Source organism: Psychrobacter sp. Rd 27.2, assembly GCF_001921755.1.
Taxonomy (GTDB): domain Bacteria; phylum Pseudomonadota; class Gammaproteobacteria; order Pseudomonadales; family Moraxellaceae; genus Psychrobacter; species Psychrobacter celer.
The window spans coordinates 115,343-346,028 of record NZ_MRYB01000002.1; the positions used below are offsets into that span (position 1 = coordinate 115,343).

181 protein-coding genes, 1 tRNA gene, 1 other RNA gene and 2 pseudogenes (2 of these 185 cut by a window edge) are annotated in these 230,686 nt (G+C 46.9%); 87 read left to right on the forward strand and 98 right to left on the reverse strand.

Annotated elements, in window-relative coordinates; all coding sequences use genetic code 11:
• From cysW to BTV99_RS02840, 3 genes are all read right to left on the reverse strand, one after another.
• Positions 1-916 carry the 5' portion of a sulfate ABC transporter permease subunit CysW gene (gene cysW / locus BTV99_RS02830; RefSeq protein WP_075100854.1) on the reverse strand. 50 nt of this gene lie to the left of the window's left edge, so only the first 916 of its 966 coding nucleotides appear in the window; its start codon is at positions 914-916; its stop codon lies off the left edge, out of view.
• A gap of 1 nt (position 917) precedes the next feature.
• Complete coding sequence (cysT, locus tag BTV99_RS02835) at positions 918-1,802, reverse strand: sulfate ABC transporter permease subunit CysT (protein WP_075100855.1); 885 nt, start codon at positions 1,800-1,802, stop codon at positions 918-920.
• A 205-nt stretch (positions 1,803-2,007) separates the two neighbouring features.
• Positions 2,008-3,105 (reverse strand): sulfate ABC transporter substrate-binding protein, encoded by a 1,098-nt coding sequence (locus BTV99_RS02840; RefSeq protein ID WP_075100856.1) that lies wholly within the window; start codon positions 3,103-3,105, stop codon positions 2,008-2,010.
• Positions 3,106-3,394: 289 nt separating this feature from the next.
• On the opposite strand from BTV99_RS02840, the gene BTV99_RS02845 reads away from it, so the two are divergent.
• The gene (locus BTV99_RS02845; RefSeq protein WP_075100857.1) at positions 3,395-3,907 is read left to right on the forward strand and encodes a hypothetical protein; all 513 of its coding nucleotides are present in this window, start codon (positions 3,395-3,397) and stop codon (positions 3,905-3,907) included.
• Positions 3,908-4,016: 109 nt separating this feature from the next.
• On the opposite strand, the gene sat is transcribed toward BTV99_RS02845, so the two are convergent.
• A complete protein-coding gene (sat, locus tag BTV99_RS02850) occupies positions 4,017-5,270 on the reverse strand; it encodes a sulfate adenylyltransferase (protein WP_075100858.1) in 1,254 nt (417 codons plus the stop codon).
• Between the two features lie 441 nt (positions 5,271-5,711).
• On the opposite strand from sat, the gene BTV99_RS02855 reads away from it, so the two are divergent.
• From BTV99_RS02855 to BTV99_RS02885, 7 genes are all read left to right on the forward strand, one after another.
• Positions 5,712-7,403 (forward strand): nitrite/sulfite reductase, encoded by a 1,692-nt coding sequence (locus BTV99_RS02855; protein ID WP_075100859.1) that lies wholly within the window; start codon positions 5,712-5,714, stop codon positions 7,401-7,403.
• Entirely contained in the window at positions 7,396-7,992 is a 597-nt protein-coding gene (locus BTV99_RS02860) for a DUF934 domain-containing protein (RefSeq protein ID WP_075100860.1), read from the forward strand. Before BTV99_RS02855 ends, BTV99_RS02860 begins: the two co-directional genes overlap by 8 nt.
• A gap of 66 nt (positions 7,993-8,058) precedes the next feature.
• Positions 8,059-8,697, forward strand: a complete 639-nt coding sequence (locus BTV99_RS02865; protein ID WP_075100861.1) for a phosphoadenosine phosphosulfate reductase family protein — start codon at positions 8,059-8,061, stop codon at positions 8,695-8,697.
• Between the two features lie 246 nt (positions 8,698-8,943).
• Entirely contained in the window at positions 8,944-10,650 is a 1,707-nt protein-coding gene (gene cobA / locus BTV99_RS02870) for a uroporphyrinogen-III C-methyltransferase (protein ID WP_075100862.1), read from the forward strand.
• Between the two features lie 142 nt (positions 10,651-10,792).
• Positions 10,793-12,406: an exonuclease SbcCD subunit D C-terminal domain-containing protein gene (locus BTV99_RS02875; protein ID WP_256713715.1), complete on the forward strand. Its 1,614-nt coding sequence runs from the start codon at positions 10,793-10,795 to the stop codon at positions 12,404-12,406.
• Between the two features lie 99 nt (positions 12,407-12,505).
• Positions 12,506-16,414 (forward strand): AAA family ATPase, encoded by a 3,909-nt coding sequence (locus BTV99_RS02880; RefSeq protein WP_075100863.1) that lies wholly within the window; start codon positions 12,506-12,508, stop codon positions 16,412-16,414.
• Positions 16,415-16,447: 33 nt separating this feature from the next.
• Entirely contained in the window at positions 16,448-17,551 is a 1,104-nt protein-coding gene (locus tag BTV99_RS02885; RefSeq protein WP_075100864.1) for a WG repeat-containing protein, read from the forward strand.
• Between the two features lie 88 nt (positions 17,552-17,639).
• Here BTV99_RS02885 and BTV99_RS02890 read toward each other — a convergent pair whose 3' ends face one another.
• Both BTV99_RS02890 and BTV99_RS02895 read right to left on the reverse strand, forming a co-directional pair.
• Positions 17,640-18,278 carry an HdeD family acid-resistance protein gene (locus BTV99_RS02890; protein WP_075100865.1) on the reverse strand — a complete coding sequence of 213 codons (639 nt, stop codon included), beginning with the start codon at positions 18,276-18,278 and terminating at the stop codon, positions 17,640-17,642.
• A gap of 94 nt (positions 18,279-18,372) precedes the next feature.
• Entirely contained in the window at positions 18,373-23,238 is a 4,866-nt protein-coding gene (locus BTV99_RS02895; protein ID WP_075100866.1) for an NAD-glutamate dehydrogenase, read from the reverse strand.
• Positions 23,239-23,679: 441 nt separating this feature from the next.
• On the opposite strand from BTV99_RS02895, the gene purD reads away from it, so the two are divergent.
• Both purD and BTV99_RS02905 read left to right on the forward strand, forming a co-directional pair.
• Positions 23,680-25,017 (forward strand): phosphoribosylamine--glycine ligase, encoded by a 1,338-nt coding sequence (gene purD / locus BTV99_RS02900; protein ID WP_075101025.1) that lies wholly within the window; start codon positions 23,680-23,682, stop codon positions 25,015-25,017.
• Between the two features lie 294 nt (positions 25,018-25,311).
• Positions 25,312-26,706: an AarF/ABC1/UbiB kinase family protein gene (locus BTV99_RS02905; protein WP_075100867.1), complete on the forward strand. Its 1,395-nt coding sequence runs from the start codon at positions 25,312-25,314 to the stop codon at positions 26,704-26,706.
• A gap of 160 nt (positions 26,707-26,866) precedes the next feature.
• Here BTV99_RS02905 and BTV99_RS02910 read toward each other — a convergent pair whose 3' ends face one another.
• Positions 26,867-27,544 carry a tRNA (guanosine(46)-N(7))-methyltransferase TrmB gene (locus tag BTV99_RS02910; protein WP_075100868.1) on the reverse strand — a complete coding sequence of 226 codons (678 nt, stop codon included), beginning with the start codon at positions 27,542-27,544 and terminating at the stop codon, positions 26,867-26,869.
• 356 nt (positions 27,545-27,900) lie between these two features.
• Between BTV99_RS02910 and BTV99_RS02915 the strand changes: the two genes are divergently transcribed.
• Together BTV99_RS02915 and BTV99_RS02920 are read left to right on the forward strand one after the other, a co-directional pair.
• Positions 27,901-28,116 carry a DNA gyrase inhibitor YacG gene (locus tag BTV99_RS02915; protein WP_075100869.1) on the forward strand — a complete coding sequence of 72 codons (216 nt, stop codon included), beginning with the start codon at positions 27,901-27,903 and terminating at the stop codon, positions 28,114-28,116.
• Positions 28,117-28,158: 42 nt separating this feature from the next.
• The gene (locus BTV99_RS02920; protein WP_075100870.1) at positions 28,159-29,340 is read left to right on the forward strand and encodes an aspartate aminotransferase family protein; all 1,182 of its coding nucleotides are present in this window, start codon (positions 28,159-28,161) and stop codon (positions 29,338-29,340) included.
• Positions 29,341-29,488: 148 nt separating this feature from the next.
• On the opposite strand, the gene BTV99_RS02925 is transcribed toward BTV99_RS02920, so the two are convergent.
• The 6 genes from BTV99_RS02925 to BTV99_RS02950 all read right to left on the reverse strand — a co-directional run bounded on the left by BTV99_RS02925 (position 29,489) and on the right by BTV99_RS02950 (position 38,122).
• The gene (locus BTV99_RS02925; RefSeq protein WP_075100871.1) at positions 29,489-30,388 is read right to left on the reverse strand and encodes a LysR family transcriptional regulator; all 900 of its coding nucleotides are present in this window, start codon (positions 30,386-30,388) and stop codon (positions 29,489-29,491) included.
• 234 nt (positions 30,389-30,622) lie between these two features.
• The gene (dnaX, locus tag BTV99_RS02930) at positions 30,623-32,458 is read right to left on the reverse strand and encodes a DNA polymerase III subunit gamma/tau (protein WP_075100872.1); all 1,836 of its coding nucleotides are present in this window, start codon (positions 32,456-32,458) and stop codon (positions 30,623-30,625) included.
• Between the two features lie 69 nt (positions 32,459-32,527).
• Positions 32,528-33,787 (reverse strand): hypothetical protein, encoded by a 1,260-nt coding sequence (locus BTV99_RS02935; RefSeq protein ID WP_075100873.1) that lies wholly within the window; start codon positions 33,785-33,787, stop codon positions 32,528-32,530.
• A gap of 175 nt (positions 33,788-33,962) precedes the next feature.
• A complete protein-coding gene (lysS, locus tag BTV99_RS02940) occupies positions 33,963-35,501 on the reverse strand; it encodes a lysine--tRNA ligase (protein ID WP_075100874.1) in 1,539 nt (512 codons plus the stop codon).
• 113 nt (positions 35,502-35,614) lie between these two features.
• Positions 35,615-36,706 carry a peptide chain release factor 1 gene (prfA, locus tag BTV99_RS02945; RefSeq protein ID WP_075100875.1) on the reverse strand — a complete coding sequence of 364 codons (1,092 nt, stop codon included), beginning with the start codon at positions 36,704-36,706 and terminating at the stop codon, positions 35,615-35,617.
• Positions 36,707-36,976: 270 nt separating this feature from the next.
• Positions 36,977-38,122, reverse strand: coding sequence for a beta-ketoacyl-ACP synthase III (locus BTV99_RS02950; protein ID WP_075100876.1), 1,146 nt, complete (start codon positions 38,120-38,122; stop codon positions 36,977-36,979).
• Positions 38,123-38,407: 285 nt separating this feature from the next.
• Here BTV99_RS02950 and pnuC point away from each other — a divergent pair, with 285 nt between their 5' ends.
• Both pnuC and BTV99_RS02960 read left to right on the forward strand, forming a co-directional pair.
• On the forward strand, positions 38,408-39,151 hold the full coding sequence (gene pnuC / locus BTV99_RS02955; protein ID WP_075100877.1) for a nicotinamide riboside transporter PnuC: 744 nt from the start codon (positions 38,408-38,410) through the stop codon (positions 39,149-39,151).
• Positions 39,102-39,701 (forward strand): AAA family ATPase, encoded by a 600-nt coding sequence (locus tag BTV99_RS02960; RefSeq protein WP_075100878.1) that lies wholly within the window; start codon positions 39,102-39,104, stop codon positions 39,699-39,701. Before pnuC ends, BTV99_RS02960 begins: the two co-directional genes overlap by 50 nt.
• A 45-nt stretch (positions 39,702-39,746) precedes the next feature.
• Here BTV99_RS02960 and BTV99_RS02965 read toward each other — a convergent pair whose 3' ends face one another.
• The gene (locus BTV99_RS02965; protein WP_075100879.1) at positions 39,747-40,430 is read right to left on the reverse strand and encodes a DUF421 domain-containing protein; all 684 of its coding nucleotides are present in this window, start codon (positions 40,428-40,430) and stop codon (positions 39,747-39,749) included.
• A 76-nt stretch (positions 40,431-40,506) separates the two neighbouring features.
• On the opposite strand from BTV99_RS02965, the gene BTV99_RS02970 reads away from it, so the two are divergent.
• The 4 genes from BTV99_RS02970 (at position 40,507) to BTV99_RS02985 (ending at position 44,315) form a co-directional block, all read left to right on the forward strand.
• Entirely contained in the window at positions 40,507-41,451 is a 945-nt protein-coding gene (locus BTV99_RS02970; protein ID WP_075100880.1) for a DMT family transporter, read from the forward strand.
• A 176-nt stretch (positions 41,452-41,627) separates the two neighbouring features.
• Positions 41,628-41,999 carry an MliC family protein gene (locus tag BTV99_RS02975; RefSeq protein WP_075100881.1) on the forward strand — a complete coding sequence of 124 codons (372 nt, stop codon included), beginning with the start codon at positions 41,628-41,630 and terminating at the stop codon, positions 41,997-41,999.
• A 292-nt stretch (positions 42,000-42,291) separates the two neighbouring features.
• Complete coding sequence (locus tag BTV99_RS02980; RefSeq protein ID WP_075100882.1) at positions 42,292-42,621, forward strand: hypothetical protein; 330 nt, start codon at positions 42,292-42,294, stop codon at positions 42,619-42,621.
• 281 nt (positions 42,622-42,902) lie between these two features.
• Positions 42,903-44,315 carry an aspartate ammonia-lyase gene (locus tag BTV99_RS02985; RefSeq protein WP_075100883.1) on the forward strand — a complete coding sequence of 471 codons (1,413 nt, stop codon included), beginning with the start codon at positions 42,903-42,905 and terminating at the stop codon, positions 44,313-44,315.
• A gap of 201 nt (positions 44,316-44,516) precedes the next feature.
• On the opposite strand, the gene hrpA is transcribed toward BTV99_RS02985, so the two are convergent.
• The 3 genes from hrpA to BTV99_RS03000 form a co-directional block, all read right to left on the reverse strand.
• A complete protein-coding gene (gene hrpA / locus BTV99_RS02990; RefSeq protein ID WP_075101026.1) occupies positions 44,517-48,656 on the reverse strand; it encodes an ATP-dependent RNA helicase HrpA in 4,140 nt (1,379 codons plus the stop codon).
• 234 nt (positions 48,657-48,890) lie between these two features.
• Positions 48,891-49,205 (reverse strand): hypothetical protein, encoded by a 315-nt coding sequence (locus BTV99_RS02995; protein WP_143507036.1) that lies wholly within the window; start codon positions 49,203-49,205, stop codon positions 48,891-48,893.
• Between the two features lie 343 nt (positions 49,206-49,548).
• On the reverse strand, positions 49,549-50,970 hold the full coding sequence (locus BTV99_RS03000) for a DASS family sodium-coupled anion symporter (protein WP_075100885.1): 1,422 nt from the start codon (positions 50,968-50,970) through the stop codon (positions 49,549-49,551).
• 422 nt (positions 50,971-51,392) lie between these two features.
• Between BTV99_RS03000 and BTV99_RS13400 the strand changes: the two genes are divergently transcribed.
• Complete coding sequence (locus BTV99_RS13400; RefSeq protein ID WP_178377924.1) at positions 51,393-51,557, forward strand: hypothetical protein; 165 nt, start codon at positions 51,393-51,395, stop codon at positions 51,555-51,557.
• A 191-nt stretch (positions 51,558-51,748) separates the two neighbouring features.
• On the opposite strand, the gene BTV99_RS03005 is transcribed toward BTV99_RS13400, so the two are convergent.
• Positions 51,749-52,417 carry a YoaK family protein gene (locus BTV99_RS03005; RefSeq protein WP_075100886.1) on the reverse strand — a complete coding sequence of 223 codons (669 nt, stop codon included), beginning with the start codon at positions 52,415-52,417 and terminating at the stop codon, positions 51,749-51,751.
• Between the two features lie 127 nt (positions 52,418-52,544).
• Positions 52,545-53,351 (reverse strand): enoyl-ACP reductase, encoded by an 807-nt coding sequence (locus BTV99_RS03010; RefSeq protein WP_075100887.1) that lies wholly within the window; start codon positions 53,349-53,351, stop codon positions 52,545-52,547.
• A gap of 339 nt (positions 53,352-53,690) precedes the next feature.
• Here BTV99_RS03010 and folE point away from each other — a divergent pair, with 339 nt between their 5' ends.
• Positions 53,691-54,287: a GTP cyclohydrolase I FolE gene (folE, locus tag BTV99_RS03015; RefSeq protein ID WP_172953095.1), complete on the forward strand. Its 597-nt coding sequence runs from the start codon at positions 53,691-53,693 to the stop codon at positions 54,285-54,287.
• 104 nt (positions 54,288-54,391) lie between these two features.
• Here the strand turns inward: folE and msrB are convergent, their stop codons facing one another.
• The 13 genes from msrB to ffs form a co-directional block, all read right to left on the reverse strand.
• Positions 54,392-55,657 (reverse strand): peptide-methionine (R)-S-oxide reductase MsrB, encoded by a 1,266-nt coding sequence (gene msrB, locus BTV99_RS03020; protein ID WP_075100889.1) that lies wholly within the window; start codon positions 55,655-55,657, stop codon positions 54,392-54,394.
• A 140-nt stretch (positions 55,658-55,797) separates the two neighbouring features.
• Positions 55,798-57,090 (reverse strand): iron-containing alcohol dehydrogenase, encoded by a 1,293-nt coding sequence (locus BTV99_RS03025; RefSeq protein ID WP_075100890.1) that lies wholly within the window; start codon positions 57,088-57,090, stop codon positions 55,798-55,800.
• Between the two features lie 338 nt (positions 57,091-57,428).
• Entirely contained in the window at positions 57,429-57,569 is a 141-nt protein-coding gene (locus BTV99_RS13405) for a hypothetical protein (protein ID WP_178377925.1), read from the reverse strand.
• 56 nt (positions 57,570-57,625) lie between these two features.
• Positions 57,626-59,293, reverse strand: coding sequence for an ABC transporter ATP-binding protein (locus BTV99_RS03030; RefSeq protein ID WP_372046365.1), 1,668 nt, complete (start codon positions 59,291-59,293; stop codon positions 57,626-57,628).
• A 31-nt stretch (positions 59,294-59,324) separates the two neighbouring features.
• Complete coding sequence (locus BTV99_RS03035; RefSeq protein WP_372046404.1) at positions 59,325-60,356, reverse strand: ABC transporter permease; 1,032 nt, start codon at positions 60,354-60,356, stop codon at positions 59,325-59,327.
• 47 nt (positions 60,357-60,403) lie between these two features.
• Positions 60,404-61,474: a microcin C ABC transporter permease YejB gene (gene yejB / locus BTV99_RS03040; protein ID WP_075100891.1), complete on the reverse strand. Its 1,071-nt coding sequence runs from the start codon at positions 61,472-61,474 to the stop codon at positions 60,404-60,406.
• Between the two features lie 20 nt (positions 61,475-61,494).
• Positions 61,495-62,274, reverse strand: coding sequence for a hydroxyacylglutathione hydrolase (gene gloB / locus BTV99_RS03045; protein WP_075100892.1), 780 nt, complete (start codon positions 62,272-62,274; stop codon positions 61,495-61,497).
• Between the two features lie 109 nt (positions 62,275-62,383).
• Entirely contained in the window at positions 62,384-64,216 is a 1,833-nt protein-coding gene (locus BTV99_RS03050; RefSeq protein WP_075101029.1) for an extracellular solute-binding protein, read from the reverse strand.
• Positions 64,217-64,592: 376 nt separating this feature from the next.
• A complete protein-coding gene (gene serC, locus BTV99_RS03055; RefSeq protein WP_075100893.1) occupies positions 64,593-65,744 on the reverse strand; it encodes a 3-phosphoserine/phosphohydroxythreonine transaminase in 1,152 nt (383 codons plus the stop codon).
• A 141-nt stretch (positions 65,745-65,885) separates the two neighbouring features.
• Positions 65,886-66,722, reverse strand: coding sequence for a hypothetical protein (locus tag BTV99_RS03060; protein WP_075100894.1), 837 nt, complete (start codon positions 66,720-66,722; stop codon positions 65,886-65,888).
• A 40-nt stretch (positions 66,723-66,762) separates the two neighbouring features.
• A complete protein-coding gene (locus tag BTV99_RS03065; RefSeq protein WP_075100895.1) occupies positions 66,763-69,696 on the reverse strand; it encodes a M48 family metalloprotease in 2,934 nt (977 codons plus the stop codon).
• Between the two features lie 47 nt (positions 69,697-69,743).
• Entirely contained in the window at positions 69,744-70,340 is a 597-nt protein-coding gene (locus BTV99_RS03070; RefSeq protein ID WP_075100896.1) for a LemA family protein, read from the reverse strand.
• A 261-nt stretch (positions 70,341-70,601) separates the two neighbouring features.
• Positions 70,602-70,698, reverse strand: an RNA gene (ffs, locus tag BTV99_RS03075) — signal recognition particle sRNA small type.
• A 252-nt stretch (positions 70,699-70,950) separates the two neighbouring features.
• Here ffs and BTV99_RS03080 point away from each other — a divergent pair.
• Together BTV99_RS03080 and BTV99_RS03085 are read left to right on the forward strand one after the other, a co-directional pair.
• Complete coding sequence (locus BTV99_RS03080) at positions 70,951-71,667, forward strand: SIMPL domain-containing protein (protein ID WP_075100897.1); 717 nt, start codon at positions 70,951-70,953, stop codon at positions 71,665-71,667.
• Between the two features lie 135 nt (positions 71,668-71,802).
• The gene (locus BTV99_RS03085; RefSeq protein ID WP_075100898.1) at positions 71,803-72,690 is read left to right on the forward strand and encodes an IS982 family transposase; all 888 of its coding nucleotides are present in this window, start codon (positions 71,803-71,805) and stop codon (positions 72,688-72,690) included.
• Between the two features lie 90 nt (positions 72,691-72,780).
• Here BTV99_RS03085 and BTV99_RS03090 read toward each other — a convergent pair whose 3' ends face one another.
• From BTV99_RS03090 to BTV99_RS03100, 3 genes are all read right to left on the reverse strand, one after another.
• Complete coding sequence (locus tag BTV99_RS03090; RefSeq protein ID WP_143507038.1) at positions 72,781-73,614, reverse strand: DUF4124 domain-containing protein; 834 nt, start codon at positions 73,612-73,614, stop codon at positions 72,781-72,783.
• Positions 73,615-73,812: 198 nt separating this feature from the next.
• Positions 73,813-75,222: a type I glutamate--ammonia ligase gene (glnA, locus tag BTV99_RS03095; RefSeq protein ID WP_075100899.1), complete on the reverse strand. Its 1,410-nt coding sequence runs from the start codon at positions 75,220-75,222 to the stop codon at positions 73,813-73,815.
• A gap of 166 nt (positions 75,223-75,388) precedes the next feature.
• Positions 75,389-75,601, reverse strand: a complete 213-nt coding sequence (locus BTV99_RS03100; protein ID WP_075100900.1) for a hypothetical protein — start codon at positions 75,599-75,601, stop codon at positions 75,389-75,391.
• A 526-nt stretch (positions 75,602-76,127) separates the two neighbouring features.
• On the opposite strand from BTV99_RS03100, the gene BTV99_RS03105 reads away from it, so the two are divergent.
• The 5 genes from BTV99_RS03105 (at position 76,128) to BTV99_RS03125 (ending at position 80,502) form a co-directional block, all read left to right on the forward strand.
• Positions 76,128-76,751, forward strand: a complete 624-nt coding sequence (locus tag BTV99_RS03105; protein ID WP_075100901.1) for an aminodeoxychorismate/anthranilate synthase component II — start codon at positions 76,128-76,130, stop codon at positions 76,749-76,751.
• 127 nt (positions 76,752-76,878) lie between these two features.
• On the forward strand, positions 76,879-78,000 hold the full coding sequence (trpD, locus tag BTV99_RS03110) for an anthranilate phosphoribosyltransferase (protein ID WP_075100902.1): 1,122 nt from the start codon (positions 76,879-76,881) through the stop codon (positions 77,998-78,000).
• A gap of 66 nt (positions 78,001-78,066) precedes the next feature.
• Positions 78,067-78,936 carry an indole-3-glycerol phosphate synthase TrpC gene (gene trpC, locus BTV99_RS03115; protein WP_075100903.1) on the forward strand — a complete coding sequence of 290 codons (870 nt, stop codon included), beginning with the start codon at positions 78,067-78,069 and terminating at the stop codon, positions 78,934-78,936.
• Positions 78,937-79,006: 70 nt separating this feature from the next.
• Positions 79,007-79,738 carry a Smr/MutS family protein gene (locus tag BTV99_RS03120; protein WP_075100904.1) on the forward strand — a complete coding sequence of 244 codons (732 nt, stop codon included), beginning with the start codon at positions 79,007-79,009 and terminating at the stop codon, positions 79,736-79,738.
• A 131-nt stretch (positions 79,739-79,869) separates the two neighbouring features.
• A complete protein-coding gene (locus tag BTV99_RS03125; protein WP_075100905.1) occupies positions 79,870-80,502 on the forward strand; it encodes a DNA-3-methyladenine glycosylase in 633 nt (210 codons plus the stop codon).
• A 207-nt stretch (positions 80,503-80,709) separates the two neighbouring features.
• On the opposite strand, the gene BTV99_RS03130 is transcribed toward BTV99_RS03125, so the two are convergent.
• A complete protein-coding gene (locus BTV99_RS03130) occupies positions 80,710-82,638 on the reverse strand; it encodes a mechanosensitive ion channel domain-containing protein (protein WP_372046405.1) in 1,929 nt (642 codons plus the stop codon).
• 427 nt (positions 82,639-83,065) lie between these two features.
• Here BTV99_RS03130 and BTV99_RS03135 point away from each other — a divergent pair, with 427 nt between their 5' ends.
• The 8 genes from BTV99_RS03135 to BTV99_RS03170 all read left to right on the forward strand — a co-directional run bounded on the left by BTV99_RS03135 (position 83,066) and on the right by BTV99_RS03170 (position 97,526).
• Positions 83,066-85,030: a TonB-dependent receptor gene (locus BTV99_RS03135; RefSeq protein ID WP_075100906.1), complete on the forward strand. Its 1,965-nt coding sequence runs from the start codon at positions 83,066-83,068 to the stop codon at positions 85,028-85,030.
• A gap of 327 nt (positions 85,031-85,357) precedes the next feature.
• A complete protein-coding gene (gene ahcY, locus BTV99_RS03140; RefSeq protein ID WP_075100907.1) occupies positions 85,358-86,782 on the forward strand; it encodes an adenosylhomocysteinase in 1,425 nt (474 codons plus the stop codon).
• A gap of 11 nt (positions 86,783-86,793) precedes the next feature.
• On the forward strand, positions 86,794-87,642 hold the full coding sequence (locus BTV99_RS03145) for a methylenetetrahydrofolate reductase (RefSeq protein WP_075100908.1): 849 nt from the start codon (positions 86,794-86,796) through the stop codon (positions 87,640-87,642).
• Between the two features lie 157 nt (positions 87,643-87,799).
• A complete protein-coding gene (locus tag BTV99_RS03150; RefSeq protein ID WP_075100909.1) occupies positions 87,800-88,654 on the forward strand; it encodes a 16S rRNA (uracil(1498)-N(3))-methyltransferase in 855 nt (284 codons plus the stop codon).
• Positions 88,655-88,726: 72 nt separating this feature from the next.
• A complete protein-coding gene (locus tag BTV99_RS03155) occupies positions 88,727-90,442 on the forward strand; it encodes a bifunctional diguanylate cyclase/phosphodiesterase (protein ID WP_256713716.1) in 1,716 nt (571 codons plus the stop codon).
• Between the two features lie 387 nt (positions 90,443-90,829).
• A complete protein-coding gene (locus BTV99_RS03160) occupies positions 90,830-92,623 on the forward strand; it encodes an acyl-CoA dehydrogenase C-terminal domain-containing protein (RefSeq protein WP_075100911.1) in 1,794 nt (597 codons plus the stop codon).
• Positions 92,624-92,894: 271 nt separating this feature from the next.
• Positions 92,895-94,679 carry an acyl-CoA dehydrogenase C-terminal domain-containing protein gene (locus BTV99_RS03165; protein WP_075100912.1) on the forward strand — a complete coding sequence of 595 codons (1,785 nt, stop codon included), beginning with the start codon at positions 92,895-92,897 and terminating at the stop codon, positions 94,677-94,679.
• Between the two features lie 381 nt (positions 94,680-95,060).
• Complete coding sequence (locus tag BTV99_RS03170) at positions 95,061-97,526, forward strand: site-specific recombinase (protein WP_075100913.1); 2,466 nt, start codon at positions 95,061-95,063, stop codon at positions 97,524-97,526.
• A gap of 215 nt (positions 97,527-97,741) precedes the next feature.
• Here BTV99_RS03170 and BTV99_RS03175 read toward each other — a convergent pair whose 3' ends face one another.
• Entirely contained in the window at positions 97,742-99,889 is a 2,148-nt protein-coding gene (locus BTV99_RS03175; protein WP_075100914.1) for a heavy metal translocating P-type ATPase, read from the reverse strand.
• Between the two features lie 181 nt (positions 99,890-100,070).
• Between BTV99_RS03175 and cadR the strand changes: the two genes are divergently transcribed.
• Positions 100,071-100,481 carry a Cd(II)/Pb(II)-responsive transcriptional regulator gene (cadR, locus tag BTV99_RS03180; protein WP_075101032.1) on the forward strand — a complete coding sequence of 137 codons (411 nt, stop codon included), beginning with the start codon at positions 100,071-100,073 and terminating at the stop codon, positions 100,479-100,481.
• A 54-nt stretch (positions 100,482-100,535) separates the two neighbouring features.
• Complete coding sequence (locus tag BTV99_RS03185; RefSeq protein ID WP_075100915.1) at positions 100,536-100,868, forward strand: YnfA family protein; 333 nt, start codon at positions 100,536-100,538, stop codon at positions 100,866-100,868.
• Positions 100,869-100,954: 86 nt separating this feature from the next.
• Here BTV99_RS03185 and BTV99_RS03190 read toward each other — a convergent pair whose 3' ends face one another.
• The 3 genes from BTV99_RS03190 to BTV99_RS03200 all read right to left on the reverse strand — a co-directional run bounded on the left by BTV99_RS03190 (position 100,955) and on the right by BTV99_RS03200 (position 103,733).
• Positions 100,955-101,791, reverse strand: coding sequence for a symmetrical bis(5'-nucleosyl)-tetraphosphatase (locus BTV99_RS03190; RefSeq protein WP_075100916.1), 837 nt, complete (start codon positions 101,789-101,791; stop codon positions 100,955-100,957).
• A gap of 52 nt (positions 101,792-101,843) precedes the next feature.
• The gene (rsmA, locus tag BTV99_RS03195) at positions 101,844-102,707 is read right to left on the reverse strand and encodes a 16S rRNA (adenine(1518)-N(6)/adenine(1519)-N(6))-dimethyltransferase RsmA (RefSeq protein WP_075100917.1); all 864 of its coding nucleotides are present in this window, start codon (positions 102,705-102,707) and stop codon (positions 101,844-101,846) included.
• 324 nt (positions 102,708-103,031) lie between these two features.
• Positions 103,032-103,733 carry an SDR family oxidoreductase gene (locus BTV99_RS03200; protein WP_256713722.1) on the reverse strand — a complete coding sequence of 234 codons (702 nt, stop codon included), beginning with the start codon at positions 103,731-103,733 and terminating at the stop codon, positions 103,032-103,034.
• A gap of 125 nt (positions 103,734-103,858) precedes the next feature.
• Between BTV99_RS03200 and BTV99_RS03205 the strand changes: the two genes are divergently transcribed.
• Positions 103,859-104,734 carry a LysR substrate-binding domain-containing protein gene (locus BTV99_RS03205; protein WP_075100919.1) on the forward strand — a complete coding sequence of 292 codons (876 nt, stop codon included), beginning with the start codon at positions 103,859-103,861 and terminating at the stop codon, positions 104,732-104,734.
• A 140-nt stretch (positions 104,735-104,874) separates the two neighbouring features.
• Here BTV99_RS03205 and pdxA read toward each other — a convergent pair whose 3' ends face one another.
• Entirely contained in the window at positions 104,875-105,957 is a 1,083-nt protein-coding gene (pdxA, locus tag BTV99_RS03210; RefSeq protein WP_075100920.1) for a 4-hydroxythreonine-4-phosphate dehydrogenase PdxA, read from the reverse strand.
• Positions 105,958-106,305: 348 nt separating this feature from the next.
• Here pdxA and dnaB point away from each other — a divergent pair, with 348 nt between their 5' ends.
• From dnaB to argF, 4 genes and pseudogenes are all read left to right on the forward strand, one after another.
• On the forward strand, positions 106,306-107,709 hold the full coding sequence (gene dnaB, locus BTV99_RS03215; protein WP_075100921.1) for a replicative DNA helicase: 1,404 nt from the start codon (positions 106,306-106,308) through the stop codon (positions 107,707-107,709).
• 191 nt (positions 107,710-107,900) lie between these two features.
• A pseudogene (locus tag BTV99_RS03220) lies at positions 107,901-108,997 on the forward strand (RNA-guided endonuclease InsQ/TnpB family protein).
• Positions 108,998-109,078: 81 nt separating this feature from the next.
• The gene (alr, locus tag BTV99_RS03225; protein WP_075100922.1) at positions 109,079-110,188 is read left to right on the forward strand and encodes an alanine racemase; all 1,110 of its coding nucleotides are present in this window, start codon (positions 109,079-109,081) and stop codon (positions 110,186-110,188) included.
• Positions 110,189-110,459: 271 nt separating this feature from the next.
• Positions 110,460-111,383, forward strand: coding sequence for an ornithine carbamoyltransferase (gene argF / locus BTV99_RS03230; protein ID WP_075100923.1), 924 nt, complete (start codon positions 110,460-110,462; stop codon positions 111,381-111,383).
• 130 nt (positions 111,384-111,513) lie between these two features.
• Here the strand turns inward: argF and rpiA are convergent, their stop codons facing one another.
• The 5 genes from rpiA to BTV99_RS03255 all read right to left on the reverse strand — a co-directional run bounded on the left by rpiA (position 111,514) and on the right by BTV99_RS03255 (position 115,248).
• Entirely contained in the window at positions 111,514-112,173 is a 660-nt protein-coding gene (rpiA, locus tag BTV99_RS03235; RefSeq protein ID WP_075100924.1) for a ribose-5-phosphate isomerase RpiA, read from the reverse strand.
• A gap of 162 nt (positions 112,174-112,335) precedes the next feature.
• The gene (locus tag BTV99_RS03240) at positions 112,336-113,646 is read right to left on the reverse strand and encodes an arsenic transporter (RefSeq protein ID WP_075100925.1); all 1,311 of its coding nucleotides are present in this window, start codon (positions 113,644-113,646) and stop codon (positions 112,336-112,338) included.
• A 43-nt stretch (positions 113,647-113,689) separates the two neighbouring features.
• Positions 113,690-114,448, reverse strand: a complete 759-nt coding sequence (gene arsH, locus BTV99_RS03245) for an arsenical resistance protein ArsH (protein ID WP_075100926.1) — start codon at positions 114,446-114,448, stop codon at positions 113,690-113,692.
• A complete protein-coding gene (gene arsC / locus BTV99_RS03250) occupies positions 114,432-114,842 on the reverse strand; it encodes an arsenate reductase (glutaredoxin) (protein WP_075100927.1) in 411 nt (136 codons plus the stop codon). Before arsC ends, arsH begins: the two co-directional genes overlap by 17 nt.
• A 43-nt stretch (positions 114,843-114,885) precedes the next feature.
• The gene (locus tag BTV99_RS03255) at positions 114,886-115,248 is read right to left on the reverse strand and encodes a helix-turn-helix transcriptional regulator (RefSeq protein WP_075100928.1); all 363 of its coding nucleotides are present in this window, start codon (positions 115,246-115,248) and stop codon (positions 114,886-114,888) included.
• A 212-nt stretch (positions 115,249-115,460) separates the two neighbouring features.
• Between BTV99_RS03255 and ilvA the strand changes: the two genes are divergently transcribed.
• The 7 genes from ilvA (at position 115,461) to BTV99_RS03290 (ending at position 121,923) form a co-directional block, all read left to right on the forward strand.
• Positions 115,461-117,014: a threonine ammonia-lyase, biosynthetic gene (gene ilvA, locus BTV99_RS03260; protein WP_075100929.1), complete on the forward strand. Its 1,554-nt coding sequence runs from the start codon at positions 115,461-115,463 to the stop codon at positions 117,012-117,014.
• 270 nt (positions 117,015-117,284) lie between these two features.
• On the forward strand, positions 117,285-117,728 hold the full coding sequence (locus BTV99_RS03265) for an RNA-binding S4 domain-containing protein (protein ID WP_075100930.1): 444 nt from the start codon (positions 117,285-117,287) through the stop codon (positions 117,726-117,728).
• Positions 117,729-117,936: 208 nt separating this feature from the next.
• Entirely contained in the window at positions 117,937-118,434 is a 498-nt protein-coding gene (locus BTV99_RS03270) for a low molecular weight protein-tyrosine-phosphatase (RefSeq protein WP_075100931.1), read from the forward strand.
• Positions 118,435-118,527: 93 nt separating this feature from the next.
• A complete protein-coding gene (murB, locus tag BTV99_RS03275; RefSeq protein ID WP_083608498.1) occupies positions 118,528-119,673 on the forward strand; it encodes a UDP-N-acetylmuramate dehydrogenase in 1,146 nt (381 codons plus the stop codon).
• Positions 119,657-120,475: a YdcF family protein gene (locus tag BTV99_RS03280; RefSeq protein WP_256713717.1), complete on the forward strand. Its 819-nt coding sequence runs from the start codon at positions 119,657-119,659 to the stop codon at positions 120,473-120,475. Before murB ends, BTV99_RS03280 begins: the two co-directional genes overlap by 17 nt.
• Before the next feature lie 220 nt (positions 120,476-120,695).
• Positions 120,696-120,941, forward strand: a complete 246-nt coding sequence (ccoS, locus tag BTV99_RS03285) for a cbb3-type cytochrome oxidase assembly protein CcoS (protein WP_075100933.1) — start codon at positions 120,696-120,698, stop codon at positions 120,939-120,941.
• Positions 120,942-121,053: 112 nt separating this feature from the next.
• Positions 121,054-121,923 (forward strand): sulfite exporter TauE/SafE family protein, encoded by an 870-nt coding sequence (locus tag BTV99_RS03290; RefSeq protein ID WP_075100934.1) that lies wholly within the window; start codon positions 121,054-121,056, stop codon positions 121,921-121,923.
• A 232-nt stretch (positions 121,924-122,155) separates the two neighbouring features.
• On the opposite strand, the gene BTV99_RS03295 is transcribed toward BTV99_RS03290, so the two are convergent.
• The gene (locus BTV99_RS03295) at positions 122,156-123,310 is read right to left on the reverse strand and encodes a DEAD/DEAH box helicase (protein WP_075100935.1); all 1,155 of its coding nucleotides are present in this window, start codon (positions 123,308-123,310) and stop codon (positions 122,156-122,158) included.
• Positions 123,311-123,577: 267 nt separating this feature from the next.
• The gene (locus BTV99_RS03300; RefSeq protein WP_075100936.1) at positions 123,578-123,793 is read right to left on the reverse strand and encodes a cold-shock protein; all 216 of its coding nucleotides are present in this window, start codon (positions 123,791-123,793) and stop codon (positions 123,578-123,580) included.
• 339 nt (positions 123,794-124,132) lie between these two features.
• On the opposite strand from BTV99_RS03300, the gene aroQ reads away from it, so the two are divergent.
• Positions 124,133-124,660 carry a type II 3-dehydroquinate dehydratase gene (gene aroQ / locus BTV99_RS03305; RefSeq protein ID WP_075100937.1) on the forward strand — a complete coding sequence of 176 codons (528 nt, stop codon included), beginning with the start codon at positions 124,133-124,135 and terminating at the stop codon, positions 124,658-124,660.
• Positions 124,661-124,800: 140 nt separating this feature from the next.
• Positions 124,801-126,102: an AarF/ABC1/UbiB kinase family protein gene (locus BTV99_RS03310; RefSeq protein WP_075100938.1), complete on the forward strand. Its 1,302-nt coding sequence runs from the start codon at positions 124,801-124,803 to the stop codon at positions 126,100-126,102.
• A 28-nt stretch (positions 126,103-126,130) separates the two neighbouring features.
• On the opposite strand, the gene BTV99_RS03315 is transcribed toward BTV99_RS03310, so the two are convergent.
• Positions 126,131-126,961 (reverse strand): ion transporter, encoded by an 831-nt coding sequence (locus BTV99_RS03315; RefSeq protein ID WP_075100939.1) that lies wholly within the window; start codon positions 126,959-126,961, stop codon positions 126,131-126,133.
• Positions 126,962-127,294: 333 nt separating this feature from the next.
• On the opposite strand from BTV99_RS03315, the gene BTV99_RS03320 reads away from it, so the two are divergent.
• Positions 127,295-128,044, forward strand: a complete 750-nt coding sequence (locus BTV99_RS03320; protein ID WP_075100940.1) for a YebC/PmpR family DNA-binding transcriptional regulator — start codon at positions 127,295-127,297, stop codon at positions 128,042-128,044.
• An 85-nt stretch (positions 128,045-128,129) separates the two neighbouring features.
• Here BTV99_RS03320 and BTV99_RS03325 read toward each other — a convergent pair whose 3' ends face one another.
• Positions 128,130-128,702: a methylated-DNA--[protein]-cysteine S-methyltransferase gene (locus BTV99_RS03325; protein WP_075100941.1), complete on the reverse strand. Its 573-nt coding sequence runs from the start codon at positions 128,700-128,702 to the stop codon at positions 128,130-128,132.
• An 83-nt stretch (positions 128,703-128,785) separates the two neighbouring features.
• Positions 128,786-129,697 carry a signal recognition particle-docking protein FtsY gene (ftsY, locus tag BTV99_RS03330; RefSeq protein WP_256713723.1) on the reverse strand — a complete coding sequence of 304 codons (912 nt, stop codon included), beginning with the start codon at positions 129,695-129,697 and terminating at the stop codon, positions 128,786-128,788.
• An 869-nt stretch (positions 129,698-130,566) separates the two neighbouring features.
• On the opposite strand from ftsY, the gene BTV99_RS13410 reads away from it, so the two are divergent.
• The 3 genes from BTV99_RS13410 to BTV99_RS03340 all read left to right on the forward strand — a co-directional run bounded on the left by BTV99_RS13410 (position 130,567) and on the right by BTV99_RS03340 (position 133,953).
• Positions 130,567-130,728, forward strand: coding sequence for a hypothetical protein (locus tag BTV99_RS13410; RefSeq protein ID WP_172953096.1), 162 nt, complete (start codon positions 130,567-130,569; stop codon positions 130,726-130,728).
• A gap of 88 nt (positions 130,729-130,816) precedes the next feature.
• The gene (locus BTV99_RS03335; protein WP_075100943.1) at positions 130,817-132,379 is read left to right on the forward strand and encodes a pitrilysin family protein; all 1,563 of its coding nucleotides are present in this window, start codon (positions 130,817-130,819) and stop codon (positions 132,377-132,379) included.
• Between the two features lie 47 nt (positions 132,380-132,426).
• Positions 132,427-133,953, forward strand: a complete 1,527-nt coding sequence (locus tag BTV99_RS03340) for a pitrilysin family protein (protein WP_075100944.1) — start codon at positions 132,427-132,429, stop codon at positions 133,951-133,953.
• 114 nt (positions 133,954-134,067) lie between these two features.
• Here the strand turns inward: BTV99_RS03340 and BTV99_RS03345 are convergent, their stop codons facing one another.
• On the reverse strand, positions 134,068-134,655 hold the full coding sequence (locus tag BTV99_RS03345) for a hypothetical protein (protein ID WP_075100945.1): 588 nt from the start codon (positions 134,653-134,655) through the stop codon (positions 134,068-134,070).
• Between the two features lie 186 nt (positions 134,656-134,841).
• Entirely contained in the window at positions 134,842-135,732 is an 891-nt protein-coding gene (locus BTV99_RS03350; RefSeq protein ID WP_256713718.1) for a D-Ala-D-Ala carboxypeptidase family metallohydrolase, read from the reverse strand.
• A 312-nt stretch (positions 135,733-136,044) separates the two neighbouring features.
• Here BTV99_RS03350 and rodA point away from each other — a divergent pair, with 312 nt between their 5' ends.
• Positions 136,045-137,187, forward strand: a complete 1,143-nt coding sequence (gene rodA / locus BTV99_RS03355) for a rod shape-determining protein RodA (protein WP_075100947.1) — start codon at positions 136,045-136,047, stop codon at positions 137,185-137,187.
• 612 nt (positions 137,188-137,799) lie between these two features.
• Positions 137,800-138,414, forward strand: coding sequence for a septal ring lytic transglycosylase RlpA family protein (locus BTV99_RS03360; protein WP_075100948.1), 615 nt, complete (start codon positions 137,800-137,802; stop codon positions 138,412-138,414).
• Positions 138,415-138,525: 111 nt separating this feature from the next.
• Here BTV99_RS03360 and radA read toward each other — a convergent pair whose 3' ends face one another.
• From radA to BTV99_RS03420, 12 genes are all read right to left on the reverse strand, one after another.
• Complete coding sequence (gene radA / locus BTV99_RS03365; RefSeq protein WP_075100949.1) at positions 138,526-139,965, reverse strand: DNA repair protein RadA; 1,440 nt, start codon at positions 139,963-139,965, stop codon at positions 138,526-138,528.
• Between the two features lie 95 nt (positions 139,966-140,060).
• Entirely contained in the window at positions 140,061-140,771 is a 711-nt protein-coding gene (gene lptB / locus BTV99_RS03370; protein ID WP_256713724.1) for an LPS export ABC transporter ATP-binding protein, read from the reverse strand.
• 123 nt (positions 140,772-140,894) lie between these two features.
• Positions 140,895-141,422 carry a lipopolysaccharide transport periplasmic protein LptA gene (gene lptA / locus BTV99_RS03375; RefSeq protein WP_075101034.1) on the reverse strand — a complete coding sequence of 176 codons (528 nt, stop codon included), beginning with the start codon at positions 141,420-141,422 and terminating at the stop codon, positions 140,895-140,897.
• A gap of 104 nt (positions 141,423-141,526) precedes the next feature.
• Positions 141,527-142,108 (reverse strand): LPS export ABC transporter periplasmic protein LptC, encoded by a 582-nt coding sequence (gene lptC / locus BTV99_RS03380; protein ID WP_075100951.1) that lies wholly within the window; start codon positions 142,106-142,108, stop codon positions 141,527-141,529.
• On the reverse strand, positions 142,105-142,671 hold the full coding sequence (locus BTV99_RS03385) for an HAD family hydrolase (protein ID WP_075100952.1): 567 nt from the start codon (positions 142,669-142,671) through the stop codon (positions 142,105-142,107). Before BTV99_RS03385 ends, lptC begins: the two co-directional genes overlap by 4 nt.
• A 120-nt stretch (positions 142,672-142,791) precedes the next feature.
• Complete coding sequence (locus BTV99_RS03390; RefSeq protein WP_075100953.1) at positions 142,792-143,784, reverse strand: SIS domain-containing protein; 993 nt, start codon at positions 143,782-143,784, stop codon at positions 142,792-142,794.
• A 224-nt stretch (positions 143,785-144,008) separates the two neighbouring features.
• Positions 144,009-144,503, reverse strand: a complete 495-nt coding sequence (gene hfq, locus BTV99_RS03395; RefSeq protein ID WP_075100954.1) for an RNA chaperone Hfq — start codon at positions 144,501-144,503, stop codon at positions 144,009-144,011.
• A 370-nt stretch (positions 144,504-144,873) separates the two neighbouring features.
• Positions 144,874-146,025, reverse strand: coding sequence for a tRNA (adenosine(37)-N6)-dimethylallyltransferase MiaA (miaA, locus tag BTV99_RS03400; RefSeq protein ID WP_075101035.1), 1,152 nt, complete (start codon positions 146,023-146,025; stop codon positions 144,874-144,876).
• A 172-nt stretch (positions 146,026-146,197) separates the two neighbouring features.
• A complete protein-coding gene (gene mutL, locus BTV99_RS03405) occupies positions 146,198-148,120 on the reverse strand; it encodes a DNA mismatch repair endonuclease MutL (protein ID WP_075100955.1) in 1,923 nt (640 codons plus the stop codon).
• Between the two features lie 45 nt (positions 148,121-148,165).
• Entirely contained in the window at positions 148,166-148,696 is a 531-nt protein-coding gene (gene tsaE / locus BTV99_RS03410) for a tRNA (adenosine(37)-N6)-threonylcarbamoyltransferase complex ATPase subunit type 1 TsaE (protein WP_075100956.1), read from the reverse strand.
• Positions 148,686-149,300: a 6-carboxytetrahydropterin synthase gene (locus BTV99_RS03415; protein WP_075100957.1), complete on the reverse strand. Its 615-nt coding sequence runs from the start codon at positions 149,298-149,300 to the stop codon at positions 148,686-148,688. The genes tsaE and BTV99_RS03415 overlap by 11 nt, the downstream gene beginning before the upstream one ends.
• 200 nt (positions 149,301-149,500) lie before the next feature.
• Complete coding sequence (locus BTV99_RS03420) at positions 149,501-150,607, reverse strand: RNA-guided endonuclease TnpB family protein (protein ID WP_075100958.1); 1,107 nt, start codon at positions 150,605-150,607, stop codon at positions 149,501-149,503.
• Here BTV99_RS03420 and tnpA point away from each other — a divergent pair.
• Positions 150,606-150,920, forward strand: a pseudogene (gene tnpA, locus BTV99_RS03425) (IS200/IS605 family transposase); the annotation flags it as partial. The gene BTV99_RS03420 and the pseudogene tnpA sit on opposite strands and share 2 nt — an antisense overlap.
• A gap of 150 nt (positions 150,921-151,070) precedes the next feature.
• Positions 151,071-151,985 (forward strand): protease HtpX, encoded by a 915-nt coding sequence (gene htpX / locus BTV99_RS03430; protein WP_075100960.1) that lies wholly within the window; start codon positions 151,071-151,073, stop codon positions 151,983-151,985.
• A 124-nt stretch (positions 151,986-152,109) separates the two neighbouring features.
• On the opposite strand, the gene BTV99_RS03435 is transcribed toward htpX, so the two are convergent.
• Together BTV99_RS03435 and BTV99_RS03440 are read right to left on the reverse strand one after the other, a co-directional pair.
• Complete coding sequence (locus BTV99_RS03435) at positions 152,110-153,381, reverse strand: saccharopine dehydrogenase family protein (RefSeq protein ID WP_075100961.1); 1,272 nt, start codon at positions 153,379-153,381, stop codon at positions 152,110-152,112.
• A gap of 282 nt (positions 153,382-153,663) precedes the next feature.
• Positions 153,664-154,881: a carboxynorspermidine decarboxylase gene (locus BTV99_RS03440; protein WP_075100962.1), complete on the reverse strand. Its 1,218-nt coding sequence runs from the start codon at positions 154,879-154,881 to the stop codon at positions 153,664-153,666.
• A gap of 90 nt (positions 154,882-154,971) precedes the next feature.
• On the opposite strand from BTV99_RS03440, the gene BTV99_RS03445 reads away from it, so the two are divergent.
• Positions 154,972-155,637: a DUF924 family protein gene (locus tag BTV99_RS03445; protein WP_075100963.1), complete on the forward strand. Its 666-nt coding sequence runs from the start codon at positions 154,972-154,974 to the stop codon at positions 155,635-155,637.
• A 353-nt stretch (positions 155,638-155,990) separates the two neighbouring features.
• Here BTV99_RS03445 and BTV99_RS03450 read toward each other — a convergent pair whose 3' ends face one another.
• Both BTV99_RS03450 and lpxB read right to left on the reverse strand, forming a co-directional pair.
• Positions 155,991-156,842 carry a ribonuclease HII gene (locus BTV99_RS03450; protein ID WP_083608501.1) on the reverse strand — a complete coding sequence of 284 codons (852 nt, stop codon included), beginning with the start codon at positions 156,840-156,842 and terminating at the stop codon, positions 155,991-155,993.
• Between the two features lie 150 nt (positions 156,843-156,992).
• A complete protein-coding gene (gene lpxB / locus BTV99_RS03455; RefSeq protein WP_256713719.1) occupies positions 156,993-158,324 on the reverse strand; it encodes a lipid-A-disaccharide synthase in 1,332 nt (443 codons plus the stop codon).
• Positions 158,325-158,650: 326 nt separating this feature from the next.
• Between lpxB and BTV99_RS03460 the strand changes: the two genes are divergently transcribed.
• Entirely contained in the window at positions 158,651-159,733 is a 1,083-nt protein-coding gene (locus BTV99_RS03460) for a 3-deoxy-7-phosphoheptulonate synthase (protein ID WP_075100964.1), read from the forward strand.
• A 176-nt stretch (positions 159,734-159,909) separates the two neighbouring features.
• On the opposite strand, the gene pepN is transcribed toward BTV99_RS03460, so the two are convergent.
• Positions 159,910-162,552, reverse strand: coding sequence for an aminopeptidase N (pepN, locus tag BTV99_RS03465; RefSeq protein WP_083608502.1), 2,643 nt, complete (start codon positions 162,550-162,552; stop codon positions 159,910-159,912).
• Positions 162,553-163,206: 654 nt separating this feature from the next.
• On the opposite strand from pepN, the gene BTV99_RS03470 reads away from it, so the two are divergent.
• The 3 genes from BTV99_RS03470 to BTV99_RS03480 all read left to right on the forward strand — a co-directional run bounded on the left by BTV99_RS03470 (position 163,207) and on the right by BTV99_RS03480 (position 165,496).
• Positions 163,207-163,887, forward strand: a complete 681-nt coding sequence (locus BTV99_RS03470) for a DUF6231 family protein (protein ID WP_075100965.1) — start codon at positions 163,207-163,209, stop codon at positions 163,885-163,887.
• Positions 163,888-164,093: 206 nt separating this feature from the next.
• Positions 164,094-164,612, forward strand: coding sequence for a peptidoglycan-associated lipoprotein Pal (gene pal, locus BTV99_RS03475; RefSeq protein WP_075100966.1), 519 nt, complete (start codon positions 164,094-164,096; stop codon positions 164,610-164,612).
• Positions 164,613-164,728: 116 nt separating this feature from the next.
• The gene (locus BTV99_RS03480; RefSeq protein ID WP_143507040.1) at positions 164,729-165,496 is read left to right on the forward strand and encodes a 4'-phosphopantetheinyl transferase superfamily protein; all 768 of its coding nucleotides are present in this window, start codon (positions 164,729-164,731) and stop codon (positions 165,494-165,496) included.
• Positions 165,497-165,649: 153 nt separating this feature from the next.
• On the opposite strand, the gene BTV99_RS03485 is transcribed toward BTV99_RS03480, so the two are convergent.
• Complete coding sequence (locus tag BTV99_RS03485) at positions 165,650-166,522, reverse strand: hypothetical protein (RefSeq protein WP_075100968.1); 873 nt, start codon at positions 166,520-166,522, stop codon at positions 165,650-165,652.
• Positions 166,523-167,114: 592 nt separating this feature from the next.
• Between BTV99_RS03485 and BTV99_RS03490 the strand changes: the two genes are divergently transcribed.
• Positions 167,115-167,873: an IclR family transcriptional regulator gene (locus tag BTV99_RS03490; protein ID WP_075100969.1), complete on the forward strand. Its 759-nt coding sequence runs from the start codon at positions 167,115-167,117 to the stop codon at positions 167,871-167,873.
• A 184-nt stretch (positions 167,874-168,057) separates the two neighbouring features.
• On the opposite strand, the gene mmsB is transcribed toward BTV99_RS03490, so the two are convergent.
• The 8 genes from mmsB to BTV99_RS03530 all read right to left on the reverse strand — a co-directional run bounded on the left by mmsB (position 168,058) and on the right by BTV99_RS03530 (position 179,884).
• A complete protein-coding gene (gene mmsB, locus BTV99_RS03495) occupies positions 168,058-169,011 on the reverse strand; it encodes a 3-hydroxyisobutyrate dehydrogenase (RefSeq protein ID WP_075100970.1) in 954 nt (317 codons plus the stop codon).
• A 90-nt stretch (positions 169,012-169,101) separates the two neighbouring features.
• Positions 169,102-170,361, reverse strand: a complete 1,260-nt coding sequence (locus BTV99_RS03500; protein ID WP_075100971.1) for an enoyl-CoA hydratase/isomerase family protein — start codon at positions 170,359-170,361, stop codon at positions 169,102-169,104.
• A 61-nt stretch (positions 170,362-170,422) separates the two neighbouring features.
• Entirely contained in the window at positions 170,423-171,205 is a 783-nt protein-coding gene (locus BTV99_RS03505; protein ID WP_075100972.1) for an enoyl-CoA hydratase, read from the reverse strand.
• Positions 171,206-171,271: 66 nt separating this feature from the next.
• Positions 171,272-172,432 (reverse strand): acyl-CoA dehydrogenase family protein, encoded by a 1,161-nt coding sequence (locus tag BTV99_RS03510; protein ID WP_075100973.1) that lies wholly within the window; start codon positions 172,430-172,432, stop codon positions 171,272-171,274.
• A 222-nt stretch (positions 172,433-172,654) separates the two neighbouring features.
• Complete coding sequence (locus tag BTV99_RS03515; protein WP_075100974.1) at positions 172,655-174,139, reverse strand: CoA-acylating methylmalonate-semialdehyde dehydrogenase; 1,485 nt, start codon at positions 174,137-174,139, stop codon at positions 172,655-172,657.
• Between the two features lie 313 nt (positions 174,140-174,452).
• On the reverse strand, positions 174,453-176,492 hold the full coding sequence (locus BTV99_RS03520) for a propionate--CoA ligase (protein ID WP_075100975.1): 2,040 nt from the start codon (positions 176,490-176,492) through the stop codon (positions 174,453-174,455).
• Between the two features lie 230 nt (positions 176,493-176,722).
• Positions 176,723-178,393 (reverse strand): fatty acid--CoA ligase, encoded by a 1,671-nt coding sequence (locus BTV99_RS03525; protein ID WP_075100976.1) that lies wholly within the window; start codon positions 178,391-178,393, stop codon positions 176,723-176,725.
• 312 nt (positions 178,394-178,705) lie between these two features.
• The gene (locus BTV99_RS03530) at positions 178,706-179,884 is read right to left on the reverse strand and encodes an MFS transporter (protein ID WP_075100977.1); all 1,179 of its coding nucleotides are present in this window, start codon (positions 179,882-179,884) and stop codon (positions 178,706-178,708) included.
• A gap of 620 nt (positions 179,885-180,504) precedes the next feature.
• On the opposite strand from BTV99_RS03530, the gene BTV99_RS03535 reads away from it, so the two are divergent.
• Positions 180,505-181,251: a hypothetical protein gene (locus tag BTV99_RS03535; protein WP_075100978.1), complete on the forward strand. Its 747-nt coding sequence runs from the start codon at positions 180,505-180,507 to the stop codon at positions 181,249-181,251.
• Between the two features lie 283 nt (positions 181,252-181,534).
• On the opposite strand, the gene BTV99_RS03540 is transcribed toward BTV99_RS03535, so the two are convergent.
• Both BTV99_RS03540 and BTV99_RS03545 read right to left on the reverse strand, forming a co-directional pair.
• Complete coding sequence (locus BTV99_RS03540; protein ID WP_075101039.1) at positions 181,535-182,053, reverse strand: Rrf2 family transcriptional regulator; 519 nt, start codon at positions 182,051-182,053, stop codon at positions 181,535-181,537.
• A 71-nt stretch (positions 182,054-182,124) separates the two neighbouring features.
• Complete coding sequence (locus tag BTV99_RS03545; RefSeq protein WP_075100979.1) at positions 182,125-183,378, reverse strand: NnrS family protein; 1,254 nt, start codon at positions 183,376-183,378, stop codon at positions 182,125-182,127.
• Positions 183,379-183,604: 226 nt separating this feature from the next.
• Between BTV99_RS03545 and BTV99_RS03550 the strand changes: the two genes are divergently transcribed.
• The gene (locus tag BTV99_RS03550) at positions 183,605-183,835 is read left to right on the forward strand and encodes a hypothetical protein (protein WP_075100980.1); all 231 of its coding nucleotides are present in this window, start codon (positions 183,605-183,607) and stop codon (positions 183,833-183,835) included.
• A 117-nt stretch (positions 183,836-183,952) separates the two neighbouring features.
• On the opposite strand, the gene BTV99_RS03555 is transcribed toward BTV99_RS03550, so the two are convergent.
• The gene (locus BTV99_RS03555) at positions 183,953-185,446 is read right to left on the reverse strand and encodes an aldehyde dehydrogenase family protein (RefSeq protein WP_075100981.1); all 1,494 of its coding nucleotides are present in this window, start codon (positions 185,444-185,446) and stop codon (positions 183,953-183,955) included.
• A 308-nt stretch (positions 185,447-185,754) separates the two neighbouring features.
• Here BTV99_RS03555 and BTV99_RS03560 point away from each other — a divergent pair, with 308 nt between their 5' ends.
• From BTV99_RS03560 to BTV99_RS03580, 5 genes are all read left to right on the forward strand, one after another.
• Positions 185,755-186,372 (forward strand): TetR/AcrR family transcriptional regulator, encoded by a 618-nt coding sequence (locus BTV99_RS03560; protein ID WP_075100982.1) that lies wholly within the window; start codon positions 185,755-185,757, stop codon positions 186,370-186,372.
• 230 nt (positions 186,373-186,602) lie between these two features.
• Complete coding sequence (locus BTV99_RS03565; RefSeq protein WP_075100983.1) at positions 186,603-187,820, forward strand: iron-containing alcohol dehydrogenase; 1,218 nt, start codon at positions 186,603-186,605, stop codon at positions 187,818-187,820.
• Positions 187,821-187,920: 100 nt separating this feature from the next.
• Positions 187,921-188,970: an NADP-dependent oxidoreductase gene (locus tag BTV99_RS03570; protein ID WP_075100984.1), complete on the forward strand. Its 1,050-nt coding sequence runs from the start codon at positions 187,921-187,923 to the stop codon at positions 188,968-188,970.
• 169 nt (positions 188,971-189,139) lie between these two features.
• Complete coding sequence (locus BTV99_RS03575; RefSeq protein ID WP_075100985.1) at positions 189,140-189,817, forward strand: type 1 glutamine amidotransferase domain-containing protein; 678 nt, start codon at positions 189,140-189,142, stop codon at positions 189,815-189,817.
• Between the two features lie 66 nt (positions 189,818-189,883).
• Positions 189,884-190,516 carry a glutathione S-transferase family protein gene (locus BTV99_RS03580; RefSeq protein ID WP_075100986.1) on the forward strand — a complete coding sequence of 211 codons (633 nt, stop codon included), beginning with the start codon at positions 189,884-189,886 and terminating at the stop codon, positions 190,514-190,516.
• 139 nt (positions 190,517-190,655) lie between these two features.
• Here BTV99_RS03580 and BTV99_RS03585 read toward each other — a convergent pair whose 3' ends face one another.
• The 7 genes from BTV99_RS03585 to cysS all read right to left on the reverse strand — a co-directional run bounded on the left by BTV99_RS03585 (position 190,656) and on the right by cysS (position 201,744).
• Complete coding sequence (locus tag BTV99_RS03585; RefSeq protein WP_075100987.1) at positions 190,656-191,996, reverse strand: D-arabinono-1,4-lactone oxidase; 1,341 nt, start codon at positions 191,994-191,996, stop codon at positions 190,656-190,658.
• Positions 191,984-193,231, reverse strand: a complete 1,248-nt coding sequence (locus tag BTV99_RS03590) for an alanine racemase (protein WP_075100988.1) — start codon at positions 193,229-193,231, stop codon at positions 191,984-191,986. The genes BTV99_RS03585 and BTV99_RS03590 overlap by 13 nt, the downstream gene beginning before the upstream one ends.
• Positions 193,232-193,645: 414 nt before the next feature.
• Positions 193,646-194,290, reverse strand: a complete 645-nt coding sequence (pdxH, locus tag BTV99_RS03595; RefSeq protein WP_075101040.1) for a pyridoxamine 5'-phosphate oxidase — start codon at positions 194,288-194,290, stop codon at positions 193,646-193,648.
• Between the two features lie 79 nt (positions 194,291-194,369).
• Positions 194,370-195,740 (reverse strand): phosphoglucosamine mutase, encoded by a 1,371-nt coding sequence (glmM, locus tag BTV99_RS03600; RefSeq protein WP_075100989.1) that lies wholly within the window; start codon positions 195,738-195,740, stop codon positions 194,370-194,372.
• A 238-nt stretch (positions 195,741-195,978) separates the two neighbouring features.
• Positions 195,979-197,451, reverse strand: a complete 1,473-nt coding sequence (gene guaB, locus BTV99_RS03605; RefSeq protein ID WP_075100990.1) for an IMP dehydrogenase — start codon at positions 197,449-197,451, stop codon at positions 195,979-195,981.
• Between the two features lie 438 nt (positions 197,452-197,889).
• Entirely contained in the window at positions 197,890-199,965 is a 2,076-nt protein-coding gene (locus BTV99_RS03610; protein WP_256713720.1) for a mechanosensitive ion channel family protein, read from the reverse strand.
• Positions 199,966-200,283: 318 nt separating this feature from the next.
• A complete protein-coding gene (gene cysS / locus BTV99_RS03615; protein WP_075100991.1) occupies positions 200,284-201,744 on the reverse strand; it encodes a cysteine--tRNA ligase in 1,461 nt (486 codons plus the stop codon).
• 197 nt (positions 201,745-201,941) lie between these two features.
• Between cysS and BTV99_RS03620 the strand changes: the two genes are divergently transcribed.
• Positions 201,942-202,553, forward strand: coding sequence for a cob(I)yrinic acid a,c-diamide adenosyltransferase (locus BTV99_RS03620; RefSeq protein ID WP_075100992.1), 612 nt, complete (start codon positions 201,942-201,944; stop codon positions 202,551-202,553).
• Between the two features lie 107 nt (positions 202,554-202,660).
• Here the strand turns inward: BTV99_RS03620 and BTV99_RS03625 are convergent, their stop codons facing one another.
• Positions 202,661-203,626 carry a hypothetical protein gene (locus BTV99_RS03625; RefSeq protein WP_075100993.1) on the reverse strand — a complete coding sequence of 322 codons (966 nt, stop codon included), beginning with the start codon at positions 203,624-203,626 and terminating at the stop codon, positions 202,661-202,663.
• Between the two features lie 344 nt (positions 203,627-203,970).
• Here BTV99_RS03625 and BTV99_RS03630 point away from each other — a divergent pair, with 344 nt between their 5' ends.
• From BTV99_RS03630 to BTV99_RS03690, 13 genes are all read left to right on the forward strand, one after another.
• Complete coding sequence (locus BTV99_RS03630; RefSeq protein WP_256713721.1) at positions 203,971-204,732, forward strand: glycerophosphodiester phosphodiesterase; 762 nt, start codon at positions 203,971-203,973, stop codon at positions 204,730-204,732.
• Between the two features lie 484 nt (positions 204,733-205,216).
• Entirely contained in the window at positions 205,217-206,395 is a 1,179-nt protein-coding gene (locus BTV99_RS03635) for a fatty acid desaturase (RefSeq protein ID WP_178377928.1), read from the forward strand.
• 473 nt (positions 206,396-206,868) lie between these two features.
• Positions 206,869-208,335, forward strand: coding sequence for a YdiU family protein (locus BTV99_RS03640; RefSeq protein WP_075100996.1), 1,467 nt, complete (start codon positions 206,869-206,871; stop codon positions 208,333-208,335).
• A 381-nt stretch (positions 208,336-208,716) separates the two neighbouring features.
• The gene (locus BTV99_RS03645) at positions 208,717-211,038 is read left to right on the forward strand and encodes an NADP-dependent malic enzyme (RefSeq protein WP_075100997.1); all 2,322 of its coding nucleotides are present in this window, start codon (positions 208,717-208,719) and stop codon (positions 211,036-211,038) included.
• A 212-nt stretch (positions 211,039-211,250) separates the two neighbouring features.
• A complete protein-coding gene (locus BTV99_RS03650; protein ID WP_075100998.1) occupies positions 211,251-212,438 on the forward strand; it encodes a tRNA nucleotidyltransferase in 1,188 nt (395 codons plus the stop codon).
• A 93-nt stretch (positions 212,439-212,531) separates the two neighbouring features.
• Positions 212,532-213,344, forward strand: a complete 813-nt coding sequence (locus BTV99_RS03655; RefSeq protein WP_083608505.1) for a pteridine reductase — start codon at positions 212,532-212,534, stop codon at positions 213,342-213,344.
• A 96-nt stretch (positions 213,345-213,440) separates the two neighbouring features.
• Positions 213,441-213,517, forward strand: a tRNA-Ile gene (locus BTV99_RS03660).
• 149 nt (positions 213,518-213,666) lie between these two features.
• On the forward strand, positions 213,667-214,866 hold the full coding sequence (locus BTV99_RS03665; protein WP_075100999.1) for an integrase arm-type DNA-binding domain-containing protein: 1,200 nt from the start codon (positions 213,667-213,669) through the stop codon (positions 214,864-214,866).
• Positions 214,859-215,893 carry a hypothetical protein gene (locus BTV99_RS03670; protein WP_075101000.1) on the forward strand — a complete coding sequence of 345 codons (1,035 nt, stop codon included), beginning with the start codon at positions 214,859-214,861 and terminating at the stop codon, positions 215,891-215,893. The genes BTV99_RS03665 and BTV99_RS03670 overlap by 8 nt, the downstream gene beginning before the upstream one ends.
• Before the next feature lie 118 nt (positions 215,894-216,011).
• A complete protein-coding gene (locus BTV99_RS03675; RefSeq protein ID WP_075101001.1) occupies positions 216,012-216,284 on the forward strand; it encodes an AlpA family transcriptional regulator in 273 nt (90 codons plus the stop codon).
• Positions 216,277-217,821, forward strand: a complete 1,545-nt coding sequence (locus tag BTV99_RS03680; protein WP_075101002.1) for a DUF3987 domain-containing protein — start codon at positions 216,277-216,279, stop codon at positions 217,819-217,821. The genes BTV99_RS03675 and BTV99_RS03680 overlap by 8 nt, the downstream gene beginning before the upstream one ends.
• Before the next feature lie 394 nt (positions 217,822-218,215).
• Complete coding sequence (locus BTV99_RS03685) at positions 218,216-218,545, forward strand: type II toxin-antitoxin system RelE/ParE family toxin (protein WP_075101003.1); 330 nt, start codon at positions 218,216-218,218, stop codon at positions 218,543-218,545.
• Positions 218,535-218,828 (forward strand): addiction module antidote protein, encoded by a 294-nt coding sequence (locus BTV99_RS03690; RefSeq protein WP_178377926.1) that lies wholly within the window; start codon positions 218,535-218,537, stop codon positions 218,826-218,828. The genes BTV99_RS03685 and BTV99_RS03690 overlap by 11 nt, the downstream gene beginning before the upstream one ends.
• Positions 218,829-218,961: 133 nt before the next feature.
• Here the strand turns inward: BTV99_RS03690 and BTV99_RS03695 are convergent, their stop codons facing one another.
• The 4 genes from BTV99_RS03695 to BTV99_RS03710 all read right to left on the reverse strand — a co-directional run bounded on the left by BTV99_RS03695 (position 218,962) and on the right by BTV99_RS03710 (position 225,474).
• The gene (locus BTV99_RS03695; RefSeq protein ID WP_075101005.1) at positions 218,962-222,144 is read right to left on the reverse strand and encodes a site-specific integrase; all 3,183 of its coding nucleotides are present in this window, start codon (positions 222,142-222,144) and stop codon (positions 218,962-218,964) included.
• Positions 222,137-224,446 carry a hypothetical protein gene (locus tag BTV99_RS03700; RefSeq protein WP_143507042.1) on the reverse strand — a complete coding sequence of 770 codons (2,310 nt, stop codon included), beginning with the start codon at positions 224,444-224,446 and terminating at the stop codon, positions 222,137-222,139. The genes BTV99_RS03695 and BTV99_RS03700 overlap by 8 nt, the downstream gene beginning before the upstream one ends.
• Positions 224,433-224,960: a hypothetical protein gene (locus tag BTV99_RS03705; RefSeq protein ID WP_143507044.1), complete on the reverse strand. Its 528-nt coding sequence runs from the start codon at positions 224,958-224,960 to the stop codon at positions 224,433-224,435. The genes BTV99_RS03700 and BTV99_RS03705 overlap by 14 nt, the downstream gene beginning before the upstream one ends.
• Positions 224,961-225,255: 295 nt before the next feature.
• Positions 225,256-225,474, reverse strand: coding sequence for a helix-turn-helix transcriptional regulator (locus BTV99_RS03710; protein ID WP_075101008.1), 219 nt, complete (start codon positions 225,472-225,474; stop codon positions 225,256-225,258).
• A gap of 250 nt (positions 225,475-225,724) precedes the next feature.
• On the opposite strand from BTV99_RS03710, the gene BTV99_RS03715 reads away from it, so the two are divergent.
• Positions 225,725-226,027 carry a hypothetical protein gene (locus BTV99_RS03715; RefSeq protein ID WP_075101009.1) on the forward strand — a complete coding sequence of 101 codons (303 nt, stop codon included), beginning with the start codon at positions 225,725-225,727 and terminating at the stop codon, positions 226,025-226,027.
• A 72-nt stretch (positions 226,028-226,099) separates the two neighbouring features.
• On the opposite strand, the gene BTV99_RS03720 is transcribed toward BTV99_RS03715, so the two are convergent.
• The 4 genes from BTV99_RS03720 to brxL form a co-directional block, all read right to left on the reverse strand.
• Positions 226,100-226,729, reverse strand: a complete 630-nt coding sequence (locus tag BTV99_RS03720) for a hypothetical protein (RefSeq protein WP_075101010.1) — start codon at positions 226,727-226,729, stop codon at positions 226,100-226,102.
• Between the two features lie 43 nt (positions 226,730-226,772).
• Positions 226,773-227,795, reverse strand: coding sequence for a PD-(D/E)XK nuclease family protein (locus BTV99_RS03725; protein WP_075101011.1), 1,023 nt, complete (start codon positions 227,793-227,795; stop codon positions 226,773-226,775).
• Positions 227,796-227,861: 66 nt separating this feature from the next.
• Positions 227,862-228,950, reverse strand: a complete 1,089-nt coding sequence (locus BTV99_RS03730) for a YafY family protein (protein ID WP_075101012.1) — start codon at positions 228,948-228,950, stop codon at positions 227,862-227,864.
• A gap of 706 nt (positions 228,951-229,656) precedes the next feature.
• On the reverse strand, positions 229,657-230,686 hold the 3' portion of the coding sequence (brxL, locus tag BTV99_RS03735) for a protease Lon-related BREX system protein BrxL (protein ID WP_075101013.1). The gene runs 1,019 nt beyond the window's last position; 1,030 of the gene's 2,049 nt are visible here — the last part of the coding sequence; its start codon lies beyond the right edge, outside the window; it ends in the stop codon at positions 229,657-229,659.

Genomic DNA, 230,686 nt, shown 5'->3' on the forward strand with positions numbered 1-230,686 from the left:
CGGCCGCATTGGTAGCATTGGCGCTCACTGGTAGCTCAGGCGCAGCCGCGAGACGTGCCGATTTGGCAAATTTGCGCGCTTGCATCTTGGTCATGACCTGCTGAATCAGTAGTGTCACCAGCGCCAGTGCCGCAAGCAGGCTTGATAAGGCAAAAGCGGCGGTAAAATTATAATCGTTATAAGCAATCTCGACCAGCAGCGGCATGGTATTGGTCTCACCGCGAATATGACCGGACACTACGCTGACTGCACCAAACTCGCCCATCGCTCGGGCATTGGTCAAAATCAAACCATAAAGCAGCGCCCATTTGATATTGGGCAAGGTGACATGCCAAAAAGTCTGCCAACCACTCGCGCCCAATGTCAGCGCCGCTTGCTCCTCACTGTCGCCTTGCGTCTGCATCAGCGGTATCAGCTCACGTGCCACAAATGGGAAGGTGACAAACAATGTCGCCAATACAATGCCTGGTACCGCATATATCACCTGAAAACCCATACTCTCAAGCCAGCCGCCCACAGTAGAGTTGAGACCAAATAACAACACAAACATGAGACCTGCGACCACAGGTGATACCGAAAATGGCAAATCAAGCAAGGTGGTGACCAGCTGCTTACCTTTAAACTGATAACGTGTCACCAGCCAAGCAATTGCAATCCCCATCACCATATTGATCGGCAACACGATGCCGGCAGTGATCAAGGTCAGCTTAATCGCTTGTAAGGCCTCAGGATCGACCAAGGAAGCAACATACAGCTGCCAGCCGTTTTTAAAGGCTTCATAAAACACCGCAAGTAGCGGTACGACCAGCATCACCACCATAAACAGTACAGCAATGGTGATAAAAGTGCGACGTATCCACGGTGTGTCTTTGGTCGCAGGATTGCTTTGGTAATCATAGCTATTGGATATCTGCATATCAGCGAGCTCCTACGCGGCGAGACAGTTTCCACTGTACGATATTGATGGTCAATAAGATGGTAAATGAAATCAACAACATAAATAGTGCCACGGCTGATGCGCCCCCAACATCGAACTGCTCGAGCTTACTGATGATAATCAGCGGCAAAATCTCAGTTTCCATCGGAATGTTGCCGGCGATAAAGATCACCGAGCCATACTCACCTGTCGCACGGGCAAACATCATTCCAGCGCCCATCAGTAGGGCTGGCATCAGCTCAGGCAAGATCACTTTGCGAAACGTGGTCAAGCGATTGGCGCCCAGTACCGCCGCCGCCTCTTCAAACTCAACCGACAGCTCAGCGAGTACTGGCTGCACCGCCCGCACGATGAACGGAAAGCTGACCACCACCAAAGCCAGCCAAATACCTAAAGGCGTAAAGGCCACTTGAATATCAAACTTGGCAAACCATTGACCGATTAGGCCGTTGGGCGCATACAGGGTAGCAAGCGAGATACCCGTCACCGCCGTCGGTAGTGCAAACGGCAGATCCACCAAGGCATTGATTAAGGATTTGCCCCAAAACTCATAACGCACCAGCACCCAAGCGACCAAGGTACCAAACACCATATTGGTCAGCATCGCTGCAAACGCCATCCATAAGCTCAGCTTAATCGCAGACGTCACCTGCGGTTGGCTGATGGCCTGCCAAAATCCCGTCCAGCCCATTTGCGTCGTGGTATAGGCCATCATGGCAAACGGCAGTACCACCAGTAGCGATAAGCTAAAAACCGTGATACCCATGCTCAGCCCAAACCCTGGCAGCACGTTGCGCTGACGCATACGGGTCAGCCAGCCTTTTTTGGCAGGAGCTTTGTGGGCGGATGAAGCGGTTGCACTCATAGTGATGTCCTATTGCCTAACGAATGGTACGTAACAAAATATTGAGCAATCTACTTAATGATGGTTATGATGGGTCAGCTGAGCTTACGGTATAAAGGACATGGTGTAGATGACCATGTCCTTTTTTTGTTTACCACGGCTTCTCTTGCGCTAGAGTATCGCTCTAGGTACTGCGCTGCTCATTGTTTACTGCAGTGCTTACTGTTTACTGCGGTGCGTTGATCGCTAATTGATCAAAGACGCCATTGTCACTAAAGTAAGTGCCCATGATCTCGTCCCATGAGCCAAAAGCATCATTGGGACGGAAAGTCTCAACCGGTGGCAGTTTGTCACTGTTTTTATCGAGTACGCTTTGTACGCTTGGACGCAGATATAAATCAGCAGCCAATTGCTGGGCCGGCTCGCTCCACAAATAGTCCAAGTAGGCTTTTGCTGCATCAGTGGTGCCTTTTTTGTCCGTGACGGCTTTTACAATGGCCACAGGACTTTCTGACTTGATCGAGTATTTTGGATAGACGATGTCCACTTGACCGGCACCAAAATCAGTCGCCGCCAAGTTGGCTTCGTTTTCAAAGGTTACTAAAACATCGCCAATACCGCGCTGCACAAAGGTTGTGGTTGCCGCACGGCCACCGTTTTCATAGACTTTGACGTTTTTGAGCATCTCTTTTACGTAGTTTTTGGCTGGTGCCTCTTCGTTATTAAACGCATGCAGACCATAACCGTAAGCGCCTAAGAAGGCATAGCGACCATTGCCCGTGACTTTTGGATTGGCCATAACGATCTCAAGACCGTCTTGAGTCAAATCTTCCCAGTCATTGATGCTTTTTGGATTGTCTTTACGTACCAAAAACACGATGGTGCTGGTAAAAGGTACGGCATTATCAGGGAATTTGCTTTCCCAGTCTGACTCAACCAAGCCCTCTTTTTCTAGTAGCTCGATATCAGAGCCTTGGTTCATAGTGGCGACATCGGCTTGTAGACCATTGGCCACTGACAAGGCTTGCTTACTTGAGCCGCCATGCGACTGTTTGATTGTGATGGTGCTATTTGGGTTCTCGCTTTGGTAGTGCTCTACAAATAGCGGGTTGTAATCTTTATAGAAATTACGGGCAACGTCATAAGAGACGTTGAGCAGCTCGATGTTTTGACCATCTGTAGCCGCCGTATCATCAGCGTTTGCGGCGGTGTCGACTGCATCATTATTGCTGCAGCCAGCCAGACCTAAGCTCAAGGCTATGCCTGCTATGCTGAGAGCGCTACGAGTTTTACTTTTTTGTTGATATGGGGCGGCGTATGTCATACTTTCCTCAAAAATGTCTATTAGGTAATGCAAGTATGCTAACAGCGCCATCTTATTATGTTTAATGATGAATATGCGTATGGTATTGCCAAGATGGAATAACTAAAGGATAAAATCAGCCTTATCAAGCGCTTATAAAATACAGCTGAGCACAGAAACAATAAAAGCATCAACAGATACTGTTAAGCAAGTTATGGTATTGCTTGAGCTATAGACGAGCTGGTCGCTAAGCGCTACTATCTTTATTAAATGTTTACCCACTCTTATCACAGCCTTAAAAGGTACTTAAATGATCGCATCTTTGACTCGTTTTTCTCGTGTATTGGCAGCAGGGACAGCCGCCATGACCATGCTGAGCTTAAGCGCTTGCAATAACGTGACACCCGTCATGCCAAACACGCCCGTCACTCAGCCCGAGCAAGCCGCTGCGCCTATGATGCAGGCAGTAGTTGGCGATTATGCCGATGCAGGTTATGAAAATCGCAGCCAAGGCTATGACTGGGTGGGCGTGATGGTACGGTCGGCAGGCAGTGAGCAGATCGATATCAAGGTACGTGCACGTAGCGACATCAAAAAACCAACGTGTCAGTTTGATGGCACCGCCAGCTTAATGGGTCAAGACAAAGCGCACGGTGTGATTTTTCAAACCAAGGTCAATGACAGCACGGCGTTTTTTCAGTTTAAAGATGGCAAGCTAACCATTGATAGCCAAGATAAATATGCACTCAATCAATTTTGCTCAGGTGGCGGTACGCTAGTTGGCGACTATCAGAAGCTTGCAAGCGATTTGGATCTGACCTAAACGTATTATTGTTGAACTGCCAATCTTTAATAACGAATAAAAAAAGGTGCCAGATTTATATTCTGCCACCTTTTTTTATGAGTAATGTTTATCAACAATCAATTGTGATCTATACCGCAGATGCGCCAGTTAACTTGACCTCAGCACGTTGATCTTTTGCGATACCGGCATAGTAATTACGCAAGATCTCTAGTACTTCTGGACGGCTGAAGTTGTCGGGGACTTCGAGATCCTCTGATAGCGCCTTACGCAGCTTGGTGCCAGAGACTTTGACGTGCTCAGAGGCATCATGCGGGCAAGTCTTATCGGACGCCATGGCGCTACAAGCATTACACCAAAACGTCCAGCCAATCTTGAGTGGCTGCGTGATCAAATCATCTTTGCCGACATACTCAAAGATCGTCTGCGCATCAAAGGCGCCATAATAATCACCGACACCAGCGTGATCACGGCCGACAATCAGATGGCTACAACCATAGTTTTGACGGAACACTGCGTGCAGCAGTGCCTCACGGGGCCCAGCATAACGCATATCGAGCGGATAGCCTGCCTGAATGACGGTATCTTGCTTAAAGTAATTGTCAATCAAGGTTTTGATGGCCTCTTGGCGTACCTCAGCTGGGATGTCGCCAGGCTTGAGTGCACCCAGTAAAGAGTGAATCAGCACGCCATCGCAAATCTCGATAGCAATCTTGGCCAAATATTCGTGTGAGCGGTGCATTGGGTTGCGAGTTTGGAAGGCGGCGACCGTTTTCCAGCCTTTGGCGTCCAAGATGGCACGAGTCTCCGCTGGGGTTTTATAAATCTCAGGGTATAAGGTTGGGAACTCGCCCTCACTCAATACCTCGACACTACCTGCGATATTGACCTCGCCTTGGTTAAGCACTTGCTGCACGCCCGGATGCTCGCTGTCGGTGGTAGTAAAGACTTGCTGGCACTCATGGGCTTTGTCAATGGTATAGCTCTCTTCTACCGTCAAGATACCCATAATCTCGCCATCTTTTGCCACCAGTGCTACTTTATCGCCTTGACTCAAGCTGTCAGCCGTCGCCTTCGGTGCCGACAAGGTGATTGGGATTGGCCAAAACAAGCCAGCATTGTCACCGCTTTGCAGACGCATGTCATCGACCACCCCTTGCCAGTCGGCCTGATTCATAAAGCCATTTAGCGGGGTAAAGCCGCCAATACCGAGCATGATCAGATCGCCACGCTCACGTGAGCTTAACGTAATAGTCGGCAAGGTGCTGGCAAGTTTTAGTGCTTGATGGCGCGCCTCACCTTTTAGCAATAATGGTTTAAGCTCCTTGCTGCCATGTGGCGGCACAAGCTTTGATGTCTGGTTAGGCGTAGTAGTACATGTCATGTTTTTAACCTTATAGCAGCGAATAAATCGAATAGGCATAGGCTATCGAACTTTGATTATGAAAATTTATGCTGACTTTGGATATGGATATGTCTTAAAGGAATTTATGTTTATAGAGGCAAGCTTATATGATGTGACACTCAATGATTCAATGATTGACCTTGCGACACCTTTTAGTTTAGGGCGTGTCTTCAATTCACTCGATAGTTATCTAAATGGGCTAAAAATGGCCAAATTTTGCCAAACATCGTCAAATAGTTGGTTAATATCCCGATATTAACGGCGCTATTTTCCTTGTTTGTCCGCAATTTATCTCATTTTTATCACCATTTTTGAAATAAAGACACGCCCTAGTACGCACAACTTAGTACAAAAAAACAGTACACACGCAAATCATTTTCGTCGCCGCATTTATGTTTAAAACAAAATTGAGATTACGTCATGTATCAATACAATTACGCTGACCAAACCTTGGTAGAAGAACGAGTCGCTCAGTTTCGTGACCAAACCGAGCGCTTTTTGGCAGGCGAGCTTGCCGAGGAGCAGTACTTACCACTGCGTCTACAAAACGGTCTGTATATCCAGCGCTATGCGCCTATGCTGCGTATCGCCATTCCTTATGGGTTGCTTGCCAGCTACCAGTTGCGCAAATTGGCTGAAATTACCCGCAAATACGACAAAGGCTACGGCCACTTTACCACCCGTACCAACATGCAGCTGAACTGGCCAAAGCTAGAAGAAGTGCCCGATATTTTGGCAGAGCTGGCCTCAGTACAAATGCATTCTATCCAAACCTCAGGCAACTGTATTCGCAATACCACCACCGACCCTTATGCTGGTATTCATCAAAATGAGATTGCCGACCCACGTCCGTATTGCGAAATCATTCGTCAGTGGTCAACCTTTCATCCTGAGTTTGCTTTTTTGCCGCGTAAATTTAAGATTGCCGTGATTGGCACGGAAAATGATCGTGCGGCCACCCGTGTACATGACATTGGTCTGCATCTCAAGAAAAACGAAGACGGCGAGCTTGGCTTTGAAGTCTTGGTCGGCGGCGGTCTTGGTCGTATTCCTGTGCTTGGCAAAGTCATCAATAAATTCTTGCCCCGTCAGCATCTACTTAGCTATCTAGACGCTATTTTGCGGGTTTATAACCTGCATGGTCGCCGTGATAAAGGCAGTAAATACCGCTCACGTATCAAAATTTTGGTTGATACCTTGGGCGGCCCTGCCTTTGCCAAATTGGTCGATGCTGAGTGGGAGGCGCATACCAAAGATGGGCCGCTAACGCTGACAGATGCCAACTTTGAACATGCCAGCAGTTTTTTTAGTGAGCCTGATTATAAAGAATTTGATGCACTGCAAGCGCAATCTGATTTGCAGCAGCAATTAAGTGCGGATAAAGACTTTGCCAATTGGTACAACCAAAATACGGTGGCGCATAAAGTTGCAGGCTACCGAGCGATTGTCATCTCCCTAAAGGCAGGTCTCGTCGATGGTAAATACGTGCCATCAGGTGATGTCACCCATACCCAAATGGACGCACTCGCTGACCTTGCGGACCAATACAGCTTTGGCGAGCTGCGTGGCACTTATCAGCAAAACCTGGTCTTCGCTGACGTGCAAACCAATCAGCTGTATGAGCTATGGCAAAAGCTGACTGACCTACATCTGGCGCGTCCCAATATCAATACCTTAACCGATATGATCGTCTGCCCAGGCTGGGACTATTGCTCGCTGGCCAATGCCACCACCCACAATATCGCTGAGCAAATCGAAAAGCAGTTTAGCGATTTGGATTACCTCTACGATCTTGGTGATATTCGTCTGAATATGTCGGGCTGTATCAATGCCTGTGCCCACCACCATACTGGCGATATCGGTATCCTCGGCGTCGATAAAAAAGGCGAAAACTGGTATCAAATCAGCCTTGGCGGTAATTCAAGTAACGATGCCAAGCTGGGCAAAATACTGGGCCGCTCCGTCCCTACCGAAGCGGTGGCAGATACCATTCAACAGATCGTCGATGTCTATGTCGAGCTGCGAGCCACCACGGACAATGATGTCGAGAGCTTTGGCGAATTGGTTGAGCGTGTCGGAATTGATCCTTTTAAGGAGAAGGTCTATGGCTAATCACCATATTTTGGATAGTAGCGGCGTCGATATTAGCGCTCAAGACAGCTGGCATGCTCTCACCACAGATACGCTGCCAGATGGTATCGCCTCGATAGAGCTTACGCTACTTGAGCTGCTACAAAAACAAGAAAAACCTGATGTGCTAGTACCTCTAGCCGATCTGTTGGACGGCTCAGGGGCACTGGCAACGGGGTTGGTGAAAGAAGTGTATGAGCTGATTGTCCAGCACAGTAGCCGTATTGGACTATGGGTGACTGCGGATACCGATACAGAGGCGCTGACCGCACTGAGTGAGCTGCTATTAACGCAGACGCTTATCGTCATACATGTGCCCAAATTTGCGGATGGTCGCGGCTTTAGCTTCGCTCAAACGCTGCGCCAGCTGGGTTATCAAGGAGAGATTCGGGTCGCTGGCGCATTTGGCCGTGATCAAATTGCTTACTTACTACGCGTGGGCGTCGACAGCTTTGTGCTCAGTGAACACGACTTGCAGTCGGACTTTAATATCTCTCAAGCATTTACCGCCCTTGCTAGCAGTTATGACGGTCGTAACGCCGCCGCACTGCCAATGTTTGCCGGTGCTTAGTTTTTGAGTCCTTTATTAAGTTTTCTCTAAATTTTTATTACCTCCATCCCATTTAAGGAACGTATTATGAGCCAGTTACACCCAAACCTAGACATTGACCAAGCCAATCAAGACCTGCAAGGCAAATCACCAGAAGAGATCGTGGCATGGGCACTGACGCAAGCGAAAAACCCAATCATCACCACCAATTTCCGTCCTTACGAGTCTGCTATCTTGCATTTGGTCGCCAAACAAAAACCTGATATCACTGTACTCTGGGTAGACTCTGGTTATAACACCGATGCCACTTACCGCTTTGCTAATAAAGTGATCGAAGATTTAGACCTCAATGTCATTACTTATATCCCTAAGCAGACGGCTGCCCACCGTGATGTCACGATGAATGGTATCCCGGGTGTCAATGACGAGCAGCACGACAAGTTCACCGAGCAAGTCAAACTTGAGCCGTTTCGCCGTGCACTCGATGAGCTAAAGCCTGACGTCTGGTTCAATGCCATTCGCAAGGATCAAACCGAGTTCCGTCAAGGACTTGATGTGCTTAGCCTCTCAAAAGACGGCGTGCTAAAAGTAGCGCCGTTATTTGAAAAAATCGATAGCGATTTAGACGACTATTTGCTTGAGCATAATTTACCAAACGAGTTTGATTACTTTGATCCGACTAAAGTAGAAGAGCACCGCGAGTGTGGCTTGCACACGCAGTTATAATCAAGCGTTACCGTAACTCATCGTTTAAAAAGCTCTGTTTAAAAGGCTCTTTTACTCTTGTAAGAGAGCCTTTTTGTCGCAAGCGCTCTTAACACTATTCCCTCCTCTATGCCACATTCCACCAAAAATCACCATCAACATGACAAAAACGACTATGCTAATGCCAATTCACTGCATGAGACGTAGCGCGTGATACCTCATAATGGATGCATATTTTATGACATTGAATACATTGCTGGTGATGCTATGAACACCTTTCCATTATTTTTTAAACTAAAAGACCGCAAGGTACTGATCGTGGGCGGCGGCGATGTGGCGCTGCGTAAGGCAGATTTGCTTAGCCGTGCTGGGGCTGCCATTACCATTCTAGCGCCAGATATCAGCACTGAGATACAAGCCTTGCTCTCAGACGATAAGCACGAGCTGATTTATAAAAATTATGATAAATCCCATATGACAGGTGCACGAGTCATGATCGCCGCCACGGATGATGAGACGCTCAATCATCAAATTCACGCTGACGCCACTGCGCTCAATATTCCGGTAAACGTGGTTGATACCCCGCATTTATGTGACTTTATCTTCCCCGCTATCGTCGATCGTAACCCCATTGTGATTGGTATCTCATCCAACGGTAAAGCGCCGGTGCTGGCACGTTTACTGCGGGCACGTCTTGAGACCCTCATTCCACAAGGCTATGGCAAGCTGGCCAAGCTGGCTGGTGAGTTTCGTAGTGAGGTAAAACGTAAAATACCAACCCTGACAGGCCGTCGGCAGTTTTGGGAGCGTGCCTTTGAAGGTCAGGTCAGTCAGCTGATGTTTGCCGGTAATGAGCGTAAGGCCACTACCCAGCTAAAAGCAGATTTAGAAAGTACAGTAGCTGCTCTTGAATATAGCGCTAATCATAGCGTTGACCCTGATGCCCATAACCCTGCTAATAGTCCTGCTACAACGTCTAGTCAGCATTCACAGGGCCACAGCACAGAATCACTATCGGCCTCTGCGCCTGTAGCAACAGATAAGTTAACGACTACTCAACATACTGCTATTGTTGGTGAGGTCTATATCGTCGGTGCAGGCCCTGGTGATCCAGAGCTTTTGACGTTTAAGGCGCTGCGTCTGATGCAGCAAGCAGACATCGTCTACTATGATGCCCTAGTTTCTCCGCAAGTATTGGATCTGTGCCGCCGTGATGCCGATAAAGTGTTTGTCGGTAAAAAACGCAGCAACCATGCGGTCGCGCAATTGGGTATCAATGAGCTGCTCATCAATAGCGCCAAACAAGGTCGCCGTGTGGTACGTCTAAAAGGTGGCGATCCCTTTATCTTTGGACGTGGCGGCGAAGAGATTGAAAGCTTGCGGGCGCATGGGGTTCCTTATCAAGTGGTACCAGGTATCACCGCTGCTAACGCTGCCGCCAGCTATGCTGGTATTCCCCTTACCCACCGTGATCATTCGCAGTCGGTGCGTTTTGTCACTGGGTTTTTAAAGGCGGGTGCGCCCAATGAGAAGTTTGAAAACTTACTTGATACCAATGAAACCGTGGTATTTTATATGGGCCTACATTCGCTGGCACGTTTAACGACAGGTTTGATTAGTGCTGGCCGCTCGTCTGAGACACCGATTGCCATCGTCTCTAATGCCAGTATGCCCAATCAGCAAGTATTGACTGGTACGCTTGAGAGTATCGTGGAGCTGCAAGAACAAAACCAGCTGCCCACGCCCGCCTTACTTATCATGGGAGATGTGGTGGCGCTGCATGATGATTTGGCATGGTACAACAAACATAATAAAAATACTGGCGCTACAGAAGATAATTGGTTACGTACAGAAACAGCTATCACGGACCAAGATGCAAAAAAACCGATAGACCAGCAAGCCCATGCGCTCTCTATGGTCGCTAATTTGGCTGCTCAGCAAGAAGAAAGCTTAGAGCAATTGGTAATTGGATAATGTTTGCTTGATTTCGAACGGACTATAATATAGCCCTGTCAATATGTTATTGGCAGGGTTTTTTTATGTGCGTGCAACACAGCAAACCTCCCCAATTCTTGCTAGAATGAATGCTTTCTACTCATTGCCTTTAAGCCCAATTATGCCCGCACCTACTGATACCAAATCCATGCCTATAAAACCTCTAAATATCTTACATACCTCCGATTGGCATTTGGGGCGCAGGCTCTATGGTCGTATGCGCTATGATGAGTTTGCAGCGTTTTTGGGTTGGCTTGAAACCGCCATTAGCGAGCAACACGTAGATGTACTGATTGTCGCCGGCGATATCTTTGACAACATGACCCCAAGCAACCGAGCGCAGGCGCTGTATTATGAGTTTTTGGGTCGAGTCTCACGCTCCTGTTGCCAGCATATCGTCATCGTCGCCGGCAATCATGACTCCCCGACTTTTTTGGATGCACCAAGTCATGTGCTTAAATTTTTAAACGTCCATGTCATTGGCACCGCTTGCGAGGACTTAAACGATGAGGTCTTGGTATTAGATGACACGGACGGCGCGCCGCACTGCATCATCACCGCTGTGCCCTATCTGCGTGATCGTGATGTCCGTAGCAGCACCGCTGGTGAGTCCGCCGATAGCAAAGACGCCAACGTCATCAAAGGCATCCGCGCCCATTATGATGACGTTGCGAGCATTGCTAAAGTAAAACAAGCTGAATTGGCCGAAGTACACCAACGCCATATTCCTATCATTGCCACAGGACATCTTTTTGCAGCTGGTGGCACAACAACCGAAGACGACGGCGTACGTGAGCTTTATGTCGGCTCACTCGGCAAGATCTCTGCTGATATGTTTGATGAGGGCTTTGATTATGTCGCCCTTGGGCACTTGCATGTCCCGCAGCGGGTCGGCGGCCGTGAGACCATTCGCTATTCAGGTTCGCCGATTGCCATGGGTTTTGGTGAGGCACGCCAGCAAAAACAAGTGTTGCTCATACAGTTTGGCGCAGTAGAAAATGTGTTTAATGATAAAAAACCAACGTCAAACAATACCGCTGCTCATACTGTTGCAATCAATGTGCCTCAGATCCCCAGTACAGTTGCCACAATTGAAAAATCAGTAGAAAAATCCGCTAAAAAAGTAGCCAATCAGGAGAATGGCTTTATGGATGATTTGTTTGGATTTGACGAACCGTCGGCCAATGACAATAAAGATGAGGTGGCAAAAGTTGCTGTCATAGAAAGCGCTTCTGCTAGTCAAGACGAACACAATCAATTACTGCCTATTGATGTCGCTCCTACTAATAAAATGCTGTACCGTAATGATTCTAATCAGATGCAAGTGACCTCCCTATCCATTCCAAAATTTCAAAGATTGGCACAAGTCTCAGGTGATCTACAGTCTATCCAACAGGCGATTGATAGTACTACTCAGTCTTTAGATGACACGGAGTCTGTTTGGCTTGAAGTGATTTACACAGGTGACGAGCTGGTCAGTGAGTTACGTGAGCATATCCAAGCGATGGTAGATGGGTTGCCGTGTGAGGTACTAAAAATAAAAAACACCCGTACCTATAATAAAGTGCTAAACCAGCAGCAAACCTCTGAGACACTACAAGACTTGGATGAGGAAGAGGTATTTGAGCGCTGTCTGCTTCTGAACGAGGTCGCAGATGAACAAAAAAACGCCCTGCGAGAAGCCTATCAGCAAATCATATATAACCTGCGTCATGAAGACACTCAGGCGGAATAACAGCCGCTCATGTCAACTACTCGCTACTCACTGCTTTATTGCTTTTTACTATCATTTTGATAACCACTCTATAGACCTATCTAAAAATAAGACCTGCCCATGCGACTGATTGAACTGCGACTAAAAAACCTCAACTCCCTAAAAGGCGAATGGCACATTGACTTTAGTGATCCTGCTTTTTTGAATGAAAGCATCTTTGCCATTACTGGGCAAACAGGCGCTGGCAAGACCACCATCTTAGATGCGATTTGTTTAGCACTCTATAGCCAAACGCCACGACTGGGCGACATTACCGGCTCAACCAACGAGATCATGACCCAAGGTACAGGTGAATGCTCAGCAGAAGTCATCATCGAGATCGACTCTACACGTTATCAATGCTACTGGTACCAGCATCGTGCGCACAAAAAAGCCAAGGGCAATTTATTACCGATTAGACATGAGATCAGCGAGGTCAAAACTGGCAAGATTTTAGAAGAAAAAAAGTCCAAGACATCCGCCTATATCCAAGACCTTATCGGTATGGATTTTAATCAATTCACCCGCTCCATCATGTTGGCTCAAGGCAGTTTTGCCGCATTTTTGAAGTCGGATATCGGTGATAGAGCGGCGATATTAGAAAAAATCACTGGTACTGCCATCTATGCCAAAATATCGCTCAATGTCCATGAGAGACACCGTACTGAAAAAGAAACGCTTGGCAAACTACAGGCAGGCGTGGACAGCCTATCTTTACTGAGCTCTGAGGATGAAAAGCGATTGGCAGCAGAGCTTGAGACGCTTAACCAGCAACAAAGTAAGCAGCGCCAACGCTTTAAAACCCTAAGTGAGCAGCTGCAGTGGCTGGAGCAGGTTGAGCAGCTACAGCAGAGCCTTGCGAGTTATCAAGAAGATTTTTCCGCAGCACAGCATGCACAGATAGAATTTACTCCAGAGGCCAAGCGCTTGGAGCTAGCCAGTAAAGCGTTAGAGATTGACAGCCAGTTTCATAAGCTTGGCTATAGCCGAGAGACGGTCAATCGGCTTAGCAGTGAACAGCATCAATTACTCAGTAATATTCCATCTCAGCAAGCAGTGCTTGCACAAGTTACGACCCATTTAAACGATATCACTACCATTGAAAAACAAGCAACAGATAATCTGCAAACTACTCTGCCTGTTATTGCAAAGACACGCGAATTGGATGCTGAGATAAAACAGCAATCTCACTCTTTGGCAAACGACAAGCAACGTAAAGACGATTTAGTCAATAATACGCAACGATTACATCAAGAAATAGCCAGACACAGCCAAACAGAGCAAGAGACGAAGACTCAGCTTGGCAGTCTAGAAAAGTATTTTGATGATTATAAAGAGCTAAACGACCTTGATACCGATATGGCGACCTTTGATAGCAGCTGTGGCCGACTAAAGACGCTGCTGGATGACAATGTCGGCTTGACTACGGATAAACTTGCGTATGACCATCGAGCCAGCCAGCTACAAGCTGATTTCGATAAGCTGTCTAAGCAACAAGATTCAGATAGTTTATTAATAACCAAGCAACGCGAGCAACTTGCCAGCGTACAACAGCAGCAAGCGGCACTTATCGAAAAACAATCGCTTGCAAGTATGCGTCATGAGCAAGAGCAAGTCGACCAAATCAACACCCAGATTGCCCAAGCCAGCTATAAGTTACAGAAGCTGTCCGATCTTGTCCGCCAAATCGCAAATACCAAACGTTCACTACCGACGCTCAATGAAGAATTAACGACCTTAGAAGGACTCATTGCTGAGCATCGCTCAGACATTCAAGACGCCAAACTCAAGCGGCAAGAAAAGCAAGAGCATCTGAGTCTACTACAAAAGGTCGCTAAGCTTGAAGACTACATCGCAGAACTAGAAGATGGGACGCCCTGCCCGCTTTGCGGCGCCACTGAACATCCTTATGGCAAGCATCATCCATTATTAGACCGCAGTCACCAGGATACCAGCCAACACCAACCCTCTAAAACGCAACACACCCAGCAAAAAATAGCGGAACTAGAGACCGTGATTGATAACCTTGAGCAAGCGTTATCAAAACACAATATCGAATATGCCACCAAAAAACAGACGCTAAATAACCAGCAGCAACAGCTGGCGCCACTACAGCAGCAAGCCAAAACCTTACACAGTGATGTTCAGGCTTACCTTTCCTCGCTATTTGAGGCTAAAAACAATCACTCTGAAGCAATCGCAGCAATTATCGACCCACTTACGCAGATAAACGATAACATTGATGCGGCTACTGCGAACCTAGAGCCTAGCTTATCCTTATTAGATACCGCCAAACACGATCTAACTGAACATAAACAGTCTCTTAAAACCATAGTAATCGAATATGACAATTTAACTGAAAGTGCGACAAAACTCAGTACGGCTATTGAAGCTGATGAAAAAAAGCAACAAGCGGTCAGTCATGACATTAACAACCTGACAACTGACATTAAGCTTAACTCACAAAAAATTAATGGGATAAAAGATAAGATCACTGCTAATTTCTCAGAATTAACGCCTCTGCTGAGCACCATTTCAGCCCTGGTAAATAAGTATCCCATGGACCAACATAAAGCATACTTAACCACAGCGCTCAATACGGCAGACTTATCTGACGCACTTACGCAGCTGGGTCATAGTTTTGATAAGCAAACCGTAATAGACAGCGCAGCATATGACCGTCATATTGAAAAACTGCGGCAACAGCGCAGCGCTTTAAGTCAGTTAAAACAACAATTCAATGAGCAAAAAAACAGCCAACAGCAGCTGACCAACACCTTAAGCGGCCTGACTGCGCAGATTGAAACCAAGCAAGCACAGCTGCACAGTGATGAAACAGCGCTCAACGAGCTAGAGCGCTTAATTGCTCATAAGACCAAGACTATCGAACAATTAAAACAAGATAGAACAGAGATTTTTGCAGATAAAGATACAGATGATGAAGAAAATAAATTACGCAATGCTGTCGATGCTGCTAAAGATAAGCAAAGAGTAGCGCAAAGGCAGTTAGATACCGTACAACAGGCATTAGAACAATTAAAGAGTAGAGAGCAGCAGCTAGCAACAGAGCTACAGTCGGCGACGACCACCCTGAACACTCAGCAAAGTATCTTTACAGACTTACTCACAGCGTCCGATTTTGTCGATGAAGCCGCTTTTGTCAAAGCCCGCTTGCCCAAAGAGGAGCGTGACGCCCTACATAAACGTAAAGTAGCGATTGATACTGCGCTGCATCAAGCTCAGCTGCAGCTGGACAGTACGCAGCAAGCACTGACGCAAAGTCTTGCTGCGCCTATGACGGATGCAAGCCGAGAGCTCCTTGCTGACCAATATCAGCAGATACAAACAGATATCGACGAGTTAAACCAAAAAATCGGTGCCATTGATCAAAAGCTTAAAGACAACGAGCAGCAAAAAAGTGCACAAGCGGCGCAGCGGATCGCCATTGATGAGCAAAGACAAAAGCTACAAGTATGGCAGCAGCTGCATATGCTTATAGGGTCGGCTGATGGCAAAAAATATCGTACCTTTGCCCAAGGCCTAACGTTTGAAGTCATGATTGGCCATGCCAATACGCAATTGCAAAAAATGAGTGACCGTTATTTGCTGATTCACGACGACAGCAACCCGCTTGAGCTGAATGTCATTGACAACTACCAAGGCGGTGAGGTTCGTAGCACCAAAAACCTCTCCGGCGGCGAAGGCTTTATCATCAGCCTAGCACTGGCACTTGGGCTGTCGCAGATGGCCAGTCATAATATCCGTGTCGATTCGTTATTTTTGGATGAAGGTTTTGGCACGCTTGATGAGGATTCACTTGATATTGCACTCGACACTTTAACCAATTTGCAGCAAGAAGGTAAATTGATCGGAATCATCTCCCACGTACAGGCGTTAAAGGATCGTATCTTGACGCAAATCAAAGTCGAAAAACTCTCAGGCGGCTTTAGCCAAATCAGCGGACAAGGCTGCTATCATCTTGGCCATTAAGCCACACACCAGCAATTTATAGTAGGTTTTAAAATGAGTGCAACACCAACTCAAGCCAACAAGGATGATCGCTTATCCATCAAAAGCATGAGCCTCAAAACAGCGTGTGCTTCTTTTATGATCGCTTTCGGTATGCTCACTTCTGCTCACGCCACCATCAGCTGTGCCGGTTATTTACCCAACAGTTATTTTGAGCGTATCGAAAACAATGTTAAATTCGCTGGCAAACTGACTGAACAAGCCGATGGGTCGCAGCAGCTACAAGACCTAAACGGCAACGTTGTTTTAGATAGTCTCACCGATGCCTATATAGTAATGGACACATATTTACTGGCCAAACAGCAAGGTAAATATGGCGTGGCAAACGCTGCTGGCGAGATTATCGTGCCTTTTAAGTATGATCAGATTCACATCGAGCCAGATATTGCCACCAGCTTTATCGTCAGTGTGGGTACTACAGGCATCGCCGACAATAGCGAAAACACCAGCAAGCAAGGCATTATCAATCGGCATGGTAATTGGATTTATCCATTAGCTGATGCTCGTATTCAGCATGCGCACTACGATCCTGATTATGATCAAGACTATTTTATCGTGACTACAAAGGACGGGCTAACAGGGCTGCTGGATGATAGAGGGTATTGGGCAGTGATGCCGCAGTACGATTCGATGCGCCCATTAAATGCTTGTACTGGTGACCCCTTATATATGCAAGTCAGCTCACAAGATAAAACGGCACTTATTGACCAAAATAACGATGTCATCATTCCACTGGCAACCCACCAACACATTGAGTTGTTTAACAGCTATGATGAGGTGCCATTATTTTTGCGCAGTACTTTGATCGCTGGCAGTAGCGCCGAGGGCATGAGCGAGGATATTGAAGACGATATCGAAAGCGCCCAAATTATTGATGCCCATGGCAAACTGAGACTCTCATCAGACGCACCTATTAGTAAGCTGTTATACCATCAGCTCTATACCTATAAACAGGCTGGCAAGATTGGGTTTGTTAATAGTAAAGCTGACGTGGTGTTGGCGCCACAATTTAACAGTTATCGTGATGACGGGGATGAGGTATTGCTTGAAAAGCAAGGAAAAATGCCGCGTTTAGAGCATTTTATTGACCTTGAGTGAATTCAACTACTTACTAAGTTCAACCAATAAAAAGCCACCGCTAATCATTAGCGGTGGCTTTGGTTTAAAACATAAGACTGTTTTCGGGTTATCTTCTTAACTCTTCATTAATTTCTTGTTGCACCAACTCTATCTGATTACGCAGTCTATCAGAGATTTTATTGGGCAGATCATTCAGCTTTTTGAGCTTGAATGAAAAATAAACACTAAAAACACCACTAGTGATTAACGCCAAACCTGTCCAAATAAGCACTGTCATGCCAGAGAGGATAGGATTCCAGATTAATAAAAAAGCGAATATTAATCCCAACACCCCGATCAGCATCAACACGCCCCAGTCTGAGATGCCGTAGCGCTTCAAGTCAACGGCATAACCGATGGCGCTAATAGAACGAAATAGAATTAAAAATCCGACATAAAACGCTAAAGTAATTATAGAGATGGCGGGGTTGATGAACAGCAATATACCAACGGCCAATGTCAAAATACCAAAGCCCAGTGTCCAGCCCCAGTTGTCTAACACGTCTTTATTGGCGATAGAAAACACGATCTCAAATATGCCTGAAAGCAAAAACGAGAGACTAAATAATAAAGCCAGCGCTAAATAAGACGCTTCTGGCGAAACAAAAGTATAAACCCCCAACCCAATGAGAATCACCCCAACGATAAGCGGTATATACCAGTGTTTGACTGAGTTTCTAATGGTTCTAAAGATATGCGTACTCATGACCTCCCCTTTATCACTCTTTTATGATGTTATAAATAATAAGAGAATGATAAAGGATAGTAGCGACTACTGTGTCCATCCTTTACCAAATAGCCTATTTAGTCACCAAACTACTCAACTCGCTCATCAGCACGGACAACGTCGATAAACCAATCTCACCATCGATGGCGTCAAGCTTATCCATTTCAGCCTCAGTCGCTGCCAATTGGTCTGTATGACGCGAGCGCCATTCACTAAAGGCTTGCTTGGCATCTGGTTTTGAGAGTATCGCGTCCATTAGCATACGTAGGCTACGTGACAGCTCATTGACTAACGCATGACGCGCGCGGCGATCCCAATAGTCTTGCTGCGGTAAGGTGGCGATATTATCCATCATCCAATCGAGCTGCAAGACATGATACGCCTCAAAGTACAATGTGGCGATTTCATCGACAGGGCGCTCATATTGCTCAGCGAGCAATGCTGCATCTAGCGCATCCACGTGATATGGCAACATCGCAAACATCGTCGCATCATTTTCAGCCAAATCTTCTTGCATCAAGCTTGTGGCATCTTCTTGCAAATACTCGGCAAATTGCTGCTCAATAAACCCACCAGATTTGGTCAGTTTTTCCACACTGTCGCTAAAGCGGCCAATCATATCAGCGACTTGTAAGTCTTGACCAAAGGCATTGATAAACCAGACCGCGCCATGCTCTAGTGCATCACGCAGACGCAGCTCTAGATTTAATAGCAACGTGGCATCCACTTGATTGTCTAACACTTCAAGCGTTTTCCATGCTTTGGAGATATTAAAGACATCACGGCTGATGGCGTAACCGCGCACAATGGTTGCCAGTGACTGCCCCGTCTCTTCATACAGACGGAACAGCGCCTCGATACCCAACCGGTTGACCACACTATTGGTCAGATAGGTGCTGATAATCTCACGGTGCAAGCGGTGCTGGGTCATCTCATCAAAGAAACGTGTCGCCAGCTCATCAGGGAAGTATTTGCGTAGCTCATTGATAAAATATGGCTCATCTGGCAAATCAGACAATAGCAAGTTGTCATACACCCACATTTTTCCATACGCTAAGACGACTGCCAGCTCAGGATTGGTAAGGCCTACCCCAGCTTTTTGGCGTTTAGCAATCTCTTCATCCGATGGTAAATACTCAATAGCACGGTCCAGACGACCTTCGCCCTCTAGCATTTGAATAAACCGCTGATGATCGCTTAAGTTGGCGGCTGCACGGATATGACTGAGCTCAATCGCTTGGGGCTGTAGGTAGTTTTGGCGCAGTACCAGCTCGGCCACGGTATCCGTCATGGACTCTAGCAGCTCATTACGCTGCTTTAGGGTCATATCACCTTGCTCAACGACTTTGCCAAGCAATATTTTGATATTGACTTCATGGTCTGAGCAGTTGACCCCGCCTGAGTTGTCGATCGCATCGGTATAGATGCGCCCGCCCGTCTGTGCGTACTCGATACGCCCTTGCTGGGTAAAGCCTAAGTTGCCGCCCTCACCGACGACAGCCGCGCGCAGCTCACCACCATTGACCCGAACAGCATCATTGGCGCGGTCGCCGACATCGGCGTGCGTCTCGTTTTCACTTTTGACATAGGTACCGATACCGCCGTTCCAGATCAGATCGACAGGTGACTTTAGTAATGCGCTGATCAGCTCATTGGGTGCCAAGCTATCTTCGCTGATATCAAACAGCGCTTTCATCTCAGTACTGATAGGGATGCTCTTATCGGTACGCGAAAACACGCCGCCACCTTGGCTAATAAGCGATTTGTCATAATCATCCCACGTCGAGCGCGGCATCTCAAACAAGCGCTCACGCTCTGCAAACGACGTCGCAGTGTCTGGACTGGGATCAATAAAGATATGCAGATGATTAAAGGCAGCGACCAGCTTGGTGTGGGTGGATCTAAGCATGCCATTACCAAAGACATCACCGCTCATATCACCGATACCGACCACAGTAAAGTCATCGCGGTTTTGGATATCCATGCCGCGCATACGGAAGTGACGCTTGACCGACTCCCAGCCGCCGCGGGCGGTGATACCCATAGCTTTGTGATCATATCCAACCGAGCCGCCAGAGGCGAAGGCATCGTCAAGCCAAAAGTTATACTCGCTTGCTAAGCTATTTGCAATATCAGAAAAACTTGCTGTGCCTTTGTCAGCGGCGACGACCAAATACGGATCATCTTCGTCATGACGCACGGTGTTGGCTGGCGGGACGATCTGTCCATCGACGATATTGTCGGTGACATCAAGCATACCGCGCAGGAATGTCTGATAGCAGGCAATCCCTTCTGCTTGGAAGGCATCGCGGCCATCAGCCATGGTTTTGGTCTTGACGATAAAACCGCCTTTGGAGCCGACAGGTACGATCACCGCGTTTTTGACCATCTGCGCTTTGACCAAGCCGAGCACTTCGGTACGAAAATCTTCCATACGATCTGACCAGCGCAGACCGCCGCGTGCCACTTTACCGCCGCGTAGATGCACCGCTTCTACGCGCGGCGAGTAGACAAATATTTCAAACATGGGCTTGGGTTTGGGCAGATTGGGGATATCGGCTGCCAAAAACTTAAACGACAAGCGGTCTTTACGCTGACCCTCGCTATCAGTTTGATAAAAGTTGGTACGTACCATCGCTTTGATGAGATCCAAATACCAACGCAAAATACGGTCTTCATCGAGGCTATCGACATCGGCCAGCGCTGATAAGATCTGCTCTTCGATCTCAGCGGTTTTTTTGACGCGACTCTCATCATCATGCTTGGGGTTCATGCGCGCATCAAACAGGCTACCGAGTGCCACACTGATGTCACTGTTTTTGACCACCGTTTGCTGGATATAGGTACTAGAAAACGGCGCACGAGCTTGTACCATATAGCGTGATAAGGCGCGCAGCACCACCACATCAAAGGTATCTAGCTTGGTCGTAAGCACCAGCTCGTTAAACGAGTCACTCTCGACCCGCCCTGCCCAAATCTGCTTAAGGCTGTCCTCAAACTGACCGCGCACCACTTGCATATTGACCGCATCCACGTGTTCGAGCATTAGCTCATACTCTTGCATCCAGATGGGCTGCTCTGGCAAGTCAAATTCATATGTCTGCGCCGATATCACCGACACCCCAAAATTCTCAAGGATAGGCAGTACTTTTGATAAGATAACTGGCTGCTCGCGGCCGTAGAGCTTTAAGTGTAGCTGATTGCTAGCGTCGCCTGTTGATTGGTATAGGTGCCAAATCATCGGCTGCTCATCACTCAAGATTGCCAAGCGTTTGATGTCCTCCACACCAGTGCGCGCATCAAAACGCTCTTGATACGCGGCTGGGATATGGCTCATAAAACGGCGGTTTAGGGCATTGGCCTGCTGCTCGCCGACATTATCTAGCAGCATTTTTTGGTAATTGTCGCTCCAAGATTGCATCAGCGCTGAGAGCTTTTCTTCAAGCGCGGCGGTATTGACCTCTTTTACTTGACCTGGCACGGTGCGCACATGGACGTGTACGCGGGCATGGGCCGATTCATTGAACTCCGTGGTAAAGCCAGATGATGTGCCACCATAAGCTTCTTTTAGGACGTTTTGCACCTTGATACGCAGCTCAGTGTTGAACTTATCGCGCGGGATATAGACCAAACAGGAGACAAAGCGCTGATAATGATCGACGCGGCTAAATAAGCGTAGGCTTTTTTTGTCTTGTAGCTGACTGATGCCAGAGACGATAGGATAGAGTTCCTCTACGCTGGCTTGAAACAGATCATCGCGAGGCAAGGTGTTGATGACATGCATCATTTTGTGATGGGCGTGACCATCGCGCGGTAGATCCGCCATTGCCATGATTTTATTGGCTTTTTCTCGCAGTAGCGGTATTTGCTGCACAGTGAGCTGATAGGCTTGTGAAGTCAGTAGTCCAATAAAGCGATATTCACCGACCAGCTTGCCGCTGTCATCGAATTTATGAATACCCAAAAAGTCCATATAAACAGGGCGATGTACAGGCGAGACTCGGCTTGATTTGGACAGCATCAAGACGCGCGGCTCGGTCAGTAGCTGCTTTAGGACGGTGGGCAGTTGGCTAAAGCTTTCTGATAGCTTGTCTTCCTCCGCGCCGCGCAGTAACCCAAGGCCACTATTGCCGATCGCAAACAAATCTAAGTCCGCAGGCTTATCATGAGAGTTGGCGCTGTCTTTATTATCGACATTATCTACCTCGATGGCTTGCCCGCCCTCCAGACGATACTCGCGGTAGCCCAAAAAGATAAAATGATCGTCCAATATCCATTCTAAAAACGCCTGGATCTCTTGCTGAGAATAAAACACCTCCGGCAAGGGCTTGCAGGCCAGCTCATTTTTGACTTCCATCAACTGCGCACGCATTTGTTTCCAGTCGCCAACGACTGTATCGAGTGTGTCAATTTTATTTAGTAGCATTTGCTGGAGGGCGGCCAAGTCTTCACTATCCTGATAGGCGATTTCGCAATGAATCATCGACAGGTGCGAGGTGGCGCTTTCATGCGCGTTATGAATATGTGTGAGATTACCCTCAGCGTCGCGCTCGACATTGATAATGATGTTGTACGTACGATGAACATCGATACCTTCGGACTCTAGACTCATCAAAATCGTGTCGACCAAAAACGGGCGATCATAAGCGACGATTTGAATGACGGTATGTGAGCTATGAAAATGCTGCTCTTCGGCCTTTGGGTTGAGCACCGACAATTGCGGCTTGCTGCCATCATAAGCTTTGAGCAAAGTAAAGTGATGAAGCGCCATGCCAGCTAAGTCAGCATTGCTGATAGCTTTCGCCGTCTCTTGATGGAGCGGCTGATAATAGCTATGAATAAAGCGATCGAATGATGACTTGTCCTTTTGTACATAACTGGTGGCGATATCGCTTATCTGGCTGATGCGCTCTTCGGCGATATTCAGAGAGTTTGGCATGTCCTTTGTCCTTTTTTATATATGTAGCATACTGATATTTATTTGAGTTTATTAATCTGTGCTATTTCGCTGTCCATAACGCTATCGTTTTTTATGTCTGATTTGTGTAGATTTTCTCCTTTTTGATGCGTCTGTTTAAAAACATAGAGCCGGTCAGACTTAACACCGTCAATCTATGGCAGTTTAACGCACCTCAGGCATCAGCTAAAGTGTACAACATCATTTCATGAATCAGCGCGATGTCGATAACCTTTACTAATGAAACAGTCAGTGGTTTTGGACTCAGATGGTGCAATATAGGCTGGCGGGCGGATACTCATGGCAATCGCTGCGCTTTTTTTGTTAGAATACGGCAGTATATTTAATAGTGCGTCAATGATTCACATTTCTTGCTGAATACGGCGAATACTAAAGGCAATAATACTAAGGGCAAAATGTATGATGAATATTTTGGTGATTGGTTCAGGTGGCCGCGAGCATGCGCTGGCATGGCAATGTGCAAAAGACGACACTGTCAAAAATGTCTACGTCGCACCAGGTAATGCAGGTACTGCGCTAGAGCCTAAGTGCCAAAATGTCATATTAAATGACACCAATGGCGAGCACAGCGGTGTGATTGAGTTTTGTCAAGCCAACGCCATCGATATGGTCATCGTTGGGCCCGAGGCACCGCTGGTCACAGGCATCGTCGATGCTTGCCGCGATGCTGGTATCAAAGCGTGGGGCCCGACGGCATATTGCGCGCAGCTAGAAGGCTCAAAAACCTTTGCCAAAGAATTTATGGCGCAAAACAACATCCCAACCGCCACCTATCAAGGCTTTACCGATGCCGCTGCTGCCAAAGCTTATATCGATGAGCAAGGCGCGCCGATTGTTATCAAAGCAGACGGTCTGGCCGCAGGCAAAGGCGTTATCGTAGCAGAGACGATCGAACAAGCCTACGAAGCCATCGATGATATGCTGGCGGACAACAAGTTTGGCGATGCTGGCAGCCGCGTGGTAATTGAGCAGTTTTTGCAGGGCGAAGAAGCCAGCTTTATTTGTATGATTGATGGTGACAACATTTTACCTATGGCGACCAGCCAAGATCACAAACGCGCTTATGAAGGTGATACAGGCCCCAACACTGGCGGCATGGGTGCATACTCTCCTGCCCCCGTCGTTACCCAAGCGGTGCATGATAAAGTAATGACGCAAGTGATTCAGCCCGTGGTTGATGCCATGAAAGCTGCAGGTCATCCTTATACCGGATTTTTATATGCTGGTCTGATGATTGACAAGTCAGGCGACCCTTATGTTATCGAGTTCAACTGCCGTTTTGGTGATCCAGAAACTCAGCCAATCTTGATGCGCCTGCAGTCATCAATGGTCGACTTGGTCGCGCAAGGGCTGGCGGGTCAGCTGCCGAGTGCTGCCAAATGGGACGCGCGCCCTGCCCTTGGTATCGTCATTGCCTCTAAAGGCTATCCTGAAAGCTCATCGAAAGGCGATGTCATTGCAGGCTTGCCAAAGCTTGATACCGACAATGCCAACTCAGTCAAAGTCTTCCATGCTGGCACCGCGTTTTCTGACGCAGAGGCACAAGATCAAAGCGCCAATCATCAAAAAGAAGTCGTGACCAACAGTGGCCGCGTCCTATGCGTGACCGCCTTGGCAGATAACATCTCGGACGCGCAGCAAGCGGCGTTGGCAGTTACTGGTGCGATTAGTTTTGATGGGGCGCAGTATCGCCGTGATATTGGTCATCATGCTATCGCTCGCGAAAACAGCCGCTCATAAAATGGTGATAAATGTGGGCCAACTTTAGCCTACCGCGTGTGCTGTTTTAGCTTATTATCGTAAATCTGATCAGATCTAGTGTCATGCTGGATCTGATTTTCTTTATGCTGCATGGCTGCATCTGTGATGACTAGCCGTATGCACTGAGCTTACAAAGTAACTGCTATCAGAGCGCATCGCTTCATCAACCCAAGGCAGTTTCTGTGATACAATTTTGTACCGACCATCGCATGTCCCTTGTATTGTAGGTTTTATGCCCGCAAATCAATAGCAACCGGATGAATGATTATATTTATGGCACACGATACGTCTAAACCCTCTAGTACCAAGCACTCTATCGATAACCTAAAAACCTCAGGGTTTGAGCGCCGGATGTCGATTGCCAAAACTTCCTTAAATATTGGGCGTCGTTGGGCGGGCAACAGCGTGTCTGGTATGTTTTTAAATAAAGAAGCACGCACCGCACGCAACCAAGCCTTTATGGAGACACAAGCAAACTATCTTGCTACCGAGCTTGGCAAACTAAAAGGCTCCGTGGTCAAAATCGGCCAGATGCTCGCAATATATGGTGAGCACATACTGCCTCCCGAGATTACGCGTGCGCTGCAAACGCTCAATGATGATACCGCCACACTATCATGGCCAACGATTGAGCAAACGCTTCATACATTGTTGGGTGATAAAATAAGCGAGCTGGCGATTGATCCGACCCCTATCGGTACAGCGTCTTTGGCTCAAGTACACCGTGCTACCGTCATTGCCACAGGTGAGCAAGTCGTGCTAAAAGTCCAGTATCCAGGCGTCGCGGATGCCATCAACTCAGACTTGGCTTTGTTTAAACAGTTATTAAAGGTTAGTAACATCGTGCCGCAAACGCGAGCGCTTGATGCTTGGTTTGAGGAGATACGCGACCTACTCCATCATGAGGTAGATTACGAAGCAGAAGCGGCCACGACAGAGCGTTTTTATGAGCGCCTAAAAGATGATCCACGTTATATCGTACCCAAAATCAATCGCACGTACTCCAAAAAACGTCTGCTGTGCATGTCCTATGAGCCAGGTATCACAGTGGTTTCTACATCGCTGCAACAGTTGTCGCATCAGCGCCGTAACGCCATTGGTCAAGCTGCTATCGAAATCATGATGAAAGAGATTTTTGTTTGGGGTGAGATGCAGACAGATCCCAACTTCGGTAACTATCTGGTACGCGTTAGTGAAAACGAAGACGATATCGACAAATTGGTGTTGTTGGATTTTGGCGCGATACGTCAATTTGACAATCACCTCTTGAGTATCGCTCATGGTTTACTAAAAGCTGGCTACCACCATGACCATCAGTCCATGATGCGAGCCATGACTGGTTATGACTTCTTTGATAGCATGAGTCAAAAGGTCAGATCTGATATCGCTGCTCTATTCCTATTGGCCACAGAACCCTTTAGCAATCCTGCGACCAACCCTGATATTCTAGCGGAATGTCTAGATGCTGACAGCCGCTATATTTGGGCAAATAGTAAATTGCATTCTCGCCTCTCATCAAAGGCTAGTCGTGCCATGCAGTCTTTTGAATTCAATTTACCACCAAAAGAGTTCATGTTTATCAGTCGTAAGTTTATTGGTGCCTATACATTTTTGACAGTACTAGATGCTTATACTGATTCTGATAAACTGGTAAGGCCTTATTTATAATTTTAGTGATTTTTGCTTAAATTTAAGCACCATTTTTTAACCGCCTTCTTTTAGAGGCGGTTTTATTTTATTCAATTTTTTTACTTAGGCTATTTTATATATTTTATTTAGCCTTCTAGGCTTATCTAGGCTTTGCTCTCTATTTTTACTTAGGCTATTCTTAACTTTTATGAGTACTTAGATTCGCTTGCCATTGATCAAATCTGGTATTGTAGCCGGCAGGCTTACGCATACAGAGCTCCCAGCATATCTCACCGCGCGCCAGATACTTCACTTCGAAGTGGGTACGCTGGCTATCTTGTGGTACCTTGTAGCGCTCATTGGGTAAGCACCATACTTTCGTCGCCTGCTGCTCGGCATTATCCATATAGCTCTCAATGTTGGTGGCCAATATGATCTCTCCACCTACCTGCAAACGTGATAATAAAAACTCAAAAAACGGCATGTTTAACCACTGCTGATTGGGGTTATGCTGCTCAGGATTGGGGTACAGAATAAAGATCTTGGCGATACTATTCGGCTCTATCGCATGGACAACCCAGGCGATCGCATCAGCATGTATCGCATCTAGGTTCGGCAATGCTTGGCGCTCGGCCAATTTTGCAAAAGCATCGAATTTGTTGCGCGTACGCTCAATGGCAATCAAGTGCTGGTCTGGGTGCTCGGCGGCGAAGCTAAGCGCATGCTTGCCCTTCCCCGCTCCAATCTCTAAGAGTAAGGGCGCAGGGTTTGCCGTTTGTTGTATGATTGGAGGAATACAAAAGCTGCGCGGTGCTGAAAGCTTGTTTGGTTGAAAGGCACGCTGCTGTCGGTGCGTAAGCTCGATATGTTCGGTCATCTACTATCCTTAAAGCATTTGTCTTTTGCCATTATTCGGCCACATGCTATTATATAGTCAATCCGCGACAATAGTAATATAACGCTGGCAAGTCATGCTTCCCACCTCCCTGTTTTGGGAATGTCTTCTTATCAAAAAAGCGATAAAACTGAGATAGATAACCATCAAACAAATAGCACTGATACCTTCATGCTATCTGATCTGGCAAACCTTTAGACGTTTTTTGCTATTTGTCGTTTACTCGGCAGACTGAGGGCGCATTTTAGTAGCATTAGATTGGCCTCAATCAGCTTATGACTGACCCACACGCTTGCCAAGCTGATAATCATAAATTTAAGGATGCATGTATACCGACTATGACCGAATCAACCTCCAACCCAGCCAATTCAAGTAATCCAAGTACGCGCCCCAAGACTTATCCTTGCCCCCGCTGCGGCACGCAGACCGCTTGGCAAGACAATAAGTACAAGCCATTTTGTAGCAGTCGATGCAAACTGATCGACCTAGGCGCTTGGGCAAACGAAGAATACACCTTACCTGCAGAAACCACGCCTTTTTCTGACGAACTCTAACACTCACTTTTTTACTCACTTATCATCTTAAGGATGTTTACTATGTCTGCAACTTACCTGATGCCCACTTATAACCGTCAACCAATCAGCTTTACTCGTGGTTCAGGCAGTTGGCTGTATACCAAGGACGATACCCCGTATTTAGATGCGCTGACGGGAATTGCCGTTTGTGGCCTAGGGCACTGCCATCCACAAGTGACAGACGCCATTCAGCAGCAAGCCGCGACTTTGGTTCATACCAGCAACTTATTTGGTATCGATTGGCAAGAGCGCGCTGGAGAAGCGCTATGCACCGCCGCGCAGATGGACAGTGTGTTTTTTGCCAATAGCGGTGCTGAAGCAAACGAAGCGGCTTTAAAGCTTGCACGCTTATACGCCAACCAGCAAGGTTTTGCCCGTCCAAAAGTCATCGTCATGGAACAGTCGTTTCATGGCCGCACATTGCTATCGTTGTCAGCCACCGCCAACCCAAAAGCTCGCGAAGGATTTTACACTTTAGATGAGGATTTTATCCGTGTGCCCTTTGGCGATATTGAAGCCATCAAACAAGCCGCGCAAAAGCACGATGAGATTTGCGCTATCTTGGTAGAGCCTATTCAAGGAGAAGGTGGTCTAAATACCGCCGCAAATGGCTTTGGTTATTTAGAAGCACTACAGGCTGAATGTGATGCTCACAACTGGCTGTTTATGCTCGATGAAGTACAAACAGGTAATGGCCGTACTGGCAAATACTTCGCTTATCAGCACAGCAATGCCCGCCCTGATGTCTTGACGACGGCAAAAGGCTTGGGAAATGGCTTTCCTGTAGGTGCTTGTATGGTACGTGGCCGTGCCAATGGGCTATTTGGCGCGGGCAGCCATGGCTCAACTTACGGCGGTACACCGCTGGCAAGTCGTGTGGTGCATAGTGTTTATGATGTACTCGCCAATACTGATGTCATGAATAATGCTGTCACCGAAGGGCAGTTCATCCGTGAGACGCTAGTCGATGCACTAGGACAGTATGGCGTCAGTGCGCGCGGCGCAGGTATGATGATCGGTGTCGTGTTACCTGAAGACATGGACTGTACTCAGCTGGTGAATCGTGCACGCGATGAGCAAAAGCTTATCATCAACGTCACGGGTGGCCACGTGATACGCTTATTGCCGCCACTAAATATGAAACGTGATGAAAGCGCACAGGTCGCTGATCGTTTGATTGAGCTATTAAAGTCCTCATGGTAAAACGATAAAACACGGTCTCAGACCAGCAGTGATCATTGATTATTAAAATGATTGATTTTGACATGTTAAAAAAAGAGCATATAGACATCGATTGTCTATATACTCTTTTTTTGCTAAAGCTAGCATCGCATTGATGATGCATCACGCTTTAGTTGGCATGAAAATACTTCTTTAATACTTCAAGACAACGGGTTATTTTTGCAGGCTGCTGTTCGCGATTTAAAGTAACGGCATATAGCACAAAGCTTGGCAGCTGATAACCGGTCAATACCTCTATCAACTCGCCGTTCTCTAGCTCTTTTTTAACATCCATCTCCAGCATTCGCACCAGACCGTGGCCTTCTTTGGCCAATGTCGTCGCCATAAAGACGTTATTAGTATAGATACGAGAGTTCATTTTTATGCGGGTTTTTTTGCCTGTTTCTGTCTGAATCAGATCAATTTGATTGGCGTCTTTCATGATTTCGATACAGATCAGCTGGTGGTCATTGAGGTCTTTTGGGCTTTGTATTTTGGCATGCTGACGCAAATACTGTGGTGAGGCAACCAGCATCTGGCGCACATCAGTCAATGGATGGCTACTCAGGCTCGAGTCATTGATGGATGGACTCATACGAACCGCAATATCAATACGCTCGTCGATCATATCGATATAATGGTTGTCTGCCAAATAGGTGATGCTCAAGTCATCGTGGGCGGCCATCCATGTCGAGAGCGCAGGCAAAATATGATTGACGCCCAGCTCAGGGGTGGTCGCCACTCGCAAGCTACCAGCAAGCTCATCTCGCAATTGATTGACTTTGATGCGTCCCTGCTCGGCCGCGCTGACCATATCTTTTGCCGCTTCATAAAAACTCTCGCCTGCCTCTGTTAAGCTAAGCTTTCGAGTAGAGCGGTGCAATAACACCACACCCAGCTCGTTTTCTAATGAGCGGATTTGCTGACTGACTGCACTGGTTGTAATACCAAGCTCACGGGCTGAGCCACTAAAGGAGCCATGTCCAACCACACTGGCGAACACAGCCATACCGCGTAAATTATCCAACATATTCTCACCTAACCTGCATTTGGTTTTTTAATATAACTTAACCATTATAACGAATTTTAATTTGCCTTACAGTGATTAAATACCATCCTTTTTTATCTAAAATGGCGCGTCACCCTTAATAAAAACAAAAATATCAAGGCGATAGCAGTCATCACCTTGATATTTTTGGATAGTAATTGTGTCTAGTAGCTATATAGATAGTTAATCGGTTTTAATATAAAAAAATTTGACTGTTTAGTATAGCTGAACCTTACCCATTTTACCTTCGCCGCGCTCGAGGAGGTACTGCATCACAGGGGTGTTAAGCAATTTGGTTTCTGCCAGTGACTTTGCTTGCACCATACGCTTTTGTTGACGGCGCTCTGGGGTCTTGTCTTCAGCCTGCATGACACTGCTGTCGATTTTTAGGTCAATCTCGGCTTGCTCAAACTGCTGCTGCAGTTTTGCCGCTAAGTGTTGAAAGGTGGCTTGTAAATGGCGGCTGTCCACACTGGTCACAAAGGTCGATTTGCCATTGCACAGCCCAGTCATCATGCCCTGACGCGCCAATGCTAGCTCGTCTTGCGCCAAGCTCTCAGCCTCGCGAGCGGTCTGTAGCCAATAATCCCATTTGTCTGGCGTCCACTCGCCAGTCAGCTCCTGTGGCGGGCAACGCAATAACGTGCGAGGATCATCCGCCGTCATAGTCAATTGAGAATCATTTCCGTCAGGCTCTGCTATTGGTTCAGGCTCTGCTATTGGTTCAGGCTCTGCTATTGGTTCAGGCTCTGCTATTGGTTCAGGCTCTGAAATCGGTTCAGGGTCATAAGCAGCTGACGGCAATTGCTGACTAAGATTATGTTGATAATCTACATTATCATCTGGCAGCGGTACTGCTGAGACATTATACTCAGCCGTAGAAGCTGTCGGTGCATCTTTCACCTCACTAGGCGGCTGCGGCAGCGTAGGAGGGGTTTCTGTCAGCACCTCATCAGCTGCGAGCGGACGAAACGCCAGTAGACGCAGTAGACACATCTCAAGCGCCTGCATGGGTGTACTGGCAAGCTTGACCCCTTCACGCGCTTGCACAACGATTTCATAATACAGCTGCAGCACATCGGGGCTGATATGCTGCGCTAGGGTATGAATATCTTGCGCTTGTACTTCATTAACGTTGAGTGCCACTTGAGGCAACAGCTGCGTCAAAGCCAATTGATGCAACAGCTCAGCGAGCCCATCAAACATGCTGGTTGCATCGACCATCTGAGCGCGCATCTGCTCAATGTGGGCAGCGACAGCAGGCTTATCATGGTTATAGATATCGGTGATAAGACGAACCAAGTCAGCTGAATCAATTAACCCAAGCATGGCATTGACAGTCGCATCATCAAGGCCACCTTGACCAAACGCGATGGCCTGATCGGTCAGTGACAAAGCGTCGCGCACTGAGCCTTTGGCAGCACTGGCCAACTGCCAAAGCGCAGGCTGAGTATAAGCCACATGCTCTTTGGTCAAGATGTTTGCCAAATGCTCACTAAGTAGCGTCTGCGGCAAGGGACGCAGTACAAACTGCAAGCAGCGTGAGATGATAGTGATCGGTAGTTTTTGTGGATCAGTGGTCGCCAGCAAAAACTTGACGTGCTCGGGCGGCTCTTCTAATGTTTTTAATAAGGCATTAAAACTGTGGGTCGATAGCATGTGCACTTCATCAATCAAGTACACTTTGTAGCGCCCTTGGCTTGGCGCATAAGGGACATTGTCCAATAGCTCACGGGTGTCTTCGACTTTGGTACGAGAGGCCGCATCAATTTCAATTAGGTCAATAAAACGTCCCTGATCGATGGCCACACAGTTATCACACACACCGCAAGGCGTGCTCGTCACACCCGTATCGCAGTTCAGACATTTTGATAAGATACGCGCAATCGTCGTCTTACCCACCCCGCGCGTCCCCGTAAACAGATAGGCGTGATGCAGACGGTTATAATCTATCGCATTAATCAATGCTTGCGAGACGTGCGTTTGTCCAATCAACTCGTGAAAGTTTTTTGGACGATATTTGCGAGCTAAAACTTGATATTGCTGCGTCATAATAAATGCCAATTTGAATAATACAAAGATAAATAGCGCATCCGCCCAGCGATCAACAGCCCGCCTGATTTATAACTGGGCTTTTAGCTGTGCCAGCTGCTGGTATAAGCGCTGAGTGTTTGCATCGATGAGCGCACCACTTTGATAAAACGCATCCAAATGCACCTCAGTGTTTACGCTGTCCTCGCAGGGTCTAAACTCGACACCGATCAAAAACAAATCCTCCATCACAGGCATTTGCATTTGTGCATTGAGCTCCGCCAACAGATCTTGATGTGCGCCGCGCACCTGCTCGGCGCTTAGCGAGCTATGAGGATCTTGGGCATAAAACACCATCAGATAATGACAACCAAACACCCTATAAGAGTGCTCGTGGCGGACATAGCCATTCCAGCGTGAGTCTTGATCCATGGTTCTATAAGCGAGGATTTTTTCTATCAAACACGCGTAAGTATACATCGATTCATCAACCAATGTATCGACCTGCGCTTTTGGTAGCGGGCGCTGCGCCTCATAAGCGTCTTTGACCAAACTATTGAACAGCTTATACCACATGCCCGTGTTTTTTTGAATCTCTGCCATTAGGGCCGCCGCAAAATCCGTCTGCCCAGGCTCTGTGGCCTTAAGTAAACGCGGCTCAATCTGATCAATCAGCTCATACTTGACCAATTGCTCTTGTACAGCGATGGCTCTTTGATGAAAATCTGGCGACTGCAAAAACCCCGCCAGCAGCGTTGACTCATCTTGAAAGGATTCAAAACTCGTCAACTGACGACGATGAAAGTCTAAAAAAGTGGTCAAATCACTTGGCGTTACCAGTTGCCGCAAGATATCGATAAAGTTTTGATAACTAAAAACCTGCAGGACGCTTTGCTCGTCATCCAAATCTAGCACGCAGTCTTCAGCAAAAAACTGACTGCCGTACTCATAACCAATGGCATAAGTCGGCGCCTCTGCACGGCCAGCATGGTGCTGGACTGCAAGCGACGTCAGACCGATGAAGTAAACGGCTTTATCCCTCTGGGCATCGCTATTTGTCAGAGATTTATCGTTTTTTTGATAAAGCGCTGCATGGCGCTTTATCAGCTGATTGACGACTTCTTTTCGCCACTCGCGAACTTGGCTGCTATCGATGTCATGCTGACTTGCTTGCTTCATGACATCATTGGTCAGTAAATAAATACGCGCGTCAGAGAACTCAAAGACAAAATCATACCCCTGAAACCGATCAGAGATATGTACGTCATCGTTTGCAGCTTCATACAATGACAAAAAGCTTTGCTGAACCATCTGTTGCCAAACTGAAGAGGCAGCTTGCTGAGTATCCATAATATCCCTATAAATGTGCGCTCTAAAATTTTGAGCCCATTCCTTAAAAGTAAAAAAACTTACAAAAGTAGAAAAACCTGCTTATGTTTAGTTTAGTCTCAGCACAGATTGATGGCAAGCAAAGCCTTTTTCGCTTGTTTTTTAGCCGCTAAGCGCGCGGCATATTTCTAGCTTTCTAGCTTTCTAGCTTGCGGCGCATATGTGGGAACAAGATCACATCACGAATACTCGCCGAATCTGTAAACAGCATCACCAAACGGTCGATACCGATACCTTCACCGGCAGTCGGTGGCAAGCCATAAGACAAAGCTTCGATATATTCTTCATCGAAATGCATGGCTTCGTCGTCGCCCGCGTCTTTTTCGGCGACCTGACCGTGGAAACGTTCTGCTTGGTCTGCTGGGTCGTTAAGCTCACTAAAGCCATTGGCCAATTCGCGGCCACCGATGAACAGCTCAAAGCGATCGGTGATTTCTGGATTGTCATCGCTGCGGCGCGCCAGCGGTGAGGTCTCAGCTGGGTACTCAGTGATAAAGGTTGGCTGACGTAGTTGATGCTCGGCCGTTTCTTCAAAGATAATGGTTTGTAGTTTACCCACACCAAACACGTCTTTGACTGGTTGTTTGAGCGTTGTTGATACATACTCTGCCAGATAGTCACGGTCATTGATGCGTGACATGTCGAAGTTTTCGGCGTATTTGGCAATCGCATCAGACATAGACAGACGCACAAATGGCGCTTTTAGGCTGATGGCTTCTCCTTGATAAGTAATCTCTGTGGTACCCAAGATATCCATCGCTAATTCGTTAAATAAACGCTCGGTCAAATCCATCAAATCATGATAATCAGCATAGGCTTGATAAAATTCAATCATAGTGAATTCAGGGTTATGACGGGTCGACACCCCTTCATTACGGAAGCTACGGTTGATCTCAAACACTTTCTCAAAACCACCGACCACTAAGCGCTTTAGATAAAGCTCAGGAGCAATGCGTAAATATAACGGCATATCTAGCGCGTTATGATGCGTTACAAATGGACGCGCCACTGCGCCACCTGGGATGGGATGCATCATCGGCGTTTCTACTTCCATAAAACGCTCACCCAGCATAAACTTGCGAATACCACTGATCACTTGACTGCGAACCATAAAGGTATCACGTGTGGTCTCATTGGTCATCAAGTCAAGGTGGCGATTGCGATAGCGCGCCTCTACATCGGCGAGGCCATGGAATTTGTTTGGCATCGGGCGTAGCGACTTGGTCAATAACGTAAACTCTTCGATATGGACGTATAAGTCGCCTTTACCCGAGCGTCCGATATAGCCTGACACCCCAACGATATCACCCAAATCCAATGATTTGATGGTGGCAAGTGTTTCTGGATCCAGCTCTTTACGAGCGACATATAGCTGAATACGACCCGTCATATCTTGAATGACAATAAACGCGCCGCGGTTCAACATGACGCGGCCTGCCACATTGACCTGAGTTTTTTCGCCTTTTGCGACGTTGTCTTCGATTTCTTGTTTTGAGATACCTTCAAAGGCGGTTTGCAAATCTTTGGCGTAATCTGTGCGTTTAAAGGTGTTTGGATACGCCGGCTTGCCCGACTCTGTGATAGCGTCTAGCTTGGCTTGCAGTTGGGCAATCAGCTCATTGGATTCTTCTAATGTGGGCGCTTGCTCTTGGCTTTGATTATTGTGCTTTGACATAATACTTCTCAAAATGATTAGGTAATGAAATAAAAAACATAAAAATAATAGTAGGGCAGCTAAGAACACTGCCTGTTTAGATGGTACTTATCAATCTTTGCGACGCTCGGCTATTAATCGCCGCCACCGATACTGGCCATCAAGTCTGCTTGGTGCTCACGCAGTAGCGCATCAAGTAGCTCATCTAAATCGCCTTCCATGATGGAATCGAGCTTATAGAGAGTTAGGTTGATGCGGTGGTCGGTCATCCGCCCTTGCGGGAAGTTATAGGTGCGGATACGCTCACTACGATCGCCGCTACCGACGAGGTCACGACGCATCTCATCTGCCGTATCGACCTGTGCTTGTACTTTGGCCTGCTGAATACGTGAGATCAGCATTTGCATCGCTTTTGCGCGGTTTTTGTGCTGGCTACGCTCTTGCTGACACTCTGCCACCACGCCTGTCGGTATGTGCGTTAAGCGCACCGCTGAGTCGGTGGTGTTGACGTGCTGACCACCTGCGCCACTTGAGCGATACGTATCCATCTTGATATCAGCAGGATTGATATCTACTGTATCATCAATCTCAACTTCTGGCATGACAGCCACCGTACACGCAGAGGTGTGGACGCGGCCTTGGCTTTCTGTTTCTGGTACACGCTGGACACGATGCGCGCCTGACTCAAACTTTAGGCGCCCATAGACGCCGGTGCCTGAAACACGGGTGATGATTTCTTTGTAGCCGCCGTGCTCGCCCTCATTTGCCGATAGCACCTCAACAGTCCAGCCTTGGTTTTGGGCATACTTTTGGTACATACGGAACAAGTCACCAGAGAAAATCGCCGCTTCATCGCCGCCCGTCCCAGCGCGAATCTCCAAAAAGGCTGGCACCTTATCATTCGGGTCTTTGGGCAGCATCATGACGTTGAGCGCTTCTTCCATCTCAGCGATGGTTTCACGAGCGCTGTCGATCTCATCGATCAGCATCTCTTTCATGTCAGGATCAGTGGCATCAGCCAGCATCGCCTCAGCATCTGCTTGATCGGTTTCTGCACGCCCATAGTTCTGCCATAACGTGGTGATGTCCATCAAGTCACTATGCTCAACAGACAGCTCACGAAATTTATTATTGTCACTGATGACACTAGGATCGGATAATAAGGCGGTGACCTCTTCATAACGGTCTACCATCTGGTCTAAACGCAGGCGTAAGGATTCTTTCATAAAAGGACTTTTAATCAAATGAGGGGAATAAGAGAGTGATTATAGCAAATTTTTCCGTTTAAATTAAAACCTGTCAGCAATCTGCCTATTATACTCATAAATTACCGCCTGTGCGGCCGAGCAGAAGTGATAGAAATCAACAGCTTGATACCATATCCTACTGACATAAAAAAATAGCCAAGATTGCTCTTAGCTATTTTTTGTTGTTGTCGGTAGTGAACAACAGGTAACAGCAACTATCAGCCGCCGTGCTAGCGGTATCGCTGCCGTCTATACCTTGCGCACCAGCACCGAGCCGATCGAGTAACCTGCGCCAAATGAGCAAATTACACCCAAATCACCTGATGCCAGCTTGTCTTTGTAGCGATGGAAGACAATCATCGGACTGGCTGAGCTGGTATTGGCAAACTCATCGATGACGCTTGGCACAATGGCTTTGTCCGCGTCACGCCCCACTACCGTGCGCAAGATAAGATCTAGCATATTGGCATTGGCTTGGTGCAGCCACATCATCTTAATGTCGCTTGCTTGTAGCTCGTTGTCATGCAGGTGCTCAGTGATAATCTCTGATACCTTTGGACAGACCTCACGGAACACTTTACGACCGTTTTGTAAAAACAGCTTATCCGTGACAGGCTCTTTGATATCAGGATACATCTCAGTCTGCGCTGCCAAAAACTCGGAGCGATCCATAAAGCCGTACTCGTTTTTGATGTTGGTCGAAAACTGAGTAAACAGTTTTGAGTTGATAATCTCATAACCTTTAGGCGTCTCTAGCTCTTCGACGATAGACGCCGTCGCCACATCACCAAAGATAAAATGACTATCACGGTTGCGCCAGTTTAAATGCGCTGAGGTAATCTCGACGTTTACCACAGCCACACGTTTGGCCAGACCTGAGATGATAGAACCGTGGGCTTGTGATAACCCAAACGTCGCGGCACTACAAGCAACGTTCATATCGTAAGCAAAACCGCCTACCATGCCGATTTCGTTCTGAATCTCGATGGCGACTGCCGGATACGTGCGCTGAAAGTTTGAGCAAGCAAGGATGATACCGTCCAAGTCGTTAGGCTCTAACCCTGCGTCCGCTAAAGCGTCTTTTAGTGCGGCGGCGCCCATCTCAGCCATGACTGATAGCTCTTCGCCAAGCTGACGATAAGGAATCACAGGTGCCATGATTTCAGGATCTAAGATCCCGTCTTTTTCCATGACATAGCGTGATTTGATGCCAGATACTTTTTCGATAAACGCAGCTGAGGAAGGCTGCAGTGCGGTCACAGTCTCTGCTGCGATCTCGTCAGCATGCTCGTTGTTGTAGTTTTCGACATACTGGTTAAATGAAGCCACCAGCTCTTCATTGCTGATGCTATAAGGAGGAACGTATAGGCCGGTGCCCGTGATACAAGTCGTCATAATAAGCTTCCTTGTCTACTGCGGTAGTGCTTGGATAAGCGTAAAAGTGAAAATAAGGATGTTTTGATTTCGGTGAATAACTGTAAACTTAAAATCAGAGCCTTTATTATGCCTGAATATTATTATTTTTCTAATACTTTGTTACAAATAATGCATTTGTGACGAAAAATAAGCAAAGACGGCCTTTATTTGTGGGCATCTACGCTATAATTACGAGGCTCAGGGCGTGATATGCGACTATTGAGCGCTCGCAAACAGTCAAAGCGTTTATATTTAGGAATACTAATGGTAGAGATTTTTAACTGGTTGTTTGGACAATACGCTGACTACTCCGCTCTATTTATCGCTTTAGAGCTGATTGCGGTGGTATTTGGCGTAGCCAGCGTCATGCTCGCCAGCAAAACCAACATCCTTGTTTTCCCCATCGGCCTGATTAGTACCGCCATATTTGTCTACCTCCTATGGAAGTGGCAGCTGTTTGGCGATATGTTTATCAATGCTTATTATACCGTAATGAGCCTATACGGCTGGATTAATTGGTCAAAAAACAAAGCAAACAACACCGTTTCAGACCATATCAACCCTACCAGCCAGCAAGACCGCGCGCTCAAGGAGGCTGAGAGCGCCATTCAAGTTGAGCGGCTAAGCGCAAAAGATTTGCCCATATTAGCGAGTCTGGCCACTGCCACCATGGCCTTTGTGGCACTGGTGTATTACTTTCGCCCCGTGATAAACAATGGCTTTAGCTTTGAGGGTACTGTGCTGGGACTACAGTTATTTACGTGGGTCGACTACACCGACATGCTGACCACGGCGCTGTTTTTGATGGCGATGTGGCTGATGGCACGGCGCAAAATTGAGCACTGGCTATTGTGGATCGTCGCCGATGCCATCTCCGTACCGCTATACTTTTATAAAGGTCTCACCTTTACTGCACTACAATACGTAGTCTTCACTCTGATCGCAATCTGGGCTTATTATGAATGGCAACAACGCTATCGCAAACAACCTCAAACAGCATACGCCTAAATCCGTCATCAATGTCGCAGTATTGGGTGCTGAAAGCACTGGCAAGACCACGTTGTGCCGAGATCTGGCGGCGCATTTTGCCAGTCCTTGGGTGCCAGAGTATATGCGCACTTACCTACAAGCCAAATGGGATAACGAGCAGCTGACCTGTACGTGGGAGGATTTATTGCCTATCGCACAAGGTCAGATTGAGTTAGAAAACAAACGCGCAATGCAAGCGGCACAGCTACCTGCCGGCCAGCGTTATGTGTTCTGTGATACCAGCTTGTTTGAGCTGATGGTTTATTCAAACTGGTACTATGGCGACTGCCCTCTTGCCCTAACTCAAGCGGCACTGGCGCATCATTATGACTTGATACTACTGACTGAGGTTGATACGCCGTGGGTCGCCGACGACTTGCGCGATGCGCCGCATGAGCGTGAAGAGATTAGTGCCTACTTTGCGGATCAGCTTAGTATCCATCACAAGTCATTTAGACGTATTGGTGGTGATAGGCAAGCTCGTGTTATGCAGGTAGTAGAGTGGTTAAACAATTTTGATTATGTGTAATTTTTTTGCTTAGGCTATTTTAATAAAAGCAATGACTGGTATTCCTTATCTGACAATCTGGCTATTGAGCGCTTTTGCCCAGTTTTTGCAGTTGTTCTGACAGCGCGAGCATATTTGATCAGGGTTTGTGATATGCTCGATATAACCGCAGTACATGCAAGCATAATGCACGCCTGACTCCACCTGCTCAACTGGCTGATACTGCTTAGGAAAAAGCGGCATACCGTAGCCTGTTTGCTCAGGTGGGTATAATAAGACGCTAAAATTGCCATCGGTTTCTAGCAGGCCGGTACGCACTTGCCCCAGATGCTCCACGCCCTGCTGACGCATCTCAGCAAAAAACTCATCGTGCGACATCTTGCCTTTTTTGATTTTATCGAGCACCAGCATCCCATCTTCTACGATATACAGCGATTTTCCTTCTAGCAAATTTTCAAACGGCTGAAACTTCATCATCGCCCACGTACACAAGCGATACAGCAAGATGACGGTACTCATAATCAGCACCGCTTGGATGATCGGTAAATCCTCAGTAAACATCGGGTCGCCAGCGATAGAGCCTAATGACAAAATGATAGTCAGCTCAAAGATAGACAACTGACGGACGCCGCGCTTACCCGTAAAGCGCAAGAACGTAATAATCAGTACAAACATCACAGTCACACGTACCAATATCTCTAGGACAAATGCCCACGTGGTATCATGAATAAAAATACTCGCCCAATCCATAAATGGTTCCTTGTTGTTATTTTTAATAACGCTCTATTTTATGCAAAACTTGCGTCAATCACTGTAGGAATTATTTTTGAAAGCCACGTTTTATACCATAGTCGCGTTAATTGCGTTTGCCGCAAACTCTTTATTTTGTAGGATGGCGCTGGCGGAGGGCTATATCGATGCTTGGAGTTTCACCACCCTTCGCCTGCTGAGTGCCGCGATGAGCTTGGCGGTGGTGATGTCGGTGCACACCTACTGGCTGCATCAGCAAAAACCATGTCAACAAATGTCACGTCAAAAAAATCTACATCTAAATACCGCGACTGATGACGCTATTTTACAAGATAGAGGTAGCTGGATAAGTAGCATCAGCCTGGTGGTTTATGCGCTGTGTTTTTCGATTGCATATACAGCATTAGATACAGGCACAGGCGCGCTGATTTTGTTTTCGGCAGTACAGCTGACGATGATTGGCTGGGGGATTTATCAAAAAGAGCAGTTAAGCGCTTGGCAGTGGTTGGCGTTTATTGTCGCTGTGGCGGGGTTGGTTTACTTGATGTTGCCATCAGCCACCGTGCCCTCACCCACCGCGGCGATACTCATGGCCATCAGCGGCGGCGCTTGGGGCATATATAGCATACGAGGCAAGTCTTGCGTCTCACCGCTGCGCGCGACAGGGTTTAACTTCATCAGAAGCTTGGTGGCCGTCCCAGTCCTCTTTATCATCTCACTGACAGCCCTTAGCACCTTTGGCATACCAAACATTCGTCTCGATCACATTAGTATCGAAGGCGTCTTATTGGCCTGTGCGTCAGGGGCGCTAGCCTCAGGGCTGGGCTATAGTATCTGGTATATGGCCATACCACTATTAAAAAACTCCCAAGCCGCAGTCGTACAGCTCTGCACCCCTATCCTAGCGGCGATATTAGGCATGGTGTTTTTATCCGAGCAGCTGACGCTCAACTTTCTGATCGCCAGTATAGTCATCTTAGGGGCAGTACTGGTGTTTATCTTAAATAAAAAAACAGTGTAAACAAAAAACCAAATATCGCTCAATCACTTAACCGATCAGGACTTAGCAAATCACGAAAAAGACAGAAACAATTACCTTAGTAAACTCTAACCACAACACGAAATTACATTTGAGCATGTATCATATTGCTCAGTATAACAACTCACATTCACTTACCAACTTGAGGAATATCGTTTATGAAAAAGTTACTTGCTGTTGCTCCTTTTGCCGTTTTGTTAGCCGCTTGTGCGACCAACGCTCCGACCACTACCGCCCCAACCACTGCTGCCAAGCCAGTCGTTCAATCATTTACCTGTGAAGATAACGGTATGGTTACTGCTACTTATGCAGCGGACGGTCAAGCGGCCAATCTAAACCTCACCTTGCCAAAAGTAGGTCTACAAGACGCAAAAATCACGCTAGAGCAAGCAGTATCAGGCTCTGGCGCACGTTACGTAAACAATGTAAACCCAAAGACCACCTATGACTGGCAGACCAAAGCAGACTTTGGCATCATGACCATCACCTCAGACAATGGTCAACAATATCAGGTCAACTGCCAACTATAGGTATTGACTAAAAATAGTGTTTGGCTAATACACTTATGAATGATGAGAGTCAGTAGTGAAGCTACTGGCTCTTTTTTGTTGTACCAACCGCAATCAAGACAATCCCAATGTTGGGAGACAATGACTGATACCTGACATCCACGCCCTAAAAAAACGTGGCTTTACGGTGCTTTTTGATAAAAAATGATTGACTTCTCTTATATATTCGATATATAACATATAATATATTCTAATTAATAAATATATTACGACGCGTCTATTACGTATCCATCAGAATATATGGGAGGCTCCTATGACTCATTTAAGCTACACTATCAAATGCTGGGCATTAGGCGTTGCTTTTTTTGTCAGTTTTTACTTTATGGTACTGCTAAGTGATCCCAGTTTTAGTAAATATGTCTATATACTGGCCCTGAGTACCGTACTTTTTCCCATTGCCAAACGGGCCGTCGATGCGATGATGAATTTTTTTGCCCCAAACACTGAGCTGTTTAATGGTTTGTTACCTTCATTGCTGATCAATATTGTGATTTGGATATTTACCCCATTTATCGTAGCACTCGCAGTCATTGCCTTTATTTTGCATAGTATGGGCGTACTGACAGAGAATATCGGTCATTAGCCAAGCGTAGTGATGGGGATGTCCGTTATGTCATGCCGACCTACCCATCACCTTGCATCGTAAAACCCTCGAGTTTACCTCTCAAGATAAATGATAACCAAAAATTTTTGTTCAATTATGCATAATGTAATAAATATTCATTATTAATCCGAGAATAAAACGCCTACTCTGTAATGTTGCCCACGATGATTCTCAAATGTGCTATAAATACAATTTGTTTTTATAAAAATAAGAGATGATTCACATATGAGTCAGGGCTTTTACTGAAGGAGTTTTATTAAATGTCTACCGCCACTCGCCAAGAATACGACCTATTGGGTCAACGTGATGTCCCTGCTGATGCTTACTACGGCATCCAAACCCTACGCGCTTTTGAAAACTTTACCGTCAGTGGTGTGCGCTTGCATCAGTTTTCACCGTTTATCCGTGCTTTTGCGACGGTAAAAAAGGCCGCCGCCATTGCCAATAATAAAGTCGGCGTACTAAACGATACGGTCAAAGACGCAATCGTTGCTGCCTGTGATGACTTAATCGCCGACAAATATCATGACCAGTTTATCGTTGATATGTTTCAAGGGGGCGCTGGCACCTCAACCAACATGAACGTCAATGAGGTGATTGCTAACCGTGCCTTGGAGATTTTAGGTTATGAAAAAGGCCAATATCAGCATGTACACCCAAACAATCACGTCAACCTATCACAATCAACCAACGACGCCTATCCAACCGCACTCAATGTGGCACTAGATGAGTACTGCACAAACCTGCTCGATAAAATGGCGTTGCTCCACCAAAGCTTGATAAACAAAAGCATTGAGCTTGCTGACAAGCTAAAAATGGGGCGTACTCACTTGCAAGATGCAGTGCCGATGACGGCAGGGCAAGAGTTTAATGCCTTTGCCACGATGATCAAAAAAGAGATGCAGCGTATCGAGTCAACGCGCGCTTTGTTTCACGAGATCAACATGGGTGGTACGGCGATTGGTACTGGGCTAAATGCGCCTGCTGGCTACTCAGATCTGTGCGCTGAGACTTTAACAGAGCTCACTGGCAGACCATATTACATCGCAGAGGATTTGATCGAATCCACGCAAGATACCAGCGCTTATGTCGCTTTATCTGGCAACCTGCGTCTGTTTGCTGCCCGTTTATCCAAGATCGCTCATGATTTACGTTTGCAGTCGTCAGGGCCACGTGCGGGGCTGGCGCAATATCGTCTGCCTGAGATGCAACCTGGCAGCTCAATCATGCCAGGCAAAGTCAACCCTGTGATTCCAGAAGTGGTCAACCAAGCGTGTTTTCACGTCATGGGCGTCGATAGCGCGATTGTGATGGCATCAGAGAACGCTCAGCTACAGCTCAACGTTTTTGAGCCAGTGATTGCCTTTAACCTATTTACCGGTATGAGCATGATGACCAATATTTGTGAGATGTTTGCGACCCGCTGTATCGATGGCATCATCATGAATAACGACACCTGTAGCGGACAGGTGTTTAATAACATCGGTCTGGTCACCGCCCTAAATCCGCACTTAGGCTATGAGTCCTCTACGTATGTGGCCAGAAAAGCCCAAGAGACTGGCGGTAGCGTCTATGATATCGTCTTAGAAGAAAAGCTGATGGACAAAGAGACTTTGGATAACTTACTGTCTCCAGCCAACATGGTATATCCAAAGGCTAAGTTCGCGCCATAATAAGTTTTTATAAAGTAAAAGGCTGGATTAGCGCTTGCTAGTCCAGCCTTTTTTATTGTTTAAAAAACAGATAGGGTTTATTTTTAATGGGTTCAATTATATATGGTCAATTTACCCTAAAAATGACATAGCACTTTATCTCATTTTTATCACCATCTTTTGAATGAAAGCACACCCTAGTATGAGTGAGACAGCAATTTACTAACTCACCTTGTCCCACAACTTACTCAGGCGTTTCGGTGATACCGCCATACGCGTTTTCATCGGCTGAGCAAAGAGCTGGATACGATACTCCTCGACCATCCAGCGATATTCACTGATGGTCGCATCGCTGGCACGGTTTGCCAGTCGCTCCATGTGCACATCGAGCGCATAAACACCGTCGAGATCAGCCTCGAGGTTGTGCTCCAGACGTTCGATACGAATCTCTAGCGCCTCTAGATAGCGCGGATACTGCTGCCACTGACTGTAGTCCATCCGATAAACAAAATCAGACAAATGCAAGTCCTCAAGCTGGTCTTCGATATCATCGATAGACTCGCCAAATATCTCCCGATCCAGCATGAGTAAGCTCTGACGAATACGTTGCCAGCGCGTATAGACATTTTTGAGGGTTTTGATGACACTCTGACCCGTCAATAAAAAATTGCTAACCACGGCATCGAGCGTCTTTGCATACTCCTCTGCGGTAAAGGGTAGCTCTTCGCTCAGTTCAACTGCCCCATCGTCGGCGCTCTCAGGCAAATCCTCACTATGATCAAATAAGACATAATGCTCCTCAAGCGTGGCATCAAGTGTCGCATCAATCACAATGGTCTTTAGGGCTTCCATATCACCCAGCGGGGCAAAGGCCAATTTAAATATCTTATCGATTTGACTGGTCAGCTGCTTTCTTTTGGCACCCAGCTTGCCTTTGATCAAAGTCAAAACCCCGATACGATGCGCCTGCAGTGCCGCATTTACATCAGTGTATTGATGAATCGATACCGCCTCGCCCGCCTCATCTGCGACCAAGGCAGCAAACTGCTTCATCACTACGCCTGCGCTATGATGGTTTTTACTAAAGGCAAAATGCTCAGGGAAATCCGTGTGTGCGCCTTGCTGCTCATTGACCGCTTGACGGGTCTCTTGAGCATGACGAATCTGTAGCGTTTGCAGGTCGCGGCCTTTTTCGATGATGCGGTTTTTGTCATCGACCACACAGATTTGTGGCTGCAAATAACGATCAATGCTGGCCGGATTAAAGCTCGCTTCGGTCACTGACATAATGCCGCGACGATTTAGCGCTTGGCATAGCTGCTTGAGTAGCCCTTGTCCGCCCTCGGGCTGCAGCTCATCAAAGAGACTGTCTGCCGTATCAGGAATCGGTACAATCTGCCGGCGGATGTCTTTTGGCAATGACTTTAGCAGTTGTAATACCAGCTCATAGCGCCAACCGGGCACGCCCCACAGCAGCTCAATGGCATCAAGCTGCGGCAATGCGACAAGCGGCACGCGAATGGTCACGCCATCATCATCGCTTGATGGATCAAAAACATAACGTAGCGGCAGCTTTAAGTCACCCAGCTTCCACACTTCTGGGAAATCGCCTGTGGTCGGTGCTTGGCTGTTGAGCACGTCATCATCGGTAAAAAACAGATATTTACTATCGTTTTTTTCTACCTCAGCGCGCCAGTCCTCAAAGGATTTGCGGCTGGCGACATGCTCGGGGATTTTTTTGTCATAAAACTGATACAGCGCCTCTTCATCGACGAGTAAATCGCGGCGACGCAATTTGTCTTCGATACGCTCAACATGGGCGATTTTGTCCATATTGTGCTGCAAAAACGGCGCTTGCCGACCCAAATTACCCGTTACTAAACCGTCACGGATAAATATCTCCCGCGACTCTGCTAAGTTGACCTGCTCGTAGTTGGTCAGCTGCTTACTAACAATAATCAGTCCAAACAAACTAATCTGTGCGTAAGCTTTAACGCGGCCTGTTTTTTTGGACCAATGCGGCTCAAAATAATGGTACTTCAGTAAGTTGCCCGCCGCGGAGATGATCCACTCAGGTTCAATCTTGGCAACAGTACGCATAAACACTTGCGAGGTCTCAACCATCTCAAAGGCCATGACCCAAGGCGGCACTTGTTTAAACACGGTACTGGCTGGGAATATTTTAGCTTTTTGCTGGCGTGCTGCTAAGTACTCACCGCGATTTTCTGTCTTATGCGCGATGGTCGAGAGCAGGCCCGTCAATAGTGCGCGATGCAAATTGGCATATTTGACCGCTTTGACCTCCTCATCTTCCACACTGGTAGGGTCACTACTACTAGCCCCTTTTTTACCGCCTTTATCATCTGCAAGCTTAAGATCCGTGACCATCTGCAGCAACTGCCGGTGAGTCTGACTCCATTCACGCACGCGCGGAAAGCTCAGATAATGTTTTTTGGCAAACTGTTTGCGCTGATTGCCAGACAATTTACTGCCGTCTTCGCCTTTTTCAAACAGCGCTTTCCATAGACTTAAATAAAACAAAAAGTCAGAGTCGTCTTGACGAAACTCAGCATGCTTTTGATCCGCCTGCTGACGCTTATTGGCGGGGCGCTCACGCGGATCTTGCACGGCAAGGGCCGCGACAACGATGAGCATCTCACGGATACAATCAAAGTCGCTACCTGCCACCAGCATACGCGCCAGCCTTGGATCGATTGGCATGCGTGCCATTTTTTGCCCAGTCGGCGTTAGACGCAGCTGATTAAGACCCTTGGAGCGCTTGGCAGAGCTGGGTGCTTTGTCGCTTTTAGAGGTAATCGCCCCTAGCTCATCGAGCAGTTTATGCCCATCGGTGACCAAACGGCTATCTGGCGGCTCGATAAAAGCAAAATCATCGACACTACCCAGACGCAGGTTGGCCATCTGCAAAATCACGGAAGCAAGGTTGGTGCGTAGTATCTCAGGCTCGGTAAACTCTGGACGACCGCTAAAGTCCTCTTCACTATACAGACGAATACAAACACCCGGCGCGACACGGCCACAGCGGCCTTTACGCTGATTGGCAGCCGCTTGCGAGATGGCTTCGATCGGCAGGCGCTGGACGCGTGAGCGATACGAATAACGCGAAATCCGCGCAAACCCTAAGTCTATCACGTAGCGAATACCAGGTACCGTCAACGCCGTTTCAGCGACGTTGGTAGCAATCACAATACGCCTACCGCGACCTGACGGCTGAAAGATACGCTGCTGCTCTTCATAAGTCTGCCGTGCAAACAGTGGCAACACTTCGGTGTGCTTGGGTCCATGACGCACAAGCACATCTTGCAGCTCACGAATCTCTGCTTCTGTCGCCGCAAATATCAAGATATCTGCTTGGTCAGCATGACCTTTATTTTGCGCATCGCTAAAGCATTCTTCGACGGCGGCAACCACCGCACGCGGTAGATTTTCTTCAAAATCATCGTAGCTGTCGTCATCTGAGCTACCCACTGGCTCATCAGTCAGCGGGCGATAACGTACCTCAACAGGGTAACTGCGGCCTTCGACATTAAAAATCGGCGCAGGGACATTTCGCTTAAGCTTACTATCATAACGACTAAAGTATTCGCTAAAACGCTTGGTATCGAGGGTGGCTGAGGTGATAATGACTTTTAAATCAGGGCGTTTGGGTAGCAGTTTTTTTAGATAGCCCATGATAAAGTCAATGTTTAGACTACGCTCATGCGCCTCATCGATGATGATAGTATCGTATTTACTCAAAAACCGATCATGACCGAGTTCCGCCAATAAGATACCATCGGTCATTAGCTTCACGACCGATTGCGCCGTACCCTGCTCATTAAAGCGAATCTTAAAACTGACGGTATGACCAAGCTGCTCGCCAAGCTCCTCGGCGATACGGTTGGCCACACTGCGTGCTGCAAGCCTACGCGGTTGGGTATGCCCTATTTGCCCTGTGATGCCGCGCCCTGCCAGCATCGCAAGCTTCGGCAATTGCGTCGTTTTACCAGACCCGGTCTCACCTGCGACGATGATGACTTGGTTGTCGATGATGGCTTGCACGATGTCATCAGCGCGCTGACTGACAGGCAAATCTAGGTTTAAGGTGGCTGGCAAGTTGTCTGGGATACTATCAATACGCGCTTGCACCGCTTGCTGTGAGCGGGTTTTTATTTTTTCGTATTGCGCGCGTTTTTTGCTCAGGATGTCTGCCGCTTTAGGCGAGTCTTTTTCTTTACGGGAGTCGCTATTGGCTGCTTTATTTTTGGTCACAGCGGCTCGTGCCAGCTCGCGCTCCAAACGCCCAAGGTAGTAGCTGTCTTTTGCAAGGACGGGTAAATCAGAAGTATCGACTTGACTCATCGCACCGGTAGCGGCCTGCGCTGCTGTACTTTTGACATCTAATTGAGAGGGGGTGTTTGTTTGCGGTTTAGTATGTTGCGATTTTTCAGTTTGATTCGGCATATCTGCTTAGGCTATTTATTATTTAAAAGTGCTTAGATTATGAGGGTTATGCAGGTACGATTCAAGCGGCTTGTCGTACTTGCCTAGCCTTCAGAATAACTTACTCAATCTGCCGCTTGCCGATTATTGATACTATGTTGAGGTAAAAATTGTCTGTTGGCTACTGGCCGCGCCAGAAAAAAAGGTATGTAGCCGCTGTAACGGCACTCTAGGAAAAGGCAGGTGCAACGACAGTATCAAGCGCTCAAACGCTACCATCTCATCGGCCAATCCCTGCGCGGTAGCAGGCTCAATTTGCAGGCTTTCATAAAGATTATCAATCAGCCAAGTCAATTGCGGAAAGCTGGCATTATCATGAATCTGATAGAGTGTCGGCACCAGATCATCAGGGATGTGACAGCGCGTCTTACGAATCATGCCGTTTTTATAATACATAGTTAAGGGCATATGATGGCACCTCTTTATTCGGTAATGTTATAAGCGATTAGACTTTGGTGCAGGTAGCTTTGTTTGGCTTATCGCTTTTGGCTTATGACTACTTGAGCTATTAATTGAGCCGTTATTTGAACCACTGTTTGATAAGCTATATTTGGACCAGTTTACTCTAAAAACACCTTGGCCACATCAGCCTTGTATAACACCTCTATAGTGAACTGACGATACAATATTCATCAATTATCACTGTTGTCCGGCCCTGCCGCGTATATAAAAGCAAAAACCCGATGTCCAATAGTCATGGAAACATCGGGTTTTGTCTGTACTGGTATGTCTTAGTCGGACATATTTGAGGCTATATTAAGAAAAAATACGCCCACAATCCAATAACGACGGTGGCAATGATGTTGAGTATTACCCCTGTGCGGACCATCTCAGATTGTTTGATCAACCCAGTGCCAAAGACAATGGCGTTTGGCGGTGTCGCAACAGGCAGCATAAAGGCACAAGATGCGCCAATACCGATGACCAGCACCAGCACCTCATGCGGCAGACCCATTTGCTCAGCAATCGCTGCAAATACTGGCACAAGCAGCGCAGCTGACGCGGTGTTTGAGGCAAACTCGGTCAAAAAGATAATAAAGGCTGACACTGCAATCATCACCAAGATCAGCGGCGCAGAAGACAGCGCACTTGCCACCGTCTCACCCAGCACCAATGACGCGCCTGATACTTTTAAGATCGTCGATAGCGCAATACCGCCGCCAAACAGCATGAGCACGCCCCAATCGGTATTATCCGAAACTTGCTTCCATGATACCAAACCCAGACTGACCACCGCGGCGGCGGCTGACAAAGCAATGATAGCATCGGTATCAGTGATATCGAGCGCTGCACCAATTTTTTTAGAAAATATCCAGCTAAAGGCAGTGATAATAAAGACGATAATCGTCACAACGCGCGGCTTGTTCCACGCGATTGGCGCTTCATCGAGTACAGCGATTGTGCGGTTGAGGTTGGGTTTTAAAAACACATACATCGCCCCCAAGAGCAGCGGCAACAACACCACCATCATGGGTACACCAAACTTCATCCAATCTACAAAGGCGATGTTAAGCGCTTTTGCCGCAATAGCATTAGGCGGCGAGCCCACGATGGTACCCAAGCCCCCAAGACTGGCTGAGTATGCGATACCCAGCAGCACAAAAACAAAAGTGCCGCGGTCTTTTTCACGATCCACTTGCGTGAGAATACCCAGCGCCAGTGGCAGCATCATCGCCGCTGTAGCAGTATTAGATATCCACATCGACAAAAACGCAGTCACGGCAAATATCAAAAACACCGCCGTACTCAGCTTACCACCTGACATCGATAAGATCTTTAGGGCGATTTTTTTGTCTAGCTGCTGTACATGTAAGGCGGCCGCCAGTGCAAAACCACCAAAAAACAAATAAATAGTCGGGCTGGCAAAGCTTTGTAAGCCAATCTTGGCATCAAACTCAGGTATGCCAACCAGCGCCCCGACCACGACGACCAGCAAGGCGGTGATAGTCACATGTACTGCCTCTGTCAACCACAGCACACCGATAAAAAACAGCACCGCAAGGCCTTTATTAGCATTGACTTCAAAGGGTAAAACGTTATAGATAATCATAGCGATAATGGCGGCGATGGCGACCACTATCAGCCCTTTACCCGTCCCCTTCGGAAAGGTATCGGTAAATAAATACTCGTTGCCATCATCAGGAAGATGGCTGTCTAGTTTTTGCTTTGACATAAAATGTCCTTATTGATCCAAAGACAGTGTAAAAAAGACCCTAAAGATAAACCAAAGAGAGAGTATAAATTGTGATAACTGGCGGGTTATCAGCAAAAAATAGGCTGTTATCATAGCAGATATATCGTAAAAAACGCGCCTGACAAAGCATTTGATTGACCTGTATTAATGTTCGTTTATAAGAATGCTTTAAACTCAATTACTTATCTAAGCAACATTTTTCGTCATCGATGGCGCTGCTAGCAAATACCGTTTTGCCAAGTAGCAAGGATCATGCGCTTTAGTTATGAGTCTTTAGTTACAAACCTTCAGTTACACATCGTCACTAAACACGCATACACACCATATGTACAACACCACCATGCTCTTTCATACTAGGCCATGTCCTCAATCAAATTGACAATAACTATTAGGAGCATTTCATGACAGACGACAATAAAACAAACTCGACCACGAAAATGGCTCGTAAAGATATCAATCAAGATGGCCTTGACAAAAAAGACCAGCAGCGTACCGATGACTCTGCCCTAGACATGATGCAAGGCATGCATGAGCACGAAGATCATAACGAAGAAAGCGATAAGTAACTCGCTGGTTTTTCAAATATTTTTATAATTTTAAGCAGCCACGTAAAATAAGCGCATTGCCACTGACAACGCGCCATTTATGTATTGTTTGCTATAAGCGCTCATTGGAATGATGAGCGCTTTCTTTTATGAGCACGTGTCCTAGATCTTTTTCTTAAGATACGCTCTTTTTTAGTTTATCTTTATTTTAATTATCTTTTCTCCGGCAAGCGGTCTGAGACATAGTTATAAATAAACGCCGCGCTAAGTACGATGCTAATGGGCACAAACAGCGCATCATAACCGACCTTTGCAAATAAAAACGCCCCAAGCGCACTACCACCACAAAAGCAGTACCAGATAATCGCTTGAAACCCTAAGGTAGGCTTGCTGATGGCACGACCTGCCAGCCAGTTTCCGATGGCCGCACCCATATCTGAGGTAAGACCTGTCAAATGAGTCGTGCGAATGACTGCCCCACTATAAGTCGCTACCATGGCATTTTGTAAACCGCAGGCCATCGCTGCCGCCAGCTGCCCTAAGTAGTCATGCTGCTGATATAGCCAATAACTGAGCAGCAGTAGTGCCGCCTCGATATATAACGCGCGGCCATAACGTCGCCCAAGCTTTAGGGACGTCTGCCCGATCACATAACCGCTTAATATCGCACCTGCCAAAAACGACAGTAGCAGCGCCCCGATATACAAGATACTACGAGCATCCATGTAAGCGATTGCAGCGGCAAACAGACTCACATTACCCGTGACGTGCGAGACAGAAAGACGCGCAAAGCCCATCAGCGCCGCTGTATTGACGCAGCCGGCACTAAACGCTAAAATCGCGCCGCCCCATAATATCCACTTTGGTAGTTTGGTGATCATATTTGTCGTTTTATGGCTTAGGGCCAAAAGCCTTTATTATAACCAAAAAAGACAGCCCATAGGCTGCCTTCTGTCTTTGCTAAATAATATCACTGAATATGTCAGTTCATGCACTTATCTTGAGCGGCTACTTTGACTCATCAGCCATCATTAGCTGCTCGCTGATGGCCACGGTATTGAACCCAGCATCCACAAACATAATTTCACCGGTGATACCTGAAGCCCATGGTGATAGCAAGAACAACGCTGCGTTACCGACCTCTGTTTGGGTGATATTACGTTGTAGCGGCGCTATTTTTTCGCTGATATCGAGCATTTTTCTAAAAGACTTGATACCACTGGCGGCCAGCGTACGGATAGGCCCTGCTGATATAGCGTTGACACGGATGCCTTCACCGCCCATCGATGTCGCTAGATAACGCACACTGGCCTCCAAGCTTGCCTTGGCCATCCCCATAACATTATAGTTTGGCAATACTGAGATACTACCTTCATAAGTCAGTGTCAGCATCGAGCCATGACGCATGGCCAGTAGCGACCGCGCCTCTTTGGCCAGTGCTACAAAACTGTAGCTTGAGATATCGTGCGCGATTTGACTGCCCTCACGAGTGGTGGCGCTAACAAAATCGCCGTCGAGCTGATCCATGGGCGCAAAGCCGATAGCATGTACGACGCCATCGATGCCATCACCCCAATGTGCGGTGATTTGCTCAAAGCAAGCAGCGATAGAGTCATCTGAGGCGACATCACACTCTAACACCAAATCTGCTTCAAATGCTTCAGCAGCCATGTCTACCCGTTTTTTGATTTTCTCATTTGGATAAGTCAAAATCAATGAAGCGCCTTCACGATGCAACGCTTCTGCGATCGCCCATGCGATAGAGAGTTTACTTGCGATGCCAGTTACGACAAATCGTTGTCCTTGCAGTAGCATAATATTTCCTTTTGAATCGTTCGAGAGTATAAATGCTCATTATAAGTATGATAAAAAGATGACTCATTATACACGAATTGATTTAAGTAAACAGTCGTAAACTGTACTTACTGATACAGATGCTGGTATCCTCTATCTTATGGTGATGCCTGATATCGATAAAACGCGCAACTCTGGCCACAGCGGTATGAAGTTAAGCCTTTTTCAAGTATAATCACAGCCCTTCCCAGCTTGCACAATTTTTATAAAAATCCCTTACAACCCTTGCTCATAATCGAGTGTTTGTAACTGAGGATTTAGCGTTAAGCTACACCCACATTTTGGATGGCTGCCAAACTTATGAGTAATACCCCCATCATCACTCCAGATTATAAAGAAAATATCGACTCTTATCGTCAATTGATTGACTCAACTGGCGAAGATTTAAATCGCCCAGGCTTACTAGACACGCCTGCGCGAGCAGCAAAGGCGTTTTCTTATTTGACGCAAGGCTATCATCAAAGCTTAGAAGAAGTCGTCAATGACGCGGTATTTCCATCGACCAATCGCGAGCTTGTATTGGTGCAAAACATTGAGTTTTACTCGCTGTGTGAGCATCATATGCTACCGTTTCATGGCGTGGCGCATATCGGTTATTTACCAAATGGTCATGTGCTGGGTCTGTCAAAGTTTGCGCGCATCGTCGATATGTTTGCTCGCCGCTTGCAAATCCAAGAAAACCTAAGCGAGCAAGTCGCCCAAACCATCATGGATGTGACAGGGTGTCGCGGGGTAGCTGTGGTAATGGATGCCTCGCATATGTGTATGATGATGCGCGGTGTCAACAAACAGCAGTCAACCACCCGTAGTACCGCCATGCTGGGTGAGTACCTTCACGACAATCAAGCACGTAATGAGTTTTTGGACGCGGTGCCCAAGCGTCGGCCGGCGTTTTAATGTCGCAAGCAATTAAGCCTAACATCTAAACCCAGATAAACGCCCAAACAAAACCCAAAAAGGATACTGCGCTCAGTATCCTTTTTTGTCAGTTTTCGTCAGCCTTAGGCGCTCGGCTTTACCTGAGCGATCCAGTCGCCATAGCCTTCTTTTTTCATCTGCGCCAGCGGTATAAAACGCAGTGCCGCAGAGTTCATACAATAACGCTTACCTGTCGGCGCTGGACCATCATCAAAGACATGACCCACGTGCGAATCAGCATAACGGCTACGAATCTCGGTACGGGTACCAAATATGCCTCGGTCGGCTTTTTCTACGACAAGATCTGCCGCAAGTGGGCGAGTAAAACTGGGCCAGCCTGTGCCAGATTGGTACTTATCACGTGAAGAATACAACGGCTCGCCCGAGACCACATCGACATAAAGCCCAGGCGATTTATTATCCCAGTACTCATTGTCAAAGGCGCGCTCGGTATCGTCTTTTTGGGTGACTTTATACTGCATGGCTGTGAGCGACTGTTTTAGCTGCTCTGTTGAGGGCTTTATAAAGGCTTTTGGATCAAAACCAGTAGCGGTGGTTTGTACTGATGCCGCATCCTCAGCCGCAGCATCGCCATTGGTGTTTATACGTATGTCTGTCGCCTTTGTTTCTGTAGCGCTAGGCTTAAACTGATCAAAATCTAGCTCGTAGTCATCGCCATAGACGCTTTTGATAAACTGGTAGCGGCCAGAGTTAAAGGTATAAGCCTTGTAGCGGATTGGATTTTTTTTATAGTAGTCTTGATGGCAGGCTTCTGCAGGATAAAAATCGCTGGCTGCAACGATTTCGATCACGACAGGTTTGTCATAGACGCCAGAGGCTTGTAGCGACTGCTTAGCTGCTTTCGCTATCTGCTTTTCTTGCTCATTATGATAAAAAATTGCTGGACGATACTGCGTACCGCGATCGACGAATTGGCCTTTATCATCGGTAGGATCAGCGATACGCCATAAGGCTTGCACGATACCATTATAAGTGATTTTGGTAGGGTCATAATATACTTGTGCCGCTTCGGTATGGCCTGTGCCACCGGCTGATACCGTACTATAAGTGGGATTGGTCGATTGACCTCCTGTATATCCTGAGACCACCTCGATGACACCAGGTATTTTTTCGTAACCGGCTTCGACACACCAAAAGCACCCACCTGCAACCGTGGCCACTGCCAAGTTTGGATCAGTTGGGGCATAAGGATTATCAATAGAGCTGGCGTTTGGCGGGCTGGTATTTTCAGTCGCAGCGCACCCGACATAAAACGCACTGCTGGCGACGATGACCAGCCCTAACCATCTGATTGACGGCCTATTACTCACCAGTGATTGATCTGTCATAAAGTGCTCCTGAGCGTTATATCATGTCATGATTGTAACGCATTGGTCTCACACAAATATGCCTACACTGTTATTTATATCCGTAACATCAAATGCATTTTACCAAAAAAACCTACTACTGCTTGGTAATAGGCGTTATGTCATCCAGCAGCGCCAATATGCTGTTCACTGGCGTGTTTAATCTTTGTCAGGATGTCTTTGATTTCGGCAGGTGACAGATAGGTCGGCACCGCATAAGTATCACTGACTTCTTTTGCCGCCGCTTTCGCGATGTCATCAAAATCACTGCTTTGCATGCCTTTTACCGTTGGGTCGATGTGTAAGCTAGCAATCAAGTCGCGCACTTGCGCGATTAGATGATCGGCGATCTCAGCATCACTATTACCAGCGTTGCCTTGCCTGATCATTCCTGTCTGCTTGGCCAGCTTGGCCAGTCTTTTTTTGCTTGCTTGACGATTGACGTCTAGGACATAAGGCAAGACGATGGCATTGGCACGACCATGAGGAATACCATAATACGCCCCTAGCTGGTGCGCGATGGCATGGACATAGCCAAGACCCGCTTTGTTAAAGGCGATGCCACCATAGTGCGCCGCTACTCCCATCTCTTTACGTGCTTTTAGATTACCACCATCTTGATACGCCAGTGGCAGATACTGCATGACAGATTTTACCGCAGACGCGGCATAATAATCGGTCTCAACACTGGCGTTAGCACTCATCCATGCCTCTAAGGCATGCGTCAATACATCGATACCGGTATCGGCGGTGATATGGGATGGCATGCCTTGCATGATGGCCGGGTCGATAGCGGCTGCTAGGGGTACCATTCTGGGGTCAATCGACAGCGCTTTTTGGTGAGTTTTGTCATCAGACACCACCGCGCCTAGGGTCGCCTCTGAACCAGTACCAGCAGTGGTAGGAATACAATAAAGCGGTACAGAGGGCTTTTTAGCTTTTAAAAGTCCGATTAATTGCTCAGGCTGGCATTTATTGCCTTGGGCCATGGCGATCATTTTGGCCGCATCGATGACCGAACCGCCGCCGATGGCAATGATCGAATCGCACTTGGCGGCGACAGATTGGCGCAATCCTTCTTTGACCACAGCAAACGTCGGGTCTGGCGTGATACCATCATAGATATGGTAGCGGATATTTTTCTCATCCAGATAGTCGGTGACTTTGGCAGGGATGCCCAGCTTATTAAGCACAGCATCTGTGACGATAAAGACATGAGCGTTGCCTTCATTTATCAGCATATCGCACAGCTCCTCACATGAGGTCTCACCGACAAACAACATCGGTCTTCTAATCGGCACAACATAAGAAAACGCTTTTAGCACTTTGGCGCGAGTCTTGGCGACCGCCAGATAGCCTGCATGCTGTAAACCATTGGTATTGATCAATTGAGAGAGACGACTTGGGTGTTTCATGGGTACAAAAATCCTTTTTTATGATGTCTTTAAACCATGCCAGATACCCTATCACTGCTGTATCAAGCAAACGACTGTTTAAATTTATTGTACCACTGCCGTTTTTGTGATGTCGCATTTACTGTGAACTGCCTTGTTCTACTTTTCACATTGTTCTGCTTTTTACGTTGTCATATTGTCACACCATCACGGCCAAACCTGTCGCAAACACACTTAGCCGCTATCCTTAGCCAGCCAGCGCTCGTTGTCTTGTCCAAAAAACCAAATCATCACTATAGGTGCAAAAATAATTAGCCAAATACCATAAAAGGTCAAAAATCCCGATAAGTCATGCTCACTTAAACGGCTATAAAAACCATAGCCGCCGCTACGGCAATGACATAGACCAAGTCAAACAATAGCTCAAGCGTGGTCGAAGGCCTGTTTGGCTCATTGGCATCACGCGCTCGAATGGGTTTTACTTTGAGCTTACTTATCATCTATGGTGTTCCAGATTTTATAAATTCGTATAGTTATTTTATTCTGACTGCTTAGACTAAAGCATACTCGCTTGCAATAATTGCTTGGCATACGGATGCTTTGGATTATCAAAAATAACTTCGGTCGCTCCAGACTCGATGCACGTGCCTTCTTTTAGTACCATAATATGCTGGCATAAAGCGCGCACAACCTTTAGATCATGACTGATAAACACGTAACTGATGTGCAATTTTTCTTGAATCTCTCGTAGCAAGCTGACCACCGTGACCTGCGTGGTGCTATCAAGTGCGGACGTCGGCTCATCTAATATCAGCAGCTTCGGCTGCATCACAAGCGCACGAGCAAGCGCCACCCGCTGACGCTGACCGCCTGATAGCTCATGCGGATAACGCTGGGCAAACTCAGCAGGCAGGTGCACCGTTGCCAGACTATCCATCACCGCCTGCTGACGGGCGACCTTAGACACGCCTTGTACCAACAGCCCTTCTTCAACTATCTGCATCACCGTCATACGCGGATTGATACTGGCAAAGGGGTCTTGAAATACCATCTGAATCTGCGAACGGAATTTTCGCAGCTCACTCCTAGACAGTACCGCGATATCTTGGCCGTTCACCACAATCTGACCACTGATGCGTGCTTGATGACTCAGTAATTGGCTCAGCGCAAGGGCGATGGTGGTTTTGCCAGAGCCGGACTCGCCAACGATGCCGAGCGCCTGCCCTTTTTGCAGCGTCATATCGACGTTTTTTACTGCATCAAACCAGCGCTTGACGCCGCCAAACAGACTTTTTTCAATCGGAAACTGTACTTGTAAATGACTGACTTGCAATACGGTTGGCCGCTGACTTTCATTCTCAGATAGATCTAATGCTTGCCCAAAATCTTGCTCGATAAGGGTGCGAGTATAGTCAGCTGCTGGCTGATTAAACACCTCGGCAGTTTTCCCCTGCTCAATCGTTTGACCTTGGCGCATGACGATGACGTTATCGCTATAGCGTTTGACCAAATTAAGATCATGGCTGATGAGTATCATTGCCATCTGATGCTGCCGCTTGAGCTTATCTAGCAGCTCAAGAATCTCATGCTGCAGAGTGACATCCAGCGCAGTGGTTGGCTCATCAGCGATTAAGATATCAGGCTGCTGCGCCAATGCCATGGCGATCATTACCCGCTGGCGTTGGCCACCTGACAGCTCATGTGGATAGCGATGCAGCTTGTCAGCAGGGTCAGTAATATTGACATCACTTAGCAAAGCGATGCTCCTGTCTCGCCAGTGCTTTTTGGGTACGCCGCTTAGACGCAACGACTCGGCGATTTGCTTAGCAACCGTATGTAATGGGTTCAACGCTGTCATCGGCTCTTGAAACACCATAGCGATGCGCTGACCACGGATAGCGCGCAGCGCTGCATCACGTGTTTTATGATTGCTTATCGGCAATGTTGTCATTTTTTCCGCGTCTGCTAACTGCACTTCACCTGTGACGCTCAAGCTATTTGGTAGCAAGCCCAACAGTGCAAGACTGGCGATCGACTTGCCAGAGCCTGACTCGCCGACGATAGCCAGCGTCTCCCCTTGTCGCAGCTCGTACGTTAGCTTATCGACCAAAACGATATCTGCGTCAGTGACGATACTCAGTTTATCTACTACCAGCATGAGCTTGTTTTGTGTATTGCTATGATTGTCACCTAAAAGGCTGCTTTGCTCAGTAGTAGTTATCATATTGGCGTTTATCATCTTATCAGTTGTCATTTTAGGAGCGCCTCGGATCAAAGGCATCACGCAACGCTTCGCCAATAAAGATAAGCAAGGATAAAATAAAGGTTAAACTAAAAAACCCTGATAGTGCCAGCCAAGGCGCATCAAGGTTGTTTTTGCCTTGTACCATCAGCTCACCAAGTGACGGCGAACCAGGCGGTAAGCCGTACCCTAAAAAATCTAGCGCCGTTAAAGCAATGATATTGGCCGTTAGGATAAACGGCAACTGCGATAAGCTAGAGGCCAAGGCATTAGGCAAGATGTGCCTCATCATAATGCGGCTGTCCGACACCCCAAGGTTACGGGCTGCGCGGACATAATCAAAGTTACGCGCCCGCAAAAATTCGGCGCGTACCAAACCGACCAATCCCATCCAGCCAAATAGCAGCATCATGGCAAACAGCATAAAGATGCTGGGACTAAACAAGCTGACCAAAATAATAATCATAAACAGCTGCGGCATCCCGCCCCACACTTCCATAAAGCGCTGCCCTGCCAAATCTACCCAGCCACCGTAATAGCCTTGTATGGCCCCTACAATAATACCAATCATCGCCCCTGCCAGCGTCAAAGCGATACCAAATAACAACGACACCCGCATGCCATAAAGTATGCGCGCCAGCACATCACGACCCAAATCATCCGTACCCAGCCAGTTTTGGCTATTGGGCGGCGCAGGATAAGGCAGACCCAGCGCAACGTTTGGCGTCTGATCGGCAAAAGGAATGGGCGGCATCACATAAAAGCCTTGCTCATTAATCAGCGTTTGCACCGCAGGGTCTTTATAATTGGTTTCGGTCTCAAACACACCGCCAAACGTCGTCTCAGGATAGGCCTTTAGCACAGGAAAATAGTAATCGCCTTGATACTGCACCAGTAGCGGCTTGTCATTGGCAATCACGTTGGCTGCCATACAAAGGATAAATATCAGGGCAAAAATAGCGAGCGATACGACCCCTAGACGATTGCGACGAAAGCGGTTTAGGCGTGCTTGCCAAATAGGATTTAGGCGGCGTTTTTTTGTCATCGTCATAGACGGACTTGCAGGCGCTGAAGGTAATGGTTGACTTGACATTAGCGACCCTCAAAATCAATACGCGGATCAATGAGGTGATAACTTAAATCACTGATGAGTTGTAATAGTAGTCCCACTAAGGTAAAGATAAACAGCGTGCCAAATATCACTGGATAATCACGCTGCTGAATGGCCTCAAAGCCAAGCAGTCCTAAACCATCGAGTTTAAAGATGATTTCAATAAGAAAATTACCAGCAAAGAAAATCCCAACGATGGCCGCGGGGATACCTGCGATGATAATCAGCATCGCGTTACGAAACACATGACCGTACAGCACTTGACGCGCGCCTAAACCTTTGGCACGTGCGGTGAGGACATATTGCTTACCCAGCTCTTCTAAAAAGCTAAACTTGGTCAAATAAGTCAAGCCGGCAAAACCACCAACGGTACTTGCTAATAGCGGCAGTGCCAAATGCCAAAAGTAATCTTTTACTTTACCCAAGGTACTTAACTGATCAAAATTCTCGGAGGTCAGTCCCTGCAGTGGAAAGATATTCCAGTAGCTGCCGCCAGCAAAAAACACCAGCAGTATGACGGCAAACACAAACACAGGTATCGCATGGCCAATGGCCAGCAGCATAGCAGTGGCTTTATCAATCCCCGAGCCATGATGCATGGCTTTGTAGATGCCAAGTGGAATGGCAATCATATATATCAGCAGCGTACTCCACAGCCCAAGCGAGATAGAGACTGGCAGCTTTTCTATAATCAGATCGGTCACCGTCTGACCCTTAAAAAACGACTCACCAAAATCTAACTGGGCGTAGTTCTTTAGCATCAGCCAAAAGCGCTCAGGCGCTGACTTATCAAAGCCATATTGCGCATTGATTGCGGCCACCATCTCCTCAGATAGGCCGCGCGTGCCTTGGTAGGTACTATCGTTGCCGCCTGCACTGCCCGCGCCGATACTGCCGCCAAGCGCACTATCTTTTGCGCCCTGCTCAATCAATGCCAGTTGCTGCTCCACAGGACCGCCTGGCGCCGCTTGTACAATCACAAAGTTCGCCAACAATATCAAAAATAGCGTCGGTAATATCAGCAGCAATCTTTTTAAGATATAACGACCCATATGGCAGCTTCCTAAAATAATTAGAAGTTGTTTTTCAGCTCACGTAGCGCGGCAAATACCGTCAGTGACTTATCATCATCGATCGCCATCTTGGCCTTGACACCTGCGATCACACTCGGCTCTTGTGTGCGCAAAAACACATTAACAGCACGCTCATGTGCTAAGGTCACTGGCAGTGTCGGGGTGCCTTGGGCAGTTTTTTCTTCTGCTTGCGCCAATGCTTGCTGCATCGCCTCATTGGCAGGCTCGATAGAGAGACCAAAGCGTAGATTGCTAGCGGTATACTCGTGTGCCGGATACAGTAATGTCTCGGCAGGCAGTCCGTTTAAACGCTTAAAGCTCTCATGCAGCTGCTCTATCGTTCCTGTAAACACGCGGCCGCAGCCGGCACTAAACAAGGTGTCTCCGCAAAAGCAGTGCTTTTGACCATCGATATCTAAGACATAAGCCACGTGACTTGCCGTATGACCCGACACGTCCCACACTTGCGCCGCGCAGCCCCAGGCGCTGACCGTGCTGCCGTCCTTGATGGTCTGGTCTTCATCGACCGTATGCTCGCCATGAGCCACCAGATGCGTCATCGGATAAGACTCTTGTAGCTCTGCCACACCGCCGATATGGTCATGATGATGGTGGGTGGTCCAAATCGAGGTCAGCTCCAGCTCATTGTCCTCTAAATAAGCAACGACAGGCTCAGCTTGACCCGGATCAATGACAATGGCTTGCTTGTTATTTTCATTAATGAGCGCCCAGATATAGTTGTCATTAAACGCTTTAATCGGGTGAATACGAATACTCATATCAAATCCTTACCAGTAGTTATAGGTGTTGCTTATCTTTTTATTTAAGTGTTGAGAATGGCTATTTTTGATAAACGATACGTTAAATCTTGGGTGCCCAAGCCATCGTTTATTTTTTCAAGTAGTTATTAACGCGCGCTTCGGCTGCTTTATCCACCCACCAGTAGTCGATTCCGACTGCATTGGTCGGCAGTGTGCCATTATGGCGATACTGATTCCAGTAGGCAACATTGGTACTAGATTTGCCATATAGCGGTACCATATAGTGACCTGCGCGTAGCAGACGATCAAGGACGTGCGTATATAAAACAATCTCTTCACGACTTTCGGCGTCGCCTAATTGCTCTATTACCTCATCTATCGCCGCGTTTTTGATACCTGCCGTGTTTCGGTTGCCCGTCTCATCGGCAGCGCTACTACCCCAAAACCCTACTTGCTCAGCACCAGGCGATAAGCTTTGGGCAAACACATCGACCACCATATCATAATCAAAACGGCGCATTCGCTCGTAATATTGTGGGCCATCGACTTGCCGCAAGGTCGCATCAAACCCTAAACGCTTGAGATTACGAATATAAGGCAGCAACACACGTCCCATAGTCTCGCCCGTCATCAGCATCTCAATCCGAGCACGCTTGCCATCAGGCTGATATAGCTGCATATCGTCATAATAAAAACCTGCATCCAGCAAAAGCGCGCGCGCCTTTAATAACCCTTCACGATTGAAGCCGCTGGCATCGCTGGTGGGAAGTTGCCACTCCGTTAATACTGCATGGCGCTGTATCGGTTCAAGCTTAGATAGCAATGGACTCAATACCTGCATCTCGGTAGGCGATGGCGTACCAGTAGCGGCAAGTTCTGAGCCATGAAAAAAGCTTTGCAGGCGCTCATACTGCCCATGAAACAGTGTCTTATTCATCCATTCAAAATCATAAGCGGCGCTCAGTGCTTGGCGCACGCGAATGTCTTGAAACAATGGCCGGCGCAAATTCATCACCAGCGCCTGCATAGGTACCGGATTTTGACTACTGATGGTTTCTTTTTTAATGAGTCCTGCTTTTACCGCTGGAAAGCGATAACCGGTTGCCCAATTAGAGGCTTTATTTTCTGGGCGAAAACGATATTGACCAGACTTAAACCCTTCAAAAGCAATCTCATCACTTTGGTAATAGACAAACTTAATCCTATCAAAGTTATAGCGACCGCGATTGACCATCAAATCTCGCCCCCAATAATTGGGGTCACGAACATAGCTGACTGAACGCCCTGCATCGACGCGGCCAAGCTTATAAGGCCCACTGCCCATGAGCGGCGTTAGGCTGATTTTTTCAAAGTCGGTATCAATAGAGGACTTAGCAAACACTGGAAACTGCCCGACTGTTAATAGAATCTCTTTATTATCATCGGAGGCAAAGACAAACTTGACTCGCCGCTTATCGACAATTTGGATGTCTTTGACATCTCCCAAATAGCTACGAATATACATCGGGCCTTTATTTAATATGGCGTCATAAGTGGCTTTGACATCATGACTGGTGACCTCTGTGCCATCCCAAAAACGCGCCGCAGGATTGATATGATAGATAATCCAGCTGGTATCATCCGGGTCGTAGGTGACTTTGCTGGCCAACTGCGGATACATGGTAAAGGCTTCATCTAATGATCCGGTCATCAACGTGTCGTACAGATAGTCGGTACCGACCATCGCCACCCCCGTGGTCATCCATTTATTGGCCGCATTAAAGGTGCCGCGCGCATCGAGTGACAGCGTGCCGCCTTTGGGCGCATTTGGATTGGCATAGGGCATATATGGGGCGTCGGCATATTCAGTGGTGCTATTATGACCAAGCGCTGTCGTGGTAACAGGCGCTGCCATAGCTATCGGCAGCCAGCCGATGATCAAAGCAAACAAAACGGTTTTTGGCAGGGCTTTTTTGGGCATCATGGGGTATCAATAGACCTCTTTACTTACCGTACCTATCATCGCGAAAACGTGAGCATTATAGCCATAACACGTAAAAAACAATGCCAAGCTCTGCCCTCGGAAAATTTTATCATAACAAACTTAGGTTTTTTCACCTAATGATTTGCTGGATCGATGTCGTCATGCTCGAGGCTTTTTCCATAATACAGCGCAGCGATGAGGTGGATTTACATCAGTAGAGGCACAGTTTTTAGGCACACAGCAGGTTTGCCCAGCGGTTTTTTGACTGACAATAAAACGCCTGCTCATAAAAAAAGACGCCGCTTATAAAAGTGGCGTCTGTTTTGTCTTTTAGTATTTGTGTGATAGCGTTTGAATTATAGCGATCGCTTGATTAAGCGTGCTTTTTTTCAAAGGCAATCATAAAATCCACCAGCTGCTGTACCCACTCAAGCGGTACGGCATTATAAATACTGGCGCGCATGCCGCCGACATCGCGGTGACCTTTTAGGTTCAATAGTCCTGCGGCCTCTGACTCTTCTAAAAACACCTTATCCAGACTGCTGTCTGCCAAGGTAAAAGGCACGTTCATGATAGAACGATGCTCAGGGGCAACGGGGTTGTTATAAAAACTGCTGTCGTCAATAGTTTTGTAGAGCAAGTCGGCTTTTTGCTGGTTGATCTTACCGATCGCAGCCACGCCGCCCTGCGCCTCTAACCAATCAAACACCAATCCTGCCAAGTACCATGAGTACGTCGCTGGGGTGTTTGACATCGACGCTTTTTCGGCTTGGTGCTCATAGTTCATGAGCATAGGGCACCACTCACTGGCACGGCCAAGCAAGTCTTCACGGATGATGACAATGATGAGACCTGCCGGACCGATGTTTTTTTGGGCGCCGGCGTAAATCATGCCAAATTTTGACACATCTATCGGCTGCGACAAAATGCAAGAAGACATATCGGCAATAATAGGCGCGTCGACTTGTGGTGGCTCAAATATCTGTAGACCGTGAATGGTTTCGTTGGCACAGTAGTGAAAATACGCCGCATCGTCGCTTAGGTTCCACTCGCTTTGGGCAGGCACGTCAGTAAAATTACTGTCTTTGCCAGTAGCGACCACATTGACTGCGCCCAACCCCAAGGCTTCATAGCGTTTGGCTTCTTTGACCGCTTTACCTGACCAAGCGCCCGTCGTTAGATAGTCACCGCGCCCACCATTTAATAAATTCAGAGGAATCGCCGAAAACTGTAAGCTGGCACCGCCTTGCAAAAACAGCACTTTATAGTTATCTGGAATCTCCATCAATGCCCGTAATTTGCTCTCAGCCTTTTCTGTGATAGCGACATAGTCTTTACTACGATGGCTCATCTCCATCACCGAAAGGCCGCGCCCTTGCCAGTCAAGCAGCTCGCTTTGTGCACGCTCTAAGACGGTGGTGGGCATGGTCGCAGGACCCGCACAGAAGTTTGGCAGACGATGCGCGGCAGCGTTTGGATTGGTAGAGGCGTTGGATGTGTGGATGGATTCTGGGGTTGTAGACATGGTTATTATCCTAAATTGATGAGGTCATCATTGTTGGTTAACAGCTAAGCTGATTAACGATTAAAGCGCCTAGGGCGAATTTTTAAAGGCATTGTCAGTCTGGCAATTTTCTTATTATCTCAAATGCTCAGTTATGTTTATTTACGAGACAGATTTTGCTATCTGTTGCCAAAACTGCCGCTTCAGACGGCTATCGGCGAGCATCTCATCCAAAGTTGGGAGCGTAGTTAGGGCAGGATGCGTCAACCCGTCAGGCAAGGCCGTCAAAGCCGCCACTTGCACCTCTTCACTACGCCCAATCTTAAAAACATAGCCTGCTAAGCTGGCATTGGCAAGCTCGGCGGTATCCATGCCCGCACAGATCGGAAACGACGTGGTCTCACAAGTCATCGATAATGCTTGGGTGATGTTTTGCCACAGTTTTTGGCTGTCACCACTGAGGGTTTGCATGTCCACCAGTATGACCCAGTTGCCGTAGCGGCCACCTTGCAAACTAAACGGCAACACCTTTTTGTTGCTCTCATCAGCATATTTATCTGCTGATGCATGTATCGCTGATGGCGCAGCAGTGGTTGTTTTTACGGCGTCAACGAGTGGTGCCACCACCTGGGCGCCGGTTGGTAAAGCAGGCTCGCCATCCAAATAGGCATCATCGTGATAAGAGGACGTATCGCTCGTATCTAAGTGATTTGACGAGCCATCATCAATGTGGTGAGGATGGCGGTCATTGACGGGGCTTTGGGTATTCCACGCTGCTTCGCTGTCGCTAACATCGCTGACAGGACTGCGCTGCGAAGAGGTAAGAGAGATGCTAGGGCTTGAGAGGTTTGACTGACTTTCGCTAATGGCGGGGATATCAGCCATGCTTAGCGTCGCAGCATCTGGGCGCACCCACTGATCGATACCCATCATCGCTAGGATTTGGCGCTGCTGCACACGGCGCTGTAGTACAATTTGCGGATCTTGGATATCACTCATGCGGTTCTGCTGTCTTATTTTTAATTGAGAGCGGGCGATGTTAAAAAAGCTGGCGAACGCCTAACCAATGTTCTGCCAGCATCATCAGGCAGTCGTATTCATCTTGACTGATTATCGTATCGTGTAACATGACAGTATGCAATGTACTTAGCCATCGTCGATACTCATTATAATCTATTTGGCCGCTATCCTGTTGTCTCTTGCCACAATTATTATCTTCCGCCTTATGAGTGCTCGCTGTATCAGCATGGTCCGCGTGATACGCTGGCACCATACAGACCACCGCTAACAGCTGGCTACTATTTAAGTGAGATGCGGTCATTAACAACCACTGTAGATTTGCATCGCTGACGGCATTTAAGTCAATATCAATCAAACGGGCATGCCGCCTCACATCCACGATGTAGTGTGCGGCACTCTCCCATGCTGGCAGTCTATGGCGGTGGGCGTTTTTGGACAGCCGATACGCCAGTAGTATCAGCACCGACCTCCTCACGGCATCCAGACCAGAAAACACCTGACCTGATGGGTCAAGCTGCGCGCCTATATCCTCCATACCCGCCTGCAATAGCGCCTGCCTGCCAGACGGCTTATCGGTATTTTTGTCATTTAACACCGCAGAAAGCGTTGGCAATAACCGCTGTAAATGTAGCGCTTGCCATAATGACACAATAGACACTTCTTGTGACTTGGTGCATGCTACTTGATCAGATACTGATAATGGTGTATCTGTGCCAGACACAAGGTCTGCTGAGATATCCTGAGCAAAGTCAAAGGTTAAATCCACCGCCAGCTGGCGAGCAAACAGCTGTAGTAAACCGCACTGATAGCGAGCGAGCATGGTACGGCTGCTTTTCTGCTCCTGATAATGCTGATGGGCGTGATGGTCATGGCTACGCTCGTTTTGCAGGCGCTGTGCATTAACTGTCTGTGCCGATAAGTCTTGCTGATGCAGCTGCTTTATCGCAAAAACCAGCACCGCACTGTCCAAGCGCCGATCCAAATTGGCCACCGTTGTCAGCAATTTAGCATCTATCGTATGCGGTAAGATGGGCGGGTTGTTATGACCGTCATGATTGCTATCTACAGTGGACGCTGCGCGTTCCTTACCTTGATATTGTTGCGTATTACTTTGCGATACTTCATCACAGCTAACCCCTTCCCAAACGTCGTGCAAATCATATTTCATCGTCGTCGTCAGCAAGCGCCGTTGATGGCATAACATGATGGCTTCGATCAAAGCTTGCGCGCCCAATGAATGATGACTGTGATCCAGCACGTACTGCGGCAGGCAAACCTGATGCAAATCGTCGCTATCGATCCATGATTTTTTTGGTAAATCGCTATTGGGTTTTACCATCCACGGCTTTAGCAGCTGACAGGCACCTATATCCTCTGCTGATACTTGCAAGCGGCCGTCAATCACGACATCTTCTTTTGTGGTAAAGGGCAGCGCCGACTCTGCCTCTAAGGCATTATTAGGCTCATTGATTAAAACATCGACGTTTTCTTTGATGTTTTCTTCAGCATTTTTGTCTTTTTTGGTGGCAATAGTAGAGAGGTTACTAAAAATTGATTTTTTATCTTTACTTAGGCTATTTGCTTGGACTTCGCCCCAATCACCCAAGCGGCGCTGCTCATAAATTTCTTTTATCTTTTGCTGATTGAGATGTTTTTCTTTAGCCACTTGCACGGCGAAATCGTGATAAGCGTTGGCATTGATGACACTCATGCGCTCAGCCAAACTTGGATGCGTGGCAAACCACGATACATCCCCTAAGTCCGCGCCGCTACTGGCAAAGAAAAAATGACTCAGACCATTGATATCAGCGATGTTGGTTAAGCGCGAGCCTACTGTGTCTTGATGAATCGCTTTTAGAGTCTCTATAATCGCCGGCGAGCGGGTCAACTGTACGCTGGTGGCGTCGGCGAGCAGCTCACGCTCACGGTTGAAGCTGTACTTGATCAACTGAGCGCTGGCCATACTAGAAAAACTCAATCCATGGATTAATAATTTCCAAATATTACGCGGCGCTTGACTATTGAATTTATCATTATGTTGTAGCCATCTTGACTGACTCTTAGCTGAAGATTGCTGGCTTTGCGACTGGTTTTGCCAGTAGGCTACCCATTCGCTATGAGTGTTAAAATTAGCAGTTTGCGCCTCGGTAATACGCGCCTGACTGTCAATAGCTCTTTGTGATAAGGGGTTATTCTGATTAACTGCATTGTTAAAATAGTTTTGCTGGTTGCTTTTATGACCAGTACCAAAATTATTAATAGAATCACTCCAGTCATAGAGTAACTGCAAGCCTGCTAGCACCACCATTAGCTGTAAATTAAACGTCGCATCACCATGCAAGATATGACCATACTCATGCCCTATCAGCCCGTATAGCGCCTCATCAGATAGCTTATCTAGCGCGCCCTGCGTCACGACCAATACCATGTCTTGACTGTGACGACCAGCGACAAAACCATTGATACCTTGCTCATCAGGCAGCACGTACAATATCGGCATATCCAGCCCCGATGCAATAGCCAGCTGCTGCGCGATTTCGTAGTATCGGCGATAGACAGGCGGAAAATCTCGCTCATCACGCACTGCGATCTGACGGTCACTAAAGCGGACTTTTTTGGCCGCCGTGTGCTGCTGAGCCACTCCTTGACTGTGCTCCCACGCATCCTGACTGCTATCAACAAACAGACGAACCGCCCCTACGCGTTGAGCAATCGCGCGGCCACCCGCTCTGAGGCGGCGATACTCTACAAAACTACCACCAACAAAACTCGCTATGATCCAAACGATGACCAAAACCAACGCCCAGTAGTAAATACCCCCTGTAAATATCGTCAACAACAACCACACGACCCCGAGAGCCACTGCTATATGAGCCAAGACGATCAAAAAAAACAGCCCATAAAGTAACAGACTGCGGCGCGTGCGTATCCGCTGCTGAGCAAAAAAATCCATCCGCTTATCTCAAATTGGCGACACTTTTTGTGCTTTTACTTGGTATCTCAAGTCATATCTACAACAGGGGCTTTGGCAATGACTTCTCTGTCTGCAAAGACCAGTGGGCTGAGCGGACGAAAGCCAAAAGTGCTACTGACAAGATTGTTTGGAAACACCTCACGGTCGTTATTATAAAACATCACGCTATCGTTATAGTGCTGACGGGCAAAGCCTATACGGTTTTCGGTATTGGTCAGCTCATCCATCAGCTCTTTGATCATGCTATCCGCTTTTAGCTCAGGATACGCCTCCACCACCGCTGAGAGTTGCCCCAAAGCTTTAGACAGCATACCTTCTGCTTTGGCAAACAACGCCATATGCTCAAGCGACTCTGGCTGATGATGCGTAGAGTCTTGTAGGCTTTGGGCCTGATTACGGGCGCTAATCACACGGCTTAAGGTCTCTTCTTCATGCGTCAGATAACGCTTGGCGGCCTCAACCAAGTTTGGAATCAAGTCATGACGACGCTTGAGCTGGACATCTATCTGCGCAAAACCATTTTTTGCTTGATTGCGCGCGCGTACCAATTTATTAAATATCGACACCCCAAACACGACCAGTAGTACCATGAATATAATCAGTAGCCAAATAAACATCTTCATAAGCAAATCCCAATGTGTCTAGAGTATTAATGATACGTTAATACCTTGTATTTTATCTTAAATTTATTCATGAAGCGCTAGCATCGGGCAATTTTTAGATAAAAAAAAGCCCTTTATGATAAAGGACTGAATATCGAAAACTGCTTTTGATGTTTTATAATTTTGATGTACTAGAGAGGCATAGAGATAGGTATTAACCAAAACAGGCTGTGACTGGACAATGATAAAGACCAATATCAAATTTTAGGCAAAAAAAAGCGACTCCGTCAGCACATCCTCGGCACACATTGTATCTACTACCGTTGCTACCTTCCGGTCCTGGCGGGATTCATAGTACAATGTTGCGAGGCTACCAACGGAGCCACCGGATGAGATTATACAAGGATTTTTTAATTTTACAACCCCTATCTCAAAACTGTTTGTTTTAATCGAAAAATAAGTCTGTAACCTAGCTCACAAAATTCTCACAGCAACTTATACAGATTTTGCTATTTTAGTGAATGAAGTTGTACACATATCAACACTTAAAAATAAGAGGTACAACTTCCTTTGTAAATACCTTTTGAAAGTATTCATATGAATACCCTTAACATTGATTTAGGAGATAACCATGAAAAATACTCTATTGAATAAACTGGCCATCGCTTCTGGTACTGCTTGTTTAATGACAGCCATGATGGGTAGCGCGCATGCCGAGCCGACAGGCTATGATCAACTGAGCTTTCAAACCGAAGTCAAAGAAGAGGTGCAAAATGACGAAGTACGCGCCAGCATGTACAAAAAAGCCCAAGCCAGTACCTCAAAAGCCTTGGCCACCACGCTCAACACATCTATTAATAATGCCATGAAAATCGCCAAGCGCTACCCGAGCGTGACGGTCAGCACCGGACAGCAGCGCACCTATCCGCGATATGATAAAAACGACAAAATCATTGGCTGGACGGGGCAAGCCAGTATCGATCTAAAAAGCACCGACTTTGCGGCTACCAGCCAGCTAATTGCTGATTTGCAAGAAACGCTAGTGATGGATAACCTAAACTTTGGCGTCTCTGACAGCAAAAAAGACGCACTAGAGCAAAAGCTGATGACTGAAGCGTCTCGCGCTTTTCAGCAGCAGGCCAAAAACCTAACGCGCGCTTGGAATGCACGCGGCTACCGTGTGGTCACGGTCAATCTAAACACAGGAAACAACTACCCTCGTCCAATGTATGGCAGCATGAATATGAAAGCAGAAGCCGCCGATGCCTCAGTACCTAGTCAGAGTTTTGAATCGGGCAATAGCACCATCTCTGTCACCGCCAACGGCACCATCGAGCTGACCAAATAGCTTTTGCGCCATAAAGACAGTTGTTAGTAAAAAACTTTATAAGTACACCTTACTCTCAACTTCGAAAGTGATTGAAAAAAGAAGAGCACCTCACTAATCTATTGTTTTCGACCAAGAATACAATGGAGTTGTGAGATGCCCATAGACGAATTTATCATCAATATCTATTTAATGGTAGAGCAATATTACAAAATAGTCGTCACCAAACCCTTGCGAAGTGCAGGTTACGCACCAAAGTTGAGTGATCCTGAGATCATTTGCATGGAGATGGTCGGTGAATTTTTACACCTTGATCAAGACAAACAGATTTGGCAATACTTTACCCAGCATTGGCAAGACTGGTTTCCAGCCATCGGCTCATACCCTAACTTCGCAAAGCACTGCGCCAATCTGTGGCAAGTCAAACAGCAGATACAAGATAAAGTCAGTGAACTTGAGGGCCGTGACAACATTCATTTTATGGATGGTTTTCCGATACCCGTCTGTCATTATGGACGCGCTTATCGGCATAAAAACTATCAAGACTTAGCAGCTTTTAGTTACTGCGCCGCTAAGCAAGAGAGATACTATGGCTTTGAGGGACATTTGCTTGTTAATTTATCTGGCATGATTAAAGGCTTTACCGTTGCTCCTGCCAATGTTGATGAAAGAGCGGTTGCCCCAGAAATCACCACTCATATTCATGGGCTACTTGGCGCTGATAAAGGGTATATCAGCCCTAGTCTGACATCGTACTACGACGCTCAAGGAGTGGATTTACAAACGCCACTCAGAGCCAACATGAAAGAGGATAGACCCAAACCTGTGGTAAGACGGCTAATGAAAGCTCGCCGTATCGTTGAAACAGTCATTGGTCAGCTATCAGAACGATTTAATATACAAAGAGTGCGAGCAAGAGATTTATGGCATTTGTCTCATCGATTGATTCGTAAGATTCTGTCGCATAATCTGTGCTTTGTACTCAACAAAAAACTTGGTAATCCGCCTCTTCAGTTTGAGCTGCTTATTTCAAGTCGAGAGTGAGGTAAGTACCTAACTAACTATCGAGGGATATCAAGGGCAGCCACTTATCGTAGTGACTGCCCTTTTTTGTATGCTATTAGGGTATGGCGCTTATTTGGTAAAAGCATCATTAGTTTTAGGCTGTGCATTTTGAACCGTTTGTAGACTGCCATCCTTTTGCCGCAGTTTTAACAGCAGTTTTTGATGCCATGGTAGATTTTGGTAGGCTAAGCGCTGCTGCGCGATTTTTTTATTGTTTTGGAGGGTTTGAGTGTTTTGAATCACATGTACCGTACGGGCTGTTTCTTTGAGCAGCTGTCCTTTTTTATTTTGTATGACCGCCTTTATGTTATGCGCGCCGGGCATAAGATCGACAGTGGCGATAGAAGCACTTAACCCTTGTGCAACCTCACTACTATCAAGATAAATACGTACTCCATCACCCGCCTGCAAGGCAGGCGTCACCTGTACGCGCACCTCGATGCTTTGAGCAGGACGGCGATATGCGCGAGTCTCGCTAGGCTCGGCGATTATAAGCTGATAACTCACTGCCTTGCGCGCCTTATCTGTGCTATTGGCCGTGCTCACAGGCGCAGATGACGAGGTCGCCTCGCCCGCTACCTGACCAATCGTGTCTCTACCAGTAGAAACAGCCGTCTGACTGACGGTTTTATCCGTCTGCTGTTCATAGTTTTGTGGCCGATCGGTAAAGGTGACTTGCCCCGTCTTTTCATCGACTACTTTATAGATGGGTGCTGCATGACTGGTAGGCACTGCGATAGGTACTGCGATACTCCCTGAAAGTACGGTCAGCGCTGTCAGCAAACCAAAACATTTGGCTTTTATGCCTCTGGTCTTTAGAGTACTGGACTTTATAGCGCTGGTTGTTACATCAGCGTCTTTTATATGAGTGTTTTTTATATGAGCAAGGATAAATGTCGTCATGGTCAAGCCACCTAATCAATCTGATACTTCCTATTATGCGGCATTTGCGTGATGAAATCAGTAGCGATGTTTTATTCATTTATTGGATGGTGTACTTTTTATTTTCGCACATAAAAAAACCAGCTAAGGCAGACTTAGCTGGTGTTTTGATGTTATTTTACATTTAGCTTAAATTCAGCGTTTTAAGTACGCAGCTGATTAGCAGCTGTAGTACAAGTCAAATTCAACTGGATGTACAGTGACGTTGACACGTTGCACTTCTTCTTCTTTTAGGGCGATAAAGGCATCTAGCATGTCTTGAGTAAACACATCACCTTTTAACAAAAACTCGTGGTCGTCTTTTAGCGCTTGTAGGGCGACATCCAAGCTCTCTGCTACCGTTGGGATTAGCGCCTCTTCTTCTGGTGGCAAGTCATACAAGTTTTTGTCAGCAGCTTCGCCTGGATGCATCTTGTTTTGGATACCGTCCAGACCTGCCATCAATAGCGCTGCAAAAGACAAGTATGGGTTGGCCGTTGGATCAGGGAAACGTGCTTCGACGCGTACTGCTTTTGGACTGCTCACGTGCGGGATACGGATAGACGCTGAACGGTTTGATGCAGAATACGCAAGCTTGATAGGTGCTTCGTAATGCGGTACTAGACGCTTGTAACTGTTGGTCGATGGGTTGGTAATCGCATTGAGTGCGCGCGCATGCTTGATGATACCACCGATAAAGTATAGGGCAGTTTCTGATAGACCTGCGTACTCATCGCCCGCAAAGGTATTGACGCCATCTTTTGAGATCGACATGTGTACGTGCATACCTGAGCCATTGTCACCAACGATAGGCTTTGGCATAAAGGTAGCCGTCTTACCAAACTGATGAGCGACATTATGCACGACGTATTTTAATTGCTGCACTTCATCAGCCTTACGCACCATGGTGTTAAATGCCACACCAATCTCGGACTGGCAAGAGGCTACTTCGTGGTGATGCACCTCAACGCTGCCCTCACCGATGATCTCTTCGATACGCTCACACATCACAGAACGCATGTCTTGTGAGCTGTCGATTGGCGGTACTGGGAAATAGCCGCCCTTGACGCGCGGACGATGTGCCATGTTGCCCCACTCGTATGTTTCGTTGGTGGACCATGCCGCTTCTTCAGCGGTGATCTTATGACTCACGCCCGACATCTCAACCGACCATTTGACATCATCAAATACAAAAAACTCTGGCTCAGGACCAAAATAAGCAGTGTCACCGATGCCCGTTGATTTGAGATACTCTTCTGCGCGGCGAGCGATAGAGCGCGGGTCGCGATCGTAGCCTTGCAGAGTTGATGGCTCGATGATATCGCAGGTCACGACGACTGTAACGGCATCAAAAAACGGGTCGATAAAAGCCGTCTCAGGGTCAGGACGTAGGATCATATCTGAGGCTTCAATGCCCTTCCAGCCAGCGATAGATGAACCATCAAACATTTTGCCGTCTTCTAGCACTTCTTCGTCGATGGTAGAGGCAGGAAAGCTGATGTGTTGCTCTTTACCGCGAGTATCGGTAAAGCGAAAGTCAACCCATTTAGCATTAGATGATTTGATAAGATCCAATAATTTATCCGACATGAATAGTCTCCGTTGTGTTGATTAGATATTTGCAATATAAATTGTTTTAACGCTATTTTAACAACATATGACTGACAATGTTGCTTTGTTCAAATGCTGGCTGATTATTATTAATAAACAGTGATAGACAGCAGTAGCTGATAAAGAAGCAGCTCATCACCAAATATCATATTGTCCGCTGACGATAATGATGCAACTGCCGTGCCAAGCTGCGTGGCGCATGATAGTGCAGCAAATCCATCATCAGCCAAATAGTAAATAAATACAGATATTTAGCGTGTTTTTGCCAATACATGATAAAGATATCTTCTTGGGCGATCACCACCATATGATGATTTGGTGTATCCGTTAATACCTTTAATGCACCAAATCGGCTCATACGATGGTGCAATCCGTCTCTTCAATGCTCTTTTTTGGGGCAAATTACCTGTTTGGTCAGCACTGCGCCCTGTTTTAACTCAATCGACTATATCAGAGTGAGTCGGTTTTTGATACATTGCCTCATGTCACGTTTGCCTCACTTGCTCGGCACACATGGCATCTATTCGTAAGTAGTGGTACGGCGCTGCATATATTTATATGTAAGTACATCAGATACTTTGCTATCAAGCCGCTCAATAAAAAAGTGTTTTTATATAAAACTAACTATAAGCGGTAATACAAAAAATCTGTGATAAACCTGCTGACTATCGTGCTGCGTTTGATAGCACGCAAAATAGTGGTAAGATAACGACGGACGATAAAGACTGTGACAATCCTATAAGCTGACGCAGGCTCAACCATGCAGCAAACAGGCATGTAACAAAAAAGAAAAAACGACCACAGCTGTCGTCCCATATCTACGAAAACAAGACTTATAAAGCTAAGATTTATAAAAAAGCCAAACCAACTAAGTTGATACCCACATGATTTTGATGATCGATAATTACGACAGCTTTACGTACAATATTGTACAGTACTTCGGTGAACTACAGCAGCATATCACCGTCTGGCGTAACGATGAGATCAGTCTCCAACAGATCCAAGCTCTCGCACCAGATGCGATCGTGATTGGCCCTGGCCCGTGTACCCCTGACCAAGCGGGTATTTCTTTACAAGTTATCGATGCCTTTAAGGGCCTTATACCTATCTTGGGCATCTGTCTTGGCCATCAGGCCATTGGGCAGGCTTTTGGGGCGCAGATCATCAAGGCAGGCGCAGTCATGCATGGCCGCCTATCTGCGGTATATCATAACGACCAAGGCGTGTTTTTTGGCCTGCCAGCACCCGTGCAAGTCACCCGCTATCACTCACTAGTGATTGACCAAGCCAGCTTACCTGAGTGTCTAGAGGTGACTGCTTGGACACAACATAGTAATGACAGCATCGAGGAGATCATGGGCGTTCGTCACACCACCTACGCCATTGAAGGCGTGCAGTTTCATCCAGAGTCCATCCTAAGCCAAGCAGGCTATCAGCTGCTCAATAACTTTTTGCACACTCACGGTTTGGCAGTATTGCCTACAGATGCCTTACCGCAAGTCGGTTAGAGTCCGTTCGGTTCAAGACTATTTGACGGCAGTTTATTTACCAATTTACTGACAATGCTGATGATAAATAATCCATAACGCCTGCGCCTTTTAACCCTTATTTATAAAAATACTAAGCGAGAGAATAATGAGCACAATAAAAACAGAGGATACCACCACCCCAGATCATATCGCTCAGCTGTCTGATGAGCAGACGCACAAACTCCTGACCACCGCATTGGCGAGAATTTTTCAGCACATTGACCTAACCTTTGATGAGATGTATCAAGTCATGCTGATTATCATGCAGGGTCGATGTAGTGATGCCATGATGGGTGCGATTTTGACGGGTCTGCGCATGAAAGGCGAGTCTATCGACGAGATTACCGCATCGGCCAGCGCCATGCGTGACTTAGCAGCCAACATCACACCGGCAGACTGCCACTATCTGGTCGATATCGTCGGTACGGGCGGTGATGGTGCCAATTTGTTTAACGTCTCTACCGCTTCAGCCTTGGTCGCAGCAGCGGCAGGGGCACAAGTGGCCAAACATGGTAACCGCGGCGTGTCGACCAAATCTGGCAGCTCCGACTTGCTTGAACAGGCAGGAATCAGCTTGACACTCAGCCCAGAGCAGGCCAAGCAATGCATAGAAAATCAAGGTATTGGCTTTTTATTTGCGCCCAATCACCACAGCGCCATGCGCTATGCCAACCCCGTACGCCGTGAGCTAAAAGCGCGAACGATATTTAATATTTTGGGGCCATTGACCAACCCAGCTGGCGTGCCCAATCTGGTCATTGGCGTCTTTACCGCAGCGCTGTGTGAGCCTATCGCTAAGGTGATGAAAAACTTAGGGGCGCGTCACGTCATGGTGGTCGGTGCCAAAGACGGCTTAGATGAAATCAGCTTGGCCACTTCTACGACGGTCGCTGAGCTAAAAGACGGTACGGTCACAGTCTTTGAGATGATGCCAGAAGACGCGGGGGTCGAATCGCAAACCCTCATCGGTCTGGATGTTGACTCCCCTAAAGAGAGTCTGGAGCTAATACGCGCCGCCCTGTCGGGTACAGACACTCATGATCGCGCGGTGCTCAAAGCTCGTGATATGATTGCGCTCAATGCAGGCGCGGCCATTTATACGGCAGGGCTGGCCAGCAACTATCCAAATGGTGTTAGCCGCGCTCAAAAGGTCATTCAAAACGGTGATGCCTTGACCAAGCTTGAGTCTTTGGCACAATATACTCAGCAGCTGGCGCAAAACACTTAAGTTTTTCATACAGCCATCGCCCACTGACTTTTGCCCTTTTACCTTTAGACACATTCGGACACTAGCATGACCCATACAGACATACCTTCAGTATTACAGCGCATCGTTGCGACCAAACACCTTGAGGTAAAAGCGGCTCGTGAGGCGCTATCTCTAGATGACTTAAAAGCCAAGGTGCTGGCCAATCAGCAGCCGCGGCGCGGCTTTGCTCAGGCACTACGAGCGGCCAGCACCAGCGAGAGCGGCATCGGTATCATCGCCGAGATTAAAAAAGCCTCGCCTTCTAAAGGCATCATCAATCATAACTTTGCCCCCGCATTGTTCGCCCAGCAATATGAGCAGGCGGGTGCCAGTTGTCTGTCTGTCCTCACAGATCGCGAGTACTTTCAGGGAGAGGATAGTTACCTTGAGGCAGCGGCCAATGCCGCCACTCTGCCGCTACTGCGTAAAGACTTTATGGTCGATGTGTATCAGATTTATCAATCCTACTTGCTGGGTGCAGACTGTATCTTATTGATTATGGCGTGTCTTGATGATGCGCAAGCACAGCAGCTGCATGCGCTGAGTATCGATCTGGGTATGGACGTGTTGATTGAAGTCCATACCAAAACCGAGCTTGAGCGCGCCCTCCAGCTGCCTCGTAGTGTCCACAACATCTATGGCATCAATAATCGCGATTTAAATACATTCGATGTCGATCTACAGACCACGCTTGAGTTAAAAAACACTTTAATCAAATCATTGGCCGCTGACGCCGACAGCCGCGCACAACAGCCACTTATCGTGACTGAAAGTGGGATTCATAGCAGTGCTGATATTCGCCTGATGCTAAACAACGATATTCAGCACTTTTTGATCGGTGAGCAATTTATGAAAACCGAGCATCCTGGACAAGCGTTACAATCCTTACTTGCAGGCGTCGCAGCAGACGCGTAAAGTAACTAAAAAATGCCACAGCACACATTACCCAACTACCTTTTCATCAACCAACGATACCTTAACTGTTATGTCAAATTCTCTATTTTCTAAAGAAATGCAAGATCAGCTTAAAGAGCTAAAAGGCCAGCTGAGCAAAGGCCGTGATACCAACTCACCTGAGGGCGAAAACCAAAAGCCGACTGAGCCTGTATCGCTGCCGACACAAAAACAAGTCAAAAAAACGGTCAAACAACTAGACAGTGAGCATATCGACGACGACAAAGTGCTGTTTATGCAAGCAATGCATGGCGTCACTCAGCTCGAAGACAAAAACGTGCGCTCCCCTGTCACCAGCACTAAAGCTGGCAAACCTGATGCCACGACTTTATCAAAACGTGCCGCTGCGCAAGGCAGTGAAAGTGGTGATCTAAGCGCCGGCTTATCAGACATGCAAGCCTTGCTCAACCCTGTGGCAAGCGAAGCGTACTTATCGTACAAACAGCCAACCCTACAAAACAAAATATTTGATCAACTAAAAAAAGGCAAACTGCGCTGGTATGATGCCGTAGACATCCATGGCTGTACCATCGAAGAAGCCCGCGCTGCGATGACCCAACTACTCAGCCAAGCCAAAGCCAACAACGAAACTGTGGTCAAAATCGTCCATGGCAAAGGCTCTGAGGCCATCCTAAAAACCTGTGTGAATGGCTGGCTCCGTCAACTGCCTGAAGTATTGGCGTTTTGCTCGGCCTCGCCAAAAGATGGCGGCAATGGTGCGGTACTAGTACTGCTAAAAAAATCAAAAGGCGCGGGTGAATAAACCTTACAGCAAAGCAAAAAAAGACTGCCCAATAAGCAGTCTTTTTTTATAGATGATGTGGTTTTAGAATATAGGATTATGTGCTTTTTAGAAGATAGTGCGCCTTATAACTTCGATGAGAGTAAATAACGATGAGCATACAGACCCTTGATACCCCTGAGCAGCTAGCAGCACATATCGATGCGTTGATAGCAATCGAGCCGAGATTTGCGCCGGTCTACGAGCAAGTGGGCTTACCGAGTCTGCGGCACAATACTGGCGGCTTTATGCAATTGATGCGAGCGATGGTCGGCCAGCAGTTGTCTGTCGCTGCGGCAACCAGTATTTGGCAGCGTTTGCTTGATACCGGCTTGACCACTCCTAGCATGATTCAGCACGCAAGCGATGACGCGCTCAGAGCCCAAGGCTTATCTAAACAAAAAATTCGCTATATTCGCTCTTTGGTTGCGCATGATATAGACTTTGCTAGCCTAAAAACCCTACCAGATGAGGAAGTGATAAACATCCTAACCACCGTCACAGGTATCGGGCGCTGGACGGCTGAGATGTACTTATTGTTTTCTTTACAGCGCGCTGACATCCTCGCTGTTGATGACTTGGCGATCAAAGTTGCCGCCATGACACTGCTGGACTTGCCTGAGCGTCCTACCCCAAAACGACTCCACTCTCTAACGCAGCATTGGTCACCGTACCGTAGCACAGCCAGCCTATTGCTTTGGTCGTATTACGGGCAGCTGCGTAATAAGACCGCTGTGCCTATCTAAGAACCCATGATTGATATAGTGATTTCAGTATAAAAACGATACAGTGGGACTGGGATGAATTTTACGCAGCATCTGTCGGCGTAGGCACAGCACGCAAGAAAAATTTATACCAGTCCCACGTTGACATACAATGTATCTATTTTATTTAGAATCGACTATAACGATTATAGTTTCTATAGCAATGCCACGCCTTATATGGCTGTCTTTTTAGGGCTGGTTCCATATTGACAAGCCAAACTTGCGTTTGGTGTGCTTAAACTTCCTCTTTTTTAGCGCACGGCCTTTTTCTCTGAGCGCCTTGATGCCATGTTGTTTTTTGATCGCCGTGGCGTCAGGCGACGCGGCAGTCTTTTTATCTTTGCTGGCTCTATGGTCTTTATCCAGATCTATGTTGTGGGCATCATCATGATGTTCATCTTGTTTTTTATCCATGTCGTCGCGAGCAGGCTTGGCGCTACCATCTGCCCTATTGGCCATGTCGTCATCTTTTGACGCGTCACCTGCAGACTCGTCATTATCAGATTTTTGCTCGCTGTTTGCTTTAGACGACGCAACATCGGTTTGATTGACTATCAGCTGCTGCGTAGGCAGTGCGTGCTCGACGTCGTATTTTTTGACCTGAGTTAATATATCAACGAACACGACGTTTTGCTTATCATAAAACTCCATCACGTTATTGGCGTTGATATAGGCTTGCAGCTGAATCACATAGCAATCTTGGCGCAGCTCTAAGATATTGACCTGATTCCATTCTTGGTTGGTCAAATAATGCTCATTTAAAAACTCATCTAAGTCTTTGACCATCTTAAAGACCACATCGATATCAGCGGTACGCTTAATATACAGCTGATGAAAAAACCGAAACATATCACGCGAGGTAAAGTTTTCGATTTGCATCGAAGAAAAATCACCGTTTGGCACAGTGACGATGGTACGCGTCAAGGTGCGCACGCGTGATGAGCGAATACCGATATCGATGACCGTGCCTTCATACGTGCCAAATTTACAATAGTCCCCTATGCGTACGGGAGAATCTGCGACCACCACCACACTACCGACGAGGTTTTCGATGGTCTTTTGCGCACCAAGCGCCAATGCCAGACCACCGACCCCTAGTGCGGCAATCCCTGTGGTCAAGTCAAACCCTAAATTGCCAAAGATGACAATCACCGCAAAGATGAGCAGCAACGCTTTGACAACTTTTCGTAGCAGCCCTAAGATAGAGACACGCTCGGTATAGTTTTTCTTATAGCTTAAATTGACCGCGCGGGTAAATATCGCATCAATGACGCGCAGTAATAACCAAGTCAACGCCAACCACGAGGCGATATCAGCAAAACGATTGACCGGCTCTCGCAGCGTCACCGAGACGCCAGCATAGACCATCACCTCAGACAGTATCAGCACCATAATGACCACAGACAGTGGCAGTATCACTTTGTTTGGCAAAGGTAGCGGGACGCCGCGTACTCGCGGATAGGCGATTCGCAGAAGATGATACAGTAGCCAGACTAAAATATAAGTAAAGACAAAACTACTGACAATCATCGTCAGCGCCGCCACTAAGTCTGCCATCTGATAGCCAAACAGCTTTTTGCCTTCCAATGAGTCAAATGTATAGCGAGACACCAATGTCGGCTCGGTGTTTTCTATCACTTCGGGTACCGAGCTGAGCGTCTCACTAGAGAACTGCCAATACTGTTCGCCTTGCTTAGACAGCACTCTCTCAAGCACCAACGGGACGCTTGTTTCTCCGACATTGATGACCCCGACGTTTTCTTGGCTCGGCGGCAGCTGATCGGTCAAATTGCCTTCTAGGGTATTGTTTATCTGCAAATCAGGCTGAAAACGGCCGCCAGCGTCTAATGCTTGCTTAAACTGGCGCACGACCGTGGTAGGATTGTCCGACTTAGACAAATTAAGATAATTGCTCGCCAGCAGGTAGTCGTTTTCGCCCAGCGCCTTAATAAACCCTTGTACCGTATGGCGCGGCGTGTCGCGTCCAAACGAATCTGGTATAGGCGTGCTCGCCGACCCTTCACTGCCAGTCGTGCCATTTACGCCAAGCGTTGTTGTTTCTGCAGCAAAGGACACGGTGGGCAGCAGCACGCTCATCGCCATAATGAGCAAAAACATCACAGTGATAAACGGGGTTTTTAGGCTGGTAGACAATACATCTGGAGCCTGACGAAAAGTCAGATGGTGCTTAATAGACAAAACAAACCTCTTAGCTTGATAAGTGGCACAAAAAGGGCAGATAAAACCCTTACTATCATAACAATTATTTATCACAACAGTGCTTTTGATTGCATGTTTTTGTAGATGGCTGCCGTCAGATTTATTTAGGCGCTTTGCTTTACCGCTCCGACCATGAGCGTCATTCAACCTACCTTGAGGAAAGATTAGGTTAAAGTGGTTTATAAATGGCCAGTTTTTGTAGATAATGAGCGCAGTTTTGCTTATTTATTTCTTTTTGTAATTTTTTGCTTTTTGTCACCTTTGCCTGTATTAACGTCAAAACCGTTATCTCTACCTCTTTTATATCATTCTTTTGGAACTGGCTATGTCTTTATCGCGTTCATCTTCACGTACTTATCTTCGTTTGAGTATTTTAAGTGCCTTAGGCTTATTTACCATGCAGGCTGCCACGGCGGCGACGCCCGCTAGCAATGATCCAGCGGCAGTCAATACCTCACCGGCCACTGATGATCGTACACTACCACAAGTTGAGCTCGATAAAATCGTCGTCACCGCCACGCGTACGCCGACCAAGACCAGTAACGTCATCGCTCAGACTCGTGTGATCGATAGTGAAGCGCTACAGCGTTATCAGGGTCAGACCGTGGTCGATGTATTAAAGAATCAACCTGGTATTAATATCACACAAAGTGGCGGCATGGGTACAGCCAGTAATTTTTATATGCGCGGCTTTGATAGCAAGCAAGTCTTGGTGATTATCGATGGGATACGCTATGGCTCTATCTCTTTAGGTAGCCCATCTCTGAACTTGTTGGCCGCAGACCAAATCGACCGCATCGAAGTTTTGTATGGTGCGTCAGGCTCTAGCATCTACGGCTCTGACGCCATGGGCGGCGTTATCCAAATTTTTACCAAAGGCAATAACGTAGAGCAATCCAATGTTTCTACAACTGTGGGTTATGGTAGTAACAATCACTACCAAGTCGGCATCACAGGTCAGCTGAAAAATGACACGTCATCCTTGAGCTTGGGTGTCAGTCGTAACGAAACAGATGGCTTTAACGCCATTGCCAATAGCAGCTCGGCTGACTATAACGCGGACGATGATGGCTTTAAATCTACCAATGCCAGTCTAGCATTGCAGCATAAGCTATCAGACTCGCTAAGCGCGGGAATAAGTGCCTTGTATACCGACTCTACCACTGATATTGACTCAGCAGGCAACGCCTTTCCAAATGCCTATTCAGACCAAAAAAACGGCAGTGCCAATGCTTATCTTCAATACAAAACGCCTTCAACAGTCAGCAAACTTAGCTACGGTCAAAGTATCGACAAATCGACTACTCATGACGCCAACTCTATTGATTATCAAAAAGGCAGTCAGTACGACACCACCCAAGAGCAAGCACGTTTAGGGACCAGTATCAACGCGCAACCTGGTACTGTGATTGTTGGCGCAGAATGGTTGTCACAACAGCTAGACGCCTCAGATGTTTTAGATTTTTCAGGTTATCCTGATCCAGCTGTGCAAACCCCTTATAACCCTGAGGACAGAACGGTCAAAAGTGCCTTTGTTGGTTATCAGCTGGCAGACACTTATTATGACGTGCAAGCCAACTACCGCGTGGATGACAACTCGCAGTATGGTCATGAAAGCACCTACAATTTAGGAGCGGCGATACGCTCATTGGCTGGCATGCGAATCGGTGCCAACTATGCGACCGGATTTCGCGCGCCAACCTTTAATGATTTATACTGGCCTGGTTTTAGCAACCCCAACCTAAAACCCGAAAGAACAAAGAACACTGAAGTATTTGTTGAATACGTAAATGATGCCCAAACGTCACGATTGACAGGCTATTACACCGATGCAGAAGACCTGATTTCTAGTGCAGCAAATATCAGTGAAGCGAAAATCAAGGGGTTGAGCCTGACCTCCGACTGGAATATGAATGCCTTTATATTTGGTCTCGGTTATGACTACTTGGATGCCAAAGACAAAACGGCAAATAGCGCAAGCTATAATCAACAGCTTGCCTATCGTCCTAAAAACAGCGGCATGGTTTATGTGGGCTATCAGCAACCGATGTTCGATGTTCGCCTCGAAGCCAAACATACTGATGATAGAGTCACGGCCGAAAACAATAAGCTTGATAGCTATACCTTGCTGAATTTGAGCGGCGCTGTTTATATCACTCCTAATCTTCGTGCTAACTTGCGGGTCGACAATATTACTGATGAGGATTATACCCTCGCCAGCCAATTCGGTAATGAATACGCCACAGAAGGCACCAGCTACTTCGGCTCACTTACCTACGATTGGTACTAATTACGATTGGTACTAATACTGATACGAAACTTAAATTATAAACAAAGCAAGGTCACCCAGCGGTGGCCTTTTTTTATGACGACAGCACTTACGATTTTCCGCAGCCAATAGGTGACAATCACAGAATCATCTATTACAATAACCCTCCCGAGAGGTGTTGCGCCATAATCATCGATCACTGCATCTAGGCTTTATCGCTAGGCACATCAAGCATTATGTTAGGCTCGGTTAACTGTTTGCAGCATTTTTTGCTTATTAACAGCGCAAATAACGGCACCTGCGTTTTTATTCTTTTTATCAATCATTGACCACTGATAGGAGCATATTATGGACGCAGTGTCTACCACCCCATCTGCCCATACCATCGACCCTTCCTTTACTGACTATAAAGTCGCTGACATCAGCCTGGCTGACTACGGTCGCCGCGAAATCACCCTTGCCGAAGCTGAAATGCCTGCATTGATGGGTCTACGTCGTCGCTATCAAGACGAGCAGCCACTCAAAGGTGCCAAAATCGCCGGCTGTATCCACATGACCATTCAGACCGCAGTGCTTATCGAAACACTCGTTGCGCTAGGTGCGGAAGTACGCTGGACCTCATGTAATATCTTTTCGACCCAAGACCACGCAGCGGCAGCAATCGCAGCGGCTGGCATTCCTGTGTTTGCTTGGAAAGGCGAAACCGAAGAAGAGTACGAGTGGTGCCTCCGTCAACAAGTACATGTCGGCGGCGAAGCATCAGGCGAGCTTTGGGATGCCAACTTGATCTTAGATGATGGCGGCGACCTTACTGCATTGATTCACAATGAATACCCACAGATGCTCGATAGCATCCATGGTATCTCAGAAGAGACCACCACAGGTGTGCATCGTTTGATCGAGATGCTAGGCAAAGGTACGCTAAAAGTACCAGCGATCAACGTCAACGACGCGGTGACCAAATCAAAAAATGACAACAAATACGGCTGCCGTCATAGCCTAAATGACGCCATCAAACGCGCAACCGATATGTTCCTTGCTGGTCGCCGGGCGCTAGTCATCGGTTATGGTGATGTGGGCAAAGGCTCAACCCAAAGCCTACGCCAAGAAGGCATGATCGTACGTGTCTCAGAAGTCGATCCTATCTGTGCGATGCAGGCTTGTATGGACGGCTATGAAGTATTGTCTCCGTACATCGATGGCGACAATACTGGCGGCGCAGACAGCATCAACAAGCGTTTGCTAGCAGACACTGATTTGATCGTCACAACGACAGGTAACTATCATGTCTGTGACAGACATATGCTCGCAGCATTGAAACCTGGTGCGGTCGTCTGTAATATCGGTCACTTCGACACCGAAATCGACACGCAATTTATGCGTGACAACTGGCGCTGGGTTGAGATCAAACCACAAGTGCATCAAGTGTTCCGCTCAGATGACGAAAACGACTATTTGATTTTACTTGCCGAAGGTCGCTTAGTGAACCTAGGTAACGCAACCGGTCACCCATCGCGCGTGATGGACGGCTCATTTGCCAACCAAGTCTTGGCGCAAATGTACTTGTTTGAAGAGAAATTCGCTGATTTGCCAATGGATGCACGCGCAGACAACTTGTACGTCAAAGTACTACCGAAAAAACTCGACGAAGAAGTCGCAGCAGCGATGGTTGCAGGCTTTAACGGTACCTTGACGAAGCTGACCGAAAAGCAAGCCGAGTATCTAGGCGTCCCTGTCGAAGGCCCGTTTAAGCCTGACGCTTATAAATACTAAGGAGCGCGACTGTGAGCAAGCCTGCTTTTTCTTTTGAATTTTTCCCTGCCAAAACTGAGCAAGGGGGTCAAAAGCTACTAAACACCTATGACGAGCTAAACAAACTGGCACCAAGCTACTTTTCAGTGACTTACGGTGCGGGTGGCTCGACACGTAGCCGTACTCTCGACATCGTACAGACCTTATGTGCGCGCGGCGATACTGATATTGCGCCGCACATGTCGTGTATCGGTGATGATAAGGTTGAAATCGCAGGCCTACTCGATCACTATAAAGCACTGGGCATCAAGCGTCTGGTGGCGCTGCGCGGTGATTTGCCCTCAGGTCAGGTCGGTATGGGTGAGCTGCCATTTGCATTAGATTTGGTCAAGTTCATTCGTGAGCATTCAGGCGAGCACTTTCGTATCGAGGTCGCCGCCTACCCTGAGATGCATCCGCAAGCGCGTAGCTTTGAGTTTGATGTCGACAACTTAGTCAACAAGTACCAAGCAGGTGCCAACGCGGCGATTACTCAGTTTTTTTATAATGCTGATAGCTACTTGTACTTGCGTGATACGTTAGAAAAGCGCGGTATCGACACGGTCGCACAGCCATTAATCGCTGGTATCATGCCAATCACCAACTCCAGCAACTTAGTACGCTTTGCTGATAGCTGCGGCGCTGATATTCCGCGTTATGTGCGTAAACGCTTGGCGGATTTTGGTGATGATCGCAGCGCCATTCGCGAGTTTGGTTTTGAGGTCGTCTATCGTCTGTGTGAGCGCTTGATGAGTGAAGGGGCTCCTGCCATGCATTTTTATAGTATGAATAAAGTCGAGCCAAACAAACGCTTGGTTGAAGCACTGGGTCTTAGCGCTTAGACTACTTATATAGTAATAAAAACTGGCGTTCTTAGGAGCGCCAGTTTTTTGTTGCAAGCTTTTTTTGTCATCGCGTTTTTATCTCCCCTCCTCACTTCACCAATAGTCTGCTAAGATACTAAGACAGATTATTGTTCAACCAAAGGATGAACCGACTGTGCGACGTTTTTTTTATGCCAGTAGTAACACTAAGGACACGCCCTACCCGCCATTGAGCACGGTTGCGATCGGTGCCAGCATCGAATTGACCGACATTATCGTTCATCACTGGTGCCGCGTACTACGCGCAAATATCGGCGATGAAGGGGTGTTGTTTGATGGTTTTGGCGGCGAGTATCACGTACAGCTACAAACGATCAGCAAAAAACACGCCACGGTGGCGGTGTTGGCTCACAGCACAGATGAGCGTACAGCGCCTATCCTCAGCCAGATTGGTCTGGTGATGAGCCGCGGCGAGCGTATGGATTACGCTATTCAAAAGTCCACCGAGCTTGGGGTGACGGCGATTCAATTACTCACCAGCCATCATGGTGAGGTCAATCTAAAACCTGCGCAAGTAGAGAAAAAACTGGCGCACTGGCAGCAAGTGGCAATAGCGGCCTGTGAGCAGTGTGGACTCAACCGTCCGCCCCTCATCCTTACACCGATGTCTATCACTGATTGGCTGACACAGCCGTCGCGTAGCGCGCCACACCTTGCCGTCAGCCCTTTGGTCGCCGAGCTAAGCCAAGACCATTACTACCAAGCCCTACAGCAGCCAGCCGATTTGCGTTTGCAGCTCAGCGTGCCAGCAGCAGGACAACCTGCGATGCCAGAGGCGTTATTGCCAGTACTAAGACAAGCGGCGCCTTATATTGAGTTGCTCATTGGCCCTGAAGGCGGTCTTAGCGATGAGGAGTGCAAGCGGGCGGCGAATGCAGACTTTGCACCTTGGCAAATTGGCGCAAGGGTACTGCGCACCGAAACAGCGCCCGTGGTGGCTTTGGCGACTTTGCACGCGTTGGCTTTATAATACAAGCACTCGGCTCGCTCATTGTTATAATGACAAACCAACTGATTATTCACCTTTGCCATGATGAGTTCGATGATGACTACTTTTGCTCCCATCCCCATTGCCGACAAGCAGCTACTGCTGACCAAACTGTGTGAGCAATGCGATGATGCTATTTTCATTTTAGATGAAAACCTACGCTATTTGTCGGTCAATGCCAGTTATGAGCTTATCATCGGCTATAGCGAGTCTTTTTTACTGGGTCGGCCACTTGGGGTTTATGCCGCTGATTTTTTGTCAGAGGAAGAAAGAGGCGTTTTGGCGCAAATCACCAACCAGCTTGATAATAGCGGCTTTTATGAAAGTGATTTTTCGATGGCCAACCGTTATGGTGAGATACTACAGTGCCATATCACGTATCGCAAGGTGGCCATAGAGGCCAAGACGTATTATATCGGTCTGATTCGCGATATGTCTTCTGTGGCCAAAGACCGAAAACAGCTGACCCATCTGCTCAATTACGATCAGCTGACCGGCCTGCCCAACCGTAAGGTTTTTTTGAGCCAGACCAGTGATTTGCTGCTCGACAGCTATCAAGAAGTAATCATCGTCCGTCTCAATATCGATCGGTATCGTAGTCTTGCGAGCCTATTGGGGCCTGATGGTATCAATCATTTAATCAAAAGCTTTGTGGCTCGTCTCAAGGCGCTAGAGCTGGGCTGTTTGCGCTGCTTTTCGCACTTTGGCGGCGATGATTTTGCACTGTTATTTGAGTGTCATGATGCCAATATGGTGCGCCATCAGTTAGATAAGCTCATGCAGATGTGTGAGCGGCCTTTTTCGATCGATAAGGACACCAAAACCGACGCCAATATCTATTGTCATATCTCCGTCGGTGTCAGCTATTTTCCACAAAACGACACCGAGCTGACAGGGCTTTTGACCAAAGCTGAAAAAGCCTTGCATTATGTCAAGCAGCAAGGCGGCGACGATATCTGCTGGTACAATGCGGCGATCGAAGAAGCCACCGCTGGCAGTTTACAGTTAGAGGCTGAGTTAAGAGAGGCCACCACCGCAGGCCAGTTTATTCCCTATTATCAGCCAAAATTCGACTTGACGACGGGTCGTATTACCGGCTTTGAAGCGTTGGTACGCTGGCAACACCCCACCCGCGGCCTTCTCAAACCTGCGCATTTTATCAACGCCATCCTCACTCATAAGCTCTCGTTTGAGCTGTTTTCTCAAATGGCGATAAAAATCGCGGCGCAATTGGCCATTTGGCAGCAGCAAGGGTTTCATCAGCATATTTGTATCAACGCGGATGCTGCCGAATTTAGCCACCCTGATTTTTTTGAGATGGTCAGTAGTCTGCTGGTAGAGTACGGCATCTCGGCCCATCAGCTACATATCGAAGTCACCGAGTCGTCTTTGATACAGCGCCATGACAATGTCAAAAAACAACTAGCTCTGCTAAAAGATCTGGGTATTTGTATTGCCTTAGACGACTTTGGCACCGGCTATGCATCCTTGAGTTATTTACAAGAATACCCGTTTGATTTTATCAAAGTCGATAAAAGCTTTATCTCAAACATTGAGTCGGATCGCACCCAGCATGCCATTGTCAAAGCCATCTTAGACTTGGCCGCGGCGTTAGATATGCAAGTGGTCGCCGAAGGAATTGAGACTGAGGCGCAGCGCGATCGGTTGCTGGCGATGGGCTGCCAGTATGGTCAAGGCTATTGGTTTGGAAAACCCGTGCCCGCCGAGGTCGCCACCGACATGCTCATCAAACAGTCAACCACCAAATAATATCAGCAAATACCGGCGGCTATGATTGATTTTATCGTATCGGTAACATCAGTCTTTTCATACGGTTATTGCTCTGTGTCTTTTGCGTCTAACGTTGATTGCATAACCGATGCAAGGCAGGTTCATGACTTATCAGTGCTGTCACCAAACTTGTATAATCGCTGATGAACGCCTATCTTTTATAGTGAATTTGTTGGAATATATTAAGTCTCAAACCGACTCTGACAATCACCATTCTTTTCAATACCATTTTATGTCATCGCGCACGTAGTCTATCTGTATGGCAGCCTATTATTTATTTGTGCTTGTCAACTTACTATAGCGAGCCTACCGACTACCGTAGTCTATAGACTGTGCCTGCTGACATGTTAAAAAGGACAGGAAGTTATGCAATACAAAGCGCCCTTACGTGACATTCAATTCGTGATGCATGAACTACTCGATAGTGAAAGCCACTACAAAACGTTGCCTGCATTTCAAGAGGCTGATCGTGAGTTGATGGATAGCCTGTTTGAAATGGCGGCAAGCTTTGCCGAAAACGAGCTATCACCTTTGAATCAAAGCGGCGATGCAGAAGGCTGCCAGTTTGACAACGGTACTGTGACCACACCAAAAGGCTTTAAAGAAGCTTATAAGCAGTACTGTGAGCTTGGCTTCCCAGCGCTATCAGCTGAAGAAGAGTTTGGTGGTCAAAATATGCCGTTCTCACTATCAACGGTCATCAATGAGATGGTCGGTACGGCGAACTGGTCATTTTCTATGTATCCTGGCCTATCGCATGGCGCGATTCAAACCATCGAGCACCACGGCACTGATGAGCAAAAACAAACTTACCTAGAAAAAATGGTCACCGGCGAATGGTCAGGCACCATGTGCTTGACAGAAGCCCACGCAGGCTCTGACTTGGGTATTATCCGTACCAAAGCTGAGCCAAATGATGACGGTACTTATAGCATCACCGGTCAAAAAATCTTCATCTCAGCAGGCGAGCACGACCTCACCGACAACATCATTCATATCGTTCTAGCCCGTCTACCAGGCGCGCCTGCTGGCACCAAAGGCATCTCACTGTTTATCGTACCTAAAGTATTGGTCAACGAAGACAACAGCCTTGGCGAAAACAACAACGTCGTCTGCGGCTCTATCGAGCACAAAATGGGCATCAAAGCCTCAGCGACTTGCGTGATGAACTTTGATGGTGCAAAAGGCTACTTGATTGGCCCAGAAAACCGCGGTCTACAGTGCATGTTTACCTTTATGAACGTCGCTCGTATCGGTACGGCAGTCCAAGGCTTGACCGCAGCAGAATATGCGTTCCAAGGCTCATTGACCTATGCCAAAGACCGCCTAGCGATGCGCTCACTATCAGGTGCCAAAGCGCCAGAAAAAGTCGCTGACCCAATCATCGTTCATCCAGCGGTGCGCAACATGCTGTTGACCGAAAAAGCCTTTGCTGAAGGCGGTCGTGCGCTGGTTTATTACCTCTCACACTTTGCGGATACTGTGGCAAAAGGCGAAGGCGATGATCTAAAATTCGCCGACCAAATGCTGTCACTGTTGACGCCGATTGCTAAAGCGTTCTTGACCGAAACTGGCCTAGAAGCGGCTAACCATGGCGTACAGGTCTATGGTGGTCACGGCTTTATCAGTGAATGGGGCATGGAGCAAAACGTCCGTGACACGCGTATCGCTTGCTTATACGAAGGCACCACCGAAATCCAAGCACTCGATCTACTCGGCCGTAAAGTATTGGGCTCACAAGGTAAAATGCTTGCCAACTTTGTCAACATCATCCAGACTTTCTGCCAAGAGCACAAAGACAATGACGAGATGGGTCAGTTCATCCGCCCACTTGCCAAACACGTCAAAGAATGGGGCGACTTGACTGCACGCATCGGTATGCAAGCAACTGAAAACCCAGATGCAGTTGGCGGTGCGGCTGTTGACTACTTATACTTTAGCGGTTATGTGACCCTAGCTTACTTATGGGCGCGTATGGCCTTGGTCGCGCAGACGGCACTGGCAGACGGTACTGGCGAAAAAGCCTTCTATGATGCCAAAGTCAAAACTGCGCAATTCTACTTTGCAAAATTATTGCCGCGTACCACCACGCATGTACAGCGTATCAGCACAGGTGTTGAGCCGTATATGACCATGGATGTGGATCAATTTGCGTTTTAATAGTGTTTTTGCACTAGTATTTTGACGACAGCACACTATACTTATATCGGCAACATACCAAGGTGTGTTGCCGATTTTGTTGGTCAATTATATTTTAGTGTACGCATAATTCACGAAGAAACACACCCGCTCATAGGCTTATTTGTTAAACTTTGCTTAGCCGTTGCTTTGATTATGAGTCGCGCAGATGACCTCAAAAAGCAATCCATACGTTTGGCACTTCTTATTTTCATCGCTCCAACTTTTATTTATTTGAACCAAAGGAATGTTTATGGCTGTTTATAATGCCCCTCTTAATGACATGCGCTTTATCTTAAACGATGTATTTAACGCGCCTGAGTTTTGGCAAAATAACGAAAACCTAGCTCATGTCGATATGGAAACCGTCGATATGATTTTAGAAGAAATGGCAAAGCTGTCAAAAAACGTTTTGTTGCCTATCAACCGTAGCGGTGATGAAGAAGGCGCAACCTTTGAGGGTGATGGCGTTGTCACCACGCCTACTGGTTTTAAAGAAGCTTATAAGCAGTATGCCGAATCAGGCTGGGTAGGCTTGAGTGGTAATGCTGAATACGGCGGTCAAGGTTTTCCAAAGATGGTCACCATGCTGACCGAAGAGATGGTATTTACCGCCAACCAATCCTTTGCCCTCTACCCTAACCTAACGGTTGGCGCGACGCTTTGCCTCAACGCGGCGGCGTCTGAAGAGCAAAAACAAACCTATCTAGAAAAAATGTATAACGGCGAATGGTCGGGCACCATGTGCTTGACTGAGCCACATGCAGGTACTGACCTCGGCATCATCAAAACCAAAGCCGTGCCAAACGATGATGGTAGCTACAATATCTCTGGTACCAAAATCTTTATCACTGGTGGTGAGCATGACCTCACTGACAATATCATTCATTTGGTATTGGCAAAAACCCCCAATGCGCCAGAAGGCTCAAAAGGCATTTCATTATTTGTCGTGCCAAAATTTTTGGTCAATGAAGATGGTAGCTTGGGTGAGCGCAACACCTTGGCGGTTGGCTCTATCGAGCACAAGATGGGTATTAAAGCCTCAGCGACTTGCGTGATGAACTTTGATAACGCCAAAGGCTGGATGGTGGGCGCAGAAAATACCGGCTTATCTTCTATGTTTATCATGATGAACTATGAGCGTGTGACCATGGGTCTGCAAGGCCTTGGTGGCTCTGAGCTGGCTTATCAAAACGCAGCATTATACGCCAATGACCGTGGTCAGGGTCGCAGTGACACCCAAATCCAAAGCCCAGAAAAACCTGCCGATGCCATCATCCATCATGCTGATGTGCGCCGCATGCTGCTAAATGCCAAAGCCAACACCGAAGCGTCACGCTGCTTTGCCATGTATGTCGCCAAAAACCTTGACGAAGAAAAGTTTAGTACTGACCCAGAGGCCGCTCAAGCCGCTGCTGCACGTGTTGCCCTACTGACGCCAGTTGCCAAAGCCTTCTTAACCGACAAAGCACTAGAAGCCACGGTTGATTGCCAGCAAGTATTTGGTGGTCATGGCTATATCCGCGAATGGGGCATGGAGCAAATCGTCCGTGATACTCGTATCGCGCAGATCTATGAAGGCACCAACGGTATTCAAGCGCTTGACCTACTCGGTCGTAAAGTGGCAAAAAATAACGGCAAATATGTCACTCATTTCTTAGGTGAGATTCGTGATTTTGTCAACAACATGCAGGCCGATCATGGCATCAAGCAGGCCACCCTAGATGCAGCTGACACCATCGAAGAGCTGACCACCACAGTGCTGAGCAATATCAGCGAGCGTAAGAGCGAAATCAACGGCTGCGCGGTTGACTATATGCATGCCTTTGGTTACCTTGCCTACTCGTATATGTTTGCCTTGATGGTCGAGGCCGCTAATGGCAAAGAGGGTGAGTTCTACACCAACAAAGCCAAGCTTGCTGATTATTTCGTTGGCCGTATCTTGCCACGTATCAATGCGCATGCACAGATGGTCAAAGCTGGTAGTGACCCAATGATGAACTTTGATCTTGATTATTTCGATGTACCTGCCAACTAATCGGTCGCGATTGGTACATTAAAATATATAAAAAAAGGGACAGTTCGGTGACTGTCCCTTTTTTTGCCCAAATCATTTGGTCAGTGTTATAGGTCTATGCTATGAATATCTATGGGTATCAATGTATTCGTGAGTGATTTGACGCCGTTTGACAATATTTAGCCATTTTAGTCCATTTAGGTGACTGTCGATTGTATTTAGGATACGCCCTAGTAAAAATAACTGCTAACAAAATAATTCACCACCGAACTATCGTTATGATTAAAATAACGCAGGATACTTGTCTGATGGTGTGCCGCTCGTTGGTCGCCCAGCAACTGTGATGACTCTTAAATAATAAAAACCGCTTATAATAAATCCTCTCATAATAAAGGACGCAACGTGTCAGAACTAAAACGCATTTTGCAACAGATTACTGCGCTCAGTGATGTGCCCGATCCGGTGGTGCTCAAGCGCTTGATAAATGAGCTGCGCGTCAGTGATAGAGAGCCTGCCCTAGCCAATCAAAACATTCAATCACTAATCAACATCTTACGTCAGCATCCAGAGTATGCAGATGGGCTGGCCAGCTTTGTGTTAAAGCTCATTATCGAGTATCGACAAATTGCGCTATACACCGACACAGGCATCATGTCGGATCAAGGGTTTTTTAACAGTCTGCGCCGGCTGATTGGGCATCGGTTTTTGCCTTTATTGCCGCAAGAAGACTCCGTCGTTGAACTGGTGGGTTATTTATTTAATAAGCGCTCTGATGAACGCTGGCTGGCCAACATCGAGCGCGACAAGTGGGATGCGCTGGTCGAGCTATTAAAAGTCAATGAGCAGCATCTGGACCTAGTCGCTACCGCCAAAAACAATATATTAAACGCCATTATTATCTTATCGTACCGTATTAGCGGCATTGGCTTGCATCCCGATCTGATGGAGTCGTATCCTCAGATACTCAACTACTCTGCGTCTTTTGTCGCCCAAAACCAAGAAGCCGTGCTGTTTGTCAATCAGTATCGCCAAGCCCACGAGCTAGATACGCTGACAGACATCACACCCGAAAAAGCCGTAGACCCAGCGCCCTTGCTGGTCATGCTTGAGCAGTGCGAAGGCATCGTCGCCACCGTACGTAAGCGCATTTATAAAACAGGTATCTCTATTCGTCTGACCAACATGATGCTGCGCCTTGATCAAAGCCTGCAGCGCATGCGCATCTTGACCGAGCTTGTGACCGATGATCATCAAAAGCGAGATCATGCGGTGATTGAGCTGGTGCAGACGCTAATTACCACGGCCAATCGCCGCTATAGTATTGGCTATTTGATTGACAATAATACCAAACTGCTATCGCGCAAAGTCACAGAAAACGCCAGCCGCGTTGGTGAGCACTATATCAGTACCGATAAAGCTGGCTATCAAAAAATGTTTAAAAAGGCCTCTATCGGTGGTTTTGTCATTGCCTTTATGGCTACCATCAAGATACTGGCCTATCAATTGGCCTTAGCGCCAATGGGACGCGCGTTTGTTAATAGTATGATTTATGGCTTGGGTTTTGTATTCATTCATGTCATTCGCGGCACAGTCGCCACCAAGCAGCCGGCCATGACTGCTGCGGCCATCGCTTCAACGATATCGGACGGCTCGGGCAAAAAATCACGGCAATTGACCAAGCTCTCAGAGCTGGTGGTCGACATTTTGCGCACGCAGTTTATCGCTATCATGGGTAACGTCATGCTGGCTATCCCAGTTGCTTTGATTATCTCGTTTGCATGGCTACAGTACACAGGCGCACCGATGATCGACACCACCAAGGCTGAGCACCTCCTGCACGACCTTGACCCTTTTCGCTCATTGGCTCTGCCTCATGCTGCCATCGCTGGGGTTTATTTATTCTTATCAGGTCTGATTGCAGGCTATTACGATAATTTGGCGGTTTATAACCATGTCGGGGCGCGTATCCAGCGGCATCGACTCTTGCAATACGTACTGCCCAAATCTTGGCTCCAGCGGCTGGGCGGTTTTGTCGAGGCCAACCTCGGCGCTATCATGGGCAACTTTTTGTTCGGTGTGTTTTTGGGCAGTACGGCGACCATCGGCTTTATCTTTGGGCTACCGATTGACATCCGTCATATCGCCTTTGCCTCAGCCAACCTAGCGCATGGATTATTTAATATCTCCGCCGACCAAATCAGCTGGAGCGTGATTTTATTGTCGATCCTAGGAGTGGCGCTAATTGGCATCGTCAACCTGATGGTCAGTTTTTCTCTGGCGCTGTTTGTCGCGCTACGCTCCAAAGAAGTACGTTTCTTTGAATGGGGCCGTTTGACCAAATTGGTGTTTGGTCACATCATCAGTCATCCTTCTGACTTTTTTTGGCCGCGTGACAAGCCCATGAAATATGCGCGTATCGATAGTCAAGGACACATGATATTTGATGACACCTCGGCACAAAAAAGCGGTAAACCCCTCCCAAGTAACTATGTAGTACGCCGTCTATCCGATGTCAGAATACTGCCTGAGTCCAAACAGGCAGGGGCGCAAAATGCGCAGACCAGCACCGACATATACTACGCCAATCAACCAAAAGGCGATCATATACAGCCACATGCACCACCAAAAAAAGTCATCGACTTAGATGACGGCCTCGTCGATGAAGAGCTAAACAGTGTACCGTACGCCAATGATATTCAATACGGCAAAACCAACAATCTGTCAGCTGATAGTAGCGCGCAAAACCAGCGCCGTCATACTGACCAAACTGGTGCTGACCAAAGCATGAGCGCCCCTGATAGCAAGCCTGCAGGCGATGCCAAAACCCCACTGCCAAAACCGAAAAAACCACCAAAACTGCCCAGTTAATACGGGCACTTTATAATCAATTGAAAATAAAACTGTTATATAAGTTTAAACGCGCTACTGGTATAAATTTTACTTGCGTGCTGCGCTCCTAGAGGCTGCGCAAAATTCATCCCAGTAGCGCTATATTCTTTTTAGAGTGCATCGACTATACTTATTCCGAACTGGGGTTTATATAAGCATTACAGGTATTCAATATCTTGTTGTGTTAAGGGTATTTACTGGTGGGCGTTTTTAAAACGCATCAAACGTAAAGCATTAAGCGTAACCAGCACGGTTGCGCCAGTATCAGCCAATACCGCGATCCATAGACCAGTGATACCGAATATCGTGGTGATTAAAAACACTGCTTTTAGGCCCAGCGCAAAAATCACGTTTTGATGAATATTGGATAAGGTTGCCCGCGACAATGCAATCAGATGAGCGACGTCGGTTACGCGACTTTTTAATAAGGCGACGTCAGCCGTTTCAATCGCGACGTCAGTACCACCGCCCATCGCGATACCGACATCGGCCGTCGCTAACGCTGGCGCATCATTGATACCATCACCAATCATCGCTATTTGGGTTTTAGTCTTCATCTCGTCTATCAAACGCAGCTTATCTTCGGGCAACAGCTCAGCTTGCCACTCTATATCTAAATGACTAGCAAGCGCTTGAGCAGTAAGGCGGTTGTCACCCGTCAGCATAATGGAGCGAATTCCCATTGTATGAAGCTGTGCTACGCCTTCTTTGGCGTCGTCCCGCAACTCGTCTCGTAGCGCGATTAGCCCAAGCACCTCACGGTTTTGCTCATCAAACAGCACCGACACTGTTTTTCCTTCATTTTGTAGTGCTTCGATTTGGGCATTTTGTTTGGCGGTTATTGAGGTTTGGTCGGCGGCATATACAGGAGAGCCGATGGTTAAAGAGCGTCCAGCTACTGTTGCATGCACAGCTTTACCTGCAGTCGCATGAGCCTTAGACGCTACTGGTATGGCAATATTGGCCGCTTTGGCGTGATCGATAATGGCTTTTGCAAGCGGATGGTTAGAGGCGGACTCAACACTGGCAAACAGCGCTAATATCGCATTTTTATCTTGAGCATCCATATACTGCTGGGCAAAAGTGACAACATCGGTCACGCGGGGTTTGCCTTCCGTTAACGTACCTGTCTTGTCAAAAGCAACCGTATTGACGCGACCAATGGTTTCTAACGCGCTCCCACCTTTAATCAGCAGGCCGCGGCGCGTACCAACAGCCAGACCCGATGCGATAGCGGCCGGTGTGGATAGGACGAGGGCGCATGGACAGGCGATGAGCAATAGTGCCAAACCGCGATATAACCAAGTTGCCCACTCCCCGCCCATCACTAACGGCGGAATAATAATAACTAAAGCGGCAATCGCCATCACTGCTGGCGTGTAGTAGCGGCTAAACTTTTCGATAAAACGTGCAGTGGGCGCTTTGGAGGCTTGCGCCTGCTCCACTAGCTCAATGATTCGTGCAATGGTATTGTCAGCCGCTGTTTTTTCTACGCGTATGTGCAGCGCGCCCTCCATATTGATGGCACCTGCAAACACCTTGTCGCCTACTGTTTTGGCAACGGGGATAGACTCGCCGGTGATGGGCGACTCATCAAGGCTAGATGCGCCCTGCATAATAATGCCGTCAGCAGATACCTTATCGCCCGGGCGTACCAGCACCAAATCATCGATTTGTAGTGAAGACGCCGGTACATCGCGCTGCCCGCCTTGTGCGTCAAGTAAAATCGCAGTCTTTGGCACCAGTGCCGCCAAAGCCCTAATGCCAGCACGCGCGCGATCAGCAGCCACGCTCTCTAGCAGCTCGCCGACTGAAAATAAGAATACCACTGCTGCTGCTTCTTCAGGCTCACCAATAATAAGCGCACCAATAGCCGCAACTGACATCAGCATCTCAATCGAAAAAGGCGTACCAGTCATCGCTAAGGCAAAGGCTTTACGAGCAAAAGGAAGCACGCCCACAATGACGGCAACAGCAAATGCCCACATGCCATAATCAGGAAAAACCACCGATAGCGCGTAAGCGGCGCTCATCAACACGCCAAGACCAATGACCTGCTTACCCTTGCGGCTTTGCCACCAATGTGGCTGCTCTGTAGCGGATGAACTCTCGCTACTTAGATCGGTTGCCTGATCCGTTATGGCAGATATACCAAATCCGAGGCGCTTAATGGTTTTTTCGATGTCACTAAATTGCGTCTCCCCATTAGGATCCAGTGTTAGCGTTAACTTTTCGGTGGCAAAGTTAAGCTGTACATCAGAGATGTCAGGCATACGAGCGAGCGCCGTTTCGATTTTACCGACGCAGCTGGCACAGTCCATACCTTCAATATGATATTGCATAATTATTTTTCCTAATGCGTTGTCCTGATAACTTGTGCTGCTATAAGCATTTTTTAATAAATCTATTATGAACCCTATAGTGGCTTTAGAGTCAAGGTGCTTCTTCTTTAACGTCATAACATTGATTTGTTAGCAATTAAACTTTATAGTTACTTTAATGTTTAATGCTCAAGAGGCAGTTATGCTGATTAAAATCGGAGAACTCGCTAAACGCACAGGCGCGACAGTAGAAACCATTCGTTACTATGAAAAGGAAGGATTACTGCCTGAGCCTTCACGCAGTGCAGGCAATTATCGTTTATATAATGACACGCACATCGAGCGTCTACAGTTTATCCTGCACTGTCGTACGCTTGATATGACGTTGGATGAAGTACGGGTATTACTACAGTACTGGGATGAACCTGACAGAGACTGCGGCAATGTAGATGCCTTATTAGATGAGCATATTGAGGCGGTAGAAGTTCGTATTGAAGAGTTGATGCAGTTGAAGCAGCATCTAATGGATTTGCGAAAAAAATGCCTATCTAGCGCACCCGCGGTATCCTGTGGAATATTAAATGCCCTTGCTGATAATTCTTGTCATCAGTAGAGACATCAGCCGCATTGTTTAGATGCTACATTGTAAATAATCAAAGGAATAATTTTGTCTAAATTAAAAACTGTCGGGCTTTTTGCCATTACTGCACTAGCAGAGATTGTAGGCTGCTACTTGCCATATTTATGGCTAAGAGAAGGTAAGTCAATATGGCTGCTTGTTCCTAGCGCCCTTAGTTTGACCGCCTTTGTTTGGCTGCTGACTTTACATCCAACCGCCGTTGGTAGGGTTTATGCGGCTTACGGTGGTATGTATGTAACGATTGCAATTCTATGGTTATGGGCTGTCGATGGTGTTCAACCAACGACGTGGGACATCTTAGGCACATCAGTGGCACTGCTAGGCATGGCTATTATCATGTTTGCACCGCGCACTACATAGTGCAATACCCCATTGAAAACAGCCATTACTCTCTTCAAGCCTATTAACAGACGACCTAAAACGAAATTAGCTAGCTATCGTCCTCGTCACAAGCTTGGACAGTGTGCGCTTGAGGTAACAACCTTACCATCGCTCAAGCGATAAGCCAGTAGGTGATTGCCCCATACACAGCCACCGTCTAGCGCACGTGCATGTGGCAGATCAACTTCGGCTTTGAGCGCCGCCCAATGACCAAAAAGTATCTTACGCGTACGCGGTACTTGCCAGTCAAACCACGGTGCGAAGTCATCAGGCATCGGCTCTTGCAGCCCTGCACTAAAGTCAAACTCTAAGGTGCCATCTTGTTTGCACAGGCGCATACGTGTGAAGTAATTGGCAATCGCACGCAGCTTAGTATAGCCGCTTATCTGTGCATGCCACTTATCAGCTGTCTTGCTATATAGGTTGGGCAATAGCGCATCAAGCTGCGGCAAACTGCTTTGCAGCGCCGCCTCTAACTGCCGCGCATAATCAGCCGCAGCCTCGATGCTCCAATGCGGCGGCACACCCGCATGCACCAATACCGTATACTCATCAGGATAAGCCAATACTGGCTGATGACGCAGCCACTCTAGCAACTCATCACAATCTTCAGCAGCAAAAATCGGCGCAGTCTTGTCTTTATTTTTGAGCTTTGCCGCGCCGCGCCAGACCGCAATCAAGTTGATATCATGATTGCCTAGCACGGTCGCCGCTGCGCCCTGCTCACACAGCGACTTGACATGGCGCAGCGTGCTTAGTGAATCCTCACCGCGCGCGACCAAGTCACCTGCAAACCACAGTTTGTCTTGGGTCGGGTCAAATGCTAACGTGTTTAGTAATTGACGATAAGCGGCATAACAACCTTGCAAATCGCCGATGACATACTGATGACGAAACCCCATAAACCCTCAACAAATCAATCTATAAAATCATAACCAACAAACAGGAGGCTTGCTATACAAGCAAATGCCGCGAATGATTGCTTAGCGCGACAAAGTCTTGGACACTCAGCGTCTCAGGTCTGGCTTGCGGGTCGATGGCACAGGCAGCAAAGTCCGCTTCGCTTAGCGTCGGCAACAAAGTCGAATTTTTAAAGATAGCGCGCAATGTTTTACGGCGTTGATTAAAAGTCTCACGAACGACGATAGCAAAATACTCTTCATCTTCTGCCACCACTGGTTTGTCGATATGCGGGGTCAAGCGAAACACGGCGCTGGTGACTTTAGGTGGTGGATTAAACGCACCGCGTGGCACTGTCAGTAGATAATCGGTATCACAGTGATACTGCATGATGACCGATAGACGGCCATAGGTCTTGCTACCGACATCCGCGGTGATACGCTCAACCACTTCTTTTTGTAGCATAAAATGCATGTCTTGAATGACATCTGCAAAGCTAAGCAGATGAAAAAGTATCGGTGTGGAGATATTATAAGGAAGGTTGCCCACCACCCGCAGCTTACCACGCTCAGCGCTATACAGCTCGCGATAATCGACGTGCATGGCATTGTCTTTGATGATAGTAAAGTTCGGATGGCTGTTGGCACCGATACGGATACGCAGGCTATCTGCCAAATCACGATCCAGCTCCACCACCGTCATCGCATCAACTTCTGCCAATAGCGGCTCAGTCAGCGCGCCCATTCCCGGCCCAATCTCAATCAAATTATCGTCGCGCTCTAAACGAATGCTATCGACAATTTGGCGAATAACGCTGGTATCATGCAAGAAGTTTTGACCGAAACGTTTGCGCGGCTGGTGTTTGGCAGTGCGTAGACTGGAAGCAAGGCTTTGAGCATCAAAAGTAGTTTTGGACATAAAAAGGTCTTAATGGATAAAAGATAAAGGGGTTATAGCGCTATGGCAGCAATGTGCTGACGATATATCAATGAATTATAACACAGCTCTTGACCTCCTCCCCTCCCTAAACGGAGGGGATTCCTACTAAAGACGGCCAAGCCCGACCGCGAGAATGTTTTTTGCTCCATTTTCGCAATATTGTACGACAATGGCTGACGCCTGATATCCACGCCCTAGAAGGACGTGGTTTTACGGCGCTGGATGATAGAATAAAGTTAGACTTTCAAATCACACCAAGTAACACTAGCGCTGTATAGGCTCTAAACATAGTATTGGCCTTTATCAGACAGAGTGCGTCACACCACCATCAACGCGTATGCTCTGACCTGTAATATATCCAGCTGCCTCTGATAATAAAAAGGCAATCGTTGCAGCAACTTCCTCAGCTTTACCATAACGTTCCATCGGAACATTTTCACGGCGCTCATCGACCTCAGGTAAGCTATCGATCCAACCAGGCAAGATATTATTAATGCGAACACCTTTTGACGCATAGTCATCAGAGAAAATCTTAGTAAACGCACTCAGACTGGCTCGAAACGCTGTCGAGGTTGGGAAGGTTGCTGTCGGCTCTGATACCCAAGTCGTGGAAATATTGACAATAGCGCCACCGCCTTGTGCCACCATAATTGGGGTCACAAGGCGAATTGGACGCACCGCACTAAGAAAATAAACCTCCATCCCTTGATGCCAGTCCTCATCGGTAATCTCTAAAATAGGCGCACGTGGACCGTGGCCGGCAGAGTTTACCAATGCATCAATACGGCCCCATGTCTCCATTGCTAGGTCAACTAAGCGCTGTACATCAGAATCGACTAAGTTAGAACCGGTGACACCGACACCGCCAAGCTCTTTTGCTAAGGCTTCACCTCTGCCTGAGGACGATAAGATAGCGACCTTATAGCCATCTTGAGCAAGCTTACGAGCGGCCGCTGCACCCATGCCTGAGCCACCTGCCATAATAAGCGCAACTTTTTCTATAATCATGATTTTCTCCATTAGTGATTGACTTATCTATCATAACTAATGGCTGCAGATATCTCGCATGATATTAAAAGGTGTTAGACTGTAGAAAATCTATCGTCAAATATATTGTCTAAGGAATGACTATGACAAGCGCTTATCGCACTTTACCCTCTTTAAATGCCTTGCGTGCATTTGAAGCAGCAGGGCGTCATTTGAATTTTCGTGCGGCTGCCGATGAGCTTTTTGTGACACAAGGAGCTGTCGCTCAGCAGGTGCGTGCCTTAGAAGAACACATGGGATTTGCGCTGTTTCAAAGGCTGCCAAAGGGTGTAGCTCTGACGGCTCAAGGCGCAATTTACTTTGCAGAAGTCACACGGGCGTTTGAGATTTTAAAAAAGGCCACCACTCAAGCACTTAAAGAACCTAAAACAGTAACCATTAGCGTGACACCTACGTTTGCTACTAAGCTGTTACTGCCCAATCTTTCAGCCCTATCCACCGCTGTTCCTGACGTTGACTTACGTACTGTCGCTACTGAATCTATTGCAGATTTTGATCGTGATCAGGTAGATATAGCAGTACGGCTTACTCGTCCACCATTTCCACCCTCTTTTGATACGCAGTTATTGTTCAAACAAAAACTGGTAGCCGTTGCTAATCCTTATTTTGTTGCTGACATCACATGTCCTATGCCGCTTGAACAATTAAAAGAGATGCCATTACTGCACGATTCACACAATCATTGGCCACGTTTTCTTAATACGACAGATAAACTGCCTGGTGCAGCATTCAACCAAACTGCGCTGGCGTTAGATGCGGCTTTAGCAGGGCAAGGGATTGCAATTGCTTGTCAGGCGTTTGTAAAAGCGGACTTGTTTGCGGGGCGTTTGCTACAAGTCAGTGAATTAGAGTTAACCGTTGAGCCTGATTACTATCTTATTCGTAAACGCACATCAGTATCACGACCTGCTGTCGATGCGGTATGGGAATGGTTTATTGAAAACTTAGCTATTGGTTGATTAGTATGTAATAACTTAATGACTATACCCAAGGGAAGCAGCTAATTTAACCTTCATACCTATTAACAGACCACAGAAAACAGACTGCTACAGTAGAGCTATTTATATTAGATCTTGTTTGATGTCAAATGACAGGTATATTAATGAGTAAGTGACTTCTCAGCCATCTCATTAGCCATATTTAATGCTTGATACAGACTGGTAGCACTGGCACCGCCGCTCCCTGCTAGGTCTAACGCCGTACCATGATCCACTGACGTGCGTATATAAGGCAGCCCCAAGGTTAAATTGACTGTATCGCCAAATCCATGCGATTTGAGCACTGGTAGGCCTTGATCGTGATACATGGCGATGACCGCATCGCAGTTTGCTAAGTGTCTGGGGGTAAACAGCGTATCCGCTGGCATCGCCTCAGAGATATTAACCCCTGCAGCGATAAACTCACGCAATACGGGATTGATAATCTCCATCTCCTCCACTCCCAAATGTCCGCCCTCACCTGCATGTGGGTTTAGACCGCAGACCAATATACGTGGCTGCATCAGACCAAATTTTTCTTGCATATCATCGATGACGATTTGTACTGTTTGCCGCACATTATTAGCGGTGATGGCAGCAGGAATGTCCTTTAAGGCCAAATGCGTGGTGACAAGCGCCACTTTCATGGCTTGATTGGCGAGCATCATCACCACTTTATCGCAGCCGCTTTGCTGCATAAAAAACTCAGTATGACCGCTGAACATGGTGCCATCTGGCAGTCTGATATCGGCATCGATCAGTGCTGACTTTTGTAATGGTCCTGTGATAATGGCCGCGATGGCTTTGTAGGTGGCCAACTGATGGGCAATCTCTAGCTGCTGGGCGACCATGGCCGAATTGCGCGTATTAATTTGTCCACAAACGACGGATTGAGCACAAGGCGTATTTAACAAAATAAACGCATGGCCATCATGAGTATTCATATGCGTTTGCTGTCGCATCTGCTCTAAGAAATTATCAGCTGCTATGTCCAAATCGACAGTTTGCCAGCGCGGACAGCTTCGTAGTACGCCCGCTGCGAGCAACATATCAGCACGCTTTTGCAGTGCGGTATTATCGCCAGTGACCCATATAGGACGCGCAAAGTCTTGTAGCTCACCCTCAGCTGCCAGCATCAGCACGATATCCATACCGATACCAGCAGGTTCACCGGTGGTGATTAATAGCGGCAATTTTTTTTGCATAGTGAAAGCCATCCTGTAGTGATATTAAAATTTTGATTTAATTATGTTTTTATTAGAAAAATCAGATTTCATCGTTAAGTCTAACCTTAAGCATTCTCGCTCATCAAAGACGGTGTTTTTATAGATAATTACTTATAACGTCCGAAAAAAGGGCAGAATGTGTTAAACTTTCGCCTTTCATTGTAGCATTTACTAGCAAGCATTGAGACCACGTTTGGCACCTCTAGCATAACCGTGCGTCGCCTTTGTTTTGTTGCGTCGTTTTGCTGCACTATTACTAAAATAAAAACCTTACCACATACCTTTTTTATAGCATATTTATACCGACTTTTGACACATTAGGCACTCATGGCAGACAACGACAAATCCGACGACTTACTCAATCAGACACCGCCGCATAATATCGATATCGAAAAGGCGCTACTGGCCTCTTTGATGAGTATTGAAGAGGCGTACGACAAGATTGCCGATATCGTCACCAAAGACGACTTTTATGCGGGTCGGCATCAATACATTTTTGATGCGATTGCCCATTTAGCTGCCGTTGGCGAGCCTTATGACACAGTGATGGTCCATGACTGGCTAGAGGCACAAAAACTCCTAAAAAGTGCCGGCGGCGACAGCTATTTGGCAGATATTTTGAGTCAAAGCCCAGCGACCTTATTTAACCTCACCGCCTATGCGCAGCGCGTACGTGAGCTCTCCACCTTACGCCAGCTGATTACCACTGGTAACGATATGCTGGCACTGGCATATAATCCAAAAGACCAAACGGTCAGTGATATTTTAGACAATGTCGAGAGTAAGATATTTAGCATCAATGAGCAGCATAATAAACGTGCCGAGCAGCGTGGGCCTGTCGGCATTACCTCGGTACTGACCAATGTCATCGACCAAATTCAAGAGCTAAAATCCAACCCCGATGGCATGATTGGCTTACAAACACCCTTTGCAGAGTTGAACAATAAAACGCAAGGCTTGCAATCTGGCGACTTAATCATCGTCGCCGCCCGTCCATCTATGGGTAAAACCACCTTTGCCATGAACTTGGCAGAAGGTGTATTGTTTAATGAAGACCTGCCAGTGGTAGTGTTTTCTATGGAGATGCCCGCTGAGTCTATCGTCATGCGTCTGCTATCCTCTTGGGGTGCGATCAACCAAACGCACCTGCGCTCAGGCCAGATGAACGAAGACGAATGGGCGAAGATGATGAACGCCATTCAGCATCTACAATCAAAGCATCTGTACATCGATGACAGCACGGCGCTACCCCCCTCTGAGATGCGCTCACGCTGCCGGCGTATCGCCAAAAATCATGATGGCAAGCTAGGCGCTATCGTGGTCGATTATCTACAGCTGATGAAAGTCCCTAGCCTCGATGGCAACCGTGTGGGCGAAATCTCTGAGATCTCTCGTAGTCTAAAGGCGCTCGCACGTGAGCTTGAGTGTCCGGTCATCGCTTTATCTCAGCTTAACCGTAGTCTGGAAAACCGCCCAAACAAACGCCCTATTATGTCGGATTTGCGCGAATCAGGGGCAATTGAGCAGGATGCCGATTTGATTATGTTCATCTATCGCGATGAGGTTTATAATGAAAACTCAGACCTCAAAGGCGTGGCCGAAATCATCATTGGTAAACAGCGTAACGGGCCCATTGGTACCGTACGTTTGGGCTTTGAAGGCCAGTTTACCCGCTTTATCAACCTAACGCCTGAGTACTATCAAGGTGTCAGTTTTGAAAATGATGAATAACCCCAAACGCTCACGATTGAACATTGAATAAAACCCAAACAAATCATCACGAACCCTAGCCAGTGCGGTATCAGCGCCATTGATACCGCATTGGCTTTATTGCTTCACCCCCTTTTTATCAGGCGTCAGCCATTGTCGCCCAGTATGGCGAACCCCTTGATACCCAAACCCATTGAGATCATAATTAATCCATGAAAACGCTCAAGCTACGCATCAAAGACAAACACGCCGCTCAGCTCAATATCTTGGCTTGGTCGGTCAACTTTGTCTGGAATTATGTTAATGAGCTTAGTTTTAAACATCTTAAGCGCACAGGAAAATTCTTTTCAGCCTATGACTTGGACGCTTATACCAAAGGCAGTGGCGAGTATTTAAACTTGCACAGCCAAACCCTGCAAGCGATTAGTGAGGTTCACGCTAAATCCCGTAAACAGTTTAAAAAAGCCAAACTCAACTGGCGCACCAACAACCCAAAGGCCAAGAGAAGGAGTTTGGGCTGGATTCCTTTTAAAAAGACCGCGATTAAGCATATCAGTACGCGCCAAAGCGGTAAAAAGTCTTTAAAAAGCACCCTGCAATTTAGCTTAGCTAACCGTCAAAAGCTGACCATTGATCTGTGGGATAGCTATAACCTCTCGCTCTACCGCATCAATACTTGCGAGTTGGTACAAGACGCACGAGGCAGATGGTATGCCTGTATCACCGTTAAAGAGTTTCCAAAGATTAAGTGTGGTACTGGCCAAGTCGGTATTGATTTAGGCTGTAAGGATTCAGCAGTCAGTAGTGAGGGTGATCAGCTACAAATCAAAGTCACCCATCAATACACAGAAAAACTGGCCATTGCCCAAAGAGCTAAGAATAAAAAGCGAGTCCGTGCGATACACGCCAAGATCAAAAATACCCGTCAAGATTTGATCCATAAATTCACATCAAAGCTTGTTAAGGCCAACAGCCTAATCGTTGTTGGTAAAATCAAATCAACATCATTCACTTCATCCAAACTGGCCAAATCCGTCTATGACGCAGGTTGGTTTGAAATTAAGCGGCAACTGGATTACAAATGCGCGAACGCAGGTTGCCACTATATCGAAGTCAATGAAGCGTACAGCACCCAAACCTGATCAAATTGCGGCTCTCGCCAAGACAGTCCGAAAGGTAGAGAAGGTCTTGGTATAAGAGTATGGTTTTGTCGTTCTTGTAAAACGACCCATAACAGAGATGTTAATGGAGCAAAAAACATTCTCGCGGTCGGGCTTGACCGTCTTTAGTAGGAATCCCCTCACTTTAGGGAGGGGAGGAAGTCAATCGATGTATTTGCTCATAAAACAAGTTGATTTATCAAATCACGTTGCCAATAAAGAAGCCCATTATGCGTACCATTACTATCAAACCAAAAGCCCTCACTCATAACTTATACCAAGTAAAAAAACTGGCCCCAAATGCTAAAGTACTCGCCATGGTCAAGTCCAATGCCTATGGTCATGGCGTGGCGGCGGTACTGCCCGCCCTGCAGCAAGCCGACGGCATCGGTGTTGCTACTTTGGCAGAGGCTCTAGAGGCACGGCAATTGGGCTGGCATAAAACCATTGGGCTCATTGAAGGCGCCTTTACCGCTGATGAATGGCAGACCGCCATTGCCCAAGATATCAGCTGCGTGATTCACCATGAGCCGCAGCTGATGTGGGCGCTAGACAACATCCCGCCTGCCAGCAGTGCCACGCGCTTGGTTTGGCTAAAATACAATACCGGTATGAATCGCTTAGGGTTTGATGCCAAAGGCGTTATCGATGCGGCGGCGCGGCTACATGCAGGTGGCTATCAGCTGATTTTGACCACTCATTTTGCCAATGCCGATGACAGCAGCCACCCGCTAAATGCGCTACAAATTCAGCGCTTTAACGACATGCTGCAAACCTTAAAAGGAACCGTCAGCGATGAAGTAAAAGGCTCGTTATGTAACTCAGCAGGTATCGTCAATTTTGCAGAGCATCATCATGACTGGGTACGCCCTGGTATTATTTTATATGGTAGCTCACCGGTCGTCGACCAAAGTGCAGCTACGTTAGACTTGCAGCCTGCAATGGAGCTTTGCGCCCAAATCATCGCCTTGCAGACAGTCAGCGCCAATGCTGCCATCGGCTATGGCAGCTTATGGTCAGCACCGCACGATACCAAAACCGCCCTCGTCAGTATCGGCTACGGTGACGGCTACCCTCGCGTCATCAGCAGTGACGCCTATGTAACTGTCATCAATGCCGCAGATCAGCAGCGCTATCGCTGTGCCGTGCTTGGACGCGTGGCCATGGATATGATCGTTATCGATGTCAGCGCGATGCCAGCAGGCCCCGCCTTAAACAGCAAGGTCATCTTATGGGGTGAGGCGCCGCACGTCGATGAAGTCGCAAGCCACGCTGGGACGATCAGCTATGAGCTATTATGTCGCCTGAGCACACGCCCAGCCCGTATAGCCGCTCACTAAATACCTAAACTTGAATCACTGACAGGTTTGGCATCCTGACTGGTAAAGGGTTTTATGTCATTAGCCAGTCTACACGCACAGATGGCATCGAGCCTCTATAGCAAGTAATACCGCAGCCATATGAAAGTGTGCTGACTTGAGAAAATTGGCCGTTTACATTGGGCCTAATTGCGCTATACTAAAAGTTTGTTGTCACCCCAGTGTGCGCGTTGAGCGCTGCTGCACAAGACTGATAACGTTTCACTGACTGCGATCGACTGCTAGGACTACTATGAGTTTGCGCCATTTTTTGACTTTATCTGATTTAACCCAACAAGAACTAGAAACCCTTATCAAACGCGCAAGCGAATTACGTAAGATGCAACATGCAGGCGAGGTCTATCAGCCTTTTGTTGGCCGTACGCTGGGCATGATTTTTGAAAAATCCTCTACCCGTACGCGTATCTCGTTTGAGACCGGTATGGGGCAATTTGGCGGTAGCGCCATCTTTTTATCACCCAATGATACCCAGCTGGGCCGCGGTGAGCCTTTAGAGGACTCAGCCCGCGTCATCTCAAGCATGGTCGATATCATTATGATTCGCACCTTTGGTCACGAAAAAGTCGAGACCTTTGCTGAGTACTCTAGTGTTCCGATTATCAATGCCCTTACCGATGAATTCCACCCTTGCCAATTGCTCGCCGACATGCAAACCTTCTATGAGCATCGTGGCAGTATCAAAAATAAAATCGTCACTTGGGTTGGCGATGGCAACAATATGTGCGCCTCCTACATGCAAGCGGCCAATCAATTTGGCTTTGAGCTGCGCGTGGCCGCGCCTTATGGCTTTGAGCCTGATACCGAGCTAATGAAGCGCTTCTCGCATTGCGTGAGTTTGGTCGAGGATGTACAAGACGCAGCAAAAGACTCGCACCTTATCGTCACTGATGTCTGGGCTAGTATGGGCCAAGAGTCTGAGCAAAACACCCGCGCGCGCCGCTTTGCACCCTATCAAGTAACGCCCTCACTGCTTGATAAAGCCGACCCTGAGGTGGTGTTTATGCACTGCTTGCCTGCGCACCGCGGCGAAGAAATCTCTCACGATATGCTCGATGATCCACGCTCAGTGGTCTGGGACGAAGCAGAAAACCGTTTACACGCGCAAAAGGCACTGATGGAGTTTTTGCTCAAGGATAAGATTAAATTATCGGTTTAACTAATGGATAATCGATTCGTTTAAAAGCACATATTTTTTTAAACAGACAACGAAAAGGCAGATTACTTATAGTAGCCTACCTTTTCTTAGTTTTAAGCGTTAAAAGTTTAACGATAAATAATGACGCCTATTAACGTGTTATCGTTTCAACCCCATTACTACTGGCTTTTAATAAAACATCGGCTTGATTAGCCGCGAAGATACCATTACAGACCACGCCGACAATATTATTAAGCTCTTTTTCAAGCGCAATAGGATTGCTAACATCTAAGTCGTAAGTGTCGAGAATGACATTGCCATAGTCAGTGACAAAATCCTCACGGTAGACTGGCTCACCGCCCATTTGTGCTAGCTGACGCGCCACATAGGAGCGCGCTTGCGGCAAGACTTCGATCGGTACAGGAAACGACCGGCCTAGTATATCGACGCGTTTGCTCTCATCGACCATACAGACGAACTTATTAGACGCTGCAGCGACGATTTTTTCACGCGTCAGTGCTCCGCCGCCGCCTTTAATCAGCTGCAGATGCGCGTTTACTTCATCAGCACCATCGATATAGACATCAAGCTGGCCTGCAAAGTTTAGATCAACAATCTCGATACCTAAAGCCCGCAATTTGTCTTCTGTCACCTGCGAGCTGGCCACCGCGCCAGCAAGCTTGACCTGCGGCAATAGCTCAATCAGACAGTTCACCGTACTGCCCGTCCCTACGCCAAGTATCATGTCATCTTCGATATAACTTAGAGCAGCTTTGGCTGCGGCTTGCTTTTGTGCTTGCTGATCACTCATCATAAATCCTTGGCAGAACAAACGTTTCGTCTTAAAAAATTAAAAGTTAAGAAAGGTAAAATGCGCGGCTATTATAACCGATGACTTCGATATATGTCAGCGTAAAACCAATTCTAATAATGAGGTATTCCTGCCGTAATTGATAACCAATATAAATGACTTTTAAAGTCCAGAGACATGAGGCAACCAAAACACCAAAGCCAACAGCGTGGCTAGTAATACTGGCGGCGTAATGAGCAGGCCGATTTTCATATATTGCCCCCAGCTTATTTTATAGTCTTTCTCTGCTAAGACATGTAGCCATAATAAGGTCGCAAGGCTACCGATGGGCGTAAACTTCGGCCCTAGATCATTACCAATAACATTAGCATAAATCATCAGCTCGCGAGTGGCAGCCGGTACTTGCGCGCTATCGATAGCCAATGCGCCTACCAAGGTCGATGGCATATTATTCATGATAGAGGCCACGATTGCTGAAAGAAACCCTGTCCCTACTGTCGCGATGATATTGCCTTGCCGACCCAGCCAATTAAGTATTTGAGCACCATAAGCCGTCAGTCCTGCGTTACCCAAACCATACACCACCAAATACATACCCACAGAAAACAAGACAATTTGCCAAGGCGCGTGACGTACCACATCAGACACCGAAACAACCGCCTCTCGCCCGCCCTGCCACCAGCGGCCAGCGATGGCCATTAATACCAATGCCGCCGCTCCCGTGACGAGGGAAATGGGCACACCTAATGACTCGGTAGCAAAATACGCAATCAACAACAAAGCAAGTAGCGGAAAAGCGGCTTTAAAAACTAACGGATCTTCGATAGCGGATGCTGGTACGCTAAGATGGGCAATAGAGTAATGCGTTGGGATTTGGCGAGCATAGACCACCCACAGCACTGCTAATGTCGCGATGACAGAGACGATGTTGACCGGCACCATGACCGCTGCATAACGCCCAAAGCCAATATCAAAATAATTGGCACTGACAATATTGACCAGATTAGAAGTCACTAACGGCAAACTTGCGGTATCAGCGATAAAGCCTGTAGCGATGATAAAAGCTAATGCCGACGGCGGCGAAAACTTAAGCCGTAGCAAGATGGCGATGACAATCGGTGTCAAGAGTAATGCCGCGCCATCATTGGCAAAAAAAGCCGAGATAAACGCGCCCAATATGACAATCATGGGAAACAATAAGCGTCCTTGTCCATTGCCAAGTCTGGCTACATGGAGCGCCGCCCAACCAAAAAACCCCGCTCTATCTAAGATAAGCGAGATGATGATCAATGCCACAAAGGTAAAGGTCGCATCCCAAACGATGTCCCATACCACAGCGACATCGGACAATTGCACCACGCCAAAAGCCAAAGCGATTAAAGCCCCGCCCAGTGCGCTCCAACCAATACCCAAACCTTTAGGCTGCCATATCACTAAAATCAAAGTCACGATAAAGATAATGAATGCGAGCATGGAGCAACCTTATTTACAGCGTGTTGATTATAACTAGGAGAGATTACAGCGACTTTTGATTGACGCGCTGTGATAGCTCTTCGGCACTTTCCACCCGCTCAGAGTATCTATCGGTCAGATAGGCTGAACGTCCACGAGTCAACCACGTAAACTTCACGAGCTCCTCACAGACATCGACAAGGCGCAGATATAAAGGCGACATATCCATGCGATTATCATCGTTAAATTCTAAAAACGCCTTAGGAATCGAGGATTGATTGGGGATAGTAATCATCCGCATCCAGCGCCCCAGAATACGCAGCTGATTGACAGTATTAAAGCTTTGACTGCCACCGCTGACTTGCATTACTGCCAAGGTTTTGCCTTGGGTTGGGCGTACGCCGCCCAGTGCAAGCGGAATCCAATCGATTTGTGCTTTCATAATGCTGGTGATGCTGCCGTGACGTTCTGGACTCACCCACAGCATGCCTTCTGACCACTGCGCCAGCTCGCGCAGCTCTTGAACCTTTGGATGATCGCTATCAGCATCATCTGGCAGCGGCAACCCTGATGGATTAAACATCCGCACCTCGCAGCCGTACCAACGTAGTAGTCGGCTCGCTTCCTCAGCCGCTAGCCGAGAAAATGAGCGCTCACGTAACGACCCATATAACACCAGTATCTTAGGCGGATGACGTGGGTCAGTTGGCGCAACCAATGACTCAATATCGATCGGTTGTAATTGACTGGCATCAATATTGGGCAGGTCATCTAACTTTAATAAACCCTCTGCTTGAGGTTGGTTTTTACTGGCTGTTGTCATGATAAATCGTCTCGCCGTCTTCTTTTGTAAAGCTGCTCACTGGGTTTTCTAACAATTCAAACACCCGCTCTGATGGTCGGCATAAGGCTGCGCCCTTATCCGTAACCACGATAGGACGATTGATTAAGATAGGATGCGCGATCATCGCATCGATAATATGGTCATCAGACAGCTCAGGGTTATCTAAGCCCAGCTCATCATTAACGGCTTCTTTGCTGCGTAACAGCTCTCTTGGCAAGATATTCATCTTTGCCAATAGCGCAACCAGCTCGTCACGGCTCGGCGGGTTTTTTAGATACTCCACCACTTCTGGCTGCTCACCTGATGCCTTTATGATGGCAAGCGTATTGCGAGAGGTACCGCAGTTTGGATTATGAAAAATTAATGGTTTCATAGCGATATCACCTATTTTTTGAATCTAGTTATTAGGGTGTGCTTTACAGACTGTCTTTTTTATCAGATTTGGCAGTCTCACAGCCACTTAAGCTGTCTATGAGCGAAGCACACAATTCTGGATGTCCTGCGCAGCAGTCTTGCAACAAAAACTGCACGACCGCCTCCATATGCGACAACGAGGCGCGATAGATTATCTGCCGACTTTGGCGTTTTGACACCACCCACCCTGCTCGTGCCAGCACGGCTAAATGCGCGGACATGGTGTTATGCGGCACAGATAGCTGACGGGCTATTTCACCTGCAGGCAGGCCGTCAGGCTCTTGACTGACCAGTAGTTTAAAGGCTTTTAGACGCGTGTCTTGAGAGAGCGCAGCGAAGCTTGTAATAGCATTAGTTATTTCCATATGTCCAATAATACAGACATATAAAAATAATGCAATACTTATGAATTCATTATCTTATAAGAAGACTGTTTTTTACTCAAAAACCATCAAGACAGTAAAACCGCTATAAAAACTGCAATTGTGTCTTGCAAGATAGGTAAAATCAGCATAGGCTAATCTATTTCGTTTTTATTGTTATCTATACTTTTTATCGACAATTTTTAGGGGTCATTATGCTATCACATTGGGTACGTGCCATCTTGCAAGCCACCGTCTATGACGTTGCTATTCAAACGCCACTAGAAGCAGCTCCCAAGCTGACCCAACGTTTTGCTAATGACATTCGTTTTAAACGCGAAGACCTGCAACCGGTCAAATCCTTTAAATTGCGCGGCGCTTACAATCGCATTAGCCAGCTATCTGATGAGCAAAAAGCACGCGGCGTCATTTGTGCCTCAGCAGGCAACCATGCGCAAGGTGTTGCTTACTCTGCGAGAACACTTAATCTTAACAACATCATCGTCATGCCCACCACTACGCCAGACATTAAAGTCGATGCGGTGAGAGCACTTGGGGGCAATGTCGACTTGCATGGCGACAGCTTCGATGAGGCCAACCGCTACGCGATCAATCGCGCCGAGACTGAAGGCCTGACCTTTATCCCGCCTTATAATGATGAGCTGGTGATCGCGGGACAAGGCACCATCGGGCTTGAGCTCACCCAGCAGTGGCGCAACATGGATTATGTGTTTGTCGCCGTTGGCGGTGGCGGACTCATCTCAGGAGTCGCCGCGTTTTTGGGAGAGGTCGCACCGCACGTTAAAGTCATCGCTGTAGAAGCGGAACAATCGGCATCACTCAAAGCTGCTTTAGAAGCCAATGAGCGTGTTAAGCTTGAGCAAGTCGGTCTGTTTGTCGATGGCGTAGCGGTGGCGCAAATCGGTGAGCTGCCCTTTGATGTGGTACGCACACAAAAAAGCGATGGCTCCGGGCCTATCGTCGAGCCAGAAGTCGTGACTTGTACTAACGATGAAGTCTGCGCAGCGGTCAAAGATATCTTTGAAGAAAACCGTAGTATCGTTGAGCCCGCGGGTGCCCTGTCGGTCGCTGGTATGAAAAAATACATCAAAGCGCATGATTTACAAGGCAAAAACTGCGTCGGCATCATCTGCGGTGCCAACATGAACTTTGACCGCCTGCGTTATATCGCTGAGCGCACCGAAATCGGCGAGAAAAAAGAAGCCATCTTTGGTGTGACCATTCCTGAGCAAACGGGCGCTTTCTTAAACTTCTGCCGTAGCCTACATGGACGTAACATTACCGAGTTTAACTACCGCGCCGATAGTCAAAAATCGCCAGACTCGATGGAGCCTGCTTCAATCTTCGTCGGTATCGCGCTAAAAGAAGGCGAAAAAGAGCGACACACCATCAGCAAACAGCTGGCAGATGATGGCTATACCGCTCACGATTTGACCGACGATGACATCGCTAAATCGCACATCCGCCACCTCATCGGTGGCCATGCCCATGTCGAAAACGAACAACTACTAAAAGTGGTCTTTCCAGAGCGTCCTGGCGCATTGCTGACTTTCTTAGAAAAGCTTGGCGATGATTTTAATATCACTTTGTTCCATTATCGCAATCATGGCGCGGCTGAGGGGCGTGTGTTGGTCGGCCTACAAGCCTCGATGAGTAACTCGCGTCAACTGCAAGACGCCCTGCTAGATATCGGCTACGAGTGCACTATGATTAATGATAATATCGCCTATCAGTTGTTTTTAAAATAAGCAAGATGTGTCAATCACCATTGCCCACCTAGCTTAGTTTACACAGCTTAGACGATCGATAGTTTTTGGCACAGTATAACTCTCAACGGCTTGTCTTTATTAAGGCAAGCCGTTTTTTATCCTGTACTGTGCTATGATCTGCTGATGGTATCCTTTATTAGCGTGACCAATTAGGGCGTTATCAATAGCACCCTCAGGCTAAGTTGCTCTTTTAATTTATAAAAAAAGCACCATTTATGATCATAGTTTATTGATATCTATGAGGTTTTGATGAGTAAACACAATAAAAACCATAATCAACCAAGTCATAGCCAGTCAGGTATAGCACGCATGCGTATCGATAAATGGCTGTGGGCAGCACGGTTTTATCGGACACGCACGCTCGCCAAAGAAGCGATTGAGAGCGGGCGTGTGCATTATGCTGGCAGCCGCGTAAAGACCAGTAAAGAGATTGCCGTTGGTGACGAGTTGCAGATTCGTCAAGGCTCCGCCACTGCCATGACCGAAAAAACCGTCATCGTCGAGGCGCTAAGTGCCCAGCGCGGCAACGCCTCGACAGCACAGATGCTATATTCAGAGACCGAGGAGAGCGAAAAACGCCGAGCATACTATGCCGAGCAGCGTAAGCTTGCCAACCTTGCCCGTCCTGATAATAAACCCAACAAAAAAGAGCGTCGTGACTTGCAGCGCTTCAAAAACAAACAACACTCATGATCGAAACCCGAAACATCAAGGACTACCTACTTTAGGTATTCTTGGTAAATGTACTGTGAATATCACAGATGTCACCGTGCTCTTCGCCCTTGCCATTTCATGTATTAACCGTTAGGCTAGGGACTATTTTAATCACTGACATGCTAATAAGCCGCATCCCCTATGCTGGTCTTAATGGCATGTTTTTTTTGTTATAAAAGGTCATAGTATGCTGATAAAAGCCTGTACCCCATCCTCTGTGTTATTGGTTTGCTTGGGAAATATCTGTCGATCGCCCACGGCCGAAGAGATTTTTCGGCAGCAAGCAGCGATTGCCGGCCTGTCCCTAAAGGTAGATTCAGCAGGCACGGGCGACTGGCATATCGGTCATGCGCCAGATGAACGCTCGCAGCGCCATGCCAAATCTCACGGCTATAACATCAGCAAACTGGTGGCTCGCCAAGTCAGCGCTGACGACTTTCGTCGGTTTGACTTGATACTGGCCATGGATAGCCAAAACCTGGCGGATTTGCAAGCCATCAAAGATAGCCTGACAGACCCTGTAGACACTCTAGCCAAGCTGGCTTTGTTTAGTGAAGAAGACCCCACTTACGGCGGCGATGATGTGCCAGATCCTTATCATGGCGATGCTGAGGACTTTGAGGAAGTCATAAAACGCATTGAATCAAGTGCACAAGCTTGGATTGAAAGCTGGAAAACATGCTAGCGATAAGATCCATATTTTTGCTACTTTTATGAATGGTATCCTTTATAATAACTCCCGTATTATTTGTTCTTTATCTGCCATATAGGCTACGTTATGACCTTAGTTTCACGTCTTGAGCGAAATGCTCACTTAGCGACTCAGACTCACTCGCCAGCAGACGCCCTACTGCGTCATGCCGTCGATTTGTCCCATCATAACACCATGGCCTTAGCCTGTAGCGCTGACACAGTCATCACCTTGCATGACGAAGCGCAGATTGACGCATTGATGGTAGATAAAACGGCGGCCATTAAAGAGCGCCCCCTCTTAATCCTCTCAGGGGGCAGTAACGTGTTACTGCCTGCCACGCTAGATGCCGTTGTCTTGCAGCCCATGATGCGCGGTATCAACGTGGTCGCGCAAACAGACAGTTATATCGATATCGAGGTCATGGCAGGCGAGAACTGGCATGACCTCGTGACTTATACCGTTCATCAAGGCTGGTACGGTCTTGAAAACCTAGCCTTGATTCCTGGTCTAACAGGGGCGGCTCCTGTACAAAACATCGGTGCCTACGGCGTACAGCTCGAAGACCATTTACTATATGTCCGCGCCTATCATTTGCCTACTCAAACATGGCAGCAGCTATCAGCGGCACAGTGTCAATTTGGCTATCGCGATAGTATCTTTAAGCGCACGCCCAATACTTGGCTCATCAGCCGGGTGGCCTTTCGCTTGCATCTTCATGAAGCCCAAGTAAAGGCCAGCTATGGCGATGTACAGACAGTAGCGCAGCGTTATGCCGATGCGCAAGGGTATCAGCACCTCACCCCAGCGCATGTGATGCAAGCGATCATAGATATTCGCCAGCAAAAACTGCCCAACCCAAAACAGCTACCCAACTGTGGCAGTTTTTTTCAAAACCCTATTATTCCTCAAGCGCAGTTTACAGCGCTGCAAACCACCTATCCTGACATTGTCGGCTACCCCATGCCAGATGCGATGATAAAAGTTGCGGCTGGCTGGTTAATCGAGCAAGCAGGACTTAAAGGCGGCGGCATTGCACCCATCATGACACATCAGCAGCAAGCCCTTGTGTTGACCAACCACCAGCCTTATCAGGCGACGCAAAATGATGTGGCCACCGCGCAGCACCATATTGCCCAAGTGGTATACGAAAAATTTGCCATACGTTTATCACGTGAGCCAGTATGGATAAACGCCGATGGCTCGATTGGGTACGATGAGTATGCGGCCTAAACCATCATGGTCGATACGCTTATGGCGGCATTATCTGCGCATGGCTGAGCGTTTGCTAAAGCTGCTTCGTATTATTAATATCACTTTTTTATTAGGCACCACATCCATCATTTTGCTACTGATTAGCTTATTTACCCCTTTATTTTCTCAAGCCGTTGTCTATATCCTCTCCTTATTACCGCTACCAAACATGCCATCAGCTGCCATGAGCTCACCGCCGACCGCTTATGTGGTGTTGGGAGGCGGCTTGACCAATGATCATAACAATCAAATCATTCTCAACAGCTACAGTCTCAATCGCGCCCGCACGGCTGCAACGGCCTATCATGACTTACCCTTACCTATTGTGTTAAGCGGAGCAGAAGCGCCTTGGCTTGGTCAATGGCTCATCGAGCATGGTATTGACGGCCTGATCAGTGAAAATGCCAGCATGAACACCTGCGAAAACGCGCGCTTTACCGCCAAGCGTATCCCGCTGCATCACGTGTATCTGATTACCGATAGCTATCATATGGCGCGTGCGCGCAGGCAGTTTGCCCTAAATGGTATCAACAGTACCCCACTGATAGCCCCTTTGCCAGTAAGACGCGACTGGCACAAACCTGCGCAGAATTTAACGCACTCACGGCGTGCAGTGTATGAAGTAGCCGCCTACTTGCGCGATGTGATAAGGCCTCAGATGGATTGTCGCCACGCCAATGATGTAAGCGAGCAGCAACTACTGACGCCTAGAGGCAATGTGGCCAAGACAACGCCCAAAGCAGAACAAACCATAGAAAACCAAACTATAGAAGAAGAATAGCATTCATATGGTCGCGGCCATGCCATTTACAGTATAAAAACGATACCACTTTTCATTGGATGACTTGATAGCGATGTATCCAAGCTCTAAGCAACCAATCTCCGAGTATTTGATTTATTTGGATTCGACCATACTTGCTTATTAGTTGGCAGCTGTCCAGCCATTAGTAGGGTCAATGAGTGTATAATAAGAGCAGAAACTGCTAGAAAAGAGATCTACCATGCTCAGTATATTTTTATTAATTCCATTAAGTCTGATGCTGTTTGTGGTTGCCATTTGGGCGGTGCGTTATGCGGTCAAATCCAATCAATTTGAGGATTTAGACAATGCCTCTCAGCGCATCATTTTAGATGATCGGCAAGAGCGCCGCCAAACCATGCAGACTCATGAGCGCGCCACTACCCATCAGCAGACTGATGATTCAGATAGCGTATCGGTGCAACCACAAGAGCGCGATAAACTTTGAACAATTAAGGCGTTAGTCATACATGGCTGGTAGTTCTTTGATATGGTGTTATTTGACGATCAGCCGTGTCATATCATTAGACCAACTTTTTACTATTTTTAGGAGTTACCCTATGACCACAGCGTTACTTGTTGCGGCATTACTAATGGGATTTTTTGGCTCACCGCATTGCTTGGGTATGTGCGGCGGACTGGTGACTGCTTTTGGACTGTCGATGAAAGATATTAGCCCAGCCAAGCGCCGCGCTCTTGTCTTTACTTATCATTTTGGCCGTCTTAGTAGTTATGCACTGTTAGGTCTGCTGGCAGGATTTATCGGTACGACGGTGTTAGAGCCACTTATGAAAGGCAATAGCTTGCCACGTATTTTATTGGGCGCAGTATTGGTCTTTGTTGGTGTGACCATGCTTGGCGCGCCTTTTTTAAATAAGCTTGAGCGCTTTGGTATGCGCTTTTGGCAATATCTCAGCCCGCTACGCCAAAAGGTCTTTCCCCTAAATACCTTTCCACGTGCATTGACAGCTGGTCTACTTTGGGGCTTTTTGCCTTGCGGTTTGGTATATGGCGCCCTACTCATCGCGGTGGTCGCTCACAATCCTTTGGGCGGTGCAGCGTTGATGTTTGTCTTTGGTCTTGGCACGGTGCCGATGCTGGTCGCCACCCATGAGACAGTTGGCTGGTTACGTGAAAAAATTGGCCGCTTTCATCTAAGACAGCTCAATGGCGCAATCATGGTGCTGTCTGGCTTGGCTGTCGTTGCTATCCCTATGGTCATGGCAAATATGCACGGTGGACACGGCGGTGGCCATGGGCAAATGGATCATGGTAGTCACTCGGCGATGATGTCTGATGTAGACAGCCCAGCCCATCATGATATGAGCCAAATGGATCATGACATGACGCCAGCGATGGATAGCACAGTCGAACATAGTATGCATGATATGAGTAATGATGCCATGAGTCATCATGAGCCGTCTTCGTAGACATCATACATATAAAAGTATCAACAGCTAAGGCTGGTCTTGATTTCGACATTATCGTATTTTACTAAGACACTTTAGCTAAAAGCCCTTAACCTCACCACTGAGATTAAGGGCTTTTTGTATGAATGCGTATCCTCAACTTAATTGCTAGGGCGTGCCCTCAATTCAATCGATAGCCATCTAAATGAGTTGGAAATAAGGACATGCCCGAGCCTAGACGACAAATATCGCCCTACTCCTGCCACTGCTCTAACGCAAATGTTGTATCCAGATGCTTTTCTAATGCTGGGATATTGAACGCATCATCTTCGCTGACAAAGCTAATACTAATGCCTGTCTGCCCAGCACGGCCAGTACGGCCAATACGGTGTACATAATCATCTGGTTGATCAGGCAAGGTGTAATTGACCACATGGCTGATATCATCGACATGAATCCCGCGACCTGCGACGTCTGTGGCGACCAAAATAGCAGCATGACCGTCTTTAAAACGCTGCAAATACTTCTCGCGTTTTTGCTGAATCACATCGCCCGATAGCATGACGACTTTATGAGATTGGCGCAGCTTATGATACAGACGTTTGACTTGGTCTTTGCGATTGGCAAATACGATAACTTTTTCGACATCGCTATCACTAATAATGCGCTGCAAGGCCGTCAGCTTTTGATCTTCTGTCAATAGATAAAAGTGCTGATCGACCAGCTCACTGGTTTTGTGCTCAGGCTCGATCTCAACAAACTGCGGCTCATGCAGCCAACGATACGCCAAGTTCATCACATCTTGGTTGAAGGTCGCGGAAAAAAGAAGACTCTGACGATCAGTATTGGCAGGCATGCGCCCGACCAACCGCTTGATGTCGGGGATAAATCCCATATCCAGCATACGGTCTGCTTCATCGAGCACCAATACCTCAACGCGATCCAAAAACACCATGCCTTTATTGGCAAGATCAATCAGACGCCCTGGCGTCGCTACCAAAATATCCACGTACTGACGCTCAAGCTCATGCTGCTGGGTTTCGTAATTGGTGCCGCCCATGATACAGACGCTATGCAGTGAAGTATATTTGGTCAAGGCAATACAGTCATCAAATATCTGCTGAGCAAGCTCGCGCGTCGGTGCCATCACTACCGCACGTGGCTCTCCCAAATAACGCTCTTCGTCACTAGTAAAAGGCCGCTTTAACAGCGCCTCCATAATGATCAATAAAAACGTGGCTGTCTTCCCTGTCCCTGTTTGGGCTTGGCCGATCGCGTCTTGATTGGCCAAAGTATGCGGCAATATCTTTGCTTGAATGGGTGTCAGCTCGGTAAAACCCAAATCACTGACGGCACGTAGGGTCGGATTTGATAACGGTAAATCCGTAAATTTCTTAAAATTACTCAAAAAAAATATCCTTTTAGATAAATAACTTATTATAAATAATCAGAGGCTAATCGCTGATAAATGACTCACTCGCTATCTTCATAAGACCGTATATTTAACAGCCCATACACAGCGCATCGCTTAAGCACAAAAAAAGCCAAGCCCGATATCGTATCTTACCTAATATGCCGATTTTTTAGCATAGGTAAGACCAGACGGGCTTGACTCAGTAGTATATCAGTAGTTTGTACAGACATTATAGCGAAACCGCCGTAATGACTGGATAGATTACTCTTCCATTTTTCTGACTTCTTCAGCCTGAAGGCCTTTTTCACCTTCTACCACACTGAACTCAACCTTTTCGCCATCTTTTAAAGAACGATAGCCATCACCTTGAATCGCACGGAAATGGACAAAAATATCTTCTCCGCTGTCACGTTGAATGAAACCAAAGCCTTTTGAGTCATTAAACCACTTAACGATACCTTGCTCACGAGCTGACATAATATTACTTCCTAAAAAAGTCCGCTTAGCCCCAACTTCCTTTGCAACATTGCATATAAACGGGGTCTAAGATTGTGAAATCAAAAACTTAAGAGTACTGTTCTAACCACTATCTTTAAGCTCAGCCTTTGAGTAGGCTTGTCCCATCGATAGTAACAAACGGTAATAGCAACAAACTTGCAAGAATTGTTGCATAAAAAATATCATAGCACGGGTTTTTAGCAACATAAAGACTTTTAACTTGCTTTTTGCTAATAAGAGAGATTTTTGCTGTAATTTTTTTATCGTCCGCGACCTAAGCTGGTATGATTAACCGATTTAATAACCAAAGAGACCACTATGTCCACCACCTCTTCTGTAGCCGCTACTCACTCTTTTGAGGCCAATCGCCCAAGCGCGCTTTCTTATAAATTATTGCTGGTCAACGGCGTCAATCTAAACTTACTCGGCAAACGTGAGCCTGAAATATACGGGTACACCACACTGGCAGAGATTGAAGAACGTTTGATCGCTCGCGCCGCCGAGCATGGCGTTGAACTGATATGCATCCAATCCAACCACGAAGGCCAACTCGTGGACGATATCCAGCACTACGGACTGCTTGCCGATCCAGCGGCGCAAGTTGATGCGATCATCATCAATCCTGCCGCCTTCACCCATACCTCCGTTGCCCTACGTGATGCACTATTGGCCACTCAAAAGCCTTTTATCGAGGTACATTTATCCAATATTCATGCGCGTGAGCCTTTTCGCCAGCATTCTTACTTAAGCGATATCGCGGCGGGTGTAATCTGCGGTTTGGGACAACAAGGGTATCAGATGGCCCTTGACTACTGGTTGACCCATACCTATTTGGTCAGCCAATGACTAAAGGATGCCTGCGTTTTACGCGCTCGCTAAAAAAGTCGTTATACAAGGTTACTTTTGGCACACTAGTCAAACAGCAATCACTTGATTAAAATAATAAAATAACAGATGAGCACACAACCCACTACAAGGTGATATGAATGGCAAAAACCTCCGGAAAACGCTTTATGAAACTTGCTGGCATGACAGCAAGCATCGCCGGTAAAGCCGCTAAAAACTCATTTAAACACCTATCAAGCGATGAAGAAAAGCGCCTGCAAGCCCGCTCAGAGCTGATGCAAGATGTGGGTATCCAAATCGCTGAGACCTTGGGTGAGATGAAAGGTGCGGTGATGAAAGTGGGACAAATCGCCTCGCAATATAAAGACGTGTTTCCACCTGAGGTAGCAGCGGCGCTAGAAAAACTCCAAAAAGACGCGCCACCGATGCCATATACTCAGATACGCGCCCAGATTGAGCGCGAGCTAAAAACACCAGTAGCAGAATTATTTAGTGAATTCGAAGAGACGCCGTTTGCTGCCGCCTCCATCGGGCAAGTACACAAAGCGGTGTTGCCATCGGGGCAAAGAGTCGTCGTCAAGGTTCAATACCCCAATGTCGATGAAAACTGCGACAGTGACCTCAAACAAGTGCGTATGGCGCTTAAAATCGCCGGCGTACTCAATATGAGCAAACAATTGCAAGAGCAGCTGTTTCATGAAATACGCCAAAGCCTGCACGATGAGCTAGACTATATTAAAGAAGCGCACAATCTGCGCGTGTTTGGGGCGTTTCATGCAGAGGGTACGGGTATTATTATTCCCAAGGTCATCAGCAGCCACTCGACCAAGCGAATCTTGACCCTGACAGAAGAGATGGGCGAGACGCTCAGTGTCGCGGCAACATGGGATAATGATATCAAGCAAAAAATCGCCAAGCGTTTGTTTCATTTTACTGCAGGCCAGCTGTTTGAATTATACCGTATGCACTGCGACCCACACCCTGGCAACTTTGCCTTTCGGGAAGATGGCAGCGTCATCGCCTATGATTTTGGCGGCATTCGTAGCTATAGTGACAGCGAGGTGCAGCTGTTTAAGCGCTTTGCCCAGCATGCCATCAAAGGTGATGTTACAGCCCTTGAGCAAGACTTAATCGCCCTAGATATCCGCCGCGATGATGACAAACACATCCCGGGTGAGTTTTATGAAACGTGGCTGTCTATCGGGCTAAAACCTTTATCCATTTCACCTTATCATAAAGGCGCTTTTGATTTTGGCAACAGTCAAGTACATCATGAAGTCATCACTCAAATGCGCACTTCCTTAAAGTATTTTGGCCAATTTCAGCCGTCTGCGATGACCATGATGCTGGACCGAACGGTATCTGGCCAATATTGGAACTTGGTCAACCTAGGCGTGATTATCGACTTATCACCGCTCGTCAATGACTATATAAAGCTTTGATTTATATAGCTTTGACTTCCTCCCCGCCCTAAATGTGCAGCGCATGCCCGCAGCGATCACAAAAGTCGGCACCGACTGCATGTCCAAACTTACCACAGTTTGGACAGGTCACAGGGTTGAGCTGCGGGCGCATATTACGCGCCAGCTCCGAGGTAAAAATCCCTGTCGGCACAGCAATAATAGAGTAACCTGTAATCATGACCATGGTCGCAATGGCTTGACCCAGCGGCGTTTTGGGCGACATATCACCATAGCCGACCGTGGTCATGGTGACAACCGCCCAATAGATGGACAGCGGAATACTGGTAAAACCATTCTCCGGCCCCTCGACCACATATATGATCGAGCCGAAAATCGTCACCAACAGCACCAAAGATAAGAAAAACACAGTGATTTTTTGTTGACTGGTGCGCAGCGCTGAGGCCAAAAATCCCGCTTGCTGCATATAAGCCTTGAGCTTGAGGACACGAAACACACGTAAGATACGCAACACACGTATCACCAGCAGATACTGGACGCCGACAAACATCAAGCTTAGATAGCTTGGCAACACCGACAATAAATCGACAATACCAAAAAAACTAAAAGCATAGCGCAAACGATTGGGCGCTGAAAACAATCTCAGCGCATACTCAATGGTGAACAAAATGGTAAAAAACCACTCTGCGTACAAAAACAATATGCCATACTGCAAGCGCATATAGAGCACACTGTCGAGCATGACCACCGCCACACTCGCCAAAATCGCAATCAACAATACAATATCAAACAGCTTACCCAAACGGGTATCAGTCCCTTCGATAATAATATGAATGCGGTTACGCAAATGGGTGATAGCTTCAGCGGTTGGTTGCTTCATAGAGTCAGTAACATCATAGAGTCAGTAGCGCTATCAACCCAAAGGCGACAGGCTGCCAATGAATTAAAATGCGCAGGATAAGGGCAAGTTGGTCAAAAGACACAAAACTGGTTTATAATATTGCTCACTTATAGCAATCAATACAATCTATAAGTTGCCACAGTGTAACAAAAAAGCACTATCAACGACATACAAATCGTTCATGTGCCAGTAGTTCTACTACCTTGAATAGACAGACCAATCATATAATAAAAACAGATGATGTAGTAATAAATGGTTGTTATTCACCGTTTTTTCGCTCAACCAATAACACGCAAAACTTAAGGATGTCATATGGCAGGCCATTCAAAATGGGCAAACATCAAACACCGTAAAGCTCGTCAGGATGCGGTAAGAGGCAAGGTATTCACCAAAGTGATTCGTGAGATCGTCTCAGCCGCCAAACAAGGTGACCCTGATCCTGATAAAAACCCTCGCTTACGTGCCGCTATCGAAAAGGGTCTATCGGTGAACATGACCCGCGATACCATCAATCGCGCTGTCGATCGCGGCACAGGCGGCGGCGATAACGAAAACATGGAAGAAGTCAGCTACGAAGGCTATGGCGTCGGCGGCGTGGCGGTATTGGTCGAGACCATGACCGACAACCTCAATCGAACCGTCAGCGAAGTCCGTCATGCTTTTACCAAATACGATGGCAATCTTGGTACCTCAGGCTCAGTGGCTTATCTGTTTACCAAGCGCGGCGAGATTACCTTTAATGATACAAGCTTAGAGGACGAGGTCATGATGGCGGCGCTGGATGCTGGTGCCTTAGATATCGAAAATGATGGCGAGAGCTTGATGGTCATTACCGAGTGGGAAAGCTTTGGTCAAGTCAAAGACGCGCTCAATGCCGCAGGTTTGGTCTCTGACAATGCAGAAGTGACCATGTCACCCTCTACCACCGCTGAGATAGATAACGTCGAAGATGCCGAAAAGGTCATGAAAATGATCGACATGCTCGAAGACATCGACGACGTCCAAGAAGTCTATAGTAATGTGAGCTTCTCCGCTGACGTCATGGCACAGCTCGAGCAATAGCTTTCACTATACAAAATAGCCTTCACTATACAAATACTAAAAAAGAGGCCAAACGTATTTAGCGTTTGGCCTCTTTTTATATGGCTTACCTTTTATAATTTATCCTTTCTAGCGCCAGTAAATGCGCTTTTTTGTCCAGACCACCAGTATAACCGCCAATTTTACCATCGCTTGCAATCACACGATGACACGGCACGATAATACTAAAAGGGTTTTTGCCATTGGCATTGGCAACCGCGCGAAAGCCTTTTGGGCTGCCCACTCGCTTTGCGAGCTCAGCATAGCTGATGGCCTCACCATAATCGATGCCTTGCAAAGCCTGCCACACCCGCTGCTGAAACTCGGTGCCCAAACTCATGTCTAGCGGCAAATCAAAGGTTTGCCGCGCGCCGCTAAAATACGCGGTTAGCTGCGTGATGGTGTCAATAAGTAGCGCTTGAGCTGGCTTATTTTTGCTTAGGCTATTTTTTGCGATAAAGCTAAAGTCTTTATCACAAAGACCATGATGTTTTTTTAGCTTAGCAATGGACTTTGAAGAGTGCCAACTGTCCCCAGCTTGTAGCCAGTTGACCTCCACCAACCTAGGCCTATCCTGCGCGTGCCCATTCGCAATCAATGCGACTCGGTGCGATGCAAATACCGCTTCAGTGACTATCATGATGCCTCCTTGCTCCTACTGATACGCTCACTCGTTTTGGGTCATCACTATTTTGCTTGTTCACCCAAATCATGCTAGCAGTGCTACACTTTGTCATCGGTTTCAAACAAAGCGGCGACAAACTGCTTAGGACTAAAGGCACGCAAGTCATCAATCGATTCTCCCACGCCGATATAGCGAATCGGCACGTCCGTCGTTTCAGCGATATTAAAGACCACTCCTCCTTTGGCCGTACCGTCTAGTTTGGTGACGGTGATCCCAGTCAATGGCACAACTTTATTAAACAGCTCGACTTGATTGATAGCGTTTTGTCCGGTGCCTGCATCAAGGACGATCATGCCTTCGTGCGGCGCGCTTGGATCGGCTTTTCGCATGACACGCACCACCTTTTCAAGCTCCGCCATCAAATGAGTCTTGTTTTGCAAGCGCCCAGCCGTATCAGCGATTAACACATCGATGTTTTTGGCTTTAGCCGATTGCATGGCATCAAAAATCACCGACGCACTGTCAGAGCCATGACCCTGTGCCACGACTGGTATGTCGTTTCGCTCACCCCAGATTTGCAGCTGCTCGGTGGCTGCCGCGCGGAAGGTATCACCTGCCGCTAGCATGACAGACTTGCCCTCGCCTTGTAGACGCTTGGCAAGCTTACCAATGGTGGTGGTTTTTCCGACACCGTTGACGCCGACCACCAAAATAACAAAGGGCTTTTTGCTGGTATCAATGAGCAGCGGTGCAACCTTTGGCGTTAAGATATCAACCAGCTCATTTTGTAGCGCTTTATAAAGGGAATGGGCATAAATCAAGTCACCACGGTCGGTCTGCTCGGTGAGACTTTTGATGATACGATTGGTGGCATTGACCCCGATATCGGCGACCAGTAGTTGATCTTCGACCTCTTCTAACAGCTCGTCATCGATCTCCTTGCCGCCGATCAGAATGTTGACCATGCCTTCGGCTAGGTTTTTACGTGACTTACTTAGCCCCGTTTTCATACGGTTAAACCAGCTGCCCTTTTTCTTGTCTTCTACCTTTTTGTTTTCTACCGCCTCTGCTGCTTCAGATGTAGGCTGACTGGCTGCTGACGTACGAGTAGCACTAACGCTTTGGCTATCGCCTAGTTTTTCTTGCAATGGCATGGCCGGGATAGTGGAAGCGGTACTGGGCTCAGGCTGCGGTGGTTCTGTTACTGCATGACCACTGGTGTCATTATCACTCTCTTTAGCATCATCGACCGCATGCTCACCCGTTTCAGTGTGCGTCGTCGGCGTATGACTGATGTCACCTTGCTCATCAAGCGTCACGATGGGCGCGCCTAAAGCGACATTATCTGCACTATCTGCCGAAGAGCCATTGGTAACCGCAGTTGTGTCCTTCTGCGCGGTGTGAGGATCCTCTTGATGTTCAGGCTCATCGATAATGGGCACCGATTGCGCTGGCAGACTGGGTAAGGTAATATCATCGTCGTCTAAATCGTCTAGATCGCCATCTAGATTGATGACCACACGACTGCTATTATTTGGGTTATTCATAAGCTTGCCCTAAAAGTTGTTGCTATCAATAATTTGATTATTTTAAATGGTTTGGTATGTAATCCGTTTTTGCTATCGACAAATCCCAGCGTGTCGGATTATTTTGGTCTAGTTTAGCATAATTCCAAGTGCGCTCTGCCCCACCATGTTGGACAATCGATAAATGCCTTGGGTATGAGGATTCAGGCGTGATGCCAAGTAAGTTTGGCTTAAGGTTTGGACACAAAAATCCGACCTTGTATTTCCCAAACTTCGCCTACTCTACAGAGTCTTATTTAAAGACTGCCTTATCCAAACACAGTCATCCTTCATCATTATTTTTGGAAACAGTTATGTCACTACATTCTTATCATAAACGCCTGAGCAAAAAAATCACTAGCATCGGTTCGGCATTATTATTGACGAGCATCGCCTTCTCGATGACTGGGTGTAGTACGACTCAAGAAATCAAGCCGACTGCTAGCGTCATGGTTGGGGCGCACAAGTCTATCTAACTGCACGCTTTTTCGCCATCAATCATACGTCTGATTTATTGTTTTTTGCCTGTTTATTTGCTGCCATTTTATATAAGTAGAAGCTACCATGTCACTGCCCTTTTTATCGTCTGTACCCTCTGCGCCTTTATCTGCTCTATCATTACGCATCGCGTGTGCGCTGGCGTTGGCAACGACCCTAAGTGCTTGCCAAACCAGTGCTATTAGCCCACCTTCATCAGCGGCGACACCGTTTAGCGAAGCGCAAAGCCAAGCAGGCCAAAAGGCCGATAACGGCGCCCAACACGCTAATCGCTCTCAGAGTGCATCGGCCTTGAGTATGGACATGTCAGGCCGCCATGAGTACCAGTTAAAAAACGGTTTAAAAGTGGTGATTAGAGAAGACCACCGCGCTCCTGTCGTGATGACGCAGGTTTGGTATCGCGTTGGCTCGGCAGACGAGCCGGTCGATAAAGGGGGTATCTCGCACCTGCTTGAGCATATGATGTTTAAAGGCACAAGCGATGTATCAAGCGATGACTTTGAGCGCTTGATTGCCAAGTTTGGCGGGGTCAATAATGCTTTTACCAGCTACGACTACACCGGTTATTACGAGCTATTCCCAGCCAACCGTTTTCCGCTAGCGCTTGAGCTAGAAGCTGACCGTATGAAAAACCTTGTATTCAATGCAGATGAGTTTGCCAAAGAGCATCAGGTAGTGATGGAGGAGCGCCGTCAGCGTACTGATGACAACCCGCTTGCCAAAGCTTATGAATCATTTCGTAAGCTTGCGCTGCCTGATAGTCCAAAGGGCGAGTCGGTCATCGGCCCCATGGATGAGCTGGCGTCTATCACGCTGCCTGATTTAAAAGACTGGTACAAAACATGGTATGCACCAAACAACGCCACGTTAGTCATCGTCGGCGATGTACAGCCACAAGACGTATTGACGCAGGTGCAGCGCTACTTTGGACAGCTAGCGCCAAGTCATCTACCCAAACGTCCAGCCGTCAGACAACCAGGCTTTCGCGGCTACCAAAAAGTTGACTCTGAACAAGCCGTACAAGTACCCGTTTTGCTGATGGGTTATAACGTCCCAAGCCTTGTGACTGTAGATAAAAACGATGAAAAACAAGCCTATGCGCTCTCGCTTGCTCAGGACGTCCTAGATGGCGGCCTCTCTGCCCGTCTAGAGAGCCGCTTGATACGTGAGCAGGGTCTACTGACCACAGTCGGCACGTCCTATGATCTGTTAGATCGCGGTGACGGGTTGTTTTTGATTCAAGCAACACCGCGCGAAGGCGTCAGTCTGGCTCAAGCACAGCAAGCCATTATCGATGAGATAGAAAAACTAAAAACCGACCCCATCGCCGCCGATGAAATCAATCGTGCTAAGACCAACACCGTCACCGGCCTTATCTACGCGCAAGATAGCATGGAGGGTCAAGCACGTATGATTGGCTCACTACAATCTATCGGGCTCGACGATCGGCTGCTGGCCGAGCTACCAAGCAAGCTTGAGAACATCACAATACAAGACATTCAGGCGGCGAGCAAAAAGTATCTGGTAAAAAACAACTTAACTGCGATGCATATCATACCGCCCAAAGAGACTGAGCGAAAAGAGTCCGTTCAAAGAAAGCTTGGACAACAAGACTCTACAGATAAATAAGCATCAATCAGTCGCCTACCAAGTACATGATGAATAAGAAGAAAACCATGAACCACACTAGTGATTTATTGCAAGTAATCAAAAAACCCTTCAGCTATAAACTGTCACAACTTAGCAGCGGGGTATTATTGAGCCTGACCACACTGGTCATGCCAGCACAAGCAGACTCTACAGTCACAGAAGAAAACCGCAGCACTGCAATCGTCGATACCAGCGCGCCCATTGCCGCCTTATCCAAGCTCAGCAGTTTAGATAATGCTGCGCCTTTGACCGTCACTGTCCCAGCGATTGAGCAATTTACGACCAGCGCTGGCGTGCCAGTGCGCTTTGCCCAAACAACCGCGCTGCCCATCGTCGATATCGATCTACGCTTTAACGCCGGTAGCGCCCGTGATAGTAGCATACGCAAAAAAGGTTTTGGCATTGCCAATATGACCGCCACCATGCTGACTCAAGGCGCCAAGCACTTGGATGAAACGGCGTTTACACGAGCCGTTGAGACCTTAGGCATCAATCTGAGTAGCCGCGCCTACAAGGATATGTTTATTGTCTCGCTACGCAGCTTATCGGATGATGCGCACTTATTGCCAGCTGCCGACTTGATGACACAGATGCTCACCGAGCCTGCCTTCAATGATGAAGTACTGGCACGAAACAAAGCACGCTTGCTGGTCGGCTTACAGCAGCAAAAACAAGACCCCGGTAGTCTGGCGAGCATTGCGTTTAGTCAAGCATTATACGGCGATCATCCTTATGCGCACCCTTCAGTTGGCACCCTTGAGACCGTACCAAACATAGACAAGCAGCAGCTTATCGATTTTAAAAACCGCTATCTGGTCGCGGCCAATGCCTCTCTTGCTATCACGGGCAACCTAACCTTGGCGCAAGCAAAAAAACTGGCTGAGGACATTACCACCACGCTGCCCTCCGGTCAGCCTGCGCCTGAGCTTACCGAACCCAAGCCCCTCACTCAAGCCAAGCATATTCATATCCCCTTTCCCAGTACACAAACCACGGTGCTAATGGGGCAACTGGGTAGCAAACGCGCGACCAACCCAAAAGAGCAGCAGCAGCAAACCAACTTTGCCATCGGTAATGACGTATTGGCAGGCGGTGATTTTAACGCTCGCCTGATGACTGAAATCAGACAAAACCTTGGCTACACTTATGGTATCTCAGGCGCTATGAATCCGATGCTAACACGCGGGCCGTATCAGATTGGGTTTTCGACCCGCAATGACAAAGCGCGTGCAGCCATTGATGCAAGCCTAGCGGTTATTCAAGAGACTTTGGATAATGGTCTTACCCATGATGAGATACGTCTGACCAAAGACAGCCTAAAAAACAGCTTTCCGATGGGCTTTGCCAGCAATGCAGGCATCAATGGTTTACTGGGTATGATGAACTTTTATCAACTACCAAACAGCTACCTAGACGATTATGTTAATCGTATCGATCAAGTACAGCTCGCTGGCGTCAATCAAACCCTACGCGATACATTGCAGCCTGATGATTTTTTGATTGTCACTGTCGGGCAGGTAGATCCTTGGCAAGACAAGCAGGCTAAAAAATAGCGCCAAATACCTCTCGGTGATAAAACAAACCGCCGTAAAAAATGGACGATGCCATGTGGTATCGTCCATTTTTTATTTCATTTTTTATGACTTAGATTCTATGATTGAGCGCTATTAATGTACATCAGAGACAGTAACGGCAACATCATAAACCAGATTTTCAGGTTTATACGTCGCGCCATTGTAGCTTAAGCGAATCACATGCTTATCATAAGAGCCGACCTGATAATCACCGTTGGCAAAATTATGCAGCGTTGGGACGATAAGCAAAGCTTCTAGCTGACGATTGTCTGTTTGCACAGCAATCACTTGCCCCTCTCTTGCATACAAAAAATAGTCGCAGTAATCATCGACCATGACTTCAGCGGTACGCTCGACTACCGGACTGCCTACCTTTTCTTGGATAAGCTTTGGGCAGACATCAGAGCGACCAGAGGCCAATCTAGCATAAGAGTTTCTGATATTGTTTTTGACCTCTCGAGCATTCTGCTCAGCTTTGGTTTCCTTATCATTTATGACTACTTTTTCTGTACCTGCCGAACCATTTTCAGAAAAACTCTCTGAACTACAAGCATTGACGACCAAAAGCAATAAAAAACTGACACCAAAAAATGTCAAATATATATTATTTGACTGCCAAAATCTTGTCTTTGATTTATCAATCTTGGTAATTGCCGCCTTGGTTACATACCGCTTTTTCATAAATCCTGCTTGTAATAAACGCCCAATGTTACCTTATTTACCCAACAATACTTACCCAGCCATCTGGCATGATTGTTCGATAAAGCATGCGCCACTTATCATTATTGTATCAGCACTATTATAACGGCTTTGGCCGAATTTTATTAGGCTCTGTACCCACTTAGGTAAAACTGTCGTTTTTTTGAGCTAATAGCGACATGATGAGCTACTGCTGGCATGATTAAAGCCCCATTTTCGGTAGCCATCGGTATCTAAGTGAATCGCCCCTGTGGCATACAACCCCAACCCAAAGTTGTGTGCTTCTCCTTGATAGTGCCAAAACTGACACAAGCCATCTTGCATGGTGCTCAGTCGCCACAGATCGTCTTGGTATTCTGGCACCCAAATATCTATGGCGCTTGCATTCATGTGTTTACTACTCGCAGCACCGCCGGCACACTCATTGAGCCCGGGGCTGCGATATACCGACCGTATTTCACTGGTGGCAGGCAATACACCTTGATGCTTGAGCTCGCTATACAATCGCAACGTCGGTACGATATTTGCCCACAGCTCTTGCGGTGGCAACTGGTAGGGCTCATAGCCACACTTGCTCCAGCTGCGTGCTGTGGTTAGTAGCTGCGACAAAGGCGGTACGTTTTGAGCGCCAACGCGGGCGCTGAGATAACGCTGATAATCAGCCACTTGACGGGCGCGGTAGCTGTTGCTATTGAGCCATGCATGAAAATCCATACTAGAAAAATCACGATAGGTATTATCATAAGTATTGCGCGCGGTGTTATAGCGATTGTCGGGGGACGTATAGCTAGGTGGACGCTGCTTGATATTGACACGCTTGTTTTCTTGTATGGACAAGCTCGACTCAAAATCACGCTGTTTTTGAGCAATCAAGCTTTGCATACTGTCGCCCGATACGGCATTCGCGCCGCTGAGCATGGTCACGCCCGGACTATGATTAGAGTCACTGTTATTAACATAAGCATTTGCCGTACTGTTGCCATGTCTGACTTGAATACGGCGCTCACTATCGTTACTTATAATAACGGCATGAGTGGTGATACTGCTAGCACCTAGCATGAGAGCCAGCATAGGCTGATAAATTTGCCTATAGAGAGGTTTTTTTGTATGAGTCATCGCAAGAAACTGCCGCTAAAAACGTTTTATCGATACTATCAAATTTTCAGCAAGCAGGCTAAACTATCGCTTCTAAATAGAGGTCAAAAATTTACAAATAACACTTATGCTGAATAGTTTTATAATTACGTGACTTTATTGCTTATGTGTTACCTTATATACGGTAGGCTATCGATACTAAGACAACATCGTTAGGTTTGATGTCTTATTTTTGGCTCCCCCATTTTTTATACCAATTGTCAGCCCCACTTGCCTATGTCTTCTAACCCGCAATACCGTTTTTCACGTCAAAGCCATCATTTAGGCCAAGGTCATGCACCGACGCTGTGGCAACGTATTCATATCGACCCCTGGCTGACCCTCTTGTTATTGACGGTCTGCTGTATTGGCTTGACGATTTTGTACAGCGCCGCCGGTCAGGACGTGGACATGGTCATCCGTCAAGTGGTCAGTTATGGTGTGGCGTTTGCTGTGATGTTTACCATGGCGCAGATTCCCCCTAGCGTTTATCGAACCTTTACGCCCATCTTTTATGTCTTAGGGCTTATCTTGTTGGTGTTGGTTGATATCATTGGTGAAGTTCGGATGGGTGCTCAGCGCTGGATTAACCTTCCAGGGTTCGGTAGCGTGCAGCCCTCAGAGTTTATGAAGCTTGGGATGCCGATGATGTGTGCTTGGTTTTTGTCCAAGCGCGACCTACCGCCCTCTTTTGCAAGCATTATCGTTACCTTAGCCTTGATTATGGTTCCGGTGTTGTTGATCGCCAAAGAGCCAGACTTAGGTACATCGTTGTTGGTCGCGGCCAGTGGGATTTTTGTATTGTTTTTAGCTGGTCTGTCTTGGCGGCTGATTTCCGCGGCTGCCATTCTTGCCGTACCTTTCGTGGCCATTGCATGGAATTTTTTGTTGCACGACTATCAGCGAACGCGTGTCATGACGCTGCTAAACCCAGAGGCAGATGTCCAAGGCGCTGGTTGGAACATCATACAGTCCAAAACCGCTATCGGTTCAGGCGGACTCACTGGTAAAGGCTACCTAGAAGGCACGCAGTCACATCTGCATTTTTTACCAGAAGGTCATACAGACTTTATCATTGCTGCATTCTCAGAAGAGTTTGGCTTGCTTGGTGTATTATTGCTAATGTTTATTTACTGCTGCCTGCTGGCACGGGCGTTATATATTGCCTTCACGCATCCTGATATCTATAGCAGGCTGCTGGCTGGCGCCATCGCCATGTCATTTTTTGTATATATATTCGTCAACGTTGGCATGGTTGGCGGCTTATTACCCGTGGTTGGGGTGCCGTTGCCATTCATCAGTTATGGCGGTACAGCCATTGTCACCTTGATGGCAGGCTTTGGCCTACTGATGTCTATTCATACGCACAGACCAAGCTAAGACTACGTTCACCTATCGCATAATCCAACATTTCTCCTCAAGTATCCTCTAGTACCAACCCATAGTTGGTTGGTACGGATAGATATTAATCCTTGTTTTTTACAAATAATTGCGTTACCCTCTTTTTATTGCCCTATGATACATAACCCGTACATAGGTGCTAAAAAACTTTGCATTCAATTATATTTTGGTTGTAGCTCAGCCGTATAGTTAGCGACTTGTAGATTGCAGGCTTGCAAAGACACTACTTAATTAACGGTTTAATAACAAAGTTACACTTAACACTTCTCAAACCCTTGATTAAGTTAGCAATGTGCCTTATATATTTGGCACTGTCTTTTCTCCTAAGATCGTTATCGTTTAAATCAAGTATGTATCGTTAACCATCCTTTGAGCGTTTCATAAGTAGCTAGGTTTGAAAACCACTTATGATAATGACATAAAATTAACGTATATCAATACCTAGAAAGCCTTTGGTTGTCATCAATATATATCGTGATGAGAAGGCTTTGGAGCGCTCGATACCGCTGGATTGGTCCAACGTTGTAGCGCTCCATCTAAACCTCACAAAGAATAGAGTTAGGTTTTGATATATAAGTTATCGAGGTATCTATGAATAAGCGTTTATCTGGTTTACTGACTGTGTCAGCTGTGTTGTTCGCTGGCTCTGCAGCGGCGACTCATGCAAACGCTGCTGAAGCAAAAACCAATCTTGCCATGATTTCGCAAGACAACGCCGCCCATATCGATCGCGTCTTAAGTGAGCTTAGCCGTCAGCATGACGGCGCATCAAGCTTGGTTAAGTCAGCACGCAAGCCAACATCGTTGGCACTGAGCAGCTCACTACTGGCCAGTGATACCACAGAAGTCAGCAACGACGAAGATGTATTAGAGCGTCTCACTGCCGTGGCTTCTAACTCTGTGAGCAAATTTAAACAAACAGGGCTTGCCTCTTGGTATGGTCGTAAGTTTCATGGCCGCAAAACAGCCAGCGGCGAAACTTTTGACATGAATGGTTTGACTGCTGCTCACCGTTCTCTACCTTTGAACTGCTATGTCAAAGTAACCAATAAAACCAATGGCAAAAGTGTCGTGGTTAAGGTGAACGACCGTGGCCCGTTCCATGGCAACCGAGTATTAGACTTATCTTATGGCGCTGCTAAGCGTTTAGGCATTACCAATAAAGGTGTCGGTAACGTATCAATCGAGCGCGTTGCAGGACCCTAATACTGGTTTGATATTTAGTACATAGCACTAAAAAAGCACCTAACTTGAATAAGTTAGGTGCTTTTTTTATCTTAAAGGTCATTTATAGCGTCTGCTCGAGAAAGACCCCACTCATAACTCAAAAGCACTTTCGATGGCATCATCTAGACGCTCCACTGCGATGACGTTAATTTCTTTAAACTGCGCCGCACCTTTTGCAGGCGCATTGGCCTTAGGAATAATGGCATGCTTAAAGCCATGCTTCATGGCTTCTTTGAGCCGTTCTTGGCCATTGGGTACGGGACGGATTTCACCTGAAAGACCCACCTCACCAAACACCGCTAGCGAAGACGGCAAAGCGCGCTCTTTGATACTTGACGCGCACGCAAGTAATACCGCCAGATCAGAGCCTGTTTCTATCACTTTGACCCCGCCGACGACGTTGACATAAACGTCTTGACCGCTGGTATGGATGCCACCATGACGATGCATCACTGCCAGCAGCATCGATAAACGCTGAAAATCTAACCCCAATGCCATGCGCCTAGGCGATCCTTGTGAATCGTCCACCAATGCCTGCACCTCGACCAATAGCGGTCTTGTGCCTTCGCGGCTGACCATCACCACTGAGCCTGCGACTGGCTTATCGTAACGGCTCAAAAAAATCGCTGAAGGATTCGCCACTTCTTTGAGGCCTAAATCCGTCATACCAAAGATACCCAGCTCATTGACTGCGCCAAAACGGTTTTTGACTGCGCGAATCATTCGAAAACGAGAGTCTGACTGCCCCTCAAAGTACAGTACCGTATCGACCATGTGCTCAAGTACGCGCGGGCCTGCAAGGGTACCCTCTTTGGTCACATGACCGACCAAAAATAATGCGGTACCTGTCTGTTTGGCATAACGAGTCAACATCGCAGCTGACTCTCGAATCTGACTGACACCGCCCGGCGCCGAGCTAATGGCATCGGTATAGATGGTCTGAATAGAGTCAATAATCGCAATCGCCGGCTGCTCTTGGGTCAATGCAGCACAGATGGTCTCCACATTGGTCTCCGCCAATACTCGCAATCTATCGGCTGGCAGCTCTAAGCGTTTGGCACGCATAGCGACCTGAGCCAATGATTCTTCGCCCGTCACGTACAGCGCACTACCCGCCAACGAGTCGGCGCGCGCCATATTGGTCGCTGTCTGCAAAAGAATGGTTGACTTGCCGATACCAGGATCACCACCGATCAGCACCACTGAGCCTGCGACCAAGCCGCCACCTAGTACGCGATCGAACTCGCTGATACCTGTCGGCAAGCGTGTATCCAATGTGACGCTCACCGCATTGAGTGGCATCACCGCACTATGCGTCCCTGAGTAATTGCCGGTCGCGGCAGTACTGGCCGTACGAGGAGTGCCACGGCTGGCCGTAGATTTTGCCGCGCTTTTGTTATGATGCGGCATGCTGACATTTGGGGCTTCGACCAGAGTATTCCATTCACTACAATCGCTACACTGCCCTGCCCATTTACCAAAGTGCGCACCGCAGCTTTGACAAACATAACTGCTCTTATTTTTTGCCATAATTTATGAGCCTATTTTAGGTGTTTGATTGATAATACCAATAACCTGAGTACCTCAGCCCCCATCATGGTAAAAAAGTATGAAAGATGGTTGGTTTATACTTGAAAGTCTTTACCCAAGTATACTGATTTCACCAACTCATTTTCTAGCACTTCACAAGAGGTACCTTCAGCGATAATGGCACCTTCGGAGACGATATAGGCTTTTTCGCAGATGGCCAGTGTGTCTCGCACATTATGGTCAGTAATCAGGACGCCGATACCGCGATTTTTTAGGGTCAAAATCACATCTTTGATATCGCCGACAGAGATAGGATCTACCCCAGCAAACGGCTCATCTAACAAAATAAACTTCGGGTCAGCCGCAAGAGCACGGGCAATCTCACAGCGGCGGCGCTCACCACCAGAGACGCTCATGCCCAAAGATTTGCGCACATGCTCTAAATGGAACTCTCCGATAAGTTTTTCAAGCTCTTGGCGCTGCTGAGCGGCACTTAGTTCTGTCCGCGTCTGTAAGATCGCCAAAATATTGTCTTCGATAGAGAGCTTACGAAATATAGAAGCCTCTTGCGGCAGATACCCAATACCTGCCCGCGCACGCTCATGCATGCCGTATTTGGACAGATCCGTCTTACCGAGTGTCACGCGGCCTTTGTCCATATTGACCAGCCCGACCACCATATAAAAACTGGTGGTTTTGCCAGCACCGTTCGGGCCTAGCAGTCCCACCACTTGTCCTTGTTCGACAGAAAACGAGACGTCCTTGACTACCCAGCGCTTTCCATAGCGCTTACCCAAGTTTTGCATAGACAGTCGGGTGCTTGAGACCGAGGCTTGCTGGGCGACTACAGGGTCAATACTTTGATTATCACTCATAACTTACTCATGTTTTGCAAAATTCAGGCACGACAACAAAAGCTGCCTTGCCGTCTAACGTATACCACTTTGGCTGCTACTGGCATTGGGCGGAAACACCAGCTCTACGCGCTGATTACCACCAGCAGTGGCCTCAACATCGCCGGCTTTTAGACTATAACGGATGACATTACCTGCAAAACTTGCGCCATTTTGTACCAGTCTGGCATTGCCAGTCAGCGTGATGATGCCAGTGACGGCATTATAATCAATCTTATTGGCTTGACCTTTTGCTAGGCCTTTTTCTCGTGTCACGATTTGCTGCATCGTCGCTGGTCGGCCGGTCGCCACTGCAGAGTTGATACTGCGCTGCTGAGATAGGTTGACCGTGATATTATCTGCGGTCATCTTAAAAGTCCCTTGAGTAATAATCACGCTGCCTGCATAGCTGGTGACCCCTGTACGCTCGCTATACGTGGCCTTGTCTGCCAATAGTTTGATCGGCTGGTTGGCATCTGATGGCAGAGCGTGGCTATAAAGCGGCAGCGCAACCAGCATGAGCATCGGTAGCGCGCGCAGCGTAGACAAAAATTTAGGTTTCATAAACATCACTCGTCTTATAATAGATAGGAGGACTTGCCGCCAACTGGGTTCTTTCAATGAGCTCTTTAAATGGGTACTGTAAACAGCCACTTTAAATCGGCTCTTTAAAACAGTGCCTTGTCCTGACGCTGAGCTGGTGTAAAGGCGACCGCTACTTGCCCAAATTCATAATCACCAGTCTCGAGATTGGCTGTCATAGTGGCCGCTTCAAAACGGTTTGCTCCTTGCTCGATTTTCACAGGTGCTTCGCTATACACTTGTCCTGATTTGGTATTGCCCTTTAGCGTACTGCCCGTCACCTTGATAGGCTCGACCTCTTTATCTGGATTGCCTTCACTGATGAGGGTAAAACCGCCAGACAAGCTAAGCTCCCCTGTCTGCTGGCTGATAGCGGCACTCCCAGCCTCAATACGATAGCGCTGCTCGGCAGATGGTTCCCAGTTCATGGTAATACCGGACATCTCATCGAGATTGGTCACAGGGTTGTGGGTCAATGATTCGGCTGTCAGCTCGTATTCTGTCTCGCCTTGCTCGTTGGTCTGTACAGCCTTGATGTCCGTTGCTTCATAGTCGACATCGGTCGCTTCCATACTGACCGGCGGGGTTATCTCGCCTTGCTGCTGAAAGAACCAACCAGCGATACCAGCGATAATCAATGCCAGAACGATTAATACACGTGTATTCACAGTCCCTCATCCCCAGTTTGCGTTTGCTCAAGTGTATAATGCGCTATAAAACCCTGATAGTGCCCATGACCCTTTAAAATCAAATCGCATATCTCGCGTACCGCGCCTGTACCACCCGCTCTCGTCGTCACCATGTCGCTGCGTTTGATAACCTCGGCATGAGCATTAGGGACGGTGGCGGCAAACCCTACGGTTTGCATCGCTTTGATGTCTGGTAAATCATCGCCCATATAGGCACAGTCTGCTGCTGTGATGTTGAGCGCAGGATCCAGCATCGCTAACAACTCAGTCAGTGCAATCAGTTTATCATCACGACCTTGTACGATATAATCCACACTCATCTCACGGGCGCGCTTGTCGACCATAGGACTGCTGCGCCCTGTGATAATGGCGGTCAAAATACCATAGCGTGCCAACGACTTGACGCCGACGCCATCTTGTACAGAAAAAGCCTTGGTCTCGGTGCCATTGGCATCATAAATGATTTGACCGTTTGATAAGATACCATCGACATCCATCACCAAAAGTTTGACTTTCCCTGCTTTTTTGATTAAGTCTTGCATGATATCTCTCTTTTATTATGTTATAGATAGTGATTAAATTGCATGCCCTTTAGCGGCTAATGAGCTTGGTTTTTGTTTAGTGGCGCTTTGTGTTACCCACTGTACTTTTCGCAATAAAAGCTATTTTACACCAGCCTTTAGTAGATCATGCAAGGTGATGATGGCCTCTAAGCGGTCTTGCTCATCGATGATAAGTAGCTGACTGATGCCGTTTTCGTTCATCACGCTTAGCGCATCCGATGCTCGCATGGTCTTACTGACACGGCGAGGATTACTGACCATCACCTCATGCATCGGTGTTTGTAAATCAATGCCTTTTTCTAAGCCACGGCGCAAATCCCCGTCGGTAAAAACGCCAACCACTCTATCGCTATCATCAATCACCACCGTCATACCCAAACGCCCAGCTGACATCGTAAAGAGGGCGTCTTGTAAAGGCGCTTGCTGATGAATAAGCGGCAAGTCTTCAGACTTGGTGTGCATCAAGTCTTCCACGCGCGTCAGTAGCTGGCGACCAAGCGCGCCTGCTGGATGTGACAACGCAAAATCTTCTGAGGTAAAATTACGCGCATGTACCAACGCCACTGCCAACGCATCACCTAATGCCAACGTCGCTGTGGTACTAGAAGTCGGCGCTAAATTCAGTGGGCAAGCTTCTTGCGACTTACCGAGTGTCAATACGATGTCTGCTGAACGGGGTAGCATGCCACGCTTATCACGACTGATACTGATCAGCGGAATCTCTAGACGCTTGACCACGGGAAGTAGCATCTTGATCTCATCTGACTCGCCAGAGTTGGAGATGGCAAGCAGCACATCACCTTTGACCAGCATCCCTAAGTCGCCATGCCCTGCCTCGCCTGGGTGCATAAAAAACGCGGGCGTACCAGTCGAGGCAAAGGTCGCCGCTATCTTGCGACCGATCAGTCCCGACTTACCCATCCCCGTCACCACCACACGGCCCTGACAGGCCAAAATAATATCGCAGGCTTGGGCAAATCGATCATCTATCTGCTCTGTCAACAATGCCAGCGCAGAAATTTCCGTATTGATGGCTTCAATAGCAGTGCTGATAAATTGCTCGTGGGTGAGATTGCTTTGGGTATTACTCATGGATCCGCTCTATTGTTATCATGAATCAACTGTCTATTTTACTATACTATCGTCAATATTAATAATATCTTCAAACGTACTGAGAGGCGCGGGTATTAGAGTATCAACGCCCCATTCCATTGCTTGTAAAACCATAAAAAATCATATAAAAAAAACCCACTATAAAGCAGGTTTTAATTCAATCAGTCGTATCGCATCACGGCGTTTATCCTGTACTAAGCCGCCTAGCCGTTATCGTCGTGAGATCCTTCGTCTGCGGGCGATTCAAAGCCGCGGTCTTGACCAAATCCACCGCGCTCAAACCCACGATCTTGACCAAAGCTACCACGCTCAAACCCGCGATCTTGGCCTTGACCAAAGCCGCCACGGTTAAAACCGCTACGACTCGAAGCAAACCCACGCTCTTCAAAACCCCCGACACCCGCAGGGTTTCCGCCTCGTTCAAACCCGCCGCCTTGATAACCAGTTGGACTAACACCTTGTGTTTGACTACCCGTGCCAGTAGTGCCGCTACGTGGGTTGCGTGCTGGCACTACTGTCGAGATGGCATGCTTGTAAACCATTTGACTGACCGTGTTTTTGAGCAGTACCACGTATTGATCAAACGATTCGATTTGACCTTGCAGCTTGATACCATTAACCAAAAAGATAGAGACAGGAATGCGATCTTTGCGCAGCGAATTCAAGAACGGATCTTGTAAAGTTTGTCCTTTTGACATGAAGTCTCTCCTAAATATTATATAATTATGTTTTAAGTGCCAATTATTTTAAGTGTGGCTTTCATTATAATGGCTGAAGATAGATACAATGATACGCTTTAATCAAACGCATCCAAATAAACACGCATACTATGTGAGTCATTCTACTTTATCGCGAATACGCTTTTCTTGTGAATACGCTTTTATTGTGAATAATTAAGTAACCACTTGTTTCACAAAGACTTTCTATAAACAAAGGTCAGTCAATACCCATAAAAACCGCAATAACTAGGCAATTCCCACTAGTTTACTAGGTTTAAATTATACCAGTTATCTACATTATATTTTGAAACTAATTGTCATTATTTTTTACATATTGATAAAACATGCGTTAATACAAGTAATCTCTGACATGGGCCATGGTATCAAATGTCTGTAGCGTGATTGGATGAACGGCTTGTCGATCGTTAGGATGGGCAAGCGAGTGCGCGTCATTGACCTGCGGATCAGACAGGGTTGGCAGCTGCGTGAGCTTGCGTAGCCATGTGTATTGACGCTTTGCCAGCTGCCGAGTGGCATATAATGCCTTATTTTGCATTTGCTGACAAGCAAGCCGCTGCCGCTCACTGGTAGAGACAGCCTCTTGATCTTGTGGTGACGGGGTTAAAAAAGCATCATAAAACAGCGCTTTGTCTAAGTGGCTGTGCTCAAAGACTGGGTGCTCAATCTGGACGAGATACTCTAACACTTGCCGATAGCCAACGCAGCGCATCGAGGGCATGTTAGGCGTCAACGAATAACGCTTAAGCAGGCCTAGGACTTCAGCAACCAGTCCTTCTTGCCACATGATATCCAAGCGCTGCTCGATGCGCTGATGTAACCACGAGCGCTCTGGCATGACGGCCAGCGCATGCCATTGTTGGTCTGTATTGTGCGCGAGGGCTTGTTTGGGCTGCTGCTGCCAGTCACTGATCGCTGTATCCGTTTGCAGATACACCTCGACCGCGCGAGTGATACGCTGCGTGTCAGTGGCATTGAGACGCCGATGACTGATCGGATCCACCTTTTCCAAATAGCCATACAGCGCGTCGATACCGTCCTCTTGCCGCCACTGCTCTACGCGCAGGCGTACTGCCTCATCACTATCTGGCACAGGTGAGAGCCCATCTAGCAGCGCCATGTAATACATCATGGTACCGCCGACCAGTAGTGGTATTTTGCCGTTTTGATGACAGGCTTCAATCAGCCGCGCCACATCACTGACAAAATCCGCGGCGCTATAGCTTTGCACAGGATCGATAATATCGACCAAATGATGCGGATAACGCGCCAGCTCCTTTGTTGTGGGCTTGGCGGTTCCGATATTCATCTCACGATATATCAGTGCTGAGTCCACTGATATTAGCTCATAGCGTCCTGTGTCGTATAGCTCATACGCTAGCGCGGTCTTGCCACTGGCGGTAGGCGCCATCAAACACACCACGCTGTTGTCCGCCAAATTGGGATTTAAGCGATAAGACGAGCTATCAGAGGAGAGTTGCATAAAACGACCTTTATAAATGATTTTTATATAAATTGCGAGCCAACGCCACACTAACTGCCTTACACATGCTAAAGCACAATGGCTAATCGCAGAGTATATGATAATTATTGTAGGGTTTTTATGATAAGGCTGACGGGTGATTGGCTATAGAAGACGAGTGCTGGTGATATGGTTATGATACTGACGGCGCGGCGGCTGATAGCATCCATGCGATTAACCGACTACCCGCTACCGCATAAATGGCATGGTTACTTAGCAAAGCCTGTAAGTCAGCCTTAAATGCTAACGCATCTGGCATCGACATCTGCTGCCCTATCTCGCTTAGTTGCTGATTGATATCAGCGGCAATACAAGCTTGATCTGTATAAGTACTATCCGTCCACCTATCCGGCGCAAACAGCAAGCTAAGCTGCGACTGCCATACGGCGGCACTGACAATCGAGCATTGACCTTGATGATAAAACAGCAACCACGGCAATGTATCTTTACCTATAAATGTATCTATATTTGTAGCAGCAGAGTCCATGAGTGGCTTGATACTATGTAAGCTGTCCAAATGGATGACCTCTAAACAGACGAGGTCTAAGTAAAGCGTCTTTAACCCATACTCTGTAGAGGCTACCTGCGGCGCGGCATCCCTTGACTCACCCGGCGTCTTAGTCAACGTCTTAGTCGGGGCCTTGTCTACTGGCGTCACCGTTGCCGTGCTATCTGGGTTTTTGGACAGCTCATAGGGCTGCTGGTATCCACTGACTCGTCTGCTGGACTGCCGATACTGCAACCGTGATGAGCTATTGTGATGATCATTGGTGGCTACTGCAGATGACAGCCAACGCTCAGCATCTGACCTATTGTCTGAGCGGCTATTGGTAGCATTGTAATTTACTGATCGCTTATCTTTTTTGTGAGTAGGCTCATCTGGCAGCTGGGCCGGCATAATGGGCTTTAGCTTAGCACGAACCGCATGATTGAGATGCGCCATGATGTTGTTTAAAGGACTGATCTTAATACGCTGTTTGGTCGGGTGTACATTGATATTGAGCCACTCGGCTGGCAACTCAAAATATAGCGCATAACCCAGACCTGCCAGCCGCGCGCTTTGAGCCAATTGACGCAGCTGATTACTGATAATCGGCTCTTTGACCAAACGGCCATTGACGTAGAGCAGCTTTGGCATACTTTGTGCCGACGCCACTTGTGTCTCGACACTGGGCCACAGCCAGCCATGGACACGGGCTCTATCACCCCACCCCATCCCAGCATCGGACACGAAAGACTGCTGTAGTAGACCCGACAGATCAAGCATAATCTCAAGCGCATTGGTCGTCAAAGCAACCCCCAATGCTTGCTCTAGCCGTGATAACGATAACGGGTTTGGACTATTTTGATGGGCATTAGCACTGCAGTTGGTCGCCCAATCTGCCGCCTGATTACGCTCGGTTGGCATTGCATGAGAGGTCATCGGGTTGGATGAGAGTAATAGTCGTTTTTTATTATCATGAAACAGGCTCAGTGCTACGTCTGCGCGAGCCAAAGCCACATCACGAACAATCGCCTCAATATGACCAAACTCCGTGGCAATAGATTTAAGATTGCTGCGCCGAGCAGGAACATTAAAGTACAAATCTTTGACCGTAATCGTCGTCCCACGATGATGCACCACGGGCGTGAGCGTCGGTACATCAGCCAGCACGCCTGCAACCTGTAACTGACGGCCGACGCCGCTATCGTCAGGGCTACTGGTCAAGGTTAAGCGAGAAACCGCCGCCGTCGCAGCCAATGCTTCCCCGCGAAACCCCAACGTCGTAATCCCTTGTAGATTGGCCACATCTGCAATCTTACTGGTCGCATGACGGGTAATCGCCATCACCATATCATCAGGATGAATGCCAGTACCATTATCTATCACCTCGATCATGCCCATGCCGCCTTGGGTCACCCGTATCTCAATGTCGCTTGCGCCAGCATCAATGGCGTTTTCTAGCAACTCCTTTACCACGGCAGCCGGGCGCGTCACCACTTCACCTGCGGCCAATTGATTGACCAGCAGCGGTGGTAGTTTTTTGATACGGGTCTGAGGAGGAGTCTCTGGCATTTAAAAGGTATCGTTATGGCATTAAAAAAGCAAAGTAGACAAAAGCTAAATATGTAAAGCAGACAGATCTATGCCTTGCGCCTGCCCTACTCTGGATAGACGCAGCTCAACATGCCGATACTCTGTGTCGTTATTACAGTCATCGCTGGTGGCTTGCGTGATGTCGATAAATATGCTGGGCGGCGGCAAGTAGCTGTCTGCTCGGCTAGCCCACTCTATAATAACCAGCGCGTTTGGCTCATCTAGATACTCATCAAAGCCGATAAAAGACAGCTCTTCTGGATCTTGTAGCCTATAAAGATCGGCGTGATAGACCGGTTTTATTGAGCCATCGCTTTGTGCAATAGTATACGGCTCTACCAATGTATAAGTCGGGCTTTTGACTGCTCCTGCATGACCAAGCGCTTGTAACCAGTAGCGGGTCAAGGTCGTCTTTCCCGCGCCCAAGTCACCTGCCAGCCACACACTACCACTTAGCGATAGCGCTGCTAACTGCGCCGCCAAACGCTGGGTGTCATCTTCTGTACGCAGCGTCAACGTTTTGGTGTTTTTGGCTGCTTCTGTATTACTCGACATCACGATTACCTGCCTGTACTTGCATGGTGACTGCAGGATTGGTAAAGCGCTCACCGCGGATGAGCTTGGCATAAAGCTCAGGATCATGCCATTCGCTTCGTACTTGCTCACTAAACTCAAAATCTTCTAAAATAAGCTTACCCATTTGCACGTTTGCCACATCATCAGAAAAGCACTGAGCGTAACCTGTGGCTGTTTCGTGGGCTATCACCGAGTACACACTGACGTCTGCCTCGCCGTTTTGCATTTGCGTCTGCGCTAGGATTTCTTGCGCCCAAAAAAATATCACGCGCGAAAACTGCTCAGCTGAGGGTGACACTGGCAAACTGATCCAGCGCGCGCTGAATTTTTTGCAAGCAGCGATATACTCAGGATCGTCTTTGTTCCAAAAACAAATGGCATGATCAAAGCTGTCAATGATGTCTTTGATCGAGGATTTTAATAAACCAAAATCATAGACCATCTGCCCGTGATCCAAACGCGTGGCCTCAAGTATCAGCTCAATCTGATAGCTATGACCATGAATAGAGTGTTTGCAACGCTCTGAGCTGCAGTTACGCACAATATGAGCGTTTTCAAATTTAAACAGTTTACGAATACGCATGATAATCAACCAAAAAAGTAAGCATCTTCGTGCCAACTATAAATACTATAAATCGTTTGCCGTGAAGTCGTTTGCCGTGCTGACTTATCAGCCTGTGGCCCATTATAGCAAATCAAGATGACTCCGTAAGTAAGCACTGACGAATACATGCATTATTGCCTGCCATATTATATTTAGCAGGTTTTGACTTCCTCCCCTCCCTAAAGTGAGGGGATTCCTTCTGCAAGACGGTCAAGCCCGACCGCAAGGATGTTCTTGGCGGCATTAATATCTCTATCATGCCATGTGCCACACTCAGCACACCTCCATCCTCTGATTCCAAGACCTGCTCTACCTTTCGGACTACTATCGCTTATTTTAAGGCAGCACGAACAGGTTTGGGTAGTGTAACTCTCATTTACTATCTCAAGCTGACAACCTGCATACTTGCATTTATATTCCAGTTGTCTTTTGAGTTCAAACCATCCTGCATCGTAAGTTGATTTAGCCAGTTTAGTTCTCTTATTTGTGAATGAGCGTGATTTAACATCACCAACCACAATCAAAGCATTGTCTTTAACAAGCTTGGTGGTGAATTTATGAATTGCATCTAATCTTGAATTTTTGATTTTGGCGTGTATTGCTTTGACACGCTGTTTGTTTTTCGCTCGTTGAGCTATTGCAAGCCTTTCAGCCCACTTTTGCGTTTGTTTGGTTGTCAGCTTGTCACCGTTTGAGGTGGTAGCAGATTCCTTTAAGCCTAAGTCAACACCAACGCTGCCCATCCCACTTACTTGTCTAGGAAAATCTTTGACGGTAATACAGGCATACCAACGATTACGGCTGTCTTGCACTATCTCAAGCGTGTTGATTTGATACAGGCTTAGGTTGTAGCTATCAAAGACATCTATGATGAGCTTTTGACCTTTAGAGAGCGATAGCTGTATGGTTGATTTAAGTGCTTTCTTTCCCGTTTGTCTGGTATGCAGATGTTTGATTGCTGACTTTTTAAAAGGAATCCAACCTAAACTTTTTCGCTTGGCATCGGGTCGGTTGGTTCGCCAATTTAGTTTGGCTTTTTTAAACTGCTTACGAGATTTGGCATGAGTTTCGTTTATGGCTTGCAGAGTTTGCGAGTGCAAGCCTAAATACTCACCACTACCTTTGGTGTATTCGTTTAGGTCGTAGGCACTAAAGAATTTATCTGTTCGTTTTAGGTGTTTGTAACTCAGGTCATTAACATAGTTCCACGCATAGTTAACACTCCCAGCTATTTTGTTTAGCTGGTTTACATGTTTGTCTTTAATGCGTAGCTTGAGTGTTTTCATGAGGTTAGTTTATACTGATATTCTCTTTTATTCCATATTGGTCTACTTAATAGAAAATGACTTAAGACGTGGTAGACACGTTGTCTTTAATTTGCATGTGCAGTTGCTCTTTGTCGCTAAGTATCGACGAGCAGTTTTCACCAAACAAGTTCTTGATGACCTTGAAGTTATCTTTGCTGATGTGTGCAACAAGCTTGAAGCTGAGCTTGTGGCGTTTGATGGTGAGGATGACTATGTGCATTTGCTGGTAAATTATCCGCCAGTATATCGAACAGCAAAATATGCCACACTAAACAGCTTTCTTTGCGTAAGCATAACTACTTAAGTTGCCTTATAGCCACCCCCTGAAGTGGGTGGTTTTACGGCAACGCTGGATAATTGTCTGCTGTTTGTTTTAGCTGTTATCGCAGTCGCAGGGTCGCGCCTAAGATTGTGGTCGAATTTTTATGAGGAAGTTAGCGTCATGATGCGTATTGGATTGTTTTTATTAACCAACTTAGCGGTGATCGTAGTATTTAGCATCGTGTTTGGGATTTTGTCCCGATTTTTTGGGGTTGGTGGCGTACATAGCGCAGGCGGGATAAACTATACCAGCCTAGCCATTATGTGCGGTGTCTACGGCATGGTCGGGTCGATGGTGTCGCTATTTATCTCCAAATGGATGGCAAAAAGATCAACGGGAACGGTGGTCATTGAGGCACCAAGCAATGCCACTGAGCAATGGCTGATAGATACGGTCGCCAAACAAGCGCGCGCGGTCAATATCGATATGCCTGAAGTGGGTATTTTTAACAACTCGCAGCCCAATGCGTTTGCCACAGGCTGGAATAAAAATAAAGCGCTGGTTGCCGTCTCATCGGGTCTACTCCAGAGTATGACTGCAGATGAAGTAGAAGCGGTATTGGCGCATGAGATTGGTCATGTGGCCAATGGCGATATGGTCACACTTGCGCTCATTCAAGGGGTGATAAACGCCTTTGTGATGTTCTTTGCGCGTATTATCGGTAATTTCGTCGATCGCACTGTATTTAAAAATGAAGGCGATGGCCCTGGTATTGGCTACTTTGTCACCAGTATTGTGATGGATATCTTGCTAGGATTTTTGGCATCTGCCATCGTTATGTGGTTCTCACGCCTGCGCGAGTTTCGTGCTGATGAGATGGGCGCCAAACTTGCCAGCCGTGACAAGATGATCAGCGCACTGGATGCCCTGCGTCCTGCTGAGCAGCGTCCAGACCAGATGCCTGAGAGCATGAAAGCCTTTGCTATCGCGTCTGGGCAGTCTACAGGCTTTAGTATTGCAAACCTTTTCCGCTCACACCCCACGCTTGATGACCGTATTGCGGCGCTGAGAAAGTACAATCCTAGTGAAGCGTAAGCCATTGCTCTAAAACGACAGATAATAGTAGATATCAGTATCAGCGCTGCTACTATCTTGTAAAATCAAGCATAAAAAAAGCCTATCTTTAAAAGATAGGCTTTCTATTAAATAAACTTACTGACTAAATATCAAACTCAAGCGCTCTGTCACCATTGGCGTCTTGAATACGCGTTGGCAAGCCAATATTATTGAGTAGATTGATAAATGGCTTGGCATCTAACTCTTCGACGTTGACCATCGTGCCTGCATCCCATTCACCAGTCGCAACTAGCATCGCAGCAGCAACAGGTGGTACGCCTGCGGTATAAGAGATACCTTGGCTACCAACTTCATTGTAGGCGTCTTTATGGTCTGAGACATTATAAATAAATACCTCAGTATCGACGCCATTGATTTTACCTTTGACCTTATCACCGATGCAGGTCTTGCCGGTATAGTTTGGCGCAAGCGAGCTTGGGTCTGGTAATACTGCTTTGACCACTTTTAGCGGAATCACTTCTTGGCCTTCAGCGGTCTTGATTGGCTGCTCAGACAATAGACCTAGGTTTTGGAGCACGGTAAAGACATTAATATAGTGCTCGCCAAAGCCCATCCAAAAACGAATGTTTGGTACGTCTAGGTTGGCTGATAAAGAATGAATCTCGTCATGTCCACTCAAGTAGCTGTTTTGCTCGCCAACGACTGGCAAATCGTCGGTACGCTTGACTTCAAACATCTTATTCGACTGCCATTTGCTGTCCTGCCAAGAGTACACCGTACCGGTAAACTCACGGAAATTAATCTCAGGGTCGAAGTTGGTGGCAAAGTACTTACCGTGGCTGCCGGCATTGATATCGATAATGTCGATATCGGTCACTGAACCTTTATCCATCATGTCATAGCCCAGACGCGCGTAGGCATTGACCACACCCGGATCAAACCCTGCACCCAAAATCGCCGTGATATTATTGTCGGCACAGCGCTGCTTACGCTTCCATTCGTAGTTGTCATACCATGGCGGCGTTTCACAAATCTTGCGTGGATCTTCATGGATAGCGGTGTCAATATAAGCCGCGCCCGTCTCAATACAAGCTTCTAACACCGTCATATTGATAAATGCCGAGCCGACATTGATTAGGATCTGAATACCGGTATCGTTGATAAGATCAACGACAGCCTGGCCGTCCATGGCATCGACTTGATGGGTATGCAAGACTGCCGCTTGCTTAAAGCTGCCTTTGTCCTCGACGCTTTTAGCGATAGCATCACACTTATCTTTGGTACGTGAGGCAATATGAATCTCACCCAGCACATCGTTGTGCATCGCACATTTATGCGCGACCACTTGCGCGACACCGCCTGCGCCAATGATGAGTACGTTTTTTTTACTAGCTTTGGTTTGATTTGTGTTCAATGAACAATCCTCCTTTGTGTCCCTGCCGATACCATCGATACTGGCTATGCAAAACAGAAACGAGTGAATGATATGCGTGAATTAAAAAGGAAGACCGAGGAAAACCCACGCACCCGTCGAACAAAGCGCCCTTTTTGTAGGCGCTTTGTTCGACGCGATTATAACAATTTTTATTCGGTTGTCGATAAAAATAATGTAGAAAGAACCAATGAATTTAACGTTTGAACCCTTACCCTTAAGTCTTTGTTTTTGATAACTTAACTTTGACAACGAAGCCTGCTACTAAGACAAGCTGGCTTTGTAATCTTGATAATCAAATTCGCGCTGCACATCAATACTGCCATCTAGACGTCGAATCACAATCGCTGGCATATTAACACCATTAAACCAGTTTTTCTTAACCATGGTATAGCCTGCCGCATTACCAAACGCAACGGTGTCGCCCACTTGCAGCTCATGCGCCAAAGCATACTCGCCAAAGATATCGCCTGCCAAACAGGAGCGTCCATAGATAATAGTATTGTCAGCAGCCTCTTGTTGCGCCTGATCGACAGGCATCACCTCCACTGACTCTGCATTGACAGAAGTGATTGGCGCAGACTCGCGATAAATCAGCAAATCAAGCATATGCGCCTCGATCGAAGCATCGACGACGGCGAGGTTTTTGTCATTGTGCATGGTATCCAGCACTGTCGTAACCAGCGTGCCAGCGCCATGAATACTCGCCTCACCTGGCTCAAGATAGACTTGGACGCCGTATTTTTCACTAAAGCCTTTTAGTCTGTCGGCTAATTTTTCTAGCGGATAACTAGGTGCGATAAAGTGAATACCGCCGCCCAAACTCACCCACTCTAGCTGCGCTAAAATATCACCAAACCTGTCTTCGATATCAGCCAAGCTTGCGCTAAACGCCTCAAAGCTATCGTTTTCACAGTTGTTATGAATCATGACCCCTGTGATATCACCAAGCACCGCTGCAATCTTATCTTTGTCATGCTCACCAAGACGGCTAAAAGGACGGGCAGGATCGGCGATGATAAACGACGAATTACTGGTTTTTGGGTTTAAGCGTAGCCCAACTGGAATGTCCTGTGCATGCGCTTTATCTTTGAAGGCATGCAACTGCGAGATGGAGTTAAAAATAATCTTGTCCGCGTAGCTTAATACTTCGTCGATTTCATCCAAGCTATAGGCGACACTATAGGCATGGGTTTCTTTTTTATCACTGTTATTGGCATCACGGTTATTACCAAAAGTCTCATAGCCCAAACGCACTTCATTGAGTGACGATGAAGTCGTACCATGCAAATAAGGCTGCATCACATCAAACACGCCCCACGTGGCAAAACACTTGAGCGCAAGCAAAGCCTTGGCACCAGACAACTCACACAGACGTGAGATAATCTGCATATTGGCAACGATTGCCGTTTCATTGAGCAAATAATAAGGCGTAGGTAGAGAGGATAAATCAGAGGTTATTACAGTGTTTTCAACATTCATAAGTGGTTACCTAATCGCTGCGGTTGGTATCATGACAGATATAAATAATTGCGCTATAGTAGACTAAATTCACTATAATTAGAATATCTTATGTCATTATCAACCAATTATTCCAGTGCAGCGAGCCAAGCCAATTTATCTCAGCTTGAACCAAAAAATATCAATTTAGCGCATCTTGATGCTGATGCGCGGGCGGTTTTAGAGTTTTGGTTTGATAAAGACAATGAGGCGTATTGGTTTGAAAAAAACGATGCCTTTGATCAAAAAATAAAAGAAAAATTTGGTAAGATTTGGCAAGCCGCCAAACAAGGCGAATGTGTCACCTGGCGTATCGCCAGCGCCGCAGCAGATAGCAACAGCTCCATCACTGCTCTAGCAGGACGCTTGGCTGAGATTATTGTGCTCGATCAGTTTTCGCGCAATCTGTGCCGCGGGCAAGCCAATACCTTTGCACAAGATGGCATGGCACTGGTATTGGCGCAAGAAGCCATTCAACAACCACATTTCGATACCCTCCCCGCGCAGTGGCGAAAATTTATGATTATGCCATTTATGCACTCTGAATCTTTGATAATTCATGAGCGCTACTTGCCGCTCTTTGAGCAGTTAGATGACGCAAAAACGCTCGACTTTGAGCACCGTCATAAAGATATTATCGAGCAGTTTGGCCGCTATCCGCACCGTAACGACATATTGGACCGAGAGTCGACAGCGGCAGAAGAAGCCTTTTTAGAACAACCAAACTCATCGTTCTAAGTCTTTTCGCTTCTTAGAAGAAGGGCTGGATCAGCAATCTGATTCAGCCCTTATTTTATGACGCGGCGTTCGACAACGCATGTTCTAGTAGTTCACTTCACCTGTGGTAAAACTAAACGACTGCTGCTGTAAGGTTTTACTGCTGGCTTTGCTCTTGCCAGCGTGCAATCTCACAGCTTTTTAAATCATCAGTCATTGGTAATGATAAAAATAAAAAAGCATACCTCGTCAAATAAGTTCATTAAAACTTACAAAACGTAGATTAATTACCTTAGAATCGCCTAAAAAATACTCGCTGTCAGTGCCATGGTTGAATGTGCAACACGCCCTAACATAACCAGCATAGTCGGCGTTTAGCATTCGCTCTCCAGCGCCTTTCTTATAGGGGCAAAGCTGCGGCGATGCTCTGGTAACACACCAAGCGTCACAACGGCTGCCATATGAGCGCGCGTTGGATAGCCTTTGTGTTTGGCGATGCCATATTCAGGATACTGCACATCTAATTCATACATGGCCTTATCACGGCTCACCTTTGCCAATATACTGGCCGCGGCGATACTGGTATGACGGCCATCGCCCTTGACCCATGCTTGACAGTCGAGCATAGCGGGCGCTATACCTGCCTTGGCAATCTTACTAACGTCTAAATCAGGGCAGCGATTGCCATCGATTAGCACTTCGATAGAGCGATGACCGACAGCGGTCAAATGGGCGGCAATTGCTTGTAGCAGCTCCTCGGTACACAAACGCATACCGAGCATCGTCGCCTGCAAAATATTGATTTGGTCGATGACGGCGGCCGGTATCTCCGCGATGATATACCCAGCCGCATACTGCTGCACCAAAGGATAAAGCCTGTCACGCTTTTTTTCACTCAACTGCTTGGAGTCGGTCAATACAAACAGCGGGGTATCCTTTAGCGGCTGCGCTTCTATGAGCCCCGACCACGCGGCAGGTAGTAGCGCCGCGGCGATATTGACAGAGCCTAGCAAAGGGCCGCGGCCAGCTTCATCGACACCTATCTGTAGTGGCAAGACCGCGTCCTTTGTCGTCTGCCCATATTGGCTTTGTAGCTCCGAGGTATGTAGTTGACCAGACAAATGGATGGGCGCTGCTAGTTGAATATACTGACCTTTGATATCGACTTGCTCAATACATATATCAATTGGTATCAAAGGCTGGGCACTACTATATGGGTTACTCATAACACTGCTATATCTTTTTTTGAGGGGTGAAAGTTGGACTTAGTGACATTGTCTTTAGCATTGTCTTTAGCGTGGCTTTTAGCATTGTTCTTAGTATGGTTTTTAGCACTTTGTCATAACAGTGCTGCCATATGGCACAGATGATATGTGTTATTGCTGGTGGTTTTGCTTATACCATTGCTCGATGACGCTATTTGCCGGCTCATGGTTGCTCTGCTGCTGTAATAGCTGTTTGGTGGTAAGCAGATCGCTCATTTGCTCGGCATAGGCGCGTGGCTGTAATAAACGCATCACCGTACGGCAGATATTGTCCCCACTCGCCTGCTCTTGTATCAGTTCAGGCACTATCGCGGCATCTGCTAGGATATTGGGCAACGCCACATAAGGCACTTTTACCAGACGCTTGGCGATCTGATAGGTCAGCTGATTTAACTGATAAATCACCACCATCGGTCGCTCAAGCAGCATCGCCTCTAGTGTCGCGGTGCCTGAAGCTAGCATCACCACATCGGCTGCTGCCATCGCTTGCTGACTAAAGGCGGGCTGGCTATCATCGTAGACCACCACAATAGCGGCGCGCAACTGCTCTGAGCGTTTATCGATGACATCCTGCACGATATATTGATGGTTTTGATCCACAGTAGGGATGATAAAACACAGTTTTGGGTCCAGTAATATTAATTTTTGAATACCATCGAGCATCAAAGGCAAGATGGCGGTAATCTCCCCGCGCCGCGACCCTGGCATCACGCAAATGAGCTGACTGACTTCATCAAAACGATCAATAAAAAACTGCTGTAAGCCATCATTGTGCCAGACTAGCTCACTGCGGCGCTGATTGATAGGTGTCGTGAGCAGCCCTTGATCTATGGTGCGTAACAGCGGATGACCGACACAGATTGCTGGGTGGTTATGACGCTCATAGACTGGCAACTCAAACGGGAACAAGCACAGTACCAAATCGGTGGCTGCTTTGATATTATGGATACGCGACTCACGCCATGCCCAAATAGAAGGGCTGACATACTGAACACAAAAAACCCCTTTGGGCTTTAGTTTTTTTGCGACCCGCAGATTAAAATCAGGCGCATCGATACCAATAAACCAGTCAATAGCAGCGTCTTGAAACGCTACTAATAACTCACGGCGTGCCTTTAGCAAATCTGGCAGTTGTGCCATCACTTCGACCAGCCCCATAACAGCCAATCGCTCTAATGCAAAGATGCTTTGTAATCCTTGTGCTTGCATCTTGGCGCCGCCGACACCGACCCAAACAATATCATCGCGCAGATTGTTCATCTGCTGCATAAAGTCGGCACCCAAGCTATCACCTGACACCTCACCTGCGACGATACCGATGACCAGTGGGCCCGCGTTTGACTCAGGTACCAAAAGCTCAGCCGTGCTTTGACTCTTAAGCGTCTGTACCGCTGCGTCTGGCGTCACACCAAGGGAGTGGTTAAGGGTAGCAAAATCTGTCATGACAAGCTCTCGATATGAAGATGATAAAGGTACGATAAAAACAATTATAAAATATAACATATGTCAGTGGCCATAAGGCCTGATAACGCTAATAACGATGCTCATTGACGCTGCCATCATACGTGACGACGGCCAAAATAGCTAAATTGACTCACAAAAACCACGCGCCGCCTGTTTTTATATCCAACGCAGGCGTCACAATGATAACTGGATTTTGGCTTCCTCATTCCAGTTATCAGTTAATTAACTATATGATTACCCTTGTCAACCAGCGCTTTTGTCCGCATAATGAATATCCCTATAAATCAGCTAGACGATATATAACCATGACAACACCAGTTACCCATAATGCAGATATTGACGACGTGAATATTGAAAAATTCATTCCTTTGATCACTCCCGCTGAGCTAAAAGCTGAGCTGCCTTTGTCAGACAAAGCTTATAATACCGTCCTAAAAGGTCGCAACACTATCCAAGATATCTTGGACGGTAAAGACAAGCGCTTGTTTGTGGTCGTCGGCCCCTGCTCTATTCACGATATTAAAGCCGCTCACGAATACGCCGATCGTTTGGCGGTATTGGCAAAAGAGATCGAAGATAGCATATTTGTGGTGATGCGTGTCTATTTTGAAAAACCCCGTACAACGGTGGGCTGGAAAGGCATGATCAACGACCCTGACATGAATGACAGCTTTGATATCGAAAAAGGCTTGCGTACGGCGCGTAAGCTTTTGTTAGATCTCAACGAAAAAGGCTTGCCGTGTGCCACCGAGGCCTTGGACCCAAATACGCCGCAATACATGCAGGATTTGATCAGCTGGTCAGCCATTGGTGCGCGTACCACTGAAAGCCAGACACACCGTGAGATGAGCTCAGGTTTGTCTTGTCCAGTGGGCTTCAAAAACGGCACCGACGGCGGAATGACAGTCGCGGTCAACGCCATGCAAGCGGTCAAAGAAGGCCATAGTTTCTTAGGTCTATCAGCAGATGGCAAAGTCTCTATCATCAAATCAAAAGGCAACCCTTACGCTCACGTGGTATTGCGCGGTGGTAATGGCAAACCAAACTATGATGAAACGGCGGTAGCACAAGCCGAAAACGCACTGGCCAAAGGCAAAACCAATGGCAAAATCATGATTGACTCAAGCCATGCCAATTCAGGTAAAGACCCATATCTACAACCAATGGTCATCACAAACGTCGCCGAACAAATCCAAAACGGCAACAAATCCATCATCGGTATGATGATCGAAAGTCACCTTAAAGGCGGCAATCAAAAGCTGACGGCTGACTTAAGCCAGCTTGAGTATGGCAAATCTATCACCGACGGCTGCTTGGATTGGGACAGTACGGTCACAGCTCTATACAAGCTGCGTGATATGGTCAAAGACGTCTTGCCAAATCGCTAACTCTCAATGCAAAGAGCTATCGTCTAGCTAGCACGCCCAGCATTGATACTGTGATACGCTAAAAAAAAGCCCGCCCGATACGCATATCGGGCGGGCTTTTTATGATAGTCAGTTAAAAATAAAACTGTTATATAAATTTAAACGCGCTTTTTAGAGTGCATCGAATATATCCTATCCTACTCACCTGCAGACCCAAGCACACTCTCTAAACTCTCAAGTACATGCTTAGACGATACCTGCTTTTGTAACTCAAGCAGCTGCTCATGCGCCATCTGACGGCGCGGCTCAGCCAAAGTGTTCCAGCGCGCCAGCACCTGTAATAAGCGCGATGCCAATACTGGATTGGCAGTATCCAGCTTTTTGATGACACCAGTATAGATATCCAGCCCATCATCTGTCCAGAGTACGGTAGGCTGCGAGGCAAAAGCGCCGACGACCGAGCGGACACGGTTGGGCGTATTCCAATCAAAGTCCTTGTGGGTAAGCAATGCAGTGATGGCGTCAGGGGTGACCGTATCGGCAGACGCCTGCACACTAAACCACAAGTCAATGACCAAATCATTGTCTTGGAAGCGCTCATAAAAATCTGCTAGATAGTCATCAGCTTTTGCCAGTTGATGATTGACCATCACCTTTAACGCGCCAAAACGCTCTGTCATACAGCTGGCATTGTCATATTGCTGCTGCGCCCATTCAGCAGCCCCATCAACGTTGGCGGTCACTGCCATATCGAGTACCACATTACGCAGCGCACGTCTGCCGCGAGCATCGGCACTGTCTTGATACGCCTGTATGGGTAGCTGCTTATAAAGCTTTGCCCACTCATCTTTTAATGCCAAAGCCAGCTGTTGATATAAACCTTCACGCTGCGCTTTGATCGCTTCTGGGTCATAGTCCTGCGGAATGGCAGATGCCAGCTCCTGCGCCGATGGAATATCCAGTAAGCGTGCCGCCAGCATCGCATCCTCGGCGGCAAGCACAGGCAATGTCTGCGCCAGTGCATGCAGATAAATATCTGGGCTACTTTTCTCGCCTTTGTTTTGTAGCAAGATACGATTGACCAGCATCTGCGTCACTTGCCAGCGGTTAAAACCATTGGTCTCGTGCTCAAGTAAAAACGCCAAATCAGCATCTTGATAAGCATAATTGAGCTGCACAGGGGCACTAAAGTCACGTAATAGCGATACCACAGGCTCGCTAGTCACATTTTCAAAGATGAAGGCTTGTGTTTCTTGATCAAGCAGCAACATACGCTCGGCGACGATATTGCCAGTATTTCGATCAAACAGTGCCGTCGCTACAGGTATCGGCAGAGGCTTTGGCGCATCAAAACCTGCGACATGGCGAGTTTTTTGACTCAACGTAATGGTCAACGTCTGCGTGTCGCTGTCATAGTTTTGGTGCCCTGTTACCACAGGCGTACCAGGCTGGCGATACCAGTCGATAAAGTCCTCAATCTTACTATCGGTAATACTTAGCGCAGATAAGAAATCCTCCACCGTCACCGCTTGCCCATCATAACGGCGAAAATATTCATCTGTCCCTTTTCGGAAGTTGACTGGCCCTAGCGTATTGGCAATCATACGCACGATTTCAGCGCCTTTTTCATAGACAGTCGTCGTATAAAAATTATTAATCTCAACAAAACTCTCAGGGCGCACAGGATGCGCAAGCGGCCCTGCATCCTCAGCAAACTGATGCGCGCGTAAGGTGGCCACATCATCGATACGCTGTACCGCGCTTGATTGCTGATCGGCAGAAAACGACTGATCACGGTACACTGTAAGGCCTTCTTTTAGACACAGCTGAAACCAATCACGGCAGGTAATGCGGTTGCCCGTCCAGTTATGAAAATACTCGTGGGCAATGATAGATTTGACACTAAAACTGCGCGCATCTGTAGTCGTCTCAGGACTAGATAGCACGCAAGCGGTATTAAAGATATTTAGGCCTTTGTTTTCCATCGCGCCCATATTAAATTGACTGACAGCGACGATCATATAACGGTCTAAATCATAAGCGCGGCCATAGTTGATCTCGTCCCAGCGCATGGCGTCTTTTAGCGCCTGCATACCGACATCACACTTATCGATATCGGCAGACTTGGCATACAGCTCAAGCGTCACCTCGCGCCCTTCACTGGTGGTGTATGAATCCGTCAGCACATCCAAATCAGCGATGACGCAAGCAAACAAATAGCTTGGCTTGTTGGTTGGGTCATGCCAGATGGCATAATGACGGTCTGGTGTCCCACTGACGTCGCCCGCCTCTACCAAATTACCATTGGCCAGCAGCGTTGGATAACGTTTGTCCGCCTCCAAGCGCGTGGTAAATACCGCCAGCACATCAGGACGATCTGGATAAAAAGTGATCTTACGAAACCCCTCAGGCTCGCACTGAGTGACAAACATGGTATCGTCGCCACTGCCCGCCATATATAACCCCTCAAGCGCTGTGTTGGTCTGCGGACAGATGCGCACTTGTATCTCTAAAGTAACGTCATCAGGGGCATCTGCTATCGTCAATTTGCCTGCCCTATGTTGATAGCGCTCGGAGGGCAATGACTCGCCGTTCATAGTGATTGCCAGTAGCGCCAAATCCTCACCAAATAGCACAAGACCCCCTGCACTTTGGCGCACCATCTGTAGCGTGCTAGCTACCTGCGCGTGGTCTTCATATAGCTTGATATCCAAATCGACCGTTTCGACAGCAAAGCTTGGTTTTTGATAGTCTTTTAGATTGATTTTGCTGGGTGCTTGCGGTGGCACATCAGGCATTTCAGGGTTGATAATTTGGGTATCTGTTTCAGCAGTAGACATGAGGGTTCCTATTGTTATTTATAAAAAATACGTGTGATTAAAATTCCTAGCGCTTCCTAGGGCGTGTCTTTATTTCAAAAATGGTGATAAAAATGAGATAAATTGCGGTCAAACAAGGAAAATAGCGCCGTTAATATCGGGATATAAACCCGCTATTTGACGATGTTTGGCAAAATTTGGTCATTTTCAGCCCATTTAGATAACTATCGAGTGAATTGAAGACACGCCCTAACCTTAACATCTAAAAGCCCTGTGTTAGATTTTAAGTTTTTTACGTGGTTTAGCTGTTTATTTTTTAGCTACATTGGCCTAAATCACCAAATTTCAAGAGCAGATCCCTAGATTGTGGCGCTGATAATCCGTTGCTTATAGTCAAATTTAAATAAGTCGGTCAGATAGCTGGCTTTGGTAAAAATAGTATAGTTAGCTGAATGTAAAACTGTTATGGATTTAAACGCGCTACTGGTATAAATTTTACTTGCGTGCTGCGTTCCCAGAGGCTGCGCAAAATTCATCCCAGTAGCGCTATGACATTTTTAGAGTGTATCGACTATAAGTTTAGTCGTTCCAAGCCTCAATTTTTCATTGGATAATGCATACCAAAATGATTTAATAAAGGCCCTGACGATTACCATTTGAGAAACGGCCTATCATATGACAAAGCAATCCACGCGTCGCGCAGAGGTGACGCTACCTTTATTAATAGCGTATATCGATGCGCTATTGCCCACTTTAACACAGGCAACTAATACGCAGACAAACACTCAATCAGACAGCAAAAGCACCAAACATAAAATTGACGATAAGCCCGAGCTACTGCCCGATCTATTGTGGGTAACCGAAGACAAAAACACGCTAGCGTTATTAAGTACCGCGCTTACCAACCATGCTGCTTTTCAAGCCGGTGATACCAGACTGCCCGCTGACAAACTTGTCTCATCGACCTTACTGGCGCTCAACCAACAGCCAGTATCTGAGCGGTATGAGCTGGTGTGTTTTTGGCTGCCGGCGCTATCAGCAGAGCAGCTACAGCAGTATATCCCATTACTCATGCGCTATCGCGACCTGTATGCCGCCCATCTGCTCATCGCCCTTGAGCACAATATCGATTTGCAACCCTACGGGTTTACACCGTCTGATATATTACAGACCTCTACCTTGACAGGGGATACCGACCTATCAGGTGCCGATATAACCCAGATGCCTGCCGCCGCCCATGCTCTTGGGTCAGCGACACTGTGGCAATTTAATCTGTATGACTACAAACAGCTGCCTAACTGGCTCAATGCCGACTACTGGGCAAACCCTGAAAACTGGGACAAGCACCGCTGGTAGTTTGTGTTTCTGCATCGATATCAGAGCATTTATCAAAACGGCTATATATATAACAAAACGAGCATATCTGATTGTAAATTCTCGAGTTATTTACAGTAATACTACTTACATAAAGTAACACTGAATATATGATAAATGGTAATTGCCTGAGTTTTATCGAAGCAGTTTACAACAACAACGTTAATTAAAAATTTTAGGAGCTCACCATGTCAATTCGTTTTTCTAAGCTTGCAGTTCTCGCTGTATTGTCAAGCGCTATCGCAATCACTACAGGCTGTGCGACCAAACGCGCCACCTCTGAAGTTGTGGTTGCCCCGCTAGGTATCCCAGGCGGTCAAACGGGCTATAATGGTGCCGTCATCGTAGACAACGCCAGTACCGTCGTCACTGGCGCAGACAACCTGCAAGCCGTTGTTTATTTTGCCTTCGATAGCAGCGAAATCACCGCACAAGCGGCCAATGTCCTCAATCAACACGCAAGCTTACTACGCTCAAACCCAGCCGCTGGCGTAGTTATTGCTGGTCATACCGATGAGCGTGGTAGCCGCGAGTATAACATGGCGCTAGGCGAGCGCCGCGCCCAAGCAGCGCGTGACTATCTGGCCGCTCAAGGTGTCGCGGTCAATAATATCCGCATCATCAGCTACGGTGAAGAGCGCCCTGCCGCCGCTGGCACCACCGAAGCCGCCTATGCGCAAAACCGCCGCGCGGAGCTGTCTTATTAAGATAAGCCCCGTACGCTCATATTACGAATCGTCAGCGTAATACTAAAAAGGCCCAGCAATATCACGTTGCTGGGCTTTATACTTCCTACTCCTACATAAAACCTGCGGCTACACCTATGCCCTTATACTTGACACAAACTCATATTGTAAGGCTTGGGCCTACGACATGGTGTGCCACTGCGCATGTCAACGCCCTTGCCCATAAGCATATCAATAAACCGCCCTATCTAAGCAAATACGACCTAACCATCCCTATGGATGATACCCAGCAATGGCAGTATTGCCGTGAGGCTGCAGACATATCAGTACCTGATCGGGCGCAGCAGCAGCGCCAACTACAGCGGCAAGGCGTACGGCTGTTGTTACAACAGCTACTCACCAAGCTACAGATAGACGATACCTTAAATGAGTCAGCCTTTCCTTATCAGCTTGCTCGTAGCAAATACTACGTATGCTTTAGCCATACAGGCACAAAAAATACAGACGATACTGATAATAGCAACACTCAACCAACGAGCTGTCTAGACAATCAGGTGGCCGTCATTCTCAGCAAGCATCGTCCTGCTGGCATCGATGTAGAAGCAAATGAGGTAGCTTGGCAGGTGGTTCGGCGCTTTTATGCCGATAAAGAAAAGGCGGCATTGCAACGGCTACCTGCATGGCAGCGTGATGCAATCGCAAAGCAGCTATGGCAAATAAAAGAAAGCTATATCAAGGTATATCAATACACCCTCGCGCAAGGGCTGGGTATCGACTACGCTTATCTGATTGAGGATTTGATAGACAGCATGATAGACGACCATCATCTGATGACTGTGATGGATAAAAAAACAGGGTACCGTATCGCCATTATTCCTAGGCAGCATATTGTACTGGTGTTTTGACGAGGATCTATGGCTAACATCTAAAGCATTGCATATCCTCCACCTAATCGCTAGCATCTTACTATTTGTTATTACTCAGCGCACAAAAAAACGACCCTAATAAATAGGATCGTTTTTTGTTTATTTCATAACAGCCAGTAGACTGTGATTAAATTAGAAGCGGTAAGTTGCACCAACTTTTACGATTGGCAACCACTCAAGATAGTTATCACTCTTTAACTCTTCTTGCGCTTCAGCTGCTACTTCAGCTGAAGTTTTGCCTGAACCAAGGTTACTGCCTTTTACGCCTACGTTATTAGATGTACCGTTTGTACGAACAGTAGCATCTGTCTTACCTAGATATGCTGCACCAAGCTCACCGAATAGACCAAAGTTTTCAGTGATATTTGGACGGAAGCCAATAGTTGCATAAGGCGCTAGCTTGTTGCGGTGTTCGATAGTACCTTGTAAAGAACCTACGTCATTGGCATCGTATTCCACACCATCAATCTTATAGATACCGCCATTTTGTGGGTTAGCAGTTACATCGATATCGTTATCCGGTACGATGATACCAGCACCCATAGTGAACCAATTGCCAGTAGGACGTAATTGTACGCCTAGGTATGGGTTACTAAAGTCAGAGTCTACATCATAGTTTACGTCGTCGATATCAATATCGCCGCCAAATAGGTCAGCAACATCACCACCTGCCCAACCGGCTTGTAGTTCAGTTTTTTCATTCAAACCCCAAGCGATATTAGCACCATAACCTAGTGTACCAACTTCAGCACTGACAGCGGCTGGGTTGATAGCGGTTTGGAAGAAAGTCTTAGTACCACCAGCGACAGCGCCAGTGGTGTTACGTACCACACCAGCATCAGCATTGTATGCATAAGCAGGTTCGGCTTCATAAGCGACAGCGACTGGCTCTGCTTCATATGCAACAGCTGTATTGTCATCAACAACGACAACTGGCTCAGCCGCTAGTGCAGCAGTTGAAGCCAAAACGGCAGCAGAAATTGCTGTTAGTTTAATAAGTTTCATAAATACTCTCCTAAAGTGTGGAATAACTCGCCCAAAAAAAATGACAATTTAGTTCTTTTTAAATCCATCATTTTGTTGAGCAGATTAAAACAATTTTGGCTCAAAAAGTCACCCCTACAGACGCGCTTTTTATTTGCCATTATGTAAAGATTGCATAGGTATTGTAATAATTGCTACATCAACCGGCAAAACTTCGACTTTCTGTTACACAACGCTCTCAAAGTGATCCAACAGCGTAGACATGATTTTTAAGTGACTTAATACTCATGTAAGGATATTACAAAATATGTCATTATCATCGCTTACTGACGTCTCAGCTTCAATAACATTTATATAGCTTATTACTACAGATTGTTGTGTTTTGTGAGTTGACGTATCTAGGGGTGTTTTTGGATAAAAAAATCAGTTAGGAAAATAAACGACATAAATATCTTGTCATACCACGACTAACGTTTGTCTAAGCGTCATATTGTGCTAAATTAGAGACAGTAATAAACCAGTTACAAAGCCTCAGGTTTATGATTTTTTGTTATAATTATTAACGCGTTGCAAGCGACTGCGCTTTCTTATTTTTTATTATCGAGCCATTTATATGCCTAAAGTATCGTCGATTACCCGTGTGTTAGAGATTATAGAAGCGGTGTCTTATGCTTCTAAGCCGCTCTCTCCACTTGAGCTATCGCAAGAGCTGGACATTCCAAAACCGACCATCCATCGTTTGATTCAAAATCTGGTGGACGAAGGGTTTGTCACCGTTGATATCGGCGGCGGCATCATACCTGGCAAGCGAGTGCGCAATTTGAGCGTTGAGCTGTGGCAGCAGCGCCAGTTTTTTAATGAGCGGCAGATGGTTTTGCATAAGCTGGTCGAGGAGATCGAAGAGACTTGCGGGATTGCAATTCCTTATCACATGAATATGCTCTATACCAACCGCGCGCAGACCTCACTACCCTTGCAGATTTATCTGCCTGTGGGCGTCAAGTCTCCGATGTGGTGTACAGCAACGGGTAAGCTGTATCTGAGCCAGCTCTCCACCACTAGCCGTAACAAGATATTGAAAGGCTTGCCTTTGGATAAGTTTACCAAAAACACCATCACAGATATCGATGCGCTCAATCAAGAGCTGGATAAAATCGCTGAGACAGGGGTCGGTATCGACAACGAAGAGTTTATCTCGGAGATGGTGGCGGTGTCTGTGCCTGTATTAGATAAGAAGTCACGTTATCTGGCCTCTTTGTACCTGCATGCGCCGACCATACGCGTGTCATTAGAAGAGCTGATGACGCATGTGCCGCGCCTGCAGACCGCCGCTCAGGATATTCAGGCTTTGGTCTATGAGCTACAAAACTAAGTAGGATTTTATAACCAAAAGGTCTGCGCTATCACAGATAGCGCAGACCTTTTTTGCTTTGAGACGAGTGTCTTTAGTAGCTTTGTGCGTTCGAGACAGATACTTCAAAGACTAGATATTTCAAAGGCTAAGCAATTCAAAAACTAAGCAATTCAAAAACTAAGCAATTCAAGAATTAGGCACTTTAAGACAACACCGAATGGTCATGACGCCCCATGATACTAGAAAAATCTTTGTCGCCATTTTCGCGCGCGTGATCGTCATAGAGCTCTGTCGCCTTGGCACCCATCGGTGTCTCGACCGAGGTATCTTTGGCAGTTTGCATGGCAAGGTTGAGGTCTTTTTGCATCAGCTTACTCATAAAGCCGCCTTTGTAGCCCTTGCTCGATGGCACGTTTTCTAACACCTGAGGATAAGGGTTATAAACCTCCAGCGTCCAATTGCGCCCAGAGCTTTGTAGCATAATGTCAGACAATACTTTGGCATCGAGGCCGTTTTTTACGCCTAGATTGATGGCCTCTGCCGTCCCTGCCATCAAGATACCTAAGAGCATATTGTTACAAATTTTGGCGACCTGCCCTGCTCCATGCTCACCTGCATGAAAGATGTTTTTGCCCATTACCGCCAGTATCGGCTCTGCTTTGGCAAATGCGTCGGCACTACCGCCAACGATGAAGGTCAAACTACCAGCGATGGCACCGCCTGTACCGCCAGAGACGGGCGCATCTAAAAAGTCTATACCAAGACCAGTTGCGGCGTCTGCTACCAATCTGGCGTCAGCGGCAGCGATGGTACTACTATCGATGACCAGTGTGCCCTTGGGCAGCTCTGCTAGCAAGCCATCAGATCCATTCTCACCTAGATAGACAGAATGAACGTGCTTGCCCGCTGGCAACATACTAATCACAACATTCGCATTGCTCGCCGCCTCTTTTGGGCTGGTAGCGACGCTGGCACCTGCTTGCTGCAGGCGCTCGCATGCTTCTGCAGATAAATCATATACTGATAGCGGATAGCCTGCCTTTAATAGGTTTTCTGCCATCGGTGCGCCCATATTACCAAGACCAATAAAGGCAATCGTTGGTTTTGCCGCGGCACTCTTTGTCGTATTTTTGGTATTTGTATCCTTTATACCCATCTCATCGCTCCTTGATGATTGATTTTTATATTATTGCCAGTAGCACCTGCTCGCTGCCTAGGCAGATCTGCTTTTATTTTTAGTAGGTTGTTAGTGATTGATAATCTGACTCCCCAAAGCCTCACTGCCCAGCCAGCCTTCCAATGGGTGCTCGCCTGCCGCATAGGGATTGGTGAAATGCTGATAAATGTATGCCTGTCCATCGGCGCTGAGACAGTCTGCCAATGAACGCGACCAATTGGGGTTACGGTCTTTGTCAATCAGCAGCGCCCGTACCCCTTCTTTGAAGTCAGGGTTAGCAGCGCAGTGTACAGCGACATTGGCTTCTAGGTACAAGACCTGCTCAAGCGATAGGTCTGCAACTTGATGATACAGTGCGTAAGTCAACGCCACTGTCACAGGGCAGCCTGCTCGATAAGTGGCAACAGCGCGCTGCGTCCAGCTGTCTTGCGCAAAGTCGGCATCTAACTTCTCCAACGCCGCGTCGCTTTGCAAAATGGCATCAATATCACCCAACCCACCGCTATTCATTAACTGTCCAATGGCATGCCAATAGGTGGCCAATTTACTAGCAGGCAACTCAGTGACAGGCTGCGCCGCCAGTGCGCGGCTGACGATATCGTGCGCGCTGTTATGCTGGCGCTGATGACTTATGTCTGTACGGTGAGCGGCTTGCTGCCAATCGCTTTGTTTGAGACGTTGTAAGATGGCATCATAATCGCTGCTACTCACGGCATACTCAGCTAGATTGGACAAGATAGCATCGTTGCCATTACACATCGCCCCAGTCAGGCCTAAAAACAATCCCATCTTGGCGGGTATACGCTGCAAAAACCAACTACCAGAGGCATCAGGGAACAGCCCAATGGTCACCTCAGGCATGGCAAAGCGCGTACGCTCAGTGACCATACGGTGGCTACACCCTGCCATCAGCCCCATACCGCCGCCCATGATGATGCCATCGCCCCAGAGTATCAGCGGCTTGGAATAAAAATGCATCTGCCGATAGAGACGGTACTCATGGCCAAAAAACTCTGTCGCATAAGGGTTAGGTAGTGGCGCAGACTCTGACATGCTGTCATATAGCTTGCGAATATCACCACCTGCACAAAACGCCTTGTCGCCTGCACCTTTGAGCACCAACGCCACTACCTGTTCGTCACGCTCCCACTGCTCTAATTGCGCGGCCAACAATTGACACATCTCGACACTTAGGGCGTTGAGAGATTTTGGTGTGTTAAGCGTCATAATACCAATGAGATGACCACAGTCTGTCTGTTCAGTATCAAACAATACTGGCGCGGCGGACGTAGCAGCGTTTTGATTGTTGTTATCTGTTGAGGTTGTCATAAAAAGACCTACAAAAAGTAAAATGAATATTAGGGCGTTTTATCAATACGGTCTTGGGCGTTTATTTATTTTGCCAAGTTGGCTGACGTTTTTCTAAAAACGATTGCACGCCTTCGCGCTGATCTTCGGTATCAAACAGCTTTACAAATGCTTCGCGCTCATGGATGAGGTTTTGCGCAGGCGGGTTATGTCTAGCTGCTTGGATAAGCGCTTTAGAATAACTGACGGCAACAGGAGACTGTTTGGCGGCTTTTTTTGCCAACGCTTGTGCTGCTTGTAGTCCTGCGCCTTTGTCCACGACTTCCTCAACCAAGCCGATACGCAAGGCCGTCTCGGCATCGACGCGTTCGCCGCACAATATCATACGCTTGGCCCAGCCTTCACCCACCAGCATCGGCAGATTTTGTGTACCACCAGCACAAGGCAATAATCCCACACCCGTCTCTGGTAGTGCCATCTGGGCGTGTGCTTCTGCGATACGGATATCACAGGCCAGCGCGCACTCAAGCCCGCCGCCCATCGCATAGCCGTTAATGACTGCAATACTAACGCCGCGATAAGCTGACAGGGCTTCAAACGCTTCGCCAAAAGCAATGGCCATGCTGATGGCTCGGCCTTTGTCACCGTCTGAGAAATTATTTAGGTCCGCCCCTGCTGAAAAGAACTTTTCACCATCACCATGAATGATTAGGGCATATACCTCATCATTGGCATTAAGATCCGTCACCAACTGCTTGAGCGCGGGCAGACTATCCATCGTCCACGTATGAGCAGGTGGATTATTTAGTGTCACGGTGGCGATGTGACCATCAATAGCTAGGTTGAGATTGGTGTAATCCGTCATAAGTAATCCTTTATTTTTATCACCATTTTTGAAATGAAGACACGCCCTAAAGACCCAATACCAAGATTAGCGTAGCTGGCTCAGCGCATCATCTTGCATCAGCTGACGCGAGACGATCACGCGCATGATCTCATTGGTGCCTTCTAATATCTGATGGACGCGCAAGTCTCGCACGTGACGCTCAAGCGGATACTCATTGAGATAGCCATAGCCACCATGCAGTTGTAGTGCTTGGTTGGCCACATCAAAACAAAGATCGGTAGACAGACGCTTTGCCATCGCACAATAGGTCGATGCTTGGCTGTCTTGATTGTCGACTTTGTTGGCCGCCAGATACAGCATTTGCCGTGCGGTAATGGTCTGGGTCAACATATCAGCAAGCTTGAATTGCACCGACTGCAGACTGGCAATCGGACTGCCAAACTGGCTACGCTCTTGCACATAATTGGTCGCGGTCTCAAGCGCTGACTGCGCTGTACCGACCGCACAGATACCGATATTGATACGTCCACCGTCCAAGCCTTTCATCGCAATACGAAAACCTTGGCCTTCCTCGCCGATTAGATTTTCGGCTGGGACTTTGACATCTTTAAAGCTGATGGTGCGCGTGGGCTGTGCTTTCCAGCCCATTTTGTGCTCGTTTTTGCCGTACTCAATGCCATCGCTATGAGCATCGACGACAAACGCTGATATACCTTTGGGTCCGGCGGCGCCTGTTCGTGCCATGACGACCAGTACATCGGTCGCGCCTGCGCCCGAGATAAAGGTCTTTTCGCCATTTAACACATAATAGTCGCCCTGCTTGTCGGCTTTACTGCGTAGTGAGGCCGCATCCGAGCCGGCATTGGGCTCGGTCAAGCAATAACTGCCCAGCCACTCACCACTGACCATCTTTGGTAGATATTTTTTACACAGAGTATCGCTGCCATACTCACCGATCATCCAGCCTGCCATATTATGAATACTCATATAAGCGGCGACCGCGGTATCGCCCCATGCCAACTCTTCAAACACCATGGCGGAGTCTAGGCGCGGTAGCCCAAGGCCGTCATACTCTGGATTGGTATACAGCCCCAAAAAACCAAGCTCGCCAGTTTTTTTGATGACATCGACTGGGAAATGTGAGGTGCGGTCCCACTCAGCGGCGTTTGGTTTGAGCTCTTTTTGGGCAAACTGTTTGGCGGTTTGGCGAAAGGCGATCTGGTCGTCGGTCAATGAAAAATCCATGGGGTCATCCTTGTGCATGCATTACAAATAGAGTAAAAATGGGTCAGCCGTTCCTGTTTTAACGTCGGTTAACGGTATGATTGATACCGTATCGGTCATACAGTATCAAGTTATACAGTATAACAGCGGTATAACGTCATCGACACATACTTGCATGGCAAAAACACACATGGCGACAACCAGCAAGATAGACACTATACCGCAATGACACAGACTAAGGCCTTATATCGAAATAGTGGTATTGACCCCGCGGCTGGCCTCGTCATCAAACCAGCGCGCTGTAACCGTCTTGGTTTGGGTATAAAACTGCACTGCTTGTTTGCCATAAGGACCCAAATCACCGAGCTTACTGGCGCGTGAGCCTGAGAATGAGAACATCGGTAGTGGCACAGGAATTGGCAAGTTAATGCCGATCTGTCCGACTTGCACGTCTTGCTGGAACTTATGCGCTGCGGCCCCTGATTGAGTAAAGATAGCGGTGCCGTTGCCATGTGGGTTGGCATTGAGTAGCTCAATCGCCTCATCTAAGCTATCGGCGCGCATGATACACAGCACAGGGCCAAATATCTCTTCTTTGTAGATTTGCATGTCGCTTGTGACATTATCAAAGATAGTCGGCCCTACAAAGTTGCCTTTTTCAAACCCTTCAACCGTGATACCACGACCATCAAGCAGCAAGCTCGCCCCTTCCTCTACCCCTGTACCGATGAGATGCTCAACGCGTGCTTTTGCTGCAGGAGAAATCAGAGGCCCCAAATCCTTATCGTTTTTACCAGCAGATACCACTAGGCTCTCGGCTTTGGCCTTTATGTCATCGATCCACTCGCCTGCCGCACCGACCAGCACCACGACAGATAGCGCCATACAGCGTTGACCTGCTGCCCCAAAGGCTGCGCCCGCTAGCTGATTGAGCGTTTGCTCTTTATTGGCATCTGGCAAGATAACGCCGTGGTTTTTTGCGCCCATCATACACTGAGCACGTTTGCCTGATTGGCTAGCACGCTCATAGACATGCTTACCCACAGCGCTCGAGCCGACAAACGACACCGCTTTGATATCTGGATGATCACAGATGGCATCAACTGTGGCCTTACCACCATGTACGACGTTTAGCACGCCTTCAGGGACACCCGCTTCGACGGCCAGCTCAACCAAACGCATGGTCACCATCGGGTCTTGCTCAGACGGCTTTAGGATAAAAGTGTTGCCCGTGGCAATCGCCATCGGAAACATCCATAACGGAATCATCGCTGGGAAGTTAAATGGTGTGATACCCGCGCAAACCCCAAGCGGCTGCCAAATGCTATAAGTGTCAACGCCTGAAGCGACATTTTCGACAAAATCACCGATTTGTAGGTTGGCAATACCTGCAGCATGCTCGACCACTTCTAAACCGCGGAACACATCCCCGCGCGCATCAGCGATGGTTTTGCCCTGCTCTGCTGTCAAAGTCTCTGCCAGCTCATCCATATGCTCGCGAATCAATTGCTGGTATTTTAAAAAGATACGTGCGCGCGTGGTGATGGGTGTTTTGCGCCATGTTTGAAAGGCTGTTTGAGCCGCGGCGACGGCTTGATTGATTTCATCATCTGTGGTCTGCGGCACTTTGGCGATGACCTCTTGGGTAGCAGGATCGGTGATATCGATCCACTCGTTGGTAGTAGAGTCTACAAACTGACCATTGATGAGCTGCTGAACGTGGTGCATAAGATATCCTTATCTTGTCTGCGAGACGACCATGTCGAGGTGTCTAGTTATACTTAAAAGGGATAAAAAACCAGAAGTTTTTATTGGATTAACAAATAATTTAAAATGATTTATTTCGTATCGTTATTGACTATAGCAATAAAACAATTTTAGGGTCAAGGGCTTTATCAAACTTTTATCTAAGATTTTTGCCTATCTGCATTTTCTTATCATCAAAAACCAAAAAGCCCATGAGCGTGCATGAGCTTTTTGGTTTTTAGATTGTATTTTGACTTATTGGGCAAGCCGCCATAAGAGAAGATTCGGGCGTGTCCTAATAATCCTGCATAGATTGTTTGACTGCATCGATTGCAGCTGGGTTATCGAGTGTCGACATATCGCCGGTGGGCTTGTTTTCTGCTAAGGCACGAATAGCGCGGCGCAAGATTTTGCCAGAGCGGGTTTTTGGCAGTGCTTGCGGGAAATAAATGGCTGCCGGTCTTGCGATACCGCCAAGCGATTTTACCACCGCGCCGATGACCTGCTGCTCAATGCGAAAGCGGTTTTCGGTCGTTTTCACTTGTTCATGATCTTTTAACACACAAAAAGCAATCGGCAGCTCGCCTTTTAACTCATCTGCAATACCGACGACCGCGCACTCCGCCATTTCAGGATGGGTGCTGATGGCCTCTTCCAGCTCTTGGGTGCCGATACGATGACCGGCGACATTGATCACATCATCGGTACGCCCTAAGATATAAAAATAGCCGTCTTCATCAGTGACTGCATAGTCTGATGTTGAGTACTGCTGACCATCAAATAAGCCAAAATAGCTACTCATAAAGCGCTCATCGTTGCGCCATACGGTGGTGAGACAGCCAGGCGGTAGTGGTGCACTGATCGCCAGCAAGCCTTTTTCGCCTGCCGCGCATGGCTCGCCCGTCTCTTCGTTGAGAACGCGAGCATCATAGCCATACATGGGATAACCAGGTGAGCCTTGCTTGTGCGGTTTGTGATTGAACTTGGGCGTGTTGCTCAAAATCGGCCAGCCGGATTCTGTTTGCCAATAGTGGTCTAAGATCGGAACGCCTAAATGCTTGGTCAGCCAATTGGCTGTTGACTCATCAAGTGGCTCGCCTGCTAAGAAAAACGACTTGACGCTTGAGACATCATAGCGCGTCATCCATGTCTCATCTTGCTTTTTGAGCATACGCACACCCGTCGGTGCGGTAAATAAGATATTGACTTTATTGGCCTCGACGATTCGCCACCAGATACCTGGGTTTGGGCGATGCGGCAGACCCTCATACATCACACTGGTCATTCCAGCGAGCAATGGTGCATAGATGGTATAAGAATGCCCGACCGCCCAGCCGATATCTGATATCGCCCAAAAGGTCTCGCCTGCCTTGCCATCATAGATATAATCCATCGAAGTGGTCAGGGCGACTGCATGACCGCCGGTATCGCGCTGCACACCCTTGGGTGTACCGGTCGTACCTGAGGTATAAAGCAAATAAGATGGCGTATTGGACTCTAGCCACACAGGCTCAACAATGGCATTGGCTTCGCAGCTAATGCGGCGCTGCTCGGCATAGTCGACATCGACGGCTTGCGGCTCAAATGGTAGCACCCCGCGATTGACCACCAATACATGCTCGGGCTTGACCGTGGCTTGCGCCACACCTTGATTGACCAAACTCTTATAATTAACCACTTTACCGCCGCGTAGACCTGCATCGACAGTGATGACCATTTTTGCCTCAGCATCATCCATACGAATGGCAAGGTTATGCGCAGCAAAACCACCAAATACCACCGAATGCACCGCACCGATACGAGCGCAGGCTAGCATGGCATAAGCGGCTTCTAAAATCATCGGCATATAGATGATGACGCGGTCGCCCTTGCCGATACCATGACGCTGTAGTACATCGGCAAAATAATTGACTTCTTTATAAAGGTCATTGTAGGTCAGGCGGCGCTTGGCATAATCGGTATATAGCTCGACATGGTTACCCAAGTCCTTGAACGCATCAACAATGGCAGGAAAAGTTTCTATCAGCTCTTGGTTAATCTCAGAAGACAGCCAAATAAAAGCATCTTGCTCGGCGCGCTCTGCTAGATGACGATCGACACAGTTATAGCATAGGTTGGTTTCGCCGCCGACATACCATTTGGCAAAGGGCAGATTGCTGTCATCGAGGATTTGCTCAGGCTCTTTGTGCCAATAGATACGCTTTGCTTGCTCCGCCCAAAACTGCTCTCGATCATGAATTGAGGCGTGGTAGATATCTGCAAATTGAGAGGCGCTGTCGGCCATATTGGTGGCTGACTCTTGAGTGGCAATAGGAGTTTGAATGGTGTCGCTCATAATAGCTGTCCTTAGCGTGACGATAGGTGGGGCAATAGGGCCTTATCAGACATTATCATAACAACATGTCTAAATGAGGTACTGGTCATCCTTACCAGAACTAAAAAACCGATACGTTATGTATCGGTTTAAAATGTAGCAGAGCAATCGATAAAGGTCAACTATTATGCCTATATTCTCATCGATATTTTAACATAGGCAGGGGCATTATGTGTGCCCATTTTTGTCTATCAAACCTCTGTTTGATCGGCGTACATCTCTCGCATGACTTTTTTATCGTGTTTTCCGACTGAGGTTTTTGGCAAATCATCGACAAACTTAAACTGACTTGGGACGCCATATTTGGGAATGATACCACGCTCGACTGCTTTTTCTGCGATGGCCTTGATATCTTCGACTTTAGTATCTTGGCAGGCAGGTTTTAGGACAACCAACGCCAGCGGACGCTCGCCCCATTGCTTATCACGCACCCCAATCACCGAGACATCAGCTACCGCTGGATGCAGCGACAAAATCGTCTCAATCTCTAATGATGATATCCACTCACCGCCTGATTTGATCACATCTTTTAGACGATCAGTGATACGGATATAGCCATCAGGGCGTATATATGCGATATCTTGAGTGTGCATATAGCCGTTTTCCCACAGCTCTTTGCCAGCATCGTCATTTTTTAGATAGCTTTGGGTCAGCCACGGCGCTCGTAGTACCAGCTCGCCTGTCTTATCTTTGCCTGTGCCTACTGGCTGGTTGTTTTCGCCCCATATCTGCGCATCAACCATCAGTACTGGCTTACCGGTCATACAGCGGCGCGCAACATCCTCTTCTTCGCTCATTTCAGGCTCATTAAGACTAAACGCCGTCAGGCTAATCAAAGGCGCTGTCTCTGACATACCGTAGCCGGTATAGACCTCGATGCCTTGTGCTAACGCAGCCTTTGCCAGACCCTCTGTCAATCTTGAGCCGCCGATGATCATTTTTAGACCATTGAAGCTGGCCTCGCGTTCTTGTGCTTCTTTTAGCACCATTTGCAAAATCGTCGGTACACAATGGGTGACACTGACTTTTTCGTTGATTATCAAATCCAGCAGACTGTCGGGGGCATAGCGACCTGGATAAACTTGCTTTAGGCCGACCATGGTGGCGGTAAACGGAAAACCCCACGCATGTACATGGAACATCGGCGTCATGGGCATATAGACGTCGCCGTAGCTGACGCCTTGCTTGTTGGGCAACATACCCAAAGTCGCTGCTTCTGTGAGCGTATGCAACACCAGCTGACGATGGCTAAAAAACACGCCTTTTGGATCGCCTGTCGTACCTGAGGTATAAAAAGTCGTGGCGATGGTGTCTTCATCAAAATCTGGAAAATCAAACTCACTATCAGCCGCTGCCAGCAGTGCCTCATACTCCCCTGTGACGCGGTTTTGATTGCCGCCAAACACGCCCTCATACGACACCCCATTGTCATCTAGCCAAATAATATGCTCGATACTGGAGTTTTCAAACTGATAGTCTTTGACCAACGGCGCAAACTCAGAGTTGAGCAACAGCACTTTGGGCTTGGCGTGGTTGATGGTATAGAGGATTTTTTCTGGTGATAGGCGGATATTGACCGTTTGTAAGATATACTCTGACATCGGAATCGCAAAATAAGACTCAAGATAGCGGTGGCTGTCCCAGTCCATGACCGCAATCACGTCGCCGGCATCTAAGTGGAGGTCTGCCAGCACATTGGCTAAACGATTGATACGCGTAAACAACTCTTGATAAGTAAAGCGCTGTTTATCTGCATACACGATTTCTTGCTCGAGCGAGACCGTCTTAGCACGATTAAGAAGCTGTTTGACAAGCAATGGATAGTCATAAGCAGCAGGTGCACTGTGATAGATATTTGACATAAATGTAACGTCCTTGTCTTTCGTTTTTGTGGATAGCAGATACTTATAAGTAAAGCATGAAACATCCAGATTGTTATTATTTTTTCTTACTGAAAAGTCAATGCCAAACCTTCGTCAGCCAAGTACCTGTTCTAAATAAGTACCTGTTCTAAATAAGTACCTATTTTAAAATAGGTTAACTATATGAAGTATGAAGACTGTTGATTGATAGTAAGAAAAAAGCCATGCCATGTAAAGCGGTCTCATGTAAAGAGCGCCAACCGTAGGGCTGCGTACCTCGCCTATATGCTTGGCCGATATTCAACAAGAGATTTACGCAGCGTGCGACTTGGTCTTAATCATCCCCATACTGGCAACCAATAACGCCAAAATCTGCACAAACAATAATAGCCACACCGTCAGCGACCACTGCCCGCGCGCATAGGCGATGCCGCCTAACCATGCACCCAGCGTGCCGCCTGCATAGTAACCCATATAATATAGACCCGACGCCAAAGAGCGGCCTTTTTTGACATTGACCGCGATATAACTGATGGTCGCCGACTGGGTAATAAACACTCCAGACGACATCACCGCCAGCCCTACCACCACGCCCCAAAGCGGCGCGACCAATGTCAGCAGTACACCAAGCATAGAGACCACCACAGCCACGCGTACCGTACGCGCTGAGCCAAAGCGGCGCAGCAATGTGGTAGAAAGCGGCGTGATGATCACCCCCAGTAAATACACGGCAAAAATATTGGCAAGCGCCCCAGTGCTCAGCTCATAAGGCGTATCTGCAAGGTGCAAATTGATAAAGGTAAAACAGCCAACCAACGAAAACAGCACGCAAGCGCCCAATAAGCAAGAAGTCACCACGTAGCGATTGACTAAGTGCTCGCCGAGCGTCTGTATCGCCGAGCGAAAGTTTGGATTGGCCACAAACTGCCGCGACGCAGGCAGCATCTTCGTAACCCATAAAGCGCCAAGTAGCGTCATCGCCGCCATCACATAATAGCCTGCACGCCAGCCGATCAGCTCATGCAAATGCCCCAGCAAAAACCGGCCCATAAAGCCGCCGAGTACAGAGCCTGATACATAAAACGACATCAGCTCTGTGACCGCACGCCCCTCAAACTCCTCGCCGATATAAGCAATCGTCACCACCGTGATACCGGGTACAGACAACCCCTGCAAAAACCGCCAAACCCCCATCCAGCCGATGCTCGGGCTTTGGGCGATAAGCGCCGTTGGTATCGCCAAAAACAATAAAGCACCAACAATAAACACCTTGCGGCCGACAGCATCAGACAGCATACCCAAAAAGGGCGACATAATCGCAATCGCCAGTACCGTCGCGCCAACCACCATACCCGCCTGCACTTCCGTGGCAGCAAAGTCTGTGATAAGCACTGGCAAGATAGCCTGCACAGAATAGACCTGCAAAAAAGCAAACATGCCGATAAGCCCCATGGTCAGCTTTAATACCCACGAAGGCGAATGGTGTGGCATGTTTGCGTGATATGCTCTCTCGCCATTTGAGTGGTGAGCGTCGGCGACGTTGCGACTTGTTGTATGACGTATTGGTTTCAAAATAGTACTAACTGTATTGGACGCCGCTGAGACAAGCCAGACGTCGGTGATAGATAAGATAGACGATTTACTTGACAACTTGCAGTATAGACGACGTACGTAGCAAGCTTTGAGCAATTTTAAACAATGAAGTATTTATACAACCATTCCTACAAGACAACATGTAAAAACAATGCCTAAAAACAATGTTTATAGAGCAATGCTTATAAGCCGATGCGTAGAAAAAAGGCTTTTAGAAAACTTGTTAGTTGAAGGATTTTAGCACAGCGGCGCACCACTTCATGATAAAAAGAGTTTAAGCACAAAATCTAAGATACACCCTTATTTTTACATATCTACATTGCTGCTATCTTTTTTATAACAGACTTTGAGCGGCAAAGACCTAATACTCGTTAAGTCGCGTTGAGCACTCTTGTAGACCTTGATGCTTTTTTTACCGCTGGTTTTGATACTTTTATTAGAGGCGACATTTTAGCTATTTTTTACGTTTATAGTTGTTTATAGTTTTTTTACATCATTTTCATTATAAGGAAGACCATATGTCAGATAAAATTCATGATTTGGGTGCAGGGTTTTGGAACATACGCGGCACCTTTCGTTTGGGCGGCGTGCTCAATATCGGTACGCAGTGCTCACTGGTGCAATTAGACTCAGGCAAATTTATTTTTTTAGACAGCTATGGGCTGACAGGCGACGTGCGCGATGAAGTGATGGCCTTGACCAATCAGGGGCAAGATGTCGAAGCCGTCCTAAACGTCCATCCGTTTCATACCGTCAGCTGCGCGCAAATGGCCAAAGACTTTCCGCAGGCGACTTTTTATGGCAGTCGCCGCCATCACAAACAAGTCCCCGACGTACAGTGGGCTGATGATTTGGTCGAAAGCGAGGCAGTCGCCAAGCGCTATCCTGAGTTACAGTTTTCTCTCTCACAAGGCATCCATTACATCTCACCTAATGAGATGATACATGCAGGCTCACTGCTTGCCTATCATCCGGCCAGTAAAAGCTTGCACGTCGATGATACTTTTATGAGCCCTCCCGTCAAGTTGTTAGAAAAAGTGCTTCCTGAGTTACTGCTGCACCCAACCACCAAAAAAGCGCTCAAAAATGAGACGAATGCTGGCAAAACATACTGCGACTGGGCGACCAATCTGGCTCACGAATGGCGCGATGTACGCAACTTTTGTGCCGCGCACTCTTATTTGGTGAGGTTTAATGAGGGCGAGTTTGAAAAGGCACTACTAACAGCCATCGATAAAGCACGACCAAAGCTAGAACAGGCTTAGTTTGAAATTAGGCTCAGTTTGAAATATAAGTAGGATATAGTCAGTTGCAAACAAAACTGTCATAAGCTCCAAAGCGCTACTGGGATGAATTTTGCGCAGCCTCTGTGTATACAGCACGCAAAGAAAATTTATACCAGTAGCGCTATAACATTTTTAAATTAAATCTACTATACAACAAAAGGGAGCCGCTTTAAGCGCGCTCCCTTTTTGGGGCACTCTTTTCGAATAAAACAGTGACTAATAGAAGATAAAATCAACAAAACTGCTTTTCATAAAAACGCGTTTAATGAAACAGAACAGTCGCCAGCTCGTCTTTATTGTCGATGATATCAGCCAGCGTATATCTCTCCAACACACCGACAAACGCCGTCAACGCCTCAAAAAACACGCTTTTAAGCTGACATACGGGCGTAATCACACAGCCTACCGGTTTAGAGCTGTCCGCGCCTTCTGCATCGATAAGGGTAATCGGCAATCCTGCTGAGCGCGGCTGGCGCGCTTCACTAGGTGCCGGCGTGGCAAAACACTCAACCAAATCAAAATCAGGCTCTATCTGTTTGATCAGTACGCCCAAATTAATATCCTTTGGCGCGACAGCCAGTCGAATGCCGCCACCCTTACCGCGCACACTCTCTATATAACCAAGCTGACCCAATTGATGAATAATCTTGGTCAAGTGACTCTTTGAAATATGATAGCTACTGGCAATATCGCTGATGTTTGCCAATGTCTCAGGCGTGGGTCTCACCGCCAGATAAATCAACGAGCGCAGCGCATAATCACTATAATTGGTCAATCGCATCTTATCGTTCACTTATTCTCATAAAGTTGTTAGCCCGTTGGCATTATTCTAATGTCAGTAGCTAAGCAGCATCATCCAAACAGGCCATCGGGTCTTGGGCGTGCCAGCATCGGCAGATAACTCAGGCAAAATAATACAAAGCAAGCCATCCACGCCCCTTGAGCAACCATAATCCATAGCAGATAATGACTCATATCAACCAGCGGTAACAACACACGGCTAATAAACACCAGCACCATCAGCACATACATGACAGTGACAGACCTCGGCGGCTGATGGATATTGCGTCCTGTATGTCCAAGTGATACCCGCGTCATCATCGCTACTGTCATCATACCGATACCTGCAATCGCCAATCCATGCATAGCAATACTATGAGTATAACCGAGCCATGGCTGCAGTGCATACAGTAAAAAACTCAGACACATACCCAAAAACGCAATATACAACGACCATAATAACGGCTTTTGCCAGATGCCGCGATGATACCAGCCCACAAGACGTATGATATTGACCACTGCCACTCCAAGCGCCGTCACAGTCAGCAAATACTTATTGGGATAAAACAAATCCACGATAAAAAACGCCAAAAAGAATAAAAGGCTTGCGATATCTTGGCTTTTACTATTGCGCAAGGTCACAGTTTGTTTGACGCCATCAGCATTCGCCACGCTCAAACCGCGCTCGATAAAGAATGGTACCACGCGCCGACCAATGGTCAACACCAAGCCGATAATCAAGTAAAATCCCAGATAGATGCCGAGTTTCGTCATACTCATATCCGCACTGATAATGCCCCAATAGCACAGCCCATTACCCAACGTTAGCAATGCCAGTTTGGCTAAGATACCCATCTGCTTGTACTGCTTGACCTGTAATACCGCGCGAAAAACCGCCAAGGCCATCAGCCCCACAAACAATAGATCAAACGCGGCCGCCGCGTACAACCACACGACACTACTGCCAGTCACCGTCACACCCAGTCCAAACGCCAGCCAGCTTAAACGCGCCAGCAGCCAACACATAAAGATACCCAGCAGCCGATAACCATAAGGCATCATCACCCCAGTCCACGTCTTCACCGCTGTCAACAAAAACCCTGCCACCACCGCCAGCGCATACCCATAGACCATCTCATGACCATGCCAGTACAGCGGGTTTAATACCTGCGCATCAATATCGGTATGACCTGTAAACACCAACGCCCACAGCGCCATTATGATGACAGCAAACAATGCCGCCCCACTAAAGAAAATACGAAAGCTCAAATTGAGTATGGGGTGCGGCGAGCTTGGCGGTTTGCTGGGTAAATTGATAGTGTGCATAACTGTCTTCTTAATATAGAGTTAAAAGATAGCGCTATAACATTCATATTAAATGAATGTTATAGCTTATACAATACTATTGTTAAAAAGTCATTTATCCATTGTCATAACAGAGGTCTTAACTGATATAGAGGTTGTGACAGATATTGTGACAGCGGCTATTACACTCCTGTTATTGACTCTCACATCCCCGACTGCTTAAATGGTTTACTTCTAGGAGGCTATTATGACTGAAGAACATGCAGCAGACGAAAAACGCAAACTCATCAACAGATTTTTGACCACCCTTACCAAAGAACAACCTCAAATGTACTATGCGACGACCTCTGAGATTTCGCGTAGCATTTATACAATGATCAAAGAGCATACCAACCGTCTATCGGTAGAAGAGCAGGCACTTGTCAGACAAATGACGGTCGAAGAGATTGAAGCGTTACTCGGCTTTCACTCTCGCTAATCTCAGCTACCATACCTCTCATCTATCATACCTTTCATTTATCCTAAACAGAAAAAAGACCGCACTGATGGCGGTCTTTTTTTTGCGTTCATTGAGCGAGCACGGCGCATGAAGCAATTAAAATGGGTACTGACGCGGCTCGTTTTGCATAGAAATCCAGTGCGTTCTGGTAAATTCTTCGAGCACCCATTCACCATTAAAGCGGCCGATACCTGAGTTCTTTTCACCGCCAAAGGGTACATTACTCTCATCGTTGACCGAGATGTCATTGATATGTGTCATACCTGCGCGAATACCGCGCGCAAAGCGCAGGCCTTTTTGCATGTCTGCTGTAAAGACGGCGCTAGACAACCCATACATCGAGTCATTGGCAATGGACAGCGCATCTGCTTCATCTTTGGCGCGAATGATACCGACCAGTGGCCCAAACACTTCATTGCGCGACAAGTCCATCTCGCGGGTGACTTCGGTGAAGATGTGCGGCGGCACCACCTGTCCTTTAATCTCGCCGCTTAATAGCATTTTGGCGCCTTGTTGCTGGGCTTTGACGATTTTTTCTTTTAACGACTTGACTTGTTTTTCATTGATGATAGGCCCAACTGCCGTATCTTCTTGGTTTGGATCGCCGACGTTTAGTGTCTTAACATGCGCCAAAAAACGCGCCACAAAATCATCATAAATGTCATCTTCGACGATGATGCGGTTGATAGCGATACAGATTTGACCTTGATGTAAAAACTTACCAAAGGCGGCCGCTTTTACTGCTTGCTCGATATCAGCATCTTTTAGGACTACAAACGGGCTGTTACCGCCCAGCTCTAGCGCAACTTGCTTGATATAGTCGCCGCCATTGGCCAACTCACCGATATGCTTACCGACCGAGGTCGAGCCTGTAAATGACACAAAGCTTGGAATATCATGGGTAACGATGGCATCACCAATCTCTTTGCCTGCACCGACGACGACGTTCAGCAAGCCTTTTGGCAGTCCTGCTTCTTCAAAAACCTTAGCGAGCAGCAAGCCACCAGTGATCGGCGTGTCGCTGGCAGGCTTGAGCACCACGGCATTACCCAGTGCTAATGCAGGAGCGATAGAGCGCTGAGTCAAATGGAGCGGAAAATTCCACGGGCTAATCACCGCCACGACACCGATTGGCTCACGGTATACAAAGTTTTCTTTACCAGCGGTGTTGGATGGGCGTATCTGGCCATGGACACGATTGGGAAAAGTAGCCGCCTCTAGCGTAATCGCTCGCGCGCTACCCAACTCTACCATCGCCTTGATACGGGTGCTGCCCGACTCTTTGATAAGCCAATCTACGATTTCTTCTTGGCGCTGATCTAAAATATTGACCACTCTGTACAAGACAGCGGCTCGCTCGGCTGGGGTTTGCTGCGCCCAGTGTTTTTGTGCCGCATGTGCTGCTTGATAGGCGGTGTCGAGCTGCTCTTTGGTGGCCTGCTGAATCTCCACCAGTATATCGCCACTATATGGATTGACATCGGTATTGACACTATCATCTTGGCCGCTTTGCCATTCGCCTGCGATGTATTGTAGATGAAAATCCTCATACGGTTTTTGACCGATTTGATTATTGGTATTGGTTGACATAATTATCCTTATTTATCTTATATAATAAAGTAGTAAAAATAGTAGCAACTTGATAGACGACTGGTCTAATGCTACCATAACCAATATAGTGACGAAACGTATCTTGCCTTCTGCTGTGTTGAATAAACGTAACGAGCCTATCCCTGAGAGCGTCACAACATATATCAATAAAACGTATAATATATAATAAAGGGCAACCCCCTATCGTAGCATGACGGCTACAAGACTCACCGTCATATAATCACTGACTAATGTAGCCAATGTTTACCCTAATTCTTTCAAACCCCATAATAAGAGGACATCTCCCTATGTCTACCAACTTAACGTCTGCCAATGCAACGACCATCCCTCCTGATACTAAAACTCACCTGCTAGATGTCGGCTACCAGCTCATTGCCAAAAAAGGCTTTACCGCCGTGGGTATCAAACAAATACTAGACACCGCTGGCGTCCCGAAAGGCTCGTTTTATCATTACTTTACGTCAAAAGAAGCTTTCGGTGAAGCCATCATCAGTCACTATTTTGTTAATTATAAAACGCGTTTGGATACCATTGGTCGTCGTCACAGTAACGCACAGCAAAAGCTTTATGATTATTTTCAAAACTGGTATGACACCCAGCAAAACGGCTGCGATCACGAAAAATGCCTTGTGGTCAAGCTCAGTGCCGAGGTCGCTGATTTGTCTGAGCCGATGCGTATTGCCCTAAACGCCGGCTATCAACAAACCATTAGTTGGCTGGCTGAGCAAATCAAAGCTGGCTGGGCAGATCAGTCGGTGCCCCGCCTTGAGAATATCGCTGCTGAGAGTATGGCAAAACGCTGGTATTTTGCGTGGCTTGGTGCCAGCTTAATCGCCAAAACCAGTCAAACCAACACACCACTGGCAGAAGTATGGCAAATGACCACCTCACAAATGGGACGCTAAGCCCACCGCTTATCGTCGTCTTTGTTTGAATAGATATCGATATCACCCGACGGCCAGCCTGCCTGCACTGAGTAAGCTGAGTAAATAGAATTTCTGAGTTATAAGTGTTTTTTGTAAACACCCCTAGACGACCGGTCTAATTTATGTACAATGTGCGCCATCGTAAAAGATAAGTGATTTTATTTTTGCTGTCTTTTTTATCAGACAAACAACATTAACTGAGGAACCTTATGAATAACTTTCAATACTACAATCCCGTACGCATCGTCTTTGGTGAAGGGCAAATCAAAGAACTATCAGAGCTTGTCCCGCAAGATGCTCGCGTACTCATCACTTATGGCGGCGGCTCAGCTGAGCGCACGGGCACCTTGGATGAAGTCAGAACAGCGCTCAAAGCCAACGGTCAGCGCAATATCTTTGAGTTTGGCGGTATTGAGCCAAACCCAGAGTTCAACACCCTGCTAAAAGCGGCGGATATGGTCAATGAGCATGATATCGACTTTTTGCTTGCCGTTGGCGGTGGCTCAGTGATTGATGGCAGTAAGTTTGTCGCCCTTGTGTCTTCCTTGACCACGCAAGACGGTACGGTCTCACGAGATCAGGCGTGGGAAGCGCTGACCAGCTATTGCAAAGATATAGACTCAGCGGTGGCGCTAGGCGCGGTATTGACCATTCCTGCGACTGGCTCAGAGATGAACTCAGGCGGCGTGGTCAATCACAGTGACCGTCAGGCCAAGCTACCATTTGGCAACCCGCTTGCCTATCCTAGGTTTTCTATCTTAGATCCGACCAAAACACTTACCTTGCCTGAGCGCCAAGTGATGAATGGGGTGGCAGATGCGTTTGTCCATGTGATGGAGCAGTATCTCACCTACCCTGTCAACGCCAAGGTGCAAGACGCGTTTGCTGAGAGCCTGTTAAAGATTTTGATCGAAGAAGGTCAGGCGGTAAAAGCCGATGCAGAAAACCTCGAAACCCGCAAAAACATCATGTGGACAGCAACCATGGCGCTAAACGGTCTTATCGGCGTCGGCGTACCACAAGACTGGACAACGCATATGATCGGCCATGAGCTGACCTCGCTACATGGTATCGATCACGCCCGCACGCTGACTATCTTACTGCCATCTGTACTACGTGAGCTCAAAGACAGCAAAAAAGAAAAACTGCTTCAATACGCTCGTAACGTTTGGGCCATCGACAGCAATACTGATACAAAACAAGACGATGACAGCATTATCGAAACTGCTATTGTATATACCGAGGACTTTTTCCGTAGCCTTGGTTTACCTGTCAGCTTCGCAGATGCCGCGCTCGATGAGTCAGCGATTGACCCTATCATCCAGCAGCTTGACGCTCATAATATGGTAAAGCTGGGTGAGCATAAAGATAATGACTTAACGGTATCACGTCGTATCTTAGAGCGGGCGCTAACTGGCGCGGCTTAATGGTCGTTTCATAATCAGTGAATAACTATCGGCAGCCATGCTTCGTTTATTGGCTGCTCGATCTAAAACCATCAATCAATAACAAAAAAGGATCCTTAAAATGAGCTTTGATGCCCAACAAAATCAAACAACAAACCGTCAAATTAAATTGGCCAGCCGCCCAACTGGCGAGCCAAAACCTGAAAACTTTGATATGGCAACCAGCGATATCCCAACCCCCAAAGATGACGAAATGCTACTGCGCACCGTCTATCTATCACTAGACCCTTACATGCGCGGACGTATGAGCGATGCCAAAAGCTATGCCGATCCGCTAGAAGTGGGCGATGTGATGATGGGTGCCACAGTTGCGCAAGTGGTCGAGTCCAATATCGACAATTTTGCCGCAGGCGACTTGGTCGTGTCCAATTCAGGCTGGCAGGATTATAGCGTCAGTAATGGTGAAGGCGTGGTCAAGCTAGACAAAGACATGGCAAATCCCTCTTACGGTCTGGGCGTGCTTGGTATGCCAGGGTTTACCGGCTATATGGGTCTGACCGATATAGGTAAACCACAAAAAGGCGAAACGCTCGTCGTTGCTGCGGCCACCGGCCCTGTCGGTGCCACCGTCGGACAAGTGGGCAATCAGTATGGACTGCGTAAGGTCGGTATCGCAGGCGGCGCGGATAAATGTGAATTTGCGGTTCGGGAGCTGGGTTTTGATGTCTGTATCGACCACAAAGCCGATGACTTCGCCGAACAATTAAAAAATGCCTGCCCAGATGGTATCGACATCTATTATGAAAACGTCGGCGGCAAAGTATTTGACGCGGTGATGCCCCTACTCAACGCCCATGCGCGTATCCCTGTATGTGGTCTGGTATCACAGTACAACGCCACGGATTTGCCTGAGGGTAAAGACCGCTTGGGCATGCTGATGGGTCTGATTTTAAGACAACGCTTGACGGTCAAAGGTTTTATTATCTTTGAAGAGTACGGCGATCATTTCCCAGAGTTTTTGGAGACTATGGGTAAATGGGTAGAATCAGGCGCGGTGAAAACCAAAGAGCACATCACTGACGGCTTAAACAATGCACCTGATGCTTTTGTCAAAATGCTCAATGGTGAAAACTTTGGTAAAACCGTCATCAAAGTCGCTGACGTCCAATAACTCAAATCCCTAATCAAATAACGACTTCTCAACATAACGCGTTAAAACCGCTACTGAAAATTAGGTGTTAACCCGTAATACTGTTAGGGCTCGGTTTATTTAGCACCCTTTTTAAAATGAGGACACACCCTAACTTACGCCAAGAATCACAGAAATAAAAAGGACAATTATGAATATTTTAATGGTACTCACCTCGCACGACAAACTCGGCGATACCGGTAATCAAACAGGCTTTTGGCTAGAAGAGTTTGCTGCGCCTTACTATGCTTTTTTGGACGCTGGTGCCAACATCACTCTCGCCTCTCCTGCTGGTGGTCAGCCGCCACTCGATCCTAGTAGCGACACCGATGATGCCCAAACCAAAGACACCAAGCGCTTTAAAGCAGACAGCGATGCACAGCAACATCTTGCCACTACCAAAAAACTCGCTGACGTCAATGCCTCCGACTTCGACTCAGTGTTTTACCCAGGTGGTCATGGCCCGCTATGGGATTTGGCTGTCGACCAAGACTCTATCAGCTTGATTGAAAGTTTTATCAAGCAAGACAAGCCTGTGGCCTTGGTTTGCCATGCCCCTGCTGCCCTCAAAAACGTCAAAGTCGATGATGAGTACTTAGTCAAAGGCAAGACGGTGACAGGTTTTACCAATACTGAAGAAGATGCCGTTGGCCTAACTGATGTGGTGCCGTTTTTGGTAGAGGATATGCTAAAAGCCAATGGCGGTCACTACAAAAAGGCGGCGGACTGGGAATCCTTTGTCGTCGAAGATGGCTTATTGATTACGGGTCAAAACCCAGCATCATCAGAAGAAGCAGCAAAACGCTTAATGACGAAACTGAACGGTTAAGCGTTTGGTGATTTATATTTCGGTGTTTTATATAATGGAAATGAACTCTCTAAAAAGGCTGGCATCATGATTCGCTTACATCATCTCAATCAATCACGCTCATTACGTACGCTATGGCTCTTAGAAGAGCTGGGCGTCGCTTACGAAATCGTCAGCCATCAGCGTGATGCGACAACGCATCTGGCCCCAGACAGCCTAAAAGCAGTCCATCCACTGGGTAAGTCACCGGTTATCGAGATGGATGGTCAGTTATATGCGGAGTCAGGCGCTATCACTGAGCTGCTGATTGAGCGTTTTGCGCCCAAGCGCTTGCGCCCTGCGACCGACAGTAGCGATTATGGCACTTATCTGCAGTGGATTCATTTTGCCGAAAGCTCTTTGATGCTGCCGCTGCTGCTCGAGCTTTTTACCAAAAAAGCAGGCGTGGAGGACAATGCGTTTTTAGATGGCTATATCAGTGCCGAAAAGCATCGATTGCTCAGCTACCTAAACGATGAGGTGAAAGATAAATCCTTTATCGTTGGCAATAAGCTAAGCGGTGCTGATTTTATGCTATCGTTTGACTTGATTATGCTGGCCAAACGTCATGCTCTGGCAGACTATCCGCATATTGAGCAATATGCGTTGCAGCTGGCTAGCCTCGATAGCTATCAGCGTAGCATGCGCTTAGAGGTCAATTACGATCAGTCTATTGGTTAGCTTTTTACTGGTTATCGATTAGCCTACGCTAGCTGTGGCCTAGCGTAGGGATGAGGAATGACAGATAAAAAACAGCTCTACAGAGAGCTGTTTTTTTGTGTTCTGGTTAGGGCGTGTTGAACATTCACATGCAGACACGCTATAGGCGATGATTTAAAAACTTATCTTCAAGCCAGCGATTCATAAACACATTGTCTGGGTCATACTCACGGCGTATTTGCAAAAACCGATTGAGCTTAGGATAAAGGTTTTGTAGCTCTATATGGCTGAGCTTATTGACCTTGCCCCAATGCGGGCGACCCTGCCATTTTTTCATATACTCATACAGCCATTTAAACAGTGGCTCACAGTCCATACCTTTATAAACGTGAAAAGACAACACCGCACAGTCCTCACCTTGGGTTGGGCTAAGCATTCCTGTCTCGCCTTTGTGGGTGCGCACCTCAATGGGAAAATGTGAGTGTTTATTGTCTTTGAGCAAGATTTGGTTGACCTCAGTGATACAAGCATCAAAATCTGAGAGCTTAATAAAATACTCCGACTCGTTAAATTTTACGCCGCGCGGGGTCGGAAATACTTCGTAACTGTAGCCCTCCCGCCTAGTGTTGGGGATAGAGTTGGCGGATATTTGACTAACTTTTTTGATCCATTCAGGGTTCATGCGCGCAAGCTCACACAGTACATAAAAAGCCCCATTGAGCGTCACCACGCTGTCAAACGTATCTTTGAGCTTTTGCGCGTGGCTCATCGGTTTTGGCTCAATGACCGAGAGTGTTTTTTGCTGTAATTTGTTGGTGCCAGGAAATAAAAACCACTCTAAATGACGATGCGACTGGGCGTTTTTATGAAAGTTTGCCAAACCATCGGCAAAATTCATGACCTCATTGCGCTCTTGTAAACCATATAGATCGACGACTCTGAGCGTCAGCTTGGTAAAGACGCCCAGCATGCCGAGGCTGACATGCAGCGCATTGCCCAAATCGTCTGTCTGCGCGTTGCCGCGCTGATGACTGTGCAGCTCGCCCCGCCCATCTACCCACTCCCAGCCCACCACTTGATTGGCGATAGAACCAAGAGTCATTCCTGTACCGTGGGTTGCCGTGCTGGCCGCACCTGCAATGGTCTGCGCTTGGACGTCGCCCATGTTTTCAAGCGCAAGGCCATGCGCTTTTAGTGCCTCGCCAATCTCATGTAGATACGTGCCTGCATGTAGCGTTGCCAGCTTAGCCTCGGTATCCACTGAGATAAGCCCGCGCATGTGATGCAAGCTGACAGCAATCTCTTCAGGTTTGGCGCAGCCACTAAAAGAGTGCGCCGCGCCCGTGACTCTCACGCGTTTTTTATCTTTTCTTGCTTGCTTGATGATATCTTGCAGCTCTGCTACCGAGGCAGGCATCAGTTTTTGCTCTGGCTGCGCGCGCTCATAGCCTACCCAGTTTTGCCATTCATTATTTGTTTGCCACTGCCTTAATGAAAACATCTGCCGTCTCCTCGGTAGGTTGTCATCGTTGCCGCCGCATCCTTGCGGCGGATAGAGGTATAGTTTATAGCCTGTTCAGCTGTGCCTTGCGGCATCTGACCAGCGCCTTCATAGCAGACCAGCTCATTGAAATGCTCGCAGAGCTCGCCAGCCTTGGCATGACGACACCAAACCGCATCGCCAATCTTTAGGCCTGTCTCTGACACGGTACGTTTATTCATTTTCATGGGCGTTTGCACCTCACCAAACCCCTCTTCATTGAGTATGGTGAGGCCAGCGGGATAATGCACCACAGGAGCTTTGTCAACGCCTACGGCGCCTGAGGCGATAAAGCCGCCGCCATGACACGTGATCACGTCTTTTTCAGGCTGGCGCGTCACCGGTAACACAAACCCTGCTGCCGCTCGAAAGTCCTGCATGCTCTCCATATAATCAAAGTAAGCAGGCTTATAATAAGCTGAGCCGACTGTTACCTCGGTAATCTCAGGCTGACATGCGGTAAAATCCATACTGCCGCTGCCGCCGCCATTGACCAGCTGCAACGCATAGCCTTGTTTTTTTAACCAATTCACCATGGCACCGCGGCGCTGACTGACTTGCTTTTGGGAGCGGTGTTTGAGTAGTTTGATGGCAGGTGTCAACAACGTCTTGCCTGGTAAATGCTCGGGTAAACCTGCAATTTGCGCCTCGTAACCCATCGCAGCGACGAGATTGATATGATCTGACTTTTTTATGTGCTTAAGCAGTGCTTTGATGTCTTTTTTGTGCATCAGTGCCGAGCGTTTGGTGCCAAAATATAGCTTAGGCAGTGGCATCGACATATTGATATCCAAGCAGACATCGATTTTGACGCCGTGCTCGATACCAACGCGCTCCAATACCGCCACATGCTCTGGACGATCGACCATCCAGACCATCACCGCTCCCTGCTGGGTGTATTTAAGGGTTTTTGCCACGCTGATGGTATCTAAGGTCGGATAAGCGCAGAGAATATTGTCAAAGCCGTTTTCGAGCAGATAAACGGACTCATCGGCCGCATAGGACATAAGCCCGATAAAACGAGGTGATCTGTCTTTTATATAATGTAAAACATCGATGGAGCGTATGGACTTGGTGGCCAGACGCAGATTGACGGCTTGGGTTTTTTGATTGACCAGCGCGATATTGTGATCGAGCGCATCCATGTCGAGCCATGCCTGTGGCGTTTTGGGTGGAATGATGTGTACAAAATCCATTTTGCTTTCCTTGTCACAACGAGCAGACACTATCCTATGTCTTTTATAGGTTCAAATTTAGATTGATGGTTAAACTGAGGACACGGCCTAATATTTAGTGGTACTCGCCTACTCAGTGGTATTAGTCCTATCCATTACAGAGCTACAATTACCGAGGCAAACCTCTATCAATCCGCATCATAGTGTGAACCGAGAATATAGCGCCGTCAAGCATCTCAGCGATAAAATAAAACACTTGTCAGTTATTTTTTCTCTCAACTGTATCATCACCCTCAATAGTATCGCCATGGTACCGATTACACCGACAAAAAAAAGACCCAAGCGAAACTTGGGTCTTCTGCGGTGATGATGAATATTAAACAATAAATGGCGCAACAAAAGGACGAAGTTGGTGGTTGCAAAAAGCGTGCTTGGCTATGGTAATAGCCGCTTGGTCTGCCAGTTGTTGTTATCGTCTCTGCTATAGACGATACGGTCATGCATGCGGCTGGCGCGCCCCTGCCAAAACTCGATATGTTCAGCAGTAATCTCATAACCGCCCCAAAACGTCGGCGTCGGCACCGGACTGTCGCTGGGATAGCGGCTTTGTAACTGATCAAATTTTTGTTCCATCACTTTCCGATCAGCCACTTCCCCGCTTTGTGGCTCGCTCACCCATGCGCCAACTTGACTGTCGTGAGGACGCTTTTGAAAATAAGCTGCTGATTTGTCCGCATCTATTTTGGCAATACGGCCACTGATGCGAATCTGACGCTCTAGCTCATGCCAAAAAAACAGCACCTCAGCGTTGGGGTTTTCACTGATATCTTGTCCTTTAGCGCTGTCGTAATTGGTATAAAACACCACCCCTGTCTCAGTAATCTCACGCAGCAATACGATACGGACGCTGGGCTTAAGATCCGCGCCGCAAGTGGCCAGACTCATGGCATAAGGCTCTTGTACTTTTTGCTCAATCGCCTCAGTCATCCATGCGCCGAGTAGCTCAAATGGAGAGGTGGGGACTGACTGTTGATCTAAAACGCCTTTTTCGTATGACAAACGCTGATCGGTAAAATCCATACTCATGGCAACTCCTTTATATAATATACAGTGTGACTGCTGATCATGATTGATTTTCATAACCTTTAACGGCAATCAATTAGCCCAATACCGCCTTGATCTGATCCGCCAGATCATTGGCCAGGACATCACATTCTATCTCGTCGTCGGACTCAACCATGACTCGAATCATCGGCTCTGTACCTGATTGACGAATGAGTAAGCGACCACGACCTGCCAGCGCCGCACGCGCTTTGTCAAAGGCGGCCGCCAGCTCAGGATACTCAAACGGGTCTTTCATCTCAGACAAGCGCACGTTGACCAGTTTTTGCGGTAGCACGTCAAACCCTTCGACCAAGTCACTAAGCGCACGGCCACGCGCTTGCATGACAGCCAGCACCTGCAAACCTGCGATAATCGCATCACCTGTACGGCTTTTATCCAAACATAAAATATGACCAGATGGCTCACCGCCCAGTATCCAACCATTGGCCTCAAGCGCTTGCATCACGTAGCGATCGCCTACTTTTGCACGGACAAAGTCAATCTCAGCGGCTTTGAGCGCCAGCTCTAGCCCCATATTACTCATCAACGTACCGACCACGCCCTTAGCTTTGTCTGCGCCTTGGGTAGCGAGCACGTATAAGATCCCATCACCATCGACCAACGCCCCCGTTTCATCGACCATCACGATACGGTCACCATCGCCATCTAGCGCGATCCCGACATCAGCACCATGCTCGACGACCGCTTTTTGTAAGCCTGCTGGATGGGTCGAGCCGCAGTCAGCATTGATATTGATGCCATCAGGCGCATGATTGATGGCGATAACATTGGCACCCAGCTCACGCATGACTCTCGGTGCCACGCTATAACCGGCTCCGTTGGCGCAGTCGACGACGACGGTAAGATGGCTTAAGTCATACTGATAAGGAAAGCTGCCTTTACAGAATTCTATATAGCGGCCTTTGGCATCGTTGATACGATTGTTTTTGCCAAGTTTGGCAGGATCCACAATAGGCATGATGGTGTTATTGTCTGCTTCAGAGGCACTCATGATGGCGGTGAGCTTGTCGTTAATGGCCGTCTGCATCTCATCGGTCAACTTTTTACCATCGCCTGAAAAAAACTTGATGCCATTATCAAAATAAGGATTGTGCGAGGCGGAGATGACCACACCGGCATCCGCATTAAAACTGCGAGTCAAATGCGCAATAGCAGGCGTCGGCAATGGGCCGAGCATATGGACATCCACCCCTGCAGCATTAAAGCCCGACTGTAGCGCCCCTTCTATCACATAACCTGACAGGCGAGTATCTTTACCGATGACCACACTGGGCTTGCGCGATGGATTGGTATTATTCTCTATTAGCACCCTGCCTGTCACATAACCCAATTTTAAAATAAAATCTGGTGTGATTGGGGATTCACCAAACTTCCCACGAATACCATCGGTGCCAAAGTAGCTCATTATCTATCTTCCTCACATATAAAAGTAAAAGGCCGTCTCAGAGATCGGCACTACTGTTATTATTGTTACTGTCATTATAATCACTGTTGTTGTAATTACTATGGCTATAATCCATTTTGGTATTTTACAAAAAAAACAGCCAACAATAACGAGGCATTGTTGGCTGTTTGTATCTTAACGTCTCTGTAGTCGTGCAATCTGGCAAAAACGCAGCACCTACAGTAGGTATGGCAACAAATTAGTTCACACGGTAGTTTGGTGCTTCTTTGGTGATTTGCACATCGTGGACGTGCGACTCTTTCATACCAGCAGACGTCACCTTGATAAACTGTGGTTTGCTACGCATATCTTCGATAGTCGCAGAGCCTGTATAACCCATTGATGAGCGCAAGCCGCCGACCAACTGATTGACGATGCCAGCTACTGGGCCTTTATAAGGAACGCGGCCTTCGATACCCTCTGGCACCAGTTTTTCTACGCCGTCTTTGGCATCTTGGAAATAACGGTCTGATGAACCATTTGAGCCTGACATCGCACCCAAGCTACCCATGCCGCGATAGGCTTTGTAGTAGCGACCTTGGAACAACTCGACCTCACCTGGTGCTTCCTCGGTACCTGCCATAAGCGAGCCGACCATGATGCACGATGCACCAGCGGCGATGGCTTTTGCCATATCACCTGAGTAGCGGATACCCCCATCAGCAATCAAAGGAATGCTGTCTTGTAGGGCGCTTGCGACATTGTCGATTGCTGAGATTTGAGGCACACCGATACCAGCGATGATACGCGTGGTACAGATAGAACCAGGACCGATGCCGACTTTTACCGCGTCTGCACCTGCATCGCGTAATGCAAGGGCTGCGTCACCGGTGGCGATATTACCACCAATCACTTGAACGTTAGGATAGTGTTTTTTGATCCACGAGACTTTTTCGATCACGCCTTTTGAGTGGCCGTGCGCAGTATCTACCACGATGACATCGACGTCTGCTGCGATCAAAGCTTCGACACGTGCCTGCGTATCTGCGCCGGTGCCGACAGCAGCACCAACCCGTAGACGACCTTGCTCATCTTTACACGCATTTGGGTTGTTTTCGGCTTTGGCAAAGTCATTGACCGTGATCAGACCTTTTAGGCGATAGTTATCATCGATAACGATGACTTTTTCAATGCGATGCTCATGGAGTAAACGCTTGATGTTTTCGTTGCTCTCGCCTTCGTGTACGGTGACCAGCTGATCTTTTGGTGTCATGATTTTGCTGACAGGCAGTGATAAGTTGGTTTCAAAGCGCCAGTCTCTGTGAGTGACGATACCGACCACACTATCTGTGCCTTTTTCGACGACAGGCACGCCTGAGATGTTGTTGTCTTCGGTCAACTGCAACAGCTCACCAATGGTCATCTCTGGATGTACCGTGATAGGGTCAACCACTGTACCTGCTTCAAACTTTTTCACACGGCGTACTTGCGTGGCTTGTTTGGCGATATCCATACTCTTATGCAAGATACCCATCCCGCCTAGCTGCGCCATAGTGATGGCCATTTCAGACTCAGTCACCGTATCCATAGCGGCAGAAACCAGCGGTAAATTCAACGTGATGTTTTTGGTCAAACGGGTGGTCAGATCAGCAGTTTTTGGTAGGACTTCAGAATAGGCTGGCAATAATAAAACGTCATCAAAGGTTAAGGCTTCATCGACAATTCGCAACATACAGACCCCTAGTGGTGGTTATTTTGATGGGTGGGATTTTCGCGATAAGACAATCAACCAAGATCACCAGTATGACTTTACGATAGTCAAAGCCTTATGTGTTGCAGGCTTTTTATCATAGAGCTTTCGATAATAGACAATGAGCCAGTCGTTGTTTGTCTAAAAACCCTCTATCACTAAACAAACACCAGTACTTGAAAATTGCCATTGATTTATGAGTGATAAATTTGCACAAATACAGTGCAGACTCATCTCTTAATCGCTCATTTATCCCGTAAAAATAACGCCATATTATAACAAATACACAGGCACCTCGCATGCTTATTTATCAGCTTATTTTGTAGAATTGATAAATATCATACAAACAGGCGCGCATTTGCTCTATCACTCAGACAGCGGCACGGGATTAACTGGCGTATCGAGTACAGATAGCACACCTCACGCTTCGTGCTGTTTCATGATAAAACGCTCAGCGGGTAGATATGATTTTTGCTCACGATAGAGATAATGTAGCATCTGTTCACGTACTTGACACTCAAGATAAAAGGCATTCATTGGGCCGTCAGAGGCTAGACTCCCTCTTAATTTGATGGTGTTTTCGCTCAGCGATACCGTGACCATCTCAGGCTCAGTCTCACCATCCCATAAGTCGTTATCTTTGACCAATGAAATAAATTTTTCGCGAATGGCGTCGATATCAGCACCATAATCCACGTAAAGATAAACCACGCAAGTCTGATGCACCTCGGTATGAGACCAGTTTTCTACAACCTCGGTAATCAGTCGGCGCATCGGTACGATCAATCGGCGCTCATCCCACGTCTTTAGCACCGCATAGGTATAACGCAAATCTTCAATTGTCGTCCAATCCCCCTCCATCATCACTGTATCGCCAATACGCACAGGCTGAGTCACCGCCACTTGCACCCCTGCGATGATATTGCCCAAGATAGGCTGCGCAGCAATACCGATAACCACCCCCGCGATACCAGCTGAGGTCAATAATGTCTTGCCAAGACCCTCCATATTGGTAAATTCGCTAAGCCCAATCCAGATACTTCCCAAAATCATGACAAAGATAAAGACGCGGCGAAATATCGATACATAGGTGCGGCGACGACGCTCTTTATCAAAATGCTCTTCGGCCAGATTTTCGATCTGCATGTTTTGATAGCGATTGGCAAAAAAGTTAATAATCCGAATACCAAGCCATGAGGTGCTAAATACCAGTCCAATCCAAATCAGCGGGCGGGTCGATGAGGCCACCGCATCTAGATAAGGAAAGCCCCCTGACACTAAGGTAAACACCAATGAAAAACTGATGGTAAAGGTCAAAGGTACTGTCAATTTGCTGACAAGATCTGCCACACCATGACTACTGCCGACGTAGTTGCTGTACTTTTCATCATCGATGTAGCGGCTGATGAGCTTTTCAGTGCCCTTACTCAGTAGCCAGCCCGCCACCATGGTCAACAAGAAAAACAAAACGAGTGCTAAAAACTCCCACAAAGCAATACTAAAAAACTGTATTTTTAACCAGGCAGGCAGATAGCGCTCAAACTCTGCCGGATGGTACTGCGCGTATAGGTTATCGATATTGCCTACTGTCTGTGCGGAAAACACCCAGACAGGTGCCTCCTCCCCAACTCTCACGCGCTGCAAATAGATGGGCACGCGGCGCTCGCGGTAGTCGATATAACCAAGCTGAATGGAGCGTCTGGCGATGCCCATCACGCTGCTGTTGTTACCCAGCGGCGGCTCAATAAGTCCATCCGGACGATCTGGCAAATCATCAAACACATACAACTCTCTTTCGGACAATAAAAAATCCAAACGCTTGGAGAGCTCAAGCGCGCGGCTGCGCTGAGTGCTTTGGTCGATCAGGTTCATATTCAGCGCGTAAGCGGCCAAGTCATACTGCTGTTTCATCACTGCCGACTGAAAAAACTCTAACGTAGCAAGCGGCGTGTTCAGGTTTGGCGGCTTAGATAACGGCGGCAAGCCGGTATTGAGCCTATCCAAAAGATAATAGCTCTCATGATATTCACCCGTCAGACCCGCATTACCCTGCAACTCACCTGCCTGCTCTACCGCGCTACGCTCAGTGGGATCAAATATCTCTTCTTTAATCTCAGAGATACTGACGCTGCCATCACTCATCGAGTCTAACTGCTGCTCGGCATATTCACCGAAACCATCTGGCTTGTCGTTTGGCGATGGATTGTTTGAAGATGGATTGTTTGGCGACGATTGGTCACGCGCTTGAGCGCTAACCGTTTGGGCGTTGCTTTCTACCCCTGCACTTGCACCAGCTGGCTGGGCAACAGCCTCTATCGCCGCGCCGAGCATCAGGACAAAAAACACCACCAGCATTTGCCATATCATAGCGCGCCGGCTCTTCTGCAACTTGTCATTGATCAGCCGATGGCCAATAGTGCGATGGCAAATAAAGGGTATGACTCTATCCGTGTCAGTCTGATGATGTTCAGCAGCATCCGTGTGAGAAGTATTCATATATCGACGGCCAGTAAGTTGCGTAAGTTGTATGAATTTGTATAAAAAATAAGCGTATCGTACAAGCGTAAGAATACCGTAAATGCGGTATCAAAACCGTTTGGTCTTGGTACAAGGCGTATAGATATTTTATTTAATACCTTGTGTGCTGTCCCAACGCCGCGCACAATAAACACCTTTAGCACGTGGCACATAGTATCTTGCATGCCAACTTTATTTAGGATCGACTATATTTATTTTGAGTACAAAAAAAGCCAGCATCAAGCTGACTTTATATGTAAAAAACAAGTATGGTCTTATAAGCCTGCTCAAATCCGCTTACGCGCGGCGCCATGTGGTACCAGCACGGCTGTCTTCAAGCTCGATACCCGCCTGTTTTAACTGCTCGCGTATCTCATCGGCGCGGGCAAAGTTTTTGTTGGCTTTGGCATCATGACGCTCAGTGATAAGCGCATCGATAGCGGCATCATCTAGTCCATTGTCCGCCTGCTCTCCAGTCACCGCTTGCAAGAACTGCTGTACAGGCTGCTGCAAGAGATTTAACACTTGTGCCAAGGCCTTGAGCTGCTGGGCTGACTGCCATGCCGCCGTCACATCTTCAGCTTTAACGGCTTTATTGACATCTCGAGCCAAGCCAAACAACACACTAATCGCCGTTGAGCTATTAAAGTCATCATTCATGGCTTTGATAAAGTCTTGTCCAGCAGCACTATCGTAAGCTTCAGCCACTAGCTCTGCATTGATTATGATTGACTGCCCTTTTTGTTGCTCGGCCAATTTTAGCGCGTTGTATAGTCTGCTTAGGCTATTATGCGCTTCATCCAAAGCGCTGTCTGAGAAGTTTACTTGGCTGCGATAATGGCTCGATAATAAGAAGAAACGCACCGTCTCAGGTAAGTATTTCGCGGTCACATCACGAATGGTAAAGAAGTTGCCCAGTGACTTCGACATCTTTTCGCCATCGACATTGATAAAGCCGACATGCATCCAGTTACGCGCGTACTCGCAGCCTGTCGCGGCTTCTGACTGGGCGATTTCGTTTTCGTGATGCGGGAACTGTAGGTCGTGACCACCGCCATGGATATCAAAGGTATCACCTAGGCATTTGGTCGACATCGCTGAGCATTCTATATGCCAGCCAGGACGCCCTTGCCCCCAAGGCGACGCCCACTGCGGCTCATCGGGTTTGGCCGCTTTCCATAAGACAAAGTCGAATGGATTGCGCTTGTCAGTCTCGACCTCAACACGCGAGCCTGCCTGCATATCATCCAAGTTACGCTTAGATAATTTGCCATAATCAGCAAAGCTATCGACCGCATAATAGACGTCACCATGATCCCCTGCATACGCATAGTCATTGTTGACCAAGTTGCCAATCATCTGCTGCATCTCGTCGATATGATCGGTCGCGCGCGGCTCAGCATTTGGCATCTGGCAGCCTAGCGCGCTCGCATCTTCGTGCATTGCATCGATAAAACGCTGGGTCAATGCACCAATCTCTTCGCCATTTTCACTCGCGCGAGCGATGATTTTGTCATCGATATCGGTGATATTACGGACATAATTGACGTCATAACCTAGCTGCGCAAGCCAGCGCACCGCCATATCAAAGGCCACCATCACACGCGCATGACCAATATGACAATAATCATAAACGGTCATCCCGCACACATACATGCCGACCTGTCCTGCTTTGAGTGGTACAAACTGACGCTTGCTACCTGTCAGTGAATCATAAATGGCCAGCTGAGACATCGCATCGGCAAGTGGTGTGGTCATAGTTAAAAAGCCTTTGATATAAATAAGTGGAATACAAACAAAACAGACAAAAAATCACGCGCAGCGATCCATGGACACTCATAAAACCTGAAGCGCGATAAAACTTAACCCATTATCTTAGCGAAAACCGCCATAAAATACTACAATGAGCACATAACTAACACCACTGAACGATAAAAACTGCTAAGGGTATAAAGATGGGCAACCGTTTGAGTAAAATATATACACGTACCGGCGATGATGGTAGCACCGGCATGGCAGATGGCAGCCGCGTGAGCAAAGCCGATATTTTGTTTGGCGTGATGGGTGATATTGATGAGCTAAACTCACACATCGGTATGGTACGCGCGTACTTGCAGCAAGGCGCTCTATCAGCATTTAAGACGCAGACGGACGAGTCCGAACTTTCTGAGGCGTTGGCGATTATTCAGCATCTTTTGTTTAATATCGGTGGCGAGCTTGCCATGCCAGAATATGAAGGCGTGAACAGCACGCACATTGAATGGCTAGAGCAACAAATCGATGCAATGAACGCTACCTTAGCGCCACTAAAAGACTTTATCTTACCCACTGGGTCGTTGCTGGTTAGTCAGCTGCATGTCGCACGTAGTGTGTGTCGCCGTGCTGAGCGCCAAGCGGTCCTATTACAGCAAGCGCGCCCGCAAGCAATCCGTGCAACGGCCATCAGCTTGATCAACCGTTTGTCTGATTGGTTGTTTGTCGCGGCACGTTTTTGCACAGACCCTGAGCAGGTCTCTGAGGTACTTTGGGACAGTCAGGTGTTACAAAACTTCGCCAGTGATCAGTAGCGGGCTCGAGACTTCTGATATATACAAGCAAAAAAAAGAACCCGTAACGTAAAGACGTTACGGGTTCTTTTCTTCTGAAAACCACTATCATTACTGATTTTTATGGATTAATAAGTAGCGCTTTCATCTTCGATAATGACCATATCGATGCTGTCATCTTTTGGCACTGCTTTTGGCGTCGCAGGTGCGGCAGGCTCACTGGGAGTCGCAGCACTGTTAGCTGCTGTACTGCTTTGCGAGCTAGCACTAGCGCTTTCATTTTGGTTATTGGTACTTGGCACCTCGATGGTCGGCGGCGTAGTAGGCTGGATCGGACGAATCGGCTCGACTGGTGTGGCAGCGCGCGGCTGACGCACAGGTGCTGACTGACGCTCATTGTCTTGTGCAGCAGCGCGGCGTTCTGCCTCACGCTCGGCGCGAGCGGCATCCATCGCCGACTTAAACACAGAGCCTGCCATAACATCAGCCACGATAGTGAGAAGCGCGGGCTGGCCTGCGATTCGCGTACTTACTTGCCCGCCTTGAGCCCCAACGACATAGGTAAAGGCGTCATCCACGAGCATGTTGTTATTGATACGAATGTTATTTTGCGCAAGACGAGATTGCAGGCTTGGCTGATTGTTGGCCGCTTGCACTTGACTGGCTTGATACAAATCCTCACTTGGGAGCGTCATACTGACGCTCGCCTGACACGTCGTCATGCCATTGCTGTTGGCTGCTTGTAGTACTGCTGCGTTTTGTACATCAATCACAACACCATTGGTCTTATCAGCGATGCTAGCGCCTGCAAGGCTGATCTCGGCGTCATTTGCATAATTGGCAGCGAGCGTCTGTGTTTGTTGATTGAGCGTATTTTTTAGTGTCGTTTTGAGGCGATCTTGCACCATGGGATCATCACAGCTGACCGCAGTAGCAGCAGCATTTTCTGCGGCGGACTCTTGCTCTGTCAGCTCAGCGGTCTCTGTCGTCTCTTCTTTTTCTGAGCGATCACAGCCGACAAGCGCTAAACCACATACCATGCCAATACCAGCCACTTTTTGCCACTTGCTCACACTCTTATTTGCTACGCTCATATGTATTTTGCTCCCAGTTTACTAATTCGTACCGTCACTGACGGACAGTGATTGATGTTCAAACCAAAACCCTAGCTGCCAGCGGTTAAAACCAGATTATTATACGGTGTTTGGGTGAAATGGTCATTAGTGTCTGCCATGGATATACAAATAACGTCCCTCATTCGCCACAAAACCTGCGTTTGGTTGCAAAAACATAACAATGACATATTTATATAGGGCGTGTCGAACATTTTGATTCATTAAAGGTTAAATCTAGCGCCCACCATTTTGATTCATTTTGGTTCAGCATGTACTCAGATAGCAGTCGTAAATGTTGTTAGACGTCGTCTATCTCAGACGATATGATGAGTCTAAAACACTCGTTACTGTATCTGATGATAAACTTTAAAAACACGCTGTTACTCGGTCATCGCGGCGCGCGCGGTGAAGCCTTAGAAAACACCTTACTTGGGTTTCAGCATATAGGGCGTCTAAAAAACCATGGTTTGGCTGGTGTAGAGCTCGATGTCCAGCTAAGCGCTGATGGTCATTTAGTGATCTTTCACGATGAGGATTTGGCGCGGATGTGTGGCCAGCAGTCGCGTATTGCTCAGCTGACTCTAGCGGAGATCAGACGACACCTACAGCTCGGTCATCCTATTATCACCCTAGCGAGTATCGCCCAGACGTTGCACGAGTTTTCTGTCATTGAGCTTGAGATCAAGACCCATGAGCGCACCGATTATACCGCCCTTATCCAAGCGCTGGCGCGCGATTTGATTGACACGCCGCTGGTTCATTTGCCAATTGTGCTGACCAGTTTTGACACCGAGCTGCATGTGCGTCTGCAGCGGCATCAGCAGCTAAAACGCCTACCGCGAGGTTTACTCATTCGTACCCCCGAAGCGCTGGCTGCCGCAACCAATACTGCTTTGCAGTTGGGCTGTATACAGCTGGGCGTGCATTATCCGCTGCTAAGTGAAACCATCATCGCTCATAGCCACCGTTATAACTTGCCGGTGAGTGCGTGGACGGTCAATGATATCGATGCCATACAGCAGCTGATCGACTGGCAGGTCGATGTCATCATCACTGACTTTCCCAGTCAGGTATTGGGCCGATGAGAGGTTACGGTTGCGCTGTTAACTTTCTATCTGTAGGTTCTGATACTCCGTCAGCTCTGAGACATGGGTTTTTATACATATCTGCTGTAACACTTACACTTCTCCTTCATATCTGATAAGTCTATCGCTATTTTGACCTATCCAGTCTATAATCCATACAAGTTGTTGTTATTTAGCAATATTTTTATAGTGCATAAGTGTTCACTTTATTGTTTTTTTAGGGTACCATAGACGCTTAAATGAATACCGTTAGGGATGTTATATGATTGCAAAAAAAGCACTTGGCTTACCGCTTAAAGGCTTACGTTTCGCTATCAAATCTGGTGACACGCTTGTTAAGACCGCCAGCACTCAGATCACACGCTTTAAAACGCGCTTTGATGAAAATAAAACGAAAAGCTCACTAGGTGAGCAGCCAGTTGCCAAGCGCAACTACGCACATATCGACGCGCCAGTTGCAGGATCTCAAGAAGCCAGTATCGACATGCGCGAGTTTGAGTTTACCAAAGCGCCAATCAACTGGATTCCAGCCACTATCTTAGTCGCCACTCCGATTGCGGCGGCGATCATCACGCCGTGGTATTTGTTTACTCACGATGTCAGCGCACCAGTTTGGGGCGTGTTTGGCGCTTTTATGGTATGGACTGGCATTAGTATTACCGCAGGCTATCATCGTCTGCTGTCGCACCGTGCGTATAAAGCCCATCCCATTGTCAGAAACTTTTTATTACTTGGATCAACCCTAGCGGTACAAGGGTCAGCATTTGACTGGGTATCTGGACACCGTAGCCATCATCGTCATGTCGATGATCGTTTGGATGATCCATACTCTGCTAAGCGTGGCTTTTGGTTCAGTCATATTGGCTGGATGCTACGCAACTACCCTAGTGGTAAGTTCGATTACAAAAATATCCCCGATTTGACCAAAGATCGCGTCTTGCAAATCCAGCATAAGTATTATGGCTTGTGGGTGGTTGCTATGAACGTCGGCCTAGTCGCCGCGATTGGTTGGCTATTAGGGGATGTTTGGGGCACGCTCATCATTGCAGGTTTGCTGCGTTTGGTATTGACGCATCACTTTACCTTCTTTATCAACTCCTTGTGTCATATGTTTGGTACGCGCCCGTATACCGACACCAACAGTGCCCGTGATAACTTCTTTTTGGCGATATTTACATGGGGCGAAGGCTATCATAACTACCATCACTTCTTTCAATACGACTATCGTAATGGTGTCAAATGGTGGCAATATGACCCAACCAAATGGCTGATCGCAGGACTATCAAAGATCGGTCTGACCAGCGAGCTGCGTACGGTCGATGACACGACCATCAAGCATGCAGAAGTGCAAATGCAGTTTAAAAAAGCCCAGCAGCAGATCGAGACGGCGACAGCAGGTGGCATCGACATTCCTCATGCGATGAAAAACTTTCAAGATCGCATTAAGTTTGAATACGACGCCTTTATGCAGACCGTTGAAGAGTGGCAAGCGCTAAAAGCCAAAGCCATCGAGCTGAAAAAGACTGAATATGCTGATCGTTTGCATGAAGTAGATGAGAAGCTGAAACACGATTATGCGAAGATTGAACAAAAAATCCTTGAGCACAATAGCAACCTAAAAACTGCTTTTCGCTCAATCGGTCTTAGCAAAAAAGCCGCTTAACTGCGCTTAACCACATAGCGACTGAGTTTGATCGCTAAGCTTGGTCGTTAGAGCTTGGTCTTTTAAAACTTAACCATCAACACTCAGTCTTTAAAGCTTAGTAAGATTATCTGAAGTTTCTCCTTCCCTCTATCTGTCATGGATAGAGGGATTTTTTTATCATTCATTTATCATTCGTACAGTGCGATATTCAAACGACGATAGTCCATCCAACATAACAGCGCCCTTGTTGATACCAGTAGGACGATACCTGTCTTATAAAGCGAGCTTGCCAGCACATCATACGATGATGGTATTTATAAAAACATGATTGATTACAAGAGATGGACATAGTGAAACGCGGCGCTATCCTTGCTGTGCTATAGTGCGCGTAGCTGCCTATCAATCGAACGCTTAACCAGACAATTCATACTCATCACTTAATACCAAAATAGTACCAAAAAACCAATACTCTAAAAGTAGGAAGGGCTTGTATGCGCTATCAAAACACCTATGTCACGCTCGACACGCGCTTGTATCACGAACAGCCGCCGACGCCTTTAGAGCGTCCGCGTGCCGGCCATTTTAATACTCAAGTCGCGCAGCATTTGGGCTGGGCAGAGGATGATACGCTCATGGCTCGCTGGGTCGAGATCCTAGGCGGGCAATATGTGCCTGCCGAGTTTAGACCCTTGGCCATGGCTTATGCTGGTCATCAGTTTGGTCAGTGGGCGGGGCAATTGGGCGATGGTCGCGGGCTGCTTATGGCGCAAGTCATTGATAATAATGAGCAGCGACAAGACTTACATCTCAAAGGCATCGGTCTGACGCCCTACTCGCGTATGGGAGATGGCCGCGCGGTCCTTCGTAGCACCATTCGTGAGTATTTATGCGGTCACGCACTCACCCAGCTTGGCATCCCTTCTTCAAACGCCTTGGGTTTTGTCGTTTCTGATACGCGTGTGCGCCGCGAGCGTATCGAGGCTGGCGCTGCACTGATGCGGGTGGCAGACAGCCATATTCGCCTCGGTCATGTCGAGTGGATCGCAGGCTTTGCCCCTGATCTGCTCGGTGAATTTACCGACTATATGATTGATACTTATTATCCAGAGTGCCGCGAGAGCGAGATACCTGTGCTCGCATTTTTGCAAGCCGTCGTTGCGCGGACGGCACGAATGATTGCCGATTGGCAATTGATCGGCTTTGCCCACGGAGTGATGAATACCGATAACTTATCCATCACCGGCAGCACCTTGGATTTCGGTCCGTTTGGTTTTATGGAGCGCTTTAATCCTGCTTGGATCAATAATCACTCTGATCATACGGGACGCTACACCTATCAAAACCAACCAGCGATTGGTCATTGGAACCTAAACGTTTGGTTGCCGCATTTTATGCGTTTAGACGGCGTCACCCGTGAGACGCTTTCTGATTGCTTAGCGCCTTATGAAGCGACGTTTATGCAGCACTATCAGCAAGGACTGTGTCAGAAGCTTGGACTGCCGCATCGAAGCGAGAGCCTCAGTGTGGCTTTTGAGTGGTTGACTCTATTAGAGGACAACTTACTCGACTACACCAACAGCTTTCGGGCGCTACTTGGCTTGCTGGCGCCAGAGGATTATCCATATGAGCATCAATTATTGACCACCATGACTGCTGAGTTAAGCCCTGAGGCGCAGCAAGTGTGGCAAGATTGGTCAGCGCGTTATATTAGCCTCATCGAGTCTTCAAAACTCGCAGAGGCACAGGCTACCATGCAGGCACACAACCCTGTCTATGTACTGCGTAATAGCATGGCACACAGAGCCATTACGGCTGCAGAACAAGGTCAGTTTGAGGAAGTGGATCGCGTCTTTACCTTGCTTGCGCATCCTTATCAGGTACAGGATATCGCAACAGAGCTCGATACCCTGCCACCCGACCCTCATGCGCCGCAAATGCCGATTAGCTGCTCTTCATAATTGGTTTAGCCATTTAACACCTCAGACCACACAAAACAGTGTCTTTGGCCTTTATAGACTGTAATATTTTGAAACATTATAAAATTAAGGTTGATATGTCATGGGGTTTTTTGGCATTATCAACCAGCGAAATAACGAATATCATTTTATTATATTATTCGCACAATTGGGCCGAGTTGACTAGGCAGTGAATTGCCAATAGTGCTAGAATAACGGTTTTCGCTGGATTGCTTTTTTGGCCTGATATTAAACTGCCGATCATAACCCTTTTAATGCCGATGTTCTCTTTGATTATTATCATTCAATAAGCGTTGAGACGGCGGCGTTATTTTTTTATCTCCATTTACTTTATTCCAATTTATTCCAACCATGGCAATTATTATGAATGACGATACCACTTTGAATACGGATACCCACAGTTCAGAAAAAGAGCAGTTTGAACAAGCTGCCTTGCACTATCATGAGTTTCCGCGCCCAGGTAAAATCTCAGTCACCCCTATCAAACAGCTAGCAAACCAGCGTGACTTGGCCTTGGCTTATTCGCCAGGGGTAGCAGTACCTTGTCTTGAAATCGAAAAAGATCCAAAGCTTGCTGCCAAATATACAGCTCGCAACAACTTGGTCGGCGTCATCACCAACGGTACTGCCGTCCTAGGTCTGGGTAACATTGGGCCTTTGGCATCTAAGCCTGTGATGGAAGGTAAAGGGGTACTATTCAAAAAATTTGCTGGCATTGATGTTTTTGATATCGAGATTGCCCAAAACGATCCAGACAAGTTTATCGAAGCGGTTGCCTCTCTTGAGCCAACCTTTGGTGGTATCAACCTAGAAGACATCAAAGCCCCAGAATGCTTCAAAATCGAGCGCGAATTGCGCGAGCGTATGAACATTCCGGTGTTCCATGACGATCAGCACGGCACGTCTATCATCGTCGCGGCCGCCATGCTCAATGCCTTATTAATCACTGGCAAAAAAATCGAAGAAATCAAAGTGGTGTGCTCAGGCGCAGGTGCCGCTGCCATCTCTTGTCTAGATATCATCTGCGCGCTTGGCGTCGATAAAAACAACATCATCGTATCAGACTCTCGCGGTATCATCAGTACCAGCCGTGAAAATCTAGACGAAACCAAACAGCGCTATGCTCGTGACATCACCGCGACGTCTATCGAAGAAGTCATGGACGATGTCGATATGTTCTTGGGCTTATCAATGCCCGGCACCTTGACCGAAGATATGGTTCGCCGTATGGCAAAAGACCCAATCGTCTTTGCTCTTGCCAACCCAACCCCTGAAATCATGCCTGAGCTGGCGCATGCTGTCCGTCCTGACGTCATCATGGCGACTGGTCGCTCAGACTATCCAAACCAAGTAAACAACGCCCTTTGCTTCCCATACATCTTCCGCGGCGCTCTAGATGTAGGCGCAACCGCAGTCAACGAAGAGATGAAAATCGCTTGTGTAAAAGCAATCGCTGCTATGGCACATGTCGAAGCCACCCCAACCAGCAACGTCAAAAACATCGAGCAGATGAAGAGCTTTGGCCGTGATTACTTAATTCCAGGCCCACTAGAGCCAAACCTCATCATCGAGATTGCCTCTGCCGTTGCCAAAGCCGCCATGGACTCAGGCGTTGCCACCTTGCCTATCGCTGACATGAACGCCTATCGTCAGAGCCTATCTGAGTTTGTCTATAACTCAGCGTTTGTGATGAAGCCTGTCTTTGCGCGTGCCAAAGCGGCACCAAAGCGTATCGTCTACTGTGAAGGTGAAGACAACAACGTCCTACTGGCAGTGCAAGTTGTGGTCGATGAAGCGCTTGCCCACCCTATCTTGGTCGGTCGCCCAGCTGTCATCGAAGATCATATCAAAAGACTCGGTCTGCGCCTAAAAGATGGTGAAAACATCACTATCGTCAACCAAGACGACGATCCACGCTACAAAGACTACTGGCAGGGATACTACGAGAAAAACAAACGCCGCGGCGTCAGTATCGAGCTTGCCCGCCGTGATGTACGTCGCAAGACCACGCTAATTGGCTCGCTACTGGTAGACAATGGCGATGCGGATGGCATGATTTGTGGTACGTTTAGTCATTATCAATTGCACTTAGACTATGTCCAAAGTGTCATTGATAAAAAAGAAGGCGTTAGCGACTTTTATGCGATGAATGCGGTACTGATGCAAGATCGCAACATCTTTGTCGCGGACACTTATATCCACGAAGACCCAACAGCAGAGCAATTGGCTGAGATGACCATCTTGGCCGTTGAGCAGCTACGTCGTTTTGGTATTACGCCTCGTGTCGCTCTCGTATCACACTCAAACTTCGGTACCTCAAACCGTGACAGCGCGGTGAAGATGCGCAAAGTCTATCAAATCTTGACCGATATGAACGTCGATTTTGAATTTGAAGGTGAGATGCAAGGTGATGCGGCGTTGAACGAAAACATTCGCCTAGAAGACATGCCATCAAGCCCACTAAAAGGCTCGGCGAACCTGCTGATCTTGCCAACGCTAGATGCAGCAAACATCGCCTTTAACTTACTAAAAACCGCGACAAATAGCGCTTCTATCGGCCCTATCTTGTTGGGTACCAGTAAGCCTATCCATATCCTAACACCATCAGCAACCGCGCGCCGTGTGGTCAACATGACAGCACTTGCCGTGACGGAAGCTCAGGATTTGGAAAACGAAAACCAATAATGGCATGATGATGTTTGTCGCATCGACATCCCTTCGCTCGTTACTTCAAATTTCAAATATTGTACCAACGTAAAGGACGCTAACCTCTATGGATAGCGCTCCTCTGTTATACTAAAACCAGCCATCGCTATTTCAGTGCGATGGCTGGTTTTTTATTGTCATTGACTGATGGCACATATCAGTCCTAACTTGCGCGATAATACGAGGCTATCATGCAGATTTATCTTGTTGGCGGGGCAGTCCGCGACCAGCTACTAGGACGACCTATCAAGGACAAAGACTACGTCGTCGTGGGCGCGACAGTGGCACAGATGCTCAGTGCTGGGTTTGTACAAGTAGGCGCAGACTTTCCGGTGTTTTTGCATCCAAAAACGCATGAAGAGTATGCGCTAGCGCGTACTGAGCGCAAACAAGGCGTCGGCTATCAAGGCTTTAGCATCCATGCCAGCATCGATGTTACTTTGCAAGAAGACTTGCAGCGCCGTGATCTCACCATCAATGCAATGGCGATAGAAGTCACTAGCCTAACCGATGACACGCCGCTGACAGGCGAGGTGCTCGACTACTACGGCGGATTGGATGATCTTGCGAATAAGACCTTGCGTCATGTCTCACCTGCGTTTAGTGAAGACCCTTTACGGGTACTGCGCACCGCACGATTTTATGGGCGCTATTATGATTTGGGCTTTACCATCGCTGAGGAGACACTGGCATTGATGCGCCAACTGGTCCACTCAGGAGAGCTTGCTCATCTCAGTAGTGAGCGTATTTGGCAAGAATCGAGCCGCGCGATGATGCAGCTCTCCCCGCATGTGTACTGGCAGCAGTTGTTTGATATCGGTGCACTTACCGAGTATTTTGCGCCATTACATGGGGCTTGGAATAATACGCATATAAGAGAGACGGTGCAGACGGCACTATATTTTGCCGGTCAAATGCAGCTGAATTTATCACAGCGCTGGGCGCTACTGATGACAAGCCTGAGCGCTGATGTGTTTACAAACGCTCACACAGACTCTAACGTTGAGACAGTCTCTACGACAAAAAACATCAACCAAATTGGCAACATGGTCAAGGTGCCCAAAGTACATACTCAGTTTGCTACTTTGTTTGTCCAGCAGCTCCCTACCCTAGCCGCTGTCAATGAGCTGGATGCCGCTGAAAGAATTGACCTCATACAAGCCTGCGGCGCTCATAAAGCACCTGAGAAGCTCTCACAGCTGTTGGTATGTAGTCATACTTTTCAGTTGGCAAAGCAGCATCGGCAAATGATGCTGGCTCTCAATAGTTTTCACGCGATTGGTATGGACGATATCGCGTCCGGGCTTCTAGGGCCAGAAATTGGTGCAGCATTACGGCAAGCGCGCATAGATCATCTGGACACTCAGCACCTCTCTTAGATGAGGATAACCGTCAAAGTGCGTCCTGATATAACTCTTAAGATATAGTGCTGATACGACTTTACTCCTTTATACCAAAAATACAGATAGACTATGAATCACGCCGTTATCCCTACTCAGTCGGCAACTGCCAACGCAGGCGCGCCTGTCATGCTCGTTACTGGCAGCGCCAAACGTATCGGAGCTGCTATTATCAAAGCGGCGCATACTCAAGGCTACCGAGTCATTATCCACTGTCGTCACAGTGAGCAGCAAGCAAAGGCGCTCACTGCCGATCTCAATCGCCGCCGTCCTGATAGCGCGGCGATGATCGTCGCTGACTTAAAGCTGGTCAATGAGCCTAAGCGTCTAAACGACTTTGTAGCGAACATCATATCCTGTTTTGGTCAGTTGGATGTATTGGTGCATAACGCCTCGCGTTTTTATCCTAGCCCCCTTGGTAGCATTAATACTCAGCAGTGGGACGAGCTGTTTTTGACCAATGCCAAAGCGCCGTTATTACTCAGTCAAGCATTCTTGCCTCATCTACAAACGCAGCACGGCTGCATCATTAGTTTGCTAGATATCCATGCTCATGATAAGCCATTTAAAGGCTATAGCGCTTATAATATGGCGAAGGCAGCGCATCGTATGATGGTGCAGTCCTTGGCGCTTGAGATGGCACCTAGTGTACGAGTCAATGGCGTCGCGCCAGGCGTCAATATATTGCCCGACGCTGATAGTGATCAGGCCCTCAATGATGATGAACAAAAAAACATCCTCAGCTCTATACCGATGCAGCGTATTGGTCGCCCTGATGAGATTGCCCATAGCGTGCTGTATCTAGCACAGGCCAGCTATGTCACAGGCGAGATTATCGCCATCGATGGTGGACGCCATTTGACTTTGGCAGGTGGTAGTGTTTGATCAAAAAAACAGCTGATTTTGAATAATATCTGTCTGACAGGCTATCTTTTACTTGAAAATTAAAAAAAATCAGGTATCATTATGCGTCTAACGTTAGGGCCCATAGCTCAGTTGGTTAGAGCAGAGGACTCATAATCCTTTGGTCGTAGGTTCAAGTCCTACTGGGCCCACCATATATTGAATCAGGCTTGTTCGCAGCGATGCGGCAAGCCTTTTTTTATGGGGTTTTGCGAGATTTACGAATATCTTGGTATGTGGCGAACCATATAGAATATTGGTATATTTGTTGGTATAGATTATACCAACGCGGAGATATACCAACATGCCATTAACTCATACTATCATTAATAAGTTAGCCCCAAGCGAAAAATGTACCCCTAGCCGCCCTGACAAGCATAGTGATGGTGACGGTCTACAGCTATGGGTAAGACATACTGGGAACAAAGTCTGGGTCAGCGCTTATCGCTGGCAGGGTAAACAGCAATCGCTCACTTTGGGCAAATATCCAGTTATTACATTACAGCAGGCACGCCAGCGTAATCTAGAAATAAAGCAGCTGATCAATGAAGGTATTAACCCAAAAGATAAGAAAAAAGAACAGCGCGCTGAGCAGGATGGTTCGAAGCTTTTTGATACTATTGCTCAGGCTTGGTATGCAGACCGCAGAACCTTTTTAGCAGCCAGTACATTTAGCCGAAATTATTCAGCCTATACTCGTGATGTAAAACCAATTATTGGTCATAAACTGATTGATGATATTACCCCACCCGACATTTTGACAATCGGTAAGAATGTTGAAGCACGTGGCGCTAATGAGATGGCACGACGAATTATGGCAGAGGTTGGACAGATATTTAAACATGCTATTCGCATAGGTATAGCAACGTCAAATCCTGCGGCAGATTTATCAGCGGCAATCAAACCGCATAAGACTAAAAATCACAGCCGTATTACGTCAAAAGAGTTACCAAAACTTTTACAGGATATCAATGACTACACTGGCCATATCCCAGTCAAACTAGGTCTATGGTTCTTATGCTATACCTTTGTACGAACTAATGAGATCAGATTTATGGAATGGTCAGAAATCGACTGGAAGGATAAAATTTGGCGTATACCTGCAGACAAAATGAAGATGGATAGACCTCACATTGTGCCTCTTGCACCACAGGTCATAGATATATTACAACAAATTAAAGAGCTGAATTTTTCAGAGCAGTATGTATTCTATAACCCATCCACTCGCAAACCTTATAGTCAAAATGCTTTTATTAACGCGCTTTATCAGATGGGTTATAAATACAAAATGACGGGGCATGGTTTCCGAGGGCTGGCAAGCACCACCCTTCATGAACAGGGCTATATGCATGAGGCTATAGAGCTACAACTCGCCCATGAGCAAGAGAACAAAATTAGTAAAGCATATAACGGTGCCCAACATTTAGATTATCGTCGAGATATGATGAATAAGTGGGCGGACTACTTAAGTAACTTTCAAGAAAAGGATAACAAATATGTCTGATCATTTAAAAAAATTTTATACTCTCGATGAAGTTAAAAACAAATTAGCTGAATCATCTGACCCTAAACTTAATAATGATCAGAAAATAAAAAGCTTTATCGATGCTCAAATACTGACACCTTATGTTCATTACAAAGGTTTAATTAATAGTGTTACATCAGTCTACGCAGAGAGTCGTGAAGATACTATAAAAAAGTTGTCCGCTACTATTAACGAAGACATCCTTAATTTAGAGTTAAAAGAACTTTTAAATCCACAAAGATATGATAGTTCGTTAAACATAGATGCATTAATATATCAGACCAAAAAGCTACTTACTACTTTTGTAGATAAGTATGATATGAGTAAAAACAATATTGCCTACTATAGTGAAGGTATATTTCGTATCTCTCCTAATAATGTAATACTTAATAATTTAGGTTTAAAAGTTAGTATTAATGATCTTAATCCGATATCTTATCATGTGAAGTTTATATCTAATAATCCTTTTGATTATAATAAAGATGATCATACAGGTATATTATTAGACCATAAAAATAAATTACGTGATAAGGATAATCTACCCCCTACATTGAAAGAGGATGAGGTTTTAGGCTGGGTATTACATATGCCTGATAGTGACTATCAGGAAATGATAAAACTTGAAAAAATTTGCGAATTGAAATTTTCAAGCCAAGATTTAAATCATCTTCTTCATAGAATTGAAAGTATTAATTTAACTCCTAAATTGACTAATGATATAAAGGAAGCTAATAGACTTATAAGTCAACAAAATACTCAAATAGAGGATTTAAAAAATAAGCTAAATTCCAAGAAATCTACTGACGAATTACATCCAAGAACGGCTAATAATGCTGCAAAAATAATATCCGCTTTAGCTAGCGAGCTCTTAAAGTTAGATCTTACTCTCCCTTCCTCCAAAGAAAGCAATGGAGTCATTAAGGCAGCTATTGAGCGTCAAGGTAACTCTTTAAGTGTCGATGCAATAGCAAACTGGTTAAAACTTGCTCATGAACAGAGTAAGTGATATCAATCGAATCCTAACTAGGACCTATAAAACCCTAATTAGGGCAAATCTTTAATAATATCTTCTATCATGCCGTTCATACCGTGACATGGCGTTACGGGTTGAACGGAGATGAATAATGAATAATGCACCCTTCCCTGCTCACTCAAGGACTTCTAGTAAAGAGAATACTTTATACCTCCCACCACAGGGCTTAAGTAGGGCTAAAGATATCCTGCCATTTTTACCATTCGGGCGTACTACTTTACATGAATGGAGTCGTGATGGTAGATTTCCTGCTAGTGTGAGATTATCACCAACTATGGTGGCATGGAAAAACTCTGAAGTTTTAGAATGGCTAGAAAGTCATGGTAATCCTGTTCATAACGTACAGGAGAGTGGCTATGAATAAAACAAAAAATAGAAACGCTCATGTTGGTAGCATGAGCGTTGCCGACCACAATAAATTCACATGCGACTGTCAATCTAGTGATCATGTTAATAATAGCATAAAAAATGAGCAATGGTCTGACCCTGAGCCATTGAGCAGCGATCTAAGCACGCCCACACCTTATCCGATCAATGCATTTACGGGCCTTCTAAGGGCGGTGATTGAGGCCGTGGCCTATTATGCACAGGTACCACTTGCGATGGCGGGGCAATGTGTTTTAGGGGCACTCGCACATATAGGTCAACGTTTTGTAAACAGTCCACTAGGCCATAATATGCCTACAAGCCTAATTCTGATTACTGAGGGCGAAAGTGGGTCAGGAAAAACACAGACAATGGGTCTTACTCATTTTAAAATCAAAGAGCATGAGAGCCAGCAATATGAGAAATACTTAAAAGATCTTGCTACGTGGGAGGCGGACAAGGCAGGCTTAAAAGGCGCTGATTTAAAAAAGTACCTAAACGACATGCCAATGCCCGCCAACCCAAAAGCCTTGTTCAATGAGGCCACAATAGAACCAATCCTTGATATGTTTATCAGTGGACAGATCACCAATGCGTCATGGACGACAGACGAGGCAGGGCAATTTTTTAATGGTCACACCATGACAGGGGACACAGCAGGCAGCGCGCTATCATCATTGACCACGCTATATAGTAATGGTGAAGTATCCCGAGTGCGCTCGCAAAGGTCCGCCCACGCCACACCGCGCACCGATGCTTATGACGTTCGCATGACACTATTACTTCAAGGCCAGCGTATTATTTTAGAACCCGCCCTTACTGATCCCATGATGAATGGGCAAGGGTTTTTAGCACGGGCACTTATTGCTTGCCCTGAGGACTTACGCGGTAAGCGTGATTGGGTGAGTAAGCAGCGCCGCCGTGATGACCCAAACAACAACCCCCATTTGATAGAGTATTGGACGCGCTGCCAAAGCCTACTTGATCCCGCGCCATATAATACTACTACAAGCGCGCAAGGCCAGCCACAGCGTATAACTATGCAGTGGGCAGACGATCGAGCCGAACAAACCTTTTATGAACATACACAGGTGATTGAAAACAGACAGGCATGCGGCGGTGACTTACAGTACCTTAAAGCCTATGCGTCACGCATGGCAGAAAATGCCAGCCGTATAGCGTCACTGATGGTATTCTTTGAGGGGCGTAAAGTGATAACCACTCATGATATAAAACGCGCCTTTATGTTGGTTGAGTATTCCACCAGTGAGCGCTTGCGCTACCTCGATGCCACGCCTACAGGTGAGCTGAACGACAGCGAAAAGTTAAGTAACTGGCTGGTGGATAAAGCGCGTAATAAAAATCCGCATAAGCTGAATAGAACGTATATCGCTAACAATGCGCCCAACCCCATGCGTAAGAACACTAAGTTATTACAGATTGAGTTAGACAAACTAGAGTCTGCTAACCATATTAGGCAAGATATGGAGGGACGAAGTAAAGTGATATTCATTAATCCAAAGTTATACGATTAATATTAATGCTTAAGAAATCTTACTCAAACTGCTTAAATCGCCCTTAGCCCATACAGTTAGGGGCTTTGTGTTAGGACTGCCAAATCTTAAGCTTGCTTAAATTGGTTAAACTCAGCCTAAAACAAGCCAATTTAAGACAAGATTAAGCAGTTTAAGCAACCTTACGCAAACGCCTAACTTAAGCTAATCCCTTGCATATCATACGTTATAGCCAATTTAAGCAGTTTAAGCAGCTTTTCTTAGGTATAAAGCTAAATGGGCAGGCATGACAGTCTGTTTTTTTGTGCCTGATGCTTATATAGACCCATAAAAAGCGCAGCCAGTACAATCATAACTTGTTATCTATTATCCGAAAGTTTACAACTAATTATTAGCTTTCTAACAATCTAACTTTATGATTGATATTAACCAAACCGAAGCGTTTAGGCGCGGGCTGCATAAGCTTAAAGACCCATTAGGCAAAGTTGGCATCTTAGCACGTATTAAACGAGCGCAAGGCGGCAATTTTGTTGACCACAAGCCCCTAGCCAATACAGGCGGTATCTATGAGATGCGAATATTCAAGGGCAATGGTTATCGCGTCTATTATGCCCAAGAGGGCGATACGGTTTACTTGTTACTGTTAGGAGGCAGCAAAGACAGCCAGCAAAGTGATATTGCTAAGGCTTGCACCCTATGGCAACAAGTACAGAATGAAACAAAGGATTACCCTCATGACCGATAGTAAAATCAGCCGCTTTGATGTGGCGGAGTACCTAACCGATGAAATGCTTATCAATGCTTACTTGAATGAAGCCCTGAGCGATGGTGCGCCTAGTGACTTTATTGAAGCGCTCAACGATGTGGCACGCGCAAAGGGTATGAATGAGCTGGCACAAAAGACAGGCATAAGACGCGAGAGTCTTTACAAGACCTTGCAGTCCGAAAAGCCACGCTTTGACACCATGCTAAAAATTATTGATGGTATGGGGCTACAAGTGACCTTGACTCCGAAAAGCCCAGCCTAATTCATAAATTATTTACCAGCTCATATACATAAGAGAATGCCTATATTGCCACTGTCCCAAGTAGCCAGTGGTTTATTATTCTCAACACTAAGTGCTCAAATACTCCAATATTACCTGAGATGAAACAGGTCTATTATTGATAATCGTTAACTTTAACTAATATATACAATAAGCAGCCCAAATACTTCAAAACCCCTGACGAGCTATAATATTCATTCGTCATTGCTAGATTCTTATCTGAGCGCTTACGCTTTTTCTGCACCACTCGTACTTCATAGCCATGAAAGTTTTTGCGTGCACCCACACGTATTGTTTTATCAAGTCCTAGCTCTTTTTTTACACCGCGTACTTCTTGCTCGCTATGCGCCCTAATCTGCCAATGACTGGCATCGATCAGCTGACAACCTACTGTGACGAACTGCTGTAGCATCTCAAGCCGGGTCTCTTTAATCCCAAAATGAATCGATGAGGTATTTAGGTTGTGTTTATCTTTAAATATTTCCACAAACGACTTCAGTCTAGCAGGCTCATTAATTGACATTTGATACGCACGATCAAGCGCAGTCACTAAAACTTCTTGGTTCTTATGTCCGGTAGGCGCACCTAAAATTAGTCTATCATCGGTAAACAGCTGGCAAGCATTATTGTAAATTTTTCTAGCATCACTGATAGCGATACCATGCCGAAGTGCGACCTCTGCCAACTGCCCTGCTCGTTTATCAACATTTACTGTCTGTAGTTCCTCTAATAGCGCAATCACATCGTACATTTTTGGATGAATAAATATAGATAACTGAGTATCTACCGCATCATTTTTTATGTTTTGCGGGTAAGTTACATTAACTGATGTACTGTTATCGACAAACAAAGACTCTTTGCTCACAACTTTGTTAATTAAGTAGCCACGCATCTTATCAAGATTAACCTGTTTAGTACTGCCATCATATGCTCTACCTTCTTGCCTATTCACTGTCTGATAACTAATACCTGTTATCATCTCAAATACAGTCACAGGCATAACAAGCTTAGCTTGACTCATTTGCCAGCCAGCCAGCAAATGAGCGGTATGAATATAGTACTCAAATGTAGTGTCTGGCGTTAAATGCCCGGCAAGACTAGCTAGCCCAAACCACATCCCCTTTTCTTTGTTATTAGCAAGCACAGCGCTAACGATAGCATCGCTATGGGCTTTATCATAGTCTGTCATCACCTGAGCCAGTGGTGATCCGCTTAACACCAATGCCAGCTGACTAAGTGCCGTATGCCGAAAGCTATGAAAAGTAAAGCTATGATTGCTTAATAAGTGATCCCAAATTATCTTCATCATATTACTAAAAAACACAGGCGGCAGTGGTTGATCACCTGAACCTTGCGAAAATAAATACTTTCTTTTTAGTCTACGCTGCTGATGATAATACGAAATAACTTGCTTTAGCTCATCTGCTTTCAGCAAGCTATCTATCGGTATCACTCGTTTAGCGCTGCTGCTTTTAAGTCTGCGATAACGGTTAGGTCTAAGGATAATTTTAGGGTTCTCAATGACATAGCCATTGATACTGCTTATATCTGCAATATCGCTGACCTTAATACCAATGATCTCGTTAATACGCATACCAGTCCGATAAGCAAGTGCCAAAACAATTAGGCATAGCTGCTGTTGCTCAACCTCTAACTCTGATGTTTTAATATAATTTTGCATTGCTTGGTATACACGCGGTGACACCATTTCGGCTTTAACCACTTGCCGGTTATTGCCCCATGGAAAATACACATAAGGTGCATCGAAACGCGCCCGCTGATAATCATGAAATGCTCGCAGACGACCATAAGTGAATTTTTGGTTATCCTTTAAATGATCTAGCGTAGAAGTATTTCGCTCTGCTTTCTGTTCAACAGAATCGACTAGTGTGTTGGCTTCATCTTCTGTATCATCAGCACTCCGGTTAAATTCAGATGATTTATTTAAGATTGAATTTTTCCGACCATCTTTAACCTTACTTTGAATAATTTGCTCATAGATTTCCTCAAAATCATCACCCTCCCATTGATTAATGTCCTCATTCATTGTTAGCATTAGCCAGTCGCGACCAATGCAGCCGATGTATTTACTGATGGTATTAAGCCGAATGCTATGATCATCAAGCAGCGATAACGCCCAGCCGAGCAAACGCTTCGCATTAGGCTGGCTAGCATCTGCCTTTAATTTTGTGAGAGTAGAAGTAGCAGTACTTCTAGTGAGCTTGAGCGTATCTTGCACTTCTCTAATTAGATTTTTGCTAAAGCTAGGGTAGTTTGTGGTGTTTTTCTTATCCTGTGATTTGTCTACCACCTGATAACTGGCATCAAACAACTCAGACCACGTAAGCGGCTCAGGGTTTTGATTGATGGGCTCTCGGTTATAATGAATGAGATTATCAGTCGGCAGTCCTGTGGTTTTAATATCACCTTGCTTCACCACGGCAAGCGCGCCATCTATCTGACTACCTTCCATCTGCCGCCAGTGATAGTTGGCATGCTTAATAAGCATGGAGTGCTGCGGACGCTCAATATCTTTATTGGTGAGTTTAAGTCTTTTTGAGATATCATTAATTATGGTATTAAATGGCTCTATTTTTGCCTTACTCAAGTCTTTGTCTTTTATGGCGTATAAAAAGCACAGGGTCATATCATCAGGTACGTAGTCGATAAAGCGCTGTAAGTCGTCACTACCATCCAATGCGCAGCCATAGTTATCATCAGGCACGCTAAGTGGTATTACAGCTACCTGTTCTGCGCAGTTCTCATCAGTCGCTGGCAGACTAATCTGATAAATAAGCCGCCCACCAAACAACCAGTCGTAAAGCGCTCTTAACTCCTCAATGTCATTGATACCACCATACATGATGCTGCAATAAAGCAGTCCTTCAACCAAATTGTTGATTGAGAATCGCCGTTTACGTTGCCAGATATCTATCATAGTTGTACTGCTGTCTGCTACAGCACGGCCATGCACAAACCAGTCATAGTTAGTAGTCAGGCGCTCACGAGTTGCCAGTATTGGCACCACGGGCTCATTGAGGTATATCTGGTGCGCTTTATTATAATCACGAACAAATTCTAAAAATCCGCGCCGCGCTAGTTGAAAGTTTTGCGCAGTATCAAACTTCTTTTCTAATAGCTCATTGATCGCTTCATAATGATGCTGTAGCTCACAAGGTGTCTGCATAAGGTTTTGATTAACGTAGTCTGCAACCAGTGCTTTAGCTGCACGTTTGACACTTTTTTTAGCATCATCTCTATTTAACTGCCGCAGTTTGTGAGCACTAAGGTTATCCATATAGTCGCACCTCAATTTGTTTTAAGTGAAGATCGTTGGCGATTGCATCTAGATGAGGACTGAGCTGGTGCAATTGATTGATAGAGCCTGATGACATCGGATGCATGAATTCTTGATCAGGATGCTCATGACCATAAAGCGCACGAATTAGATGGTCGGGCACGCGCCCTATCAGCATGGATCGAAGTTGATGGCGCAGCCAATTATCCTGATGACTAAAAAAGTCTTGCAGCTGGTAGCGGACACGGCTTGGTGTGATACCGATAAAACGTTTTGGATTTTTTTGGTAAATTTGAATGAGCGGTTGCTCTGATTGCAGAATAGCATCAATGGGATAAAGCGTTTCGGGGCAAATTGGATTATAGATAGCGGCAAATTGCTTAATATAATCAATGTAGTTTTGTATAGTAGTGATTAAAAACTGACTTAACGGAATAAGTCTGCCATCAGACTGAGCATTGCGCTCTTCTTTATCAGACACCCACAATATGCGTCGTTTAAAATCAAACTGGTTAAGCAGCCCTGGTGCGTGTTTAACCGGACGGATACCGGTTTGAATCAAAATAATGTGCCACAGCCAAACGCTATAGCTATTAAATTGTGCTATATAGCGCTCAATACTATGATTGAGCCGCCCATTATAGCTCTCAGTGCTCATAGCCAGTTGGTTAAAAAATTGCTCACACGTGGACGTTTGAAGCGCCATATCACTACCAATATAGCGTTTTTGACCATTCATTGGCACACTACACTCATCTATCAATAACGCTTTTTGCTTGTCATCACAGTATTTCGTTAGCAGCGCTACTGCATTTTTATAAGTATGCTCTAATTCTGATGTTTTAATACTGGTGTAATACAGCGGTGAGCTGTGCCTTACATCAACGCCTGTGAGGATGTCAGCATGAAGCGGCTCACTAAGGCCATTTTTAATCACTACAAACAATCCAGAATCGATATGTTGAGCACTCAAAGCTGGCAGGTTGAGCTGATTCTTAACTTCATTAATGGCTAGTTTAATATCATCAAGTGAAACAGTAACCTTATCCTCTAACATGATCTGCAGCGCTTCAGGTAGTGCTCGCTTGAATACGCTACCATAGCTTTGCCTGTGAGCAAGCAGATGACTTCGGGTATTGGTGGTCACATCAATCGTGATAGCAATACTACTGATTTTACGGGTACGGTCATAAACAAAATACTGACGCTGACTACGGTTACATTGCCAATCAGTAATCACGCTATCGATACTAATACCGCTTAATAGTGATAATAGCAGTACGGCATAGCCCGTCCTATTTTCTATGTGTTCGCTCATAAAACGTTGCCATAGCATCGCAAATAGCATCTGATAACCAGTGATACTCAGCTGGCGATGATTGGTTGGGAAGTGAAACTGATTGCGGCTTGCATGCTGATGGCTGCTTTTGAGCTTCCATTGCTGTAGCTCAGAGGATTTAGCGATTTGTTTGATGGGTTTGAAATTATTATCTAGCAGTGGCGGCGCGTTATCATCGGCAATATTTTCAGCAGTTGCCACATTACTGTGCTTTTTTGATTGTTTCGTACTAAACAATTTTTTCTGTAATGGTTCACCATCAATAATCACTGTCGTGTTAATGACTTTTTGGGACTGTCTTAATTTTCTGCTACTCTTATCATAGGTTTTACCGATAAAAGCCTTATTATTGATGACTACTTCATAAGCCAACCTGATTTGACCGATTTTACTACCAAGATATTGGTCCGCTGTTTCACCTGTTGCCTCTTCCTGTTTAACGCTTACCTCATACTTTCTGATAGAAGATAAGCATGAGGATAGGCCATCATATTTTGCATGAATACGAATTAGCTGGTTAAGGATATCGCGCTGTGGATCGGCAGGTCTTAATGCCATGCGAATACGTACACCAAGCTTATCTATTTTGGCAAAATGCTTATCTCGCCTAGCTGCAATCATAAACATGATCTTGAGATAGTGACTCATAAGCCGCCACGCATCACTACCACTATCAACCGCACCATACGCTTGATAAAATGCGATCAGCATGTATGTAACCGCCCACTCTCCAGTCTTACCCTGCCCTACAGTCTGCTGGATCACTTCAGTACAATCGATGCCTCTAAAACTAGCATTAGCACATGATGTCGAACACAGTAGATCAAGCTCAGCGTCTGGCACCAAACTGACAATATCAATAACCAATGCTTGCATTTGTACATAATGCGGCGAACCTACAGGAATAAGCTTATTCAATACCCGTCTGTCAGTCACGTCATCAAATAGTTTAGTATGAGCCATAATCAGCATCCATCCAGCTCATATTTGTAGGCAAACCAAGCATAGCTTCATCACAAGCCACTTTGCACTGTTGATACTCATAGCTGCTTTGACTGATACCTGCAAACTGACAGTAATTGCTAACAGTTAATCGATGCACGCCCATCAGCTCACACACAAGCTGCTTTGGCGCACTTTGATATATGGCTTGAAATAAGGCTGGATGGTTCACGCCAGCAAATCTAGATAGATTGAGAACCTCGCACCACGCCAGCCGCTTAATATCATGACGACTTTCAAGCGCAATCAGACAAGGCTGACGCCAGCTATTTTCAAACCTCATTACCTCATCGATTCGTGCAAAGTTATTGAAGAACTGATAATTGTCTTTATCAAGCACACATAACCGTAATACTGGTCGATAATAGTCATCTAAGCCTGCCAGCTGTGGTCGACTCAGAGGCAGTCTATGCTGTTGCCAAACCATAAAAGCAGTGTTTGCATCAGGGTGAATGGTGAGATTTTCTGAGCTCAAAATTAACAGCTTTTGAGTTGAGCGAAGGGTCTTATTTTTCACTATTTACTGCTCTAAGAATCATTATTTCATTAATAGTACGTTATAACATAACATTATACAAGTGGATGATTTAATTATATTTATTAAAAAATATATTGGCTGTAAATGAGTGCAAAGTCATTAAAAAAGCTCTCACAAATAATAGCTAAACCATTATCTATGAGAGCTATGAATACTTCTGATCGGATAGTAATATCGTTATTTTTTAGAGTTTAAAGTGAACGTACGCGTTCAGCTACATTATTTAGAAAACCTAATTTTTACTGTCTTCATCAGGTACGTATTTTAATATCTCACATGGTGTCACCTCTAGTACTTCACACAATTTGCTTAGCGTATCGAACTCTATACGAGTCGTCTCATCGTTATAAATCCTATGAAGTGTCGATTTACTAATATCCGTCATCCTTACTAAATCGGCAACTCGAAGTCGTCTTTCTGCTAAAAGCACAGGGAGATTACAAGAAATCACAATAAAATCCTTATTGGTAAGTAAAAAATACTTGCCAGTGACTACTTTTCTGCTAGAATAATACTCGTTGGCAATAACTAAGTTTCCGTCAAAAACTATTTTATGCTGACTAACGCTTTATTATGTCATATACCTATCTTGCTGCTCAATAGCTGGCTAATGATGGTAGGTGCGACTGGTTCAATAGATATCATTACTATAAAAAGGTAATGCTAGCCGTAGGTATCAGATCATTAAAAAGGAGTACGTTATGGGCATCAGCATTAAATGGAGCATGACACAAAACGCTTGGGACAAACGGGTCTGTGAGGATTATTGGGCCTATAATCATAAAATCAGCTATGTGGATTATGTTAGTTTACTTTGTCAAAAATATAGCATTAGTACCCATACGTTATTTGACACCATAAGCCAATGCTACGCATGCTTAGATGATGTGTGCTGCGAATATTGCGGAAACGCCTGTCCTATTGAAGTACCTGCCGATATTGCTTATATGCGGGCAAAAGAGAGTTGGTTTTGCGCAGTATGTGAGCATGCTATGTGGCGCTGAGACTCTATTAGCAAATATAACTAGCTTCAATTGATAGTAGCAGCCAAAGCCATATGTTTATTACATGTGGCTTTACTTTTCTTCAGCATAAACCGCCTTTAAACGAAAACAATTAGGCTCATCAGTCATACTTGAGCTGAGATAAGTAAATGCATTATCATTAGACAACAACCCCTCAATAGCATCTGATATATAAGCAAAGGCTTCCAGTGGCAGACTTTGCACGCTCTGCGTCCCAATAAGTACCCCTTTAGTATTACGAGCGTTAGTAAGTAGACCAATCATCTTATATGTAGCTGTTTTTATCATATCGAATTCATGTTCGCCTGTAGAGCTCGCTTGAACAAACTGGAATGAACTGCCAACCTCAAACAAGTTTATAACATCTATCACATCTATACCGATGATAGTACTTGCAGAATTCACATTAAGCAGTGCAATGACATCATTTATTTCACCAGGCTGACATCTAACAACCCCCTCTATAATATCTAAGCGTTCATACTTATGCTCATCTGTCTGTAAGCCTACTAAAATATCAGCCTCTGCTTTTTCTTTTAGCGCTAGTAGTGCCTGCTCATTCCAACCGTCATTGATCATAAAACAGGCGATAATAGATGGCGAATAATGGTCTTTATCTGGTCGGTATAAGGCGACACACGGAACACTATCTATTTTTGAGTTGTCGAGCTGATATTTCATGATTAGACCTTTTGTTACTCTAAATGTTACGACACTAAAAGTATCACTCGTTTTTATTTTTATACTGACTTACCGTATGATTAACGAATTTTTGTACTTCATCCATCAGCCTATTAACCTGCTGTATATCTATTAATTTTTCACCATCAAAGATATCTGTGTCTAGTACAGCAAAGGTCATATCCTTGCCTGAACCAAAGCGCTTCGGCTTAATCACTTTTAAATCGAACTTAGACGCTTCTGTCTTAAATAATTTATAAAGCTCATTTCTAATCTTGCTATATTCCTTACTACTAGGAACGGAGACTTTAAAACAAACCTTATCTTGTTCTAGTAGTAAATAGACAGCGATGTCACCTACCACTTGCTTGAATGCCCAAAAACCCATGAACCCTCCTGACTTATTGGCGACATACTTCCAATGGCCTTCTCCTAGATAAGACTGTAAATGTTGAAAAAAGCCAATCCAAGCCCGTTTTTTCCACTTGTTAACAGGTTTTGATTTAAAGCTTTGCACTGCTTCTTCAATAGACTGCAGATAGTTATAATAATCGCTATATATATCACTCTCTTGTAGTGTCGCATTTTGTTCACTATTAAAGAGGTCTAATAAATCTCGTCTAGTTACTGGATAAAAGCCGTCCTTTAACACAGCCTTATAGTTGCTTTGATCATGCGTTTGTAAATAAATTGGGATTATCTTATCTTCTGTAAAGGTTTGAGCGTGTCCATTAAGCATAAACTGCTTGTATCGAACCAACTGATTAGAATGCTGAATACTACCTACTTTATCTTCAATTAATACGCAGTAAGTGTCGTTAATAATACAAAGGACATCAATGTTATTCACTTGACGCTTCACTACTATTTCATCAATATGGCTCGGTAGTGATTTGTTCGCTTTATCGAAGAATAACGCCAATATACTGGTTGCTACCTTATTGAGCGCTTTATGTTTATCGCTTCCTGTCTGATAGTCTTGATCTGCCCATGACAGAAGCCAGCAGATAAAAGCGTCTTGTGATAACTCAGAAGTGGCAAATTTAAATAAGTTAGGTGTGGTCACTCTAGCTCCTTGATTACATTAAAAAATGTATTTGTGTTTTAGTACTTTAGCAAAATTCTTGATAAACTATTTTGTATATAATTTCATCCCACTTTCTAGGCGCTCAAGAATAACTGCCTTTAACTCGTTAGGCTCAATCACCACTGCCAACTGCGACATACTGACTAGCCAGTCTTGCAAGCGCTGCGTATTGGCAACTGTTGCACGCACTTCGTTCCAAGTGTCATCGACAACCGTAATCGTTTGAGTAGATGATAACGGCCGCTCATATAAATGCTGGCAGGCATATTTTTGCACCTTTAGAACCAGTCCGATTTTTAAACCATTATTCAATTCAAGCTTTCCTAGCTTACGTAGATTCTCAAGAGTAAAAGCATTGCGCTCTACCCAGTCCGGTACCAACTGCTCTGTTACTTCAGCTGCTTCAATACGATTAACTGCAAAATTACGATGTGCCTTCAACAGGACATTATCATCAATATGATCACTCGTTGGATTGAAGCCAGTAAGATAGATCATATTGTCGATAAAAATAAGTCCTTTAGGATAGATTACCCTGATTGTAGGACTGTTACGCCATTTGTTTTGATAGCTGATTTGAAGCTGCTTGTTGTGTAATAGCGCCTGATGGATGCTAGCGAGCACGTCACTATCAAGCTTTGGTGCTTGTACGATACTGGGCAGGGTAATGAGATGATTTTGCCACTGCCCTAGTCTGCTTTGATTGAAGCTGGTCTTATCTTGACGATCTAACTGGGTCAACTTATCGCTAATACTTTGCTTGAAAGACGTTGGTAAATAATTTGCGGTATATTTATCAAGCATTTGCCAAAAGAACACCGTTTGCTCATTAATGACATCAATACTAAAGCTTGGCTCAATATAAAACCTTGCCGTCTGTCCGCTGATATTCCGTCCCCAAGCTGGCAGACGCATTAAAGCGTCGCTGTAAAAGACGTCATTGAATATTTGGTTGAGACTCGCTAGGTCGTTCTCTAAATTTTTACGCTCGTTTGCGTAATGGTTAGGATTATTGCCATAAACATTCATTAGCTCTGTGAGTGATATTGCCTTGTCTTTACTACGTGGCAAGCGCTGATAGAGCGCAAACAAACGGGCTGATTTTTTGTAGGTTGCGATTGGGTGTGTAGACATATGAGCTACTCTATAGGTTATCGAATCTATCAAACTGTCATCTTAAAAGTGAACTATCATAAATTGCTTTGACAACTGCCTTTGAGCAGTGCTGTGACTTGTTAGAGCTAGCAACGCCACCCGATACGGCAAGACAAAATGGCGCTTGTACTGATGTCACTGCCATCACCCTTAAATCCTCTTGATACCAATGATCTAGAAAGAAAAATAGTCTTACTGCAGTCCGTTGCTGGCATTACCTTGAAAAGCAATGGCGCACGCGTGGGCTATTGTTTCAATAAGAGGTTCATCCTCATTACTTAAAACCGCTGTCATATCCATTCGCTCATCAGTGATTATCATTAAGATAAGTATATTAAACTGCCTACCAATTAGTTTTCTAGGTTATATACTATTCTAAATTCTATCGTTTGCTTCAATAATCATGATCAATTGTTAGGAGGGTTACCCGAGGACTATGGATGTGTAGTATATAGAATGAAGTATATATCGACTTTTATCAGTATATAAAATTGGGCAAGCTCTACTGCTTAGGTGTTAATATCGTCATTTTTTAGGGTTTGTTATTATTAGATTTAGTGGAAAAAATAACGACGTGCTTAGCATAACCTAGTACAAAAAAACGCCGCTAAGTCAAATCAGAAATTACTTAGAGGCGCTTTTAAGATTTTACGAAATACTCAGGTGGTTTGAGTAATGTTAGGGTTTACTCTACTATAGCTTTCAACAGTGCATCACGCGCATCTTGATAAAACTGTATATCGATTTTGGTAGCCATATCATCTGACAAGTCATACAGCTGACGCCTAGCTGTAACAGGCATAAGTAGCACACTAGCACCCTTTTCTACTGCTAGTTCGGCAATATTGACCGCATTGGTGACAGGTTCAATAGAGCCACCCAGATTTATCTCTCCTATCAATATAAGACCGCCTTTTACTGACTTTTTCAGTATACTACTACACATAGCAACTAACGCTGCCACACCAATCCTAGAGCCTTTTTTAGCTGCATCGAAAGCCCTCAGTTGTACTGTGAACTCATGAGCTCTAGGATCACGATCCCCTATCAGCTGCATGGAGCGCGCATAGAGGTTCTGTTCAGCGTAACGTAAAGACTCCTTGAACGCAGCTGGTGCTGGATTATTAAGAATCTTCACTCCAGAGCCAGGCCCTTCGTTTACTTCTATACGATACAGACCAGCGTTATCGTCAATCTCAGACCCACCTTCACTAATAGTCCAAATCTGTCCTGGTTCTAATGGGTCATCACCTATCTCGTTATTAGCTCTCAGTTCTGCTGTAGCAACAAACTTTTCAATTCCATCATCACCGATAGTGTAACTGAAATGGGTATTACGAAACTCAGCAGCACCAACGCGCTTCTGTTGCTCCTTCACCCGGCGGCGTACTTCAAGCCCCAAACGAATTGCCCATTCCAAGTCTTCATCAGATACGCTAAGCTCAGCATCTGGATACATTAACTTTAGCAGTCCTGATACTGTTTTATTAACTGCATTGCTATCACGGCCACTGAGCGCACCACCTAAATACACGCGGTTCTGCATAGCAGATACACGACTTTGAAAGCGCAGGCGAGTCATGCATTCAGAAAAGAAGTCGCTAACTAAACCAAAATGGTCAGTAGTTAGCTCTTTACTCATTTTTGGGACATCCCAGCCTGGCAGGTAGCAATGAATACGATCCATCCATGCCGTATCATCACGCATCTCAGCA

Bases quoted from the DNA above. Each gene is read 5' to 3' on its own strand.
- cysT (WP_075100855.1), bottom strand. From the start codon at position 1,802: ATGAGTGCAACCGCTTCATCCGCCCACAAAGCTCCTGCCAAAAAAGGC.
- BTV99_RS02840 (WP_075100856.1), bottom strand. From the start codon at position 3,105: ATGACATACGCCGCCCCATATCAACAAAAAAGTAAAACTCGTAGCGCT.
- BTV99_RS02845 (WP_075100857.1), top strand. From the start codon at position 3,395: ATGATCGCATCTTTGACTCGTTTTTCTCGTGTATTGGCAGCAGGGACA.
- sat (WP_075100858.1), bottom strand. From the start codon at position 5,270: ATGACATGTACTACTACGCCTAACCAGACATCAAAGCTTGTGCCGCCA.
- BTV99_RS02855 (WP_075100859.1), top strand. From the start codon at position 5,712: ATGTATCAATACAATTACGCTGACCAAACCTTGGTAGAAGAACGAGTC.
- BTV99_RS02860 (WP_075100860.1), top strand. From the start codon at position 7,396: ATGGCTAATCACCATATTTTGGATAGTAGCGGCGTCGATATTAGCGCT.
- BTV99_RS02865 (WP_075100861.1), top strand. From the start codon at position 8,059: ATGAGCCAGTTACACCCAAACCTAGACATTGACCAAGCCAATCAAGAC.
- cobA (WP_075100862.1), top strand. From the start codon at position 8,944: ATGAACACCTTTCCATTATTTTTTAAACTAAAAGACCGCAAGGTACTG.
- BTV99_RS02875 (WP_256713715.1), top strand. From the start codon at position 10,793: ATGCCCGCACCTACTGATACCAAATCCATGCCTATAAAACCTCTAAAT.
- BTV99_RS02880 (WP_075100863.1), top strand. From the start codon at position 12,506: ATGCGACTGATTGAACTGCGACTAAAAAACCTCAACTCCCTAAAAGGC.
- BTV99_RS02885 (WP_075100864.1), top strand. From the start codon at position 16,448: ATGAGTGCAACACCAACTCAAGCCAACAAGGATGATCGCTTATCCATC.
- BTV99_RS02890 (WP_075100865.1), bottom strand. From the start codon at position 18,278: ATGAGTACGCATATCTTTAGAACCATTAGAAACTCAGTCAAACACTGG.
- BTV99_RS02895 (WP_075100866.1), bottom strand. From the start codon at position 23,238: ATGCCAAACTCTCTGAATATCGCCGAAGAGCGCATCAGCCAGATAAGC.
- purD (WP_075101025.1), top strand. From the start codon at position 23,680: ATGAATATTTTGGTGATTGGTTCAGGTGGCCGCGAGCATGCGCTGGCA.
- BTV99_RS02905 (WP_075100867.1), top strand. From the start codon at position 25,312: ATGGCACACGATACGTCTAAACCCTCTAGTACCAAGCACTCTATCGAT.
- BTV99_RS02910 (WP_075100868.1), bottom strand. From the start codon at position 27,544: ATGACCGAACATATCGAGCTTACGCACCGACAGCAGCGTGCCTTTCAA.
- BTV99_RS02915 (WP_075100869.1), top strand. From the start codon at position 27,901: ATGACCGAATCAACCTCCAACCCAGCCAATTCAAGTAATCCAAGTACG.
- BTV99_RS02920 (WP_075100870.1), top strand. From the start codon at position 28,159: ATGTCTGCAACTTACCTGATGCCCACTTATAACCGTCAACCAATCAGC.
- BTV99_RS02925 (WP_075100871.1), bottom strand. From the start codon at position 30,388: ATGTTGGATAATTTACGCGGTATGGCTGTGTTCGCCAGTGTGGTTGGA.
- dnaX (WP_075100872.1), bottom strand. From the start codon at position 32,458: ATGACGCAGCAATATCAAGTTTTAGCTCGCAAATATCGTCCAAAAAAC.
- BTV99_RS02935 (WP_075100873.1), bottom strand. From the start codon at position 33,787: ATGGATACTCAGCAAGCTGCCTCTTCAGTTTGGCAACAGATGGTTCAG.
- lysS (WP_075100874.1), bottom strand. From the start codon at position 35,501: ATGTCAAAGCACAATAATCAAAGCCAAGAGCAAGCGCCCACATTAGAA.
- prfA (WP_075100875.1), bottom strand. From the start codon at position 36,706: ATGAAAGAATCCTTACGCCTGCGTTTAGACCAGATGGTAGACCGTTAT.
- BTV99_RS02950 (WP_075100876.1), bottom strand. From the start codon at position 38,122: ATGACGACTTGTATCACGGGCACCGGCCTATACGTTCCTCCTTATAGC.
- pnuC (WP_075100877.1), top strand. From the start codon at position 38,408: ATGGTAGAGATTTTTAACTGGTTGTTTGGACAATACGCTGACTACTCC.
- BTV99_RS02960 (WP_075100878.1), top strand. From the start codon at position 39,102: ATGAATGGCAACAACGCTATCGCAAACAACCTCAAACAGCATACGCCT.
- BTV99_RS02965 (WP_075100879.1), bottom strand. From the start codon at position 40,430: ATGGATTGGGCGAGTATTTTTATTCATGATACCACGTGGGCATTTGTC.
- BTV99_RS02975 (WP_075100881.1), top strand. From the start codon at position 41,628: ATGAAAAAGTTACTTGCTGTTGCTCCTTTTGCCGTTTTGTTAGCCGCT.
- BTV99_RS02980 (WP_075100882.1), top strand. From the start codon at position 42,292: ATGACTCATTTAAGCTACACTATCAAATGCTGGGCATTAGGCGTTGCT.
- BTV99_RS02985 (WP_075100883.1), top strand. From the start codon at position 42,903: ATGTCTACCGCCACTCGCCAAGAATACGACCTATTGGGTCAACGTGAT.
- hrpA (WP_075101026.1), bottom strand. From the start codon at position 48,656: ATGAGTCAAGTCGATACTTCTGATTTACCCGTCCTTGCAAAAGACAGC.
- BTV99_RS02995 (WP_143507036.1), bottom strand. From the start codon at position 49,205: ATGCCCTTAACTATGTATTATAAAAACGGCATGATTCGTAAGACGCGC.
- BTV99_RS03000 (WP_075100885.1), bottom strand. From the start codon at position 50,970: ATGTCAAAGCAAAAACTAGACAGCCATCTTCCTGATGATGGCAACGAG.
- BTV99_RS13400 (WP_178377924.1), top strand. From the start codon at position 51,393: ATGACAGACGACAATAAAACAAACTCGACCACGAAAATGGCTCGTAAA.
- BTV99_RS03005 (WP_075100886.1), bottom strand. From the start codon at position 52,417: ATGATCACCAAACTACCAAAGTGGATATTATGGGGCGGCGCGATTTTA.
- BTV99_RS03010 (WP_075100887.1), bottom strand. From the start codon at position 53,351: ATGCTACTGCAAGGACAACGATTTGTCGTAACTGGCATCGCAAGTAAA.
- folE (WP_172953095.1), top strand. From the start codon at position 53,691: ATGAGTAATACCCCCATCATCACTCCAGATTATAAAGAAAATATCGAC.
- msrB (WP_075100889.1), bottom strand. From the start codon at position 55,657: ATGACAGATCAATCACTGGTGAGTAATAGGCCGTCAATCAGATGGTTA.
- BTV99_RS03025 (WP_075100890.1), bottom strand. From the start codon at position 57,090: ATGAAACACCCAAGTCGTCTCTCTCAATTGATCAATACCAATGGTTTA.
- BTV99_RS13405 (WP_178377925.1), bottom strand. From the start codon at position 57,569: ATGATAAGTAAGCTCAAAGTAAAACCCATTCGAGCGCGTGATGCCAAT.
- BTV99_RS03030 (WP_372046365.1), bottom strand. From the start codon at position 59,293: ATGATAACTACTACTGAGCAAAGCAGCCTTTTAGGTGACAATCATAGC.
- BTV99_RS03035 (WP_372046404.1), bottom strand. From the start codon at position 60,356: ATGACAAAAAAACGCCGCCTAAATCCTATTTGGCAAGCACGCCTAAAC.
- yejB (WP_075100891.1), bottom strand. From the start codon at position 61,474: ATGGGTCGTTATATCTTAAAAAGATTGCTGCTGATATTACCGACGCTA.
- gloB (WP_075100892.1), bottom strand. From the start codon at position 62,274: ATGAGTATTCGTATTCACCCGATTAAAGCGTTTAATGACAACTATATC.
- BTV99_RS03050 (WP_075101029.1), bottom strand. From the start codon at position 64,216: ATGCCCAAAAAAGCCCTGCCAAAAACCGTTTTGTTTGCTTTGATCATC.
- serC (WP_075100893.1), bottom strand. From the start codon at position 65,744: ATGTCTACAACCCCAGAATCCATCCACACATCCAACGCCTCTACCAAT.
- BTV99_RS03060 (WP_075100894.1), bottom strand. From the start codon at position 66,722: ATGAGTGATATCCAAGATCCGCAAATTGTACTACAGCGCCGTGTGCAG.
- BTV99_RS03065 (WP_075100895.1), bottom strand. From the start codon at position 69,696: ATGGATTTTTTTGCTCAGCAGCGGATACGCACGCGCCGCAGTCTGTTA.
- BTV99_RS03070 (WP_075100896.1), bottom strand. From the start codon at position 70,340: ATGAAGATGTTTATTTGGCTACTGATTATATTCATGGTACTACTGGTC.
- BTV99_RS03080 (WP_075100897.1), top strand. From the start codon at position 70,951: ATGAAAAATACTCTATTGAATAAACTGGCCATCGCTTCTGGTACTGCT.
- BTV99_RS03085 (WP_075100898.1), top strand. From the start codon at position 71,803: ATGCCCATAGACGAATTTATCATCAATATCTATTTAATGGTAGAGCAA.
- BTV99_RS03090 (WP_143507038.1), bottom strand. From the start codon at position 73,614: ATGACGACATTTATCCTTGCTCATATAAAAAACACTCATATAAAAGAC.
- glnA (WP_075100899.1), bottom strand. From the start codon at position 75,222: ATGTCGGATAAATTATTGGATCTTATCAAATCATCTAATGCTAAATGG.
- BTV99_RS03100 (WP_075100900.1), bottom strand. From the start codon at position 75,601: ATGAGCCGATTTGGTGCATTAAAGGTATTAACGGATACACCAAATCAT.
- BTV99_RS03105 (WP_075100901.1), top strand. From the start codon at position 76,128: ATGATTTTGATGATCGATAATTACGACAGCTTTACGTACAATATTGTA.
- trpD (WP_075100902.1), top strand. From the start codon at position 76,879: ATGAGCACAATAAAAACAGAGGATACCACCACCCCAGATCATATCGCT.
- trpC (WP_075100903.1), top strand. From the start codon at position 78,067: ATGACCCATACAGACATACCTTCAGTATTACAGCGCATCGTTGCGACC.
- BTV99_RS03120 (WP_075100904.1), top strand. From the start codon at position 79,007: ATGTCAAATTCTCTATTTTCTAAAGAAATGCAAGATCAGCTTAAAGAG.
- BTV99_RS03125 (WP_075100905.1), top strand. From the start codon at position 79,870: ATGAGCATACAGACCCTTGATACCCCTGAGCAGCTAGCAGCACATATC.
- BTV99_RS03130 (WP_372046405.1), bottom strand. From the start codon at position 82,638: ATGTTTTTGCTCATTATGGCGATGAGCGTGCTGCTGCCCACCGTGTCC.
- BTV99_RS03135 (WP_075100906.1), top strand. From the start codon at position 83,066: ATGTCTTTATCGCGTTCATCTTCACGTACTTATCTTCGTTTGAGTATT.
- ahcY (WP_075100907.1), top strand. From the start codon at position 85,358: ATGGACGCAGTGTCTACCACCCCATCTGCCCATACCATCGACCCTTCC.
- BTV99_RS03155 (WP_256713716.1), top strand. From the start codon at position 88,727: ATGATGACTACTTTTGCTCCCATCCCCATTGCCGACAAGCAGCTACTG.
- BTV99_RS03160 (WP_075100911.1), top strand. From the start codon at position 90,830: ATGCAATACAAAGCGCCCTTACGTGACATTCAATTCGTGATGCATGAA.
- BTV99_RS03165 (WP_075100912.1), top strand. From the start codon at position 92,895: ATGGCTGTTTATAATGCCCCTCTTAATGACATGCGCTTTATCTTAAAC.
- BTV99_RS03175 (WP_075100914.1), bottom strand. From the start codon at position 99,889: ATGCAATATCATATTGAAGGTATGGACTGTGCCAGCTGCGTCGGTAAA.
- cadR (WP_075101032.1), top strand. From the start codon at position 100,071: ATGCTGATTAAAATCGGAGAACTCGCTAAACGCACAGGCGCGACAGTA.
- BTV99_RS03190 (WP_075100916.1), bottom strand. From the start codon at position 101,791: ATGGGGTTTCGTCATCAGTATGTCATCGGCGATTTGCAAGGTTGTTAT.
- rsmA (WP_075100917.1), bottom strand. From the start codon at position 102,707: ATGTCCAAAACTACTTTTGATGCTCAAAGCCTTGCTTCCAGTCTACGC.
- BTV99_RS03205 (WP_075100919.1), top strand. From the start codon at position 103,859: ATGACAAGCGCTTATCGCACTTTACCCTCTTTAAATGCCTTGCGTGCA.
- pdxA (WP_075100920.1), bottom strand. From the start codon at position 105,957: ATGCAAAAAAAATTGCCGCTATTAATCACCACCGGTGAACCTGCTGGT.
- dnaB (WP_075100921.1), top strand. From the start codon at position 106,306: ATGGCAGACAACGACAAATCCGACGACTTACTCAATCAGACACCGCCG.
- alr (WP_075100922.1), top strand. From the start codon at position 109,079: ATGCGTACCATTACTATCAAACCAAAAGCCCTCACTCATAACTTATAC.
- argF (WP_075100923.1), top strand. From the start codon at position 110,460: ATGAGTTTGCGCCATTTTTTGACTTTATCTGATTTAACCCAACAAGAA.
- rpiA (WP_075100924.1), bottom strand. From the start codon at position 112,173: ATGAGTGATCAGCAAGCACAAAAGCAAGCCGCAGCCAAAGCTGCTCTA.
- BTV99_RS03240 (WP_075100925.1), bottom strand. From the start codon at position 113,646: ATGCTCGCATTCATTATCTTTATCGTGACTTTGATTTTAGTGATATGG.
- arsH (WP_075100926.1), bottom strand. From the start codon at position 114,448: ATGACAACAGCCAGTAAAAACCAACCTCAAGCAGAGGGTTTATTAAAG.
- arsC (WP_075100927.1), bottom strand. From the start codon at position 114,842: ATGAAACCATTAATTTTTCATAATCCAAACTGCGGTACCTCTCGCAAT.
- BTV99_RS03255 (WP_075100928.1), bottom strand. From the start codon at position 115,248: ATGGAAATAACTAATGCTATTACAAGCTTCGCTGCGCTCTCTCAAGAC.
- ilvA (WP_075100929.1), top strand. From the start codon at position 115,461: ATGCTATCACATTGGGTACGTGCCATCTTGCAAGCCACCGTCTATGAC.
- BTV99_RS03265 (WP_075100930.1), top strand. From the start codon at position 117,285: ATGAGTAAACACAATAAAAACCATAATCAACCAAGTCATAGCCAGTCA.
- BTV99_RS03270 (WP_075100931.1), top strand. From the start codon at position 117,937: ATGCTGATAAAAGCCTGTACCCCATCCTCTGTGTTATTGGTTTGCTTG.
- murB (WP_083608498.1), top strand. From the start codon at position 118,528: ATGACCTTAGTTTCACGTCTTGAGCGAAATGCTCACTTAGCGACTCAG.
- BTV99_RS03280 (WP_256713717.1), top strand. From the start codon at position 119,657: ATGAGTATGCGGCCTAAACCATCATGGTCGATACGCTTATGGCGGCAT.
- ccoS (WP_075100933.1), top strand. From the start codon at position 120,696: ATGCTCAGTATATTTTTATTAATTCCATTAAGTCTGATGCTGTTTGTG.
- BTV99_RS03290 (WP_075100934.1), top strand. From the start codon at position 121,054: ATGACCACAGCGTTACTTGTTGCGGCATTACTAATGGGATTTTTTGGC.
- BTV99_RS03300 (WP_075100936.1), bottom strand. From the start codon at position 123,793: ATGTCAGCTCGTGAGCAAGGTATCGTTAAGTGGTTTAATGACTCAAAA.
- aroQ (WP_075100937.1), top strand. From the start codon at position 124,133: ATGTCCACCACCTCTTCTGTAGCCGCTACTCACTCTTTTGAGGCCAAT.
- BTV99_RS03310 (WP_075100938.1), top strand. From the start codon at position 124,801: ATGGCAAAAACCTCCGGAAAACGCTTTATGAAACTTGCTGGCATGACA.
- BTV99_RS03315 (WP_075100939.1), bottom strand. From the start codon at position 126,961: ATGAAGCAACCAACCGCTGAAGCTATCACCCATTTGCGTAACCGCATT.
- BTV99_RS03320 (WP_075100940.1), top strand. From the start codon at position 127,295: ATGGCAGGCCATTCAAAATGGGCAAACATCAAACACCGTAAAGCTCGT.
- BTV99_RS03325 (WP_075100941.1), bottom strand. From the start codon at position 128,702: ATGATAGTCACTGAAGCGGTATTTGCATCGCACCGAGTCGCATTGATT.
- ftsY (WP_256713723.1), bottom strand. From the start codon at position 129,697: ATGAAAACGGGGCTAAGTAAGTCACGTAAAAACCTAGCCGAAGGCATG.
- BTV99_RS13410 (WP_172953096.1), top strand. From the start codon at position 130,567: ATGTCACTACATTCTTATCATAAACGCCTGAGCAAAAAAATCACTAGC.
- BTV99_RS03335 (WP_075100943.1), top strand. From the start codon at position 130,817: ATGTCACTGCCCTTTTTATCGTCTGTACCCTCTGCGCCTTTATCTGCT.
- BTV99_RS03340 (WP_075100944.1), top strand. From the start codon at position 132,427: ATGAACCACACTAGTGATTTATTGCAAGTAATCAAAAAACCCTTCAGC.
- BTV99_RS03345 (WP_075100945.1), bottom strand. From the start codon at position 134,655: ATGAAAAAGCGGTATGTAACCAAGGCGGCAATTACCAAGATTGATAAA.
- BTV99_RS03350 (WP_256713718.1), bottom strand. From the start codon at position 135,732: ATGCTAGGTGCTAGCAGTATCACCACTCATGCCGTTATTATAAGTAAC.
- rodA (WP_075100947.1), top strand. From the start codon at position 136,045: ATGTCTTCTAACCCGCAATACCGTTTTTCACGTCAAAGCCATCATTTA.
- BTV99_RS03360 (WP_075100948.1), top strand. From the start codon at position 137,800: ATGAATAAGCGTTTATCTGGTTTACTGACTGTGTCAGCTGTGTTGTTC.
- radA (WP_075100949.1), bottom strand. From the start codon at position 139,965: ATGGCAAAAAATAAGAGCAGTTATGTTTGTCAAAGCTGCGGTGCGCAC.
- lptB (WP_256713724.1), bottom strand. From the start codon at position 140,771: ATGCAAAACTTGGGTAAGCGCTATGGAAAGCGCTGGGTAGTCAAGGAC.
- lptA (WP_075101034.1), bottom strand. From the start codon at position 141,422: ATGAAACCTAAATTTTTGTCTACGCTGCGCGCGCTACCGATGCTCATG.
- BTV99_RS03385 (WP_075100952.1), bottom strand. From the start codon at position 142,671: ATGCAAGACTTAATCAAAAAAGCAGGGAAAGTCAAACTTTTGGTGATG.
- BTV99_RS03390 (WP_075100953.1), bottom strand. From the start codon at position 143,784: ATGAGTAATACCCAAAGCAATCTCACCCACGAGCAATTTATCAGCACT.
- hfq (WP_075100954.1), bottom strand. From the start codon at position 144,503: ATGTCAAAAGGACAAACTTTACAAGATCCGTTCTTGAATTCGCTGCGC.
- miaA (WP_075101035.1), bottom strand. From the start codon at position 146,025: ATGCAACTCTCCTCTGATAGCTCGTCTTATCGCTTAAATCCCAATTTG.
- mutL (WP_075100955.1), bottom strand. From the start codon at position 148,120: ATGCCAGAGACTCCTCCTCAGACCCGTATCAAAAAACTACCACCGCTG.
- tsaE (WP_075100956.1), bottom strand. From the start codon at position 148,696: ATGTCGAGTAATACAGAAGCAGCCAAAAACACCAAAACGTTGACGCTG.
- BTV99_RS03415 (WP_075100957.1), bottom strand. From the start codon at position 149,300: ATGCGTATTCGTAAACTGTTTAAATTTGAAAACGCTCATATTGTGCGT.
- BTV99_RS03420 (WP_075100958.1), bottom strand. From the start codon at position 150,607: ATGAAAACACTCAAGCTACGCATTAAAGACAAACATGTAAACCAGCTA.
- htpX (WP_075100960.1), top strand. From the start codon at position 151,071: ATGATGCGTATTGGATTGTTTTTATTAACCAACTTAGCGGTGATCGTA.
- BTV99_RS03440 (WP_075100962.1), bottom strand. From the start codon at position 154,881: ATGAATGTTGAAAACACTGTAATAACCTCTGATTTATCCTCTCTACCT.
- BTV99_RS03445 (WP_075100963.1), top strand. From the start codon at position 154,972: ATGTCATTATCAACCAATTATTCCAGTGCAGCGAGCCAAGCCAATTTA.
- BTV99_RS03450 (WP_083608501.1), bottom strand. From the start codon at position 156,842: ATGAGTAACCCATATAGTAGTGCCCAGCCTTTGATACCAATTGATATA.
- lpxB (WP_256713719.1), bottom strand. From the start codon at position 158,324: ATGACAGATTTTGCTACCCTTAACCACTCCCTTGGTGTGACGCCAGAC.
- BTV99_RS03460 (WP_075100964.1), top strand. From the start codon at position 158,651: ATGACAACACCAGTTACCCATAATGCAGATATTGACGACGTGAATATT.
- pepN (WP_083608502.1), bottom strand. From the start codon at position 162,552: ATGTCTACTGCTGAAACAGATACCCAAATTATCAACCCTGAAATGCCT.
- BTV99_RS03470 (WP_075100965.1), top strand. From the start codon at position 163,207: ATGACAAAGCAATCCACGCGTCGCGCAGAGGTGACGCTACCTTTATTA.
- pal (WP_075100966.1), top strand. From the start codon at position 164,094: ATGTCAATTCGTTTTTCTAAGCTTGCAGTTCTCGCTGTATTGTCAAGC.
- BTV99_RS03480 (WP_143507040.1), top strand. From the start codon at position 164,729: ATGCCCTTATACTTGACACAAACTCATATTGTAAGGCTTGGGCCTACG.
- BTV99_RS03485 (WP_075100968.1), bottom strand. From the start codon at position 166,522: ATGAAACTTATTAAACTAACAGCAATTTCTGCTGCCGTTTTGGCTTCA.
- BTV99_RS03490 (WP_075100969.1), top strand. From the start codon at position 167,115: ATGCCTAAAGTATCGTCGATTACCCGTGTGTTAGAGATTATAGAAGCG.
- mmsB (WP_075100970.1), bottom strand. From the start codon at position 169,011: ATGGGTATAAAGGATACAAATACCAAAAATACGACAAAGAGTGCCGCG.
- BTV99_RS03500 (WP_075100971.1), bottom strand. From the start codon at position 170,361: ATGACAACCTCAACAGATAACAACAATCAAAACGCTGCTACGTCCGCC.
- BTV99_RS03505 (WP_075100972.1), bottom strand. From the start codon at position 171,205: ATGACGGATTACACCAATCTCAACCTAGCTATTGATGGTCACATCGCC.
- BTV99_RS03510 (WP_075100973.1), bottom strand. From the start codon at position 172,432: ATGGATTTTTCATTGACCGACGACCAGATCGCCTTTCGCCAAACCGCC.
- BTV99_RS03515 (WP_075100974.1), bottom strand. From the start codon at position 174,139: ATGCACCACGTTCAGCAGCTCATCAATGGTCAGTTTGTAGACTCTACT.
- BTV99_RS03520 (WP_075100975.1), bottom strand. From the start codon at position 176,492: ATGAGCGACACCATTCAAACTCCTATTGCCACTCAAGAGTCAGCCACC.
- BTV99_RS03525 (WP_075100976.1), bottom strand. From the start codon at position 178,393: ATGTCAAATATCTATCACAGTGCACCTGCTGCTTATGACTATCCATTG.
- BTV99_RS03530 (WP_075100977.1), bottom strand. From the start codon at position 179,884: ATGCCACACCATTCGCCTTCGTGGGTATTAAAGCTGACCATGGGGCTT.
- BTV99_RS03535 (WP_075100978.1), top strand. From the start codon at position 180,505: ATGTCAGATAAAATTCATGATTTGGGTGCAGGGTTTTGGAACATACGC.
- BTV99_RS03540 (WP_075101039.1), bottom strand. From the start codon at position 182,053: ATGCGATTGACCAATTATAGTGATTATGCGCTGCGCTCGTTGATTTAT.
- BTV99_RS03545 (WP_075100979.1), bottom strand. From the start codon at position 183,378: ATGCACACTATCAATTTACCCAGCAAACCGCCAAGCTCGCCGCACCCC.
- BTV99_RS03550 (WP_075100980.1), top strand. From the start codon at position 183,605: ATGACTGAAGAACATGCAGCAGACGAAAAACGCAAACTCATCAACAGA.
- BTV99_RS03555 (WP_075100981.1), bottom strand. From the start codon at position 185,446: ATGTCAACCAATACCAATAATCAAATCGGTCAAAAACCGTATGAGGAT.
- BTV99_RS03560 (WP_075100982.1), top strand. From the start codon at position 185,755: ATGTCTACCAACTTAACGTCTGCCAATGCAACGACCATCCCTCCTGAT.
- BTV99_RS03565 (WP_075100983.1), top strand. From the start codon at position 186,603: ATGAATAACTTTCAATACTACAATCCCGTACGCATCGTCTTTGGTGAA.
- BTV99_RS03570 (WP_075100984.1), top strand. From the start codon at position 187,921: ATGAGCTTTGATGCCCAACAAAATCAAACAACAAACCGTCAAATTAAA.
- BTV99_RS03575 (WP_075100985.1), top strand. From the start codon at position 189,140: ATGAATATTTTAATGGTACTCACCTCGCACGACAAACTCGGCGATACC.
- BTV99_RS03580 (WP_075100986.1), top strand. From the start codon at position 189,884: ATGATTCGCTTACATCATCTCAATCAATCACGCTCATTACGTACGCTA.
- BTV99_RS03585 (WP_075100987.1), bottom strand. From the start codon at position 191,996: ATGTTTTCATTAAGGCAGTGGCAAACAAATAATGAATGGCAAAACTGG.
- BTV99_RS03590 (WP_075100988.1), bottom strand. From the start codon at position 193,231: ATGGATTTTGTACACATCATTCCACCCAAAACGCCACAGGCATGGCTC.
- pdxH (WP_075101040.1), bottom strand. From the start codon at position 194,290: ATGGATTTTACCGATCAGCGTTTGTCATACGAAAAAGGCGTTTTAGAT.
- glmM (WP_075100989.1), bottom strand. From the start codon at position 195,740: ATGAGCTACTTTGGCACCGATGGTATTCGTGGGAAGTTTGGTGAATCC.
- guaB (WP_075100990.1), bottom strand. From the start codon at position 197,451: ATGTTGCGAATTGTCGATGAAGCCTTAACCTTTGATGACGTTTTATTA.
- BTV99_RS03610 (WP_256713720.1), bottom strand. From the start codon at position 199,965: ATGAATACTTCTCACACGGATGCTGCTGAACATCATCAGACTGACACG.
- cysS (WP_075100991.1), bottom strand. From the start codon at position 201,744: ATGACCACACCACTTGCCGATGCGATGTCTCAGCTGGCCATTTATGAT.
- BTV99_RS03620 (WP_075100992.1), top strand. From the start codon at position 201,942: ATGGGCAACCGTTTGAGTAAAATATATACACGTACCGGCGATGATGGT.
- BTV99_RS03625 (WP_075100993.1), bottom strand. From the start codon at position 203,626: ATGAGCGTAGCAAATAAGAGTGTGAGCAAGTGGCAAAAAGTGGCTGGT.
- BTV99_RS03630 (WP_256713721.1), top strand. From the start codon at position 203,971: ATGATGAGTCTAAAACACTCGTTACTGTATCTGATGATAAACTTTAAA.
- BTV99_RS03635 (WP_178377928.1), top strand. From the start codon at position 205,217: ATGCGCGAGTTTGAGTTTACCAAAGCGCCAATCAACTGGATTCCAGCC.
- BTV99_RS03640 (WP_075100996.1), top strand. From the start codon at position 206,869: ATGCGCTATCAAAACACCTATGTCACGCTCGACACGCGCTTGTATCAC.
- BTV99_RS03645 (WP_075100997.1), top strand. From the start codon at position 208,717: ATGAATGACGATACCACTTTGAATACGGATACCCACAGTTCAGAAAAA.
- BTV99_RS03650 (WP_075100998.1), top strand. From the start codon at position 211,251: ATGCAGATTTATCTTGTTGGCGGGGCAGTCCGCGACCAGCTACTAGGA.
- BTV99_RS03655 (WP_083608505.1), top strand. From the start codon at position 212,532: ATGAATCACGCCGTTATCCCTACTCAGTCGGCAACTGCCAACGCAGGC.
- BTV99_RS03665 (WP_075100999.1), top strand. From the start codon at position 213,667: ATGCCATTAACTCATACTATCATTAATAAGTTAGCCCCAAGCGAAAAA.
- BTV99_RS03670 (WP_075101000.1), top strand. From the start codon at position 214,859: ATGTCTGATCATTTAAAAAAATTTTATACTCTCGATGAAGTTAAAAAC.
- BTV99_RS03675 (WP_075101001.1), top strand. From the start codon at position 216,012: ATGAATAATGCACCCTTCCCTGCTCACTCAAGGACTTCTAGTAAAGAG.
- BTV99_RS03680 (WP_075101002.1), top strand. From the start codon at position 216,277: ATGAATAAAACAAAAAATAGAAACGCTCATGTTGGTAGCATGAGCGTT.
- BTV99_RS03685 (WP_075101003.1), top strand. From the start codon at position 218,216: ATGATTGATATTAACCAAACCGAAGCGTTTAGGCGCGGGCTGCATAAG.
- BTV99_RS03690 (WP_178377926.1), top strand. From the start codon at position 218,535: ATGACCGATAGTAAAATCAGCCGCTTTGATGTGGCGGAGTACCTAACC.
- BTV99_RS03695 (WP_075101005.1), bottom strand. From the start codon at position 222,144: ATGGATAACCTTAGTGCTCACAAACTGCGGCAGTTAAATAGAGATGAT.
- BTV99_RS03700 (WP_143507042.1), bottom strand. From the start codon at position 224,446: ATGGCTCATACTAAACTATTTGATGACGTGACTGACAGACGGGTATTG.
- BTV99_RS03715 (WP_075101009.1), top strand. From the start codon at position 225,725: ATGGGCATCAGCATTAAATGGAGCATGACACAAAACGCTTGGGACAAA.
- BTV99_RS03720 (WP_075101010.1), bottom strand. From the start codon at position 226,729: ATGAAATATCAGCTCGACAACTCAAAAATAGATAGTGTTCCGTGTGTC.
- BTV99_RS03730 (WP_075101012.1), bottom strand. From the start codon at position 228,950: ATGTCTACACACCCAATCGCAACCTACAAAAAATCAGCCCGTTTGTTT.